Origin of the sequence: Mucilaginibacter terrae, assembly GCF_031951985.1 — a bacterium.
Classification (GTDB): Bacteria; Bacteroidota; Bacteroidia; order Sphingobacteriales; family Sphingobacteriaceae; genus Mucilaginibacter; species Mucilaginibacter terrae_A.
The window spans coordinates 4784487-5015172 of the sequence record NZ_JAVLVU010000001.1; the positions used below are offsets into that span (position 1 = coordinate 4784487).

General features: G+C 42.9%; 212 protein-coding genes and 5 tRNA genes (2 of these 217 only partly in view). 85 read left to right on the plus strand and 132 right to left on the minus strand.

The window, feature by feature from the left end; all coding sequences use genetic code 11:
- Positions 1 to 2180, plus strand: the 3' portion of a protein-coding gene (locus tag QE417_RS20540; RefSeq protein ID WP_311953122.1) for a TonB-dependent receptor. Its footprint begins 106 nt before the window's first position; only the last 2180 of its 2286 coding nucleotides appear in the window; its start codon lies beyond the left edge, outside the window; it ends in the stop codon at positions 2178 to 2180.
- Positions 2181 to 2426: 246 nt separating this feature from the next.
- Here QE417_RS20540 and QE417_RS20545 read toward each other — a convergent pair whose 3' ends face one another.
- Positions 2427 to 2990 (minus strand): PRC-barrel domain-containing protein, encoded by a 564-nt coding sequence (locus QE417_RS20545; RefSeq protein WP_311953125.1) that lies wholly within the window; start codon positions 2988 to 2990, stop codon positions 2427 to 2429.
- A gap of 112 nt (positions 2991 to 3102) precedes the next feature.
- Positions 3103 to 3264: a hypothetical protein gene (locus QE417_RS20550; protein ID WP_311953129.1), complete on the minus strand. Its 162-nt coding sequence runs from the start codon at positions 3262 to 3264 to the stop codon at positions 3103 to 3105.
- 316 nt (positions 3265 to 3580) lie between these two features.
- Between QE417_RS20550 and QE417_RS20555 the strand changes: the two genes are divergently transcribed.
- Positions 3581 to 3790, plus strand: coding sequence for a hypothetical protein (locus QE417_RS20555; protein WP_311953132.1), 210 nt, complete (start codon positions 3581 to 3583; stop codon positions 3788 to 3790).
- Positions 3791 to 3854: 64 nt separating this feature from the next.
- Positions 3855 to 5066: an acyltransferase family protein gene (locus QE417_RS20560; protein WP_311953133.1), complete on the plus strand. Its 1212-nt coding sequence runs from the start codon at positions 3855 to 3857 to the stop codon at positions 5064 to 5066.
- Between the two features lie 23 nt (positions 5067 to 5089).
- On the opposite strand, the gene QE417_RS20565 is transcribed toward QE417_RS20560, so the two are convergent.
- On the minus strand, positions 5090 to 5605 hold the full coding sequence (locus QE417_RS20565; RefSeq protein ID WP_311953135.1) for a hypothetical protein: 516 nt from the start codon (positions 5603 to 5605) through the stop codon (positions 5090 to 5092).
- A 281-nt stretch (positions 5606 to 5886) separates the two neighbouring features.
- Here QE417_RS20565 and QE417_RS20570 point away from each other — a divergent pair, with 281 nt between their 5' ends.
- Genes QE417_RS20570 through QE417_RS20580 form a run of 3 tightly spaced genes read left to right on the plus strand, consistent with a single transcriptional unit; the run spans position 5887 to position 8451 of the window.
- Positions 5887 to 6291, plus strand: coding sequence for an EVE domain-containing protein (locus tag QE417_RS20570; RefSeq protein ID WP_311953138.1), 405 nt, complete (start codon positions 5887 to 5889; stop codon positions 6289 to 6291).
- 1 nt (position 6292) lies between these two features.
- Positions 6293 to 7435 carry a carbohydrate-binding family 9-like protein gene (locus tag QE417_RS20575; RefSeq protein WP_311953140.1) on the plus strand — a complete coding sequence of 381 codons (1143 nt, stop codon included), beginning with the start codon at positions 6293 to 6295 and terminating at the stop codon, positions 7433 to 7435.
- Between the two features lie 32 nt (positions 7436 to 7467).
- The gene (locus QE417_RS20580) at positions 7468 to 8451 is read left to right on the plus strand and encodes an aldo/keto reductase (RefSeq protein ID WP_311953142.1); all 984 of its coding nucleotides are present in this window, start codon (positions 7468 to 7470) and stop codon (positions 8449 to 8451) included.
- Between the two features lie 171 nt (positions 8452 to 8622).
- Here QE417_RS20580 and QE417_RS20585 read toward each other — a convergent pair whose 3' ends face one another.
- From QE417_RS20585 to QE417_RS20605, 5 genes are all read right to left on the minus strand, one after another.
- The gene (locus QE417_RS20585; protein ID WP_311953145.1) at positions 8623 to 9141 is read right to left on the minus strand and encodes an O-acetyl-ADP-ribose deacetylase; all 519 of its coding nucleotides are present in this window, start codon (positions 9139 to 9141) and stop codon (positions 8623 to 8625) included.
- A 32-nt stretch (positions 9142 to 9173) separates the two neighbouring features.
- A complete protein-coding gene (locus QE417_RS20590; RefSeq protein ID WP_311953147.1) occupies positions 9174 to 9830 on the minus strand; it encodes an outer membrane beta-barrel protein in 657 nt (218 codons plus the stop codon).
- A gap of 53 nt (positions 9831 to 9883) precedes the next feature.
- Positions 9884 to 10411 carry an acyl-CoA thioesterase gene (locus tag QE417_RS20595; RefSeq protein WP_311953150.1) on the minus strand — a complete coding sequence of 176 codons (528 nt, stop codon included), beginning with the start codon at positions 10409 to 10411 and terminating at the stop codon, positions 9884 to 9886.
- Positions 10412 to 10541: 130 nt separating this feature from the next.
- Positions 10542 to 11780, minus strand: a complete 1239-nt coding sequence (locus QE417_RS20600) for a type IX secretion system plug protein (RefSeq protein WP_376717535.1) — start codon at positions 11778 to 11780, stop codon at positions 10542 to 10544.
- 116 nt (positions 11781 to 11896) lie between these two features.
- Complete coding sequence (locus QE417_RS20605; protein WP_311953155.1) at positions 11897 to 13816, minus strand: ABC-F family ATP-binding cassette domain-containing protein; 1920 nt, start codon at positions 13814 to 13816, stop codon at positions 11897 to 11899.
- Positions 13817 to 13994: 178 nt separating this feature from the next.
- On the opposite strand from QE417_RS20605, the gene QE417_RS20610 reads away from it, so the two are divergent.
- Positions 13995 to 15326 carry a MutS-related protein gene (locus QE417_RS20610; RefSeq protein WP_311953158.1) on the plus strand — a complete coding sequence of 444 codons (1332 nt, stop codon included), beginning with the start codon at positions 13995 to 13997 and terminating at the stop codon, positions 15324 to 15326.
- Between the two features lie 113 nt (positions 15327 to 15439).
- Here QE417_RS20610 and QE417_RS20615 read toward each other — a convergent pair whose 3' ends face one another.
- Positions 15440 to 16204 carry an SGNH/GDSL hydrolase family protein gene (locus tag QE417_RS20615; RefSeq protein WP_311953160.1) on the minus strand — a complete coding sequence of 255 codons (765 nt, stop codon included), beginning with the start codon at positions 16202 to 16204 and terminating at the stop codon, positions 15440 to 15442.
- 77 nt (positions 16205 to 16281) lie between these two features.
- On the opposite strand from QE417_RS20615, the gene QE417_RS20620 reads away from it, so the two are divergent.
- The gene (locus tag QE417_RS20620) at positions 16282 to 17325 is read left to right on the plus strand and encodes a quinone-dependent dihydroorotate dehydrogenase (protein ID WP_311953163.1); all 1044 of its coding nucleotides are present in this window, start codon (positions 16282 to 16284) and stop codon (positions 17323 to 17325) included.
- A gap of 820 nt (positions 17326 to 18145) precedes the next feature.
- On the opposite strand, the gene QE417_RS20625 is transcribed toward QE417_RS20620, so the two are convergent.
- The 3 genes from QE417_RS20625 to QE417_RS20635 all read right to left on the minus strand — a co-directional run bounded on the left by QE417_RS20625 (position 18146) and on the right by QE417_RS20635 (position 19285).
- Positions 18146 to 18316, minus strand: a complete 171-nt coding sequence (locus QE417_RS20625; RefSeq protein ID WP_311953165.1) for a spore protein — start codon at positions 18314 to 18316, stop codon at positions 18146 to 18148.
- Between the two features lie 31 nt (positions 18317 to 18347).
- A tRNA-Cys gene (locus QE417_RS20630) sits at positions 18348 to 18418 on the minus strand.
- A gap of 117 nt (positions 18419 to 18535) precedes the next feature.
- Positions 18536 to 19285 carry a TrmH family RNA methyltransferase gene (locus tag QE417_RS20635; protein WP_311953168.1) on the minus strand — a complete coding sequence of 250 codons (750 nt, stop codon included), beginning with the start codon at positions 19283 to 19285 and terminating at the stop codon, positions 18536 to 18538.
- On the opposite strand from QE417_RS20635, the gene tamL reads away from it, so the two are divergent.
- From tamL to QE417_RS20650, 3 genes are all read left to right on the plus strand, one after another.
- Entirely contained in the window at positions 19276 to 21660 is a 2385-nt protein-coding gene (gene tamL / locus QE417_RS20640) for a translocation and assembly module lipoprotein TamL (RefSeq protein WP_311953171.1), read from the plus strand. The two genes, QE417_RS20635 and tamL, sit on opposite strands and share 10 nt — an antisense overlap.
- 79 nt (positions 21661 to 21739) lie before the next feature.
- Complete coding sequence (locus QE417_RS20645) at positions 21740 to 23686, plus strand: tetratricopeptide repeat-containing sensor histidine kinase (protein ID WP_311953173.1); 1947 nt, start codon at positions 21740 to 21742, stop codon at positions 23684 to 23686.
- Between the two features lie 279 nt (positions 23687 to 23965).
- A complete protein-coding gene (locus tag QE417_RS20650; protein WP_311953175.1) occupies positions 23966 to 24676 on the plus strand; it encodes a 3-ketoacyl-ACP reductase in 711 nt (236 codons plus the stop codon).
- A gap of 70 nt (positions 24677 to 24746) precedes the next feature.
- On the opposite strand, the gene QE417_RS20655 is transcribed toward QE417_RS20650, so the two are convergent.
- Both QE417_RS20655 and QE417_RS20660 read right to left on the minus strand, forming a co-directional pair.
- The gene (locus tag QE417_RS20655; protein ID WP_311953177.1) at positions 24747 to 25388 is read right to left on the minus strand and encodes a DinB family protein; all 642 of its coding nucleotides are present in this window, start codon (positions 25386 to 25388) and stop codon (positions 24747 to 24749) included.
- 135 nt (positions 25389 to 25523) lie between these two features.
- A complete protein-coding gene (locus QE417_RS20660) occupies positions 25524 to 25871 on the minus strand; it encodes an SRPBCC domain-containing protein (RefSeq protein ID WP_311953180.1) in 348 nt (115 codons plus the stop codon).
- Positions 25872 to 26008: 137 nt separating this feature from the next.
- Between QE417_RS20660 and QE417_RS20665 the strand changes: the two genes are divergently transcribed.
- Positions 26009 to 26989, plus strand: a complete 981-nt coding sequence (locus QE417_RS20665; RefSeq protein WP_311953181.1) for a GlxA family transcriptional regulator — start codon at positions 26009 to 26011, stop codon at positions 26987 to 26989.
- Between the two features lie 155 nt (positions 26990 to 27144).
- Here the strand turns inward: QE417_RS20665 and QE417_RS20670 are convergent.
- The 4 genes from QE417_RS20670 to QE417_RS20685 form a co-directional block, all read right to left on the minus strand.
- Positions 27145 to 27217: transfer RNA gene (locus QE417_RS20670), tRNA-Lys, on the minus strand.
- Positions 27218 to 27323: 106 nt separating this feature from the next.
- Positions 27324 to 27396, minus strand: a tRNA-Lys gene (locus tag QE417_RS20675).
- Positions 27397 to 27508: 112 nt separating this feature from the next.
- The gene (locus QE417_RS20680; protein ID WP_311953185.1) at positions 27509 to 28516 is read right to left on the minus strand and encodes a WD40/YVTN/BNR-like repeat-containing protein; all 1008 of its coding nucleotides are present in this window, start codon (positions 28514 to 28516) and stop codon (positions 27509 to 27511) included.
- Positions 28517 to 28521: 5 nt separating this feature from the next.
- Positions 28522 to 28965 (minus strand): DUF2147 domain-containing protein, encoded by a 444-nt coding sequence (locus QE417_RS20685; RefSeq protein ID WP_311953187.1) that lies wholly within the window; start codon positions 28963 to 28965, stop codon positions 28522 to 28524.
- A gap of 161 nt (positions 28966 to 29126) precedes the next feature.
- Here QE417_RS20685 and QE417_RS20690 point away from each other — a divergent pair.
- A tRNA-Leu gene (locus QE417_RS20690) sits at positions 29127 to 29210 on the plus strand.
- 60 nt (positions 29211 to 29270) lie between these two features.
- Positions 29271 to 29354: transfer RNA gene (locus QE417_RS20695), tRNA-Leu, on the plus strand.
- Between the two features lie 44 nt (positions 29355 to 29398).
- On the opposite strand, the gene QE417_RS20700 is transcribed toward QE417_RS20695, so the two are convergent.
- Positions 29399 to 29725 (minus strand): hypothetical protein, encoded by a 327-nt coding sequence (locus QE417_RS20700; RefSeq protein ID WP_311953190.1) that lies wholly within the window; start codon positions 29723 to 29725, stop codon positions 29399 to 29401.
- 123 nt (positions 29726 to 29848) lie between these two features.
- Between QE417_RS20700 and QE417_RS20705 the strand changes: the two genes are divergently transcribed.
- A complete protein-coding gene (locus QE417_RS20705; protein ID WP_311953192.1) occupies positions 29849 to 30220 on the plus strand; it encodes a hypothetical protein in 372 nt (123 codons plus the stop codon).
- On the opposite strand, the gene QE417_RS20710 is transcribed toward QE417_RS20705, so the two are convergent.
- The 24 genes from QE417_RS20710 to QE417_RS20825 form a co-directional block, all read right to left on the minus strand.
- Positions 30217 to 30675 carry a hypothetical protein gene (locus QE417_RS20710; protein WP_311953195.1) on the minus strand — a complete coding sequence of 153 codons (459 nt, stop codon included), beginning with the start codon at positions 30673 to 30675 and terminating at the stop codon, positions 30217 to 30219. The genes QE417_RS20705 and QE417_RS20710 overlap by 4 nt on opposite strands.
- Positions 30672 to 30926, minus strand: a complete 255-nt coding sequence (locus tag QE417_RS20715; RefSeq protein WP_311953197.1) for a hypothetical protein — start codon at positions 30924 to 30926, stop codon at positions 30672 to 30674. The genes QE417_RS20710 and QE417_RS20715 overlap by 4 nt, the downstream gene beginning before the upstream one ends.
- Positions 30923 to 31387 (minus strand): glycoside hydrolase family 73 protein, encoded by a 465-nt coding sequence (locus QE417_RS20720; protein ID WP_311953199.1) that lies wholly within the window; start codon positions 31385 to 31387, stop codon positions 30923 to 30925. The genes QE417_RS20715 and QE417_RS20720 overlap by 4 nt, the downstream gene beginning before the upstream one ends.
- A gap of 68 nt (positions 31388 to 31455) precedes the next feature.
- The gene (locus tag QE417_RS20725; RefSeq protein WP_311953202.1) at positions 31456 to 31656 is read right to left on the minus strand and encodes a hypothetical protein; all 201 of its coding nucleotides are present in this window, start codon (positions 31654 to 31656) and stop codon (positions 31456 to 31458) included.
- Entirely contained in the window at positions 31649 to 33028 is a 1380-nt protein-coding gene (locus QE417_RS20730) for a hypothetical protein (protein WP_311953203.1), read from the minus strand. The genes QE417_RS20725 and QE417_RS20730 overlap by 8 nt, the downstream gene beginning before the upstream one ends.
- 2 nt (positions 33029 to 33030) lie before the next feature.
- Complete coding sequence (locus QE417_RS20735; RefSeq protein ID WP_311953205.1) at positions 33031 to 33756, minus strand: hypothetical protein; 726 nt, start codon at positions 33754 to 33756, stop codon at positions 33031 to 33033.
- A 1-nt stretch (position 33757) separates the two neighbouring features.
- Positions 33758 to 35353 (minus strand): hypothetical protein, encoded by a 1596-nt coding sequence (locus tag QE417_RS20740; protein WP_311953207.1) that lies wholly within the window; start codon positions 35351 to 35353, stop codon positions 33758 to 33760.
- Between the two features lie 2 nt (positions 35354 to 35355).
- Positions 35356 to 35976, minus strand: a complete 621-nt coding sequence (locus QE417_RS20745; protein ID WP_311953210.1) for a DUF6712 family protein — start codon at positions 35974 to 35976, stop codon at positions 35356 to 35358.
- Between the two features lie 46 nt (positions 35977 to 36022).
- Positions 36023 to 37309, minus strand: a complete 1287-nt coding sequence (locus QE417_RS20750) for a hypothetical protein (protein WP_311953212.1) — start codon at positions 37307 to 37309, stop codon at positions 36023 to 36025.
- 100 nt (positions 37310 to 37409) lie between these two features.
- Positions 37410 to 38006: a hypothetical protein gene (locus QE417_RS20755; protein ID WP_311953214.1), complete on the minus strand. Its 597-nt coding sequence runs from the start codon at positions 38004 to 38006 to the stop codon at positions 37410 to 37412.
- A 138-nt stretch (positions 38007 to 38144) separates the two neighbouring features.
- Positions 38145 to 39395, minus strand: coding sequence for a hypothetical protein (locus tag QE417_RS20760; RefSeq protein WP_311953217.1), 1251 nt, complete (start codon positions 39393 to 39395; stop codon positions 38145 to 38147).
- Positions 39396 to 39604: 209 nt separating this feature from the next.
- Positions 39605 to 40807 (minus strand): head maturation protease, ClpP-related, encoded by a 1203-nt coding sequence (locus QE417_RS20765; RefSeq protein WP_311953220.1) that lies wholly within the window; start codon positions 40805 to 40807, stop codon positions 39605 to 39607.
- Positions 40808 to 41140: 333 nt separating this feature from the next.
- Complete coding sequence (locus tag QE417_RS20770; RefSeq protein WP_311953222.1) at positions 41141 to 41395, minus strand: hypothetical protein; 255 nt, start codon at positions 41393 to 41395, stop codon at positions 41141 to 41143.
- A 143-nt stretch (positions 41396 to 41538) separates the two neighbouring features.
- Positions 41539 to 44148, minus strand: a complete 2610-nt coding sequence (locus tag QE417_RS20775) for a hypothetical protein (RefSeq protein WP_311953223.1) — start codon at positions 44146 to 44148, stop codon at positions 41539 to 41541.
- Between the two features lie 820 nt (positions 44149 to 44968).
- Positions 44969 to 45541, minus strand: coding sequence for a hypothetical protein (locus tag QE417_RS20780; RefSeq protein ID WP_311953225.1), 573 nt, complete (start codon positions 45539 to 45541; stop codon positions 44969 to 44971).
- A 192-nt stretch (positions 45542 to 45733) separates the two neighbouring features.
- Positions 45734 to 46192, minus strand: a complete 459-nt coding sequence (locus QE417_RS20785) for a hypothetical protein (protein WP_311953228.1) — start codon at positions 46190 to 46192, stop codon at positions 45734 to 45736.
- A 303-nt stretch (positions 46193 to 46495) separates the two neighbouring features.
- The gene (locus tag QE417_RS20790; protein WP_311953230.1) at positions 46496 to 47023 is read right to left on the minus strand and encodes a hypothetical protein; all 528 of its coding nucleotides are present in this window, start codon (positions 47021 to 47023) and stop codon (positions 46496 to 46498) included.
- A 43-nt stretch (positions 47024 to 47066) separates the two neighbouring features.
- Entirely contained in the window at positions 47067 to 47633 is a 567-nt protein-coding gene (locus QE417_RS20795; RefSeq protein WP_311953232.1) for a hypothetical protein, read from the minus strand.
- A gap of 74 nt (positions 47634 to 47707) precedes the next feature.
- Positions 47708 to 49726: a hypothetical protein gene (locus QE417_RS20800; RefSeq protein WP_311953235.1), complete on the minus strand. Its 2019-nt coding sequence runs from the start codon at positions 49724 to 49726 to the stop codon at positions 47708 to 47710.
- Between the two features lie 110 nt (positions 49727 to 49836).
- Positions 49837 to 52038, minus strand: a complete 2202-nt coding sequence (locus tag QE417_RS20805) for a hypothetical protein (protein ID WP_311953238.1) — start codon at positions 52036 to 52038, stop codon at positions 49837 to 49839.
- Between the two features lie 47 nt (positions 52039 to 52085).
- Complete coding sequence (locus QE417_RS20810) at positions 52086 to 52538, minus strand: hypothetical protein (protein WP_311953239.1); 453 nt, start codon at positions 52536 to 52538, stop codon at positions 52086 to 52088.
- Between the two features lie 203 nt (positions 52539 to 52741).
- Positions 52742 to 53467 (minus strand): hypothetical protein, encoded by a 726-nt coding sequence (locus tag QE417_RS20815; RefSeq protein ID WP_311953241.1) that lies wholly within the window; start codon positions 53465 to 53467, stop codon positions 52742 to 52744.
- A 346-nt stretch (positions 53468 to 53813) separates the two neighbouring features.
- Positions 53814 to 55022, minus strand: a complete 1209-nt coding sequence (locus QE417_RS20820) for a PBSX family phage terminase large subunit (protein WP_311953244.1) — start codon at positions 55020 to 55022, stop codon at positions 53814 to 53816.
- A 99-nt stretch (positions 55023 to 55121) separates the two neighbouring features.
- Positions 55122 to 55607, minus strand: a complete 486-nt coding sequence (locus QE417_RS20825) for a terminase small subunit (RefSeq protein WP_311953247.1) — start codon at positions 55605 to 55607, stop codon at positions 55122 to 55124.
- Positions 55608 to 55936: 329 nt separating this feature from the next.
- Between QE417_RS20825 and QE417_RS20830 the strand changes: the two genes are divergently transcribed.
- Entirely contained in the window at positions 55937 to 56272 is a 336-nt protein-coding gene (locus QE417_RS20830; protein WP_311953250.1) for a hypothetical protein, read from the plus strand.
- A 116-nt stretch (positions 56273 to 56388) separates the two neighbouring features.
- A complete protein-coding gene (locus QE417_RS20835; RefSeq protein ID WP_311953252.1) occupies positions 56389 to 56898 on the plus strand; it encodes a GNAT family N-acetyltransferase in 510 nt (169 codons plus the stop codon).
- A gap of 39 nt (positions 56899 to 56937) precedes the next feature.
- Here QE417_RS20835 and QE417_RS20840 read toward each other — a convergent pair whose 3' ends face one another.
- A complete protein-coding gene (locus tag QE417_RS20840) occupies positions 56938 to 57351 on the minus strand; it encodes a hypothetical protein (protein ID WP_311953256.1) in 414 nt (137 codons plus the stop codon).
- Between the two features lie 45 nt (positions 57352 to 57396).
- A complete protein-coding gene (locus QE417_RS20845; protein ID WP_311953259.1) occupies positions 57397 to 57582 on the minus strand; it encodes a hypothetical protein in 186 nt (61 codons plus the stop codon).
- Positions 57583 to 57742: 160 nt separating this feature from the next.
- Here QE417_RS20845 and QE417_RS20850 point away from each other — a divergent pair, with 160 nt between their 5' ends.
- Positions 57743 to 58444, plus strand: a complete 702-nt coding sequence (locus QE417_RS20850) for a S24 family peptidase (protein ID WP_311953262.1) — start codon at positions 57743 to 57745, stop codon at positions 58442 to 58444.
- Positions 58445 to 58485: 41 nt separating this feature from the next.
- Here the strand turns inward: QE417_RS20850 and QE417_RS20855 are convergent, their stop codons facing one another.
- Together QE417_RS20855 and QE417_RS20860 are read right to left on the minus strand one after the other, a co-directional pair.
- Positions 58486 to 58986: a hypothetical protein gene (locus QE417_RS20855; RefSeq protein ID WP_311953265.1), complete on the minus strand. Its 501-nt coding sequence runs from the start codon at positions 58984 to 58986 to the stop codon at positions 58486 to 58488.
- A gap of 91 nt (positions 58987 to 59077) precedes the next feature.
- Positions 59078 to 59443 carry a response regulator gene (locus tag QE417_RS20860; protein ID WP_311953268.1) on the minus strand — a complete coding sequence of 122 codons (366 nt, stop codon included), beginning with the start codon at positions 59441 to 59443 and terminating at the stop codon, positions 59078 to 59080.
- A 279-nt stretch (positions 59444 to 59722) separates the two neighbouring features.
- Between QE417_RS20860 and bla the strand changes: the two genes are divergently transcribed.
- From bla to QE417_RS20900, 8 genes are all read left to right on the plus strand, one after another.
- A complete protein-coding gene (gene bla / locus QE417_RS20865) occupies positions 59723 to 60478 on the plus strand; it encodes a subclass B1 metallo-beta-lactamase (RefSeq protein WP_311953272.1) in 756 nt (251 codons plus the stop codon).
- 184 nt (positions 60479 to 60662) lie between these two features.
- Complete coding sequence (locus QE417_RS20870; RefSeq protein ID WP_311953275.1) at positions 60663 to 61046, plus strand: RNA recognition motif domain-containing protein; 384 nt, start codon at positions 60663 to 60665, stop codon at positions 61044 to 61046.
- A 335-nt stretch (positions 61047 to 61381) separates the two neighbouring features.
- Positions 61382 to 62332 (plus strand): glycoside hydrolase family 43 protein, encoded by a 951-nt coding sequence (locus QE417_RS20875; RefSeq protein WP_311953278.1) that lies wholly within the window; start codon positions 61382 to 61384, stop codon positions 62330 to 62332.
- Between the two features lie 367 nt (positions 62333 to 62699).
- Positions 62700 to 63119, plus strand: a complete 420-nt coding sequence (locus QE417_RS20880) for a hypothetical protein (protein WP_311953280.1) — start codon at positions 62700 to 62702, stop codon at positions 63117 to 63119.
- Positions 63120 to 63128: 9 nt separating this feature from the next.
- Positions 63129 to 63260, plus strand: a complete 132-nt coding sequence (locus tag QE417_RS20885) for a hypothetical protein (protein ID WP_311953282.1) — start codon at positions 63129 to 63131, stop codon at positions 63258 to 63260.
- Complete coding sequence (locus QE417_RS20890; protein ID WP_311953285.1) at positions 63260 to 63595, plus strand: hypothetical protein; 336 nt, start codon at positions 63260 to 63262, stop codon at positions 63593 to 63595. Before QE417_RS20885 ends, QE417_RS20890 begins: the two co-directional genes overlap by 1 nt.
- 69 nt (positions 63596 to 63664) lie before the next feature.
- Positions 63665 to 63859: a hypothetical protein gene (locus tag QE417_RS20895; RefSeq protein ID WP_311953287.1), complete on the plus strand. Its 195-nt coding sequence runs from the start codon at positions 63665 to 63667 to the stop codon at positions 63857 to 63859.
- 130 nt (positions 63860 to 63989) lie between these two features.
- The gene (locus tag QE417_RS20900; protein ID WP_311953290.1) at positions 63990 to 65135 is read left to right on the plus strand and encodes an IS481 family transposase; all 1146 of its coding nucleotides are present in this window, start codon (positions 63990 to 63992) and stop codon (positions 65133 to 65135) included.
- A gap of 198 nt (positions 65136 to 65333) precedes the next feature.
- Here the strand turns inward: QE417_RS20900 and QE417_RS20905 are convergent, their stop codons facing one another.
- The 6 genes from QE417_RS20905 to QE417_RS20930 all read right to left on the minus strand — a co-directional run bounded on the left by QE417_RS20905 (position 65334) and on the right by QE417_RS20930 (position 73225).
- Entirely contained in the window at positions 65334 to 65855 is a 522-nt protein-coding gene (locus tag QE417_RS20905) for a transposase (RefSeq protein WP_311953292.1), read from the minus strand.
- Between the two features lie 350 nt (positions 65856 to 66205).
- On the minus strand, positions 66206 to 69442 hold the full coding sequence (locus QE417_RS20910) for an amidohydrolase family protein (RefSeq protein WP_311953293.1): 3237 nt from the start codon (positions 69440 to 69442) through the stop codon (positions 66206 to 66208).
- A 265-nt stretch (positions 69443 to 69707) separates the two neighbouring features.
- Positions 69708 to 70994, minus strand: coding sequence for a citrate synthase (locus QE417_RS20915; protein WP_311953296.1), 1287 nt, complete (start codon positions 70992 to 70994; stop codon positions 69708 to 69710).
- Between the two features lie 166 nt (positions 70995 to 71160).
- Complete coding sequence (locus QE417_RS20920; RefSeq protein ID WP_311953299.1) at positions 71161 to 71676, minus strand: DUF3347 domain-containing protein; 516 nt, start codon at positions 71674 to 71676, stop codon at positions 71161 to 71163.
- Positions 71677 to 71722: 46 nt separating this feature from the next.
- A complete protein-coding gene (locus QE417_RS20925; RefSeq protein WP_311953302.1) occupies positions 71723 to 72751 on the minus strand; it encodes a hypothetical protein in 1029 nt (342 codons plus the stop codon).
- A 135-nt stretch (positions 72752 to 72886) separates the two neighbouring features.
- Positions 72887 to 73225 carry a hypothetical protein gene (locus QE417_RS20930; RefSeq protein ID WP_311953305.1) on the minus strand — a complete coding sequence of 113 codons (339 nt, stop codon included), beginning with the start codon at positions 73223 to 73225 and terminating at the stop codon, positions 72887 to 72889.
- Positions 73226 to 73623: 398 nt separating this feature from the next.
- On the opposite strand from QE417_RS20930, the gene QE417_RS20935 reads away from it, so the two are divergent.
- Positions 73624 to 74862, plus strand: coding sequence for a dicarboxylate/amino acid:cation symporter (locus tag QE417_RS20935; protein ID WP_311953308.1), 1239 nt, complete (start codon positions 73624 to 73626; stop codon positions 74860 to 74862).
- A gap of 151 nt (positions 74863 to 75013) precedes the next feature.
- Here QE417_RS20935 and QE417_RS20940 read toward each other — a convergent pair whose 3' ends face one another.
- From QE417_RS20940 to QE417_RS20950, 3 genes are all read right to left on the minus strand, one after another.
- On the minus strand, positions 75014 to 75160 hold the full coding sequence (locus tag QE417_RS20940) for a lmo0937 family membrane protein (RefSeq protein WP_311953310.1): 147 nt from the start codon (positions 75158 to 75160) through the stop codon (positions 75014 to 75016).
- Between the two features lie 110 nt (positions 75161 to 75270).
- The gene (locus tag QE417_RS20945) at positions 75271 to 75492 is read right to left on the minus strand and encodes a DUF2795 domain-containing protein (protein WP_002996718.1); all 222 of its coding nucleotides are present in this window, start codon (positions 75490 to 75492) and stop codon (positions 75271 to 75273) included.
- 89 nt (positions 75493 to 75581) lie between these two features.
- On the minus strand, positions 75582 to 76130 hold the full coding sequence (locus QE417_RS20950) for a cob(I)yrinic acid a,c-diamide adenosyltransferase (RefSeq protein WP_311953312.1): 549 nt from the start codon (positions 76128 to 76130) through the stop codon (positions 75582 to 75584).
- 97 nt (positions 76131 to 76227) lie between these two features.
- Between QE417_RS20950 and QE417_RS20955 the strand changes: the two genes are divergently transcribed.
- Together QE417_RS20955 and QE417_RS20960 are read left to right on the plus strand one after the other, a co-directional pair.
- Positions 76228 to 77271, plus strand: coding sequence for a chitinase (locus QE417_RS20955; RefSeq protein ID WP_311953314.1), 1044 nt, complete (start codon positions 76228 to 76230; stop codon positions 77269 to 77271).
- Positions 77272 to 77631: 360 nt separating this feature from the next.
- Positions 77632 to 78507 carry a DMT family transporter gene (locus tag QE417_RS20960; RefSeq protein WP_311953316.1) on the plus strand — a complete coding sequence of 292 codons (876 nt, stop codon included), beginning with the start codon at positions 77632 to 77634 and terminating at the stop codon, positions 78505 to 78507.
- 211 nt (positions 78508 to 78718) lie between these two features.
- Here QE417_RS20960 and QE417_RS20965 read toward each other — a convergent pair whose 3' ends face one another.
- The 4 genes from QE417_RS20965 to queA form a co-directional block, all read right to left on the minus strand.
- On the minus strand, positions 78719 to 79195 hold the full coding sequence (locus QE417_RS20965) for a DUF4920 domain-containing protein (RefSeq protein WP_311953318.1): 477 nt from the start codon (positions 79193 to 79195) through the stop codon (positions 78719 to 78721).
- 82 nt (positions 79196 to 79277) lie between these two features.
- On the minus strand, positions 79278 to 80615 hold the full coding sequence (locus QE417_RS20970) for a tetratricopeptide repeat protein (RefSeq protein WP_311953321.1): 1338 nt from the start codon (positions 80613 to 80615) through the stop codon (positions 79278 to 79280).
- A 183-nt stretch (positions 80616 to 80798) separates the two neighbouring features.
- Positions 80799 to 81497, minus strand: a complete 699-nt coding sequence (locus tag QE417_RS20975; protein WP_311953323.1) for a 2-C-methyl-D-erythritol 4-phosphate cytidylyltransferase — start codon at positions 81495 to 81497, stop codon at positions 80799 to 80801.
- Between the two features lie 172 nt (positions 81498 to 81669).
- Complete coding sequence (gene queA, locus QE417_RS20980) at positions 81670 to 82719, minus strand: tRNA preQ1(34) S-adenosylmethionine ribosyltransferase-isomerase QueA (RefSeq protein ID WP_311953326.1); 1050 nt, start codon at positions 82717 to 82719, stop codon at positions 81670 to 81672.
- Positions 82720 to 83063: 344 nt separating this feature from the next.
- Here queA and QE417_RS20985 point away from each other — a divergent pair, with 344 nt between their 5' ends.
- The gene (locus QE417_RS20985; RefSeq protein ID WP_311953328.1) at positions 83064 to 83753 is read left to right on the plus strand and encodes an HAD family hydrolase; all 690 of its coding nucleotides are present in this window, start codon (positions 83064 to 83066) and stop codon (positions 83751 to 83753) included.
- On the plus strand, positions 83750 to 84379 hold the full coding sequence (locus tag QE417_RS20990) for a chloramphenicol acetyltransferase (RefSeq protein WP_311953331.1): 630 nt from the start codon (positions 83750 to 83752) through the stop codon (positions 84377 to 84379). Before QE417_RS20985 ends, QE417_RS20990 begins: the two co-directional genes overlap by 4 nt.
- 120 nt (positions 84380 to 84499) lie before the next feature.
- Here QE417_RS20990 and QE417_RS20995 read toward each other — a convergent pair whose 3' ends face one another.
- Positions 84500 to 86950, minus strand: a complete 2451-nt coding sequence (locus tag QE417_RS20995; protein ID WP_311953334.1) for an ABC transporter permease — start codon at positions 86948 to 86950, stop codon at positions 84500 to 84502.
- 13 nt (positions 86951 to 86963) lie between these two features.
- A complete protein-coding gene (locus tag QE417_RS21000) occupies positions 86964 to 89438 on the minus strand; it encodes an ABC transporter permease (protein ID WP_311953336.1) in 2475 nt (824 codons plus the stop codon).
- 243 nt (positions 89439 to 89681) lie between these two features.
- On the opposite strand from QE417_RS21000, the gene QE417_RS21005 reads away from it, so the two are divergent.
- The gene (locus QE417_RS21005) at positions 89682 to 90332 is read left to right on the plus strand and encodes a potassium channel family protein (RefSeq protein WP_311953339.1); all 651 of its coding nucleotides are present in this window, start codon (positions 89682 to 89684) and stop codon (positions 90330 to 90332) included.
- Between the two features lie 54 nt (positions 90333 to 90386).
- On the opposite strand, the gene QE417_RS21010 is transcribed toward QE417_RS21005, so the two are convergent.
- The 3 genes from QE417_RS21010 to QE417_RS21020 are packed head-to-tail and all read right to left on the minus strand — an operon-like array spanning position 90387 to position 91902.
- Positions 90387 to 90530 (minus strand): TraB/GumN family protein, encoded by a 144-nt coding sequence (locus tag QE417_RS21010; protein ID WP_311953340.1) that lies wholly within the window; start codon positions 90528 to 90530, stop codon positions 90387 to 90389.
- Positions 90511 to 91272 carry a TraB/GumN family protein gene (locus QE417_RS21015; protein ID WP_311953343.1) on the minus strand — a complete coding sequence of 254 codons (762 nt, stop codon included), beginning with the start codon at positions 91270 to 91272 and terminating at the stop codon, positions 90511 to 90513. The genes QE417_RS21010 and QE417_RS21015 overlap by 20 nt, the downstream gene beginning before the upstream one ends.
- A gap of 51 nt (positions 91273 to 91323) precedes the next feature.
- Entirely contained in the window at positions 91324 to 91902 is a 579-nt protein-coding gene (locus QE417_RS21020; protein WP_311953346.1) for a GrpB family protein, read from the minus strand.
- Between the two features lie 107 nt (positions 91903 to 92009).
- Here QE417_RS21020 and QE417_RS21025 point away from each other — a divergent pair, with 107 nt between their 5' ends.
- The 6 genes from QE417_RS21025 (at position 92010) to QE417_RS21050 (ending at position 100584) form a co-directional block, all read left to right on the plus strand.
- Positions 92010 to 92282: a hypothetical protein gene (locus QE417_RS21025; protein WP_311953349.1), complete on the plus strand. Its 273-nt coding sequence runs from the start codon at positions 92010 to 92012 to the stop codon at positions 92280 to 92282.
- Positions 92279 to 93076, plus strand: coding sequence for an MBL fold metallo-hydrolase (locus QE417_RS21030; RefSeq protein WP_311953352.1), 798 nt, complete (start codon positions 92279 to 92281; stop codon positions 93074 to 93076). Before QE417_RS21025 ends, QE417_RS21030 begins: the two co-directional genes overlap by 4 nt.
- A gap of 141 nt (positions 93077 to 93217) precedes the next feature.
- Entirely contained in the window at positions 93218 to 94519 is a 1302-nt protein-coding gene (locus QE417_RS21035) for a flavin monoamine oxidase family protein (RefSeq protein ID WP_311953355.1), read from the plus strand.
- Positions 94520 to 94688: 169 nt separating this feature from the next.
- A complete protein-coding gene (locus tag QE417_RS21040) occupies positions 94689 to 96098 on the plus strand; it encodes a TolC family protein (protein ID WP_311953358.1) in 1410 nt (469 codons plus the stop codon).
- Positions 96099 to 96131: 33 nt separating this feature from the next.
- Positions 96132 to 99380 (plus strand): efflux RND transporter permease subunit, encoded by a 3249-nt coding sequence (locus QE417_RS21045; protein WP_311953360.1) that lies wholly within the window; start codon positions 96132 to 96134, stop codon positions 99378 to 99380.
- 37 nt (positions 99381 to 99417) lie between these two features.
- Positions 99418 to 100584: an efflux RND transporter periplasmic adaptor subunit gene (locus QE417_RS21050; protein ID WP_311953362.1), complete on the plus strand. Its 1167-nt coding sequence runs from the start codon at positions 99418 to 99420 to the stop codon at positions 100582 to 100584.
- A 359-nt stretch (positions 100585 to 100943) separates the two neighbouring features.
- On the opposite strand, the gene QE417_RS21055 is transcribed toward QE417_RS21050, so the two are convergent.
- The 6 genes from QE417_RS21055 to pyrR all read right to left on the minus strand — a co-directional run bounded on the left by QE417_RS21055 (position 100944) and on the right by pyrR (position 105213).
- Positions 100944 to 101351, minus strand: coding sequence for a transposase (locus tag QE417_RS21055; RefSeq protein WP_311954693.1), 408 nt, complete (start codon positions 101349 to 101351; stop codon positions 100944 to 100946).
- Entirely contained in the window at positions 101327 to 102328 is a 1002-nt protein-coding gene (locus QE417_RS21060) for an IS110 family transposase (protein ID WP_311953364.1), read from the minus strand. The genes QE417_RS21055 and QE417_RS21060 overlap by 25 nt, the downstream gene beginning before the upstream one ends.
- A 470-nt stretch (positions 102329 to 102798) precedes the next feature.
- Positions 102799 to 103083 (minus strand): hypothetical protein, encoded by a 285-nt coding sequence (locus QE417_RS21065; protein WP_311953366.1) that lies wholly within the window; start codon positions 103081 to 103083, stop codon positions 102799 to 102801.
- 57 nt (positions 103084 to 103140) lie between these two features.
- Positions 103141 to 103617: a hypothetical protein gene (locus QE417_RS21070; protein WP_311953370.1), complete on the minus strand. Its 477-nt coding sequence runs from the start codon at positions 103615 to 103617 to the stop codon at positions 103141 to 103143.
- Positions 103618 to 103655: 38 nt separating this feature from the next.
- Positions 103656 to 104576, minus strand: coding sequence for an aspartate carbamoyltransferase catalytic subunit (locus tag QE417_RS21075; RefSeq protein ID WP_311953373.1), 921 nt, complete (start codon positions 104574 to 104576; stop codon positions 103656 to 103658).
- A 67-nt stretch (positions 104577 to 104643) separates the two neighbouring features.
- A complete protein-coding gene (pyrR, locus tag QE417_RS21080; protein WP_311953375.1) occupies positions 104644 to 105213 on the minus strand; it encodes a bifunctional pyr operon transcriptional regulator/uracil phosphoribosyltransferase PyrR in 570 nt (189 codons plus the stop codon).
- A 116-nt stretch (positions 105214 to 105329) separates the two neighbouring features.
- Here pyrR and QE417_RS21085 point away from each other — a divergent pair, with 116 nt between their 5' ends.
- Positions 105330 to 106184: a hypothetical protein gene (locus QE417_RS21085; protein ID WP_311953378.1), complete on the plus strand. Its 855-nt coding sequence runs from the start codon at positions 105330 to 105332 to the stop codon at positions 106182 to 106184.
- Between the two features lie 4 nt (positions 106185 to 106188).
- Here the strand turns inward: QE417_RS21085 and QE417_RS21090 are convergent, their stop codons facing one another.
- The 8 genes from QE417_RS21090 to QE417_RS21125 form a co-directional block, all read right to left on the minus strand.
- A complete protein-coding gene (locus tag QE417_RS21090; RefSeq protein WP_311953381.1) occupies positions 106189 to 107064 on the minus strand; it encodes a glycosyltransferase family 8 protein in 876 nt (291 codons plus the stop codon).
- Positions 107065 to 107096: 32 nt separating this feature from the next.
- Entirely contained in the window at positions 107097 to 107672 is a 576-nt protein-coding gene (locus tag QE417_RS21095) for a cupin domain-containing protein (RefSeq protein ID WP_311953383.1), read from the minus strand.
- Positions 107673 to 107852: 180 nt separating this feature from the next.
- Complete coding sequence (rpsA, locus tag QE417_RS21100; protein ID WP_311953385.1) at positions 107853 to 109802, minus strand: 30S ribosomal protein S1; 1950 nt, start codon at positions 109800 to 109802, stop codon at positions 107853 to 107855.
- Between the two features lie 240 nt (positions 109803 to 110042).
- Entirely contained in the window at positions 110043 to 110678 is a 636-nt protein-coding gene (locus QE417_RS21105) for a hypothetical protein (protein ID WP_311953388.1), read from the minus strand.
- A gap of 4 nt (positions 110679 to 110682) precedes the next feature.
- The gene (locus QE417_RS21110) at positions 110683 to 111165 is read right to left on the minus strand and encodes an RNA polymerase sigma factor (protein ID WP_311953391.1); all 483 of its coding nucleotides are present in this window, start codon (positions 111163 to 111165) and stop codon (positions 110683 to 110685) included.
- Positions 111166 to 111353: 188 nt separating this feature from the next.
- Positions 111354 to 112019 (minus strand): hypothetical protein, encoded by a 666-nt coding sequence (locus QE417_RS21115; protein ID WP_311953395.1) that lies wholly within the window; start codon positions 112017 to 112019, stop codon positions 111354 to 111356.
- Positions 112020 to 112093: 74 nt separating this feature from the next.
- Positions 112094 to 112282: a hypothetical protein gene (locus QE417_RS21120; RefSeq protein ID WP_311953398.1), complete on the minus strand. Its 189-nt coding sequence runs from the start codon at positions 112280 to 112282 to the stop codon at positions 112094 to 112096.
- A 70-nt stretch (positions 112283 to 112352) separates the two neighbouring features.
- Complete coding sequence (locus QE417_RS21125; RefSeq protein ID WP_311953401.1) at positions 112353 to 113180, minus strand: aminotransferase class IV; 828 nt, start codon at positions 113178 to 113180, stop codon at positions 112353 to 112355.
- Between the two features lie 152 nt (positions 113181 to 113332).
- On the opposite strand from QE417_RS21125, the gene tyrS reads away from it, so the two are divergent.
- The 5 genes from tyrS to QE417_RS21150 all read left to right on the plus strand — a co-directional run bounded on the left by tyrS (position 113333) and on the right by QE417_RS21150 (position 119598).
- Entirely contained in the window at positions 113333 to 114616 is a 1284-nt protein-coding gene (gene tyrS, locus QE417_RS21130; protein WP_311953404.1) for a tyrosine--tRNA ligase, read from the plus strand.
- A gap of 37 nt (positions 114617 to 114653) precedes the next feature.
- Entirely contained in the window at positions 114654 to 115148 is a 495-nt protein-coding gene (gene parS, locus QE417_RS21135; RefSeq protein WP_311953407.1) for a type II RES/Xre toxin-antitoxin system antitoxin, read from the plus strand.
- A gap of 3 nt (positions 115149 to 115151) precedes the next feature.
- Positions 115152 to 115601, plus strand: a complete 450-nt coding sequence (locus tag QE417_RS21140) for an RES family NAD+ phosphorylase (protein WP_311953410.1) — start codon at positions 115152 to 115154, stop codon at positions 115599 to 115601.
- 350 nt (positions 115602 to 115951) lie between these two features.
- Entirely contained in the window at positions 115952 to 116926 is a 975-nt protein-coding gene (locus tag QE417_RS21145; RefSeq protein WP_311953413.1) for a GLPGLI family protein, read from the plus strand.
- Entirely contained in the window at positions 116923 to 119598 is a 2676-nt protein-coding gene (locus QE417_RS21150) for a hypothetical protein (RefSeq protein ID WP_311953417.1), read from the plus strand. Before QE417_RS21145 ends, QE417_RS21150 begins: the two co-directional genes overlap by 4 nt.
- 239 nt (positions 119599 to 119837) lie before the next feature.
- Here QE417_RS21150 and QE417_RS21155 read toward each other — a convergent pair whose 3' ends face one another.
- Entirely contained in the window at positions 119838 to 120497 is a 660-nt protein-coding gene (locus tag QE417_RS21155; RefSeq protein ID WP_311953420.1) for a PH domain-containing protein, read from the minus strand.
- Between the two features lie 163 nt (positions 120498 to 120660).
- Complete coding sequence (locus tag QE417_RS21160; RefSeq protein WP_311953421.1) at positions 120661 to 121647, minus strand: LuxE/PaaK family acyltransferase; 987 nt, start codon at positions 121645 to 121647, stop codon at positions 120661 to 120663.
- A 165-nt stretch (positions 121648 to 121812) separates the two neighbouring features.
- Here QE417_RS21160 and QE417_RS21165 point away from each other — a divergent pair, with 165 nt between their 5' ends.
- A complete protein-coding gene (locus QE417_RS21165; protein ID WP_311953424.1) occupies positions 121813 to 122484 on the plus strand; it encodes a lipid-binding SYLF domain-containing protein in 672 nt (223 codons plus the stop codon).
- A gap of 151 nt (positions 122485 to 122635) precedes the next feature.
- On the opposite strand, the gene QE417_RS21170 is transcribed toward QE417_RS21165, so the two are convergent.
- Both QE417_RS21170 and QE417_RS21175 read right to left on the minus strand, forming a co-directional pair.
- A complete protein-coding gene (locus tag QE417_RS21170) occupies positions 122636 to 123004 on the minus strand; it encodes a hypothetical protein (protein ID WP_311953425.1) in 369 nt (122 codons plus the stop codon).
- Between the two features lie 197 nt (positions 123005 to 123201).
- Positions 123202 to 125739 carry a penicillin acylase family protein gene (locus QE417_RS21175; protein WP_311953428.1) on the minus strand — a complete coding sequence of 846 codons (2538 nt, stop codon included), beginning with the start codon at positions 125737 to 125739 and terminating at the stop codon, positions 123202 to 123204.
- A 434-nt stretch (positions 125740 to 126173) separates the two neighbouring features.
- Here QE417_RS21175 and QE417_RS21180 point away from each other — a divergent pair, with 434 nt between their 5' ends.
- Positions 126174 to 126548, plus strand: a complete 375-nt coding sequence (locus QE417_RS21180; RefSeq protein WP_311953430.1) for a hypothetical protein — start codon at positions 126174 to 126176, stop codon at positions 126546 to 126548.
- A 13-nt stretch (positions 126549 to 126561) separates the two neighbouring features.
- Positions 126562 to 127890 carry an alpha-amylase family glycosyl hydrolase gene (locus QE417_RS21185; RefSeq protein ID WP_311953431.1) on the plus strand — a complete coding sequence of 443 codons (1329 nt, stop codon included), beginning with the start codon at positions 126562 to 126564 and terminating at the stop codon, positions 127888 to 127890.
- 75 nt (positions 127891 to 127965) lie between these two features.
- Here QE417_RS21185 and QE417_RS21190 read toward each other — a convergent pair whose 3' ends face one another.
- Positions 127966 to 128436 carry a DoxX family protein gene (locus QE417_RS21190; protein ID WP_311953433.1) on the minus strand — a complete coding sequence of 157 codons (471 nt, stop codon included), beginning with the start codon at positions 128434 to 128436 and terminating at the stop codon, positions 127966 to 127968.
- A 250-nt stretch (positions 128437 to 128686) separates the two neighbouring features.
- Positions 128687 to 129562, minus strand: coding sequence for a DUF4440 domain-containing protein (locus QE417_RS21195; RefSeq protein ID WP_311953434.1), 876 nt, complete (start codon positions 129560 to 129562; stop codon positions 128687 to 128689).
- A gap of 420 nt (positions 129563 to 129982) precedes the next feature.
- Here QE417_RS21195 and QE417_RS21200 point away from each other — a divergent pair, with 420 nt between their 5' ends.
- A complete protein-coding gene (locus tag QE417_RS21200; protein ID WP_311953437.1) occupies positions 129983 to 131059 on the plus strand; it encodes an SGNH/GDSL hydrolase family protein in 1077 nt (358 codons plus the stop codon).
- A gap of 161 nt (positions 131060 to 131220) precedes the next feature.
- Here the strand turns inward: QE417_RS21200 and QE417_RS21205 are convergent, their stop codons facing one another.
- The 7 genes from QE417_RS21205 to QE417_RS21235 form a co-directional block, all read right to left on the minus strand.
- Complete coding sequence (locus QE417_RS21205; protein WP_311953439.1) at positions 131221 to 131595, minus strand: iron chaperone; 375 nt, start codon at positions 131593 to 131595, stop codon at positions 131221 to 131223.
- Between the two features lie 66 nt (positions 131596 to 131661).
- On the minus strand, positions 131662 to 132399 hold the full coding sequence (locus QE417_RS21210; RefSeq protein ID WP_311953441.1) for a class I SAM-dependent methyltransferase: 738 nt from the start codon (positions 132397 to 132399) through the stop codon (positions 131662 to 131664).
- A 227-nt stretch (positions 132400 to 132626) separates the two neighbouring features.
- The gene (locus QE417_RS21215; RefSeq protein WP_311953444.1) at positions 132627 to 133340 is read right to left on the minus strand and encodes an SIP domain-containing protein; all 714 of its coding nucleotides are present in this window, start codon (positions 133338 to 133340) and stop codon (positions 132627 to 132629) included.
- An 80-nt stretch (positions 133341 to 133420) separates the two neighbouring features.
- The gene (locus QE417_RS21220; protein WP_311953446.1) at positions 133421 to 134275 is read right to left on the minus strand and encodes an AraC family transcriptional regulator; all 855 of its coding nucleotides are present in this window, start codon (positions 134273 to 134275) and stop codon (positions 133421 to 133423) included.
- 190 nt (positions 134276 to 134465) lie between these two features.
- On the minus strand, positions 134466 to 135860 hold the full coding sequence (locus QE417_RS21225; RefSeq protein WP_311953448.1) for an arginine decarboxylase: 1395 nt from the start codon (positions 135858 to 135860) through the stop codon (positions 134466 to 134468).
- Between the two features lie 283 nt (positions 135861 to 136143).
- A complete protein-coding gene (locus tag QE417_RS21230) occupies positions 136144 to 136743 on the minus strand; it encodes a hypothetical protein (protein ID WP_311953451.1) in 600 nt (199 codons plus the stop codon).
- Positions 136744 to 136806: 63 nt separating this feature from the next.
- Positions 136807 to 137385 carry a Crp/Fnr family transcriptional regulator gene (locus QE417_RS21235; protein ID WP_311953454.1) on the minus strand — a complete coding sequence of 193 codons (579 nt, stop codon included), beginning with the start codon at positions 137383 to 137385 and terminating at the stop codon, positions 136807 to 136809.
- A 143-nt stretch (positions 137386 to 137528) separates the two neighbouring features.
- On the opposite strand from QE417_RS21235, the gene QE417_RS21240 reads away from it, so the two are divergent.
- From QE417_RS21240 to porT, 4 genes are all read left to right on the plus strand, one after another.
- Positions 137529 to 137900: a response regulator gene (locus QE417_RS21240; protein ID WP_311953457.1), complete on the plus strand. Its 372-nt coding sequence runs from the start codon at positions 137529 to 137531 to the stop codon at positions 137898 to 137900.
- A gap of 108 nt (positions 137901 to 138008) precedes the next feature.
- A complete protein-coding gene (locus QE417_RS21245) occupies positions 138009 to 138428 on the plus strand; it encodes a BLUF domain-containing protein (protein ID WP_311953459.1) in 420 nt (139 codons plus the stop codon).
- Positions 138429 to 138577: 149 nt separating this feature from the next.
- On the plus strand, positions 138578 to 139309 hold the full coding sequence (gene ubiE / locus QE417_RS21250) for a bifunctional demethylmenaquinone methyltransferase/2-methoxy-6-polyprenyl-1,4-benzoquinol methylase UbiE (RefSeq protein ID WP_311953461.1): 732 nt from the start codon (positions 138578 to 138580) through the stop codon (positions 139307 to 139309).
- A complete protein-coding gene (gene porT, locus QE417_RS21255) occupies positions 139310 to 140038 on the plus strand; it encodes a type IX secretion/gliding motility protein PorT/SprT (protein ID WP_311953464.1) in 729 nt (242 codons plus the stop codon).
- A 79-nt stretch (positions 140039 to 140117) separates the two neighbouring features.
- Here porT and QE417_RS21260 read toward each other — a convergent pair whose 3' ends face one another.
- A complete protein-coding gene (locus QE417_RS21260) occupies positions 140118 to 140336 on the minus strand; it encodes a hypothetical protein (RefSeq protein ID WP_311953466.1) in 219 nt (72 codons plus the stop codon).
- Between the two features lie 107 nt (positions 140337 to 140443).
- Here QE417_RS21260 and QE417_RS21265 point away from each other — a divergent pair, with 107 nt between their 5' ends.
- Entirely contained in the window at positions 140444 to 141508 is a 1065-nt protein-coding gene (locus tag QE417_RS21265) for a fatty acid desaturase (protein ID WP_311953470.1), read from the plus strand.
- 119 nt (positions 141509 to 141627) lie between these two features.
- On the opposite strand, the gene treY is transcribed toward QE417_RS21265, so the two are convergent.
- The 3 genes from treY to glgX are packed head-to-tail and all read right to left on the minus strand — an operon-like array spanning position 141628 to position 149807.
- Entirely contained in the window at positions 141628 to 145854 is a 4227-nt protein-coding gene (gene treY / locus QE417_RS21270) for a malto-oligosyltrehalose synthase (RefSeq protein WP_311953472.1), read from the minus strand.
- A complete protein-coding gene (gene treZ / locus QE417_RS21275; protein WP_311953475.1) occupies positions 145847 to 147679 on the minus strand; it encodes a malto-oligosyltrehalose trehalohydrolase in 1833 nt (610 codons plus the stop codon). The genes treY and treZ overlap by 8 nt, the downstream gene beginning before the upstream one ends.
- The gene (gene glgX / locus QE417_RS21280; RefSeq protein ID WP_311953477.1) at positions 147660 to 149807 is read right to left on the minus strand and encodes a glycogen debranching protein GlgX; all 2148 of its coding nucleotides are present in this window, start codon (positions 149805 to 149807) and stop codon (positions 147660 to 147662) included. Before glgX ends, treZ begins: the two co-directional genes overlap by 20 nt.
- 353 nt (positions 149808 to 150160) lie before the next feature.
- Here glgX and QE417_RS21285 point away from each other — a divergent pair, with 353 nt between their 5' ends.
- From QE417_RS21285 to QE417_RS21310, 6 genes are all read left to right on the plus strand, one after another.
- The gene (locus tag QE417_RS21285) at positions 150161 to 151672 is read left to right on the plus strand and encodes a xylulokinase (protein WP_311953480.1); all 1512 of its coding nucleotides are present in this window, start codon (positions 150161 to 150163) and stop codon (positions 151670 to 151672) included.
- A gap of 91 nt (positions 151673 to 151763) precedes the next feature.
- A complete protein-coding gene (gene xylA / locus QE417_RS21290) occupies positions 151764 to 153092 on the plus strand; it encodes a xylose isomerase (RefSeq protein ID WP_311953484.1) in 1329 nt (442 codons plus the stop codon).
- Positions 153093 to 153138: 46 nt separating this feature from the next.
- The gene (locus QE417_RS21295; RefSeq protein ID WP_311953487.1) at positions 153139 to 154809 is read left to right on the plus strand and encodes a sodium:solute symporter family transporter; all 1671 of its coding nucleotides are present in this window, start codon (positions 153139 to 153141) and stop codon (positions 154807 to 154809) included.
- Between the two features lie 193 nt (positions 154810 to 155002).
- On the plus strand, positions 155003 to 155689 hold the full coding sequence (locus QE417_RS21300; RefSeq protein WP_311953490.1) for an ABC transporter ATP-binding protein: 687 nt from the start codon (positions 155003 to 155005) through the stop codon (positions 155687 to 155689).
- Positions 155689 to 158256 (plus strand): ABC transporter permease, encoded by a 2568-nt coding sequence (locus QE417_RS21305; RefSeq protein ID WP_311953492.1) that lies wholly within the window; start codon positions 155689 to 155691, stop codon positions 158254 to 158256. Before QE417_RS21300 ends, QE417_RS21305 begins: the two co-directional genes overlap by 1 nt.
- A gap of 12 nt (positions 158257 to 158268) precedes the next feature.
- Complete coding sequence (locus QE417_RS21310; RefSeq protein ID WP_311953495.1) at positions 158269 to 158964, plus strand: arylesterase; 696 nt, start codon at positions 158269 to 158271, stop codon at positions 158962 to 158964.
- 57 nt (positions 158965 to 159021) lie between these two features.
- Here QE417_RS21310 and QE417_RS21315 read toward each other — a convergent pair whose 3' ends face one another.
- From QE417_RS21315 to QE417_RS21325, 3 genes are all read right to left on the minus strand, one after another.
- Entirely contained in the window at positions 159022 to 159591 is a 570-nt protein-coding gene (locus QE417_RS21315; protein WP_311953498.1) for a DUF4251 domain-containing protein, read from the minus strand.
- A gap of 124 nt (positions 159592 to 159715) precedes the next feature.
- Positions 159716 to 160417, minus strand: coding sequence for a sterol desaturase family protein (locus QE417_RS21320; RefSeq protein WP_311953501.1), 702 nt, complete (start codon positions 160415 to 160417; stop codon positions 159716 to 159718).
- 5 nt (positions 160418 to 160422) lie between these two features.
- Positions 160423 to 161601 (minus strand): AIR synthase related protein, encoded by a 1179-nt coding sequence (locus tag QE417_RS21325; RefSeq protein WP_311953503.1) that lies wholly within the window; start codon positions 161599 to 161601, stop codon positions 160423 to 160425.
- 61 nt (positions 161602 to 161662) lie between these two features.
- Here QE417_RS21325 and QE417_RS21330 point away from each other — a divergent pair, with 61 nt between their 5' ends.
- Positions 161663 to 163444, plus strand: coding sequence for a chloride channel protein (locus QE417_RS21330; protein ID WP_311953505.1), 1782 nt, complete (start codon positions 161663 to 161665; stop codon positions 163442 to 163444).
- Positions 163445 to 163448: 4 nt separating this feature from the next.
- Here QE417_RS21330 and QE417_RS21335 read toward each other — a convergent pair whose 3' ends face one another.
- Positions 163449 to 164897, minus strand: a complete 1449-nt coding sequence (locus QE417_RS21335) for an arginine deiminase family protein (RefSeq protein ID WP_311953508.1) — start codon at positions 164895 to 164897, stop codon at positions 163449 to 163451.
- An 89-nt stretch (positions 164898 to 164986) separates the two neighbouring features.
- On the opposite strand from QE417_RS21335, the gene argS reads away from it, so the two are divergent.
- The 5 genes from argS (at position 164987) to QE417_RS21360 (ending at position 173008) form a co-directional block, all read left to right on the plus strand.
- A complete protein-coding gene (argS, locus tag QE417_RS21340; protein WP_311953510.1) occupies positions 164987 to 166753 on the plus strand; it encodes an arginine--tRNA ligase in 1767 nt (588 codons plus the stop codon).
- Between the two features lie 297 nt (positions 166754 to 167050).
- Positions 167051 to 170071 (plus strand): SusC/RagA family TonB-linked outer membrane protein, encoded by a 3021-nt coding sequence (locus QE417_RS21345; protein ID WP_311953512.1) that lies wholly within the window; start codon positions 167051 to 167053, stop codon positions 170069 to 170071.
- Positions 170072 to 170082: 11 nt separating this feature from the next.
- Positions 170083 to 171564 (plus strand): RagB/SusD family nutrient uptake outer membrane protein, encoded by a 1482-nt coding sequence (locus QE417_RS21350; RefSeq protein ID WP_311953515.1) that lies wholly within the window; start codon positions 170083 to 170085, stop codon positions 171562 to 171564.
- A gap of 17 nt (positions 171565 to 171581) precedes the next feature.
- Positions 171582 to 172217: a hypothetical protein gene (locus QE417_RS21355; protein WP_311953516.1), complete on the plus strand. Its 636-nt coding sequence runs from the start codon at positions 171582 to 171584 to the stop codon at positions 172215 to 172217.
- 134 nt (positions 172218 to 172351) lie between these two features.
- Complete coding sequence (locus QE417_RS21360; RefSeq protein ID WP_311953519.1) at positions 172352 to 173008, plus strand: hypothetical protein; 657 nt, start codon at positions 172352 to 172354, stop codon at positions 173006 to 173008.
- Here QE417_RS21360 and bioD read toward each other — a convergent pair.
- The 4 genes from bioD to QE417_RS21380 all read right to left on the minus strand — a co-directional run bounded on the left by bioD (position 172990) and on the right by QE417_RS21380 (position 176009).
- On the minus strand, positions 172990 to 173610 hold the full coding sequence (bioD, locus tag QE417_RS21365; RefSeq protein WP_311953522.1) for a dethiobiotin synthase: 621 nt from the start codon (positions 173608 to 173610) through the stop codon (positions 172990 to 172992). The genes QE417_RS21360 and bioD overlap by 19 nt on opposite strands.
- A complete protein-coding gene (locus QE417_RS21370; RefSeq protein WP_311953524.1) occupies positions 173603 to 174718 on the minus strand; it encodes an aminotransferase class I/II-fold pyridoxal phosphate-dependent enzyme in 1116 nt (371 codons plus the stop codon). Before QE417_RS21370 ends, bioD begins: the two co-directional genes overlap by 8 nt.
- A gap of 60 nt (positions 174719 to 174778) precedes the next feature.
- A complete protein-coding gene (locus tag QE417_RS21375) occupies positions 174779 to 175171 on the minus strand; it encodes a hypothetical protein (protein ID WP_311953527.1) in 393 nt (130 codons plus the stop codon).
- Between the two features lie 64 nt (positions 175172 to 175235).
- Positions 175236 to 176009, minus strand: a complete 774-nt coding sequence (locus tag QE417_RS21380) for an XRE family transcriptional regulator (protein WP_311953530.1) — start codon at positions 176007 to 176009, stop codon at positions 175236 to 175238.
- Positions 176010 to 176164: 155 nt separating this feature from the next.
- On the opposite strand from QE417_RS21380, the gene QE417_RS21385 reads away from it, so the two are divergent.
- Positions 176165 to 176452 (plus strand): GIY-YIG nuclease family protein, encoded by a 288-nt coding sequence (locus tag QE417_RS21385; protein ID WP_311953531.1) that lies wholly within the window; start codon positions 176165 to 176167, stop codon positions 176450 to 176452.
- An 88-nt stretch (positions 176453 to 176540) separates the two neighbouring features.
- Here QE417_RS21385 and QE417_RS21390 read toward each other — a convergent pair whose 3' ends face one another.
- From QE417_RS21390 to QE417_RS21400, 3 genes are all read right to left on the minus strand, one after another.
- Entirely contained in the window at positions 176541 to 177155 is a 615-nt protein-coding gene (locus tag QE417_RS21390; protein ID WP_311953533.1) for a fasciclin domain-containing protein, read from the minus strand.
- 90 nt (positions 177156 to 177245) lie between these two features.
- Positions 177246 to 180470, minus strand: coding sequence for a peptidase MA family metallohydrolase (locus QE417_RS21395; protein ID WP_311953535.1), 3225 nt, complete (start codon positions 180468 to 180470; stop codon positions 177246 to 177248).
- Positions 180471 to 180542: 72 nt separating this feature from the next.
- Complete coding sequence (locus QE417_RS21400) at positions 180543 to 182849, minus strand: penicillin-binding protein 1A (protein ID WP_311953538.1); 2307 nt, start codon at positions 182847 to 182849, stop codon at positions 180543 to 180545.
- Positions 182850 to 182957: 108 nt separating this feature from the next.
- On the opposite strand from QE417_RS21400, the gene QE417_RS21405 reads away from it, so the two are divergent.
- Positions 182958 to 183836: a polyphosphate kinase 2 family protein gene (locus tag QE417_RS21405; protein ID WP_311953540.1), complete on the plus strand. Its 879-nt coding sequence runs from the start codon at positions 182958 to 182960 to the stop codon at positions 183834 to 183836.
- Between the two features lie 60 nt (positions 183837 to 183896).
- Here the strand turns inward: QE417_RS21405 and QE417_RS21410 are convergent, their stop codons facing one another.
- From QE417_RS21410 to QE417_RS21490, 17 genes are all read right to left on the minus strand, one after another.
- On the minus strand, positions 183897 to 184349 hold the full coding sequence (locus QE417_RS21410) for an RrF2 family transcriptional regulator (RefSeq protein ID WP_311953543.1): 453 nt from the start codon (positions 184347 to 184349) through the stop codon (positions 183897 to 183899).
- A gap of 192 nt (positions 184350 to 184541) precedes the next feature.
- Complete coding sequence (locus tag QE417_RS21415; protein WP_311953545.1) at positions 184542 to 185687, minus strand: MFS transporter; 1146 nt, start codon at positions 185685 to 185687, stop codon at positions 184542 to 184544.
- 42 nt (positions 185688 to 185729) lie between these two features.
- Complete coding sequence (locus tag QE417_RS21420; protein ID WP_311953548.1) at positions 185730 to 186767, minus strand: LacI family DNA-binding transcriptional regulator; 1038 nt, start codon at positions 186765 to 186767, stop codon at positions 185730 to 185732.
- A gap of 151 nt (positions 186768 to 186918) precedes the next feature.
- Positions 186919 to 187875, minus strand: a complete 957-nt coding sequence (locus QE417_RS21425) for a transketolase family protein (protein WP_311953550.1) — start codon at positions 187873 to 187875, stop codon at positions 186919 to 186921.
- Positions 187876 to 187986: 111 nt separating this feature from the next.
- Positions 187987 to 188832 carry a transketolase gene (locus QE417_RS21430; protein WP_311953554.1) on the minus strand — a complete coding sequence of 282 codons (846 nt, stop codon included), beginning with the start codon at positions 188830 to 188832 and terminating at the stop codon, positions 187987 to 187989.
- A 96-nt stretch (positions 188833 to 188928) separates the two neighbouring features.
- Entirely contained in the window at positions 188929 to 189594 is a 666-nt protein-coding gene (gene fsa, locus QE417_RS21435) for a fructose-6-phosphate aldolase (RefSeq protein ID WP_311953557.1), read from the minus strand.
- A gap of 179 nt (positions 189595 to 189773) precedes the next feature.
- Positions 189774 to 190988, minus strand: coding sequence for a BamA/TamA family outer membrane protein (locus QE417_RS21440; protein WP_311953559.1), 1215 nt, complete (start codon positions 190986 to 190988; stop codon positions 189774 to 189776).
- A 248-nt stretch (positions 190989 to 191236) separates the two neighbouring features.
- Positions 191237 to 191533 carry a YMGG-like glycine zipper-containing protein gene (locus tag QE417_RS21445; RefSeq protein WP_311953562.1) on the minus strand — a complete coding sequence of 99 codons (297 nt, stop codon included), beginning with the start codon at positions 191531 to 191533 and terminating at the stop codon, positions 191237 to 191239.
- A gap of 82 nt (positions 191534 to 191615) precedes the next feature.
- The gene (locus tag QE417_RS21450) at positions 191616 to 192356 is read right to left on the minus strand and encodes a metallophosphoesterase family protein (RefSeq protein WP_311953564.1); all 741 of its coding nucleotides are present in this window, start codon (positions 192354 to 192356) and stop codon (positions 191616 to 191618) included.
- 5 nt (positions 192357 to 192361) lie between these two features.
- Positions 192362 to 193099 carry a nucleotidyltransferase gene (locus tag QE417_RS21455; protein WP_311953566.1) on the minus strand — a complete coding sequence of 246 codons (738 nt, stop codon included), beginning with the start codon at positions 193097 to 193099 and terminating at the stop codon, positions 192362 to 192364.
- Between the two features lie 184 nt (positions 193100 to 193283).
- Entirely contained in the window at positions 193284 to 193727 is a 444-nt protein-coding gene (locus tag QE417_RS21460) for a hypothetical protein (RefSeq protein WP_311953568.1), read from the minus strand.
- Positions 193728 to 193736: 9 nt separating this feature from the next.
- Complete coding sequence (locus QE417_RS21465) at positions 193737 to 194771, minus strand: hypothetical protein (RefSeq protein ID WP_311953570.1); 1035 nt, start codon at positions 194769 to 194771, stop codon at positions 193737 to 193739.
- Between the two features lie 51 nt (positions 194772 to 194822).
- Complete coding sequence (locus QE417_RS21470) at positions 194823 to 195377, minus strand: RNA polymerase sigma factor (protein ID WP_311953572.1); 555 nt, start codon at positions 195375 to 195377, stop codon at positions 194823 to 194825.
- Positions 195378 to 195653: 276 nt separating this feature from the next.
- Positions 195654 to 196118 carry a thioredoxin-dependent thiol peroxidase gene (gene bcp / locus QE417_RS21475; protein WP_311953574.1) on the minus strand — a complete coding sequence of 155 codons (465 nt, stop codon included), beginning with the start codon at positions 196116 to 196118 and terminating at the stop codon, positions 195654 to 195656.
- Positions 196119 to 196134: 16 nt separating this feature from the next.
- Positions 196135 to 197847 carry a M23 family metallopeptidase gene (locus tag QE417_RS21480; protein WP_311953577.1) on the minus strand — a complete coding sequence of 571 codons (1713 nt, stop codon included), beginning with the start codon at positions 197845 to 197847 and terminating at the stop codon, positions 196135 to 196137.
- 6 nt (positions 197848 to 197853) lie between these two features.
- Positions 197854 to 198465 (minus strand): fumarylacetoacetate hydrolase family protein, encoded by a 612-nt coding sequence (locus QE417_RS21485; RefSeq protein WP_311953580.1) that lies wholly within the window; start codon positions 198463 to 198465, stop codon positions 197854 to 197856.
- A 467-nt stretch (positions 198466 to 198932) separates the two neighbouring features.
- Positions 198933 to 199451 carry a T9SS type A sorting domain-containing protein gene (locus QE417_RS21490; RefSeq protein ID WP_311953582.1) on the minus strand — a complete coding sequence of 173 codons (519 nt, stop codon included), beginning with the start codon at positions 199449 to 199451 and terminating at the stop codon, positions 198933 to 198935.
- A gap of 196 nt (positions 199452 to 199647) precedes the next feature.
- Between QE417_RS21490 and QE417_RS21495 the strand changes: the two genes are divergently transcribed.
- Positions 199648 to 201603 carry a KUP/HAK/KT family potassium transporter gene (locus tag QE417_RS21495; protein ID WP_311953584.1) on the plus strand — a complete coding sequence of 652 codons (1956 nt, stop codon included), beginning with the start codon at positions 199648 to 199650 and terminating at the stop codon, positions 201601 to 201603.
- A gap of 179 nt (positions 201604 to 201782) precedes the next feature.
- Here the strand turns inward: QE417_RS21495 and QE417_RS21500 are convergent, their stop codons facing one another.
- Complete coding sequence (locus QE417_RS21500; RefSeq protein ID WP_311953586.1) at positions 201783 to 202442, minus strand: phosphatase PAP2 family protein; 660 nt, start codon at positions 202440 to 202442, stop codon at positions 201783 to 201785.
- 80 nt (positions 202443 to 202522) lie between these two features.
- Between QE417_RS21500 and QE417_RS21505 the strand changes: the two genes are divergently transcribed.
- The 3 genes from QE417_RS21505 to QE417_RS21515 all read left to right on the plus strand — a co-directional run bounded on the left by QE417_RS21505 (position 202523) and on the right by QE417_RS21515 (position 205180).
- Positions 202523 to 204238 (plus strand): amino acid permease, encoded by a 1716-nt coding sequence (locus QE417_RS21505; protein ID WP_311953591.1) that lies wholly within the window; start codon positions 202523 to 202525, stop codon positions 204236 to 204238.
- A gap of 232 nt (positions 204239 to 204470) precedes the next feature.
- On the plus strand, positions 204471 to 204842 hold the full coding sequence (locus QE417_RS21510; RefSeq protein ID WP_311953593.1) for a DUF805 domain-containing protein: 372 nt from the start codon (positions 204471 to 204473) through the stop codon (positions 204840 to 204842).
- Between the two features lie 8 nt (positions 204843 to 204850).
- Positions 204851 to 205180 (plus strand): DUF2752 domain-containing protein, encoded by a 330-nt coding sequence (locus tag QE417_RS21515; protein ID WP_311953594.1) that lies wholly within the window; start codon positions 204851 to 204853, stop codon positions 205178 to 205180.
- Here the strand turns inward: QE417_RS21515 and QE417_RS21520 are convergent.
- The gene (locus QE417_RS21520; RefSeq protein WP_311953597.1) at positions 205172 to 205936 is read right to left on the minus strand and encodes an RDD family protein; all 765 of its coding nucleotides are present in this window, start codon (positions 205934 to 205936) and stop codon (positions 205172 to 205174) included. The genes QE417_RS21515 and QE417_RS21520 overlap by 9 nt on opposite strands.
- A gap of 90 nt (positions 205937 to 206026) precedes the next feature.
- Here QE417_RS21520 and QE417_RS21525 point away from each other — a divergent pair, with 90 nt between their 5' ends.
- Genes QE417_RS21525 through QE417_RS21550 form a run of 6 tightly spaced genes read left to right on the plus strand, consistent with a single transcriptional unit; the run spans position 206027 to position 212074 of the window.
- Complete coding sequence (locus QE417_RS21525) at positions 206027 to 206998, plus strand: stage II sporulation protein M (RefSeq protein WP_311953600.1); 972 nt, start codon at positions 206027 to 206029, stop codon at positions 206996 to 206998.
- Entirely contained in the window at positions 206985 to 207848 is an 864-nt protein-coding gene (locus tag QE417_RS21530) for a hypothetical protein (RefSeq protein ID WP_311953604.1), read from the plus strand. The genes QE417_RS21525 and QE417_RS21530 overlap by 14 nt, the downstream gene beginning before the upstream one ends.
- 1 nt (position 207849) lies before the next feature.
- Complete coding sequence (locus QE417_RS21535) at positions 207850 to 208584, plus strand: DUF4129 domain-containing protein (RefSeq protein WP_311953607.1); 735 nt, start codon at positions 207850 to 207852, stop codon at positions 208582 to 208584.
- Entirely contained in the window at positions 208581 to 209747 is a 1167-nt protein-coding gene (locus QE417_RS21540; RefSeq protein WP_311953610.1) for a DUF4350 domain-containing protein, read from the plus strand. The genes QE417_RS21535 and QE417_RS21540 overlap by 4 nt, the downstream gene beginning before the upstream one ends.
- Positions 209748 to 209753: 6 nt before the next feature.
- A complete protein-coding gene (locus QE417_RS21545) occupies positions 209754 to 210731 on the plus strand; it encodes an AAA family ATPase (RefSeq protein ID WP_311953612.1) in 978 nt (325 codons plus the stop codon).
- Positions 210731 to 212074 carry a DUF58 domain-containing protein gene (locus QE417_RS21550; protein ID WP_311953615.1) on the plus strand — a complete coding sequence of 448 codons (1344 nt, stop codon included), beginning with the start codon at positions 210731 to 210733 and terminating at the stop codon, positions 212072 to 212074. Before QE417_RS21545 ends, QE417_RS21550 begins: the two co-directional genes overlap by 1 nt.
- Here QE417_RS21550 and QE417_RS21555 read toward each other — a convergent pair whose 3' ends face one another.
- The 3 genes from QE417_RS21555 to cobA form a co-directional block, all read right to left on the minus strand.
- A complete protein-coding gene (locus QE417_RS21555) occupies positions 212075 to 214171 on the minus strand; it encodes an FUSC family membrane protein (protein WP_311953618.1) in 2097 nt (698 codons plus the stop codon). It lies immediately after the preceding gene.
- Between the two features lie 98 nt (positions 214172 to 214269).
- Complete coding sequence (locus QE417_RS21560) at positions 214270 to 214635, minus strand: DUF7009 family protein (protein ID WP_311953622.1); 366 nt, start codon at positions 214633 to 214635, stop codon at positions 214270 to 214272.
- Entirely contained in the window at positions 214632 to 215387 is a 756-nt protein-coding gene (gene cobA / locus QE417_RS21565; protein WP_311953625.1) for a uroporphyrinogen-III C-methyltransferase, read from the minus strand. The genes QE417_RS21560 and cobA overlap by 4 nt, the downstream gene beginning before the upstream one ends.
- A 268-nt stretch (positions 215388 to 215655) precedes the next feature.
- On the opposite strand from cobA, the gene nirB reads away from it, so the two are divergent.
- The 6 genes from nirB to QE417_RS21595 all read left to right on the plus strand — a co-directional run bounded on the left by nirB (position 215656) and on the right by QE417_RS21595 (position 226486).
- On the plus strand, positions 215656 to 218142 hold the full coding sequence (nirB, locus tag QE417_RS21570) for a nitrite reductase large subunit NirB (RefSeq protein ID WP_311953628.1): 2487 nt from the start codon (positions 215656 to 215658) through the stop codon (positions 218140 to 218142).
- Positions 218143 to 218174: 32 nt separating this feature from the next.
- On the plus strand, positions 218175 to 218525 hold the full coding sequence (gene nirD / locus QE417_RS21575) for a nitrite reductase small subunit NirD (protein ID WP_311953631.1): 351 nt from the start codon (positions 218175 to 218177) through the stop codon (positions 218523 to 218525).
- A 127-nt stretch (positions 218526 to 218652) separates the two neighbouring features.
- Positions 218653 to 220191 carry an alginate export family protein gene (locus QE417_RS21580; RefSeq protein WP_311953634.1) on the plus strand — a complete coding sequence of 513 codons (1539 nt, stop codon included), beginning with the start codon at positions 218653 to 218655 and terminating at the stop codon, positions 220189 to 220191.
- A gap of 25 nt (positions 220192 to 220216) precedes the next feature.
- Positions 220217 to 221500, plus strand: coding sequence for an MFS transporter (locus QE417_RS21585; protein ID WP_311953637.1), 1284 nt, complete (start codon positions 220217 to 220219; stop codon positions 221498 to 221500).
- 25 nt (positions 221501 to 221525) lie between these two features.
- The gene (locus QE417_RS21590) at positions 221526 to 225038 is read left to right on the plus strand and encodes a molybdopterin-dependent oxidoreductase (RefSeq protein ID WP_311953640.1); all 3513 of its coding nucleotides are present in this window, start codon (positions 221526 to 221528) and stop codon (positions 225036 to 225038) included.
- Entirely contained in the window at positions 225035 to 226486 is a 1452-nt protein-coding gene (locus QE417_RS21595) for a rubredoxin (RefSeq protein ID WP_311953642.1), read from the plus strand. Before QE417_RS21590 ends, QE417_RS21595 begins: the two co-directional genes overlap by 4 nt.
- Positions 226487 to 226554: 68 nt before the next feature.
- Here the strand turns inward: QE417_RS21595 and QE417_RS21600 are convergent, their stop codons facing one another.
- From QE417_RS21600 to QE417_RS21610, 3 genes are all read right to left on the minus strand, one after another.
- On the minus strand, positions 226555 to 227577 hold the full coding sequence (locus QE417_RS21600; RefSeq protein WP_311953643.1) for an LLM class flavin-dependent oxidoreductase: 1023 nt from the start codon (positions 227575 to 227577) through the stop codon (positions 226555 to 226557).
- 296 nt (positions 227578 to 227873) lie between these two features.
- Complete coding sequence (locus tag QE417_RS21605; RefSeq protein WP_311953644.1) at positions 227874 to 228824, minus strand: hypothetical protein; 951 nt, start codon at positions 228822 to 228824, stop codon at positions 227874 to 227876.
- 15 nt (positions 228825 to 228839) lie between these two features.
- Positions 228840 to 229436: a hypothetical protein gene (locus QE417_RS21610; protein ID WP_311953647.1), complete on the minus strand. Its 597-nt coding sequence runs from the start codon at positions 229434 to 229436 to the stop codon at positions 228840 to 228842.
- A 197-nt stretch (positions 229437 to 229633) separates the two neighbouring features.
- Here QE417_RS21610 and QE417_RS21615 point away from each other — a divergent pair, with 197 nt between their 5' ends.
- Together QE417_RS21615 and QE417_RS21620 are read left to right on the plus strand one after the other, a co-directional pair.
- The gene (locus QE417_RS21615; protein ID WP_311953649.1) at positions 229634 to 230011 is read left to right on the plus strand and encodes a TraR/DksA family transcriptional regulator; all 378 of its coding nucleotides are present in this window, start codon (positions 229634 to 229636) and stop codon (positions 230009 to 230011) included.
- Positions 230012 to 230125: 114 nt separating this feature from the next.
- On the plus strand, positions 230126 to 230686 hold the start of the coding sequence (locus QE417_RS21620; RefSeq protein WP_311953651.1) for an FAD/NAD(P)-binding protein. Its footprint extends 1173 nt past the window's final position; the window shows 561 of its 1734 coding nt (coding positions 1-561); its start codon is at positions 230126 to 230128; the stop codon falls past the right edge of the window.

Below are 230686 nucleotides of genomic sequence, written 5' to 3' on the forward strand. Positions count from 1 at the left end.
AACCTATTATTGGTGCAACTATCACCATTCCCCAGTTAAAAATAAGCACTACTACCAATGCCAGCGGTGAGTTTACGTTTGGTACCCTGCCTGCACGTGGCCGTTACGTGGTTGAAGTAAGTTACGTAGGCTACCAAACCAGCATTAAAACGGTCGATCTATCTAACCCGGCATCATTAACCTTCACCCTTACGCCAAGCATTATCGAAGCACGTGAAGTGGTGGTTACCGGTACCGTGGTGGCATCCAACAGTAAAAATAACAGCACTTCGGCTGCGGTGGTTAGTAAAGAAGACCTGCAAGGCTCATACACTAACCTTATCGACGCTTTGGCTAAGCAAGTACCGGGCGTAAGCCAGATAACCACCGGTCCGGGTATATCAAAGCCGGTTATACGCGGTTTGGGTTATAACCGCGTGGTTACCCTGAGCGATGGGGTTAAACAACAAGGCCAGCAATGGGGCGATGAGCACGGCATTGAGTTAGATCAGTACCAGGCCGACAAGGTAGAAGTACTGCGCGGCGCGGCATCGTTACAGTACGGCTCAGATGCGATTGGAGGTGTAATTAACCTGGTTGAACCATTGGCACCTGCTCCGGGTAAAATAAGGGGCGAAGTTTTGTCAAACTATTCAACCAATAATGGCTTAACCGGTTCATCTTTAATGTTAACCGGTAACGAGAACGGTTTTGTGTGGAGAGGCCGCGGTTCGTATCAAAATGCTTACTCGTTTAAAACACCAGCCGGATATTTTCCTAACAGCGGCTTTAATAATACCAACCTGAGCGGTATGGTAGGTTTAAACAAAAGCTGGGGTTATTCTCACCTGAATTTTTCGTACTATAAAAACAACATCGGCTTTTTCGACCCCGAAACGGTTAATGATTTATACACTACCGAACATTCGCGCACGTTAGATTACCCTCGTCAGGACATACGCCATTATAAAGTGGCCTTAAATAACAACTTTGTAATAGGTGAGGGCTCCTTAAAGGTTGATTTGGGTTACCAAAAAAACCAACGCCGCGAGCTGGAAGACAGTGCCGATCCATCTTTATTCTTTGACCTGAACACATACTCGTTAGATACCAAATACTCATTACCTGCCCGTAACGGCTGGGAGCCAGTAATTGGTTTGAGTGGAAGCATTGGCCATAGCGTTAACAAAGCCGAAGAAAAGCTGATACCTGAGTATAATGCTTATGCAGCCGGCATATTTGGTTTTGTAAAGAAAACGTATGGCGCCAACACGGTGAGCGCGGGTGTACGGTACGATTATATTCAAAACAAAGGCAAGCAATTATTTGAAGAAGGCGCAGAGCGATTCCCGGGCTTTAAAAATAACTTTAGCAGCGTGAGCGGAGCTTTAGGTTATACCCACGTGTTTAACGAGTATGTAAACTTTAAAGCCAATGCCGGTTCGGCGTTTCGTGCACCAAACCCTGCCGAATTAGGTTCTAACGGTGTACATGAGGGTACCTTTAGATACGAGGTTGGTAACGGTAATTTGAAACCTGAGCGTAGTTACCAGGCCGATGCTACTTTGGAGTTTGGTAACGGTATACTAACCGGTAGTGTTGGCGTGTTTGAAAACTATATACACAATTACATATACGCCTCAAACACCAATAACGAAACTATTGTGGTACCTACGGAGGATTTGGGTACCTACCCGGTTTACCGTTACGGCCAGGTAAATGCCAACCTCTATGGTGCCGAAGCCAGCTTAACCCTGCACCCGGTATCGTTCATCCACTTCCAAAACACGTTTGCTTACACGCATGCGCAAAATAATACGTTCGACAGGCCGCTATCCTTTATCCCGGCCGGAACATTGCGTAACACCCTGCGTTTTGAGCCAAAAGTTAAAGGCTTGCATGAGTTTTACTTTTATGCCGGTGTAGATAATTACTTTAAACAAAACCGCATTGATGCAACGTTTGAAACTCCTACAGACTCATACACCTTGCTTAATGCAGGTATAGGTACTACTATTAAACTGGGTGCACAACGTTTTAAAGTTTATGTATCGGGCGCAAACTTAACCAACAAGCGTTACTATGATGCCCTAAGCCGCCTTAAACCCGGCCGCATAAGCCAGGACAACCTGAATTTGGGCGTATATAACCCCGGCCGTAATATTACTTTCGGGTTTTATATGCCGTTTAATTTGAAGTAGTAAAGATTGATATCCCAATATGTCATTGCGAGGAGCGATAGCGACGTGGCAATCCCCTCGCGTTATAACCATGCAAGTGGAGATTACCACGTCGCCCTCACGCATATTTCCCCACTGCTCCTGGCAATGATATAAGGAGAGCGATTAACAAAAAGGCGCTTATCTCAGTTGATAAGCGCCTTTTTTATGTCATTAGACAACCACTACTATGTTAGTTTATGACACAGCGTTATACACAACGCCCACCTAAAATATATCCCGGTTGTCTTCAGTATTATCCTCCCGTGTACCTTCTTCAGGTAAAAGCTTGTGCGGATCGCTTTCGGGCTTACGGCGATTGTAGATACGGTTTTGATTAAACTGCTCGTGCTCGTAAAAATCTTCGGTAGGTTGTGCGCCAACAGCACCCATAGCCACACCAGCCGCCCCCATGCTCGAAAACACCGTGCGGATGCGCTGCTCGTGTTCGGCATCAAAAGTTTCCTTTTCGTAGGTTGGCAGGCCAAAAATGTGGCTAACTTCAATTTGAGGTACTACTACGTAATCATCATCTTCATGCAACTCTACCACACCAATAGGGATGAGTATTTTGCGGGCTTCAAGCCTTAAATCGTTGGCATCGGTATCAACCACCATATATCGTACCTGCTGGCTTTTGGGGTTAAAAAGCAGTTCGTGTACATCGCCAATAACTTCGCCACGCTCGTTTTTTACGTCCCATCCCTTAATATCAGGCTGTCCCTCAGCTATCTCAAAATCACTGCCGCTCAGTTCTTGCAGGCGGCTGTTTTCAAATTCGTTTAAGTCCATTGTAGTTGTTTTTTTGACCATAGTCGATAGTCCATAGACCATGGGGAGGGTTTTTTAATAATGGTTTCAGGGCTTACTATGGTCAATGGGCTATCGACCATTGACCACTTCTCTACTTAACTGCAGTACTATCGGCCACCACAGGCTCGTTCAATCCTGCTTCGTTACCGCAGCCGCGCATAAAAAAGAACAGGAAACACAGCGTTATTATCAGTAATATGAGCCACAGCCACCAAGGCGTGCGTCGTTTGGGTTGAACATTTAATTCGGCCATAAGTAGTTTTACAGTTAATTCACTAATAACCAATTTGCCTAAATATGGTTTGCGGAGAGTTACAGAGAGTTCATAGATGGTGGTTCATAGTTCATCGTAGCTGCACATTGCGGTTCTACTAATATCTTTAACCAATGTTTTCTACCATGAACCATTATCCATAAACCATGTTTTAGTATCTTTTTTTAAAAATAATGGCCAAACTTATAAACAGTGCTACATGCAAAAGGTGCTCGTGTTACAATATCATTTCGCAGTAAGGCACTTTGCAAACAAATTTTACCCTTTACGTATTTGGTAACTAAAACCAATTACTATGAAGGCTCTCGGACTTGTATTTATTGTATTAGGTGCTATTATGCTGATATGGACAGGCTTCACGTACACCAAAAAGGAAAAAATTATAGATGCCGGCCCCATACAGGTATCGGCCGATAGAGAGAAGACGGTAAACTGGCCGCCTTATGCCGGTGGGGTGCTACTGGTTGGAGGGATTGCGTTGGTGGCTTTGGCCAAGAAGAGTTAACAGTTAACATTGTAATTAACAGTTAATTTGGTATTTTTAGCATCAAAAGTGTTATCCGCACCTTATGACAAAAATACCGGCCCCTAAACTACACCTGCCTTTTTTAGATGCTTTAAGGGCAATAGCCGCTTTATACGTGTTAATGCACCATGCCATGCTGCATTATAATGTTAATCCTGCGTCGCAAAACGCTGCCGAAAAATCGTTCTATAAATTGTTTTTTTTCGGGCATTATACGGTTAGTTTATTTATTGTTATTTCGGGGTTTTCGTTAATGCTGCCGGTTATTAAGCGTAATTATGAGTTAGGCAGCCCGGTTGAGTTTTACAAACGTCGTATTAAGCGTATCCTTCCACCTTACTACATTGCTTTGGGCATAAGCGTGGTATTGGTTTTGTTTTTTATAGGCGGCCAAACTAAAACCTTTTGGAGCAATTCATTACCCATGACCGTGCCCAATATATTTACTCACGTGTTTTTTGTGAATGATATATTAAAATCGCACACTTATAAAATTAACTATTCTTTATGGTCAATACCGGTAGAATGCCGTATTTACCTGTTTTTTCCTTTGTTATTGTTGGTGCGCCGTAGGTGGGGAGCTTTGCCCACATTAGGTTTGGCTGTATTGGTATCGGTGGTGCTGTTAGGCGTTATGGCCGGTTTAAAACAGTTCTATCATGATGTTAATTTAACTACGCCGGGCGTAAATCCTTACATCATATTATTTACCCTTGGCATGCTGGCAGCCGATATTTCATTTGGAACAGATGAGCGCTATCAAAAGCTTAAACAAGTGCGCTGGGGCTTGCTCATTGTGGCTTGTACAGTAGTATTTGTTGTTTTTAAAGCCTTTGCCCGCTACATTCATCTTAACGAAGTTGCTGAAACCGAAATTGCCGATGTATTATTTGGCGCTCTCAGCTTTTGTATATTAACATCCTGTTCGCTTAAAAATTTTAAAGGCGGCTTAGCACGCGTGCTTTACCGGTTTTTGGAATGGAAACCGTTGGTGTTTATCGGCACATTTTCATACAGTATTTACCTTATACATGCGCCATTGCTTCAATTGCTATCGGTATACGTTATCCGCTACTTACACCTTAAACGGTCTGCATCGGGCCTGGTGCTCATGCTGGCCGGTACCAGCGTTATTGTGATCATCGCTTATGGATTTTTCCGTTTGTTTGAAAAACCGTTTATGAATAGCAAGAAAAAAGTTACTGAAACATTAGCTGTGCCCCTTGGCAATGAAGAAGCAGTGGCAAAAGTTTAATTTGATAGCAGTAACGCCTTCGCCTAACGTGGCTTGGCAATGAGTGGTTGTTTATTTAACAGCACAGTATCCTTATGCAGTTCGGCATAAATAGCATTACTTCGACCTATGATTTTATCGCCGGGCAGCCCCACAGTAATACTATCGGGCGGGAACTTATAAGTTGTAGTGCGCGAACCGGCCCATCCGTCAATAGTGCTTAAGCCGGGCATAAAATCGGCCTCAGTACCTGTAAATGTAGCTTTTCCGCTTTTAATTTTCGACCATGCATAGTTACGGTACGCAATAATGTTACGTTGCACATGGCTCACAAATTCATGGTAATCCAAATTGAGCTTATTGAGTTTACAGTAATCTTTCCAAAGTTGTACCGATTTTTCGCGCGGAGGCCTGTCAAGCTCGGGCGAACCTTTGTAATTTTTACTGGCTAAATAATCAACAAAGCCATTCCATACCATCCGTTCGTTACGGGTTATAACCTGTGCATTTGCCACGCAGGTGGTGGCAAGCAAAACAATAAGCAGTAAGCTGTTTTTCATGGTAGATCGGTCAGTTAGGTTTGATGTAGGTACGCTATCTTAAAACCCAGGATAGAGAGCGGATAACACATTCAAATGTCTTACAAACTGCTTATTAATAAACGAGTGGAATTACCCGAATTAAAATTCAGGTATTACTACGTGTACTCTTTTTGGTTGTGCGAACAATGAATGGGGATGGATTACTTCATCCAAGAGAAATAGAACATGGCCAAATTTTAAATTGTCGCTGCATTTTGGCAACTTTACAGCGTTTCTGATACTTTAAAACAACACTTACTATGAACTACTGGCTCGTCAAATCCGAACCCTTTAAATACTCCTGGGAAAAATTCAACCAGGATAAACGCACCTTTTGGGATGGCGTACGTAACTACCAGGCTCGTAATAATTTACGGGAGATGAAAGAGGGCGATTTGGTGCTGTTTTACCATAGTAATGAGGGTAAAGAGGTGGTTGGTATTGCTAAAGTAGTTAAAGAAGCTTATCAGGACCCTACCACCGATGATACGAACTGGGTGGTGGTTGACCTGTCGCCCGTGGAAACACTTAAAAAGCCGGTTACGCTCGAAACCATTAAGGCTGATGAAAGGCTGAAAGATATATCGCTGGTGCGCCAGGGCCGCCTGTCGGTTATGGGATTAAAAGCGGCCGAGTTTGACCGCATTATTGAATTAGGTAGTTAATATGATGATGCCGAAAATGCCGTTTTTTAAATTGCGTTTCGGTTTGCTGGTAGCCGTATTAATGTTAATGGCGGGTACAGGTAAAGTGCTTGCACAATCGGCATTTAGGGAGTATCCGCAACTGTTTACCACACCCTTAACTTATGTGGTTGGCTATACGCAAAAGCCCGTAAAGCTTGACGGCGACCTGAACGACGATGCATGGCAACAAGCGGCCTGGACCAGCAACTTTCAGGATATAGAAGGCACTATAAAACCCACGCCTAAGTACCAAACCCGCGTTAAAATGCTGTGGAATGATAGCTGCCTGTATATTGCCGCCGAGTTAAAGGAACCGCACGTTTGGGCTACGCTCAAAAAACACGACGATATTATTTTTAATGACAACGACTTCGAAGTATTCATAGACCCACAAAACAACACCCACCAGTATTACGAATTTGAGGTTAATGCGCTCAATACCCTGTTCGATTTATTTTTGAACAAGCCATACCGCAACCTGGGCAATGCCATGATCAATTGGAACGCCGAAGGCTTCCGCTCGGCAGTTAAAGTGCAGGGGACTTTGAACAACCCGGCTGATACCGACGAAGGGTGGACAGTAGAAATAGCCATTCCGTTTAAAGCCTTAAACCTGAACAAACTGCCGCAAGCCCCAGCCGAGAACACCACCTGGCGTATCAATTTTTCGCGGGTGGAGTGGGACCATCAGGTTGTGGATGGCAAATATGTTAGGGCTACCGATAAAACAGGTAAACGCCTGCCTGAGCACAACTGGGTATGGTCGGCGCAAGGTGTGGTAAACATGCATTACCCCGAACGCTGGGGATATTTACAGTTTACTAAGCAAGTTGCAACTGCCCAATTACCGGCAAGCAACAGCATCTCCTATACCGAATTGCAAAAACAATATTTATGGCTCATTTATTATAAACAAAAGGCCTATCATTCGCGCTATCATCATTATGCAGTTGATTTAAAACAGCTTGATATGGCTCCTGAAGTTAAGGTTAAAGGGCAACCGAACAATTTATGGCTTGAGGCAACCGGCAGGCTGTTTTTAGCAAGAATTACTAATAAGGGAGAGCAACAAGGCTGGGCCATTAACCACGACGGGCTAATTCATTGGATAAGCAAGCCATAACTACTATTAACCAAATATACATCTACATTAACATGAATTACAGAGAATTTAAAGACGTACAAATAGCCGAGGTTGGCTTAGGCACCTGGCAACTGGGCAGCGCCGATTGGGGTGTTGTTGATAATAGCGAGGCGCTTAACATATTAAAAGCTTATACCGATGCCGGGGGCAATTTTATTGACACGGCCGATGTGTACGGTATGGGTGTAAGCGAAACCGTGATAGGTGAATTTTTAAGATCAGTTGATAAAGATATTTACGTAGCCACTAAACTGGGCCGTAGGGGTGATGAGGGCAACGGCTGGCCGCAAAACTTTACCTATGATGCGATGAAGCGCCACACCGAGGAATCATTGCAGCACTTGGGCTTATCGCAGCTGTTTTTGCAGCAATTGCATTGCATCCCTACCGAAGAAATGCGCTCGGGAAAAGTATTTGATAACCTGCGTAAACTGCAGCAGGAGGGACTGATACAATATTTTGGTGCCAGTGTTGAAACTTCGGAAGAAGCATTGATATGTTTAGAGCAGGAAGGCCTGGCATCGCTGCAAATTATTTTTAACCTGTTTAGGCAGCATGTGGCTGATGAGGTATTTGCCAAGGCAAAAGAAAAAGGCGTAGCCCTGATAGTACGTGTACCTTTAGCCAGCGGATTATTGAGCGGTAAATTTAACGCCGATACACAGTTTGAGCCTAAGGATCACCGTAATTTTAATGCCAATGGTGATGCCTTTAACGCAGGCGAAACCTTCTCGGGTATCGACTTTAAACAGGGCGTAAAACTGGCCGAAGAAATGAAAACCATGCTCCCCGACGACCGCATGGCACAATGGGCTATCCGCTGGATATTGGATCATCCAGAGGTAACTACGGTTATTCCCGGCGCTTCAAAAATTAGCCAGGTAAATAATAATGTGGAAGCTTCGACGCTAAAAACTCTTTCAGCAGATGTTCATCAGCAGCTAAGGAAACTATACGATGAGGAGATTAAGGGGTTGATAAGGGGTCATTATTAAAATAAACATGATGCCGTCATTGCGAGACAGCATGGGCTGGAGCAGGGGAGTCGAAGCAATCTGGAAGTCAGAAGCACATACCTGGGTTACTGCACAACACCTCGGGATTGCCACGTCGCCCCAACGCATTTCCCCTGCCGCTCCTCGCAATTGACACTTGGGTTATTGGTTTTATTTCAACAGTCTCTCATACAACCCATAATTCTCCTCATCAAAGCATACAAAAGTTACTTCATCAATATCGTTGTGCTCTGCCAGGTATTTTTGAACAGCCCCTACAGCAACCTCTGCAGCTTCAGGCTTGGGGTAGCCATAAATACCTGTGCTAATGTTAGGGAAAGCTATGCTTTTAATGCCATTGGCCGAAGCCAGTTTAAGGCTGTTGGTGTAGCAGTTGGCCAGTAATACAGCCGTGTTTTTGCGACCGCCGTTATAAACCGGTCCAACCGTATGTATCACATATTTTGCCGGGAGTTTGCCGCCGGTGGTTATCACGGCTTCGCCGGTAGCACAACCGCCTTGTTTGTTACGTATGGCTATGCATTCGTCTAATATTTGCTTTCCGCCTGCACGGTGTATGGCACCATCAACACCGCCGCCGCCCAGCAGACTGCTGTTTGCAGCGTTTACAATGGCATCAACAGGTATCTTGGTAATGTCGCCTTTAAGAAGTTTTATGCGGTTGTTCATGCTTAAAACAACGCCTGGATAAGTAAATTGGTTTACAAATTTAACCCGATAATAATTGATAGGTCAAACCCCGAGGCTTGTGCCGGGTTCATATCACGTTGTACATATTGGTTGCCCGACGGTTTAAATTCAATGTGGCGGTAGCGTATGCCGGGTTCTACGGTAACTTTACGGTCGGCATAAGCCATGTACGATGCTTCGATGTTGAAGCCCCGGGCCATTTGGTATTTGATGGAGGGCAGCTTTTCATTATTTTCTTTAAAGCCAGCCCAGCCGGGTATGCTGAAGTTTAAACCTCCACCTACACGTACAAGGCTTGAAGAATTTGGAATGATAGGAAATTTATAATTCAAACCTGCATTGAAGGTTACCCGACTAAAGGTAAAATAACTTTCATTGTCCCAGTAATCATCACGGTCGGTCATTTTGATAGCCAGGTTTTGTTGAAAGCCAATAGTGGCATATGGCTCAAGATGCGTGGTAGGCATCAGTCTTATACCGGCTTCTAAACCCATGCCTCCACCGGGGCTGTAAGGAATTATCTCATCGCCATAATAAAGGTTATTGTATTGAATGCCCACGCCAAGGTTATAGCGGGCAATAAATTGTACCGGCGTTTGCGCTTTAACAGCAGATACCGAAAACATAAGCAGAACTAATGCTGCGATAAGGAATTGTAAAGGTTTCATGTGTGATAAGACAAGAGCGTGAGGCCGAGGTTTAACGGCTGCCTATCTAAAATTTACCCCTCGTGCTTGGCTGCCATAAACAGGGCTTTAAGTTCGGTTGCATCACTGGGTTCCATACGACCGCTTAATATGAGGCGCAACTGCCTGCGGCGTAATGCACCATTGTACATTACTATGTCGTCCTCGGTTTCGGGGATAATTTCGGGCACGGCAACGGGTTTTCCTGCATCATCTAAAGCTACAAAGGTGTAATAAGCTTCATTACTTTTTGCTTTGGTACCTGATGGTATATTTTGCGCCCAAACATCCAAACGTACCTCCATCGATTTGTTGAACGCCCTTGTTACACGTGCCTCAATGGTTACGGCATCGCCCAAACTAATACCTTTTTGAAAAGATACGTTATCAACCGAAGCTGTTACCACCAACCTGTTACTATGCTTTTGCGCGCTCAGGGCCGCAGCAATATCCATCCAGTACAGCAAGCGCCCACCCATCAGGTTGTGCATCATATTGGTATCATTGGGTAATACCAGTTCATTCATTATCACTAAAGAGTCCTTTGGGTTTTTGGCTTGCATAGTTTGGCAAAGATAGTGTTTGAGCTGCGAGAATATAGAGTACAGAATCAAGAATACAGATTTTTAAATTAGTTATTCAGCACGGCTGATATGTTTTCAAGTCTTGATTCCTGATTCTGTACTCTTGACTCTATTTCGAACTCACCAGCTTATATCCCACCAACTCTTCCCACCTTGAGCCGGGCGGGCGGTAGTAAACCAGCATTTGGTATTCGTTCTCGGTTTCAAAATAGCTGCCTTCAATTGGAGTGCTATCAGGTTTGTTGGTTGCTGGGTTTTGCACGACGTATAAATAGTCGTATACACCCTGTTTAAGTTTAACTACACCGTTAAAACGATTACGCAGTACGTCATACTCAAGCTTATTAAAGTCGTTTATTTCGTAGTTGTTAAACTTGCCGGTTATATATACGTTGCCATTAAACAAGCCTTTCGGTGGCAATAAACTAAAGTACACATTGGCATAATCACCATCGGTGCGGGCATCGCGGCCATCCTGATTGATGATGAAAAAGTTGCCATCGTTGTCATATTCCAGCAGGTAGGCGTTGCGGTTACGGCTTTCATCGTTCAATAGCAAAACGGTATTAGCCGAGTCTTTAAATATGCGTGTAATACGTTCGGAATTTAGCTTGAGTGTACGCATATCAAAGTGCCTGAACTCGTTACCACCGGCAAAATCATTGCTGTTAAAGTCGTTATAAATAAGCTGACCGTTGCGCACAAAGGTAGGGCGGGTGTTGAGTTGCGCTGTTTCGGGGCGACCGTTTTGCATTACCAGTACCTTGATGTCGTTGTAAGGGTTTTGCACGTTCAATCCGCCGTAATTAACCTGAAAATTAAGCTTTTGATTGTTTGCCCGTGCCTGTACATTATTTGATGGCACGAGTTCGGCCGCTAAACTCACCGCAGTGCCGGTCACATAAATGCGGCGGGTAATAATCAAATGACTTTGGTCGCTGTCTTCATAAACCTTTAACAGGTAATTACCCGCCAGTTTTGGGGCGATGTTTTGATTAGGAAGCTTTACCTCATAGTGGATATACTTTTGCATGGTACCGCTCGAGTAGCTGTAATCCATAATGCGGTCTTCCATAAATCCCTGCAGGTACTCGGCAGGCGATAGACGTGAGGTATTCCACTGGGCATCGCAATGCTCAAGGGTGTAGTAATAGTTGCGGCTGCGGCCTTCTAAATCATCAAAAGCAAGTAGGAGTTGTTCGTTGCTACGTAGCGCAATTACCGGGAATGAACCCTGTTTGACTGTGTTGTAGCACTCCACGCTTTTTATGCTGGCGCGATAAGTATGATCGGTATATTGTATTTTTTGCTGCGCGAAGGATGGGAAGGTGAAAAGCGACAATAGCACCACGCAAAAAAGAACTTTGTCATTGCGAGCGATAGCGTGGCAATCCCCTCGTTGATTATAAACGCGACGGGATTGCCACGTCGCTATCGCTCCTCGCAATGACATATAGTGTTTTATTATGCCTCCAGCTCCATGATCTGCTCGGCCAAAGTTTCCCAATGCTGCTGTAGTTGCTGTAAAGCGGTTTGTTTTTGCTGGTAAGAAGCGTTGGTTTCTTTTAGTTTGGCGGCGTTATTAAAAACTTCCTCGTCGGCCAGTTTATTTTCCAGTTGCTTAACTTCTTTTTCAAGATCGGCAATTTGTTGTTCCATTTTGCCCAAATCCTGGTTCAGTTTTTTAAGCTGCTTGTTTTTATCTTCGGATGGCTGCTGTTTAACCGGCTCTTTCTTTTCCTCCTTTACAGGTTTTGGGGCAGGGGCGGCAGCTTTAGGCTCTAACTTACGTTTGGAGTTCCATTCCTCGTATTCCTGGTAGGTGCCCGGGTATTCTTTAATTTGATGGTTTTCAATAAACCATATTTTGTTAGCAATATTATCAAGGAAATAACGGTCGTGTGATACGGCAATTACCGTACCCTCGTACTGCTGTATGGCCTGTATCAAAATATTAACCGACTGCATGTCCAAGTGGTTGGTAGGCTCATCCAGTACCAAAAAGTTGGCATCAGCGGTAAGCGCCTTGGCCAACGCCACACGCGATTTTTCACCACCCGAAAGCACTTTGATCTTCTTGAACACATCATCGCCCGTAAACAAAAACGAACCTAATATGGAGCGCAACTCCGTATCGGTATGTTTGGGGGCGAATGATTGCAGCTCGGCCAGTATCTCATTATCCAGGTGTAATGATTCCAGTTGGTGCTGGGCAAAAAACGTTTGCGAAACATTATGACCGGTTGTGCTGGTACCGGTATATTCTTTATCGGCACCGGCAATAATGCGCAACAAGGTTGATTTACCTTTACCGTTGGCACCAATGAGGGCAATTTTGTCGCCCTTTTCAATTACCGCACCAGTATTTTCTAAAATATTAAGGTTAGGGTAGCTCTTGCTTACATTCTCCAATACCACCACATGGCGGCCCGAAGGCTTGCTGAACTTAAAGTTAAAGTTAACCGATGGGTTATCATCATCCACATCATCTACCCGCTCCATTTTATCGAGCATTTTAATGCGCGATTGTGCCATTTTAGCTTTAGATGCCTTGGCCCGGAAACGCTCGATCAGTTTTTCTTCCTGCTTAATTTTGGCTTGCTGGTTTTTAAACTCGCCACGCTGAATTTCTTCGCGCATGCCCTTTTCTTCCAGGTAAAAGGTGTAATTGCCCGCGTAAACGGTTAGCTTACCTTTGCGGCTTTCAACCGTGCGGTTAATTACTTTATCGAGGAACCATCTATCGTGCGATACGATAACGATAGCGCCTTCAAAGCTGCGGAGGTAATCTTCCAGCCACACAATTGAGGGTAAGTCCAGGTGGTTGGTAGGCTCATCCAGCAGCAAAATATCGGGGGCTTGTAAAAGTATTTTGGCCAGCATTACCCGCATACGCCATCCACCCGAAAAGGTGGCCAGCTTGCGGTCCTGGTCGGCTTCGGCAAAACCTAAACCGGCTAAAATTTCGTGGGCCTTGTATTCTATATTATAACCGTCTAAGGCTTCAAACTCCACTTGCTTGTCGCTTAGCTTGTTCAACAGATCTTCGCTGTAATCGGTTTCCAGTTTTTTTAGCAGGGTCTCAATTTCCGTATGCAGCTGGTTTTGGCGTTCAAAAGCCTCCATGGCTACATGCAAAATCGATTTGTCGGATGAGTACGATAACAAGTCTTGGTTGAGATAGCCAATGGTTAAATCTTTAGCCATTGATATAGAGCCCGAAGTAGGCTTATAGTCGCCCACAATAATTTTAAGCAAAGTGGTTTTGCCGGTACCATTGGCCCCAATCAGGCCAATTTTTTCTCCGGGTTTAATATGCCAGTTGGCTTCATCATACAGGGCACGGGCACCAATCTCGAACGTAAGGTTATTTATCGCAATCATTATTAAGGCAAAGATACCTTTTTAAGGCGAAAGGGTAAAGGCGAAAAGGTTATGCAATTATCAGGCTAAACCCCTATGCCGAAATATATTACTAACTACTTCGCTAAATTTAACGGGTATAATACTGTGGCATATTGCACGTTTATACATCATTTAAACAGCCAGTTATCACAAGCACATGAGCAACGTAAATTTTCAAACCGATAAGCAAACCCTTACCGATTTATCTGTTTTTGATGTTTCGGGGCAAAAATCAATAACCGGATTGTTTACTCCCGTTACGTTTGGCGGCGGTGCGCTACTGGCTCGGATGATAAAGAGGCCGCTTAATGACCCGCAAATAATCAGGGAACGGCTAACGGCCATTGAAACTTTGCAGCGAAGCAGTGAAAAATTAAAGCTGAACAAGCAGGACGTTGATTTTATTGAATACTATTTAGCCAGTGGTTATGCACCCAAAAAGTTCTCATTGGTTAAAGCTTTGGCAACTGCTGTAAAATACCGATGGTCAAATTCGGGCAGCTATTACATTACTGCACGTGGAACCACTTTATTGGTAAAGCTACTAAACGCCGTTTACCAATACCTGCAGGTTTTTATAGAATCGGGTTCAATGCTCATTGCACGGTATTATGAAAATTATAATGCTGTATTTGATAAACCCGGTTTTGAATTGATTGGAAAGCTAAACGGCAAAGAGCGCTTATCTGCACTGAAAATTGAGCGTTGCAATCACCTTTTTAGGGGGAGTTTAAAAAATGAGGTAAGGCAGCTAATTGATATTGTTTATGAACTGGATGCATTTAACGCGGTAGCCGGTAAGGCAGCACAACTTAATTTTTGTTATCCGGTAATAGTCGAAGAAACGGATTTGCGGCTTGAGTTTAGCGGTGTTTTTCATCCGCTTGTAGCCAATGCCGTAGGTAGTGATATTAGCTTTAGCGTTAATGCAAATTTGTGTTTTGTAACGGGCGCAAATATGGCCGGAAAGTCAACTTTACTAAAATCAATAGGTATTGCTGTTCTATTGGCACATGTGGGTTTCCCGGTACCGGCATTGGGTATGACAACTACTCTATTCAGTGGCTTGTTTACCACCATTAACCTTTCAGATAACATTAACGCCGGTTATAGCCACTATTATGCCGAAGTGCGGCGGGTGAAGGAAATTGCCGTTAAAATTGGAGAATTGAAAAAAGTGGTGGTAATTTTTGACGAGCTTTTTAGAGGAACCAATGTTAAGGATGCTCTCGAAGCATCTGTACAAATAATTAAAGCACTTGCTCCAATTAAAAATTGCGTATTCATCATATCTACCCACATTATTGAAGCCGCCGCGAGCATTGATAGTATTGAAAATGTATTTTTTAAATGCATGCGAACTTCTACTGCAAGCCAGGAATTTACTTATAGCTACAAATTAGAGAATGGTGTTTGTACCGAAAGAGTGGGTTTAAAAATAATTGAAGACGAGGGAATAGTTGCTTTATTAAAAGCAAATGCAGAATAAGGAATGCAGAATCAAGGATACAGAGTGTAGTTATAGCAATGTAAAAATGCTCAGAGAGTCAGCAACCAAGAGCCAGCTCTTGGTTGCTGACTCTTGTCTCTTGATTCTATATCTTACTTTACTGTCTTCAACCAAGCCTTAGCCATCAACGCGGCACCGGCTACGGTTGGGTGTACGCCATCGGCGGTCCAATAGCTACCCGGAGCCGATTTTAGCGCTTCATCAAATACCGATTGGTAGGGGATGAACATCGCGTCGTATTCATTTGCAATTTCTTTGGCAACGGCACGGTACTCGTTAAATTTAGGATACCATTTATCGGTTACAGCTTTTACGCCTAAAACCGCAAATGGCTCACCTATAATGAGTTTTACATCGGGCAGGGCTTGTTTGGTGCTATCTAACAGTTTTTTATAATCGGTATGGTAGGTTTCGATAGTGCCGGTGTAGCCGTTGGTAAGCGTGTGCCAAAAATCGTTTACGCCTATCATAATGCTCAGCACGTTGGGTTTAATTTGCAGGCAGTCGGCGTCCCAACGTTCGGCCAGTTGGTATACTTTGTTTCCGCTAATGCCGCGGTCCCATATCTGCAGGTTTTTACCCGGATTGTTCAGCAGTAGATCGGCGGCGGCCAAATTAGCGTAGCCGTTGCCAAACATGCCGGCTGTGTTAGGACTGGTGGTGGTGCGGTTGCGTCCGGCATCGGTTATACTATCGCCCTGAAATAGGATAATATCGTTTGCATTTAAGGATACCTTCTTGGCGGCTTTGCTATCTGTTTTTACAGCTGCCGATACAATATCAGGAATAGATATGCTGGCTACAGCGGCCAGCGTAGAGCCGGTAATAAATTTGCGGCGGTTAAATTGGTTACTCATTGGTTTGCTATGAGCAGCCTAAAGTAGAATGTTTAAATCATATCTGCAAACTCCGAGTAAACGTCTAAATTTGTGCCATGTATCAACTGCTCAAACCCTTACTATTTAAGTTCGACCCCGAAAACGTACATTACTTTGTAACCCGCAATTTAAAGCGGGTAAACCGCTTTCCGGGTGGTGCAGCACTCAGTCGGGCGGTATGGGCAGTAAATGATAAAAAGCTGGAACGTACTGTTTTTGGCCTCACTTTTAAAAACCCTGTTGGCCTGGCCGCCGGTTTTGATAAAAACGGCGATACCATTGCAGAAATGGCCAATTTGGGTTTTGGTTTTATTGAAGTGGGTACCGTAACTCCTTTACCACAGCCGGGTAATGATAAGCCCCGCATGTTCAGGCTGCCGCCCGATGGTGCATTGATTAACCGTATGGGCTTTAACAACCTCGGGGTTGATGTATTGGCCTCGCGAATTGCTACATACCGTAAAACTGCCGAAGCTGCTAAAAATCCGGTAATTATAGGCGGTAACATAGGCAAAAACAAGGTTACGCCTAACGAGGATGCGGTGCTTGATTATATCAAATGTTTCGACCGTTTGTTTGATGTGGTTGATTACTTTGTGGTGAACGTAAGCTCGCCCAATACGCCCGGCCTGCGTGCCCTGCAAGAAAAGGAGCCGCTCATGCACATCCTCAATACCCTGCAGCAACGTAATAATAAAAATGGCATCAGCAGACCAATCCTCCTCAAAATAGCGCCCGATTTAACCGACGACCAACTGAACGACATTGTAGAAATTGTACAGGAAACTAAAATTGCAGGCGTAATAGCCACCAACACCACCATCAGCCGCGAAGGACTGGCATCCAACCCTAAAATAGTTGCCGAAACAGGCGGATTAAGCGGTAAGCCCTTAACCCAGCGTTCAACCGAAGTTATACGTTATCTGTCGCAAAAATCTGGGGGCTCGTTTCCTATTATTGGGGTAGGCGGTATTCATTCCGAAGAAGATGCCGTTGAAAAACTGGAAGCAGGTGCATCACTGGTGCAGTTGTATACCGGGTTTATTTATGAGGGGCCGGGGTTGATAGGGAGAATCAATAAGCGGTTGTTAGGGAAGTAGCTTTTATCATATAGTCATTTCTCATCTTCTGGCGCAAGTATGTAGGGCGGGGTAAGGGCTCGGCTACTTGTGCCTTCGTTAGCTTGTCGCTTCGGTACCGCTCATTGCCGCGGGGGCTACTACTTTGGCATAGCCCCAAAGTATCCGCCTCAGGCGGACTATTCATCGCAATCCCTTCCACCCCGCAGGCAGCTCCCGGCCGGGTGCGCTGAATGCCCCGCGCTCTTTTTTTGCCTTGAAAGTTTTTTTTCTTCTCGGAGCACAGACCTGACGTAACCTATCATACCGGCATCAGCCTGTTTACAACGTTTGGTGCTTTTATTTTGGCCTGTAGTTGCCGAACAGGCTGATGCCGGTATGATTAGATTTTGTTGAGACAGTGCTTTTGCCTGGCTGTATAGCATCTCAATTCTGGAAATTCTAATTCAGACAAAAGCACTGACCTAACAATCCCTTTCTTTCGCGGCATCAGTGTTTTGCGGGTAGCACAAGCCCGGGTTAAAACACAGCACTAACGTAGCAAATAAACGTAGCCGCAAGTTTTCTTTTTGGTACTTTTTCTTTTGTACAAAAGAAAAAGTACATCCACAGGCGTGGGTGCAACCACTTTACCTGTCATAACAGGGCACTGCAAGGAGTAAAAGCACAAACAAACTAATCGCTTCGATAAGATTTCTCTCTATCGTTCGAAATGACAACGGGGAAATGAATACGCAGATATTACTTCGTTCCTCGCAATGATGTGGCTGGTAGTAAACAAAAAAATCCCGCCGGAGTTAACCAACAGGATTTTCTGGATTTTTAATTTAAGAACCGCTAATTACTTAGCAAGCTGAGCTAAAACAGCATTGTTTTTAGCAATCTGGCTTTTAGCTGATTCTTTTGAACGGCTTCCTGGTTCAAGGTTGGTAGCCAATTTTAAAAATTGTACTTCTAAACGAGATACAGTTTTATTTCTTCTGTCTTTTCTTTTTAAACGTGTTACGCCCATGGTGCTTTATCTTTTACGGTTAACCCTTTAGAGGTCGAGAGCGGATTCGAACCGCTGTACGAGGTTTTGCAGACCTCTGCCTAGCCACTCGGCCACCCGACCATTTTTAATGGAGCGCAAAAATAATCATTTATTGTTTACCGGCAATGTTTATTTCAAACTTTTTATAGTGGGTAGCCTGTAAGTTTTCCACAATGGCTATAATTGCAACTGCGTCAGTTATTTTAAACTTGCCCTGCTTATTTCCGAACAGAATAACGCCGTAGCAATGGCCACGTTTAACGATTCGGCTTTGCCAGCGCGCGGAATAGTTACCGATTTTGTGATTAGCTCTTGTATTTCAGTGCGTAAGCCATTACCCTCGTTGCCCATAGCTATCAAGCCTTCTGTGCCAAAATTGGTATTGTAAATATTTTCGCCATCAAGCATCGCCCCAAAAAGAGGGAGGTTTAGCTGGGGAAGAAGTTTGGCCAAATTGGTATAATGCAGGTTTACCCGTGCCAGCGAACCCATGGTAGCCTGTACTACTTTGGGGTTATAAGCATCTACAGTATCTTCTGAGCAAATGATATTTTTGATGCCAAACCAGTCGGCCGTGCGTATAATGGTGCCCAGGTTGCCGGGGTCTTGCACGCCATCAAGCACCAGGGTAAAGCGGTTGAGCAGGTCATGGCGTGTTAATTGGGGCCACTGGGGCAGGTGTATTACGGCCAAAACCTCTTGCGGGGTGGTAAGGCTGCTCATTTTTTGTAAATCGGCCGCCGAAATCTCCTCAGAATTGGTTTTGTTTAGTAGTTTGTGCATTTTTGCACTTACAGCTGGCGTGTGGTACAAGGTGTGTATGCGGTAGCCCGAAGTAATAAATTCGGCAACTGATTTAAAACCTTCGGCCACAAAAAGCCGTTGTTCTTTACGAAACTTTTTTTGTTGTAACGATTTTATTAAACTGATCTGCGATTTTGAAACCATTCTACCCGGAAACTAAGCTATACGGCCTTGCAATATTAAGTATTCTTTTAGTTTTTATGGTGGGCGGTTGCAGTTTAACCCGCGGATTAAAAGATAAGCAATACCTCATACGCAAAATTAAGGTCGACAGTGTGGACAAGGAGTTCTCAGACATGTCGTTACTCTACGTTGACCGCCTGCAGCAGCCCAACAGCTGGTTTAACCTTCAATTATATTATACCTTCAACAAAAAGGGCAATAAAGATATTGGCGAGCCACCTTCAATTTTAGATAGCACCCTTATTGAGTTTTCGCGTCTGCAAATTGAGAAGTTTTTGCGTAACAAGGGCTACCTTAAAGCCGCAGTAAGCACTAAAATTGATACACAAAAAAAGAAGGCGTTTATTACGTTTACAGCTAAACAAGGGCCGCTTTTTAGGATACGGAACATTCAGGATAGTATAGCCGACCCTAATGTGCAGGTATTGTACCGCATAAACCGCCGCAGGTTTTCGCACGTGCAGCCCGGCGGGCGTTTTGACACCGATAGTTTGGCGTATGACCGTGATGCTTTTTACCAGGTAATGAAGCAAAATGGCTATTTTGATTTTTACCGCCAATACATGAATTTTAATTACGACTCCACTTTTAACAGTGGTGTGGTTGATATTAAAGTGATGATCGATAATCCGATTGGAAAAAAGGCTCATCCCGTTTACAAAATAAATAATACGCTCATTACCATATCAACCAGTGGCGGGCGTACCACAGGCAATGCCGATACGCTTCGGGTAGATTCGCAGTTTACCTTTGTTGATTACTCCAAACGCTTTAAGCCCGATGCCGTAACCCGGTACGTGTTTCAGCACAAGGGAGATATTTATAATATAGACCAGCAAACACTTACCACCTCGAGGCTTTCGGAATTGAATGTGTTTAGGAATGTGCCCAACCCGGTTTATACCAAGGTACCCGATAGCACTAACAAAGCATTAAACAGTCGTATCGATATTATTCCGCTCAAACGCATGAGCGATAGGGTTGAGGCCGAGTACCTGCACTCGGGGCCTGCTTTCTTTGATTTTTGGTCAGGGTCGGGCTATGGGTTTAACATTGGTAATACCTTTAGTAACCGCAACGTATTTAAGCGGGCCGAAATTTTACAGTTAAAGTTTAATTACAGCGTACTGTTCGGGGGTAATCAAAATATTAATTCGAGTGCCATACAAAACCAGGATTTTAAGGTGGGCGCCAACCTGATCTATCCGCGCATTATATCGCCGTTTAACCTGCCTACATTGGGTAAATACGGTGTACCGCATACTACGTTTGCTTCAAGTTTTCAGTTGTTTTATCAAAACGGCCTGGTTAAGCGCCGCAGCTTCATTAACTCGCTTACTTATGATTGGATGGAAACCAGTCGTAAACAGCACTCGTTAACGCCAATCAGCATCGAGTTTTCTAATGGTACCATTGATCCCATTGCCCGCGATACCTTATTAAGTCAAAACCGGTACTCCTATGTGTATTTAATTGGGCGTACCGTATTTACAGCCAGTACACAGTACACTTACCAGTTAAATTTTAACAAACTTAATACGCTGTCTGATTTTGTTTACTTCCGTGGCTCAATTGATTTGGGGGGCAATACCTTGTCGCTTATAAGCAAGGCACTCAATACCAGCCGCGATACACTGGGCCAGCGTAAGTTGTTTGGCTATACTTTTGCCCAATATGCCAAGGCCGACATTGATTTACGCTTTTATCGTAATTTGGGAGGTAACGAGCGCCAGTTTATTTTCAGGATAAACCCGGGCATTGGCTTACCTTTTGGCAACAGCGAACAGTTGATATTTGAGAAAAACTTTTATGCAGGCGGGGCTAATGATATAAGGGCCTGGCTGCCGCGTACTTTAGGGCCGGGCAAATTTAACCGGGCCAGCTACACCGATAATAATATACGCGACAGGCTCAAATACCTTGATCAGTTTGGCGAGATAAAAATTATAGGCAACCTGGAATACCGTTACAAAATAGCTAATGACTTTTTTGGATCGAAACTTAAAGGAGCTACTTTTATTGATTTTGGTAACGTTTGGCGTTTGCACGAAACTGTCGAAAACCCCGGCGGGCAGTTTAAATTTAACAATTTATTCAACTCTACTGCAGTAGGTGTAGGTGCCGGATTACGATTTGACCTTACCTTCTTTGTATTCAGGCTCGATGCCGCTTTTAAATTTAAAGATCCTCAGTTTGATGGAGCCGATCAGTATGTGCTCATCAAGCACTTTAGTAATTTGTTTAGACAAGGCGATTTTAAGAAAACCTATAAAGTAACCAATAACGAAGATTACCGCTTTATGCAGCTTAATTTTGGTATAGGACTCCCTTTTTAATTTAAGCGGTAGTTGATCTTCTTATGCATAATTAATAACTTATTTTGTAAATATTCGTAAAAGGCGTCAAACCTGCCATATGAAGATTGCACTTTTTAGTTTTATTACCGTATTTGCTTTTATTGCCTGTACCCAAATTGATGCCGGAGAAGCGCAAATTACCGTAAAGCAGGTTGATAGTGCACGTATACGCTCGTACGAGTTAAAAAGTGCCTTATATCAGTCCCAACACCCCGATTCAGCAGTGTACTATGCCGGTGCCGGACTAAAGCTCGCCCGCAAACTGCACGATGTTAAGGGTGAGGCACTCCTAATGAACCGCTTTGCCCGAATTAATGAACAATATGGTAATTATGGTTTAGCCATTAAATACCAGCAGGGAGCAATTAGCATTTACAAGCACCTAAATTTACAAACTGCCGCTGATGAAGGAACCATTAACCTGGCCGTTTTACAGAGCGAAGAAGGGCACGTTAAGCAGTCCCACCACTTGTTAAATACCTTATTTAAGGAGTTTCAGCAACGTAAAGATACCGCAGGCATGGTTAAGGCGCTTATTGCCATGGGGCAGGTAGCCGAACTGGCCGGTAACCCCAGGCTGGCGCTCCACTATCTTGAAAGTGCCGAAAAACTCCACGGTAGTACCGAAGTTACCGATGCGTATGTTAACATGTTGAGCAGTATTGGCCGTTTGCATAGCAGCCTTAACAATCATAAGCAGGCCATGCAATATTATGTTAAAGGTATTAATAAAAGCAAAGTTAGCGGTCACCTCAAGGGGCATGCTACCATGCTTAACCATACCGGCCGTGTGCTCGATTCGATGGGCAATAAACAACAGGCATTAGTGTACCATCAGCAAGGGTTACAACAGGCGCGTGCGTCGGGCTTGCCCGAAGAGGAGGCGCGCTCGTTGATGGGTATTGCCAGTTCGCTCAAAGTTGAAGATGCTGAGGGGAGCATTATGCACTTAAAAAATGCACTGGGCATTGCGCATTCTATCGGTCACAAACATTTGGCCGCCGAAATTTACCATAGCCTGGCCGATATTTACAGGCAGCAATCGCGCTATGCCGATGCCATGAGTGCTTTGCAGGAGCACCACCGTTTGCTGGATAGTTTGATGGATGCCAACCGTGCCCATAAAGTTAGCGTATTACAGAGCAGTTACGAACTGGCCCAGTCAAGGTTACAGGTAGAAACCCTGGAGCTTGCCAACCGCGAAAAGACATACCAGCGTAACCTGGGTATATTAGCCGCCATTGGCATATTGCTGGTTTTGGTAGTTGTGGTAGGTTATAGCCATAAAACCAAGCGCTTAAATAAAAGCCTCGAAGCCTCTAATGCGGTTAAAGACAAATTGTTCTCTATCATAGGGCATGATTTACGTAACCCCATTGGCGGCATTACTCAATTAATTGGCCTCATGCGCGAGGGTGATTTAAATGAGGAAGAACAAAAGGTTATGCTGGCCGAAATGCAGAAGCAGGGAGATGCCACGCTCGATATTTTAAATGCACTGCTTAAATGGGGCGAATCACAGTTGAAAGGGGTGGGTATTGAGCCATCGCTATTTAATCCTAAAAATTGCATCAGCAAAAATATAGAAGCCCTGCGCCACCAGGCCGCCGAAAAAGGAGTGGAGATAACCGATAAAACTATACCCCAGTTGCAGGCTTATGCCGATGTAAACCACTTTGACTTTGTAATACGCAACCTGATGTCAAACGCAATTAAATTTAGTTACGAAGGTGGTAAAGTGAATATAAATGCCGAGGTTGATGAACAAGCCAACGAAATGGTTTTCGCGGTGCAGGATTATGGTAAAGGTATTAGCGAGGAGCAGCAACAGCGCTTCCTTAAAACCAATATGGACATCGCCTACGGCACTGGCGGCGAAAAAGGTACTGGCATAGGTCTTATGCTGTCGAAGGAGTTTATACAGGCTAACCATGGCTGTATATGGCTGCAAAGTAAGGAAGGTGAGGGGACAGTATTTTATTTTAGCCTGCCGCTTAAGGCATAAAAAAGAGACATAGCAAAAGCGATGTCTCTTAGTGTGTGTTGATAAGGTTTAAGATTGAATGGGCATAAATTATATTTCTCGGGCATTAATGCCTCGTAATATAATTTATAAATATTTTTATCAGCAAGCTCATTATGTATACTATACCTGGTTTGCAAATGTGTAGATATGAATGGTAGAATGGGCTACACTTTAGTGTAGGAGTATAAAAAACCTAAAGGTATTCATCATCAAAACAAAAATCTCAAATTAGTGCTTTAAGCAAACATCTACAATAACATGATCTCATTACAAGGAAAAACAGCAATTATAACAGGAGGTGGCCGCGGTTTGGGTAAGGCTGTAGCGCTAATATTAGCACAGGAAGGCGTGAACATAGCCATAACCGGCCGCAACGAAGAAAATCTGAAAACTACGGTTGAAGAAATAAAAAAGTTTGGTGTAGCCGCCGCTTACGCCGTTTTTAATATTGAAAACGAGGCCGAGGTAAAAGCCGGTATCGATAAACTGGTAAACCAACTGGGCGGGGTTGATATACTGATCAATAATGCCGGCATAGGCCAGTTTGGTACATTGGAAGCGATGAGCGCGGCAGATTGGGAGCAGGTGATACGCGTTAACTTATTTGGCGTGTATTATGCGGCTATGGCGGTATACCCACACTTAAAAGGCGAGGGCGATATTGTGAACGTGGCATCAACCGCAGGTTTAAAAGGTGGTGCCAACATGTCGGCCTATGCCGCATCAAAAGCTGCGGTGATATCGTTGTCGCAATCCATGATGGCCGAGTGGCGTAAGCACAACATCAGGGTGATCACACTCACACCAAGCACCATAGCCAGCGATATGAGCATACAAGGCGGCCTAACCGATGGCAACCCCGACAAGGTGCTTCAACCCGAAGACTTTGCCGAATGGGTGCGCGATATGCTTAAAATGAACCGCCGTGCGCTGGTAGCTAATGGTTCGATATTGTCAACCAATCCATAATAGAATTTTTATACTACAGCAAAGCCGCCTTTAAGTAATTAACAGGCGGCTTTATTGTTGACAGGAACCGTTACTTCTTAGGGAAATTTGCATTCGCAATTACTTCTTCAATTTGTTGCGTATGGCGGTTGCTGTGTGCTGCAATAAGTAGTATGAATTGGTAAGCATCATAGGTGCCAATGGGCAAAACCGATACATGGTTGCGCAAATCAACAGGCGTATTTTTAATAAAGGCTATTAGCTTTTCGCGGTTTTTAGTAAATGAGGCCAGTGCTTCGGCTGCTGTTTTGTAAGGTGAATTGGCCGGTTGCAGGGCTTCAAAAGTTTTAGCTTTATGTGAGCGGTCTTCTACAACTTTAACCAGTTCTTCATCGGTAAATTTGATGCCTGCTCTTGCTTCGGGGTTTGCCGGTTTGGCTAACGAAGCCTCAATCATGGTCCAGAGGTTTTTTTCGGCTGCTGCAATGTGTTTCATGCATTCTTCTATACTCCATTTATCGGCAGTAGGTTTAAATTTAAGTTGCGCCTCGTTTAAATCCGCAAGCGCTTTAACGGCATCTGTTTGTGTTTGCTGCAGTAATTTGCTGGCGTAATCTTTCTCTTGTGGCGTAAGCATATGTTGCGTTGTTGTTATCGGTGATTGTTGCTGTGCATGACTTTGGTATGCATTGAGGCTTAGCAATGCAATAACGAGTAAATAGTACTTTTTCATGATTTATCTGGTTATGATAGGCTTAATGCTGTCTCTTCACGTTTATCGGGTTGGCCCTTGCCGGTGGTTATAAGGCTAATGAGGCTTTGCAGGTAAAAAGGCCAGCCGCCTGCACCTGTGCAATCTTTGTAGCATTCAGCATTTGGGGGTAAGGCCAAGGTGGGTAAAGCGCAAGTGTGTTTTGCCATCTTTTTCGCTTACATCAAAACAGATGGTTGTGCCGGTCCATTCTTTTTTGTTATGTATAAAGCTAAGGTTGCTGTCGGTAGTTAACCAAACCACTTTTTTGCCTCCAATAAGCTCCGTTATTTTATGTCGTGAGTAGTGCATATCCTTATGCTGATAAATTAATTCATCGTTTAGTTTATCGGTTGGTTCGGTCACCTTTTCCGACCACCACTCGTTTACCCTGTTAACGGCATCAAAAACCACCATTGGTGTTTGTGTTAATGTAAAGCTGGTTGTAAAACTGTTGTTGCTCATAGTATTATGGTTGTAATTGTGTTTGATCCATGCAATATTACCTACTGAATATATAATTTATGGGGTGTTATTTAGACAACTTGACGGGTTGATTTAGACATGTTGTAAATATTATATTTGCCTAAAGCCAATTGTTTATGAAACATTTAACTATCCTGGTTCCCAATGGCGAGAATAATCTCAGCAGTATTGTAGGTGCCTATAAAATATTTAGGAGGGCCAATGCTTACCGCAAAGAAGTTTTTAAGGTTGAACTGGCCGGCGTATCAAATACAGTTGATTTTCACGGAGGGTTGTTTACGGCCAGGCCGCATAAACATATAGCGCAAATCAGGAAAACCAACCTAATTATTGTACCATCGCTTAATCATAACTATCATCAAACCATTGCCAACAACACAGAAATGATAGAGTGGCTTGCCGAGCAATACAACTACGGAGCCGAAATTGCGAGTATTTGCACAGGGGCGTATTTGTCGGCTGCTGCTGGTTTGTTGGATGGGCGGAGCTGCTCAACGCATTGGTTGGCCGCGCAGGAGTTAGGGCAATTGTACCCAAACGTAAAACTAAAAACCGACAGGATAATTACCGATGAGGCCGGCATATACACCAACGGTGGAGCTTATTCATTCCTGAACCTGATACTATACCTGGTTGAAAAGTATTATGACCGTGAAACTGCCATCTATTGTGCCAAGGTGTTCCAGATAGATATTGATAGGAGTAGCCAATCGTCTTTTATAGTTTTTAAAGGTTTTAAATCGCACAGCGATGAACTGATAAAAAAGGCTCAGAATTATATTGAGAGCAGGTTACACGAAAAAATATCTATAGAACAGCTGGCAGCCGGTTTTGCCATCGGTCGCCGCAATTTCGACAGGCGGTTTATACGCGCTACCGGTAGTACACCCATTGAGTATGCTCAGCGCGTAAAAATTGAAGCCGCCAAAAAAGCCTTTGAAAACAGCGCCAAAGCTATAAACGAAGTAATGTATGAAGTTGGCTACGCCGATACCAAAGCTTTCCGGGAAGTATTCAGGAAAATTACCGGCATGTCGCCGTTGGAGTACCGTGGGAGGTATAATAAAGATGCGGTTGTGGGGTATAGATTATTTTAGAAAATAGGTGTGGATACAAAACAGCGGTTTGATTTTATTATTAGTGATTTTGCAAGGGACCTGAACCTTGATTCCAAAACGATCGACGAATTAGATTATTAAGCACTTTAAAGGCTACCAAACAAAAAAGCTCCACATTTCTGTGAAGCTTTTTGTGATCCCGCTGGGATTCGAACCCAGGACCACTACATTAAAAGTGTAATGCTCTACCAGCTGAGCTACGGAATCATTTTTTATTTTGACTTAAACTGGTGGGTTAAGCCATCTTTAATCTTACGTTGAGTTCCCTGTTTTGGAGAAAAAAGCCTCCTGATAATTATCAGGAGGCTTTTTGTGATCCCGCTGGGATTCGAACCCAGGACCACTACATTAAAAGTGTAATGCTCTACCAGCTGAGCTACGGAATCAACTCGTATCGTTTCCGATTAAAGTGGTGCAAATATAGGGTTTATTGCCATTGCCTGCAAAAGTTTTTCAAATAAATTTCAATATAAAATTAACACTTTAATAATCAGAAATTTAAAGTTGCAGTATGCCAATTTTACCCCTGTCGCCGGCAAATATAACCAGTTTGCCTTGTTTGGCTTTTTGGCATGCATTGTAGCTAATGGTGTCAAAAGGCTTCCAGTTAATGCCACCATCGGTGGTAATATTACTTCCGGACGTACCGGTAGAGATAAATGTAGCGCCCTGTAAATATATCACACACGACTGAAAACCTGCGGGTTGCTGATTCGCTAATTCCGGTTTTGAGGTTTTTTTACCCATAGGCAGGTAGCAGGCAACAGAATCGGCACGGTTGTTTTTTTCATAATTGCCGCCCACAAAAACTTCGCTACTATTACCATTTGCTACCGAAAATATACCGGCAGCAGGTTTTCCCTGTGCAAGAGGAAGGTTTAATGCATCGGCTTTTTTGCCGTTAACGGTTATTTTGCGGGCAACACTCCCCCCGGTAACCAAGGTTAGCTGCATGGTTTTGGCATTTACAGTTAAGCAGGTACCACTGGCGGCAAAGGCGGCTTCGCCATCAACAGCCGCAGGTTGAACGGCATGTTTATTCCAGTTTAGGCCACCGTCTTTGGTTTCGAGCAATAAAAATTTACCATCAATAGGGTCGCCCATTACAAAACCGTGTTGCTTGCCCGCAAAATCCATGGCATCTAAAAAGTAAGACTTATCCTCATTTTTATAAACTTCTTTCCAACTTAAACCGCCATCAACCGTTTTTAAAATCAACGCCGGTGTTCCCGAACTCATGATGATGGCTTCCTTGTCCGAAAAAGCTTCGATGTCTCTGAAATCGCTTTGTTCGTATCCTTTCAATTGTTGCCACTTCCAGGTTAACCCTCCATCGGTGCTTTGGGCTATATGCCCCTTGCTGCCACTTATCCACGCAACGTGGTCATTTACAACCGAAAGGCCTCTTATGCTGCAAGGTTTACCCTGTTCAATAAGTTTTACAGTTTGGGCTTTACTAATGCCGGCATTAATTGCAAGAAGCAGCAGAATATATACGTATCTCATTTTGTTTATTTAACCCGCGTCCATACTTCCGAGCGGCCGAGTAGCGATATGCCAATGTAGCCTCTTATTTTGAGTTTATTGCCGTCCAATGTCATTTTGCAACTGTAAGTTTTACCGTTTTTAGGATCGTAAATAGTGCCGTCTTCATAAACGTTTTCTCCATCGTGCTTAAAACCTTTTAAAATTTCTAAACCCAATAATGGGGTTGATCGCAGCGATGCATTAGGGTTTTTACTGTCTACCTTAGGCTGGCCGGTACTTTCATCATTCGGCGATTTGAGCCAAGCCAGTTTGCCAAAAAATAAATTCTCTTTCTTGTAAATCTGTATTTGCCCTTCGCCGCTTGGATTAATCCATTTGCCCAACACGGCATTGGCATTTTGAGCAAAGGTAGCGGTGCTTATTAAGCTGCAAAATAATAGCAGCATTAAAGTGATATTTTTCTTCATAAATTCATAATTGTAAACCGAAATTATAAGTAAACAGCACTATATCAAACCAATGCTAAGTTTTTTTAATTTTATTAATAGCGTTAAGCTTAAACTACTATATTTGCAGCCTCGTACTGATTTGGGGTGTTAGTGAAGGCTAATGTTCAACAAAGAAATCAGCCCAGGTGGCGAAATTGGTAAACGTTGCGGTCTCAGAAGCCGTTGAGAATTGTCTCTTGAGAGTTCGAGTCTCTCCCTGGGCACACCACTTGAAAATAATAGATAGCACTTTGGGGTGCTATTTTAATTTGTACTGTACATAAGCCCAGGTGGCGAAACTGGTAGACGCACCATCTTGAGGGGGTGGCATCCGTAAGGTTGTACGAGTTCGAATCTCGTTCTGGGCACAAACAAAATAAGCAGCTAATGAAAATTAGCTGCTTATTTTGTTTTATAATAAATCCGGGTCGGTTTTTCCAGTATTAGGCGTGGTGATTTTACTTAACGAGTAAGTAATTTCTCCATCCTGTTCGGCTCCGGCTATTAAACCTTTGTCGTATAATTTAGTTAAAACCTGTTCGGCCTGCCGGTGTAAATTTTGAGGCGCTTCTTTAGGAGCGTATTCTGTTAGTTTGGCTGCTACATCGGGAGCGGTGCCTTCGCCCAGTTGAGCTAATGCATATAAAACTTTGTCTTGCCAATCGGCATCAGCATAAAATGCATCAGGCGGAGCCACCGGCTTAAACTCTTCATTAAAAGATTGATCAGCTTTATTCATAATGAATATACAACATACGCTATTGGGTTTTTGTTTGACGCATTTGTCATTGCATAATATTGAAAATCAGTACAATAACTGGATTTAATTGAGTATATGCATGAATTGCTTTATAATTGTAGCATGATCAAAGCATATCAACTCTACACCGGTGCCGACGGGCACTCATACTTTAAAACCGGGAATGTATCAGAAGCCGTAATAACCCGTGCCGAGTCTATCCGTTTCCAGGAATCGCCTGAAGGTTCGGTTTATGATTGGCATCCGGCACCTACTATGCAGTTTGTTATCAACCTGAGGGGAACATTGGAGTTTACTACATTTAAAGGAGAGTTTTTTATTTTGAAGCCGGGAGAAGTGCTGATTGCCCAGGACACCACAGGCAGCGGTCATAAATGGCGTTTATTGGGTACCGATCCATGGCAACGTGCGTATGTGGTATTTGACCAAACCACCGATATAAACTTTATTGCCGAAGAAGTAGCCGATGTTTAAGATTGGCGATTGGTTTTAAAGTGATGCTGATAATACCACTCCATGATATAAGCGCCATCTTCCCATGTAAGTTTACCGTCGGCTGCAAATTGCGCTATAAGTACTGATAAGTTATGCAGATAGGCACTTTTAAGGTTTCCGGTTAATGCTTGTAAATTTTTGATAGCACATGCTGTAATTTGTTCGGGGTTACTGCTATCGGCACATTCATTAGCCAATTTTAACTGTAATAAAATTTGAGGGACTTTGGCGCGTAAAATAGCTTTTATCTTGTCATCAATATCGCCGGGTATAATTACCGTTAAAATATCTGCGACCGGCGAATCAATAAACTTTTTAATATTTTCGGTAATTGTAACCCCAATGTTGATTGCTGATTTTAGATCGGCAGGGATACTGTTAAATAAAGACTGGATAGCTTTCCATATTTTCTTTAGCCAATTTTTTAAGCTCATAAATTTCTATTGTTTTTAAATGATTGGTAAGTTTTAGTGAGGTACAAAATAGTTTTAACCAGCATGGATAGTGCGGATAGGCAGGCTACCAGGCAACCTGCACATGTTGATACCGTACCGATGAGTTTGAGTAATTCATCTGTTTGCATGGGTACCTTTACCGCAATTAAATAACTACTTAAAGCTGATAAAATGCCAAGCTCCGGCTTGTAATTGAGGTAATTGTATACGTAAGTTATTACTTCTCTCATGAGTCATATTTTTTGAGATTGTATTTATTAATTATGGCGATAAGTTTATTGGGATAGGAAGGGTCGGTTGCGTAGCCTGCTTTCAAAAATGCCCAGGCTTGCTCTTCGGACGTTTTGGCTGTAAATACACCGTGGGTAGTGTAACGTTTGTTTACCTGTAAAAATCGGACGCGGTCGGTAAAACCATCTTCAATAGAGTTATATGAACGGAAATATTGAGGAGCTTTTACAGGTTTTCCGTTTACATATTCTGTGGTATCATATAAAACCTTCTTGCCTTTCCAACCGGAACCAGCCTTTATGCCGAAATAGTTGTAGTGCATGGATGATAGTTTTGACTTACCTGAATTACTTTCCAGTATGGCTTGCGCAAGCATTAAGGATGGAAATAGCTTTGTATTTAAACATGCTGATACAGCCATGCCTTGTACGTGTAGTACAAAATCAGTAATTGTGTTCATGAAATTTTAATGAGAAGATGTTGAACAAGTAAGGGCAGTATTTAATAAGAAAGGTTGAAAATATTTTTTTAACCCTTATACCACCTAAAGTGAACTATTTTTTGTGCCACTCCCCTTTGATCTGTGGTGTAAGCTAAACTTAGCCCTTTAAAACCTATGCCTTGTTCAATAAACTGTTGCCGGTTTGAAGCTATTGATAATCCTTTAAATCCTATGGCTTGTTCTATTTTTTCGGCAGGTTTTATACAAATACTAATGCTGCTAAACATATTGATTGGTTAAAGTAACTCTTATTTGAACCCATTTTGCGTTAACAGGACTTGGGCTGGCATTTTTATTGAATAATGAGCTGCCGTTACCAATCCCGGCACTATCAAAAAGTGGCTGTACATTCCATTCAAAGCTTATAAATGTACCTGCAGATACTAATGGTGTACTTATCCAGTCGGTATTGGTAGTTGCATTAGGTTTGGCGTCGGCATCTGTCCAGCGCATTTCGTAACTAAGCCTGTCTGGGTTACCCGCGCCGGTTGAGTTATTACCAGCATATACAGCAGAATCGGGAACATTGTTATTGGAGGTGGAGCCTCCTGACGTACTTTTGTTAAAGAGCAAAAAGCCATTATAATTTATACTTTGTATCTGAACCGGATTAGCAGCCGCCAGTATAGGGGCTGAAGTTATCTGTCCCCATACTTTACCAGGAGCCAAAACCAAATCTGTGCCGGAAAAAACAAGGTCAGGGGTATTGTTTGAATTACTTATAATAGCATCGTTATCGGGTTTCCATTCGGATGAGGTATCTGTGGCCAATGCTGTAGCTAACAATGTTCCACCAATATTATCCACCCCATTTTGTGCTGCACCTAAATGAAGACTTTCGGGCAAAAGAGTAAAATCCAATTTTGCAGCATTGTTAAAAAGAGGGGGAGCACTGAAAGAGTTTAAAAAGTATCCTGGATTATCTGCTTTAAACGTAGAAAGTGATTTATAAGTCCCTGTTGACAGAACTCTTACCATACCCATGATGTTGTTATAATCAATGTTAGCCGCCGTAACCTGATTCAAAGACTGGAGTGTGATACGAGAGTTAGAGTTGAAGTAAGAGTTTGTAAAAAATGAGTTATTACCTGATAAATTAACATCGATAAATAGACAGTAGTTATATTGAAATATAGCGGTTTGATTTATAATTGATATAAATTTGCATCGGGTCGCAATCGATGATAAAGCTAATATCAATTGATTTGATATATTATAAAATACACAATCAGACAGACCTCCATTTAAACTAATTGTTCCATAGTCTTTTAATGTTAAATTATTTAATGTTATCCCCTGCGTTGCATTAAAACTAAATGTACTAGCACCTGTACCTTTAAAAACGACATTACCATCACCGACCATGGTTGAACCCATGGCTATATTGGGGGTTCCTGATACACCTTCCTCATAGGTGCCTGTGCCAATGATGATTTTAACAACAGTTGGGCTTTGTAAAGCAACTATTGCAGCTCTTACACCTGAATAGGTAAGTTTGGGTGTATCTGGAGTTAAGCCGTCATTTGCGTCGTTACCTGCTTTACTTATATAGTAGTTGATGCCATTTGTTGTGGCGGGTACCCTGAAATTATTAGCCATGTTTATTGTAATTTTATGTAAACGGATGCGGTTGTCGTAGTTTGACTTGCATAGTCAATTCGCCATCTAATCCAGCCGACTGGAATTGAAAGAGAACCATTGTAAGGCAGATTTATAACAGAATAAGTTGAACCACCATTGGTACTGTACCTCAGTACCGAAGTCCCATCTCCGATGATAGAGTTAATCGTAACTGTATTTTCAAAATAATCTTTATATTCCCTTACTGGTTGGGTAAAGCTTAGTGTAAAGGCTTTCAAAACACTGTCGAGTTTGGCCTTTTGTGCATTGGTAAATGCATTGGTATTACTGTTACTCTCGTATGCTGCTTTTATTTGAGGTGGGCTTGTTGCTGCATCGGTCAACGTTCGCACGGCTAACTCACTTGGATATCGTGTATTATCCGCATTTGCTAAATCTCGTATACTGTTAGTTTTGTTAGCATTATCTTCTTTGCCTGATATGTTTACATCGGTTTGTAGTAATACTAAATCATTATTGGCTGTTCCGCCTCTAAACCAGAATAAACTGATGCTTGTGCCATTGGCAATTATACATTGTAAGCCTTGGTATCTTAGCGCTGGTTTTATTAAGTCTAAAGCCTCGGCAATATTGGTAAATGGAATAGTAGTCGTTCCGTCATATTTGCCATACCGCATATCAGAAGCTACCGGATTGGTTGGATCGTATGGTTTTGCGAACTGGAAGCCCGCCGGTTGATTTGCCATTTTATGATAAGGTTAATTCGTGGGTATGGGCTTCGCCGTAGGCAACCGCCTGTTCGTATACATATACATCGTAGGTAACATCGCCGGTGCCACCATTTTTAATGCTCATGGTTATTTTACCTGACTGGTATATTGATTTTACATCGCCGTTGGTTTGTACATCTTTAGCTGTAGTTAATGTTTTGCTATTACCGATACGTGTGGCTACGAAAAATTTACGATGAGTTGTGCCGGTATTAAGCGAAATAGGCATATTACCGTTTTCCCAGATGAAGCTAATGCTTCCTCCGCCCGATATACCTCTTAGTAAATCACTGGTGAGTTCTAACCCGCTTGGAATAGCACCATAAAATATTTTGTAACGAGGTGTAATGGTAGAAGATGCACTTTTTATACCTGCAGGTATGCGTCCAACAGGGTCGGGCTGGTTCAATTCATTATTTTTAATGGGGCCTTGCAGGTAGTTATAAGTAGCCTGATATACAATAGATGAATTGATGATAGTATATCCATTGTCTGCAGTTTGTTCTGTAGTCCCAATTTCATTTGTAGCTCCGTTACCCACTTTTTTGGTAATACTTAAAGCTGTTGCATTACCCGCATCGTTTTTTGTAAATGTTGTCGATGCTGTAAAATCAAGCACCTGCCCAACCTCAATTGTACTGGTAGGTTGATTGGTTGATGTTCCTGCCAGCTTTGCGGTAACTGTAAGGCTGGTTAATGGGGCAATGTAGTTAGGATGGGCAACGTTTGTGTAAGCCTCTTTATACTGGTAATAAGCACTTTCAGCAGCCGGAACCTGCTCACCGTTACTATACTTTCCGAAAGGAACAGAACCATAAACCGTCCACGAAGGGACGCTTAAATCAACATCTTCCGCAATTTCTAATACCTCATTTATAGCCGATACCAAATCGGTTTTAGTTTCAGTTTTTAAGATTGACAGGTTGCCCAGGTAATCAATTTCCTGTGTCATTTCTTTACCTGCACCCCAATTACCGGCTGTTTTAGGGCCGAAGATTTGCCACGTGGTCGTATTGATATAAAAATCGCCGTCGGTGCCTGTGTTGGTGTTTGATGGGTTTATGGTGCCGTTAAGCACGCTTTTGCCATTAAATCCGGGTATGCCTTGGTCTCCTTTTGGACCAGGCCCACCGGGTGGACCGCTTTGCATGGTAAATACTTTTTGCCAGCTGCTGCTTTGTTTTTGATAAAATTCACCCGTTACCGTGTGGATGTAAGTATCATTAATTTGACCAGTGGCCGCAGTTGGTGTAATAATACCGTAAAGTATGGCACCACCTGTCGATGTTTCATTTACCGGGATGCTGTATGCCAATGCCCAGCCGCCGTTCCTTTTCTGGTAAAATGAACCGTTAGTTGCATTAATAGCTACATCGTTGTTTTTACCTGTAGTATCTTGTGGTAAGGCGCTAATAAAAGTTACACTATTGCCGGTCGAAATGTTGTTGGAAAGGTAGGTGATTAGCTTCGAAAACGCGTATTGATAATCGGTTCCGTTACGCACTAAAACGCTCACATCATCGCCGGTAATGGACTGGGTTATTTCGAGTTCGCTTATTTTTTTATCGGGCATAATTAAAACAGGTTATCATATACTGAATAGTTGTCAATTTCGGGAACACCAGTGGGTGAATTAAAACTGGTACGGTCAATCCCCCTTATACGCGGGCCCGCCTGGCGCGAACTTTTATTCTTTTCATTATAGCGCCACAACGGGTAATCAGCATGGTTATCTAACAAGAATTTCTCCACCTCATTAGCGTGGGCATTAGCTACGCTGCGTTGCTGTTGTACCAGTTTAACCTGGTCTTGGGTGCTTACGGCCTGGGCATTGTCGTACTGCTTAACTACCGGACCGGTTGCCGTATAATGCACGCCATTGCCTTCAATAAAGCGGGCAAAGGTGAAGTAAACCAATGTTGGAGCAATGCCCTCATAAGCAATTGTATTACCATGATCGTCGGTATAATCGCCACCGTTAAACAGCTTTTTGTATACCTGTGGCGCGTCGGTCTTTATCTGGCCATCGGAATCAAAGTATTTTAACAATTGGAAATACAACGGATAGCCTAAGAATGGCTTCAGGTCGAGCTCTTGTGCTTTTTTAATAAATACCTGTAAGCGCTCGGGTTTTATGTTGATGGAAATGTCCTCAAATTGCTGAAAGGTTTCAGCAGTGATCAGTAAGGAAGTCATGATGAATTAAGATTAATGGAGTTGATAAATGAACCGGGCAGCAATTTTATTCACCGACCATGGCCCTTGCTTCGGCTTGTTTAAAGCCATAGGCGTAAATGAGTATGGCAACTTTGTTTTCGGTTGGAAGGGTAGACATTAGCACCTGGTTTATGCTGCTGCCCGATTTCATTCCGGCGCTGTCATCGGCTACGTTGCCGGGTACTGGTAGTATGTTCCAGTTGCCCGATGGGTTGATTTGCTGATAGAAGTTACCGAATAGCTCTGCAAATACCTCGCTCAGTTCATTCCTATCGGGAGCGGTGTTATCATTAAATTCACGTATAGCTTCCTTTTTTTCGCCACCGTTGCTTAAGCCCGATGCTTTTTCGGCGTTGATCAACTCTTTGGGTACCGAAAAACCTTTGATGATCCGTGCCTCAACCGACCGTTCGGTGGTTTCAAAAAGCTTGTCGTTATTTTGAATGGCATAGGGCTTAAACTCAGGTTTTGATGCTTCATCCTCATACTCTATCACAATGATTTTTTGAGCACTTTTGGTTCCCTGAAAGCTGCCCAGGTCTTTTTCAAACTGAGAAGGTGTGTTGATACTACCTGTTGAACCTGTATTGGGCGCACTGTTATCGGCCTCCTCGCGGCGCGATTGCATGAAGAGCATCGTCGACGGTAAAAAGCCGGTGGTTACCTCGCGGTTATTAAAAGTTTTAATACCGGCTTCCGTTTCAAAATCTTCCCAAACACTATCAGCTTCAATCAATGGGTAATCGTCAACCTCGGGGTTAAAGTAGTAAAGCTGGCCTTTGTAGTTTTCCCAGCCACCGGCAATTAAAACCTGTTCATCAATTACGGCAGGGTCGGGGTTGTAGGGGTCGATGAATACAATCTTCGACCGCATAATGTGTTTCCAGCTTTTGCGGCTCCAATCATTGTATATGGCATATTTACCGGCAGTTTCTGCATTATCGGTATCGCCCATGCGTATGTCTTCAAACTTTACGTAATGGGCCGATGCCACCTGGCAGTTGGCATTGTAATTTATGTGGATGCCAAAACCGTTAAACAGGGCCTTATCGGTAGCTACCGCCTTGAGTAGTTTAGTTAGGGTGAGCCCTTTGTTGTTGATGATTTGCTTACCCAGTTCTTTATCTTCAAAACCATTGCCGCCTATAAATTTGGCGCGCTTGTTCCAGCAATCTTTAGCCGTTGGGGAGGCGGCCACCAGTTCGAGCATACGTTGCGGATAGGCATTATCGGTGTCGTAATTAAGTATGCCGAAGGTTTGGTTGGGCCGCACCTTTATGCGGCGTTCTATTTGAGGTAAATAGGATTTCATTTAAATTAAGTTGTAGGTTGGTGTTGCAGGTTAAGTGCAGGCATATAGGTGATGAGGAATAGGTTAGCTGTGCAGCCTGCAACACGCAACCTGCAACTGTTTATTCAGCGTCTTCGGTTAACTCGTTTAGGGCGGTTAAGGTGCTGGTGTAGCTGGCCGTGCCCGATTGTGGTGCAATAAATACAGCACGTGGCGGATAGGGTTCGCGCAATTTATCTGGGTTGGTTAATTTAAGTTTGTAACCGCCTTCCATACCTTCATCGGCAGCATTGCGTTCGGCTTCGGTAAGGATGAGGCCGTTTACGGCGCCAAACAGTTCTACGGCCGAATTGCTGTCTTTGTAGTTATTAATAACCACGGCTTTTACCCTGCCGTAACCCATGGCACGTAACTGGGCTTTAATTTCAACCGACAGACCGGCAATGTTAAAATCAATTTCTTCGGTATAACGCGGACCAACCTGGGTTTTGGCCAGTTTTGACATGGCATTAAAACTGTTATTGGTGCCTTCAAATTTGTACAGCTTGCCACCATTAACAGGGATGAGTTTTTCGATGGTTAAGGGATTAGTGGTGCTGTATTGGATGGTCATGTCATCCTCGTTAAAGATGTAGATCACATCTTCGATACCCGAAGTAACGGGCGATGCGGCGGCGAGGCTAAAGCCTTCGGTAATTTTGCTAAAGATTGTTGGCATATTTTAAAATGAATGTGTAAGTGAGCGTGATAATGTGCAGATATGCAAATGCCCGGATGCCTTGATGGGAGATAAGGCTTAGATGATGGTAGATGGTTGAGCAAACCGTGCATCGGCATATCTGCTCATTTAAATATTTTAAATCCCGGGAGAGAGATAAAATAATTCGTCGGGAAATTTAAAGTTAACGGCTGCTTTCATACGGGCTTTCATGCGCACCACGTTATCATTGGTGTATGGTTTCATGTAAACAGTAGACAGCTCGCTTTGGTCGCCTAAGAGGTCAACTCCCAAAAACAGGTTTGATGAACGTGCGCCCAATATGGTATTAGCTTGCCAATGGTTCATGAGTTGCAGAGGCATTCCCAAATAATCCATTTTCTTTTTATCGGTAAACGCATTCAAAACGTTAGTGGCATTATTAGCTTGAGCTTGTGCATAAGCATAACCAACGTGCAACGGAATTTGCAGGTTAAAATCATCCTGGCTACGGTCGGCAGGGTCAAGTTGTGAGTAAACATTATTTAAAATGCTCAACACATTGCTTGCGTTAATAAAGCTTAAAGTAACCGCGCCTGATGTGCCGCTAAATTGAGCAGCTTTGCGGGTGTTAATGTTGTTGTAATTACGAATCAGTTTAATTTGGTCGGCACCGGTTTTTTTGATAAAATAAGACTGCCCTTTTGCTTTAACCCCGGCAAGAGCAGCTTTTGTGGTGAACGAAGTATCGATGAACAAATCGTTTGCAGTAGTTATAGTAACTACATCACCATCTGATAGCTTATCAATATTGCTACCTGTTGCAAACGTTACTGTGCCGTTAGTGCTTATTGAGGTTGCCGAAAGAAAAGTGTTTGTACTGGTTGATAATGAAATATCAACTTTGTTGCTTGTGGCATTGGGGCCCTTGCTGATCAGTGGCAATAAACCTTTAAATTCACTCGAAAAATCGGCTTCGGGTGTCGAATCTTTACCAAGCCAGTATAAACGTTCGTTGGCTATTTGAATTTTTGTGAGGTAACGCTGAACCATAAAGTCTGATAGGTCAACAACGCCTTCATAGTCGCCAAATGCGCCGGGAGCCAGTCGTTGTGATTGCCATGTTTTAACCAGGTTATCCCATTGTTCTTGTTTCATAAACTCGTATGCAACCGGTTCGAGGTAAGTTTCCTTTTGAAATGCCTCCGTGCCCTGATCTTTAAATATACCAGATGGTTCCTGCAATTTGATTTCGTCGTCAACGTCGAGTATTGTTGTTCTAAATTTTACATCGTTAATAACGGTTAATAATCCGCGTTTAACTGAATCGGCCTCGAGCAATGTGCTGGCCATGAACCCGGCCAGCGCTTCGCCGCCGTAAGAGCTTGGTGTAAAAGTAAATTGTGCCATAAGTTTTAACTCCCCGCCCCTAAAGGAGAAGTTTTAATGAATGAGTTTTGCTTTTGTTAGGGATAAAAGGTGCTTCGGAAATGAAGCATAAATTAGAGTGAAGACCTGGCTCCCTGAAGAGGGAGTTTTTTATCGGAAATAAGGTTATTCGATAACGAAGTTGAGGAAAGATGGGTAAGTAATGCCGTTCCTCTCAATAGTGTAGAGAATTATTTGGTATCACTAACCGCTTGCCTTACTGCATTTTTTGCAATTTCAGACTGCGGGGCAAAAAACGGTTGACTTTCGGCTTTGGCTTTGCTGCTGCGTTTGGAGCCTTCGGGGGTAAAGGTTGATTTGATTTCGTTTTTAATATCGGTATGGGTTTGTTTTAAGCGGACCTGTGCATTTTGTAAGGATGTACGGGCTTCAACCAGTAAAGCGTTTTGTGCATGCAGTTTAGCTTTTAAAGCAGCTATCTGGTTTTGCACATCGTGGGGTTTGAGCTTGCCTTTAGCGGCGGGCATATCTTCTTCCTCATCTTCGTTTTCTACTTCGGTAGCCGGTTCAACTTTTTTTACCTTGCCTTTTTCAATGCACAGTTGTTTGCCTTCGGCAGTGGTGTACACATCATCAACAGCGGGGGTGCTCAGGTCTTCGTCCTGGAATACTTCAGTATCGCGGTCAAGCTCGCCGGTGTGGTGGAGGGCGCCTTTGTCGGTCATGGTTTGTTTGTTCATCACTTTCTTAAAAAAGTTCATCATCTTATCCAAAACCGACGTGGTTTTCTCGATAAGGTCGTTGTTGTGCATGTTCATTTGCTTTTTGGGTGAATTATTATGGTTTACTAATATTTTGTTGATGCAACGCTGATAAACTGCCGGTGCGGAATTGGTGCATTTTTGCAGGATGGCGCTGTTGGTAATGGCGGTTTGGTAATCTTCAATGCGGTCAATAAAACCCAGGGCCAGTGCCTGGTCGGCGGTCATCCAGGTTACGGCGTTAATGAGGCTGTTGATGGTCACATCATCAAGCCCGGTTTTATCGGTATAAATTTGGGCCAGGCGCTGTTGTACGGTGTTGAGCATTTGTACATCTTTCAAAAGCTCATCGGCATTACCACCGCTGCCGGCCATGGGTTTGTGTATCATGAGCAGGGCATATTTGCTCATTACCACTTCTTTACCGGCCATGGCCACTATGGAAGCTGCCGAAGCGGCCAGGGCATCGATATAAGTAATTACGCGGCCCTGGTATTTTTTTAGCAGATCGTAAATGGCAATGGCATCAAAGGCCGATCCGCCTGCCGAGCTGATGTGCAGTTCCACATCCTGACCGGCAGCCTGTACCAATTGTTGCTGCAAATAAGCAGATGACAGGCTGCCCGAGCCAATACCGTCTTGCTCGGTATCGTATAAATAGATTTTGTACATGTTGGTGAGTGGTGAATAGGGAGTGGTTATTAGGTTATTGAGTTACTAAGGGGAAGTGCAGATTTTGCGGATATGCAAATGTGCAGATGAGGCGCAGTTAGAGAGCAGCCGGATGCTGATTAATTAGCGGTTGATATTTCAAATATCAGGAACTTTTTTGGCTGAAGTGGTGACACAATCGTGTCAGTAGCTCTATTTGTTGGGACGGTAATTTTGATAATTCTCAAATTCTGAAAAATCCTGATTCAGATAATAAATTCGAAATTGAACATTCGAAATTCGAAATGAAACAAGTGCCGGTTGGCATAATTCAAAGATGCAAAAATTATCGTGTTAAAGTGGTGACACCATCGTGTCAGTACCCGAAAAACTGTTTATGGCACGCCAAATAGTACGCTCATCCTTTTTAAAATGCCCTTGCGCTTCAAATACAGCTTTGTTTTTGCTGATGCCTTGCGTTTGCATCTGCGCTTCAACCCAAAGGTAAATTTCCCGATAGGTAAATATTTTTGAGCTGATGAAGCCCGCCTTAAACATCTCGCTTAAAGCGCCGCTGTTAAATAATTGGTTTGCGATGGTGATATGCATTTTTTGTAGTTTATAGGAAGTCCATAGACGATAGACCATAGACCATGGTTTACAGCGAAGCCTTGTTTTGGGGGTGTTAATATTGGCTTCTTTTTACAGGAGTTCAATCTTGATTCTTGACTCTGTACTCTTGATTCTAAATCTTAAAGATTTACCCTGTTCACCGTTTGGGCGAGGATATTTTGCTGGTTGTTTACGTCTTTAACGTCGACGTAGATAGGAGGGAAGTTGTTGAGCATTTGGTAGGCCAGGGTATTGGCTAAATCTTTTTGATCGTTCATGGGTTGGCTGTAGTAGCGGCTGGCGTTGCCGCCATCGGTAAATACACCGCCTATGGCATAACCGCTGGCCGTGTTGGGTATCGAAAAATCCCGGCCACCGTATGCCACGTTGATAGCGCTAACCAGGTTGCGTGCCCAAGGGTTACGCATGGCCTCGCTCACCACCACGGCCTCACCCGAGCGTAAGTAGGCATTGGTGTTATCGGTACGGCTATAGCCTGGTAACAATGCACCGCGACCATCCGACGTGTACTGTCCACCTTGCGCAAAGCCCGGCTTTTGTTTCATGATGGTGGCCAGGTTTGATGCACCGGTGGCTGCCACAATAGCCGTTTCGGCAATGGCCTTGGCGGTGCCAATGAGTGGGAAGCCTGCGTTGGCTTTCCATATGCCCATAATAGCTTGTCGGGTATCAATAATAACCTGCGCCGCTGCGGCTGCCTGGTGAGCTTTGAACGCTAAACGGGCAGCAATGGTGTTTTTGCCAAATATGGCACCTACGGCACCGGCCATTTTATCGAGGCCCTGCACATACTTCTTTTGGTTAGCTACTTCGGCATCCATGCGTGCCTTATCAAGCTGGTCCTGCTTGTCTTTGGCGTCTTTTTTTATTTTGGCTATGGCTCCTTCTTTGCCGTTGGCGGCATCAATGGCCTGCTGGGTTTCGGTATTGAGCAATTGCTGCTTAATATCATGTTGCTGTTTCCAGTCGCCACTTGCTTCGGCACCTGCCAAATTATCTTCCAGTGTTTCGCGGTTGCGTTGGGCGGCAAAATCTTTGTTTAATTTATCGCTGTCTTTGTCACGTTTGCCAGCTAATTGTGCAGCTATGGTTTTGGCCTGGTCAACTACTTGTTGAGCCTCTATACGCTTCTTTTCAAGTCCTTCAATTTTGGCATCAATGGCAGCCAGTTTGGCTTTGTCGGTAATATCGGTTTTGGCTATGGTTAGTTTAAGCGACTCTTCTTCAGCCTCACTAACAATTTTTTCGTTATCGGCTTGTACTTTGCGTATATCATCGGCCTTTACCCTGTATTCGGCCGTTAGCTGTTGTATGGCATCAAAATGGGCATCATTACTGGTTTGGTTAAGCTCTTTACTGTAAGCCGCCAGTTTAGCCAGTCCTTCTTCCTGAAATTTGTGGGTTATAGAGGAAAGCTTTGCCTGGTGTTCTCGCTCGAGTTGCTCAACGGTGGCATTATTGTTTTGATGCTCCTTTTTGAGTTTGGCAAAGTGCTGGTTGGTTTCTTCTATCTCGCGGGTAAAGCCATCGAGGGTAAGCAAGGCCATACGGTCGGCCGATTCTTTGCGTATTTCTTCTTCGGTGGGGCCGGTGGGTTTATCTTTATTTAGTTTGGGCCTGTCATGTTTTTGCCCATAGTTTTCTAATTGTGCCAGTTGTCTTTTTAACTTTTGAAGCCTGTTAAAAGGTTCTGAACCAATAATGCCACTTTTTGAGCTTTTTTCTAATTCGGTAATTTGATTGCGCAGCCACTCAATCGAATCTTTTTGGAAAGTATTCGCGCTCATCACAATACCACTCTTTTTAGCTATTTCGTCTGCCGTTTTTTGAAATGTGCCTGAGAACTTTATTAGATTATTTATTGTGCCATTTAATGATTTTTCGTTCGCTTTTAGTAAGTCTCTTGCTTTCTGTTCTTCTCCTTGGGCATCAGCTATAGCAGAACTCAAACCAGAAGGTACATAGCCCTTATAATGCACATCAGTAACTTCGTTATACTTGTTTTGTAGATTAGTTGTCTTAGTCTTAGCTTTTTTTAATTCAAATGCACTGTTGTTTAGCTCCTTTTGCTTGTTAACCACGTCGTCTACACCTTTTTCTAAAACCTGATTTGCTGCTGCCTTATTTAAAGTCCATCTTATGTAATCGGCGCTGCCAGTTTTTATTCGGTTTTCTACTTGCTCTAAAGTTTCGAGCTTTCCCATTGCTTTGCCCAGAGTATCGTTATAAAGATTTATAACAGCGGTTTTATCAGCTGTTGATTTTTTACTACCGTCGAGTGCAATTTTGAGCTGCATTACATCTTTTATGGCGGTCTTATACTCGGTGCTACCCATTGCGTTGTTAAGTGCATCAAGCCTGGCCTTTGCTTGTGCCATAGCATCTTTGCCTTTGTTTAATGAGCTGATCCATTCTAATATCTGTCCTCCATATGTGATAAGTAATGTTACGCCCACACTAATGATTGTATTCCATGAAAACATGGAACCGGCTAATTGTGAAAGTACGCTTTTGGGTTTACCACCAGCGGCTGCCAACTCTTTGTTTTGCGCATTTAGCTTTATCATCGAATCTACAACATCTGGCAGTTTTTCGGCAACGGCTGTTAAGCCCGCCTTTAACCCATCGGAAAATTTGGGTATTTCTCCATTTACTCCATTGATGGCATTCCTTAACGCCTCAATCGCTTCTTCAGTTTCCTCAGCTTCTTTTTTTAATGATTTTGCCATATTTATGTATTTAGTGCCGTTTGGCATAGTATCTAATTTAAAAAGACCTTGTTAGTGGAAGTCTTTTAAATCATGTTACTGTTTGTTAGTAACCCAAAATGATTGTACGTAATACTTATCGTTAAGGTAAGTATAATCGTGTTTAACCCTGCTTTCAGCAGTGTCAACTTTTTTCACGAGGTTTGGATTAACTTCGATATAATAAAAGTTTTCTAAGTCAATCCCATCCGGGAATTCAACTTTATGAATTTCATGTCCAAATATTTACCAAGTAGTACTTGCTTTGGTTTGATCATGGATTTAGTTGTAAGCTGTATTCCACTTGAAACCATCATAACAGAACCATCACCTCTGTTACTCTTTGCCAATCTTAATAACAACACACCTGATTTCGGATATAATCCCAAGGCATATTTACCTGCATACATATTATCATTAGCACTAAAGGGATTTTGCTTTATGTTGGTATATTGAAGCTGTAAATACCTTTTGTTGGTGTAACCTAAGACTGCAAGGATAATAACTACAGCTAAAACTATAAGCTATTTTTGTAATTAAGGTTTTCGGGTTGTTGAATATTTATATTTGCTAATATTTTTGGTAAATATAATGCTGCAATACTTTTATTTGCAAGTTTACTTAACGAGATTCTAACTGTTTATTATCTCGTCAAAAGGTTATGTAATGTCTCTTGCAAACTGTCAATCCGGCTTTGTATTTAGGTGAAAAATTAATGTTTGTGTATACCTCACTCTGTAAATAATACTTAAAGTGGAGAAATTACTATCACGTCTACTTATGCTTTCCGCAATTAAAATAGCTATTTCCCTTTTCTTATTTTGAAGTTTTTAACTTCATGGTCGGTAGCATCAATCGACATTATATAAAAAGGGCCGTCAACTTTAACATAACCGGGAGGGATTGGGTTATAATAAGGGTACTCTTTAAATAAGGATTTTCTGTTAAGTTTAACGCTATAATATATCATTGGGTAATATTTATCATTAAACCTTTCGTTAAGCACCGTATAGTCAATATAAGTACCAAATGATGCCGATTTATATTTGAATAAGCTGTCTCCACTTACCTGCCAGCCTAAATCAATAAGAAACGGTTTATCTTTGCTGGTTTCTTTTAAAGGGCAAACTAACTCAAATAGTTTTATATTAACAGCTCCGTATTCATTTCTTTCATTCACACGCCATTCATTAGCATATACCTTATCGCCAGGTTTAAAATGATTTACCCTGGCATTTACATAATAAAGGTGTAAAATAGTGTTATTATACCACACTAATCCACCTATTATTATAAGTAATACTAAAGCAATGAGCCAGGCGCGGTATTTTAAAATGCCTTTTGTTTGTGAAGAAAGGATAGGATTGTTTTGCATTTCAGGATATTTACTAATTATTTTGGTAAATATATTAAAGGCAATTATCAATTTCAAATGAAATTTGAAGAATGCTATGAGCTGGGGTATATATTATAAACCGTGGGAAATTTTACAACAATTTACCCGGAGCAAGCACAAGTCATCCAACGCCATTATCCACTAAACAAAAGCTTGCGCTAAATAGGGGGCTTATTTTAATACCTCGCTATATCCAACGCTTTCCTCAAACACGTAATAGTCACTATCGGCAAAATTGTAACCCGCAGGCATAGCTTTATCATCTACATCGGTTAATAGCTCGGGAGAAATTTTTAGTCTTAAAAAGCTGTCTTTTGATTGTGTATCACCAACTTTAAATTTATAATAGCCTTGAGCAACATAATTGCCCAGATAGGAAGAACGATGATCCTTAAGTTTGCTTAGCTCAACAATGTTTTGAATAAGCAAAATGGATTCGCCTTTATTGTTGGTAGGTTTAATTAGGCGAAATATACCCAGGCTACTCATGCCTTCATTTTCGAACCGATTTTTTGCCACATAAACCTTATCGCCTTTATTGAATTTTACTTGTGTTGTATGTGTATATTGGGCGTGTAGCCAATCCCATTTTAAGTAAGCAACTGCGGCAATTGCTATAATAACTATCACAATTATTAATGGCTTATGACTTTTAGGGGATGATGAGTTGGTTTGGGTTGTTATTGTTTGCTAATATTTTTGGTAAATATAATACTCAAAAGCTTTATTTGCAAGCTTTGTAAAAGAGATTATCACCGATTTTTATCTCTTATTCACGTTATTAATGCATCACGCAAACCATCAAATTCTGCTTTATACTTGGGTAATTGATTTAATGCATCGGAAGTTATTTCGATGTCGGAGTTTTTTTTGACAAGGCATGGATTATTGTTTATATGTTGATTGGCACCTTAAAGTTAAGGAATTGCTACCTTAGTTGCTTAAAATGCGTTTCTCAACCTTATTTGATGTGTAATTCCAAACTATGACGTATTCATCATTTGTTTTTTCTAAGCCGACAGGGATTTTGTACTTCGATTTAGAATCGATTATTAACTTCTTATCTACGTGCACAGAATAAAAATTGATGCATTTTTTAGTAGGATAGAATTTTTCCATTTTCCGGTGCTGATAAATTCCTAAGCAATGGTCTTTACATCTTAATAAAGAATCATATATAATTACTTTATTGGCAAACACAATATATTTTTCACCTTCAGAAGATGTAACCAACTGATAAAGTGGAATATTCATATATCTTGCACCATCCATACCACCATAACTAAGGTGAACTTTATCGCCTTTACTAAAGTGGTTGTTTTTGAGATTTTTTATTTGTGCGCCAAAGTAGTCTTCATACTGGATACCAATTATTGCAGCAACTATTAAAAATGCTAATACCGAAAGCAAAATATATTTGACTTTTACTGATTTAGGTTTTATTGCAGGGTCTTGCATCATTGTGTTTCCTTTTGTTAAGGATTATTAAAATTTGTAATCTTTCCTAATTCTTTGTGAATTTTTTAGAGTCTTTATCAGTTATATTAAATGAATCTACATAAAGGTAATTGTCGTCTTTTATATAACCATTTTGAATATTATAAGCCTCAGGGAGGGATATTACATGCTCCTTATACAGCACGCTATTATCAAGCTTTATAATATAATAAACGAAAGGTATATAATGATCATCACCTATTTTTAAATTACCAACTTTATAGCCTACATAAGTTCCAACTTTGCCTGTTTTTCGTTGCAGTAGTTTCTCGCCGGGGATTTTTAAACCTACATCGGCCATGTAAGATTTATTTGAAAAAGGGAAAAAGCTTTTTGGACTAACAGATTGATAAATAATAATGTCGTTTATTGTTTTATTGCGGTTAAAAAGATATTCACTTGCATAAAGAGTATCACCTGGCTTAAATTCGTTGTTTTTTGCAACGGCATAATGAAGATAAATGATGTCTTTTTTTACCCACGCGGTTGCCGCTAATGCCAATATAATTACAGAAACTATTAAAGCTATTTTGTATTTGCTGAAAAAGGATTTAGGATTTTGAGTGTTATTCATGTTAGAATGTTTGCTAATATTTTTGGTAAATATAATATTGGCAGTTATGAAAAGCAAGAGTGTGCATAAATATTTTACCCCAATTTAATCAACTCCACTTTGGTGCTTTGCCCTTTGCGCCAAATGTCAATTTTATTGATGTAGTAATAAGCGCCATCCTGTTGTATGTAGATGGGAATGAGTAAATCCAGTTCTAAAATATCGCGCGGGGTGAGCAAAAAATAGCGTACTACCTTTTTGGTCTCGCGCAGTATTTTTTCCAATTCGGGGTAGTACAACTGGCGCAATTTTTCAAAGTGAAGGCTGTGCTCGCCGCCGGGCTTGTCAAAGTAGGGGGTGCATATGGCGGTGTTTTCATTATGGTTGGCACCGGTGCCGTCTGTAAATTCAACTTGTTGCCCGTTTTGTAAATTGGTGATGTTGTGGATAAGCAGCCGTGGTTGTGTGCTAATGCTAAAGTCAACCGCATCGGCATCGTTACTAATATCAACTTTGTTTATCTGAGCAATGTTGCCGCCAATGTAGGGGCGGTTAAGGGTAGGTGCAAACTGGCTCTCAAACAGGGTGCCGGTTGCGGGTAGGGTTTTATCCTTTACCTCAATTACCGAATCGGCGGTGCCGGGTGGGATGTTGTCGTCTTCCTTGTTTTTGAGGTAATTGTTTTGTGCATAGTTGCCCAACTGAAAGGTAATGCTTTTGCCCTGATCGAGGCATTTTGCGGTCCAGTCTTTGGCTTGCGGAATGTTGTTCACAATATCTCGAAACGAAGCCAGGGTAATCATGCGGCGACCAGCATCGGTTTGGCAAATGATGCCGAAGCGCTGCAGGGTATCTTTTAGTAAATCTTTTTGTCCAATATCAGGAAATATACGTTCGCACTGTACTTCGTGGCCATATAGCATTTTACCGGGCTTTTCGGTAACTAAAAATTTGGCACCATTGTACAGGGTAAACCCGGTAACTTTTTTTACATCCTGTTCAATATCCCACCAAACTCTTAGGCTTTCGCCAGTGGTAAGTTTGGTGCTGATGTTCTGGATTTCATTACCCAAATCTCTGGTATAATATTTTACAAATCCAAGATTTTGTACTGTTGCACCATCGGCGTTATAAAACTTATTCACCAGCACCTCGGGCGTGCCGCCGTTTTTGCCATATTTTTTAATGGATATAGTGACCGCCCCTTTAGTGTTGGTAGACTGGTAACGCAGTCTGTACTGCAACGAAATATCAACTTCAATATCGGTAGTGGCAACATACGCTTTACCACTTGAAAACACGTTTTGTCCTTTAACAACATTGCTAAAAAAGAAATCTTCGTTAGCGCCATTTTGCCCGTAAACGTATGACTGGTCTCTCGAGCTTACAGCTTCTAAAGAGAGGTTGCTGCTCTTACTGGAATCATATCCTGTACCGTGTTCAAAATTATCATTAGCAAACTGTACTATTAGTTTATCATACAAAGGTTGCTTTAGTAAAAAACTGTCGGGGTTAATGGTGTAGCCGGTTTTGTTCACCATCAATTCTATGAATGATTTAAGGAAGAAGCCGGGGCGCAAATACCGCACATCAATCTTGGGTGTGCCGGTAAAGTCTTTCGGTATTTTACCGTAGTCAACCACTGGCCATATCCAGCCATTGGTGCGGCGTTGCGAGGCTACCACATTAGCCAGCGTCCAGTTGTGCAGGTATTGGTTCCAACCGGTGTTGTACCAGATGCTTTTAGGGTCGCCGGTTTCATATATTTTACCGTCAATGGCATCAAAAAAATCAACATTGCCCGAGAGCACGGTTATGGCGGCTGTATTATTTTCCACACTGTTGAGCTCGGCCAGACCGTATGGTATAATTTCCATACCATCCTGTACCAGTTTGGCGGCGTATTGCTTGTAAGGGGCATCGGTGGTAAAGGCCACATCATCAGGGAACCCCAATACCTGCCGGTTATGCTGGGTAAGCGGCAATTTAAACTGGTTACTGGTATTGCCCTGCTGGTTTTTAACCTCGGCCAGGTTATTAATTTGAAAGGTTAAAGCAATAGGACTATCGTCGGACAGATCGACAAGGACATCGTTGAGGAAGAGGTGAAGCATGGGAGGATGATATGCAAATGTGCAGATGTGCAAATTTGCGGATAGAAAAAATGAACTAATTAAAACAAAGCAGGCCTGTACAAAATTTGCCTTATCTGCACATCTGCACATTACTGGCTTTGTATATTCAACCCCGGCAGGTTAAACGTTACGCTGAAGGGGGCCTGGCCATTACGGGTTTCGTACTCGGCAAAGGTGGCGGTGTTGAGCACCACGGTTTGCCATTTAGCCGGGTTTTTGTTCACCAGCATTTGCACCTTGGGCGAATATTTGATGGATTGCAGGCCCTTAATATCGGCTACCGAAAGATCTTCGGCCATCACCTTCATTTTTAGCCCGGCGCTTTTGCTGATCACGTCTTCCATGGCATCCTGCTTGGCCCAATCGAGGATGTGATTTTTAATAATTACGGCGTTCTGTACATCCAACGATACTTCCTGGTTCATTACAAATCGGTAATAATTCCACGAGCCGGTAAGGCCAATCCAGCGCAGGTACACCGATTGCTCGTCCACGGCATCATCAATACGAATGGTTTGCGTTTGAGTGACGGTGTGCTCGTTATTGCCCGCATCTTTATACTTAAGTACGATGTTAAAGTAGTTAGCTTCGTTGGCCAGTGAGGGGTTAAGCTTGAGGCGGTTAAGCCCAACAGCTTGTGCTAAACCCGTGGTTATAGGTTCGTTGGTTATGCTTGGCCTGAAAATAACCAGTTTGCTGTTGTCTTGCTGTAACAAGAACGATCCGTTTTCATTAAGCAGGTAAGTGGTAGCGGGCGGCCCCAGCGGGGTGCGGTTTATATCGAGTGGAGTAGTTTCGGCATAAATGTTTAGTCCGGCCAAATCATCGCCGTAAATAAAACCAATATCAAAAGGGTAACCGTAGGAGTAAGCTGGTTCGGCAAAATCGGTTATCCAGCGGGCGCGCTTGCTGGGCGCATCAACGGTTTTAAACGGTACGTAAGCCGCCATATTGCCGCCATGCTCATCGCCCAGTTGTCTTGCCGTAAAAGTTATATAATATGGCGCTTCAATTTTGATGTACTCCTGGGCTGTGCTATTGCCTGTGGCCGGGTTTTGCCAGCTTTGGGCATATTCAACAAAGTAATGGGCGCTCAGGTTAACATCGCGGTAGTTGGGCTGGCTAAAATCGCTTTCGTCTTTAGCCCGCAGCAGGCTTTGCAAAAAGCTCGAAATATCGGCCTTAACCTCACCCGTATTATTGGGGCGATGTACGCAGGTAATGGTCGATTCTTTGTTTTTGAACTTATCGATATACGTAATTTTAGTTGACACCTGGTAATACGGCCTGAGCTTGTTAATATTAATAAAACCATTGCCGGTGTAGCTTTGATAAGGTGTGTTAATGGTGAGCGTATTGTTGTAAATGTCGACCGCTGTTACCTGGAATAGATCGTTGTAAGGACCGGCATTGATGTAAACCCAATCTTTTTCGGCCACCAATACGCTCCCGGCGTAAAGCACATCGTTTATTTTGAAAACCGTTTGGGCTGAGGTATTGCCGGGTTGGATGCTGATCACGGCAAAATCGCGCCGCTGGTAGGTAAATACAATGGGGTTGAAGGCAGCGTTCCACCTGCTGATGTTACCGTTGCCTAAATTAACCGATGGATCGGCGGTGAGCAGGTTGGTTACCGTAAGCACAGCAAAGTTTAGCTGTGCGGTACAGTCGCTGGCATCTTTAATGTAAGCTGTGTAAGCACCGCCGGCAAGGTTGCTAAATTGGGGACTGCTTTGCCAGTTTACGTTATCAATACTGTACTCAATATCACCCGCGCCCGATGTTGCTTTAATGGTTATTTGCGCATCATGAACACCATTACCGCTTTCGTTTTTATCAATAATTACCGTGCTAATGGCGGCGTCGCAAATTTTTGGCGGAATGTAAGTGCCATCATTATCTTCCACATTGCCTACAAACTGAATATTGTAAAAATATGGGTTGTTTACATCCGAATCCTCAATTAAGGTTTGATAGCCTATTTGCACACTCTTGCCCGGAAATGAAATGGGCTGCAACGAGGTTAAGTTGCCGTTAAAGCTCTCGCGGTAATATATGGTGGCATAGTTGGCATCAACGGGCTGACCGTATTCGTTACGCACGCCAATAAAAACATCGGCATAACGCTGGTAGCCGGTACGCCCTACGGGGCGGTCGATCTGGTCAATGGCTTGTAGTGGCTGGTCTTGATTGCCTCGCGGCTGGTCGTAATAAGTTTGCGGCAGGTCCTGGTTATTATAGGAATAAACCAGCCGCTCATTATCTAAGTAATAATAGGCGTATTTAGGCATGGGAGAAATTTGATTTTAAGTAAGCTGATAAGCAGAGCAGGCTGGCGTTAACTATTAAAATTGGTAAAGCTTTGCGATTGCAGCGTGAGCGTTAAACCCACGCCGGTGGTATTTACATCGTACTTATTGTAAACGGGCAGGCATTTGGCCTTATTGGTGGTGATAATTTTAAAGTAACGGGTTTGCCCATCCACATACTTTGATGCCTTAACTAAAAACTCGTTGGCTAATTGTAGAGCCTGGGCTACATAGGTTTCGTTATCGGTGGTGTACTGGCCAAAGTCGGTTTTGTGCAAAAATTCGAGGTAAACGGTAAACGTGTTGCTAACCGACCCGTTTACCGCCGGGTGCATATCGATACTTTGCAACGGGTACATAAACACGCAGGGGAATGATTTATCGTCGGCCAGCTGGTTAAGTTCGTTAGCGGTGCCATACACAAAGCCGGGACTGCAGCTAAGCGTTTTGGTGATGTTGAAGATATGATTACGAAGGGGCATTTTTAAGGAGTGAATGAGTGAGTTGTGAATGAGTGAATGATTTTTCGGCTCGATTGAAGTTAATGGCCATGAACTATGAACCAACAACTATGAACTACTCAATATCTCCGAATACCTTTTTTGAAAGGCGGCTTCGGTTTTGTTGAGGAGGAGTTTAGTGAGCACTTTGTTGTAGGGCATATTGAGGATGAGCTGCCATTTGGTTATATCTCCCCCGGCCAATGCGTTAACGGTGTTGATGTACCTGAAGTGCTCAAAATCTTTGATGCCCGCCCGCTGCTCCAAAGCCGACACAGGCGATGCCAAAAGCCGGTTTTCGGCTTCGATAAGTGCGGATAGTTCAAAAAAAAATACTTGGCTATGGGCAAAACCTGGGTTACGGGCAACTCTTCAACCTGCGAGGCAAATGCGGCCGCCAATTCCTCATCATAAGGTTGCCCGGTTGCACGGCTGTAAAAATAATAAGCCAATACCTGGCTGCAGGCCTGTAACGAGGGGTTAAAGGTTTGCTGCCAATCTTCCTCGCCATGTAGGGCAATATGCTTGCTTATTTCCTCGGCAATCACATCACGCGCGGCCATGAAAGCACCGGCCGGTTCAACCGAAAGGTTTTTGACAACCTTTACCTTGGTTGCTTTACCGTTAATGGCAAATGTAACTTCATTCGGTATGGCGCTGCTGTTGTACAGATCCTTAATTTGCGCTGCCAGTTGTAAAATTTGTTCGTTAAAGAGCTGTAGATCATTGTAATCTTTTATCTGCTGCAACTCAGTTAAAGGTATGCCCGATAGGATGCTCATGGCATCCAGATCGCTCAGCTTTTCGGCAGCTTGCATAGCCATCAGTTGTTTTAGGCTGATTTCGTGCAGATTATCGGGTATACTTATTAATAAATTTCCCGTAAGGGTTTTGATTGTTTGTTGAATCATGGTGTTTTATTGGAGCGGAGAGCGGGGGGATTGGGAGCGTTGTTTTTAAATTTCCTTCTTGGGGACTACCGTACAACCACATCTTTTAATAATAAAGGATGCGCCGTAGGTGCTACCTACTTATAGAAAAAGCAAGCAATTTTTTTATGTCCCGGCGGGACTACCCTTCGTAACATACATGCATCGGTGGGGTAGCTCCTAATGGAGCATTATTGAAATCTTACAAAACTGCTATAAATAGGTAGCCCCGCTGGGGCATACAACTTGTAGATACACAGTGTAGTCCCCAGAGATGTGCGGAATGGGCGGTGCGATGGAGCAAAAGGTTTAAAACATTATTTTAACCTTAAATCATCCCCGCCGCATCGCCCACAAATGTTTCTGCCGGTTTATATGGCATGCGCGTTCGGGTTGTGCTTGAGTTATGTATTTGCAATTTGTTAAGCGCCACATAACGCAGCGGATCTATCAGGTGGTTCCAGCTATCAGTAGGCACGTTTAATGGGCGACCGGTGGTATCCATCTTCCATTGGTAACGGCCTAATTCGCGCCGAAGGTTTATGCTGTTGCGGGTAACGTTGATGCGATAGCGGCGCAATATATCAATGGAGTTTTTAATGCTATCCGGCCCTTTTTTAGCGCCGGTAATGCGCCAGCCTAATCTGCGCAGGTCTTCAATAGATTTTGGTTCGGCGCTATCGGCAATAATATCGGTGTTTTTGCTGATGCTTAATTCGTTCATGCACTTACTGATATCGTTATTGGTGAGGCCAGTTTGGTATAGTAACTCGTTTACCCATAGCTCGCCGTTTTGCTGGTACACTTCAATCAACCCGGTTTCATCGTTACTGAAACCAAAATCGAGCCCGCAGGCTAACTTTTTGGCATCGGTGGGGATGCTGTCGCACAGCAGCCAGTTGGTAAGCACCAGTCCGGTTATTTTGCCGGTGAGGCCGCGTGCATAAACCTTCCAGCGCTCAGGATCACTTTCACGCAGGCTTTCAATTTTTTGGCGGGTATGCTCATCCAAAAAAGGATTGTGCCGATGGTCTGATATTAAAAGCTGTACGCCCGTTTGCCCCAGCAACTGGTCGTGCACCCAAAAGGCTGCGTTAGGGTTATAATCTAAATAAACCCGTTTGCGGGTGCGCAGGGCCAGTTCGGTATAAATATCCCAGCTAATGCCGTTGGCCTCGTTTATAAACAGGTAATCGCGCTTGCCGCTCTTCGCATCCTGGGCATTATCATAGCTTTTAAACTCGATGATGGAGCCGTTGTGAAACTCATAAATACGATCGCTCTTATTAAACGATTTAATAGCGGCCTGCAACCCGGTCGATTCTCCTACAATATTTTGCGCATCGCGCATGGCACCTGCCTTTAAATTCGGAATGTCCTGCCCTACAACGGTAATTACCTGCTTGGCCTGTTCGCAAGCCAATGCAAACAAAACCTGCTCAATAGCATACGTTTTGCCCGAACTGGTGCCACCCTGGTTGACCACCACATGGGCCAGGCTTTCATAATTGAGTTTAAATAGGACGGAGGTTTTCATTTTTTAATGAGTGAATGAGTGAGGGTGTGAATGAGTGAATGGTGAGTAGTTGGTGATTGAAATGACAGGCATTCACTCCTTCACTCATTCAAAACTCACTCATAGTAAAATAACTTCCTGTTCGGCAGTAGCGGGTGTAGGGCCGGTGGTAACAATTTCTATTTTAATGGAAGACGCTGCCGAAGCAAAGGCATGGTCTTTTTCGGCTTGCTTTTCCATCCACCCCAGGCTTTTGAGTGCGAAGATGGCTCCGGTAGCGGGCTGGGTGCTGAGTTGTTTTTCGTACTCGGCTTCAATTTGTAAACGGGCACGCCTGAGGATATGGGCATAATGGCCGTTTTGTTCGTAAGTTATAAAAGCCTGTAAGCTTTCAAAACCCAGGTGATGAGCTAATCCGCTTAGGGTAGGTGGCTGCGGCTCCCTGTCCCAAACTTTTTGCTCCCGCATTTCGGGCGGGCTTTTAGCTGCCGGCTTAAACGGTAGTAGTTCGGTATGATATTCGCCTTTTATGTAATTAAAAAAATTAGCCACACGCATGCGCAAATCATGTGCTTTTGGGAATAGGATGTATTTGTTATTTCTCATTATGATAGGTTTGCCGGTTGGCATATTGGAGAATGTAAAAGTAAGAAAAATTTATGTAAAATGCAAATATTTTTAGCAATTTGTTTTAGTGTATGTTGTTTTAAGGCAGTTGATTTTTGTAGATGAGGTATGAGCCGATTAGATGTATTAATTGGCTCATACATAATTCAAATTTGAGCCGATTACATTGCAATGGCTTGAAATTGATTTATTGTGCGGTCAAATAGTAATTTTACTATTGCAGTTAACTTTGCAAATAGCGTAATAAACAATTCATCTTACAAAAGCTTTACCAAATACTGCCAAGTAATTTTCATATTTGCACTTATATGAGACCGGGTGATAAAGTAATTTGCATAAACGATAAAATTGATGCCGATAAGGCGGAAGAGATCCGCCGGGATTTTGAGATATGGATAACTAAAGACAAGGAGTACACCATACGCGAAATACTGGATAACAATGGCATTGTAACCGGTGTGCTTTTAGAGGAGGTGCATAACTTCCCTAAATTTTTTAACCTCATTAACCGTTACCAGGAACCCGCCTTTGCCATTTGGCGTTTCCGCAAACTTAACTACGCTACCAGCGAGAAAGCCGAAGAGCAGGTTGAAGAATTGGTAGAAGTAGGCGTAAAGGAAACGGAAGAGAAGAAGGGGAATTAGTCCATAGTCTATGGACGATAGACCGTCGCTTTCCTGAGCTATAAAAATAAACTGTACAACTACATCCATGGACTATGGTCTATTGACTATCGTCCGCAAGCCATCGACTAAATAAAATGACCATACGCTTAGCTACCCTACAAGATATACAACTCATTATGCAATTAATTAACGAGGTGCTGCCCATTATGCAGGCCACCGGTAATTTGCAGTGGGATAATACTTACCCTAACCCCGAGGTTTTTACAGCCGACGTGGAAAATAGCCAGCTTTGGGTGGCCGATATTGACGGTGCGGTTGCAGGTGTTATTGCCATTTGCACTGGGCAGGAGCCTGAATATGGTCAGGTACCCGGCTGGGATGTTACCGAACCTGCAATAGTTGCGCATAGGCTGGCTGTTAGTCCGCATATGCAGGGTAAGGGCATTGCCAATGCACTGTTAAACCAGTGCGAAGTTGTTGCTAATGAAAAGCAAATTCCGCTTATACGCTTAGATACAAACATTATAAACCGGCCCATGCAAAACCTTTTCTTAAAAATAGGCTACAACCTGGGAGGCGAAATTGCACTGGTTAAGCGCCCCGGTATGCGTTTCCTGGCTTTCGAAAAACGCATCGAATTATAAACACACTTTATGATGTATATGCTTTTTGGCATATATTAATTATTGAAATTCGTAATTGTAGGCAAAAATCTCGTTCTCTACCAATTGTGTTAAAATGGTTTTTAGCAGTGTTTCACGGGCATGTTGCTGTTCGGCCGGGGTTGCATCGTAGTTGTACCAGTGCATGGGCTCGCTAATGGCTATGCGTGTGCTGTACACATATTTTTTTTTAGCATGCGTGCGCTGCCCTTCGTAGCTGTTCATGTTTTCGGCCTTAATTAAGCGCGTAAAATGCTTAACCGGGATGTGCAGTTGCAGGCATTCATCAAGTGTATTTTTAAAATCCTGTTTGTCTTCCAGCCACAAGGTTAAGGTTTGTCCGTTCAGTTCATGGTCGGCAATGCTAATGCGGCTGTAATTGTAATCTACCGATATAATGAGCCACCATAGCTCATTACGGGTTTTTTGGGTCATGGGTATCATGGTGTAGGTATTATATTGTGCTGAAAAATTAGTTTTTTACAGGTTGAAGGCAGGTTGCCAGCCCGGCATGTATTGTTGTATGGCCGCTATTTCCTGCTCATATTTTTTACAGGCTGCCTTATATGCGCGGTAACGTATACGGCATTTGCGCGACAGGCTTTTGCTTGCTTTTTGTGACTGATTGTGAGCCGAAGCTGGTAAGGCAGAGTAGGCGAGGTGCATAATGATATTATTGTGTGTTTTCGGATCTGTGGTTTTAAAATGAATTAGCTGATGATTTGCATAATTCATTTTTTTTGTATTTCTTTGTTTTGTACAGAACAAATATAAAGAATAATCTGTATTAATCAAGAAAAAGTTATCCACATACATCTGCCTGCTCATGGACAATAAATCGGTAAAAATAAAAACTATACGTCCAGAAACGCTGGAATTCATTATTTTATATAATCAGCTTAAGGGGCGCGCATTTAATGGCAATGCCGAACTGGCCGAGGCGCTGGGTTTTAATTCGGCGAGTTCTATTACAGAGATTATAAAGAGCCGGCAGAATATTGATACAGAAAAGCTGCGCATCTTTAAAGAAAAGTATCAGGAATTTATAAGTGTAAAAACTGCGTCAGTGCCCCCTGTGGTAACTACCCAGCCTGTAAATAAGCCTTATATGGGTATACCCATGTACGATGTGGTGGCAACTGCATCGGGCGTGGAGGTTTACAATGATATTAATGATAGCCAGCCTGTAGGCCATATGTACTTTCCGGGAATTGAAGATTGCGATTTTGCATTGCCGGTTTGGGGGCATTCCATGTATCCGTATTTAGAAAATGGTTGCTGGGTAGCGCTCAAAATTATACATGATAATAAGATTTTGCCGGGCGAGGTGTATTACATTGAATGGGGCGATTACCGCATGTACAAGCGCCTACTGGCCGCCGAGAGTGAAGATGAAATTATTGCCTATTCAGACAATACTCATGAAAAGGTAGGCGACCGTCTCAAATACGCGCCTTTCCCTATTAAAAAGGCTGATATTAAAAGACTGTGTTTGGTTAAGGATATACATAAAAAGCACAATCATTAAACATGATTGTGCTTTTTTATTAATAACGGTTTATGCAATATTTATTTATTGCAATCGGCCGGTTCAAGTTTAATAGAGTAGGGGGCAGCCGTATCTAACACCTGGCGACCGGTTGAGGCATCAACTTTAAAGGGTTGTTGGTTAAGGCCGGTATGGTCTAACTTAAAGGCTACGTTCAGGCTATCGGTCATGCCTTCCTGCATAAATTTCCATACGGCTTTTATGGATTTATCAGGCTGTATGGTTCCGGCTAAAGTGCCTTTGCGGCTGTCTTTCTCAAAAATGCTTTCCATCATTTGTCCGCTAACGGTACCATTTTGTACATGTAGTTGCACATAAAGCGTATCTTTCATTTGCTGTCCGCTCACTTTAATATAGCAACCATCCTGTGTGCGTTTGGTAATTTTACCGCGTTTTGTTTTTTGCTTGCTGTTGGTAGTGTCGTTAGTGTCGGTTTGTTGCGGAGAGCTTTTGCAGGCCGAAAACAGGTTTAATCCTATAACGCATGCGAAGAGGTAAGTTGCGGCTCTAAGAGTTTTCATAAGATGGGCGTAAATGTATGTTTGTTTAATTCATACACTTAACCCATTTATGCTTGTTTTGTTGCAGCTTTAATTAAAAAGCCTATAATAATTACCGCTGATCTTTTTTAGCTGCATACCCACGAATCATTTCGCTTAAGCTACTGATATTGAAAGGTTTTTCCAAAAATCCATTTGCCCCGCTTTTTTGAGCCAATTGCTCAATGTTGGGTATGGTTGATACCAAAACCACAGGGATGTGGCTGGTGTTAGGGTTAGATTTAATTTCACTGCACAATTCGCTGCCACGTTTGCCGGGCAAAAGTTCATCCATCAACACTAAATCGGGTTTGATTTCATGAAATTGGGCGGTGATTGTTCCATCTTCGGACGAAATAACTTCATAGCCTTCATCTTTTAAAATATAATCCATGATCTCAGAGATGTCCGGATTATCTTCTATCACTACAATCTTCACGTTTTTTATTAATAATTAAATTTTTTATATCAAACACAAATATAGCCTTATTTTACTGAGAAATCTTATTACAGGTAATTAATGCGAAATTTATAATCAATCCGATTAAATGAAAAGCATAAAAAAGGTTATATTTTACACTTACCCGCAAGTACTATGTTTATTTTTAATAACCAATAAAGCATTTCTCATACTATTTTTAAAAGTTAAAAGCTTGAAGGTATTGCAATTGTAGCCAAATATGTTAGTTTTGAGATTTGAGAAACTATTAACTGGCTTATGTTTATATCATCAGGTAACTTACGTGTTAAATTATTTTTGTTGCTAATTGGTTTAGGGATCAACGCTGTACACGCCCAGGTTGCCAAACCGGCAATTTCCACAGCAAACCTTAATGGTAATTATTATGTATACACATCGCAAGGCAAAACCGATGATAAAAGTTTTTTCCCGGCCAATGGCTTGTATGTGTTAACATCTGAGGGTGTTATATTGGTTGATACGCCGTGGGATGAAGAGCAAACGCGCCAGCTTGCTGATTCCATTGAGAAAAAGCACCATCAAAAAATTGCCATGTGCATAGTAACCCATCACCATGCCGATCGTACTGCCGGTCTGGACTGGCTGCGTAAGAAAGGTGTTAAAACCTATAGCAGCCTTTTAACTCACAGTTTATGCGAAGGTGGCGATGAAAAGCAGGCTCAATACACTTTTAAAGGTGATACCACACTAAGCCTCGGTAATGTAACCTTGCAAACCTACTACCCGGGCGCAGGCCATAGTATGGATAACCTGGTGGTTTGGTTCCCTAATGATAAGGTACTTTTTGGCGGTTGCTTGATACGCAGTTTTGAAGCCAAGGCCAATCCCGAGGTACCGGGGGCTGATTTTGCTCAGTGGGCGCAGGCTACCAAAAAACTTTTTACCCGTTACGGCGATGCTGCTTTTGTAATTCCGGGGCACCAAAGCTGGGAGGGAGGAACCGCCATGCTGAGCCATACCATGATCGTGCTTTCGCGCAATCAGGCTCGTTAACTTTTTGTTAAAAAAATATTGTTAAAATATTTCGAAATGGTGTTTTTACCATCGTTTATTCATGAAATTCATAATTCTGCAAAAAATAATTTTTTAATAACAACAAATATTGATAAATGCAGAAATTTTTATGTTAATTGCGGTGTTAAGTAAGCATGCTTAATAATATGATAATTTAAAATTGATGAATATTTTTGTAGGAAGCCTTCCTTATCGCTTAGAGGAAGCAGATTTAAAAGAACTCTTTGAAGCATACGGAGAGGTAAACTCAGTAAAATTAATTATTGACAGAGAAACCGGCAGAAGCAAAGGTTTTGGTTTTGTTGAAATGCCTGATGACGAAGCAGCTCAGAAAGCTATTTCGGGACTTAACGGTTCTGAAATTGCCGGACGCAGCATTGCTGTAAGCCAGGCTGAAGAACGTAAACCAAGCACCGGCGGTGGTAGCCGTGGTGGTTTTGGCGGCGGTGGCAACCGTGGCGGCGGCGGCTACGGTGGTGGCAACCGTGGCGGCGGCGGTGGTGGTTATCAAAAAGATAACAACCGCGGCGGTGGTCGTTGGAACTAATCAGATATAAAAAACGCCGGATGAGCTTAGCTCACCCGGCGTTTTTATTTATACTGTTTTGCTGCCTGCCAGGGTAGCTGCGTTTCTACCTTTTAGTATAAGCCTTGAATCTCATGGCTTTTTAAATCGGATAACATTCGGAAATGGACTATTTTGCCTTTTCTGAACCTCATATCCGTTTGGGGTTTGTATTACCCTTTATAAAGTAAAATCATCTTCCTGAATAGTGCATTCTGCTGTTAACTTTAGCAGCGATGAATTGGTGCTTTTTAAAATTCCGGTTTGTTAAAATTGATTATATTGGGAAATAAAAGCAATTTACATGCATGCTTCCAATGTTTAAAAATGCCCTCACTATAACAATCGGTGTGCTGATTACCGGCAACCTGTACGCTCAGCAAAACCCCGTTTTACCAGGCTATTACGCCGATCCGGAAGGCATTAAGTATGGCAATACCTACTGGATATTTCCAACCTATTCGGCCAAGTATAATGAGCAGGTTTTTATGGATGCCTTTTCTTCAGAAGACCTGAAAACCTGGACTAAGCATCCGCGTATTATTGATACCAGTGCCGTAAAATGGGCTAAACGTGCTATGTGGGCACCTGCCGTGCTGCAAAAAGATAAAAAGTACTATGTCTTTTTCGGAGCTAATGATGTGCATCAGGGTGAAGTAGGCGGCATAGGGGTAGCTGTAGCCAATAAACCTCAAGGCCCTTACAAAGACCTGCTGGGAAAGCCATTAATTCAGGACATTATAAACGGCGCGCAACCTATCGATCAGTTTGTGTTTAAGGATAAAGACGGCAGTTACTATATGTACTACGGTGGCTGGGGGCATTGCAACATAGTAAAGCTTAAGAAAGATTTTACCGGCATTGAACCACTGCCCGGTGGCACTTTATACAAAGAAATTACGCCTGATAAGTATGTTGAGGGCCCGTACATGTTTATCCGTAACGGCAAATACTACTTCATGTGGTCGGAAGGCGGCTGGACCGGTCCCGACTACAAGGTGGCATACGCCATTGCCGATTCACCTTTTGGTCCCTTTAAGCGGTTGAATACCATACTGGAACAAGACCCCTCCATTGCCACCGGCGCCGGCCATCACTCGGTAATACACTCGGCAAAGGATGATAAGTATTACATTGTATATCACCGCCGTCCGCTCAACAAAAAATCGGCTCACGAACGTGTGGTTTGTATCGATGAGATGAAGTTTGACAGCGAAGGCCATATTTTGCCGGTAAAAATGACAGGTAGGGCTACTGTAGATTTTTAGTGGCAGGATTGCAGTAGCAGGCAATCAATAATAATTTGTCATCAATTTTTTTGAATTATAGTTCATTGCTTTTATGGGTATTTATTTACTTCTGAATAACAAGGTATGGTATGAAATTTAACCAGGTTGAGCGTGGTAAAGTGCCGTGTGGAAATTGGGTATTTATTTACTTCCGAATAACAAGGTGTGGTATGAAATTTAACCAGGTTGAGCGTGGTAAAGTGCTGTGTGGAAATTTTCGTACATAAATATATATTGGCAAACATGCTGTAAGTGAGTTAAATAGTATTATCTTTATAAACCACCACAATTATTACCCTTCTACTTAGACGTTGCTGCCTCTTTGATCCGGTGATATTTAAGCTTTATGCTTTACAAATCACGCAAACAGGTTATGCTCCGAAAAAGCTTTATTAAATATTACCGCGTTTTTAAATACGCTACCACTGTTACCGAGGTTTCGGCCAATAATTTTGTGCGCTTACCAGCCGTGCAATTTAAACGCGGGTTACCCGTGGGCGAACCTGTGGATGTACTCATCAGCATTCCTTATTTTAAATATTCCCTACCGCCCGATGAGGCCATGTTTTACGGCTACCTTACTAAAGCACAGGCAATGGAAAAGGCAAAATCGGGCGCGCTTACCTACATCAATAAGATGATTGCCGATGTAGAGCAAAGCATAGCTAAACTTAAAGCTTATCGCATGAGCCATTACGAGGATTTAAACATCAATCTTTTAGATGCCAACATCAGACGGGTAGAAAAACTAATGAACATTAAATAACATCATACCATGAGCAAAGGAAAAAACACAGTAAAGAGCGACAAAAAGGCGCCAAGTACAGAGGGTAAAAAGGCACCCTCAGATTACCAGTCGGGCAAGTCAAGCGTGTCAGAACCTGCCATAATTAAAAAGAAGAAATAATGATCATCAAAGACCAACCGGTAGCCATGCAGGCCAAAATATACATGTACGACTTAAATAACTCGGCACGCGAAAACGGTTTTAAAGCCAATGATGGCTGGGAGGTGAGCCGTGCAACCCGGGAAGAAAAAATTCAACTCGAAAAAAGATACCAGCTAACCATATCAGCCAAGGTGCTGCCCGAAATATTGGCCGAGTTATTTATAACAGTTAAATCGCAATTGATACTGGCCCAAAAAATAATAACTGATGGTAAACGCTCCGAAATGAACCTCGTAGCCAGCAGCGATCAGCAATACCTGGTTGCCTTTAACCCGAATAGGCTTAAAGCCTGATTGAGGATTTCTCCTGTCCGGACAATGATACACCCGGACGGGCAATGACCTGTAAAAAATCAATTTCACATGAAAATTTTTGATAAAGAAAAGCCGGTATTACCCGGCCAAAGCCTACGTTACTTAGGCAAAGGTTTCCCTGGCTACGTTGCGGGGCAGCCTTACATGGTATTTGTTGCTCCACATCATGGCTCTCAATATTTGGTTGAGTATAATGCGCTAAGGGTGGTTGTTAACAGGCGGTATGTAAAGGTGGTGGGGTAGGGTATTAAGATTTAAATGCCCACATCACTAAGTTGTCATTCCGAACGATAGACAGAAATCATAATGTGAGATAGTCACAATTTAATCTGACAGTTACAATAATTTAAAACACGTAACAGAGATTAGTATTATGACAACCCAAGCAAAGATCATCAAAAACAAGATGGGCATACTGGAGCTTGCCCAGCATTTAGGAAACGTATCACAGGCCTGTAAAGTGATGGGCTACTCACGTGATAGCTTCTACAGGTTCAAGGAACTTTATGACCAGGGCGGCGAACTTGCCCTTCAGGAAATCAGCAGACGGAAGCCGATCTTAAAGAACCGTGTAGAAGAGCATGTAGAGCAAGCTGTTGTTGCAATGGCCATAGATCAACCGGCTTTAGGCCAGTTAAGGGTGTCCAATGAGCTTAAAAAGCAAGGCATATTAATATCTCCCGGGGGAGTAAGAAGTATCTGGTTGCGCCACGATCTGCAAACCTTTAAGCTTCGTTTAAAGGCATTAGAAGCCAAATCGGCACAGGAAGGATTGGTGTTAACCGAAGCACAGGTAGTTGCTTTAGAAAAGGCTAAAGAAGAAAAGAAAGCACATGGTGAAATAGAAACACACCATCCCGGCTATCTGGGTGCACAGGACACTTACTATGTCGGCAACATCAAAGGTGTTGGCCATATTTACCAGCAAACATTTATTGATACTTATGCTAAAGTGGCCTTTACTAAACTATATGACAGAAAGAATGCACTGGTAGCAGCAGAGATGCTCAATGATAAAGTGGTGCCGTTTTACGAGCAACATGACCTGCGTTTATTACGGATACTTACCGACAGAGGGACAGAATATTGCGGCTCAAGAGAGCAGCATGAGTTCCAGTTATACCTGGCCATTGAAGATATAGACCATACTAAAACAAAAGCTAAAAGTCCACAAACCAATGGGATGTGCGAGCGGTTTCACCGCACCATCCAGGATGAGTTCTATGCTATTGCTTTCCGAAAAAAGATCTATCGTAGCATTGCTGAATTGCAGGCAGATCTGGATAGGTGGATGACTGGTTACAATAATGAGCGGACACATAGTGGAAAATACTGCTTTGGCAAAACACCTATGCAAACGCTGATCGACAGCATTCCATTGGCGCAGGAAAAGTTATTGGAGAGACTCGCCGAAGACCAGATTCTTCAAAGCCCCCACAAAAAGTGCTCAGAAGAATCTGAGTCGATGCCGTTAGACGAGAAAAAGCTATATTCACAAATCACATCTGACAACTTATAAAACCACCTAACTGTCAGATCAAGTAGTGGCTATTACACTTAAAGCAGATACATTAGATATTTCTTTGTCATTGATCTTCATAATGATAATCTAATTATTTAACGTCCTCTTCGGCCATCGTCTGTGTCCTCACCGGCGATTATTCCGTTGTTGCTCCCCATCACTCGCCGCCGTTGTCTGTGTCCTCACAGACAACTCTTAAATCACATCTCTGTAATCAGTCAGCCAGCTATAATGTCTATCTTCCTTTTCATAAAATGAGGCTGAAGAGTATAAGTAATCAGTAGGGTCGGTTACTAAATTCCAATGTGCTTGTAAAGGATTTAAATGAATGTAATCTAATTTCTGTTCAAAAATCCCACGGCTATATAGTTCTATAGGTAAAGAATTCCTTTGCCAAAATTGATAGTCCCTGTTATTTCTTTCAACTGCAAATCGCTCTAAAAGTGAACTTTCCCCAGTTCTTAATTCTTTTTGAAACTGATGGCTTGTGAATTTCATAAAACTTGCATAAGGCATTTCTTTTCCATTCAAGGCAATATTCTTCCAGATAATATGAATGTGATTAGGCATAATCACGAATCCATAGACCTCAAGTTTTCGCTTTTCAACTAAGTGAATAAGACTGTCCAAAACTATAAATTTAAACTTATCCTCCTGCAATAGAGGAATCCAGTTTAAAATGGATGCTGTGTAAAAGTAAATAGTATCTAATTGCACTTGGTTAAGTTATATGGCTTTAAGATAGTTGTCTGTGAGGACACAGACAACGGCGGCAAGATTTTTTTCCTCTTTCGCCTTGTTAAAGTTTATCAATAGACACCACTAAATTGTTTTCAAGCCTGCGCGCGCTCTTATTTGGTACTCACGGCAGCTATTCAAATTTGCCCCAAACTTACAACATCCGCCGTTGTCTGTGTCCTCACAGACAACTTCCTGATTTTAGTCGGTTAGTTAATAACGATTTGTAAATAGCTGTTTGTTGCCTGAAGAGTTGTCTGTGAGGACACAGACAACGGCGGCGAGTGTAAAGCGTTTAACATCATAGGTTCATATTTACTAACAATCCCTTACTGCTCCCCATCACTACTCCCAAACAAATACGTCTCGGTGTTGCCAACCGGCATATTCATGAGGTTGCCGGTGCCCAGTTGCCACCAAAAGCGCAGGCGGGGCTTTTCGGTGTTACCAATTTCGTTCATCGAGTCGGAGTCGAACAGGCGGCCGTTTACCATTACGTATTTAATGTTGTCGCTGTTGCGAATATCGTCTAACGGGTTTTGATTGAGGATAACCAAATCGGCCAGTTTACCAGCTTCTAATGATCCTATTTCTTTATCCATGCCCAGGTAGGCCGCGCCGTTAATAGTGGCACAACGCAGGGCTTGCAAAGGTGAGAAGCCGCCTTGAGCCAGCATCCACAATTCCCAGTGGGCACCCAGGCCTTGCAGTTGACCATGTGCGCCCAGGTTTACGCGGGTGCCGCCATCGGCAATTTGTTTAACAGCTCTTGCTACGGCAATGTGTCCGTAATCGCCATACTCGGCCGTGGTGCGGCGGCGCGAACGGGCATCAATAATGGCTGGTGGGGTAAAGCTTAGCAGGTGCTCGTTTTTCCAAACCTCGCTTCGGTCGTACCAGTAGTTTTCGCCAAATTGGGTGCCGTAGCTTACAATAAGGGTAGGGGTGTAAGCGGTTTTGCTGGCGTTCCAAAAGCTTTTTACATCTTTATAAACCGGCCAAACCGGTATGTTGTGCTCAATGCCGGTATGGCCGTCGGCAATCATGCTCATGTTGGTAAAAAACGTTGAACCACCCTCGGGCACCACTTCCATTTGCAGTTGGCGGGCGGCTTCCAGTATTTGCTGGCGCTGCTCGCGGCGGGGTTGATTATAGCTTTTTACCGAAAACGCGCCAACGGCTTTCAACCTGCGCAGGTGCGAAAGCGCTTCGTCTAAATTGTTAATTACGGCCTTAAAGTCGCCATCGGCACCGTATAAAATGGTACCGGTAGAATACACCCGCGGACCAACCATGCGTCCGGCTTTCAGCATTTCGTTTTGGCTAAATACCATTTCGGTATTGCTTGATGGATCATGCGAGGTGGTTACCCCATAAGCCAGGTTGGCAAAGTAATGCCAGTCTTGCTGCGGCGAAATACCATCAGGGCTAACGCCCAAATGCCCGTGCACATCAACAATACCCGGCATAATGGTTTTGCCGGCCATGTTGTAAACTTTGGCATCAGCAGGTGGTTGCACATCTTTACCCACGGCCATAATCACGTTTTGGTCTACCACAATGGTGCCCTTTTCAATCACCTCATCGCCCTTCATGGTAATAATGCGTGCGTTGGTAAAAGCAATTTTCCCGGCAGGGACATAGCTTCGTAGTTTTAAGCCAATATCAATCCCGGCGGTATCGGTATTAGCACCCTTATCGTTGTTGCCTTCAATAAACGGAAAAGCGGAGTGTATGTCGCGGGTGTAATATTTGGGTCCCAGTGTCCACATCAGCTTCTGGCTGTCTTTGCTCCAGTGCAGGTAGGTGCCGGCATCGCGGGTGAGGCGGGTAAGCGGCAGGGCTTTGTTGTTGGCCGATAGTTCCTGCGCATTGCCCGTAAGGGTCATGGGGGTAATGTAACAGTTAAATAACTCGGTAAAGGCCATCCACTTGCCATCGGGGCTGGGTAAAAACTGGGTAGCGTAAGTTGAGGTGTACAACGTTTTAGGTGCCACACCCGGATTAGCCAGATCGATCATTTTATAGGCTTTCTTATCACCCTCGCTGCTTTGATAATACAGCTTGGTATCATCATAACCAAACTGCGGCCTTATGCCGTTATTGAGCAGCATTACCGGCGTTCCACCCGTTGCCGGTACTACATAAATGCCCGGATTTTTGCCAAATGCGTAACCCAGCGTTTCGTTACCCTCGCCTTTGCGGTAAACCACTTTATCACCTTTGTTGCTAAAAACCGGCGAATAGTAAAAGCCCCGGTCGGGCGTTAAGCGTGTAATGTGACGGGTTGATAGTTCGATAATGTTTATGGCTCCTTTCAGGTCATCATTCCAGGTAGTGTAAACCAGTTGCTTGCCATCGGCGCTAAAACTGGGCTCGTACTCAAACTCGGGTGTATTGGTAATGCGCTCGGGTTTGCCCGAGGGCAGTTCTTTAATATAAATGTACCCGGCCGCGTTGAAGGCCACGCGTTTACCATCGGGCGAGGTGGTAAGCTGGCGAATCATCTTCACTGTAAACTCATCCTGAAATACCTTTTGCGGAAAATGCAGTGCATCGGTTATGGTTTGTTGTGAGGTAACTTCAAAAGGCACGTTAACGGCATTTAGGGTAGTAATATCCAGGTTCCATATTTTACCTTTTGCGTAAAAAATGAGGTGCTGATTATCGGGTGTCCAGTTAAAGTTAGGGTAGGTGCCAAATATGGCCCAGGTTTCCTGCTGGTCGTGGTTTAAATTATCGTAAACCGGGTATTCTTCGCCGGTGTGCAGGTTATGAATGTATAATACCGTTTTGAGGCGGTTACGTTTTACAAAAGCCATCAGCTTACCATCGGGCGATAGCTGCGGCCTGCAAGCGCCACCGCTGCCACCTGTAACGGTTTCTATTTGACCCGTGTTTCGGTTTAAGCGCTTTATGGCATAAATACCCTGGTTGGGGTCTTTGTTATATTGAAAGTTTGGGCCGGCTGTTACATCCTCGCTCCAGTAAACAAACGTGCCCTTGGGAGATACCACGGGTTCACCGGCATCCTGCTGATCGTTTTTACGTTGGGTTAGCTGTACGCCTTCGCCGCCGTTTTTATGGTATAGCCACAATTCGCCTGCCCCCAATGAGCGGGTGTTGGTAAAATGCTTGCGGGCTACAAAGTATTGTCCGTCGGGTGTCCAGTATGGGTTATTCAGCAGCCTGAAGTTTTCTTTGGTAACGGGGTGTTTGCTGGCACCATCGGCAGCCATTACCCATATGTTATCGCCGCCATCGCGGTCGCTGGTAAAGGCAATGCTTTTACCGTCGGGACTAAAACGGGGTTGTACTTCCCATGCTTTTCCGCCGCTTAAAAGGGTAGCTTTTCCTCCGGCAACAGGCATGCTGTAAATATCGCCCAGCAGGTCAAACGCTATGGTTTTACCATCCGGACTCACATCTACGTTCATCCAGGTACCTTCATCGGTGGTAATGGTTATCTTTTTACTCGGGCCGGGCATGTTCTCCACGTTCCATTTTTGGGCCGATGCCGTGAGGGTCATAGCCGATAACAGTATACAAGGTAAAAGCAGTTTCATAGTGTAAAGTAAACATGGCTAAAATAACAAATGTGGTGTTTGAGTGATGGTCATGTGGATGTTAATTGTTAAAATTAACACATACTAAAAGTCAATAGTAGTGCTCCCCATCATTTTTACCGGCAAATGTCGCTATCTCATCGCGTTTCAACTATGCATATAGGAGATTGCCACGCTCTCGCTCGTAATGACACACGAGAATATGTTATTTTAAAAACAAAAAAGGGCTGATATTTCTACCAACCCTTTCTATGTTATTTAAGCCTTAGCGGCCTTGAATATCGGTATAATTACGATCTGTTGCGCCGGTATAAATCTGGCGTGGGCGACCGATAGGCTCTTTATTTTCTTTCATTTCTTTCCACTGGGCAATCCATCCCGGCAGGCGGCCTAAAGCAAACAATACGGTAAACATATCGGTAGGGAAGCCTAATGCACGGTAGATGATACCCGAGTAAAAATCAACGTTAGGATACAATTTACGCTCAACAAAGTATGGGTCTTTAAGGGCAACTTCTTCCAGGCGTTTGGCAATATCCAAAACCTCGTCGTTTACACCCAAGTTCTCTAAAATATCGTCGCATGCTTTTTTAATGATCTTGGCACGTGGGTCGAAGTTTTTGTACACGCGGTGACCAAAGCCCATCAAACGGAAAGGATCGTTTTTATCTTTTGCTTTGTTGATCCATTTATCGGTATCGCCACCATCTGCCTTAATTTTCTCCAGCATCTCAATAACGGCCTGGTTGGCACCGCCATGCAGCGGACCCCAAAGGGCCGAAATACCGGCAGAAATTGATGCATAAAGGTTAGCATCAGATGAACCTACGATACGTACGGTTGAAGTTGAGCAGTTTTGCTCATGATCGGCATGTAAAATAAGCAGCTTGTTCATAGCGCTTATCACAACCGGGTTAACTTCGTACTCTTCGGTAGGGTGGCTAAAAGTCATGTACATAAAGTTAGTCACATAGTCGAACTTGTTTTTAGGGTAGTTAACCGGGTGACCTAACGATTTTTTGTATATCCACGATACGATGGTGCTCATTTTAGCGATGAGCTTGTGTATCTCTAAATCAACAATTTCAGGGCTGAGGCCGGGCTCTAAACTTTCGGGGTTAAAAGCAGCCAAAGCACCAATTAAGGATGACAACTGACCCATTGGGTGCGATTTTGAAGGGAAGCCGTCGAAAAACTTCTTCATATCCTCATGCACCAGTGTGTGGCGGTTAATTTCGCTCTGGAAACTGTTTAACTGCTCGGTTGTAGGCAATTGACCATAAATAAGCAGGTAAGCAACTTCAATAAAGCTCGATTTTTCGGCCAGCTGTTCAATTGGGTAACCACGATATTTCAATATACCTTGCTCACCATCTAAAAAAGTGATGGCACTTTTAGTTGCACCGGTATTTTTGTAACCAATATCTAAAGTTATATAACCGGTTAGGTCGCGAAGTTTCGAAATATCAAGAGCTTTTTCGTTCTCGGTGCCCTCAATTACAGGCAATTCGTAGGTTTTATCTCCAATTTTTAGTTGTGCTGTCTCCGACATAGGAATAATTAGTTGTATCCGTGGCAAATGTAATTAAATATGCCATTAATCATATTTGCGGATGTGTTTTATCACGTAAAATTTACCTTAAATCAATACTCACATTAAATACTCATTAGAAGTATTAAATGTTTAGCCAGATGGCTTGTGCTATTTGCTCAAAAGTTTATTTAATTTCCTCTTTCACCTCGCCACAGTCCATCATCTGGTTGCCGTAGTAGGGGTTCTTAATTTCTTTTTGAGCTGATAGCCAGTAGCCGCCGTTACCCTCGTTAGCCATAGGGCAGTAGGCTACATATATAGGTGCATTTTTGGTTTTAAGCCCCTTTACCAAAGGAATAACATCCTGGCTAAGTTGTAAGAAATTGATGCGCTGTAATTTTACATCATCGGTACCGGCAATTTTTTTCGAGAGGCCTTCGGCTTCGTCGCAGCCTTTAATAGGGGCTAAAGCTGTGGTAAGTTCATTGGCGGCTTTTTGTGCAGCTTTGCCATCGGTTTCTACCAGGGCATCTTTAACGGCTAAGTAGGCATGGTAAACTTTGGCGGTATCGTTGCTGGCAACATTGGCGTCAGCTTCGGTTTTAGTTTCTTCGCCGGTGGTTTCAGCTTTTTTTGATTGATCGCAGGCACTCCATAGTACGGTAAGAGCAAGGGCACTTGCTAAAAAATATTTTTTCATTGATAGCTTTTAAAACATTAATACAAGCTAAGGTAGCAAATTGTGTTTAATGCACAATTGGAGTAAGGCTTAATGCAGCCAAAAACTCGTCGGCCTGGTCAATGCTAATTACCAATTCCCTAACCTGTAATGTGCTGCCATATAGCCGGTTAATATTTACGGGTTGCTTAAATACTATATGCATATTTATGCTGCCTTTAGTAACTGCGCCTTTAAAGCAGCCTTTGGGAGGTGTAAAACTATCGGTTATTTTAGTGGCCGATGCAATGTTGTCACAAGTGGTAAATAAATGCCAGCGTATACCCACACGCAACAACAAATTGTTATGGTGTACTAAAACAGGGCTTTTTATAATTGCCGCAAAATCGGCTATAAGAAACATTAAACCATATATACTCAATGCTGTAACTACAATTGCACTGGTAACGCTATAATTTAAAAGCAACAGGTGAAACCCTGCCAGCTCTATAATAGCCACAAATAGTATAACACCAAATAAAGAAGCATAGCCCGACTGCTTATGGGTAGAAAAACTTATGGCATTATATGGCGCAGCGGCTGTTTTTAGCCAGTATAGCAGGCTAAAACGCATTACGGTTAATTCAGACGCCAGCAGCCGTACAGGCATGGTGTTTCCCAAAGCTTTGGTCATGCTGTGTTGCAGTTGATTAGCCACATCGGGCAGGTGATGTTGCAGGTGACGGTATTGTTTGCTTATGCTGCGCACTTTACTTATAGCATAAATTATAAACCCTAACTCGGCTGCAACTGATAGTTTGCGCAATTGTAAAATATAGGCCTGCTGCGTTGGCGGCATAATTAAATAGGCAACACACAGGCAGCAGCTTACTACAAATAATATATTTCGTTTGCGAAGTTTTAACGGCCTGATGATTAAAAAGTAATACGCTGCCGGAAAGGTAACCAACACATCGGCCAGTAAGCCATTAGCCACCGCATTGTAACGCGGTGCTGCTAAGTGATGCAATAAATACGGCCCGCCAAATAAGAGTAATAACGCTAAGCCTGTAATAAGCGCTACATTTTTTAAGGGAAGTGATGTGCGTACCAGCATATGATGTAAATAGGTTGAACACAGGTAAATATAGCAGCAATATGGCATAATTAATCCTGTAAAAAATAAAAACCCCTCGGCCTAAACCGAAGGGTTGAATTTTTATTTATAAAGAACGATAATTTACTGTGTTAATTACCAGCGACCGTGGCCATGACCTCTTCCATGTCCATGACCCCAACCGTGACCTCTGCCCGGACCGCGGTCAATAACCACCACACGGCGTGGAGCCGGGCGATAGTAATTACGAACCACAACCGGACGCTCATAATACACACGACGAACAGGTGCATAATAAGCCGGACGATGGTATACCACAGGCTGATCAACCACAACTACACGTGGGGCCGGGGCATAATAAGCCGGGCGGCCAATGTTAATACCTATATGTGCACTTACCTGTGCATTGGCTTTGTTAGTGTTAAATGCTACAATAGCTACAATAATTGCTGCAAAAAAGGTTATCCGTTTCATAAGTGTATTCATTTGTTATTATTAATGCTTTCGCATCGTTGTTATGATTTGATAGACAATTTGTGTGCCGTAGGGTTTAATTAATTCTTAAAACAAAATGGAGTGTTGCGTTTAAGTAATTGATTTTTAATTTTTTGTGTTTATTTAAACGGTGGTGTCTTTCTGTTTTAAAGCATAAAAAGTCATTAATATTGAAGCTATTGATATGTACATTTTATTGGATGAATTTGCTTTGAAAATGCCCGGTGTGGGATATACAGATAGCTGATTTTACAGAAATATGAGTTGGGTAGCGGCGGCTTCCATTTTTCTAACCAAAGGGTTTTAAAACCTTCTCTACTTTCACCTTTAAGCCTGAAACCATTTCTCAATCCCTTTTACTACATTTAACCTTCCTCATGAACAATTTCTACAAAAACTATAAAGGCATCATCTGGCTGTTAACGGGCATTATATGCGGGAGCATTGCGGGCCTTGTGCTGGGCAAAAAAGTAGAGGTGCTTAAACCCATCGGCGATATATTTTTGAACCTGCTTTTTACGGCGGTAATACCCTTGGTTTTTTTTGCCATATCATCGGCCATAGCAGGGTTGGAAGCGGGTAAAAAGCTGGGTAAGGTAATGGGGGTGATGTGTGCCGTGTTTTTAGGCACGGTGCTGGTATCGGCCTGTTTAACTATGGTGGCGGTATGGTTGTTCCCCATTCATGAGCAGCTTACCAGCGCGCCCTTAACCGAAGAAATGAGTAAGCAGCCCGTGTCTGAACAAATTACCCAACTATTTACCACGGGCGAGTTTTACCAGCTGCTATCGCGCAGAAGCATGCTGGCCATGATCATATTTTCGGTAATTATTGGCTTTGCGGCTTTGCGCAGCGGCAAAAAGGGCGCCGCCTTTACCCGGTTTTTACTGGGTGGAAACGAGGTGTTCAAACAAGTATTTATTATTATCATGAAGCTTGGTCCGTTGGGGTTGGGGGCTTACTTTGCTTACCAGGTGGGTGTTTTCGGGCCGCAGTTGTTTGGCGCTTATGCACGCTCATTAGGCTTATACTATGGGGTTGGGGCATTTTATTACGTATTTGGTTTTAGTGCCTATGCCTTGATAGCAGGAGGGGTAAAAGGGTTTAAAAAGTTTTGGCCTAATAATATTATTCCTTCGGCTACGGCGGTGGGTACATGCAGCAGTATTGCTACTATTCCGGCTAATATGGATGCAGCCAAAAAAATTGGCATCCCAACAGTAATAGCCAACGTAACTATCCCATTAGGAGCTACGCTGCATAAGGATGGTTCGAGCATATCATCCATCATTAAAATGGCCGTGGTATTTGCCCTGTTTGGCAAAAGCTTTAACAGTGCCGATGTAATTATATTGGCCCTGGGCATGACGGTTTTGGTAAGCCTGGTTGAAGGCGGCATACCTAACGGCGGTTATGTGGGCGAGCTCTTGTTTATTGCGGCCTACGGTTTCCCGCCCGAAGCCTTGCCTCCGGCCATGATCATAGGTACCCTGGTTGACCCTATGGCCACGCTGCTTAACGCCACGGGCGATAATGTTGCGGCCATGATGATAGCCCGTTTTACCGAAGGGAAGGATTGGATGGAAGCCGGGACACAAGAAAAAATAGCTTCTTAAAATTTATAATGCTGTTGTTCAGGCTCATCTGCCTAAATTGTCATGGCGGCTTGCCTTAACGTTCATGTGTGCGCTAAACAATACCTCACAAAAAAGCCGCTCCGGAAAAAAACCGGAACGGCTATAGTAACTATTTGTAAAGCTATTTAAGCTATGCCCTGCGAATGATGCCTAACAGGAAAGCAATAATAGCAATTACAATTAAAATGTGGATCAAGCCACCAACGTTATAAACAAACGCTCCTAATAACCATCCTATCACCAGGATAACGGCAATGATGTACAATAAGCCTCTCATTTTGGTATGTGTTTTATAGTTAGATAATGTATTTGTTACATCATTTAACCAACACAATTACGAATTGTTGTAATAAAATGAAAAAACCTGCGTTAAGCAGGTTTTTGTTATTAATACTCATCTTCGTTAAAGAAGAAATCATCTTTAGTAGGATAATCGGGCCAAATTTCTTCAATGTTTTCGTAAGGCTCGCCATCATCTTCAAGGGCTTGCAGGTTTTCTATCACTTCAACAGGCGCTCCCGAACGGATAGCATAATCAATTAACTCGTCTTTGGTGGCAGGCCATGGTGCATCTTCCAGATGTGAAGCCAGTTCAAGTGTCCAGTACATATGTCTAACTATTTATGATTTGGGTTAATGTTCAATTCTCGCAAAAATATAAGATTTCGCTTCGGTTTAACAAATTATTTTTCAAACTATTACATTTTTGGCAACCATTTGTTTTCAGTTATTCCTTGCTCGGCACCAATTTTTCGCGCAAGTATAAAAAGGTAATCGCTTAAACGGTTCAAATAAATGGTAACTTTTTCGTCAACTTCGCTTTCGGTGGCCAAATGCACTACCATACGTTCGGCACGGCGGCACACGCAACGCGCTATATGACAAAAAGATACAGCATTACTACCACCGGGCAATATAAAATGTTTGAGCTGGGGCAATTCTGCATCCATGCTGTCCATCTGGTTTTCGAGCAGGGTAATATCCTCGTCGGTTAAATCGGGGAGGGGTTTGTGCGGTTTATCAGGGTCGGCCGCTAATGATGCACCTACGGTAAACAGCTTATCCTGTATTTGCCTGATTGTTTGTTTATGAGCAGGGGCAATATCCTGGTCGGCAATGAGGCCCAGGTAAGCGTTCAGTTCGTCTACCGTGCCATAACTCTCAATACGAATGTGATGCTTGGGTACACGGGTACCGCCAATCAATCCGGTAAAACCTTTATCGCCCGTTTTAGTATATATTTTCATGTGCACCTGCAATTAAATAATTTTAATATTGATTTGATGCAATGTGAATAATTTTTGATGTTTACCGTTATATATCCGATATTAAAAATTTGCCTTTATGATGCCTGTACAGCCAAGCCGTAAAACTTATGCATATACCAAAACAATGGCCATAGCCGCAACCGCCCTCGTGCTGTTGGGTTTTAGCTGCAGTAATGCCAATAGTTCGGCACAGCAAAACGATAAACCTAAACAAGCCGCCAAGCCTGTGGCTACTACTGCCGGCCTCATTACCGAAAAGCAATTTAACGACTTATTTCCGCAGCGCAACAAGTTTTATACTTACCAGGCGTTTATTAAAGCCATTAATGAGCTGGCACAAATTAAAATAAAGGTTGTACGCCGAGCTACATCAGTTTACCAGATAACCCGCACTGATAAGGCCACCGGTAAAAGCACCGTTGTACGCCAGGATGCAGACTGGAACGAGGACTGGGCTAAAAAAATGCACCCCGACAGCAGCTACATAGTTGATTATGGCAAATTTTGCACCGAGAAAGATGCCATTACCAATAAAAAAGAACTGGCTGCCTTTTTTGCCAACATAGCTCACGAAACCCGTGGCGGGGCTGATGATACCTTTACCGACGGCCTGATGTATATACGCGAAAAAAATACCAGCTCGCCCTACATTGCCGAAAACGATGAATACCCACCGGTAGCCGGCAAAAAATACTACGGCCGCGGACCGGTACAACTCAGCTATAACGGCAACTACGGCTACGCCGGCGACTGTATACTGGGCGATCATAACATCCTCCTTAAAAACCCCGACCTGATCGAGACCGACCCTGTGCTGGCTTTTAAAACGGCCATCTACTTTTGGATGACCCCTCAAACGCACAAGCCATCGGCCCATGATGTAATGATCGGCGTGTGGCAGCCCAAAGCCAGCGATACCGCCAAAGGCCGCGCTCCCGGCTTTGGCATGACCATCAATATTATTAACGGCGAGGTAGAATGCAACAAAGGCGAGGCAAGCTACAGCATGAAAGACCGCATGAAGTTTTACCAGTACTATCTCAAAAAATTTAGCCTTACCGACACCGCAAACTGCTCCTGCGCCCAAATGCAGCCGTATTTGTACGGGGTGAATGAATAGGATTTTGATTTCGGATGTCGGATGTTCGATTTCGGATTTTCAATTTTTGGGAGTATCATTTTCCCGCGATGTCATTTCGAGGAACGAGAAATCTTTTCTAAGCTCTGAGTTAATCGCCTCGAAAAGATTTCTCTCTATCGTTCGAAATGACAGGGTAAGATATGTCACATAACCCCAATTCATATTGCGCATTTAATATAAATCTGTAGTTTTGCCTCACTATGAACGAAATGGTTTGTCTTTCGCCTCCAAAGGCTTAATAATATTAAGAGCTATACATCTGTCTAAGGGCTGGTTTTGCATTAATTATTAAGTTCAATTAATCGTTCTGCTTACAGAACATTCAAGACAATCAATTCCATGAAAAAAGCATATTTGGTACTACACCTGGCGGTAGTGCTGGCCGGGTTTACAGGGGTATTTGGCAAACTCATTTCGCTTAATGAGGGGCTGCTGGTTTGGTACCGCATACTCATTTCTATCGTTATACTTTTCGGGGTTTTAAAGCTGTTTAAGGTTAATACAGCCATTGTACCCAAACAAAAATTTGATATTGCTAAAATAGGCCTGCTTATTACCATACACTGGATGTTTTTTTACGGCAGTATAAAATATGCCAACGTATCAATAGGGGTGGTTTGTTATTGCTTAACCAGTTTTTTTACAGCCATATTTAGTCCGCTTATTAACCGGCGTAAGTTTAACATAACCGAGTTATTGTTGAGTATGCTTACGCTAATCGGTATTTCGCTCATATTTCATTTTGATTCGTCGTACCAGGTTGGTATTGCCCTTGGGGTAATCTCATCGGCCTTTGCAGCGCTTTACACCGTTTATAACGAGCGCTTAGTAAGGCATTATGAAAGCATGCTCATTAATTATTACCAAATGATTGGCGGGGCTATAGGGCTTGGTATTTTGATGCCATTGTACCTGCATTTTTTCCCTGTGCAAACACTTGTGCCAAGTGTGCATGATATTATTTACCTGTTGCTGCTGGCGTCGTTTTGTACCGTTTTGCTATACATTATGTTTGCCGAAACATTGAAGCGCATACCCGCATTTACAGTAAACCTGAGTTTTAACCTTGAGCCGGTTTACTCCATAGCGATGGCTTTTTTAATTTTTAAAGAAGGCAAAGAGCTTAATTTTTCTTTTTACATCGGGCTGTTGTTTGTAATGCTGTCGGTGCTGATGCAAACCATATTCTCGATGAAGAAGCGAAAGGTTTTATGATCTCGGAGGTAGTTTTTTTTAACTAAAACCATCCTGTCATTCCGGGAAAACGAGGAATCTTATACACGCGCTGAGCCTGCAAAGCATATAAGATTTCTCTTTTCGTTCAAAATGGCAGCATTAAAAAAGCTATAACAACAAAAAAGTGCCTGAGCTCATTGCCCCGGCACTTTCTGTAGTCCTGATTCTGTACTCTTGATTCTATTCCCAACTATTCCATTACCAAAACGCCGTCGGCCATAATGGTAAGGTCTTTTTTAGGTTTGTTTATTTTAGCAATCTCTTCGGCGCTTTTACCGGCATCTTTAGCGTAATGACGCAGGCGCTCAACCGGGGTTTCGCTTACTTTGGCCTGGCCTTCAATTACTACTTTTTTACCTACAATGTTTTGCGGCATAAAGTAAGCGTAATCGGTAAAGCGTACCATAATATCTTTGCCGTTATCTTGTTTCAGCTTCATAAAGCAGCCTTTCTTTTTGCACACCTCGGTAACCTCGCCGCTTATTTTACCGTTGTAAACGGTGTCTTTCACCAGCTTTTTATTTAGCGATGCCAGGGTAATAGCTTTGTCTTTGGTAATGGTTTTACCATAAGTTACACCCGGCGCTGCGGGCTTAATTTCGTCTTGCTGGGCGTATGAAGCAGCGCTGATAAACAGGGCGGCTACCAGTAATTTCAATCCTTTCATATTCAGTGTGTTGCTGAGGTAAATATAAGTAAAATTTGGCTCGCAGTATAAATGGTGTAATAAACAAATATGCCGTAATCAGTTATATATCATCAAACCAATTGAGGTATACCTCTTTTTCCTGGTACTCGCCATCCTTCTTCTTAGGCTTAACCAATGCTTGTGCTATGCCCTTGCGCGTAAGATAAGAGCCAGTGAGAGCTACAATAAGCACCAAAACCAACATGGTGCTGTACATGAGCAAATTGTTAAGCCGTGTGTTTTTTGATTCGGTTTTGAGGGCATGCTCTTGTTGCAGCCGGGTAAATTCGCCTTTAACATCGGCCCCTATCAGTATGCGCTGATCGGCCTGTAACGAATCATTTAGAGCAACATAGCTGTTGAGGTAATTATAAGCAGTTGATGCATTGCCATCCGGAGCATTTTTGTAATACTCGGCGTTGGTATGCAGCCAAAGCATCATTTCGTGGCGGTAAGTTTTATCGAGTATGGGTTTAACGGTATCTAACTGGGCGCGGGCATCTTTAAAGCGCAGTAATTTAATATACATGGCAGCCAGTTTTAAACGGCTTAGCCGGGCATCACCTGCAATATAATGCTTTTGTGAGTTGATGTTGATGCTTTGCTGGTATCCCCGTTCAGCCTCACGATACATGGCTTTCTGTTGATAAGCATCGGCCTCATTACCATATACCAACCCAAGCGCCATTTGTATAAAGCTTTTTTTGTCGGTATACTTTAGCTCTCCGGCCTTTAACAAGGTAATGGCTTTTTCAAAATAGCGTATAGCTTCATCGGGCCGGTGCAGGTTACGATAGGCCAAACCTATGTTATCATACCAGCCTTGCGTTAAATAAAAAGCATCGTACTCTTTTTCGCAACTCATTTTATTGAGCGCCTCGAGCCAAAAACGTACAGATTGTTTATACTTACCCTGGTCGTAACATACCTGCCCAAGGCTGGCGCTAACCTTAGACATGTATTGGTTGTACGAGCAGCTATCCTCCTGCATTTGCAAACTGCTTTTGCCCCGGTAATACCAGCCATAGGCCGATGAGTAATACTTTTGGCTGTACAGTACGTTACCCTTGTTTAAACAAGCCGTAGCATATGCAAGGTTGTAATTTTTTTCGCCACTGTAAGGTTGAAGTATATATAACATACTATCGGCATATAGCATGGCGCGGGTATAATTACCCACTATGTACAGGTAATGGTTGCTTTTAAAATCATATAGCTGAGCTAAATCAGCGGTGCTTATCCTGCCTTTAAAATTGCGATAAACCGAGTCGACATACGGAACCGCCTGCTGTGCTACCCTATCCGTAGGCATGTGCCTGGCATAGGTGATCGCCTTTTTAAAGTAAGCATCATGATCTGCGTTCTTCTGCCCTACACCACACGAGGATATAGCCGCCATGCTAATAATGCAAAGCAGTATTATATATTTGTACTTATTTAAAAAACCTGGCTCAAACATAATAGTTGTGCCGAAGATAAGCAGATTACATTTAATAACTGATTAAATATTTGTTGGGTATTGCGTAACCCAGTCTTAATTCCTTTAAAATAGCACAGGGAGGTTTGTTTTGATCGGGCTAACCTATTTCAGCAGCAACTCTGCAATTACAATATCCTCGGGGAAGGTAATTTTTAAATTTTGGTAACTACCCTCAACAATATGTATGGCATGGCCGGCGTGTTCGGCTACGCTCGCGTCATCGGTAAAGCTTTCCTGGTAGGCATATTCATATGCTCCTTTTAACAGGGCTGTTTTAAAGGTTTGCGGGGTTTGTACCAGGTAAATTTCATCGCGCAGCAGGCTTTGGGTAAACGGGCCTTTAACCTGCCGTACCGAATCGCGGCTTTTTACGGCTACAACCACCGCACCCTGTACATTGGCTTGTTTGTAGGCCGCATCAATAATGGCAGGATTGATGAGTGGCCTTACCGCATCGTGTACGGCTACTAAGGTATCATCGGGCACTAATTTTAACCCGTTTTTTACCGAATGGAAACGTGTGGGGCCTCCGCTCACTAAGTCGTGCGGTAAGGTAAAGTGATGTTGAATACACAACTGTGCCCAATACACATGGTGGCTGTCGGGCAGTACCACGATCAGTTTTGGCGCATACTGGCTTCTACTGAAAGCTTGTAAAGTGTGCATTAACACCGGTAACTCATTCACCAGTAAAAACTGCTTAGGCACTGCCGATTGCATGCGCGTGCCCGAACCTCCAGCCACAATAATGGCATAAGTAGTGAGCTGTGAGTGGTGAGTGGTGAGTGGTGAATGCAACATTGGACTCAAATATCTGTAAAATGAAGTGAGTGGACAATAGTGAATGGTGAGTTGTTGAGTGGTTGCATCAAACAAAAAACGCTGGGCTAAAAGCACAGCGTTTTTATATTTAATATGGCTCTATGTGGTAATCTATCATTTCATAATCAAACTACTCACCACTCACAACTAATTAAATAATCAGCATCGCATCGCCGTAGCTGTAAAAACGGTATTTTTCTTTAACAGCAACTTCGTAGGCGTTCATTACGTTTTCGTAACCGCCAAATGCACAGATCATCATCAACAGGGTCGATTCTGGTGTGTGGAAGTTGGTGATCATAGCGTTGGCAATGCTAAACTCGTACGGCGGGAAGATGAATTTGCTGGTCCAGTCGTTAGCCGATTTCAGCGTTTTGTTGGCCGAAACTGCCGACTCAATAGTACGCATTGAAGTGGTACCTACTGCACAAACACGTTTTTTACGCTCAATGGCACGGTTTACAATATCAGCTTGCTTTTGCTCAATGATAAATTGCTCCGAATCCATTTTGTGTTTGGTTAAATCTTCAACCTCTACAGTACGGAAAGTGCCTAAACCAACGTGCAGGGTAACCTCGGCAAACTCAACACCTTTTAGTTCAAGGCGTTTCATTAGCTCGCGGCTAAAGTGTAAACCTGCAGTAGGAGCGGCAACAGCGCCTTCGTTTTTAGCAAAGATGGTTTGATAACGCTCTTTATCATCGGCTGTTGCTTTACGCTTGATATATTTAGGAAGCGGGGTTTCGCCCAAAATTTCCACGTTACGGCGAAATTCCTCGTCGGTACCGTCAAACAAAAAGCGGATGGTACGGCCGCGTGATGTAGTATTGTCTACCACCTCGGCAACCAACAGGTCATCATCGCCAAAGTACAATTTGTTACCTACGCGTATTTTACGGGCAGGATCAACCAAAACGTCCCAAAGGCGCAGTTCTTTATTTAATTCGCGCAGTAAAAATACTTCAATGGTGGCACCGGTTTTTTCCTTGTTACCGTACATACGGGCCGGAAATACCTTGGTGTTGTTCAGGATCATGACATCCTGATCATCAAAATAATCCAAAACGTCCTTGAATATCTTGTGCTCAATTTTACCCGAGTCGCGGTGCAGCACCATCAGGCGAGATTCGTCGCGAACGTCAGACGGGTCATGGGCAATCAGTGATTCGGGGAGATTGAACTTAAATTGAGATAACTTCATATTTTTCTACTATATAGAATTTCAGGGCGCAAATGTACGCATTTTATTTGCATATATCAACGGTTTAACAGGTGGCTTTGTGTCATGTTAAAGCAAATAAATTACAGCGCATTTGCTATTAAAGCTTTACAGGCTTATATAAAGCAGAAAAACCGGGTCTCGCACCCGGTTTTCCTAATCTAATAATTTACTTATGAAAACAACAACACAAGTTGCTGCTTCAATGCTAAGATATTCCTTAAAGGGGTAAGATGCAAGTTTTCTTATAAATTAATCTGTATCAGCAAGTAGCTTATTTTGTAATAAGTATGTTTTAATGATATTTGCACGCTAAGCCCCATACCATGAATGTTAAAGTTATTGCGTTTGATGCCGATGACACGCTTTGGGTAAACGAGCCCTATTTCAGGCAAACCGAAGAGAAGTTTTGCAGCCTTTTTAGTGAGTTTATGCCCATGCACAGCATCGAACGTGAGTTGCTTAAAACCGAGATTGCCAACCTGGGCCTGTATGGCTATGGCATCAAAGGTTTTGTACTATCTATGGTTGAAACCGCCCTTGCTGTTACCGCCGGGCAAATTAATGTGCACGCTATTGATCGTATACTGACCCTGGGCAAGGAAATGCTTAACCAGCCCATTGAGTTAATTGAAGGTGTGGAAGATGTGTTGAAAGCCCTGCAAGGCAAGTACCGCCTGGTAGTAGCCACCAAAGGCGATTTGCTCGACCAGGAGCGCAAGCTAAAAAAATCGGGCCTGAGCCAATATTTTCATCATATCGAGGTTATGTCTGAAAAAGATGATGCCAGCTATCTTAAACTGGTTAAGCACCTCGATATTAAGCCTGAAGAACTACTCATGATAGGCAATTCCTTAAAATCTGACGTTATACCGATGCTTCATATTGGCGGCCATGCCATACATGTGCCTTTTCATATTACCTGGGTGCACGAAATGGTAGAAAGCCAGGTGGAACACCACAATTTTAAAAGCGCCACTCATGTTGGCGAAATACTACAATACCTTAACTCATGAAAAAAAAATTAGACCTTAATAGATGGCCGCGCAAACAGCACTTCGAATTTTTTAAACAGTTTGAAGAGCCTTTTTTTGGCGTTACCGTAAATGTTGATTTAACGCTGGCTTATGAGCACGCTAAATCGGCCGGTATATCGTTGTTTATATATTACCTGTACCAGGCTTTGGGTGCGGCCAATATGGTTGAGCCTTTTCGTTACCGTATTGAGGATGATGAAGTGGTTGTGTATGATGAGGTGCATGCTTCGGCTACTATCAATCGTCACGATAACACTTTTGGCTTTTCGCATATTGATTATCACCCGTCGTTTCAACGGTTTTTAGAAGGTGCCGAAGTGGAGATAGCCCGTGTACAAAGCACAACCGAACTTTTTGCGCCAAGAAATGGAAATGATGTGTTGCATTTTTCGGCCCTGCCATGGATCAACTTTACCTCGCTCTCACATGCACGATCATTCAGCCGTAATGATAGCGTACCCAAAGTAAGCTTTGGCCGCATAACCGATATTGACGGGCAAAAAATTATGGCCGTATCTATCCACGTGCATCATGCTTTAATGGATGGTTTGCATGTAGGGCAGTTTATACAAGTTTATCAGGATTTATTGAATGGAGGGCTTTGATTTAGTTGTGAGTTATATGTTGTCGGTTGTGTGAAGGTCTGCCCATTAGTCGTAGCGTCGGCGCTGCAACTGGCACTATTTCAATTCTGACAACCGACAACACATAACTCACAACCAAAACTACTCGCTCCTCAAACTCTTCACCGGGTTAGCCAGCGCAGCTTTAACGGTTTGCATACTCATGCTCAGCAGGGCTATAAACAATGTTGAGGTGATGGCTCCGGCAAATATCCACCAGCTTATTTGCGTGTGGTAAGCAAAGCGTTGCAGCCATTGGTGCATGGCATACCAGGCAATGGGTAGTGCTATGGCAAAGGCAATAATGATCAACTTTACAAAATCGGCACTCAGCAGGGTAACTATCTGGCTTACTGAGGCGCCGAGTACTTTACGCACGCCAATTTCTTTAACACGCTGGTTGGTACTGTGTATGGCTAAACCTAACAGGCCCATGCAACTAATCAATATGGACAAACCGGTTGCCCAGTTAAGCAGCTTGGAGGTATCTTGCTCGGCTTTGTAAAACTTGGCTACGCTTTCATCAACAAAAGTGTAGCTAAATTCTTCTTCCGGAAAAATTTCTTTCCAGGCGCTTTGCATCTGTGCAATAGCCTCCGACCATGATTTGCCACTTTTGGGCTGTAAGGCCACGTGTACGTTATAGTAATTGGATCTTCTGTTGGTAATAATGGCTACCGGTTTAATAGGGGTATGCAACGATGTTTGGTAAAAGTCTTTCACTACCCCTATAATGGGCACTTTCGATTCATTGTCTAACATTTTACCAACTGCATCCTTGGGATTTTTAAAGCCTAAAACATGGGCATAGGTTTCATTAATAACAAACGCTTTGGTAGCACTGTCGCGGGCTTCAAGTGTGCGGCCGGCCAACAGGCGCAGTTTATACACATTCATATAGTGCTCGTCGCCGTTTTTGATGAATACCTCGGTTTCAATTTCTTTTTTGCCATCCACGTATTTTAAGTGAGTGCTCCACGACCCGCTGGCCGATGGTGCAGGGCCACCTATTGCCGTTTGCTTAACGTGTGTAATGGCCGCTATTTTTTGGGCCAATAACTCTTTTTTATGCGTTCCCGAATACTTAAACGGGGTGTTGATGTACAAAATGGCATCTTTTGAAAAACCGAGGTCTTTACTTAAAGCATAATGTATTTGGCTGCCTACCATTAGTGTTGCCATAATAAAGAACTGCGCTATAATAAACTGGGTAACGGTAAGCGTTTTACGCAAGGTTGAGCCACGGTTTTTACCGTTTACATCATACCCCTTAAGTACCTGCACCGGTATAAATGATGATAACACCATAGCCGGATATAAACCTGATGCCAGTGTGATTACCAAGATAAGCACCGTAATAAATATATATACCTCACGGGTAAACAGCATACTGTAAGTAATATCTTTTGGAATGAAATTACCAAACAACTGCAACAGATAATAAGCTATTAAGGCAGATAGCAGGGTAGCTATTACTGTAAGTACAAATGTTTCGGTTAAAAACTGCCCGATAAGCTGTTTACGGGTACCCCCGATTGTTTTGCGCACGCCAATTTCTTTAGCGCGCTGTACTGATTGTGCCGTGGTAAGATTTATAAAGTTTATGCAGCCCAGTATCAACAAAAACGCAGCAACCCCCAGCAAGCTATATAACACGGTTTTGTTGGCCTGCCGACCATCAAATGCATCATAACGGCTGTTGAAGTGGATATCATTTAAAGGTTGCAAACCAAACTCATGCGTATAGCCAGGAGTTTGATCTTTCTTATCGCGGTATTTAATATACAAAGCATTTAGTTGCTTTTTAACAGCATCTAATGATGCATCAGGGCGTACTTTAATGAGTAACTGGTTTGATGAAGATGTACTTCCCCAGTTAGGATTGGTATAGTCCTGTAGCATTCCCTTGTGCGTATCGGCTGTTTTAAGGCTTATAAAATCATGAAATGCAAAATCTGATTTTACTTTCAGATCTTCCACAATGCCTGCAACGGTGGTGCGCAAGGTGTCTTCGTAAATAACCTGCCTGCCCATAATGTTGGCATAACCCAGGTGCGGAAAATACAAGCTGGCCTGTTTGGCAGTGAGTACCACCTGGTTGGGGCTTGCAAAGGCCTGGGCACGCGAACCCGCCAGCCATTTGTAGTTAAGCAAGTCGAAGTATGAGCCATCTGTTACTATAATATGTTCTTGTTTTTTAATAACTTTAGGCGTGCCTTTAGCGCTATCCACGGTTATTTTACCCTCATAGCCATAGCCATAAAACGGAGCTACCACATCAAGCCCCGTTACCTCTGTTTTTACCGCCAGGCCTAATGGTACCGGTACTCCCGAATTGTAAGACGGCTGGCCCTGATACGAAAAGTTTGAAACCACACGATAAATGTGTTCATCATCATTTTGGAGTTTATTAAAACCAAAATCATAGCTTACAATAAGGTAAATAACCAAAGCAGCACTTATACCAATTGCCAAACCAATAATATTAATGAGGCTGAATATTTTATGCTTCAACAGGTTACGCAGGGCGGTTTTAAAGTAGTTTTTATACATAACGATGTGAGGTTTATTCGCTGCGGAGACTTTTAACAGGGTTTACAATAGCGGCTTTAATAGTTTGCATACTCATGGTTAACAATGCTACCGTGATAGTAGCCAGCACCGTGCCTGCAAACAAGCCTATATTAATTGAGGTATGGTAAGCAAAATCCTGCAGCCAGTTATTCATAAAATACCAGGCAATTGGTACTGCAATGGCAAATGCAATTAAAATGAGTTTCACAAAATCGGCGCTTAGCAATAATACAATTTGGGTTACTGTGGCACCCATAACCTTGCGTATGCCAATTTCTTTGGTGCGCTGGTTGCTGGTATATATGGCAAGCCCCAACAATCCCAGGCAGCTTATTAATACCGAAAGACCTGTTGCCCATTTTAAAAGCTTACCGGTGTCTTGTTCCGATCTGTAAAAACGCGCTATGCTATCGTTAACAAAACGGTACTCAAAATCATCATCAGGATAAACCTCATGCCAGGCCGTTTCCATTTTGCTTATGGCTGCTTTCCAGTTACCTGCACCGGCAATGTGCGGCTGTAAAGCAATGTGTAAATTGCGTGCGTGACGACTGTTTTTATTGTAGGCTATGGCCGCCGGTTTAATAGCATAATGTAACGACTTTTGATAAAAATCGGCCACCACACCAATGATGGCTACCTGCTGGTTATTTACATTAACCATTTTGCCAATAGCTTGCTGCGGGTTGGTAAAGCCTAAAAATTTACTGTACGTTTGGTTGATTATATAAGCGCCGGTGGTATCATGCGCTTGTAAGTTGCGACCCGCAAGTAGTTTTAAATTGTATACTTTTAAGTAGCTGGTATCGGCATATTTCAATTCTACATTTGTTTCGCGCTTGGTTTTGCCATCGTTGTAAGCAAAGGTAGTAGAGTGTGTGTTAGATGATGATGGGGCATCGCTGGCCATACTCACCATATCTACCCCGGGTATAGCTCGCACTTTATCAAGATATACCTGTTTAAGGTTGGTTTTTACACTGTTATAAGGTGTGCGTATATACAATATGGCATCCTTTTTAAAGCCCAGATCTTTATTAAACAGGTAACTGATTTGGTTGCTCACCAAAATAGTAGCCATGATAAAAAATTGCGCTATCACAAACTGGCTAACGGTTAATGATTTTCGCATACTGAATGAGCTACCTCTCACTTCTGCAATTTTACCTGCCCCTTTTAGCACTTGCACAGGCCTGTACCCCGACATTACGAACGCCGGATACAAGCCCGATGTAATAGATACCACCGTAATTAACAACAGCATAAATAACAACATGCCCGGACTAAATATTTGTGTAAATACCACACCCTTGGGTATAAAGCCCGAAAATAGCTGCAACAGAAAATAAGATAACCCCGCCGATACCACTGCCGCTACTAACGTAAGTAAAAATGTTTCGGTTAAAAACTGGCCAATTAACTGTTGCCGCGTTCCTCCAATAGTTTTACGAACCCCAATTTCGCGTGCCCGTTGCGCTGACTGCGCGGTAGTTAAATTAATGAAGTTAATGCATCCGAGCAGCAGTAAAAATGCGGCTACTCCTAACAAGCTATATAAAACCGATTTGCTGGCAATGCGCTGGTTAAAGTTATCATAGTCGGCATTAAAGTGCAGGTTGCTAAGTGGTTGTAAAACAAACCGGTGTATTTCGCCGGGTTCGGGGTTTTTGTTGCTGCGTTTGTAAAGGGCGTTAAGCTGATTTTGAGTTTGTTCAACAGTGGTTTGCGGCAGCAACTCAATAAACAACTGATCATATGATGATGTGCTGCCCCAACTGTCTTTTTCGTACCCCCCATCAATATCGCCGCCGCTGGGTTGGCGGTTATTGTGTTTAAAGGTTTCGAGGCTTATAAAATCATGAAAGTTAAAATCGGTATTGGCTTCCGTATCGGCCACAATGCCCGATACGGATGTGGTTAGTGAATCATCATAAACAATGGTTTTATTAAGTATTTGTGCAGGCTGTAAATCGGGGAAATAGAGTTTTGCCCTGCTTTGCGTAAGTACCACCCTGTTAGGCTCGTTAAAAGCAACCGCGGCCGAGCCTGTCAGCCATTGGTGCGGTATGAGGTTAAAATAACTCTTGTCGCATGCAATAATTTTATCCTGGCTTTTAAAGGTAGCCGGGGCTGTGTTAGTCAATGGTATTTTTACGCGTACATCTTCACTGTATATTCTAAAAGCTACTGCTTGCTTAAGGCCGCTTACCGTACTAATGGTTTTATGTAGCGGTATGGGCGTACCCGAATTGTTACTTACCTCACCCTGGAAGGTGATTTGCGATACCACGCGGTAAACCTGCTTGCCATTGGGTTCAAACTTATCAAAGCTAAAATCGTACGTTACCACCAGGTAAATAACCATAGCCGCACTAATACCAATGGCCAGGCCAATTACATTAATAAAAGTAAACGCCTTATTTTTAAGCAAACTGCGTATAGCAGTTTTAAGGTAGTTTTTGTACATAAGCTTAGTTTAATGTTACCGGTACGCATTACTTACTGTTAACATTATGCCAAACTTGTATTTTGTTGATTTTTAGGATTTTAATACAGGCTTACAAGTGATATTGTCCGATTACGAACAGTGTATTGTTCGCAGGCAATACAGGATATGTGTTACATGCCGGGGGATGTAAGATAGCCTAAATGCAAAAAGCTCATAGGAGTTGTGTTAAAATACCTAAATTTAACACACAAACCTAAACGAATGTCGATTGAAAAAAACGGGAATAACCAGCTTGGCCCACTTAACCTGATAGTATTTGTATTATCCATTTATGTTTTATTAGCCATATTAACCGATACAATTTTCAAGCTTCCAAAAGAGACATCCGTTTTATTAACCTATATCGATAATACCATCTGTGTATTTTTCTTTTTTGAATTTTGTGTGAGGTTTTACCGGGCGCAAGATAAGCTCCGGTTTATGAAGTGGGGCTGGATAGATCTGATTTCGAGTATTCCCGCTATAAGTTACCTCAGAGCCGGAAGAGTGCTCAGGCTCATCCGTTTACTACGACTAATACGTGCTTTTCGGTCTACGCAAATGTTTGTTAAGCATGTGTTTCGTAATAAAGCCAAAGGTGCATTTACATCGGTGGCAATACTGGCCGTATTATTAATTATATTTTCCTCTATAGCCATATTACAAGTTGAAAAAGATCCAGCAAGTAATATCAAATCAGCCGAAGACGCCATCTGGTGGTCGTATGTTACAATTACTACAGTTGGGTATGGTGATAGATACCCGGTAACAACCGAAGGCAGAATTATTGCAGCAGTGCTAATGACGGCGGGTGTAGGGCTATTTGGTACTTTTACAGCATTTATTGCCAGTTGGTTTGTTGAGAAAGAATAGTACCTGTTAAATGAGGGTGTTGGTAAAAGAACCCGGTTTAAATATATAATTCAATTATTTAGCCTTTACAAAGCTGAACGGTATATTTTTAAGTTGATAACCTTTAGCTTTAAGCAAGGCTATCAATCCCTTAGCGCCTCCCAAATGGCCTGCGCCAACGGCTACCATAGTGCTTTTTTTACCTATTAGTTTTTCCATGCGGTTTGGCCATTATTACATTGCGTTTTATCAGCAGGGCTTCGTTAAAGCTGGCATCCATAGGCATATCGTTATTCATTTTATCCAGCATGTGGTCTATATCCTGCTTTACATAAATATTGGTGAGTTTTTTAATCATATCATCGGCTGAGGTATATGTTTTTAAGAACTCCTGCATCATTTGCGCCTGTTGAGGTATGGTTAACACGTCGATGGCCTGCATTTGCTCGGCTACGGTTTCAAGGCCGCCAACACTGTCTTTAAGCTCTTTGGCGCGTTTATACATTTCGGCATCAATAGTTACTGCTTTACCATTATTAAGTAAAAACGTAGTTAAAAAAATAGGTTTAAGTTTATACAGCATGTTACCCATAGCTTGCATGGCAGGTGTAGTTTTAGCAATTTGATTAAGCTTTGTAAGGGCTGCCGTATCTAAAAGTTTATTCAATTGCTGAGTGGAATCTTTCACGAACACGTAAGACATCATTTCGGCAGCGTTAATTTTGCCGAAATCCAGCTCAAAATAAGCCTGTTTGGTTTGGCGCAGTTTGCTCATCACCGCTTCGGGCAGTTTATAAAGCGTGGTATCAAACAGGTGTATGGTGCCGAACAAGTATGTGGGCTGGGTAATTCCCTTGCCGGTTATTTGCCATAATAAACCCTTTTGCTGGGCTTTGGCAATGCCATTAAACAGGCAAAGCACTACAATTAGGCTAAATAAAAATGGCTGATGTTTTTTCATGCGATGAAGTGGGGGTATGGCCTAAATATACATTTTAATTGATGCACCTATTTATAAAAGCTCCTGTTTAGCTTTTTGGGTAATGGCTGTAACAAAATCGGTTTTGGCAATGCGGTAAGCTACCCGCTGGTGCCGGTACTCACCGGCCAGTTTCAATTTCAGGTCGGCATAGGCTTTTGCCGTTTCAGGATGTTTAATGAGGTAGTCTCTAAAAATTGCCCGGTCCCACAAAGGGTGATTTTTAGGACCGGCATGTACATGATAGGTTTGGCTTTTGGGTTGGTTTACCATATAACCTTTTGCAAAAACCATGTGAGTATTAGGGCCTTCATTTTGCCAGTTAAATTCATAGCCTAATGCCTGCATTTGTTGTATAAGCCTGTCGTTTTTTGCATCTTCAAATTCCACTTCCATTAAAATATCAATGGTGTTTTTAGCCGATAGACCAGGCACCGAGGTGCTGCCGAAGTGTTCGATATTTGAGAACAGATCCGGATCGATATTTTTAATCATCAGCTCTTTTTCCTGCTCGTATAATTGGGGCCAATGGTTACTGTACGTGCTAATTTCAACCGGAAACAGCTGTCCAATTTCTTCGCTGGTTAAGTCGTGCAAGGTTTTTTGCTTCATACAGCAAGTATAGTAACTTACCCTGAGTATTGACCAATGTTAGCTTATCGGCTTATAAAACCCATAAACCCTTACCAAAAACTAATACTTTTGTTACTTTTGAATAAATGCTTACCAATACGGCCCATACCCTCGAAAAACTTGAAACCCTGCTTAAAACGGCAGGTTATAAGGTGCGGTATGAAAAAGGTAATTTTAAAACCAATGCCTGCCTGTTGCAAAGCAGCCGCATGATTGTGGTTAATAAATTCTCCAATCTCGAAAGCAAGATACAGGCCGTAACCGAACTCATCCGTCAGTTGGATGTTGATGTTAAATTGCTCGACGATAAGCAGCTGGGGCTATTAAATCAAATTAAACAAACCGAACTCGAGCTGTGACCATTACTTTTTTAGGAACCGGAACATCACAGGGCGTACCCGTAATTGCCTGTGAGTGCGAGGTATGTACCTCCACCGATACGCGCGATAAGCACCTGCGCAGCTCTGTTTTGGTAGAAGCCGAAGGCAAGGTAATTGTGATAGACAGTGGCCCTGATTTTAGGTACCAAATGTTGCGCGCAGGCGTAAAGCACCTTGATGCCGTGGTGTTTACCCACGAGCATAAAGACCATACAGCCGGATTAGACGATATACGCGCCTTTAATTTTGTGCAGCAGGAACCTATGGATGTATATGCTACCGAGCGTGTACAGCAATCGCTTAAACAGGAATTTGCCTACATATTTGCTGCCTTTAAATATCCGGGAATACCGCAGCTTAATTTGCACACCATCAACAACAACGAACCGTTTAACGTAGGCGCGCTTCAGTTCACGCCTATAGAGGTGATGCACTACCGCTTACCTGTGCTAGGTTTTCGCATCGGAGATTTTACCTACATTACCGATGCCAAAACCATAGCCCCCGAAGAGGTTGAAAAAATTAAGGGAACCAAAATACTGGTGATCAACGCCCTGCAAAAGCAACCGCACATCTCGCATTTTACCTTTGATGAAGCCATTGCCTTTGCCCAACAAATAGGCGCCGAGAAAACGTACTTTACCCACATCAGCCACCGCCTGGGCAAATATGAGGATGTGTCAAAAGAATTGCCTGAAGGTATTGAGCTGGCATATGATGGTTTGAAAATAGAGGTCGCCCCACCCCAACCCTCCCCAGGGGAGAGGGTGTAAGTACCTTTTTAAAGTCCTCCCTCCCGGGGAGGATTTAGGAGGGGCGATTTAAATGGCCGCACAGGATTTTGTCAATTCTTTAATTCTGTAAATTCCGGTTCAAGACAACTTTTTACCTACCTTGCATTATCTACATTACTTATGGAAAACACAGACGTACTCATCATTGGGGCAGGTGCGGCGGGTTTAATGGCGGCTTATACCTTGAGTAAGGCCGGTAAAAAAGTAACCGTGCTGGAGGCCTGCAACCGCACCGGCGGGCGTATACACACTATTCATAACGCTTCATTTTTTAATCATGCCGAGTTAGGGGCCGAGTTTGTACACGGCAATTTGCCCATCTCCTTAAATTTATTAGGTAAAGCCGGAATTACTTATCACCCCGCAAAAGGCCAAATGTGGCATTACCGCAACGGTACTTTTAAGCAGGATGCCGCCATGGTTGAAGGCTGGGACGAGCTGATAGAAAAACTGCACCAACTGAAACATGATGTTACGCTCGATGAGTTTTTAGCAAAATATTTTGTTGATGAACGGTACAACGGATTAAAAGAATCGGTAAGGCAGTATGCGGCCGGTTATGATACCGCCGACCCTGCAAAGCTGAGTGCCTTTGCCATGCGTAACGAGTGGGAAAACGAAGACGACAGTGCCCAATACCGTTTGGATAGCGGTTACTGCTCACTCATTAATTACCTGTGCGAGGAGATTAAACAAAACAGTGGTTTTATTTACCTAAATGCACCGGTAAGCAACGTAGAATGGCAGACTGGCAAAGCGACCATATCAACTGCCGATGGTGATACTTACGAAGCTACAAAAGTAATTTTTGCAATCCCGTTAGGCGTATGGCAGGCGCACAAAAAAGCTAAGGGACATATTACCATATCCCCCGAAATCCCGGCCTATCATGAAGCCTTGCAAAAACTGGGCTTTGGTGCCATTATCAAAGTGCTGTTGCAGTTTGATGAACCGTTTTGGGAAGATGCCGAAGCCACTGCCCGGGCGGGTCAAAGTTTAGATGATATTATGTTCCTGTTTTCGGAAGAAACGGTACCTACGTGGTGGACACAGTTGCCCGAACGCTCGCCATTGCTAACCGGCTGGTTAGGCGGACCACCGGCCGTTAAATTTGTAGGTTATACCAACCAGCAAATTATGCACGAAGCTGTTGAATCGTTAACTCATATATTTAACCGCAGTGCCGATGCGCTCAAAGAGAAACTGGTAGCCTGGCATGTAGCCAACTGGACCGCCGAACCTTACATTTACGGTTCATATGCCTACGACACCGTTCACACTACCGAAGCCCTGAAAGTACTGCATCAGCCTGTAGATAATACGCTTTACTTTGCCGGCGAATTTATGTACCAGGGGGCATCAATGGGAACGGTTGAAGCGGCATTGGCGAGTGGAAAGGATGTGGCGGATAACTTAATTTAACGTTCAGTAAATTGGCATATTGCAATTAAAACTCAATAAATTTCAATTGTCATCCAAATGTAAGCCCCCGGCAACAATGACTTTACAATAGATGTTAAAACAAGCATTTGTTTTTATATTTTTCAATAGATGCTACATTTGCCTATATCTATTGTAATTTTCCTTCCTGATGTTTAGCAGAATATCAATTTACATAGGCTTGTGCGCAGCAGGCATGTGTACAGCTTTTACCGCCGCCGCGCAGGAAACTGTAGCCTTAAGCATGAAAGAAGCTGTACAGCTTGGCGTGGATAATTATCCGGCCATAAAAGCCAAAAAAGATCAGCTTAATTCTTCGCGCGCTTCGGTATCGCAAAGCAAGGCCGAGTACCTGCCCGATGTTAACTTTTCGGCACAAAATGCTTATGGTACCATTAACGGGCAAAATGGACCGTTGATAGGTTACCGTGGTTTAGCCGTTTCCTCATCTGGCCCGGCACTGCCCAACCAAAGCTGGAACGCGGCCTTTGGTGCCTTATACCTCACCAACGTAAACTGGGACTTTTTTGCCTTTGGCCGTGCTATGGAGCGCATTAAAGTACAAAAGCAAATTGTGAACCGCGACGAGGCCGATTTAAGCCAGCAGGAATTTCAGCACAAAATACGCATAGCTGCGGCTTATTTAAATGTACTGGCTGCCCAGCGTTTGGTAAAAGTACAGCAGGATAACTTGAACCGTACTCAGGAAATACGCAAGGTAATTGTAGCCCGCGTAACCAACGGCTTAAACCCGGGAGTTGATTCGTCACTGGCCAGCACCGAAGTATCGAACGCTAAAATACAACTCACCAACGCCCGCCAAAACGAGCAGGAGCAGGTTAACCAGTTGTCGCAATACTTAGGTTATGCCACCCCGCCAAAAGATTTTGTGCTCGATAGTACCTTCCTCGTTAAAAATCCGGCTATGCCCAACAAGCCTTCGCAGTTAACGCAGGAAAACCACCCCATGCTGCAGTTTTATAAAGACCGCATTAACGTGAGCGACGAGCAGGTTAAATATCAAAAAACCTTAGCACTTCCTACGTTTTCGTTCGTGGGTACGTTTCAGGGCAGGGGGTCAGGATTTACGCTGGCTCCGGCCATTAATACGCCGGTATCGCACACAGGCAGTTATATTGATGCCATTAATCCAACCCGTTATAACTATTTGGTAGGCATTGCCACCTCGTGGAACTTCAGCAGTTTGTTCCGTACCAGGTACCAGGTGCAGTCGCAAAAGTTTATTTCCAAACAGTACCAGGACGAGTACGACATGGTTGACCAGCAATTGCGCAACCAGCAGGTACTGGCCGATACCCGTATTGGTAACGCGCTAACCAATGCTAAAGAAGCGCCCGGACAAATACGCTCGGCTAACGAGGCATACATTCAGAAAACAACACTGTATAAAAACGGACTGGCCACCATTACCGATTTTCAGCAGGCGCTATACGTGTTGTACCGTGCCGAAACCAATAATTACATTGCGTACAACAACGTTTTGGCAGGCGCTGCTGTTCAAGGCTGCCTCAACGGGCGATTTCGACGTGTTCATCAATAATTTTTAAGCTAACATCTGCCATCATCTACATAAATGGGACTCATAAGATTTGCACTTCGTAAACCCATCACCATCCTGGTATTAGTTGCCGGGCTGTTCTTCTTCGGGTTAAACGCCATCCGCAGCATCAAGATCGATATTTTCCCCGACTTGAATCTGCCTGTCATTTACGTATCGCACCCTTACGGCGGTTACACGCCAACGCAAATGGAATCGTACTTTGGTAAACAGTACGTTAACCTGTTGCTGTACGTATCGGGCGTAAAAAGTATCGAAACCCGTAACATTCAGGGTTTAACCTTAATTAAGCTGTCGTTTTACGAGGGCACCAACATGGCACAGGCCGCGGCAGAAGTTTCGGCCTATACCAACCGGGCGCAGGCCATTTTTCCGCCGGGGTCGCAGCCGCCTTTTATTCTGCGTTTCGATGCTTCTACGCTGCCGGTTGGTCAGCTGGTATTAACCAGTCCCAAGCGTACCAATAACGAATTGCTCGATTTAGCCAACGTATACGTACGTTCATCATTTACCTCGGTACCGGGCCTGGTTTCGCCGGCACCTTTTGGTGGTAACACGCGAACGGTGGTTATCAAGGTCGATCCCTCGCTGCTGCGTTCGCACAACCTTACGCCCGATCAAATTGTTACCTCCATCCGCGAAAACAACTTGAACTCGCCCGCCGGTAACGTGCGCATAGGCGATTTAAACTACTTAACCCCGGCCAATACTTCGATGAAAAGGGTTCAGGATTTTGGCGATATTCCACTGTACCGTAACAATATCCAAACCGTATTTTTAAAGGATGTAGCCACGGTTGAAGACGGTGCCGATATTACCAGCAGTTACGCCCTGGTTAACGGCAAACGTTCGGTTTACCTGCCCATTACCAAATCGGCCGATGCCTCAACCTGGGAAGTGGTGCAGAACTTAAAGAAAGCTATCCCGCGTTTTCAGGCCTTACTGCCCGAGGATGTGCAGTTGTCTTATGTATTCGATCAATCTACTTATGTAATTAACGCCGTTAAAAGTTTGGCCGAAGAAGGTGCCATTGGCGCTATCCTCACCGGCTTAATGGTATTATTATTTTTGGGCGACAGGAGAGGGGCATTAATCGTTATTCTCACTATTCCGGCTTCTATCGTGTCGGGGATATTGTTCCTTAAACTGTTCGGGCAAACCATCAACATCATGACGCTGAGCGGACTTTCGCTGGCTATCGGTATTTTGGTGGATGAATCGACGGTGACCATCGAGAATATTCACCAGCATTTTGCCATGGGTAAGCCCAAGGCGCTGGCCATATGGGATGCCTGTCAGGAAATTGCCTTCCCTAAATTATTGATCCTGTTCTGTATTTTAGCGGTGTTTGCACCGGCCTTTACCATGACGGGTATTCCGGGAGCATTGTTCCTGCCGCTGGCGCTGGCTATCGGTTTCTCCATGATTACGTCGTACTTTTTAGCGCAAACCTTTGTGCCGATAATGGCCAACTGGCTCATGAAAAACGACCATGAAAAACCAGGCTTTAGTCACGATGACGATCATCAGCATGAATTGAAAGAAGCCGCCGCCCGCCATGCAATTGAAGATCATGGTAAGGACGAAACCAAGTTTGATAAATTCCGCCACTGGTTTATGCGCTGGATGGACAGCATGCTGCCCAAAAGCAAGTGGATAGTAAGTATATACGTGATAATGGCTGTTGGTTTGGCCGGCCTGATGTTTACTATTATTGGCCGCGATGTGCTGCCTAAGGTAGAATCGGGCACTTTCCAGATGCGTTTGCGTTTGCCCGATGGTACCCGTTTGGAGCGTACCGAAGCTGCCACGGTTGAGGCGTTGAGAATACTCACCAAAGTGGTTGGCAAAGAAAATATTGCGGTAACATCGGCCTTTGTGGGTACGCACCCCTCGCAGTTCTCCACCAGTCCTATTTACTTGTTTATGGCCGGTCCGCAGGAGTCGGTAATACAGGCCGCCCTTACCGAAGAGTATGAGGGTACGCTGGATGAACTGAAAGAAAAATTGCGCCACGAGCTTAAAAAGAGCATCCCCAACATCAAAATATCTTTTGAGCCTATCGACTTAACCGACAAAATATTAAGCCAGGGATCGCCAACGCCTATTGAGGTGGCCATTACCAGCAAAAACAAGAAGCAGAACGTGGTTTACGCTTACAAGGTGCTAAGCGAGTTGAAAAAGATAAAATACCTGCGCGATGTGCAAATTGCGCAATCATTCAAGTACCCGTCTATCAATATTAATATCGATCGCGCCCGTGCCGCCCAGTTAGGGTTGGGTATAGGCGAAATCTCCCGCTCGTTAACGGCATCAACCTCATCATCGCGCTTTACCGAAAAGAACGTTTGGCTGGATGAAAAAGTAGGCTTGAGCTATAACGTGCAGGTGCAGGTGCCCGAGTATCAAATGGCAAGCATAAACGATATTAAGGAAATTCCAGTAACGGCCAACCAGCGCCGCCCGGTACTGGCCGATGTAGCCAGCATTAAAATGGACACCACTTATGGCGAAAATGATAACATTGGTGCCATCCCAACACTATCGGTTACAGCCAACCTTAACGAAAAGGATTTGGGTACCGCACTGGGCGATGTAAAAAAAGTAATTAAAAACCTGGGCGAAATGCCCCGCGGTTTAACCATTGAGCCCCGTGGTTTAGGTCAAACTTTAGATGATACCCTGGGTAGCTTACAAACTGGTTTAATGGTTGCCATTGTGGTGATCTTCCTCATGCTGACGGCTAATTTCCAGTCGTTCAAGGTGTCGTTCGTTATATTGTCTACCGTTCCGGCGGTAATACTGGGTTCGTTGCTGCTGGTTTGGGGCACGGGTGCTACGCTTAACCTGCAATCGTACATGGGTATGATCATGTCGGTGGGGGTGGCCATATCCAACTCGGTACTCTTAATTACCAATGCCGAAGAACTGCGGATGCTGAACGGCAATGCCCTGCAATCAGCCCGCGAAGCGGTGGCTCTGCGTTTACGCCCCATATTAATGACCAGTTTAGCCATGATCGTGGGTATGGTTCCTATGGCATTGGGCTTGGGCGAGGGTGGCGACCAAACTTCACCGTTAGGTCGGTCGGTAATAGGAGGATTGTTATTCTCTACCTTTGCATCGCTCATTATATTACCGCTGGTATTTGCCTGGGTACAAAATGGTACCACCACCCAATCGGTATCGTTAGACCCTGAGGATGCCGAAAGCAAGTTTTTTGTCCCACTGCATCACGCCGAAAAGAGCGACGATAATAGTTAATAAGATATTTGATAAATTGCTACTGTATAATATAAAGATGAAAAATCTGAGAAGCCATATCACCACGGCCGTGTCGCTATTAAGCATAGCCGGTGTATTGAGTTTAAGCGCCTGCCATTCCGAAAAAAAGGAAAGCGCCGAACAGAAAAATGCCGAAGAGCAGGCCGAAGCTGGCGTACCCCCGGTTGAAACTGTTGTTTTGGGGAAAAGCAAAATGGCATCAACCCTGCAAGTTCCCGGCGAGCTGGCTCCTTATCAGCAGGTAAGCCTGTATGCTAAAATTAACAGCTACGTTCAAAAGTATTTGGTTGATGTGGGTTCGGAAGTGCATAAAGGACAATTAATGCTTGTGCTGGAAGCACCGGAAATCAACTCGCAGCTGGCATCGGCCAAAGCCCGTGTTAAGCAGCAAGAGGCGGTATATTTAGCCAGCAAAGCTAATTACGGTCGTTTGGTTAACACCGCCAAAACCCCCGGTACCATTGCCCAGAATGATATTGATTTAGCTAACGCAAGACAATCTTCAGATTTTGCCAATGTTGAAGCCGCTAAAGCCGGCCTGCAAGAGGTAAGCACCAACCTGCAGTATCTGCAAATACGCGCCCCGTTTGATGGCGTGGTGAGCGAGCGTAACGCCAGTATGGGCGCTTATGTTGGTCCGGGTGGTAAGGGTTCGGATTTGCCTTTGTTTGTAGTACAGCAGCAAAAGAAGCTGCGTTTAATTATATCGGTACCCGAGCTAAGCACGGGTGCGCTAACCGGTAAAGAAGAAGTTACTTTTACCGTACGTGCCCTGCCCGAGCAACAGTTTACCGCCAAGGTGAAGCGTGCCGCCGGTGCACTGGATGCCCGCTTACGGTCGGAGCGTTTAGAGATGGATGTAGAGAATCCTAAGAAGGTATTACTGCCAGGTATGTATGCAGAGGTTAACCTGCCACTCAAATCTAAAGACAGCTCGTTCGTAGTACCTAAAACGGCGCTGGTACAATCAACCGAAAAGTTGTTTGTGATACGTATAGTTGGCGATCATAAAGCCGAGTGGGTAGACGTGCAAAAGGGCTTACAAAGTAAGGATGGCGTGCAAGTTTACAGCAAAGACCTCAAGATAGGGGATAAGATTATCCTCTCAGCCACTGACGAGATCAGAGACGGCGGCACGGTGAGCGATAAACCTGCGGCGAAGAAAGAAGAAACGACTGATTAATATTTAAGGCGGCCAACGGGTCGCCTTTTTTTATTTTTAAGATATTTTATTCAATTTTTATGTGCCGCCTATTGAAGCGTCCACGCTTCAATGAAAATAAGTGCAAGCGTCAACGCTTGCGATACCTTAGAGTTACGTAAGCGTAGACGCTTACTTTAAGATTCAGTCAAGCGTAGACGCTTGCCTGTGCGGGGGCTGCGTTGTTATTTCACACATAGCAAAAGCACTGCCTTAACATAACCTAATAATACCGGCATCAGCCTGTTCGGTGGCTACAAATCTATGTAAAAGTACTAACGTGGTAGAACAGGGTGCAGCCGGGAGTTTTTCTTTGGTTACTTTCTACTATATAACTTAAATCAAGCGACCTGCTGTTTAAGTCTATCCAACGCCTTTTGTAATGATGCTATCTTAGCCTGTTGATTCCTGTTAAGATGATCTTCGTAGACCAATGGGTCGAATGACCGCCGTTCACTGACCATTTTATAATAAATGATAGCGATCTTCCGGGCTGTCGCAACTACTGCGTATTTGTGTCCGCCTTTTGCTTTCATCCGTCTAAAGAAGTGCCCCATCCAGTTCTGGCTATTTTGTACGCCCTGTGCAGCCATGCGAAATGCTTTTGCAGCAGCGTTAGGTTTCTTTTTTTGCAGCTTGCTGGACAAGAGTTTACCACCGGATATTTTGCTATTGGGACAAAGGTTGAGCCAAGAAACGAACCGTTCAGGCGTTGACCATTTGCTTAGATCAGTACCGGTTTCAGAAATATTTCCAGCGCGCTGATCTCATGAAGCCCATAGAGTTCCATCACGTCGACCTGATGGATGCCTTTGAGGTACGCCCGGGTATCGAACAACGGTTGGTTCTTATCTTTCTTTTGCTTAGATATTTTGCCTTTCGGTGTGAGTTTGACTTCTTTTTCAGGTATTGTAATACCTTCGTTTTGCTTTGCATGGACCGAGCGTAATGCCCATTCTATCTCTTGGTCACATTTGCCGACCTGCGTTTGAAGGAACTGATAGTTATGATAGTTCTGTTCCAGCAGGAACAATTGCTCCTTGCGCCAGTTCCCCTCAAGAGACTTACTGATATGTGCCCTGTCTGCCTTAATGCGAGGGTCGACGAAAGGAAGAAAGTTTTCAGCGATCCGCTCTCCGTCAATGATCGCTTCTACTATAGCCTTACCTGTTTTGCCCATCAGGTCATTTATCAATGTGTGGATCTTCAGATTCATTAGTTCCAAAGCTTTTTGCATTCTCAATACACAGGTACTGCTATCCTGTGTCAGTTTTCTGCGATATCTGACCAACGTGCGCAGGCATTCTGTTTGGTCATCAGGAAGGAACGAACTTCCGAGCAAACCACAACTATGCAGTTTCTGTATCCACTGCGCATCGCTTTCATCGGTCTTTTTACCGGAGATATTCTTAGTATGGCGGGCATTGACCAGGTAAACTTCAAATCCTTCAGCAATAAGTACTCCGCAAAGGTTTTTCCAGTAGACACCCGTGCTTTCCATGGCCACTGTTTCTATCCGGCACGCCTTTAACCAACCAGCTATAGCTAATAAGTCAACTGTGAATGTACCAAACTCTTTTACGCTTATCTCATCCCTGTCTTGTGGAACTGCGACCGCATGAACTGTGTCACCGATGTCGATGCCGGCGGCGTTGGGATTGACCAATTGAAAGTCGACCCGGTTTTTACTTTGCTTTTTTGTGGCTTTTTGATCAGTTTTGTTCATAAGAATACTTTTTAATAAAGCATCCCGCCTGTCTGCCGGTTGAAGCAAACTCTACTATACGAACTCTATACGTTCAATTGGAAACTCCATGACGCGGACAGGGCCAAACTTTTTCCATGACCTCGAAATCAATAAAAGGAACGGCCTTTCTGCGGGATGCTTTCCAAAGTTATTATCAACGGAAACAGGAGCAAGCGCTCATTTAATACTTTTTGAGGAAAAAAGAAAGTAACATCCACTGGCTTGCGGCAAGTACATTCCTTTCCTAACAGGGCACTGCATAAAGTCAAAGCACAAACCGCCGTTTCTGCAATTACTTAAACCTGTGCTTTTATACTCTGGGATTGCTTCGACGGCAGCCCGCATTCCCGCCGCTGTCTCGCAATGACGTAATGGGTTAAGGCGCTTCGATAAGATTTCTCACTATCGTTTGAAATGACAGGATGGGCATTTTATATAATAACAGTAAATTATAACTTCTCCAACTCTTCCAATAAATTCCTGGCTTCAATAGTACCAATAATATCACCCTTCATGTAAATATTAATGGCAGTTTTCTTTTTACTGAGCTGTAAGCGGCCTTTAAATAAGCTGCCATCGGGGCCGTAAATAAAATCTAACAATGGGTTTAAGCCTTCCTTACGGCAAACGAGTTCTTTGCCCATGAGCTTAACAATGAGTTTGAGCCTGCTGGGTTTTTCCTTTTCGGGTTCAATTTTCAAAACATAATCATTAAGCAGGCGAAACGAGATCATAGTACGAGTATTTTACATCGAAGGTAGATAAACTAATCCCTAATAGCAAAGAGAGAACTATAGGATAGGATTAGTCAGTCTGTCAAACCTTCTTTCATTATACTTCCATAAAATGTAATGACAACAGGTGGCAATTATTGCACCTGTTAAATAACTTTCGCCAATAAGCTCAAACATTTTTGAGGGTGATGACAAATCGTTATTGAAAATATATCCGGAAAAGGCAGATGTGTAAAGGCTCATAAGTGCGCCGAATATGATTGCTCCATCTACTAAAAGGTAACGCCAAAAACCCATGCCCTGCGTTTCTTGCCAAGCCTTTATAAAGTTAATATTTTGAAGATCTTCGGTTGTTAATCCTTTTCTTGGAACTATAGACTTGTTTGATTGCGCAGAGAAATAATAGGTTAAAAAGAACGGAAAGGTTATCAATAAAATTAATACGGGATTTGGGTCAATCCCCGTTATTTCATAAAAAGCATATACCAATATAGCTGTAAGTACAAGCACTTCTAAGAAATGCTTTACAAACAAATCAAACAGCTTCTCCTTCTTTATTAATTACCATTTAATTAACTCTGTCCGGCCAGTAAATAAAGCACCGCCATACGCACGGCCACGCCATTCTCTACCTGGTCTAATATGATCGACTGTTTGCTGTCGGCTACATCGCTGGTAATTTCTACGCCACGGTTAATAGGGCCGGGGTGCATTACAAGGATCTCCTTGTCGAGGTTGTCTAATATCTGCTTGTTGAGGCCGTAGAGCATGGTGTACTCACGCAGGGATGGAAAGTATTTGATGTCCTGGCGTTCTAACTGTATACGCAGCATGTTGGCTACATCGCACCAGTTAAGGGCCTTTTTAAGGTCATGCTCAACCTTCACGCCTAACGAGCCAATGTATTTTGGTATTAACGTAGTAGGTCCGCAAACCATTACCTCGGCGCCTAATTGTTTAAGGCAAAGTATGTTCGACAAGGCCACACGCGAGTGCAGAATATCGCCCACGATAACCACTTTTTTACCGGCTACATCGCCCAGCTTTTCGCGGATGGAAAAGGCATCCAGTAAAGCCTGGGTAGGATGCTCATGTGCGCCGTCTCCAGCGTTTACTATTTGGGCTTTTACATGTTTTGACAGGAAGATACCGGCACCGGCGTAAGGATGACGCATTACCACCATATCCACCTTCATGGCCAGTATGTTGTTAACGGTATCGATCAGGGTCTCGCCCTTGCTTACCGATGATGAAGAAGCTGCAAAGTTAAGCGTATCGGCCGAGAGGCGGCGTTCGGCCAGTTCGAACGATAAACGTGTGCGGGTTGAGTTTTCGAAAAAAACGTTGGCAATAGTAACATCGCGCAACGAGGGAACCTTTTTTATCGGGCGGTTAATTACATCTTTAAATGTATCTGCTGTGCTAAATATCAGCTCAATATCGTTGCGGTTTAAATCTTTTATGCCTAATAAATGTCGTGTGCTTAAGCCCATTTTTTGATTTCGGATTTCGGATATTCGATTTCGGATTTATTATCTGATATCTATCTCTGTAATTCTGTTAATTCTTAAATTCAGTAAATTCCGGTTCAGACAATTCCGACAGTAAAACTATCTTGTCTTCGCCATCGGTTTCTTTCCAGCTTACCACCACTTTTTGCGATGCAATGGAATCTACTTCGATGCCGGTATAGTCGGCTGTAACGGGTATATGGCGCGAATAGCGGCGGTCTACCAGCGTAAGCAGTTCAACCTTAGCCGGGCGACCAAAGGCCAGCATAGCGTCCATAGCGGCGCGTATGGTGCGGCCTGTCCACAGCACATCGTCCATCATGATCACGTTTTTGCCTTCGATGATAAAATCAATCTTGGTTTGATTGGGTACCAGCGGTCCCTCACGGCGGCGGAAGTCATCGCGGTAAAAGGTAATATCCAAATCGCCCTGTAAAATTGGCTTATTCAATATCAGGCGAAGTTCTTCGGCAACACGGCGCGCTAAATAAATGCCACGCGGCTGAATACCAATAAGTATAGCGTTTGAAAAGTCGTTATGATTTTCGATCAGTTGCCGGCAAAGGCGCTGAATGGTTATCTGGAATTTAGGACCATCAAGCAACGTCAAATTCTGCATCGTTTGAGTAGATTTGGGCAAAGGTATAAAAAGTTTTGTATAGCTAATACGTAAATACACATAGCTGCACGTTACACACGCAATAGTTTTGTAATTTTGTTGGCTAATTACCTGTAATGATAATTGTATCGAGTAAAGAGGGGCAGCTGTGTAACCGCCTGTTTCATTTCAGCAGTTTTATTGCCAATGCCATTGAGTATAAATACAAGCTCGTTTACCCTTGTTTTGATGAGTACGAACCATTTTTTGCAGCAACCTCTGTAGATAATTTTAATGGGTTGCCCATTAGCGTGAACATATTAAAAGGCGGTATATATAATAATCTGATAGTTAAATATCTTAACAAAATTAACCATAAGCTGCCTTTTGGTTTGGTATACCATGATATAAAGGATTATGACGAACGTAATGAAATATTTCACCTGGATGATCCCGGATTTCAGCAACTGGTGCATTCAAAAATAGTAATAGCACATGGGTGGCTGTATAGAGATGAAAATAACCTGCGTAAGCATAAGGAAGCCATAAAGAAGCTGTTTGCGCCTGTTACCATATATAAAAATGAGGCCTGTGAAGTTATTGCCAATGCCGGTGCAGAATGTGTTATAGGTGTACACATACGCCGCGGCGATTACAAAGATTTTTCGGGTGGAAGCTTTTATTACGACGATTTGGTTTATTACAAGCGAATGCTTGAGCTTGCAACGCTTATGGATGCCATGAGCAAACAATACCGGTTTATAATATGCTCAAATGAGAAGCTCGATATGGCCAGTTTTGGAAATTTACCGATAAATTTTGAGCAGCGCCATTTTGTAACCGACCTTTACACACTGGCCGCATGTGATTACATTATAGGGCCGCCAAGTACTTTTAGCTTATGGGCATCCTATTATGGCGATGTGCCGTTGTTTATGATGAAAAATAGGGAAGACGAAATTCTCTCTTTAGCTGATTTTAAGATTTATTAACCGTTTAAAGGCTGTATTTAATTAAATGCTTTAGTTTTCGCAAGAAATGCCAGCTACGGGGTAAATCGGCAGGATAAAAAAACCTGAAAGGTGTTTTTTTTAGGTTTTGATAGTATAAATATTTTAGTGGATGTTGGTTTTGATAAAACCACGGCTTGCAACTGCCGCCACCTGTAAAATGCACAATAGCAGGATTTGCAATAGCTTCATCAACACCTTTAGTTCCCTTATAATCATAGGTTGTGCTTTGAAGATTAAACCTGGGATGTAACTCCAGGAAATTTCCACTTATTATCGCATTTAAGGCATCCTGGTCCCAAAACTCGCAAAGCTCAGGTTTTGTGGAAATAAAGTGCGCCAGCTGGCGGGTTAAATGGTGTTTTCTAAAATAATCAAGATTTACTAACATAACCCCGGCATTGAAATACAGCTTATGAGCATGAATACCAAGCTGCGTTTTTTTCTCAATGCTTGCGCCCAGATCAGGAACTGCAGCTATTGGATAATTGTCGATATTGAGGTTAAACACCGAACTTAGATCATTGTTAATTAAAATATCTGTATCTAAAAATAGTACCTGTTTTACGTGTGGTAGCAACTGTGGTAACCATATTCTGAAAAAAGTAGCTGCCGAAACATGGTCGGTATGCTTAATAGGGAGTTGCGGCAGCGAGCCAGGATTGAACCCTACAAAGGAGATGGTTAACTTGCTTTTTTTAAAATGATTTTTTAAAATATTCTTACTGCCATCGCTTAAATTATCCGAAATGCAATAAACTTCAATTGGCGAAATAGCATGTTCGTTTAAAGATTGTAACATAACACACGCATGCTGTATGTAATTATCGTCGATAGTAATAGCTACGTGATATTGGTGCATGCGTTATGCTACAAATTTATATTTAGAAAAAGTTATCTGGCAGTTTCGGCAATAAGATGCTTATAGGTCCACTCAGGGGTATAGCCTTTAAAGCGGCCAATGGCTGCCAATAATTTAAAAGTTGCTTTTTTAAGCAATGTCCATTTTCCGGCTACTACATACATATCTGAGTAATGGTCTAACATTACGGCAAGGTGTAGTAAATTTGGTGCATTTTCGGCATGATTATGCCTTGCCTGTGCAAAGCTGCAGGTTACCCTGTAAAGCTGCTCTGTTTTTAATGCCGGCCTTATTTCGGTAACAACATTAAGCTCCTGAGTATTACTGGCATTCCACCATTGGTGGGCATCGCCGGGTTTTATTACCAGCATTTCGCCGGCATCATAACGTACTTTTTTCCCATTAACCAACGCTATCATACTGCCCGATTTGACAGTGATAATTTCGGTTTGTGATGGGTGTTTATGTACAAAACCGCTTTTGCGATTGCTTTCGGGGTCGGCAATGCATTTAAAACGGACATATTCTCCATCAGTTTCTTTAGCACTTTTTACTATAAAAAATGTTTTGCGGGTTAAGGGGTTGTAGATTTTATTCCCTGCAGGCATAAGATGTTGTATAAAATAATATATTGTGTAAGGCGATGCGAAACTACACAATTTGCTCAGTTAATTACTTAGTATTTATACGGTAATATTGGTTTATATGATACATACATTAGCAAAAAAGGTACCAAAAAAAAGCCTGTGCTTTGAGGCACAGGCTTTTAAAAGAGAATTATTTAATGATTAGTTTGAATCCTCGTTAGATTTGCGTGCTTTGTTTTCAGCACCTTCCATCTGCTCTTTTAATTGAGCTAATACGCTCAGATCGCCAAGGGTTGATTTCTCAACAGATTCTTTAACTTTTTTAACCGCGCTGTTAGCAGCTTTCGCTTCTTTTTTACGGTTTTCAAAGTCAGTTACTCTGGCTTCAGAACGAATATCTTCCCAAATACGTGAGTGAGAGATAACGATACGTTTGTTGTCTTTACCAAACTCGATGATTTTGAATTCGGCAGTTTCTTCAGCTTTTAAAGATTTACCGTCTTCTTTTACTAAGTGTTTGGTAGGAGCAAAGCCTTCAACACCATAAGGAAGAGCTACAACAGCACCTTTATCAGTTACTTTCAATACGGTACCTTCATGAACTGAATCAACGGTGAAGATAGTTTCGAAAGTATCCCAAGGGTTTTCTTCCAGTTGTTTGTGGCCTAAGCTTAATTTACGGTTCTCGATGTCAAGCTCTAAAACAACCACGTCTAATTTCTCGCCTACTTTAGTAAACTCGTTAGGGTGATTAACTTTTTTAGACCATGATAAATCAGAGATGTGGATCAAACCATCAATTCCGTCTTCCAGTTCAACAAACACACCAAAGTTGGTCATGTTTTTAACGGTGGCAACGTGCTGGGTACCTACTGCGTAGCGGTCACCTGCATTTTGCCATGGATCAGGCGTTAATTGTTTAATACCTAAGCTCATTTTGCGCTCTTCGCGGTCTAAAGTTAAAACTTGAGCTTCAACTTCGTCACCAACTTTCAGGAATTCCTGAGGATTGCGCAGGTTTTGTGACCATGACATTTCTGATACGTGGATCAAACCTTCAACACCTGGAGTGATTTCAAGGAATGCGCCGTAATCAGCCACGGTAACAATTTTACCTTTTACATGCGAACCTACCTGGATAGCTTCGTCAAGGTTTTGCCAAGGATGTGGAGTTAATTGTTTTAAGCCCAGAGCGATACGTTTTTTCTCGTCATCAAAGTCAAGAACAACAACGTTGATTTTCTGGTCTAAAGCCAATACTTCTTTCGGATGCTCTATGCGGCCCCAAGATATATCGGTAATGTGCAGTAAGCCGTCTACGCCACCAAGGTCGATGAATACACCGAAATCGGTAATGTTTTTAACGGTACCTTCCAATACCTGACCTTTTTCAAGGCGTGCAACAATTTCAATTTTTTGGTTTTCCAAATCGTCTTCAATCAGCACTTTGTGCGATACCACTACGTTTTTAAACTCGTGGTTGATCTTAACAACTTTGAACTCCATGGTTTTGCCCACATAGATATCGTAATCGCGGATAGGCTTGATATCAATTTGTGAACCAGGTAAGAAGGCTTCTACGCCCATTATATCAACAATTAAACCACCTTTAGTACGGCTCTTCACAAAGCCAGTGATGATCTCATCGTTAGTTAATGCATCATTAATGCGCTCCCATGATTTTTGAGTTTTAGCACGTTTGCGCGATAACACTAACTGACCGTTAGCATCTTCCTGCGACTCAACAAATACGTCAACTTCATCGCCGATCTTCAGATCAGGCATATCACGGAACTCTGACAATGATACCATACCATCAGATTTAAAACCGATGTTTAATACCACGTCTTTGTTATTGATGTTTACTACAATACCCGAGATAATTTCTCCCTGGTTAATAGAGTTGAAAGTACCATCGTACATTTGCTCTAATTTCTGACGATCTTCGTCGCTGTAGTTACCAAACTTTTTTTCGTCAGCGTCCCAGTCAAAATCTGCCTGAGGTGCAACTGCGATTTTAGATTTGATTTCATCAATTGAAATTGAATCAGCTTCTGACTCAATGTTTTCTTTTTCTGTAACAGTACCAACTGTCTCCAGTTCAGCCTGTTTAGACTTTAATTCTTTTTCTGCTTCTTGTTTTTTTGCCATTAAATAATTTGTCTCCTTTTCCCAACTCAATTGGGACTGCAAAGGTAGATATATTTTTCTTTTATAAAAAAATAAAATATGCTGATTTTGAACGAAATGTGATTTTAAATATGCAACTGTGCGGGTGCGAGGAATTGCCAATGGCATATTTAATAGGAGATATGCAAGTAAGCCTAATATTTAAAAACAAAAAGTGGCGTACTTTCATTTGCGCATCTGCTTATCCAGAATATCTGTGTATCAGTACAGCTCTTTTGACACCGCGTTCATTTCCTCCAGCTCGTGCAGGTATTGTTTAAAGCGTTTGCCCGCTACATCCTCCAGAGCCCCAAATTTATGTGTTATATAAAATAGTATAATTGATATAGCCATGGGCCCGGCCGTGTTGGTCAGCGCTTCGGCCATGGTACTGTGGTTTAATTTGCGCGGTAAAAATGATAGCGGGAACAGCAAGCCTGCCGAAAACATCATAATAAAGGCATACTTTAAAAATTTGCGGGGCTTGCTGTATACGTTTATTACCTGTTTTAAGGCTTTAGCCAGGTTAGTTTGCGAAAGATCTATTTCTTTTAACTCAATAATAGCTTTTCCTAACAAAACGAGCATTGCTACAAGTGAAAGCGCAAGTAAAACAACAGGGACGTACTCATAGCTATTTTGGTAATCGAACGGGTTGCCGGTGAGTATAGCTATGCTTATCATCAGCCATAATAGTAAAATAAAGCAACCTACAGTAAAGTGGTTTTGTACGCGTGACAACCGTGATTGCGATTTTTCGGCAATTATACTTTCTATAATGCGCTGGCTGAGTGTTTGTGAGGCTTGCAGTTTTTGATCATATTGTTGCCAGGTGGCTTTTAAATCGTCGATATTCATGGTGTTATGGTTTTAAAAGGGTTTCTAATTTTAGTTTTATGCGGTTGAGCTTTACGCCTACATTGTTTTTGGTAATGCCGGTTATATCAGCTATTTCATCGTAACTTTTCTCTTCGAGGTAGAGCATGATGATGGCTTTTTCTACAGCGTTGAGCTTAGCTATGGCCTGCATCAGTTCGTTCAATTGTTCGTTTTTTTGGTTGGGGGGATAATCGTCGGGTATGCTAAAATCCAGCTCAGAAAGTGGGTTTAACCTCGGCCGCCTGTTTTCTTTTCTGAAGTTTGATATGGCCGTGTTTAAGGCAACGCGGTACATCCAGGTTGATTGCTGAGCCTGCTGCCTGAATGCCGGGAAAGCCTTCCATAATTGCAGGGTTATCTCCTGAAACAAATCCTGCTTATCATCAGGTTCGTTACAATACAGGTTGCATACTTTATAAATTATACCCCTATGCCGGTTAAGCATATCAACAAAGGCCTTTTCCATTCAAAAGTTAATTTACACAGTAAGTCGCACAGGTTTTTAAAAACTTACATTTAGTAGTTAAGTTATTTTGTTATTGAGTGAGGTGAGGAGTTAGTATAGTTAAGTTATTAGGAGGTTATATAATATTAATGACTACTCAGTTCTAACTTACAGCTGATAACAACTTAGTAACTCAATACACCTAATAACTAATTAACCAGTAAGCCTATTTCCTCAAACACCAATAAAAATCCGGGCATAAGCGTTTCGCGGTAGCTAATAATTACTTCATTCATGGCGGCTTCCTGTTCGGGGGTGAACGGGTTGTTCCATACACGCATACAAATGCGTTTGAGGGCGTAGGCCACCTTTTCGGTTTGGGCGTAGGTATGCAGGTAGCGGTCGTTTTTAAACTTGTGTAAGAAACGGGTAAATACTTCCGGGTTTTTCATACCGCTAATGTTGAGAAAATCCTCAATTACCTCATCGTCACAATGGTCGAGGTGGTTGTAAAAGTCGTCGGCGGTAATTTGTTGGGTGGTGAGGAGGAGGTTGTCGAGTATAAGCTCGAGGGCTATATGGCCTAAAAAAAACGGTTTAACGGGCGATCCCGTGATGGCCGGTCGGAGGTGGAGTTTTAACTGGTGCGAATGTGTTGTAAAAAAGCCGGAGTTATGAAAGTGCCTGTCAACCGCCAGGTGTTTCATCCAGCCGTTGTAAATATGATGGGTTGGGCCATCAGGATAAAAATGCTTTTCGGGATGCAGGATGATGGTCTTGTCGGCGTTCTTTAACAAATCAGGCAGCACTGTACCCAACACGTGGTAGCAGTTGGTGGTATGGCGGTCAAAATAAAAGTGCGACAAAAAATTCATAGTAGAGGCGTATTGCAAAATACAGGATATTTTGCAAACGCCGAAATTTTTATCGCCTCAATTAAATGTAGAATTTATCTGCGGTGCTGGTATTGCGTAACTACGTGAGCGGGTTTTTGATGTTTGATGGCAGCATCAGCGCGATTATCGCACTTGCCCAGCAGGGTGTAAATAACAATAAAAATAACAATAGTTGAAAGGCATCCTCCGCCTAACTTTTTAGCGCCCCATCCGGCTATTAATGCTTTGAAAAAACTGTTCATGGTAAAGTGTTTTGTGCAGTAATAACCCTGGTATGCTAATATGGTTTGATTTAAGGTGTGTAAAATACTTTTACCAGCCGGTGTGAGCAGTAATCAGGTCTTCAATTTTTTCAGAAAGGAGGGTGGTAATTTGGCCAGCCTTACCATCACCAATGGTACGACCATCAATTTGCGTTACCGGCAAAATATTTTTGGTAGTGCTGGTAATAAATGCTTCTGCACAATTCCGTATATCGTCAAGCGTAACATTGCGTTCGGCCACAGTAAAACCATCGACCGTAAGGCCAAGTACCTGTTTGCGTATAATGCCATTTAATACATCGGTTCCGGTAGTTAAAACCTCGTTATTGTGCGTTACAATAAAGAAGTTAGAACGTGGGCATTCGCGCACGATGTTGTTATGGTGGTAGAGTATATCGTCGGCACCTTGTTCGCGCATTTGCGGTTGCAGCCATATGGCCATTTGATAGTCGATGGTTTTGGCCCCGGCAAACTGGCGCAGGTGAGGGTAGGTGATGAGCTTAATGCCATCGTTGTTCAAAGGTTTTACTTTGATTTCCTGCTGGGTAATGATGAGGTTGCTTTTAGCAAGCGTGTAACCATCTTCCGAAAAGCCGCCAGTAAGCGTGAGGCGTATGCCCGAATCGGGGAGGTTATTCTTGTCCATCAGCTTACGTACGCTGGCCTTCAGCTCGTCGCAGTTGTAATTAACGTTTAAGCGCATGGCTTGGGCCGAGCCGTAAAACCGATCAAGATGGTCTTCAATAAAAACAGGTGCACCGCCTATAGTTTTAAAGAAATCAAATATGGCGTAACCGCGGTGTATGGCTAAATCGCTTACCTGGAGTTTGGCATCGGCCGCGGGCATAAATTGGTTGTTGATGGCAGCGTAATACATGGTTTTATATAATAGCAATTATTGCTTTAGGTGAACGCTGTAAATATAGATGTGTTTTGATCGAATACATGTGTTTAGCAGGTATGCTTATTCTTAATCGCTTCGTTATGGGTAGTTTGCTATATTTGCCCACTTAAAATAATTGTACTGTAATGAGTTTTGTTGAAGAATTACGCTGGCGCGGCATGCTGCACGATATTATGCCCGGAACCGAGGATTTACTGAATAAAGGTACGGCATCGGGCTATATCGGGTTCGATCCCACGGCCGATTCGCTGCACGTAGGTCACTTAACGCAAATCATGACCCTCATCCACTTTCAGCGTGCGGGGCATAAGCCCTACGCGTTGGTTGGCGGTGCTACCGGCATGGTGGGCGATCCGTCGGGTAAATCGGCCGAGCGTAACTTGCTTTCTGAAGATGTATTGCAGCATAACCTGCAAAGTATTCAAAAACAGCTGGAGCAATTTTTGGATTTTGATTGCGGCCCTAACAGCGCCCAAATGGTAAATAACTACGATTGGTTTAAAGATTTTTCGTTCCTGAACTTTATTCGCGATGTGGGTAAACACATTACCGTAAATTACATGATGGCCAAAGACTCGGTTAAAAACCGTTTAAATGGCGATACGGGCATGTCGTTTACCGAATTTACTTACCAGTTGGTGCAGGGTTACGATTTTTATTACCTCTGGAAACATCATAACTGTGCCCTGCAAATGGGCGGTAGCGACCAATGGGGTAACATTGTAACCGGTACGGAGTTAATTCGTCGTAAAGATGCCGGTGAAGCTTTTGCCTTAACCACCCAGTTAATTAAAAAAGCCGACGGTACCAAGTTTGGCAAAACCGAAAGCGGTGCTGTATGGTTAGATACCGCCCGCACATCGCCCTACCAGTTTTACCAGTTTTGGTTAAATGCCAGCGATGCCGACGTGAAAAAGTTCATCCGCATATTTACGCTGTTAAATCGTGAAACCATTGAGGCCTTAGAGGCTGAGCATGATTTAGCACCACATCAGCGTGCTTTGCAAAAAGCTTTGGCTAAGGATATTACCATCCGCGTGCATGGTGAGGCGGCTTATAACAAGGCTATACAATCGTCAGAGTTTTTGTTCGGAAACACAAGTGTTGAATTTTTGAATGAATTAAGGGACACAGAAATTGTAGGGATTTTTGAAGGTGTTCCGAACTTTAAAATAAAGCGTGCTGACCTTGAAGCAGGTATCGGAGTTTTGGATTTACTTGCAGTTCATGCTAATGTTTTTCCATCGAAAGGAGAAGCTAAAAAAATGATTCAAGGAGGGGGGACTGCTATTAATAAAGTAAAAGTACCAGCTCCAGAAGAAATCTATAATACAGATAATCTTATTAATGGGAAGTTTTTAGTAGTACAAAAGGGAAGAAGAAATTATTTTTTAATTATTGCCGAATAATTTGCAAATACGACAAATGTGTTTTACATTTGGATAAATGTCGTATAGTAAAAAACATATTGATCAAAATGAGGTTCATGAACCAATGGCTGCTTACATCACCACTGATAGTGTAACCTCATTTTATAATTTGCTTACCGGCGTAAATCCCGGTAAAGCATCTTCTGATTTTGATGTTGTGCGTTTGGCCCGCCAGGGCTTGCCCAAAAAGGTATTAACCACTTTGGCGCAAAAAATCTCTTTAACCCTGCAAGAGCTTGCCGGTATTATGCATATTAACGAGCGCACTTTGCAACGTTACGATGATGATACCGTAGTTAAGACCGAGTATGCCGAAAAGGCCGTTGAACTTGCCCGCCTCTATACCCGAGGTGAGGAGGTATTTGGCTCTATGGATAAATTTAAACGCTGGATGAAAACCCCGAGCCACATATTTAAAGGTGAGTCACCGGTTTCGCTATTGGATACCTCTATAGGTTTTGATTTGGTTTTACGCGAGTTGGGCCGTATTGAGCATGGTATTTTTGCCTGAGAGATGCTGCTGTACCGTATATCAAAATGCACTTATATTAATGATTTAAGCGGCACAGGTGCCCGCCTCTACGGCGGCCGCTGGAACAATATTGGCCGCCCTATGGTTTATACGGCATCGTCGCGCTCATTGGCAGTGCTCGAAGTGCTGGTACATTTACCCCCAACCATTATCCCCGATGATTTTTGCCAGATTACCCTTGATGTGCCTAATGATGTACAGGTGCTCGACATAGATGCCCTACCTGAAAACTGGCAGGATTATCCTGAACCGTCCTTACTCAAATCAATGGGGGATGCTTTTTTAAAGTTGAACAAACATTTGCTATTAAAAGTACCATCGGCTATTGTTAAGGAGGAGTTTAATTACCTGCTTAACCCCATGCATCCTAAAGCTCATTTGGTAAAAATTGTGGAGCAAAAGGTGTTTAATTTTGATGAAAGGTTGTTGTAGGAAAGGTTTTTTTTCTCTTGAGAGGGGGAGCTTATCGCTTCGGTAGCGCTCATTGCCGCGCGGGCTACTACTTTGGCATAGCCCCAAAGTAGCAAAACGCCTATTCATCGCAATCCCTGCCACCCCACAGGCAGCTCCCGGCCGGGTGCGCTGAATGCCCCGCGCTCTTGAAAAACTGAAATCAGTTGCGCAGCAACTGATTTCACCCTTCACCACTCACCAATTGTTAATTTTTGTTAAAACAACTAAATTCTTAGTTTTTAACTAACTTCTTAGTTATATTTGTGGTGTTAAGGTTATGCAACTGTACCATAATCTAACATTAATCACTTTTAACAAACTTAAACTATATGAAACTTAAACTTTTCACCACAATTTTACTTGCTAACCTGGCTGTTGCAGCCCAGGCGCAAAAGGCCGATACTGCCCAGGTCATCGTTCATTACAAATTTACGCATGTGCGCGACACTACCGCGCGAGACAAGCCCCTGAATGAAAACATGGTGTTGCTGGTAGGGCGTAATGCAAGTGCTTATAAAAGCTACGACCGCAAACTGCGCGAGGAGCAAATGCGCAGGTCGGTAATGGAGCAGGTAAATTCCGGATCTACCAACTTTAAGCTTACCAGCCCCGGTGGACCAATGGGACCCAACATTGAATACTATCAGTATCCTAACGATAACAAATTTTATATTAATGAGCGTGTGGTAAACAACTATGTTATTGAAGAGGCTATGCCCGCCCCGGCCTGGAAAATTACTGCCGACACGAGTACCATTAAAGGCCTGGCTTGCCAAAAAGCTACCACTCATTTTAAAGGACGTGATTATACCGCCTGGTTTTGTGCTGATCTACCTTACCGCGTTGGTCCGTGGAAACTGAACGGCTTGCCAGGGCTCATTGTAGAAGCCTATGATGCTAAAAAAGAGGTCTTATTTAATTTTGATGGTTTGGAAAAGGTTGACCCAACTGCCAAAGCTACAAATGAGGCCGACCAGTTGAGTGCTACTGGCCGTACCATTATTGTTGGTGCAATGGGCGGTGATGGCAACCAAAATCCCAACGTAATAGCTTTACCTAAAAACGCCATTAAAACCACACCTAAGGAACTTAGCGAATTAAAGGAAATTATGCGTAAAGACCCGCAGGCTTTCATGCAATCGCAAATAGCAGCAATGGGTGGCGGTCGCAGCTTTTCGATGAATAGTGGAGGTGCAGCCGGTTCTCCGGTAATATCGAGCGTAAGCGTTCAACGTGCACCGGCCGGTACGGCTGCTGTGATAAATAATCCTATTGAACTACCCGAAAAAGGCGCTAAAAAATGAGAAGGGCAATAGAAATTGCCGTAGCCTGTATTTGTGCCTTGTTATGTTCTCAAAAGGGCATTGCCCAAACTATTAAGGGTACAGTTACAGATAGCCTGGGTAAGGTGGTGCCTTACGCCAATGCTAAACTCATGAAAGGTGGTAACCTAATTATAGCCTTTTCCACCAGTGATAATAAAGGTGTATACAGCCTGGCTATTCCGGCTGATGCCGATAAAACTGGGTTAAAGGTTGAAATAAGCTCCGTAGGTTATAAAAAACAAAGCAAGCCCGTAACTGATTTTGCTGTTCTGTATAACTTCAAACTATCATCAACCAATAACGCGCTTGATGCCGTTACGGTGAAAGATAAGCGGCCACGATTAAGCACACGGGGTGATACGCTCAATTACAGTGCTGCCGAATTTTCGGCCCCGCAAGATAGGGTGATAGGCGATGTAATTAAGCGCCTGCCCGGGGTGGAGATGGACGATAATGGGAAAATAAAATATAACGGTAAGGCCATATCGAGTCTGTACTTAGGCGGCGATAATTTGCTTGACGATAAGTACAACATCGCTACCAAAACTATTCCTAACGGGGTGGTTGATAAGGTGCAGATCATGGAAAATCATCAACCCATCAAAGCTTTAAAGGATAAAGTGGTAAGCGACGATGTGGCCATGAACCTCACCTTTAAAGATGATGCCAAAATGCAGATGGTAGGGCAGGGCAATGTAGGCGGTGGTTTGCCCGGAAAATACGACGGAAACGTTAACGCCATGATGTTTAAGGATAAATACAAGGCCATTAATTACATTAAAGGCAACAATACCGGTATTGATGTGCAAAATGATTTAATATCGCACAACCTGAGTGCTTACCTGAGTCGTTTGGATAATAATAAACCCAATAACTTATTAAGCCTGGGTGCGGCGGGTAACCCCAATTTGCCTACCAACCGTTATTTGTTTAACCAATCGGGTTTGGTGAACATGAACAATTTGGTGAATGTTAAAAAGGATGTGCAACTGAAAGCCAATGTATCATACCTGCATGACAGGCAACTGCAAAGCTACACCAAGGTGCGCGAAACGTATTTGCCCGACCAAACTATTCGTTATACCGAGATGCAGGATAATCGCCGCCGGCCCGATTTGCTGCATGCCCAGGCAACGCTCAACATCAATAAAACCAACTATTATCTCAACAATAACTTGGTTACCGATTATGAGAACACCGGTTCATACTCGGGTTTAAACGCTACGGGTATAAGTTCAAACCAGTCCATGAGCAATCGCCGGTTGGATTTTTCGAACGAGTTTAACCTCATGAAAACCAGTAAATCGGGGAATGTGTACGAGGGCTATTCGTACATCAACCGCCTATCGAACCCCGAACGGCGTACATTGGAGCCGGGTGTTAATCAGGATATTTTTAACAGCGGCCAACCTTATGCGCAACTGGAGCAAACGGCTAACATCCCTACCTGGTTTACCAATAATTATATGTCGTTCAGGCATCCGGATGGTAAAATTACGCAGGCGTACAAAGCAGGTTTCAGTTTGCAGTCGCAAAACCTCGAGTCGGTATTGTCAGTAGTACAAAACAGCGGCGCAAGCGTTTTGGCAAGCAGTACATCAACCAATAACTTAGACTGGTTTAAATCGAAAGTTTATGGCGAAGCTGCCTTTGAAATGCCCGGAGATAAGCTGAGGCTTACCATGCGTTTGCCGGTGAGCTTGCAAAACATCAGCTTTTCTGAAGCTAAATACGCGGTGGATAAAAAGGTAAGCCGTTTGTATTTCGACCCGCAATTTTCATTAAAATACAATACCTCTGCCGAGCAGTACGTTACTGCGGGTTACAGTTACCGTAATGATATTGGCGATATTACCCAGGCATACCGTGGCGACATACTGCTGAATTACCGTACCCTGCAAGCCAACACCGCCGATTTAAGCGAACGTAAAACACAAACGGCAATGCTGGGTTATAACTATCGTAAGGCTACCAAAATGTTTTTTTGGGGAGTTAGCGCCATGTATAACCATATAGATTTAAATAACATAACCTCGAGCCAAATTACCAATACTTTTCAGCGGCAAATTGTATTACCCTATGCTAATGATATGAATATGGTAACGTTATCGGCCAATGTGAGTAAGTATGTTTTTGCGCTGCACAGTACTTTTGCGGGAGGTTATTCGTGGCAAAACAATAAGCTCAACCAGTTTTTAAACGGTTTGCTGTTACCTTATAATACCATTGCCAACGGTATTAACGGTAGTGTGGAAACCAAGATAAGCGAAAAGATCAACGTAAGCTACAAGCTGAATGCTACCCGCACAAACAGTCGTACATCTGTACCGGGTGCAGGTACCAATGCTGTTACACAATTACAGCACCAGGGCGCTTTAAATTATAATCCAGCCAATAATGTTTTCCTTAAACTATCTGGTGATCAGTATTATACCGGGCAAGGCGTGGGGCCTGATCTGAATTATTCTTTTGCCGATTTTTCGGCCCGGTTTAAAATCAACAAGTTTAAAAGTGATATAGAATTAAACATTCTCAATATATTTGACACGAAAACCTATAGTTCGCCCCTACTTACTGCAAACAACTATGTAAATAGCGTATACACCCTGCCGGGCCGTATGGCCACTATGAAGGTGTCGTTCAACTTTTAAAAAGATATAAAAGCATTTCGCTGTTTGAAGCAACAGCGTTATCATCAGTTAATAGTTTAATATTGCTTCATAACTCCTGTTTGGCGAGCAAACAGGAGTTTCTTGTTTTGGTGGGGATGATAAAAAAACGTCATTGCGAGGAACGAAGCAATCTCTGAGCTATGTATGGCCGTTATGCCTACGCAGGGATTGCTTCGTACCTCGCAATGACGCGATGGTTTATCATAAGTTTTAAGCTACTACAAGTCGCTCAATAATTCCATTTTCTTTTGATTGTATTCCTCTTGCGAGATCAACCCGTTATCAAACAGCATTTTCAGCTTTTTGAGTTTTTCGGTCAACTCATCTGGCTTGGCTTCAACCACAGGGGACGGAGCCGGTGCAGGCGGCGGAGTAACAGGCTGCGGCGCAGGGGCGGGTGCTTCAAACACAGGTTTGGCCGGTTCTTCCGCAGGTTTTTCAACCGGGCGTGGCGGTGGCGGGGTATGCTGAATTTTTTGCAACTCCTCACGCTTGCGCTCATTTTCGCGGCACTCCTGCGAATATTGGTATAATTTACGGCCTTGTGATTTGGGCAGGTAATCAACACCCATTTCGGCACCTTGTGTAGTTTTTATGGTAAACACAGCGCCAATAATTTCTTCTTTCATGTTTACGTCGGCAATGTCTTTCCATATAAAGTCGATGAATTTTAAGGATAGGCCAAGGTTGGCCGGCGTAAAAAATAACACCCTGCGGTTGGTGATCACAATGGTATCGGGCAGGAGGTTAACCAGTGGTTTCTTCTGCGTGGCAATATATAAGGTTTCTTCGCCGGGAGGTAATAACTCTACCAAACGTGAGTATACTTTCTCAACTGCTTTAGGGTCTTGCTGGTCGTTTAAAAATTTTTCAATCATAAAAAGATGAATGTTTTAGCCAAATGTAGTAAAATTACCCCACCCAAACCCTTCCCGAAGGAGAGGGCTTAAAAAATTTTACCACACTAAATTTTTTTGAGTGAACCAGTAATTTATTATCATGCAAATAAAAGCCCTCTCCTTTGGAGAGGGTTGGGAGAGGTTACCCCACCAATAAATTACACCCTCTGATATCCGAAGCATCAAATCTGCCCAAAATCTCAAATGAGCCATTTTTATACACCTTGCCCAAATCCTGCGTGGCAATAAACGAACAGGAGTTGATGTTAGCTAAATCAATTACGTTTATGCCGCCGGTTTGGCTGGTGGCTAATGGACTGAGAGGATCGTTGGTGTCGCGGGTTTGGATGCGCATCCAGGGCGGACAGTTAAAAATGCCCTGGCCGTTGGAGTAGGCTTGCGAGAGGAGTTCGGTCATGCCGTATTCGGAGTGAATGGCATTAACCCCAAATCCGTTACATAATATGCTGTGCAATTCCTCGCGTATCATTTCTTTACGACGGCCTTTCATGCCGCCGGTTTCCATCACAATCAGTTCAGGGAAATCCATAGTAAAGAGTTCCACAAAATCTAACAGGGCAAATGTAACACCTATGAGCAGAGTAGGTGTACCCGCTTTTTTTAGCTTGGTAAGTTGCTGATGCAGTTCCTCATAGTTGTAAAGGTAAAAGCCACTGTTGGGGTGGCCTGATTGCTTGATCAGATCATCGGCCATGTAAACTAATGAGGAGCCGCCACGCTGTAAATAGGCCGGCAGCAAGGCCAGAACACAGTATTGTTTAATATCTCCATAAAACAGCTTAAACGCTGCTCTGAAGCTTTGTATGTACCAACTTACATCGGTTATGTAATGGCTGCTGGTAATCATACCCGTAGTGCCCGAACTGGTAAACGTTACCTCAGGTTCGGCATTACTGCTTACTACCGTATGCTGTTTAAAAAACTCGATGGGTAAAAACGGAATATCGGCAAGTTGAGTAACCGCATCAATATTAATCTGCAATCCATTAATAAATTGCCGGTAAACCGCGTTATTTTGAGCCTGATGCCTGAATACCTGCAAGGCTGCCTGGGTAAATTGCTGGTTATTGCTGATAGAAAATATTTGCTGCTGTTGCGGCTTTTGCATGGCGCAAAGATAACAAGGCTGCATGAGCAAGCGTTATATATTGGCAATTTGATTACAGTGGCTTTACAATCATCGTTGCCTGATTGTAAACTTTAAACGTACTGCGATGTTAGTGAAGTGACTGTATTTATACTTGTCGACAAATATTTTAAAGAAACTACCGATATGAAACTTTTTAAATTTTTAATGGTACCTGCGCTGCTGAGTGCAATGCTGGTACTGGCTTCGGCTACTGATGCCGGTAAGGAAACCGAGCGTGTTCAAAACTCCACCAAAGTGCTCACCACCTTTGCCAATATGGACGAAACTATACCCGAAGAATTGCTAAAGCAAAGCGAAGGTATAGTGGTAATACCTAAATTAATTAATGCCGGCTTTGGTATTGGCGGCAAACGTGGCAAAGGGATAGCCACCGTTAAACTGGCCGATGGCACCTGGAGTAATCCGGTATTTGTTACGCTCACAGGCGGCAGTATTGGTTTCCAGATCGGTGTACAATCGGTTGACCTGGTACTGGTGTTTAAACACAAAGGCGTGCTAACCAAGGTTAAAAATGGCGATTTCACCATTGGTGGCGATATTTCGGCCGCAGCAGGACCGGTTGGCCGTAGTTCAACTGCCAGTACCGATCATAAACTTGAGGCCGAAGTTTACTCGTACTCACGCAGCCGTGGATTGTTTGCCGGTATCAGTATCAATGGTTCAAACCTGGCTATCGATAAAACTTCGAACGCCAACTTTTACGGATCGGGCACAACCTCGCAGCAAATTTTTGAAACCAGCAAAACCGCTTCAACCGCTGTTGTGGAGTTTAAAACTGCTTTAAAAGGTTTGTAAACAGTTGCTTGTAAGTACACAGACAACGGCAAACTTTTAAATGCGTCATTGCGAGGTACGAAGCAATCTCTGAAACATGCAGTAGTGAATATCCTACGCAGAGATTGCTTCGTACCTCGCAATGACGTTTTTATATAAGCTAATCATTCTGCTAATTCTTCAATTCAGTAAATTCTGATTCAGACGGTTTTTCGAATACCCGCTTCACATACAACCCCGCCAGCGCGGCAAGCCCGCCTACCAGTCCGCCAATTAAGGCGGTAACAAACAATAGTAACAGCCAGTTGGGCAGTCCAAACAATTCAGCTACACGCTTGGCAAGCATATGGTTATTAGGTATGCTTTTAAACAAGGCAATAATTATCCACACCAAAAATATAGCCCCAAAGCCCGACCAAAATGCCTGACGTGGCCTTGTACCTGCGTACACCGACATGGCAAACGCAATAGCTGCTACCGCCCACCAGGGCAACACATAACTGGTAGCTAAACTGATAATGAATATGAGGATGAAAAGCATAATTTTTGATTTCGAATTTTTCAGTACTTAATTATTCTCTCAAAGGTCTTCAAGAGGGCTTCGCCGTTTCGGATGTTCAATTTCGGATTAGTTACTAATACACGAATGAGGCTAATTGTCTCGAATAAGTTTTCTCAACCCTAATTTGTGAAATTCGCGCCAATTCGTGTTTATTAAATTCGTCCCGTTCGTAATAATTAGTGTCTATCTTTTTTTAATGTCAATGTCGTTTTAATACGTTCTGATTTTTCACCAGCCGATTTTAAGAACAGCAGTTCGTTGAGCTTGCCTTCTTTCCAGGTTTGCAGCATGTTGGTGTAATAAAAACTGCCGGGGTTGCCCGATTGCCCACCCGGGTAAACGCCATAACCTTTAACCTGCGGCCCCATCTCTACAACCATACGCCAAGATGGTCCGGCACCGCCGCTCATGGCGTTCACTATGCCACTATTGCCACCGGTAGAAAACTCTTGAGACCCGAAACCCGGTAAATTAGCCATATGGTCAATTTTAGATGGCCTTATGGTGCCCCATTGCCAGCCTTTGCCGGGCTTGCTGTGTTTTTTAGCTAAATCGTTAACCGCCACATTAAAAGCTTCGCTCACAATATCGGCACAGGTTTCAACCGATGGGGTTTTTACATCGTCGAACCATTTGGCTTTGGGCTGGGTAAGCAGTAGTTGAATGGTACGGTCGCGGCTGGGCCAGCGTAAATCAGCGTTAGGGGAGTCAAAATCGTCTTTCCAAATCATGGAGTAAACGTTTACCCACCAGCTGTTAAAAATGCTTGCCCCAATAGAGGTGGCATCGTAACACAGGTTCCACTGCTTCAACTCAGTTAAAGCTGCGCGTTGGGTGGCGTCTAACTTGGTTGGGTCGAGGTAATTTAGCAGTGTTGGTAAAATATCATGCGCGGTGATGCTGTAATTGTCGGTTTGCAGCAGGCGTAAGCTATCTGCCGTAATATTGCTCATGGCGGCTAAGCGGTTGTTTATTCGTTTGCCACGGTTATAGTTGCCAAATTGCCAGTTTAGGTAATAAGGGTAAGTAGCATCCGTTGAAGATTGGTTGGCCGAACTCACAAAGCCGCGCGGCGGGTTTTTCACCGTTGGGTTGTGCGCTGCCGGAATCCACCCCTGCCAATCATTAGCAGCATCGGTACCGTCTAAAATAAATTTGCCCTGCTCCTTAAATTTCAGCGGATAGCGGCCGTTGGGCGTAATGGCAATATCTTTACCGGTGCTGGCAAAAATAAAGTTTTGCGCCGGTGCCGAGTAGTAGGTGAGTGCCTTGCGGTAATCATCGTAATTACTGCCCCGGTTAAGCAGGTGAAAAGCAAGCAAATCATTCGACTCATCATGGGCGATCCACCTTAGTGCCGTACCAGCAGGAACATTAACGGGCACCTTGCGCGATTTTTGCGTACTATCTTCATAAACTACCGGGCCAAAGTGGGTATAAATTACCTGCTCGGTAACATCGGGTTTGCCACGTACCTTAATCACCTCTGTGCGGCGGGTGGTTTTGTTCCAGCGGTTGTTGTACCAGTATTCGTTTTTAGTATTGTCTTTAAACTTAAGCTGATACCAGTCCAGCACATCGGCATCTACATTGGTAAAGCCCCAACTGGTTTTATTATTATAACCAATGATTACATAAGGCGAACCCGGTAGTGACACCCCGCACACATTAACGCCCGGTGCCGTAAGCTGAATTTGGTACCAGATGGATGGAAAAGTAAGATTCAAATGCGGATCGTTAGCCAGCAGCGGATAGCCCGATGCACTTTTACTACCCGACACTGCCCAGTTGTTACTGCCAATGCCTTCAACCCTGGCTTTGGGCTTGTTGCCGCTCATCATTTGTGCCTTGAAACTTTCGGATGTTTTAGGTACTGGTACTGGCGTAAAATTCCATTTGGTACCTGTGGGAATAATCGGGTCTTCCTGGTAATTATGGTCGGGGAACAAATCCTTTGTAACAGCTGCACCAAACTTATTGAGCGTGTTGGTCATCTCCAGATCGTCAGATCCACCGGCCAGGGTTTCGCTCATGAGCTTGAGGAGCAGGGCGGTGTTCAACGGTGTCCATTCTTCTGGTTTGTATCCCAACAATTTAAATTCAATAGGGTAGTTGCGTATGGTGAGGTTACGCACATACTGGTTAATACCGGCGGTGTAAGCTTCCACGGCCAGTTTGGTGCGCGGGTCTTTCATCATGCCGCGCAAGGAGTTTTCGGCACCGTAAACCATGCCGGTGCGGCGGTGGTAACGGTCGGTTTCCAAAGCATCGGGGCCAACCACTTCGGCCAAACGGCCTCCGGCGCTACGGGTTTGAATATCCATTTGCCAAAGTCGGTCGGTTGCGGTAACGTATCCTTGGGCAAAATATAGGTCGTGCTCGTTTTTGGCAAAAATGTGGGGTACCCGGTTTTCATCATAACGGATGATCACCTCATCCTGCAAACCGTCTAACTGTAAAGTTTCATCATTTTTTAAGTTTTTACTTTCGGCATTTTGCCAAAACCCCGTAGCCGGATTAATAAATCCACCCACAGGCGGCACAGGTCCAAACTTGGTTTGCAACGCCCATATAAGCACGCCCAACAGCGCAACAGAAAACAAAGCCCGGAAGATTTTCATGTAAGGTTGAACAGATATACTAATGTAGCTAAATAACCATGCTGCGCCAAATTTGTTGGTGGTTACCGATGAATGGGATTGTACTACAGGCATAAGACAATATAGGAAATGTTTATAAAGCATTTTATTCCCTCCTCGGGACGGTTAAGGCGTATCCGCTATGCCTCACCATCAACCCCTCCCAAACGGCACACTTTCCGAACTGTGAAAGATGCACCGTAGGTGCTACCTATTTATAGAAAAGTAAGCAATTTATTTGTCCCAGCGGGACTACCCTTCGTAAGCATGTATAAATAAAGGGTAGCTCCTAACGGAGCATGTTCGATTGCTAAACCAATTGCTATAAACAGGTAGCCCCGCTGGGGCATAAAACCTGTGGCTACACGGTAGTTCCCGAGTAGGGGATCAAAAGACATTAGCCTAACAGGGTACTAACGAAAGTATCAGCAGAAATTATATTAAAAATTGATGTCGTTTTGCTTAGCGAAGTATTCAAACAAACCATCCAATCCATTACTTTTGTTACTATGGCATCTACCTCGCATAAACTCACTATATACCAGCTGCTACCCCGTTTATTCGGTAATACCAACACGACCAATAAGTTTTATGGTTCGATAGAAGAAAATGGCTGCGGAAAGTTTAACGATATAACGCCCCAAGCCCTTACCGAAATAAAAGCCATGGGTTTTACCCACGTTTGGTACACCGGTATTATTGAGCACGCCACCATGACCGATTACGCGGCCCACGGCATTAAGCCCGACGACCCCGACGTGGTGAAAGGCCGTGCCGGTTCTCCCTATGCAATAAAGGATTATTACGATGTTGACCCCGACCTGGCGGTAGATGTACCCAACCGTATGCAGGAGTTTGAGGCGCTTATAATCGCGCACCCATGAGCAAGGCTTAAAGGTGCTTATCGACTTTGTGCCCAACCACGTTGCCCGTACCTACAACTCCGATGTAAAGCCCGAAGGCATACGCGATTTTGGTGCCGATGATGATGTTACGCAGGCATTCAGTCCACAAAATGATTTTTATTACATCCCAGGTGTGCCCTTTACCGTGCCGCAGGGTTACGAGCCGGGCGGTAAGGGGTTTCGCAGCCCCATGAAGGATGGTAAGTTTGATGAAAACCCTGCCAAAGGAACCGGTGATGATGTTTTTACGGCCAGCCCATCCATCAACAACTGGTTTGAAACCATCAAACTCAATTACGGGGTAGATTTTAGTGGTGGGTACCATATGCACTTTGACCCCATACCGCCTGTATGGACTAAAATGCTCCACATTTTAAGCTTTTGGGCCGATAAAGGCATTGATGGTTTCCGGTGCGATATGGTGGAATACGTTCCCTCAGAGTTTTGGGCATGGATCATACCCCAAATGAAACAACGTTACCCATCGCTTATATTCATTGGCGAAGCCTACCAAACCCATCAGTACGGTAATTACCTGTTTAACGGGCAGTTTGATTACCTGTACGATAAAGTGGGACTGTACGATGCCCTCAAACGCCTCACCCGTAACGAATGGGGTGCCAGTACCTGGCAAATAAACGCCGTTTGGAACCACCATTGTAAAGACTTTGACGAGCGCATGCTGCGCTTCATGGAAAACCACGATGAGCAGCGCATAGCCTCGCCTGATTTTGCCGGTGATGCCTGGCTGGCCGTTCCGGGAATGATCGTAACTGCTACGCTGAATACCGGCCCGGTAATGATTTACTTTGGGCAGGAAGTAGGCGAACCCGCAACCGGGGCCAGCGGCTTTAGCGGCAACGATGGCCGAACCACCATATTTGACTATTGGGGCGTACCCGAACATCAGAAATGGGTAAACAACGGTGCCTATGATGGAGGACAATTAACGGATAACCAGCGCAGCCTGCGTAGCTTTTACAGTCGCTTGCTTAATATTTGTACCCGGCACCCTGCTATTTATGAGGGCAAGTTTTATGAGCTGATGATGGGCAACGAGCGCAACGAAGGTTTTAACGAGCATATTTACACTTACCTGCGCTATACACCAACCAGCCGCATTTTGGTGATTGTTAATTTTAACCGGCACGAGCAGTATTTGCACGTAACCATGCCTTACGAATTATTGGGCGAATTTGGCCTCATGGGCGAAGCCCGCTTTACCGATCTATTGACTAACGAAGTTTTTACCGCCATTGAAATAGGCGAGGGGCTACGGGTTAAGCTACCGGCTATGGGTGGATTGATATTGAATTTTTAATGGCAAATATTAGCAACCAAAAAATCCCCGGTTTAAGGCCGGGGATTTTTAGTTTATGATGTTTTGTCGATCAAATTATTCGTGGGGTTGTGGTTTAGGTACCGGTCGGTTCATGTTTATCCAGTGGTCAACCGAAAACGCGCCCGAGCCTACTACCCAAAACACGACAAGCATCAGCAGTACCACAATTGATAGCCATAATTCGGAATTAAGGAAAGTAAACCCGCGGGCTATGTTCACAAAAAATATGGCACCCAGCAAAATAGGTATTTGTATAACCACTGCAAAGCGCGTTAATAAACCCATGGTAATGAGCAGCCCGCCCACAATGTGCACAAAGGCCACGGTGTGAATTATAGCCATTGACGTAAGCGCCGTAGAACTGAACATGCTGTTTTGCAAAATCCAATCCTGCTGCGCACCGGTTTGACTAATAAATACAATGCCCTTGCTAAAAATAATTAATCCTAATAAAACACGGATTGCGTCGAGCCATTTGGCATGATGTACATCGCCCCAATGCTCCACTTTTTGAACTACATTCATAGTGTCCTCCTTTTTTAAAGAATGTTATAATTTGGTAGTATGAAGTTACGGATAATTGGTTGAATATTTACAACTATAATTGATGCTTTGTTGCGGCTTTAAACAGGATTTGTTTTATAGAGATCAATGAAAAATATGTCATTTCGAACGATAGAGAGAAATCCTGTACGCCTTGCATTCGTATCGCACGTATAAGATTCCTCCTAAAGTCGGAATGACATAATTGATTTGAAGATTCACAATTCATCACTTAATAACTCAACATATCTCCAACAATTTTCCACTCGCCATTGAGCTTTTGCCAGGTGCGCACATAAAACCCGTTAGCCGCCTGCTTAACGCCTGCTTTGTTAATGATGTTAAGGGTAACCGTGCCGTAGGCATAAGCTAAATCGTTGCTTTGCGCCGTTTCGCCACTAACGAAGGTGTATTTGCATTCAGTAATTTTAGGATTGATGACCATAGTCAGGTTATCAGTTTTGTTCTTACCTGCTATTTTACCGGGGCGTAAGGCCCATGCGCTATCGGCCATATGTTTATGATAGGCAGCTTTGGCATCAGCATTACATGCTGTAATAAAAGAGTTTTCTAACTGATCAACAGTTATCAAGCTTTTGGCTGGCTTGCTTACCGGGCGTTTCGCCAGCGGCTTGCCATCGGTTAATTTAGCTTCCATTACGGCATCGGCGGGTCGGCGGCAGCCACCATCAAGCACAACTTTAAATTTACCTGCTGCGTTGCGTTTCCATACCGAGAAAAAGTAACTGTTAAACCCCCGTGCCGAATCGATATTAGGTTTATAAACGGCTGGCCCCATGGTAAAGCCCATATCACCAAATGCAGAAACAGCAGCATTTGCCGGATGCCATATCAGCGCTGCTTTCTTATTTTCAGCAGAGGCCTTCCAAAGGGTAAGGCCATCAACAGGTTTATTGTTATCAAAATTGATGCTTTTTTCATCCAGCGATAGCAGGAAAGCTTTTTTTACGCCCGAATCGGCAGCGAGTTTTACAAAGCCGTTTTCGGCCGCAATTAATTGGTTAAGATGTTTTTGTGATTGGGTTTGTGCCCATGCACTGGTACCCCCAATAAGTGCAATTATGAAAATAAGGTTAAGGTGTTTCATTAAATAAAGGCTTAGTATTAAAAGTTACGTAAATATAAACAATGTAAATACTAACGTATACGTTCAAATATATTTTGCCTTTAAAAATTACCGGATTTAACTTGGGGAAAAGCAATTCGTAATGAATTGGAAATAATTAAGCTATGAGTTAACTACTTTTTAAATGAAGCTTTTACCCCCTAAAGAGCATTGATAATTACCCCTTAGGGCAGCTACCGCAGCGTTTACCTTTCTTATACTTCTTACAGCACTTTTTGTAAACGCACTCGAGTTGAAAGCTAAAGTCTTTTAATATAAACTGATTAACAGTATATTGGGCTGGCTTATTTGTTTGCTCTTGTTCCATGGCACTTGTCGGGTACAAAAGTAGTTTATATTTATTCTAAATAAAAACACTGTTTAAAAATTATTAAAACCACCATGAATAAACTGTTTTGTACCATACTACTCAGCTTGGGCTCGTTTGCATGTTTTGCGCAGCAAATTACCGTTAAAAATGATGATGAGCACATCCATTACATGGGCCGGGTTGATGTAAGGACGGATAGTACGATGCTGTCATGGTCGGGCAATAGCGTAAAGATAAATTTTAATGGCACCGGCGTAAAAGCCATGCTTAAAGACCAAGCAGGACTTAATTACTACAACGTAATTGTTGACGGACAGGTAGCTCAAAAATTTAAAGCCGAAACACAAAAGCAGTGGTATACGCTGGCATCGGGCTTAACGGCGGGGCCGCACAGTTTGGAATTGTATAAACTATCGGAGTGGGCATTTGGGCAAACCTGGTTTTATGGTTTAAATTTAGATGAAGGCACGCAACTGTTAACCGCCCCTGAAACTAAGAAGCGTAAAATTGAGTTTTATGGCAACTCCATTACCTGTGGCTACGGCAACCTCGATACCACTAAACAGGATAGAGGAACATCGCCGTTTGAAGATAATTACCAAAGCTACGCAGCTATTACGGCCCGCCATTTTGATGCTGAATACAGCTGTATTGCCAAAAGCGGCATTGGAATTATGGTAAGCTGGTTTCCGCTCATTATGCCCGAAATGTATAACCGTTTAGATGCCAACGATTCAACCAGCAAATGGGATTTTAGCAAATATACGCCCGATGTGGTGGTGGTTAACCTCTTTCAAAACGACTCGTGGATTATTGCTCAAGCTAAGCATGAGCAATACAAAGCTCGTTTTGGTAACAAAGCACCTACTCCTGATGATATTATAAGTGTTTACCAGGCATTCATAAGTATCATCCGTTTAACCTATCCTAAAGCTCAAATTATTTGCGCCTTAGGCAGCATGGATGCCACCCGCGATGGTTCGGCATGGCCGGGATATGTGCGGCAGGCGGTTAAGAATTTGAAGGATAAGAACATCTATTCATTGATGTTTCCCTACAAAAACACGGGCGGTCACCCCAGCTTAAAAGAACATAAGGTAATGGCCGACCAGTTAATTGGCTTTATTGAGAAGAATGTAAAGTGGTAGTTTGAAGTGAGTGAGTGAGTGAGTGGAAAATAGTGAATTATCGGTAACCCAATCGTGTCATTTCGACGTTAGGAGAAATCTTTTCAAAGCGATTAGTTAACGATAGGAAAAGATTCTTGTCATTACTCGCACAGACAGGATTTAAATATCACTCAATTACCTTAACCCTTCGTCTTTTTACCTTTTAAAAGATTTTGCTCCACTCTGAATTTTACAATCCGGGTAATTAAATCTAAAGGCATTAGCTCGTTTATAGGAAACTGTATAGAGCCTTTACCGGTTTTATATTTCGATAGCTCTTCGGCAAACTCACTGTTACCAGTTGGCGTGGCATAAAAGCCAATGTGGTTGGCGTAGCCTGCAAAATGTACCAAATTGCCATTCAGCTTAAAGGTAGGCATGGCGTAACTAATGGCCTCGGTAGCCTCTGGAGCAGCTTTCTGAATAATCTCGCGCACCTGTTGCAATATAGCTTGCGTAGCCTTAGGGAAGGTGGCTAAATAGGCATCAATATCAGCGGGAGTTTCTGCTTTCATGATATATAATTTGTGGTTCTTATATCAAGCCTTTTACCTTTACCCTTTCAGCTTTCACCTTAAAGTCTATTTTTTTTGATAGATGAGGAAATGCTGCATGGGCAAGCCGTTTTTATCTTCAACAAAACTAAAGCCGTTGGCGGCAAGTTCTTTGGTAATTTGTTTTTCGGTGGTTTTGTGCAGTTCTTTAATGGGTACTTCAGGATCTTCTCCGCGGTACTCGAGCATTACAATTTTGCCGCCGGGTTTAAGTGATTTATATAATGCCTGGAGGTATTCCTGCGGAAATTCCAACTCGTGGTAAACGTCGACCATTAGGGCCAGGTCTACACTGCTGTTGGGTAGGTTAGGGGCTTTTTCTTCACCTTTTACCACTTCAACGTTTTTTTGTTTAAGTTCTTTACTCCGGAGTTTTAGGTAGTCTAATGCTTCATCTTGTAACTCGATTGCATAAACCTTACTTACCTTGGGTGATATACGAAAGGTGTAAAATCCGGTTCCGGCACCAATATCAGCTACTATGCTGTTTTTGTTAACTGGTAAATTTTCTACCGCCAGTTGTACGTTTTCTTCCTGGTTGCGGGTGTCGCGCTCAAGCCATCCGGCACCGCTAAAACCCATTACCTGGGCAATTTCGCGACCTTTGTAAACTTTGCCTATACCGTTTTTAGCCGGTTTTTTATAAGTGTAAACGGTATCTTTTTGCTGCGCCGCTTTTTGCTCGGTTTGATGCCTTGACGCGGGTTGCGTACAGCAGCAAAACAAAAAAACAGCAGGGAAGAGGTAAGTCCTTAAATTTAACATAGGTTGAGCGTGTGTTTACGTTAAAGCAAGGCTAATTTACCTTATTTGTTTTAATAAAGGCACATAAAATATGAAGTAAGCTATAAGTTGGCGGTTCTTATTTTGCGCCTTTATCATAATGGCTCATTTGTTTTACCAGCCAGTAGCTGGTGCCTCCCGCTACGCCCAGGCGTAACAGCGTGCTAAGTATTAGCATTATTGTACTGCACATCATTATTAATTGTTATTTACGACCAAAAGCCCTGGCTTTTGATCTGGTTTGAGTTGTATCCTTGTTTTTTTAACAGTTTGCGCAGCTCAACTACCATGGTGTTGTTGCCTACAATGTAAAAAAAAGTGTTTTGCAAGTTGTACGATTGCTGTAAAAGCCATTCGGTTAAGCTATGATGGCCATACACATCATTGCGGGCAATAGGCTGCAGCGGTGAGCGAAAATACTCTTTAAACTGATTGCGGTGCTCGGGGTTGCCCATAACCACCGCGCCCGAAAAACGGGTGCCAGGCAGGGTAAGTTGCTGCATGGCCAGTAAGTGGCCTATACTGCTTTCATCGCCCAGGCATATAACCGATGAGGTAGTACTGGGCATTTGGCGGGTTGAATTGGTACCCGCATAACTAACGGTATCGCCATTTTGCAATTGCTGTGCCCATTTACTGCCAGCTCCGTTATGCCCGGCATCAACATACAGGGTGCAAGTCTGAGTTTCGGCATCCCAGCCCGATGGGGTATAATCGCGATAGGTAAAATCGGCTACCTTGCATTTAATGTAGGGCACCTCATGCCAGCTATCCATAGTGGTTTGTGGCAGGTGCAGGTCAATTTCTATGATGGTTGATGGTTCCCACTTGCGTATATCAAGTACACGACCGGTTTTTAACAGGCGGCCTTCAATTAAGCCGGCTGCTTTTTTCTTTAAGCGTTGTAGAGTATGGCTTTGCATGGTAACTGTTGTTATTTAGTGTTACAAAGAAAGCCGGAAACCATTGCCCCTGAAATGGAACAATTGGGGTAGATATTGGATTATTTGCGGTAAGTGGCTTTAAACGCCAAAGGAGTTACTCCGCTGGTTTTTTTAAACAAGCGCGAAAAGTAAGTATGGTCATCATAGCCAACTTCATGTGCAATTTGCTTCACATTCAGGTTTGTGTGATATAAAAGGCGCTTAGCTTCGAGCATTACCTCGTTAATTATCCAGTAAGATACGGGCAAGCCTGTTGTATTTTTCAGGGCTTCGTTAAGGTACGACTCTGATATGTTAAGCATGGAGGCATAAGCCGCCGGCCGCTTTTGGGTTTTAAAGTTTTCATTCAGGATGTTTTTAAAATCCTGCATAATTTGCGAAGGCCTTTGTTGCTTTTTGCCCGTATTGTTCAACACCTCGTAGCCGCACGCAACCATGCCTATGAAAGAGTTAAGCAACGAGTGCATGATGTCTTTATAAAATACCGATTCGGTATTGTTGTTATAATGGTTGTGAATGAGTTTTAAGAGGGTGTGGCATTGCTGGTAATGCTTATCATCCAAGTTATAAGGCTGTTGCAGCAAAAGCTGGTTCTCAAATATCCGCCTGAAATCTTTAGGTACCAGCAGGGTATCTACGGCTAAAAACCAGCCCTCAATGTGTGAGTTATTTATTTTGTGGTGTACCTGGCCGGGTAGCATGTAGTAAATAGTTCGTCTTTTTAGTAAAACCTCCTCAAAATCTACCACAAGTGAGCCATGACCTTCTTCTACCATGAAAAATATGTAATGATCATCACGGTGAGCGCCCAATTTTTGTGCCTCTTGAAGGTACTTGCCGCCGTCAGATGTATGGCGTACCTCCACGCCAATTCCTGCACGTTCGCTAAGACGGTGTATGGGAATGTGTTTCATAAAAGAAAGCCATTGTTGGCTCTAACGTAGTGAGAAGAATTTTAAAAAAATGTCATTCCGAACGATAGTGAGTAATCTTATGTAAACGAAAGGCGTTAACGTACAGGATTTTTTGTTATCACTCGAAACAACAAAATGGTTTATTTATTTCAAACAAAACAGCCCTCCGTTTTGGGGAGGGCTATTTTGTTTATGCTGTGTAACCTAATATTTTCAACACTTGTTTACTGTTCTGTTCCTCGCCAAACACCTCAAAATTGAAGGTCTCATCGCGGTTGCGGCGTACAAGCACATGCTTGGGCGATGGCAGCAGGCAGTGGTGTATACCACCGTAACCGCTCAATACCTCCTGGTATGCCCCGGTATGAAAAAAGCCCAAATATTGCACCTTACGGGTTTTAGGCATATACACACTGTTCATGTGAGCTTCCTGGTTGTAGTAATCCTGGCCGTCACAGGTAATACCGCCTAAATTCACGCGTTCGTACTCAGAATCCCAGTTATTAATGGGCAACAAAATGTATTTTTGGTTAAGTGCCCAAACATCGGGCAGGTTGGTAATAAACGAACCATCCAGCATCAGCCACTTTTCGCGATCGTTTTGCTGTTTACGGCCCAATACCTTGTATAAAATGCCCGAAGCCTCGGCGCAGGTGTATTTACCAAATTCGGTAATAATATCCGGTTCTTCTACATCGTGCTCGGCGCAAATCTCTTTAATACGGCTCACGATCTCGTTGATCATGTATTCGTAATCAAAATCAAAAACCAGCGAATCTTTAAACGGCATGCCACCGCCAATATCCAGGGTATCCAGGTCAGGATTGATCTTTTTGAATTTGCAATACAGCGTAACGTAGCGCTCTAACTCATTCCAATAATAAGGCGTATCTGATATACCCGAGTTAATAAAGAAATGCAGCAGCTTTACGCGGAAGTTAGGATTTTTTTCGATCTTGTTATAATAAAGATCGATCACATCCTCCATGCGGATACCTAAACGCGAGGTATAAAACTGCGAATCGGGCTGCTCCTCAGATGCTATGCGGATGCCCAGGTTACAAGGGGTATCCAGCTCAATTTCATCATCATAAATATTGAACTCTTCCTTGTTATCAAGCACCGGGATGATATTGCTGAAACCATCGTGCAGCATATCAACAATGTACTGCTTGTACTGGTAGGTTTTAAAACCGTTACAAATTACCGTAATGTCTTTGCTTACCACACCTTTTTTCTCCAATGCATCAATCATCGGCATATCAAAAGCCGACGATGTTTCGAGGTGAATATCGTTGCGTAAAGCCTCTTCAACCACGTGTTTAAAGTGCGAACTTTTGGTGCAGTAGCAGTATTTATAGCTGCCACGGTAATTGTTTTTGATGATGGCCTGCTGAAACATCAGTTTTGCCTGCTGAATCTTCTTAGAAATAATTGGCACATAGGTAAACCTTAACGGCGTACCATAGGTCTCAATCATTTCCATCAGGTTCAGGTCATGAAAGTATAACTCATCATCTATGATCTCGAAGCCCTCTTGTGGGAAACCCACGCTCAGGTCCAGAAACTCCTGGTAACTTTGCATTCTTTATAACGTAGTTTTAAATTTTGGCAAAAATGAATTTTTTTTAGCTAAATCAGGCGTAAAAACTCATACAAAATTATCGCTTCAATGTAATTTGTAACGCGGGGTTAGTTTATTGGTTATTAGGATATTGGATTATAGGTTTAGTTATTAAGTTGTTGTACTGTTTTACTTGTTTAAAAACGCCTTTAGCCTAAATAAGTTTTGAGGTGTTTATACCGTAGTTGCGTTGCACCATTATCAGGTGTGGGCCATGCTTTTAACAGCAAGCGCTAACTGCAGTTTATTTCCCCAGGCAATTATTCAAATAACTGGTATACTCACCTATAAAATCATTTCGTTGCCCTTGGTAATCTGCCAGGTTTTTAAAATTGGAAAGTTCGGGTTTCAGGTTATTAAAGTAGAAATAAACAATGGTATTATTCCCCGGAAACATCACAAATGTGCCTAATGTACTACCGCTTTCAATGCTATTGCGGCTTAGGCCGTATATTTTAAAGCCGTTATAATTTAATTCTATTAAATCTTTAGTTTCCATGGTAATGCTGTTTGCATTAAGATAGCGCAAGTGGGCAAGCAGGTTACGTTTATCGGTTTCGTAATTTTGTGCGGTTGATGTTTCAACTTTGAGATTTACAAATGGAACATTTTTGCTGTTGTAATACAGTATACGGTAGCCATCAACCATGGTTAATATAACCTCGCCGTCTTGAGTATTCAATTTGTAGTTATGGTCGGCCTCTGCCGGGAAGCGGTCGGCGCTATTCATTTTTAAATTGCCAGTTTTTTTAAAGGAGATATAGCAATTGTTTACCTGAGCAGACGCGTTAAAGTTAATGCCCAACAAAAAAGTCAAAGTAAATAAATATACTAAGCGTTTCATTGATCGTGTTAAATAATGGTTCAATATAACGAAATACTGAAATAACTAAGCCTAACCCAATAATTACAGCCCCTTCCTCATCTTACTAAAAAACTCGGGCGTAACACCAATGTATGATGCTATTTGCTTTTGCGGCAAATGATAAATAAGGGTAGGGTAGCGTTTACAAAAACGGTCGTAACGCTCGGCGGCGGGCAGGCTTAGGTTATCAATAAGGCGCTGCTGGTAGGCTACCAGCGATTTTTCGGCCAGTATACGGAACACACGTTCAAATTTTGGCACCTGCTGGTACAAATCTTCCTGGCTGCTTTTAGGGAGCATCAAAATTTCGGTATCTTCTAATGCCTCAATGTTTAGGTTGCCGGGCTGGTGGGTGAGCAGGCTGTACATATCGGCCATCCACCAATCGCGTGGGGCAAAACTGAGCACATGTTCATAGCCATTATTATCAACCGTGTAACCGCGCAAACAACCTGATATTACAAAGGCCGAATGGCGGCAAATATCACCGCTGGCTACCCAATGCTGCTTGCGTTTAAGTTGTTTGGGTTGCAGCATGGCCGTAAAAATATTTTTTTCGGCAGGGGTAAGGTTAACGTGTTTACCAACGTTGTTTAAAATCAGGGCTAAGGGCTCGTCCATCGGCATAAAAGTAAAATTATTTTTATAAAGCAGAAAAACGCCACTTTTTAAGGTTTATCACAATTAGGTGTATGATTTACACTTTGTAATGAAACCAATTCATTAACTATTAGTTAGATTTGGGTGCAAACCACAACAACTATATGAACAACAGGATATTATTGGTAGACGATGATAAACTTACACTTAATATAACCACCATTATATTGCGTAAAAAAGGCTACGAGGTTGAAACCCGCGAATATGCCAACGGGGTTTTAGAACAAATTGAAGATTTTAAACCCAACCTTATCATACTGGATGCCAAGCTACCTGATGGGGATGGACGCGATATTTGCAGACACATTAAACTATCGCCACATTTACAGCATATTGTAGTACTTATGTGCTCGGGCTTAATGGATATTATGGAGGCCTATAACCAGCAGGGCCCGCCTGATGGAATATTATCCAAACCCTTCGATATGCTGCAATTCATTAATTTAATTGGTAACAAATTGCCCCTGGCAGCCTAACTTTAGAGCCACGGGTTATATGTAAGGTAATTATTACAATACGGTAAAGGGCATTTTACGGTTAAGCCATACGCAGAGGCTATATTTGCACCGTACACACTACCTCCTATGAAATATTTAGTTTACATCAGTACGGCAAGTCATTTGCTGAACGAAGATGAGTTGTTGGAAATTCTCCAAACCAGCCGTAAAAACAACGAAGAAAATAACCTTACCGGTATGCTGTTATATGGCGAAGGTGTATTTATACAGGTACTGGAAGGTGAGGAAGACGCACTGGCTAAAACTTACCATTCTATTGAGCGTGACGATAGGCATCGCAGCATTCTTAAAATGACCGAAGGCACCATTACCGAACGTAATTTTCCTGATTGGCGTATGGGCTTTAAAAGCACTAATGCTGATGATCTGGCTACTTTTGATACTTATATCAATCCGCGTACGCCAGGCTTTTTAGGCCACGAAAAATCGAACGCAGTTATTGGAATGCTGAAAACCTTTGCCAATAACAACCGCATGTCAGTATAATATTGTAAACAGAAGGATAGGAGAGCGAAAGCGTACTGCCCAGAGGTGAAGCTATGAAAAATGATCAGGGCTTTGCGGCTTATTGATCCATGTTCCTTGCTTCAAATCCCTCACCCCTCAATTACAAAAATCACTATCTTTACGGCCGCATGAACAAAACCGTAACGCCGTACCAAAACCAGCAGGCAACCAAAAAAGAGCAGGTAGCCGATATGTTTAACAACATATCAAAAACCTACGATTTTTTAAATCATTTTATGTCGCTGGGTATTGATATTGTTTGGCGTAAAATAGCTATAAACGAGCTTAAATCTCTTAAGCCAAAACGTATATTGGATGTGGCCACCGGCACCGGCGATTTTGCCTTCGAAGCCCTGTCTATCCTTAATCCCGATAAAATCATAGGTGTTGATATTTCGGCCGGAATGCTCGAAATTGCAAAGCAAAAGATTGCTAAACGCAAACTGAGCGATAAGTTTGAGGTGCGCCTGGGCGATTCGGAAAAGCTGTCTTTTGAGGCCGATGAATTTGACGCCCTTACCGTAGCATATGGGGTGCGTAACTTTGAAAATCTTGAAGTTGGCCTGGCCGATATGCGCCGTGTGCTAAAACCCGGTGGAAAAGCGGTAGTGCTGGAGTTTTCAAAACCTAAGGCGTTTCCGGTTAAGCAATTGTATAACTTTTACTTTAAATACATTACACCGGGCATAGGCCGGATATTTTCAAAAGACGCGCGGGCTTACTCTTACCTTCCTGAGTCGGTTGCGGCATTTCCCGATGGTAAAGATTTTGTAAAGCTGATGGAGAAAGTAGGCTTTAAAAACACGAAGAACAGACCTTTGCTTTTCGGCATTTGTTCGGTATATACAGGTGTAAAATAAATGCGCATCAAAAAAGCCATATTATTATCGGTTATGCTGCTTTTAAGCCATGCAGGCTTTGCACAGGTGCAGGCCTGGGGCGGCGGTGCCGATGAAAATTTGGTGAGTTTTGGTTTTAGTTTTCAGTACCTGCTGCAGGATTATAAAATTGTAAGGCAGGATAGCTGGCGTACACCCATACGCGATCCCGAAAACGGCAAGGATTTAACCAGTCCCATTACCCAAATAAGTTCAAGACCTTCGCCTGGCTTTACCGTGGGCTTTATAACCCGCTATCGTGTTGCCGAACACCTGGAACTACGTACCACCCCGGCGCTCGTTTTTGCCGACCGCGAAATAAACTACGAGTTTGAAAAAAAATCGGACGCATTAAACCGGCAAATACAAACCACTTCTATTGATTTGCCATTGTTGCTCAAATTACGGTCAGACAGGTTGAAAAACTTTCGTGCTTATTTGCTTGGCGGGGTAAAATACTCGTTGGCCGTAAGTAAAGGCAAAGTTGACGAAAATGCCGCCCCTTTGCAGCAAAACATTCTCAACAAGCGGGGTATAGGCTCATATGAATTTGGCATCGGCTGCGATATTTATTTCGAATACTTTAAAATGTCGCCCGAAATTAAAGTGGCCAATTCCTTTAACAGCGTATTAGCAGGCAATGTGCCGCTAAGCCAACCACTCAGCAAGCTGTTTTTACATAGCATTATGTTTAGCCTGCACTTTGAGTAGCAAAGCGTGATGTTTGGAGCGAAGAGCGAGGGAGAATTCTAATTAAATCTTTTTTCCGCTCCAAACACCCCGCTCTCTGTTAATATTCATTCAACTGTTCACCAATGGTTTGAATTTCTTCGGCACTAAAACCGGCATCATCATTGGCAGCCCATGTGTACAGGGTGTCTTTATAAATGCTGATCGAAAAATCATCGGTAGTAATGTCGTAATAAGTTTTTTCGCCCTCAACATGGGGGTGTACCGTAGCCTCAATTAGCCTGCTGTTTATTGATAATGTTATTCCAAAATCTTCCATAATTAGTAGGTTAACAAAAAAACAGTTGTTATGGTTGTGTTAAATTTGACAATATCGTGATTTTTTTTACCTACCTTACAGCCAAATTATAAACATTATAAATAAGCATGGCTTTTATTGATACAGTGTTAGAGCAACCCTCTTACGGGTGGACAGACGGGAATGGGGAATTATCAAAACCAACTACGGGCCAAATATTTAAAGAGTTTTTTAAACGCCTTAACGTATTCAGAGATAAAAAAAACTGGTTGTCTTTTACCAGTTGGATGATGATTGTTGGCCTGGCCATACCGCTATGCTTCTTCATCTTTAAATTTTTTAGTTTTTCGTTACTATTCATTGCGTTCGCTTACAGCATGATCGTTATGGGTTCGCATGGTACAGTTTGGTATCACCGTTATTGTACACACCGTGCTTATAAATTCCGTAACCCGGTTTGGCGCTTTATTACGCAAAACATCACCCTCAAAATTATACCCGAAGAAATTTACGTGATTTCGCATCACGTGCATCATGCCAAGTCTGACCAGCCAGGCGACCCATACAATGCACAAGGCGGATTTCTATATTGCTTTTTGGCCGATGTTAATCATCAGCCCATTGCCCGCAATATGGATGAGAAAGCCTACGGCCGTTGCGTAAAGCTAATGGGGCACACTGGTCAGGTATCAAACAGTTATGCGATGTACCAAAAATGGGGAACATTAGCTAACCCGTTGCGCACCATTGGCGGCATTTTGCTAAACTGGGGTTTTTGGTACTTCGTGTTTTTTATGATAGGAGGGCATGCACTAGCTTGTACCATATTTGGAGCAGCCGGCTTTTGGGCCGTGGGTGTACGTACTTTTAATTACGAAGGCCATGGCAAAGGTGAAGACAAACGCCGCGAAGGAACGGATTACAATAAGGCAGATATGTCTGTAAACCAGCTTTGGCCGGGCTATGTAGCCGGCGAATGGCATAATAACCACCACTTATATCCTAAAAGCGCCCGTTCGGGGTTTTTGCCTCACCAGTTAGATTTGGCGTGGTGCTACATTAAGCTTTTAAATTTAATGGGCGGTGTGACTGAATACCATGACTCTAAAAAGAAATTTTTAAAAGATTATTACAAGCCGCACCAGGAAACGAAAGTTTTGGCCAAACCATTGATATTAGAAACTGTAAAATAAAACAAAAAGACCTGCTCGAAAAGCAGGTCTTTTTGTTTGTTATGAAGTTTATTCAACTAAATCAAACTAATCAGTCCGTTATGCTGAAATAAATTCAGCATGACTTTAAGGGTATTACATTATACCCGGTGGTATAACCTTACCCATTGCAATAGTTTTTCCTCTACGTTAGTATCCAGTACAGTGGTTAAACGCCATACCCAGTTGTTTTTAACTGATGATGGGTTGTTCATTCTTGCTGTTTCATCTAACCCAATTACATCCTGTAGTGGCAGTATGGCTATTTTAGCGGTAGAAGAGTAAGCCTGGCGCGCTAATACGTCATGAATGTTTTTTGCCTTAACCGACTGGCCGGTATACTGCTCAATTTGCTTTTTGGTGCTTTTGTTTACATCCTGGTTAAACCAGCCTACCGTGGTATTATTATCATGTGTACCAGTATATACCAGGTAGTTTTCTGCGTAATTGTGCGGTATGTATAATGATGCGGCCACATCATCGCCAAAGGCAAACTGGAGTATTTTCATCCCCGGTAATTCAAATTCATCCCGCAGGTTAAATACAGGTTCGTCTATCTCGCCCAAGTCCTCGGCCACAAACGGTAGCTTACCTAATGCCTGTTTAATGGAGATAAAAAAGTTGCGGCCCGGGCCGGGTTTCCATTTACCGTTTTTAGCGGTTTCATCACCTGCGGGCACTTCCCAGTAGGCCGAAAATGCACGGAAGTGATCTAACCTGATCAGTTCAAACAATTGCATGTTCTTGCGTAGGCGTTTAATCCACCAATCGTAACCCCGGGCTTTCATAGCATCCCAGCGGTAAACCGGCATGCTCCAAAGCTGCCCATCGGCATTAAAATAATCAGGAGGTACACCTGCAACCCCAAGCATTTGTCCCTCAGTATTTAAGCTAAAGCTATCAGGGTTAGCCCATACATCAACCGAATCATGACTTACATAGAACGGAATATCGCCAAAGAGGGTGATGTTTTGTTGTTGGCAGTAGGCTTTCAAATCGGCCCATTGGCGTTCAAAAATAAACTGCTGCCATTTGAGTTCAGTAATTTCGGCTTCGTGCTGTGTGGCAAAACGCTTTATAGCTGGTGCTTTACGCTGGCGGTATTCAGCAGGCCATTCGTACCAGGGTTCGTTGTTATTGTTTTGTTTTAAGGCCATGTAAATGGCAAAATCATCCAGCCAATACGCCTCTTGTTGCTTAAATTGTTCAAATTGATTACTGAGTAATTTGAACTCTCCGCTGGTAAAATTCTGATAAGCCCGGCTTAATAACTGGTTTTTAATATGCTGAGCTTCGGTGTAATTAACCTTAGCATTCACCGGCAACTGGAAACCTTTAATATCGTCTGCACTAAGCAATCCGGCTTCAACCAATAGCGCCGGACTAATCAATAACGTATTACCCGCCATGCTGCTTACCGAGCTGTATGGCGAAAACTGTTGCTCGGCACCCGTTGGGTTCAAGGGTAATAACTGCCAGTATTTTTGTCCCGAGCGGCTTAACGAATCGGCAAAGTTGTAAGCCTCCGGTCCTAAATCGCCCACACCAAAAGGAGATGGTAAAGATGTAATGTGCATCAATATACCCGCACCCCGATTACTTTCGGGAGATTGCATTTTGAGCAGAGCCAGCGGCAACTCTTTAAATACATCTTTTATACGGATGCTGTTTTCGTTGGTCTTGCCGGTAGTGCCGGTAAATATGTTTTGCCACTCGGCGGGTGCTTCGGGTGGTAATATAACCCTTGTATTGCGCCATTTAAGCTCGTTGTCGGCACGGTCCTGGTCGCGGCAAAGCTCGGCTAAGTTTACCGGAGCAATGGTAATGTACCACTGCTGCTGATAACGACGCGCGTACGCAATAATATAATCATCATAAGCACCTTTTACTTTTAGCGGGATGTAACTGCCGTTGGCAAATACCCCGGCCTGTTCGCGCCGTTGAGCAAATAGCTTGTGGGTGATGAATTGTTTAATAGCTCCATTGTAACGGGTTTCCCATAAATTATTGAGCAATGCCGAAGTATTATCCGCTCTTTCAAACTCCTCTAAAAAGCTATTTCGTAAATCGTAATTAACCGGGCGGCGGTTATCAGGATCAACTAAACTTAAATCCCAAAGTTCGGTTCCCTGGTAAACATCCGGCACACCCGGACTGGTAAATTTAATCAACACCTGCGCCAAAGAGTTCACAATACCATAATCGGCAATTTTTTGTTGAAACGCCAAGAATAAAGGCCAAAACTCACCATCCTGATCTAATAACGCTGTGGCAAAATTTAAGGTAGCTTTTTCATACTCTTCATCAGGATGCGCCCAATTGGAGTTAGTTTTAGCCTCGCGCAGGGCCTTGGTGAGGTACTCTTTTAAGCGCTCGGCAAAATTATCATCAGGTTCGCCGGGCATAGGGTAAGCACCCACCAGGGTTTGATAAATAAAGTATTCATCATTGGGGTCTGGCGCTTCGCTTGTTTTTAAGTCAGCGTTTACTTCCTGCCACTGTTTTACCGTTTTAAGCCAGGTTTTAGATAGATCGGTAAGTGCGTTCAGGCGCGCGCGTACATCCTCGCCCCGTTTAGTATCATGGGTTGATGTGCCGTTTATAGCCACCGGCCATTGCTTTTGCCGCTGCTTCATGAGTTTGTGAAACTCTTTAACTCCAATGCCAAATGCCTCTGGTGCATCGCCCACCTCGTTGTGCCCAATAAAGCGGTTGTAGGTGTACATAAGTGTATCTTCAACGCCTTTAGCCATCAAAGGGCCGCTAAACTGCATCAGGCGCTGGTAAAACTGCACAGCGCGCTGATTATAATCGGCGCTGCCCAGCTTTGGTTTTTCCAGCAATACAATTTCCAGCAGGTTAAGTGCTGGTCGTAATTCTTTATTCTCCTGTTTAGCTTGTTTAAATATTGCTTTTACGGCATCATATTCGGCATTTTGTAAGGGTAGCTGATTGCCATAATATCGGTACACCGGGCATAATATCAAAAGCTGGGCAATAGCTTTCTTGATCAGGTCGGTATCCAGGCCCGATAATATTTTCTTATCAGTTAGGCGGAGCTTTTTAAACAGTTGGTATAGGTTTTCCAACTCACCGCCCATATGATCGAACAGGATGGCTGCTTTTTTCTGTTTGATCTGTTCGCTTATCGGCTGCTCACTGTCAACCAGATCTTCGTAAAAAGCAGTGAAGCGTTTTTTTGCTGCGGGATTGGTAAACAGGTTGTTTAATATGGCCAAATAATCATACCCCGATGTGCCTTGTAAAGGCCATTCGGTGGGCAGTTCCTCGCCATGCTCCAGTATTTTTTCGGCAACAATGTAGGTTTCTTCTCCTGCCAGTTGGCGCAGGCGCTCGAGGTATTGGCTTGGGTCGTATAACCCATCAATATGATCGATGCGTAAGCCTTGAAAAACACCCGCTTGTACCTGGTGCTTAATAAACTGGTGAAAATGATCAAATACCGCTTTGTCCTGGATATTAAGGCATATTAATCCGTTTACGGTAAAGAAGCGGCGGAAATTTATGCTTTGGTCAGTTTCCTGCCAGTTACATAAACGGTAAGCCTGGTTGTTAGCCAGTTGGGTAAGCTGCTCTTTGTTTTGATTAATTTGATTGAGGCACTGCTCAAAATGTTGTTTAAAATCGTCTTCGTTGAGGGCCTTAATCAGCTTTTGTTTAATGCCCTGCCATTTAATGGCGTAAGTGCCCACATCAGTTGTAGGTAATGTATTGATGCTTTTAACCAGGCTTTGCACCTGTTTTAATTCGGCGTTATCAATGGCCTGTAATACACTAATGTATGAAGCCGCACTTAACGGATACCAGCTTTCGGCATATTGAAGCACTAAGCCTTGTTGCTGTTCGTAAGCTAATATTAATTCATTATTGGCTATTGCCTTTGCTAAGTTGCTACCTAAAAACGGAACCATTAAAGGCTCGTCTTTAAATAAGGCGCTCGACCATGTGGCATCAAAAAACGTTGCGTATAACGATAACTTGCCTTTCTCCAGCACATCCATTAACCACGGGTTGTGGTGATGAAAGCCCATGTGGTTAGGCACAATATCCTGCAGCCAGCCTATGTTGTCTTTTTGCAGTTTGGCGCTAATGGCTTTCAGTTGCTTTTCGGTGCCAATTTCGGGGTTTATGTGGTGCGGATTAACACCATCATATCCATGCGTACTACCCGGAACTGCCTCAAAAACCGGCGAAGCGTAAATAGTACTTACGCCTAATTTTTGCAGGTAGGGAATAATGCGCTCAAAATCATCGAACGTAAAGGTGGAGTTAAACTGAAGACGATAGGTAGCAACAGGGTTATTCATTAACGTATATTAAAAACGATTGGGGTTGAAGTTGAACACTTTTGCCGCCGTCAACCTTTTGGGCAGATGCCTGCGGTCCATTCCATTTTACATCTGCCGAATCAAATTGTTTGTTCCAGGACTGCGACGTAGCGGGTAAATATAATGTTTGTATGTTAACAGAAAAGTTCATGAGCACAATAGCTTGCTGCTCGCAGCTTTTTCTACTTAATATCAGCGTGTTTTGCTGCTCATCGGCCTGGGCAAAAGTTTGTTTACGGTTAAGCTGATGCAGGGCGGGCAGGGCTTTTCGTAACGCGATCAACTCACTGTAAAAATCAAGCATCAGCTTGTGCTTGCCTTGTGCTGGCAAAGCCCATTGTAATTTGGAATTGTTGAACGTTTCCTCGGTCATAGGGTCGGGAGCCTCGCCCTGCGCGTGGAAAGCTGCAAACTCTGCTTTACGGCCTTGGCGTACAGCTTCGGCCAGTTCAGGGTCGGTATGGCTTACAAAGTACATGAAACGGTTAGCCTCGGCCCATTCTTCGCCCATAAATAGCATGGGTAAAAAAGGTGCAGTAAGAACAGCCCCGGCCATGAGTTTTTGCATCTCGAAGCTGAACAACTCGCTGCTGCGCTCGCCCAGCATACGGTTTCCAACCTGGTCGTGGTTTTGCGAAAAAACAATAAATTGTTCACCCGTATTATCAACGGCCTTACTGCCAAAATGCTTATCACGATGTGGCGAATATTGGCCATCGTACACATAGGCATCATTGTAGGCTTTAGCCAAATGACTGATGCCTTCAAAGTCGCTGTAATAGGCTGTTTTTTCGCCGCCTGCGGTAACCCTTAAAGCATGATTAAACTCATCGATCCACTGGCTGTCCATCCCATAGCCACCCTGAGCAGGTGGATTGATATAGCGCACATCATTCAAGTCGCATTCCACAATAAGATAATGCGGCTTACTGGTTTCTTTTGAGAGTTCATCTACCCGGCCTTTAATTTCGGCCAGTAAATGCACCGGACTAAAGTCTTTAATGGCATGCACCGCATCCATACGCAAGGCATCAACATGAAAATCGCGGAACCACATCAGTACATTTTCTATAAAATAATGCCTCACGGCATCGCTGCCTGCATCGTCAAAATTGAGGGCTTTACCCCAGGGGGTGTTGTACTTATCGGTAAAGTAAGGGCCGTACTCGTTAAAATAATTTCCTTCGGGTCCTAAGTGATTGTACACCACATCTAATATTACGGCTATACCCTTAGCATGGCAGGCATCAACCAACTTTTGTAAGCCTTTTGCGCCATCATATGAGTTTTGAACTGCGTACGGAAACACACCATCGTAACCCCAGTTACGCTCGCCCGGAAACTGTGCCACAGGCATAATCTCAATAGCGTTTATGCCAAGGCTCACCAGGTGATCGAGTTTTTCTTCGATACCTTCAAAGGTGCCGGCATCACTAAACGTGCCGGTATGCAGCTCGTAAATAATATAATCCTGCAAAACGGGGTTTTGCCAGTTGGCATCGCTCCATTTAAACGCGTTTAAATTTACTACTGCCGATGCACCATGCACACCATCAGGTTGGCTTAATGATGCAGGGTCGGGCAGGGCATCTTTGTCATCCAGCATGAATTTGTAATGGCTGCCTTCCAGCAATTTATCGGTAGTAAGCTGCCAGTAGCCATAGGCAGCTTTCTCCAAAGGCAAAATATCGCCTTTGGATTCAAGCTTCACAGCCGCCGATTTTGCCAAGGGGGCCCAAAGGCACACTTCTGCTTCAGCGCCGTTAATAGTTACGCCAGGGCGTTTATACGGTTGCTTCAACATTGCTTTGGTCATAAATTACCGGGTGATGCAAAACCACTATGGAGCGCCCGTTAACCGTAATGTTCGATTCGGCCTCGTACGTGTCCTCGTCTTCAACAGTATGGTTGGTGGTGTCAATAATTTTAGTCCAGTTTTTGGCATACAGGCTGCCCGGAAGTTTGTACTCCACAGGTTCCCAGTGGGCGTTGAAAATCACGTAAAAACCATCGTCAATTAAGGCCTCGCCAACTTCGTTGCGGGTGCGCAGGCCACGGCCATTAATAAACACAGCCAATGATTTGGCAAAATCATTATTCCAGTGGTCGTCGCTTAGTTGTTCACCTTCCGGCAAAAACCAGGCAATATCTTCCACCCCTTTAATAGGGGTGCCCCTAAACCAGCGTTTGCGGGCAAATGCCGGGTGTTTACGACGGAAATGTATCATCTGGCTGGTAAATTCGATCAATTCCTGGTCAGCATTTTCCCAATCCAACCATGAAATTTCGTTATCCTGGCAGTATGCGTTATTGTTACCTTGTTGGGTGCGGCTCATTTCATCGCCGGCAACCAGCATAGGTACCCCTTGCGATAAAAACAGCGTGGTTATAAAATTACGTTTCTGTTGTTCGCGTATCTGATTGATCGTTTCATCATCGGTAGGGCCTTCGGCACCGTAATTATTCGAACGATTGTGGCTTTCGCCGTCGTTATTATCCTCGCCGTTGGCATCGTTGTGCTTTTCGTTGTAGCTCACCAAATCGTTAAGGGTAAACCCATCGTGTGCGGTCACAAAGTTTATACTGGCTGTGGGGTTTCTAAAGTCATCCTTATATAAGTCGGCGCTGCCGGTAAACCTCGATGCAAACTCGGCAAGGGTACTATGTTCGCCGCGCCAGTAATCGCGCACACAATCGCGGTATTTACCGTTCCACTCGCCCCAGCCCTGCGGGAACTTGCCAACCTGATAGCCTCCCTCACCAATATCCCAGGGCTCGGCAATTAGCTTAACCTGCGATATGATAGGGTCCTGGTGAATAATATCGAAGAACGCACTCAAACGGTTTACCTCATGCAGCTCACGCGCTAAGGTTGATGCCAGGTCGAACCTGAAACCGTCAACGTGCATCTCGGTGATCCAGTAGCGCAGGCTATCCATAATTAAACGCAATACATTGGGCAGGTAGGCGTTAAGCGTATTGCCCGTGCCGGTGTAGTCCATGTAGTAACGTTTATCTTCGGTAAGGCGGTAGTAGCCCTCATTGTCAATACCTTTAAAAGAAAGGGTAGGACCTAACTCGTTACCTTCGGCGGTGTGATTGTAAACCACATCGAGTATAACCTCAATGCCTGCCTTGTGTAACTCTTTTACCATTTGCTTAAACTCGGTAACCTGCTCGCCCTGACGGCCGCTGCTGGCGTAGCGTACATCGGGGGCAAAGTAGCCAATAGTATTGTAGCCCCAGTAATTGGTCAATCCCTGCTCTACCAAATGGCGGTCGGCCACAAATTGATGTACCGGCATCAGTTCAATGGCGGTAATGCCAAGTTTTTTTAAATATTCAATGGTAACCGGATGGCCCAAGGCTGCGTAGCTGCCACGAATTTCTTCAGGAATATCGGGGTGAAGCTTGGTAAAGCCTTTAACATGCGTTTCGTATATAATAGTGCTGTGATATGGGGTAGCAGGCGGGCAATCACCTTCCCAATCAAACTTCGAACTAACCACAACGCTTTTTGGGATGAAGGGTGCGCTATCGGTTTCACTAAAACTTAAATCTTTTTCATCGCTATATACATCATAGGCAAAAAGCGAATCGTGCCAGTCAATTGTACCAGATAACGCTTTGGCGTATGGGTCGATGAGTAATTTATTGGCGTTAAAGCGCAAACCATTTTGCGGCTCATACGGGCCATGTATACGGTAGCCATATAATTGTCCCGGTTTTAAATGCGGGATATAGGCATGCCATATATGGTGCGAGTGTTCGGTAAAATTAATTTTCAGGTACTCCACTTCATCTTGCGGAGTTTTAAATAAGCACAGCTCCACTTTGGTAGCGTTGCTGGCATATATAGCAAAGTTTACACCTTTACTGTCGGGCGTTGCGCCAAGGGGATAAGGTTTACCCGGGAAGCTGTTAATTTTCATACACCCAATTAATGTTTTTACGCAAAAAATGTTTGGGCTATATTGATAAATAACTATTAATTTATAGATTAAAAATTGTTTTATTAGTATAGAAATGCATTAATTTTAAACATAGAGAGCCATTCTTAAATCTCAACCCTGTCTCAATTCATATATACTTGATGGTAATTAAAAGACAGTAATTGTATTTCGATAAAAATTTGGTGTGTTTTTTTTACACTAACTATTGCATCATAACAAAATCAAAGTATATTTGACAATCGATTGCAAAGATTGAAAACGCCCTATTTTAGGTATGGCCTTATACTCAACTTTAAATCGCTGGTCCTCGAGCTTAAATTATAAACAAACGCATGTTATTATTAGGTATTGATATAGGTACATCATCGGTAAAGGTGTCGGTGGTTGATGCTGCATCGCAAAAAGCTTTGGCATCGGCCCAATACCCCGATACCGAATCGCCCATTATATCGTTAAAGTTAGGTTGGGCCGAGCAAGACCCCGAAATGTGGTGGGAGCAGGCCCAGCAGGCTATTAAAATGTGCCATGCCACGGGTAAGTATAATCCGCAGGATATTGCCGCCGTTGGAATAGCCTACCAAATGCACGGCTTGGTATTGGTTGATAAAAATCAGCAAGTATTACGCAACAGTATTATTTGGTGTGATAGCCGCGCCGTAGAATATGGCGACAAAGCTTTTGAAGCCATAGGTGAGGAGCGAAGCCTGTCGCATCTGTTAAACTCGCCCGGAAATTTTACCGCAGCCAAGTTAGCCTGGGTAAAACAAAACGAGCCAGAGCTTTACGAAAAGATCGATAAAATTATGCTGCCCGGCGATTTTATTGCCATGAAGCTAACTGGTGCAATTACCACATCGGTATCGGCCTTATCCGAAGGGGTGTTCTATGATTTTAAGGAAGAATGCCTGTCTAAAGACGTAATGAAATTCTTTGGGTTTGATGAGCAGGTAATCCCTGATGTGAAACCCTTGTTTTCATCACATGGCGAATTGAAAGCTGACATAGCTGCACAACTGCAGTTAAAAGCAGGTATACCCGTGGCTTACAAGGCGGGCGATCAGCCTAACAATGCGCTCTCGTTAAACGTACTTAACCCCGGCGAAGTGGCCGCTACGGCAGGTACTTCGGGTGTAATATATGGCGTGAGCGATCAATTGACCTACGACCCGCAATCGCGCGTGAATACTTTTGCTCATGTGAACTACAGCCAGGTAAGGCAACGTTTGGGTGTACTTTTATGCATAAACGGAACGGGCAGCCTTAACCGCTGGGCTAAAAACCTATTCGGCTCTAACATTGGTTATGCCGACATGAACAATTTGGCTAAACAGGCTCCTGAAGGTAGCAGCGGCTTGCGCATTTTGCCTTTTGGTAACGGTGCCGAGCGCATGCTGAACAACAAACTGGTTGGGGTACATTTTCATCATATAGATCTTAACCTGCACGAGCGTTCGCACATTTTCCGTGCGGTGCAGGAGGGTATAGCCTGTGCGTTCCGTTATGGGTTAGATATTATGCGCAGTAACGATATGAACCCTACGGTTATACGTGCGGGCAAAGCCAACTTGTTCCTGAGCGATTTATTTGCCGAAACCTTTGTAAACGTAACCGGCGTACCCGTTGAACTTTACAATAACGATGGCAGCGTGGGTGCGGCCTTGGGTGCCGGTATTGGCGCAGGGGTATTTGCATCGCCGGCCGAAGCGTTTAAAGGCATGGAAAAACTACAGGTGATAGAGCCAAACCCAAACAGCAATATTGAAGAGGTGTACCAAGAGTGGAAGGTGTTACTTGACAAGCAGCTTATTGCAGAAACCGCCATTGAAGAAGAAGTTGGAAAATAGAATACAGAGCTAATAAACAGGTTCAATAAATTATAAATTAACACAATCGATTAAATAGATTCAAAATTCGATATCCGAAATCAAAAAACTTATGAGCATATTAACAGGAGACAGAGAGTATTTTAAAGGCATAGGCCAAATTAAATTTGAAGGCCCGGAGAGTGATAACCCGTTAGCTTACCGTTGGTACGATGAAAACCGTGTGGTAGCCGGAAAAACCTTGAAAGAACATTTAAAGTTTGCCGTTTCTTACTGGCATTCTTTTAATGGTAATGGCAGCGATCCGTTTGGCGGCGCAACCCACAATTTTGCCTGGGATGAGAAAGCCGACGCCGTTGAACGTGCTAAAGATAAAATGGATGCCGCGTTTGAGTTTTTTACCAAACTGGGCTTACCTTACTATTGTTTTCATGATGTTGACGTAGTTGATTACGGTAACGACATTAACGAAAACGACCGCCGTTTACAGGCTTTGGTTGATTATGCTAAAGAAAAACAAGCAGCCAGCGGTGTTAAACTTTTATGGGGAACCGCTAACCTGTTTTCGCACAAGCGTTACATGAACGGTGCTTCAACCAATCCCGATTTTCACGTTTTAGCACATGGTGCAGCGCAAGTTAAAGCTGCTTTGGATGCTACTATTGCCTTAGGTGGCGAAAACTATGTATTCTGGGGCGGTCGCGAAGGTTACATGAGTTTGCTGAATACCGACATGAAACGCGAGCAGGAGCATTTGGCTAAGTTTTTACATGCATCAAAAGATTATGCCCGCAGAAACGGTTTTACCGGTACGTTCTTCATCGAGCCAAAACCATGTGAGCCAAGCAAGCACCAGTATGATTATGATGCGGCTACCGTATTAGGCTTCTTACAAAAATACGATCTGCTGAACGATTTTAAATTGAACCTTGAGGTGAACCATGCCACCTTGGCCGGGCACACTTTTGCCCACGAAATGCAGGTAGCTGCCGATGCCGGATTATTGGGTTCGTTAGATGCCAACCGCGGCGATTATCAAAATGGCTGGGATACCGACCAGTTCCCGAATGATATTACCGAAGTTACCGAGTATATGATGGTATTATTGCAAGCCGGCGGTTTGCAAGGTGGTGGTATTAACTTTGACGCAAAGATACGCCGTAACTCAACCGACCCGGCCGATTTGTTCTACGCACACGTTGGCGGAGCCGATATTTTTGCCCGTGCGTTAATAATTGCCGACAATATTTTGCAAAAATCTGATTACAAAAAGATCCGCGCCGAGCGTTATTCATCGTTTGATGCGGGAAAAGGCAAAGAGTTTGAAGAGGGAAAATTAACGTTGGAAGACCTGAGAGCCTATGCAATCGATAACGGCGAACCTGCCACTATTAGTGGAAAACAGGAGTACCTCGAAAATTTGATTAACAGGTTTATTTAAGTATACTTGTTGCCAGTTAAAACCAAAACCAAGTATATATTAAAAAATGAAAGAGTTAATCGCAGGAGATTGGATCGTATTCGCAGTCTACTTTGTTATTGTGGCCGTTTATGGCTTATGGGTGTATCGTCGCAAACGCAATGCCGACGCTACCTCTAAAGATTATTTCTTAGCCGAAGGCTCGTTAACCTGGTGGGCAATAGGTTCATCGCTAATTGCTTCCAATATTTCGGCAGAGCAGTTCGTTGCCATGAGTGGTAACGGCTTTACCATGGGCTTGGCCGTATCGGCCTACGAGTGGATGGCAGCCATTACCCTGGTAATTGTGGCCATATTCTTTATTCCGGTTTACTTACGGAATAAAATTTTTACCATGCCGCAGTTCCTGCACCAACGTTACAATAGCACCGTTGCCATGATTATGGCGGTATTTTGGTTGCTACTTTACGTAATAGTTAACCTTACCTCAATTTTATACCTGGGTGCTATTGCCGTTAACGGTATCTCCGGAATTAACTTTACGGTTTGTTTAATTGGTTTGGCTTTTTTTGCCGTCATAATCACCTTAGGTGGTATGAAGGTAATTGGTTTTACCGATGTTATCCAGGTATTCTTTTTGATACTGGGCGGTTTGGTAACTACCTATATTGCTGTTAGCCTTGTGGCCGAACACAGTGGTTCAACAGGCGTATTAAATGGATTGAAGATCATGAGCGAAAAGGCTAACGATCACTTCCATATGATATTGAAGAAAGATAACCCAAGCTTTATTGATTTACCTGGCTTAACCGTATTGTTAGGTGGTATGTGGATAGTAAACTTAAACTACTGGGGCTGTAACCAATACATTACACAGCGTGCTTTAGGTGCAAATCTTAAAACCGCCCGTAACGGTATCTTGTTCGCCGCATTTTTAAAGTTAATGATGCCTTTGATCGTGGTATTGCCTGGTATCGCAGCTTATGTTTTGTATAAAGACAATGTGTTTGATGCAGGTGACCACGCAAGATTAGCTGAAAATGCCGATAACGCTTATCCAATTTTATTAAACCTGCTTCCTGCCGGCTTTAAAGGGCTTTCGTTTGCTGCGTTAACTGCTGCAGTGGTTGCATCATTGGCAGGTAAGGCTAACAGTATTGCCACTATCTTTACTTTAGACATCTTTAAAAAGTTAAAACCCGAAACTCCTGATTATAAACTGGTATCGGTAGGTAAAATTACCGTAGTAGTAGCTATGATATTAGGTGTGGTTATCTCTCCGTTTTTAGGTATCGATAAAAAAGGCGGTTTTACCTTTATTCAGGAATACACAGGCTTTGTATCTCCGGGTATCTTTGCCATGTTTATTTTGGGCTTCTTCTGGAAAAAAGCAACTTCAAATGCAGCCTTGTTTGCTACGATCGGGGGCTTTATTTTCTCGGTAATATTCAAGTTCCTGCCTAAATATGTTGATTTATCATTCCTGTACTCAAGCGGTTTTGCAGTAATTGGTAAAGACAGCCACAGATACGAAATCCCATTCCTTGACCGTATGGGCTTTGTATTCATCATCTGTATTATTGGTATGTGGATCATCAGTACTATCGAAAACGCCCGTGGTGTTAAAACCAATGGTTTGGATGTAGATACCAGCATGTTCAAAACATCAAAATCTTTTGCTATAGGTTCATTACTAATTGTAGGTATACTGGTAGCATTATATTCTTTACTTTGGTAATAAACAAAATGTAGATCTTTAATATGAAAGCGGCAGCCCATAAGGTTGCCGCTTTTTTATTGGCCTTATTTGAGGCTGACTTATCGATTAGTCCTTATTAAATTGTATTTTAAGTGTCATGAAGAAACATAGCGTGATTAATGTTGTAACTAATATCACAATGCCCTATCTAAAACTAAAACAAACATAATTAGTGGAAACTATTCTCGACATACACAACCTGAGCAAGAGTTACGGCAGTGCAGGCAAAACGCTTACCGTGCTCGATGATGTTAACTTTGCAATTGAAACCGGATCGAGCAATGCCATAGTAGGCCCCTCGGGCAGTGGTAAAACAACGCTGCTGGGTTTGTGCGCCGGACTCGACCGCTCGAGCGGTGGAAGCGTAACCCTAAACGGTATCAACCTGAATACGTTAAGCGAAGACAAACGTGCACAGGTACGTAACCAGTTTGTAGGGTTCATATTCCAGAATTTTCAATTATTGCCAACCCTTACCGCTTTAGAGAATGTAATGGTACCTCTTGAATTACGTGGCGAGCGTAACATTAAAGCGCGGGCTATGGACTTGCTGGATAAAGTGGGTTTAGCCAGCCGTAGCCACCATTATCCTACACAACTTTCGGGAGGCGAGCAGCAAAGGGTATCCATTGCACGTGCGTTCTCTAATCAGCCTAAAATATTATTTGCCGATGAACCCACCGGTAACCTTGATGCCGAAACCGGCGAACGTGTGCAAAAGCTTTTATTTGACCTTAACCAGGATGCAGGTACCACGCTGGTAGTGGTTACGCATGACTTAGAATTGGCCGGTAAAACAGGACGTATATTGCGTATAAAAGGCGGCAAACTGGTGTCGGACGAAAAAACTACCGCCTGATGAACCACATGCAAGAACCTGTTAACTTAAACCGCTCGGTAAAACTGGGATGGCTGTTTAAAATGGCCTGGCGCGATAGCCGTCGCAATCGTTCGAGGCTGTTCCTCTTTGTATCGTCTATTATATTAGGAATAGCTGCGCTGGTGGCTATTTATTCGTTTGGCTATAACCTGCGCGCCGATATTGATAACCAGGCCGCAACGCTGGTTGGAGCCGATTTAGTTATATCGGGCAACCATGCGCCCGAAGGCAAATTGCAAAAGTTGCTCGATACGTTGGGGAGCGAGCGCTCGCAGGAACGCAACTTTGCATCGATGGTGCTTTTTACCAAAAGCAAATCAACCCGGCTGGTACAAATTCGTGCGCTGCAAGGTGGTTATCCATATTATGGCAGCATTGAAACCGTCCCGGCGCAAGCATCTCATAATTTTAGAAAAGGCAGGTATGCTTTAATTGATGCCTCGTTAATGGAGCAGTTTAATGCCCGTATAAACGATTCGGTGAAGATTGGCAAACTTACATTTGCCGTAGCGGGTGTACTTAAACAGGCGCCCGGCCAAAGCGGGTTAGCGGCCGGTATCGCACCGGTAGTTTATATACCGTTGCAATATCTTGAAGAAACCGGTTTGGTTGACAAGGGTAGCCGCCTTAACTATAATTATTACTACAAATTCAATAGCAAAACCAATGTTGATACACTGGCTGCCCAGCTCGATAAGCAGCAGTTGGATAAAGCGAACCTGCATTACGAAACCATCCAAACCCGTAAAGAAAATACCGGCCGTGTATTTGGCGATTTAAACCGCTTTTTATCATTGGTGGGCTTTGTAGCCTTATTGCTTGGCTGTATTGGCGTTGCCAGTGCCACACAAATTTACGTGCGCGAAAAAGTGGCATCCATTGCCATATTGCGCTGTTTGGGTATTAAAGCCTCTGAGGCATTTTTAATATTCCTGATACAAATTGCAGGGCTTGGGTTAATTGGTTCGGTCGTTGGGGCCGCATTGGGCACGGCTGTACAGCAGTTACTGCCAATCGTATTAAAAGATTTTATCCCGTTCGATGTATCGGTAACGGTATCGTGGTTAGCGTTGGGGCAGGGCGTGGTGCTTGGAGTAATCATATCGGTATTGTTTGCCCTGTTGCCATTGATCAGCATTCGTAATATATCGCCCTTAAACACCCTGCGTTCGGCATTCGAAAATGCCAAAACAAACCGCGATCCTTTAAGATGGCTGGTATACCTGCTCATACTCGGCTTTATGGCAGGGTTCAGTTATTTGCAACTGGGTAGCTGGCAAGGCAGCGCTGCGTTTACTGTGGCTATTCTTATCGCGTTCCTGATACTCACCTTCACCGCCATATTGCTAATGCGTGTAATGCGCCTGGTTATGAAGGCATCATGGAGTTACCTGGTACGGCAGGGCTTTGCCAATTTGTACAGGCCTAATAACCAAACTATTATTCTCATGGTTTCTATAGGATTAAGTACAGCGTTTATTTGCCTGCTTATATTTGTGCAGAGCTTGCTTATTAAACAGGTTACCCTATCGGCCAGTGGCAACCAGCCTAACATGATCTTATTCGATATTCAAACCGCGCAGGAAAAGGGTGTGGTTGATATAACCGATCAGTATAAAATGCCGGTTATTCAGCAGGTGCCCATTGTAACTATCCGCATTGATAAAATTAATGGTAAAACTGCTGCCACATTGCCTAAAGACAGCACCTATGATGATAAACGACGTGCTTTTGGTTATGAGTACCGTGTAACCTATCGTGATAAACTCATATCCTCCGAAAAAATAGCCTCAGGCAAGTGGATAGGAGAGGCGGGTAACGCCCAGGTGATCCCGGTTTCGGTTGATGAGCGCATGGCAAACCGACTCAATTTAAAGCTCAATGATAAAGTAACTTTTAATGTACAGGGAACGCTCATTAATACCTTCGTAGCCAACATGCGCAAGGTGAACTGGAACCGCTTACAAACTAATTTCCAGGTGGTATTTCCAACCGGGGTATTAGAGCAGGCGCCGCAGTTTCATGTGTTGCTTACGCACGTACCATCAACCGAAGTTTCGGCCAAGTTTCAGAGTGCGGTGGTTAGCAAGTACCCAAATGTATCAATAGTTGATTTAGGACTGGTGCTTACCGTGTTAGACGAAATACTGAACAAAATAGGCTACGTTATTCGTTTTATGAGCGGTTTCAGCATTGCTACTGGCATAATTGTTCTTATTGCTTCGGTGCGTATCAGCAAATATCAGCGCATTAAAGAGAGTGTGTTGTTGCGTACACTGGGTGGCAGCCGCAGGCAAATATTATGGATCTCGGCTTTAGAATATTTGTTTTTAGGCGCCTTATCATCATTAACCGGTATTTTGCTGGCGGTAGCCGGAGGCTGGCTTTTGGCTAAATACACATTTGATGTACCGTTTGATGTTAATTTTTTACCAGCTGTAATCCTGTTCGGAATAACAGTTGGCTTAACAATTGCAATCGGATTGTTAAACAGCCGTGGCGTGCTTAACCGCCCGCCGCTGGAGGTTTTGCGTTCAGATACATAATTGCATATTATCATGATAAAATACAGGTTTATAACCTTTTTAATGGCCTTGGGCTTGCTAAGCTTTACAGCTTGCGAAAGTAATACCCGCCAGGAAAATACTGATACCAGAGGTGCTGCCGATACCGCTGCACAGGAGCCAGACAATAAGCCCAATAAAGTTGTGTTGTTTTTTGGCGATAGCCTTACCGCAGGGCATGGTTTAGATGACCCTGCAACCGACTCGTACCCAAGCGTTATTCAGCAGAAAATAAATGATGCTAAACTGCATTATACTGTGGTAAACGCAGGCAACAGCGGCGAAACAAGCGCCGGCGGGCGTGCACGCATTGATTGGGTGTTGAAGCAAAAAGTTGACATATTTGTGCTCGAACTTGGCGCAAACGACGGCCTGCGCGGAACCCCGGTAAGCGAAACTACCCGTAACCTGCAATTTATTATTGACAAGGTAAAAGCTAAATATCCCGAAGCTAAACTGGTAATAGCAGGCATGCAAATGCCGCCAAGCATGGGTGCCGATTATACCAATGGCTTCAAAAATATCTTCCCTAAACTGGCTCAAAAGAACAATATGATTCTCATTCCCTTTTTATTGGATGGAGTAGGGGGCGTTGCCAAATTAAACCAGGACGATGGTATACACCCAACCCCCGAAGGCGCAAAAATTGTAGCCGATAACGTGTGGAAGGTTTTAGAAGGAGTATTATAACACAAACGCCGCTGTTCAAATTAAGAACAGCGGCGTTTTTATAGTATACATTGAAGATTACTTTTCATCAACATAGCCCGAATAAGATATGGCGTTTTTATTATTACTTATAACCTGTAAGGTAGCATAGCCGCTGGTACTTACATCCAATATCATTTTGTTGGTATAACGGGCATCCTTTGGCGTAATTACAATGGTGGTACTTCCCTTTTTGTTGGTTTTACTCTCATAGCCAAACTTGGTTGAGGTAAATTGAATACCATTATCGGTGTTGGTGCCGTACCCGGCAGCCATAGTTACGCGGCCAAAATAAGGCAAAAATGAAATTACCGAGTCGGGTTTAATGCGTACATCATAAGGGTAATTCAAATATATACGCCCCGAACCATCAGGCGCCAGGTTAAAAAAGCGACCGTTAAGTGTGGTCATGGTGCCGCCAAGCGGATCGGCAAACTGGGCTTTAAAAATATACGCTTTACTATCAAGCAGTTTTTTAACCTCCTCGGCCTTCATGGCTTTGCGGTCTTTGTGAGGCTCTTTTTTAGTAGAATCCTGGGTTTGAGCCATAGCAAATGCACCATAGGTAAGCATGCCAGCCAGCACAAGTAAGTATTTGAAACTTTTCATAAGGGTAAATAATTTAGATAAACAATAGGTTGAATTGATAAGTATCAATGTCGGTATATTGTTTGACAATCAGTATAGTAGACCTAAAAAAAGCTGCCCGGTTTAATGGCCGCTTTAATTTTTGTTAGTCCTGTTTTTTATAAGTGCCTAACAACTTATCCCATATTATGGTGTAAAAGCCAAAGTTGTGCTCTACATCAGTATGGTGGTTATGATGAAAGGTAGATGTACCTAAAAGCTTAAACGGTAGTGTATTCCTGATGCGGGCGGGCAGTGGCTCAAAACCCAAATGCCCTATTATGCCAAATAGCACATTAGCAGCCAGGTAAATAATTACTGCCGGGAAATTGAAATTGTATAAGCTAAGTATGATTAACCATAGCGAGCCAAATCCTAATGTTTCAATGGGATGCAGAACATACAGATCAATTGGCGAGGGGTTATGATATTGATGATGAAGTTTGTGAATTGCGTTGTAAATAAATGAATGGTGAATGGCATAATGAAAAACATACATGGCCAGATCCATTGCTAAAAACAGCAATACAAAATGCGGAATAATAAGGTAGGAGAAGCCGAAGCTAAAGCTAATAAAACCGTATTGACACAGCTTAAAGCCTGCATAGGTTATTATGGTATTAATTAGGTTGGTTATGATGAATAGCCTGTATTCTTGTAAGGTGGTTTGGGGTGATGAAATTTTGCTGAATTTAAGAATTAATGCCCCCAGTAATAACGAAGAAACCGATACCAGTAAATTTTCGGCTAAAAAAATAAGCCATAAACTGGTATCGGTTTGCTGGTGCAAAAAGTTTAAAATATGCACATCGGTTAGTTATAAACAAACTCGCCAAATTCCGATTTAACGGTTACCTGTTTTTTGCCTTCTTCAACACGGCCAATAATTTGGGCCTCTATGCCAAAGCTTTGGGTTATGCTGATAATATCTGCGGCAATTTCTTCGGGCACGTATACTTCCATACGGTGGCCCATGTTAAATACCTTGTACATTTCCTGCCAATCAGTGCCCGATTCCTGCTGAATAAGTTTAAACAGCGGTGGGATAGGGAAAAGGTTATCTTTAACCACATGCACATCATCAACAAAGTGTAATACTTTGGTTTGCGCGCCGCCGCTGCAATGCACCATGCCATCAATTTGGTTGCGATATTTATCTAAAATTGCTTTAATTACCGGTGCGTAGGTGCGGGTTGGCGATAATACCAGTTTACCGGCGGTAACAGTTTTTCCGTTGCCAATATCAATCAGGTCGGTAAGGTTTTTACCGCCCGAAAATACCAGGCTTTCGGGCACGGCCGGGTCAAAGCTTTCAGGAAATTGCTGGGCCACAGTTTTATTAAACACATCATGACGGGCCGAGGTTAACCCGTTTGAGCCCATGCCGCCGTTATATTCCTTTTCGTAAGTGGCCTGACCGTATGAGGCCATACCTACAATCACATTTCCGGGTTTAATACGATGGTTTGAAACTACATCCTCACGTTTTAAACGGCAGGTAACGGTCGAATCAACAATTACGGTACGTACCAAATCGCCCACATCGGCGGTTTCGCCACCGGTTGAGTAAATGCCTATGCCGTAACTGCGCAGCTCTTCTAAAATTTCTTCGGTACCGTTAATAATAGCGGCAATAACCTCACCGGGTATCAGGTTTTTGTTACGGCCTATGGTTGAAGACAACAGGATATTATCGGTAGCGCCAACGCAAAGCAGATCATCAAGATTCATAATAATGGCGTCCTGGGCAATACCGCGCCAAACCGAAAGGTCGCCGGTTTGTTTCCAGTACACATAAGCCAATGATGATTTGGTGCCGGCACCATCGGCGTGCATAATATTACAGTACGCCGGGTCGTTGGTTAATATATCGGGTATTATTTTGCAGAAAGCTTTAGGGTAAAGGCCTTTATCAATGTTTTTGATGGCCTGATGCACATCGTCTTTAGAGGCCGATACCCCCCGCTGATCGTATCTTTGCTCAGAAATCATGGCCAAATATACGGCTTCGGGCTTTAAATTTTGTTACTTTGCTTGCATCGCATACATAACTATGATAAAAAAACTGCTCATTTTAATAAACCAGTGGCGTACGCGTCAGCCTACGCAACGTAATTTTTTAATTTATTGCAGTGTATTAGTTGGTTTAGTAGCTGGCCTTGCGTCAGTTGTGCTAAAGTATTTGGTGCATTTTATGGAAGAACTGAGCCGTAGCATGGCTTTGCAGGTGCCCTATCATTACAGTTATTTGCTATTGCCCGCTTTGGGCATATTGGCAACCGTTGCTTACCAGCATTTAATTAACCGTGATAAAATGCAAAAGGGTATAGGCAACATCCTTATGAACATAAAGCGTAACCATGGCAACATTCCGCCCGATAATGCTTACGCGCATTTAATAAGCAGTTCGTTAACGGTTGGCTTTGGCGGTTCATCGGGTTTGGAGGCTCCTATTGTGGTAACAGGTGCGGCCATTGGCTCAAACGCCGGCCGTTTTTTTAAACTCAGTGCTTACGAAAAAAAGGTATTGCTTGCCGCTGGTTCGGCTGCGGGTATTGCGGCGGTTTTTAACAGCCCCATTGCCGGGGTGCTTTTTGCGTTGGAGATATTACTGGGTGAAATTACCATCCCTACGTTTATTCCATTGCTCATAGCATCGGCTACGGGAGTGGTAGTGGCTAAGTTATTAAACTCGCAGCAACTGTTTCACCTGGTTACCGAGGGGTGGCTGGTGCAAGCTTTGCCCTTTTATGTAGTACTGGGTGTTTTAAGCGGGTTAATTGCCGTATATATTAATAAGGTAGGGCACGGGTTGGAGAAAGGCATACTATTAAAGTATAACCGCTACACACGAGCCATTGCCGGTGGGTTAATGCTGGGTGTGCTAATTTTGTTATTTCCGCCTTTATTGGGCGAGGGGTACCATTATTTGCAGTCTATATTAAACGGTAATATTGATGTGCTCAAAGAGGAATCGTTATATGCCGACTGGCTTTCGGAACCTATGGTGATGCTGCTTTTTATTGCCGCACTGGTATTAATTAAAATTATAGCCGCAGGTATTACATTAGGGTCGGGTGGTAATGGCGGTACGTTTGCACCTACCATGTTTACCGGCGCGTTTTTAGGCTTGCTGTTGGCCTATGGCGTTAATCAAACTGGGTTGATACATTTAAACACCAGTAATTTTATAGCCGTAGGTATGGCCGGTGCTTTAAGCGGTGTATTACATGCCCCGTTGACTGCCATATTTTTGATCGCCGAAATTACGGGTGGCTATCTGCTGTTTATTCCGCTGATGGTGGTATCGGCCATCTCGTACATTATTGCGCGTTTGTTTAATCCGCACAATGCTTACTGGCATACACTCATCCACGAAAAAGATATTCACCCCGATCAGGATTACAGTATGTTGAATACCATTAGTCTTAACACATTAATTAACCGTGAGTACACGGCCTTAAAACGGGATATGCCGGTTACGGAATTGTATACCATACTATCGGCCACTAATGCCAATATATTTGCTGTGCTCAATGCTAATAATGAATTGGAAGGCGTAATTTGGATGGACGAAATTCGCAAGCAGTTATTTAAGGCCAATAAACCCGATGCCAGGGTTGAAGATATTATGGTAAACCCACCGGCACTCATAAGTTATAACCAGCCGGTAAGCAGCGTAATGAATGTGTTTGATAACCTTGACGTATGGCAGCTGCCCGTAATTCAAAACGGCAAATTTATAGGCTTTGTATCAAAATCGGGCTTGTTAAACCAGTACAGGCAGGTAATTATACAGCAACATAAGGATGCCGACCTGTTTGCCCGTTCATAGTATTTTACAAAACATCATCCCTTAACAAAGGCAGGCTCATGCAATGAAAGCCACCCCGTGCGCGCGACAATTCAGACGATGGCATGAGGATGAGCGTGTTGGTCATATCATGCGGTTTTAGTGTGCCCGATTCAAATTGCTGTAAAAGATCGGCTACCTTAATAATAGTAAACCCGTTTTGTTTAAAAGCTTCAACGGTTTTGTCGTTACGGTCATAGCCTAAAACCACACCATCACGCAGGGCCAGCAGGTTGCACGAATCTGTCCATTGCTCGCGGGCATCAAACGGGAAGGTGTTGTTACCCGAGTAAATGAAGTTGGTTTTCTCTTTGCTTTGCAAATCGTTAACGCTAACGTCGTTCAGCAAATCCTCAATACTATCAAAAGTGCGTGGCTTATTCTTGCCAATGCTAAACTGCACGATCTCGGTTTTATCTTTCTGCTTTTTGTCGCCAAACCAGGTTATGGGGTCTTGCAGGTCTTTATTTAGTTCGGCTTTAGCCAGCGAACCTAACAATACCCAGGTGTTGCGCTTTACCTGCGTAAACACCGTATCAATGTGCATGTAATCGCGCTTATGCGGTATTTTAAGGATGGTTACTTTTTCAACCACTTTGTTATCAAACAGTAATTTCACGGCCTCGTGCGCACCGCTAACCGATGTACGCTCGCTGCAACCTATAATTACATGGTTTGGACTAACCACCATTACATCTCCACCTTCCAAAGTGGTTTTCTCGTCCTGGTCTTTACCGGGGCGTAAAAAATGCTGTATGGGTTCGGTTATCTCTAAAATATTGTTTTGGTAGGCTTCAAAAATGGGGTGATTAAACAGTATGTAACGGGCTAATAAAGTTTCGCGCGAACGTGCCTTTTTTGCTGGTTTGTTTAATAGTATATAATTATTAATAGTAATACCAATATCGCGAGAAAAAATAAGATTTGGGATAGGCGCAAAAATCATCTGGTCTTTGTCTATAGACCCGGAGATGAATATTTTGGCCAGCTCCACCGGCGATATTTCGTTGAGTTGCTGCTGTAAGCGATAGTTACAAGTTTCAATAGCACAAACCGATGCCGTAAGCTTTTCGCGTATAACCCGGTCTTCTAAAATATCGGCCAGCAGGGTTTGTATTTCTATTACTTTATCTGATGCATAAAAATCGGCATGGTCGGGCTTGTAAAAATTGCGGTCGTTTTCGGTAGTGTCTATATCCGTTAACCTGCCTTGTATTTTACCAGGATCTAAAAAATACAGTAGCAGCTTTATATAATAATCATACTCATTACGGCGCATGGTATCCAGGTGCACAATATCTTCAAATAACCAATCCTGAGCTTTCGAGGGAACCACTTTGCCCAAACCGCTATCAGGACTGTGAATTAATAAAGCCCGCAGACGACCAATTTCGGAAGTAACGCTAAGTTTTAATTTATCGGAATGTAGTATCATAAGTATTCGGCAGTAGCATCAAAGTTATTCAATTATTAATCAATTTAATTATAGGCATGAGGTTAAGCCAATTTAATTAATTTTGCAAGATGGACTTTATAACCAACGCCGCAGTACAAGCTGTTCAGCAATTATATAACACAACTATAACCGCACAAGATGTTAACCTGCAGCAAACCCGCAAAGAGTTTGAAGGGCAAATAACGATAGTAACCTTTCCGTTTACCAAATTTTCGCGCAAAGGCCCCGAGCAAACCGGGCAGGAAATTGGCGAATACCTGCAAGCTAATGTAGCCGAGGTAGCAGGCTTCAATATCATCAAAGGGTTTCTTAATATATCAATTGCCGATAGCTATTGGCTTGCTTTGTTTAATGATACTATTAATCAAGAAAGCTTTGGCGTAGCACCAGCCAATGGTAAAAAGGTAATGGTTGAGTACTCATCGCCCAACACAAACAAGCCATTGCACCTGGGACACGTGCGTAATAATTTATTAGGCTATTCGGTAGCGGCCATTTTAGAGGCAGCGGGGTATGAGGTAATTAAAACTAACCTGGTTAACGACCGCGGTATACATATATGTAAGTCGATGCTGGCCTGGCAATTATTTGGTGATGGCGAAACTCCGGAATCAACCGGAATGAAAGGCGACCATTTGGTAGGCAAATATTATGTGGTTTTTGATAAGGAATATAAAAAGCAGATAGACCAGCTTAAACAAGAAGGTAAAACCGAAGAAGAAGCCAAAAAGCAGGCACCTTTAATATTGCAGGCCCAGCAAATGCTCCAAAAATGGGAAGCCGGCGACGAAGAGGTGATGAGTCTTTGGAAAACCATGAATACCTGGGTTTATGATGGCTTTGCCAAAACTTACAAAAAGCTGGGAGTAGACTTTGATAAATACTACTACGAAAGCAACACCTATCTATTAGGTAAAGATATTATTGAGGAAGGCTTGTCAAAAGGCGTTTTCTTTAAAAAGGAAGATGGTTCGGTGTGGATTGATTTAACCGAAGATGGCCTTGATCAAAAATTGGTTCTTCGTGCTGATGGTACTTCGGTGTATATAACCCAGGATTTGGGTACTGCCCAACTGAAGTATAACGATTTTGGCATGAACGAATCGATATACGTGGTAGGTAACGAACAGGACTATCACTTTAAGGTATTGTTTCTTATTTTGCAAAAATTGGGCAAAAGCTGGGCGCAGGGTTTATACCATTTATCATACGGTATGGTTGATCTGCCATCGGGCAAAATGAAATCGCGCGAGGGAACCGTAGTTGATGCCGACGACCTGATTGCCGAGATGGAACGCACCGCCAAAGAACAAACCGAGGCTTTGGGCAAAACCGCCGACCTGGCCGAAGATGATAAAGCACACCTATATTATATAATAGGTATGGGCGCACTCAAATATTTCCTGTTAAAGGTTGATCCTAAAAAACGTTTACTGTTCGATCCTAACGAATCGGTAGATTTTCAAGGTCATACCGGTCCGTTTATTCAGTACACGCATGCGCGTATCAAATCGGTACTGGGCAGGGTAGGGGATGCAGCGGCAAATATTGTTTTGCCTGATGTGTTGCATGCCGAGGAAAGAGATCTGATTATACTGCAATCACAGTTTCCGGAGGTAATTGCCCTCGCTGCAAAAGATTATAATCCTGCGGCGGTTGCAAACTATGTTTACGAACTGGCAAAAGCGTACAACAAATTCTATCACGAACACTCCGTGCTGCAAGCTGAGTCTGATGTTTTGAAAGCTTTTAGAGCTGATTTGTCGAAAAAAACGGCACATATTATTGCAAAAAGTATGCAATTATTAGGAATTGAGGTTCCGGAAAGGATGTAAAATTAAATTTGGCAAATTTTGTACTGATTAATTGCCACATTTATATTACTAAAAGTTTTTTAAACGGAATATTGAAAGCGGGTTGCGAAGGCGATACGCTTTTTGCATTTAAAAAAATTAGATATGTGTATTTACTTACACAAATTTCCCCATTTTTAATAAAAGTGGGCTTTAAATTCTACATTTTTTAAAAAAATGCACTTTTTTTAAAAAAATCTTCAATAATGCTATGAAATATTGTTTGGAATTCATAATTTTCACTTTTGAAAACTATTTATTAACTCAAACAATTAACAAATGAAGAAAATTTTACTTGTTCTTCTTGCTTTGTGTACTATTGCCTCGAGCAACTTGTACGCTCAAAGCAAAAAAATCACCGGTGCTGTTACGAGCGCCGATGATGGTCAGCCCTTACCAGGGGTTTCTGTTAAGGTTGCCGGTTCAAGCATTGGTACACAAACCAGCGCTGACGGTAGCTTCGCTTTAAATGTGCCTGCAAATGCTACTTCTTTGCAATTCACTTATCTGGGTTATGCCACTCAGAATGTTTCTTTAGGTTCTGGTACGGTTTACAATGTAAAACTCGTATCGGATAATAAAACATTAAGCGAGATCGTGGTGACCGGTTATGGTGTACAACAAAAACGTGAGGTCACAGGCTCAATTGTTTCAATTAAGGGCTCTGAGTTTGAAAATCAACCGGTTCAAAGTTTTGACCGCGCGTTACAAGGTCGTGCTGCTGGTGTTCAGGTAACTTCAAATAGCGGTCAACCTGGTGGTAGCTTAACTGTTAACATCCGTGGTGTTGCCACAATTAACGGTACTACCCAACCACTGTACATTGTTGACGGTGTTCAATTAAGCTCTGGTGGTATTTCTGGACAAACGTCTGTTAATGCCTTAGCATCTATAAACCCTGATGATATTGAATCGATCGAAATTTTGAAAGATGCGGCTTCATCAGCTATTTACGGTTCATTAGCTGCAAACGGTGTTGTAATTGTTACTACAAAACGTGGTAAAGCTGGTAAAACCGTATTTTCTGCTTCTGCTCAGTTTGGTAGAAGTCAAATGTATAATCCCTATACATTATTGACCGGATCTGAGTATATGACTTTACAAAGAGAGGCTTATGTAAATTCATTCTTACGTCAAGGTTATACTGATGGCGTTGCCCGTGGTATTGCTCAGGCAAATACTGCCAACAGAATTACTACTGCAGATGTGCCTTCTTATGACTGGATAGATGCCATAAAAAGAACTGGTAAAGTTGGACAGTATGATCTGTCAGTTAGTGGTGGTGATACCAAAACTAAATTCTTTATTTCGGGTTCATACAATAAAACCAATGGTACTATTATCAAATCAAATTTTGAAAGAGGTACTGTTCGTGGTAATTTAGATCACCGTATCAACGATAAATTGTTTATTTCAACGTCGTTAAATTTGAGTGGTTCTGGTCAGTTTGGTCCAGGTACAAATGCAGGTTTCTTCACCAACACACCTTTTACTGGAGCATTATTAACTGCTCCGGTAAATCCAATTTACAATGCTGATGGTACTTTCAACGCAACAAATTTTGTTGGTATCAATACGCAAAACAGTGTTCAAAACTTAAATCAGGAAATCAGGTCAGCAGGTACTTTTCAAACTGTTGATAACCTTGCTTTAGTTTACAACATTTTACCTGAGCTTGCTTTTAAAGCCTTTGGTGGTTTAGAGTTTTCTGATATTCGCGATCTAAACTATCGCCCGTCTACATTATCTGCAGCAGCGGCTTCTTTAGGTTCTGGTTCTGAAACTTTCAGAAGAAACATTAACTATAATGTTAGCGGTACATTTACCTATAACAAAAAGTTTAATGAGGTTCATAACATTTCAGCGATCGGTGGTTTCGAATTCCGTTCGGTTACTCAACGTACTTTAGGTGCTTCATCACAAACTTTTGCCAATCCTTTGTTAACCTTGGTTAGCCAGGGCGCGGTGCCAACAGCAGCTTCGTCAACCTTTACTGGTTATAAAATTGCCGGTTTCTTAGGTCAGTTAAAGTATGATTATAAAGGTAAATATCTTTTTACTGCAAACGTTCGTAATGACGGTTCATCTCGCTTTGGTGCAAACCAAAAATATGGTCTGTTCTATGGCTTCTCTGCCGGATGGGATGCAGCTGCAGAAGATTTCCTGAAAAATAATAATGTTATCAGCCAGTTAAAACCTCGTATTAGCTACGGTGTTGTGGGTAGCCAGCCAGGTAACGATTATAACTTTACAGCATTAAATCTTTATGGTAGCGGTGGTCAATATGGTAACCCTGGTATAATTGGTGGTTTAAGACCATCACAGCTTGAAAACCCTAATTTTACATGGGAAAGATCTGCTGCTATTGACTTAGGTTTAGATTATGGTTTATTTGGTAACAGGATCACTGGTTCGGTAAGTGTTTATCGTAAGAAAAATACTGACCTTATTTTAGGTGTAACTTTACCTGGTGACTCAGGCTATACCAGTTACACTCAAAATGCAGGTTCGGCACGTAGTGAAGGTATTGATATCGACTTAAGCACCATTAACATTGATCATAAAGATTTTAAATGGAGCACAAAGTTCAATATTGCTTTCAACCGTACAAAATTGTTATCATTAGTAAACGGTTTACAGCAAATTCAAACTTACACTTATACTGTGGGCCGCTCATTGCAAAATATCTATACCTACCGTTGGGCAGGTGTTAACCCTGCAGATGGTCGTGCAATGTATTATGATGCTAATGATAATATTACTTATAACCCTGTAGCTGCCGATCAAAAAATTATTGGCAATCAATTACCTAAATTCTATGGTGGTTTAGATAATACTATCAGCTACAAAGGTTTAACGTTATCGGCATTGTTCCAATATCAATACGGTAACTCATCATATTTGCAATCACAACAATATGTAGAAACTTCAGGAGCAGTGGCCAGCAACCAAACTGTTAATCAGTTACAGCGCTGGACAACTCCTGGTCAAGTTACCTGGGTGCCACGTCCGTATGCAACCAATTATGCTGAGCCTAACAGCGCAAGCTTGCAGTTCTTATCAAGTCGTTTTGTTGAAAAAGCATCTTATATTCGTTTAAAACAAATTGATTTAAACTATACTCTACCAAAATCAGTTTTAAATGCTGTTAAATTATCATCAGCGTCAATCTTTGTTCAAGCATTAAACCTTGCAACAATTACTAACTACAGAGGCGATGATCCAGAAAATACAGGTAACAACCTAAACTTTTATCCTAACCCAAGAACATATACTTTAGGTATAAACGTTAAATTTTAATTTGATTCCAAATGAAAAGAAAAAGCATATATATAACATGTTTAGGTGCTCTTCTAACATTTTCTGGTTGCAAGAAAATATTAGAGGTACAGCCTGAGAACCAACTTGATGCTGCTATTGCATTAAGTGATATAAACGGCTACCAAGCCTTGTTAATGTCAGTTTATGACCGCTTACAGAGTTACACTTATTATGGCCGGGACATGGCATTAATGGGCGATGCGCTTGCCGATAATATCTTTACCCATACAGCCAATGCCAGCGGTCGTTACGTAGGCCAAAACGCTAATACACGTTCAAGCCATTATAATGTTTGGACTAACGTATATTCAGGTATAAATGAGTTAAATACAATTATTGCTACTATTGACAAGTTCACAACCCTGAGCGGTACTCAAGCCACTTTGCAAAAACAGATCAAAGCAGAGGCTTATGCTTTGCGCGGTATGATGTATTTTGACCTTGCCCGTATCTATGGATACGAACCAGGAAAAGTGCCTACGACCGGTTCTAATGCAAATTTTGATAAAAGTGCTGTTATCCGTTTAAAGCCAACTGCCGGGGTTGGTGATGCTGTATCAATACCACGTAGTAACATAACAGATACTTATACTGCAATTGAAGCAGATATGAATGCTGCAATTGCAGGATTTAAAGCAATAGGTACAAGTAAACCCGCAAATCCATATCGTTTTTCAGAGTCTGCGGCACACGCAATTTTTGGTAAAATTTTATTGTATGAAAGCAAATGGGCACAAGCTGTAACTGAGTTTGATAATGCTTTAAACGCAAATATTACACCTTCAACATTGGCACCAATTGCCGCAGGCGGATATTCTGCTGCTTTCAAAAGAATTCCTAATCCTGAATCATTATTAGAATTGTATTACAATCAATCGGTTGAAGTAACAGGCGTAACAGGTAGTAACGATGGCTTATTCACTTATACAACTCCAGCTACTGCCGCATTGAGCACTTTTGGTGGCCAAACAGTTTCTGATGAATTATACAGTTTGTTCTCAGCAGGTGACGATCGTTTAGCAATGTTTTACACATCTGCTTCAACACGTAGTGCTGTTGTAATGAGATGGACAAATAAATATTCAGCAGCTGGTGGCCCATATACTGATGATGTTTGGATCATTCGCTATTCAGATATCATATTAATGAAAGCTGAGGCATTGGCAAATCAAGGTCAGTATGCTACTGCTGCAGGATTGGTTGTACAATTGCGTGCGAGCCGTAATGCAGGTACTACAATAACTGTTCCTACTGATGCAAGCTTGTTATCATTTATTCAGGATGAGAGAAGACGTGAGTTGTTTTTTGAAGGTCATCGTTGGTTTGACTTAAAACGTACAGGTAGTAATATCACTAAGCCTTTGGCAACAGCCGTAGGTACTATTGCTTATACTGATTACCGTTTATTGGCTCCACTACCAGTAGCTGAAGCTACCTTTAATCCAGCCCTTCCTCAAAATCCTAACTATTAATAATAATATTGAGTAAAATGAAGAGAAATCTATATATAGCGGGTTTAGTTACCGCATTAGCAGCCGTATTTACCGGTTGCTTGCCTGATAAGGCTGAAGACGCTTTGATATATAAAGGTCCAACAGTTGTTGAATTCAAAAATCATACAGTTGGACAAGTAGATACAATTCTTAATCGTAAAGGAGTATACACTTGTACCGCACAAACAGATAGTAGCCGTAGTGTTAACCAAGACTTTATAGCTTATAAAGCCGCTGCTGCCACCCCAAATACTTTGAGCTGTGTTGCTGCCGCTAATACTAATTACCGTTTAGCTGCCGATCCTACACGTGCCGCAAATCCACGTGTAACAGATAGTATATTAGTACAGTTGGTTGGTCCGCAAAGTGCAAATCCTACTGTGATCAATTACACAGTACGTCCTACATCAACAGCTGTTGAAGGTGTAAATTACAATTTCAGAACTCCTGGAGCAAGAAGTGTAACTATTCCCGCTAACAAATCTGCTGCGTACATACTTATTGATATACCTCAAGGAGTACTTACCACTGCTAATACCAGCAGGCAATTAATTCTTGACCTTGTTGGAAATTCAGAAGTACAGCCAAGTGCTAACTTTAAAAAGTTTTTATTGACTATTCGTAAAAACTAATTTTTCATGATTTATTATAAAGGGGGAACTTTTGCAGGTTCCCCTTTTTTTGTTAAAATATTTGTTGATTTTTTTTCCTTATCACATCATACTGAGTGTATTAAACGTTATCTTTATTTATAGCAATATTATATATGAAATTTAAGAGCTTTTTATTTACGTTGTTATTTTTTGCACGCTTAAATAGCATTAGTGCACAGGTTGTTTCTCAAGATATTAATGGTAGACCTTATAGATTAAAAGGAGCGGTTGATGTTGAAGGCTCGGCATTTTTGAATGATGATTGGCAAAAAGCAACTGTTAAGCTTTCAAACGGGAAAACATATAAAGATGCATCTCTTAAATTTAACCTTGCTGATAATGAGCTTCTTTTTAAAGGGAAAGATGGTGAACCATTTACTTTTATGGAACCAGTAAGTGAATTTGCAATTACAGATGATTTGCAGAATATTCATACTTACAGAAATGATTATAGCTTTGAAGGAGAGTCTCCTGCTACATATTTTGAGGTATTAGCTGATGGAACAACTCAGTTATTGAAAAAGACAACAAAGTCGATAGGTGATTTTAAGGAATATAACGGGCCTATAGTTAAAAAATATGTTACCTCTGTGAAATATTATTTATATAAGGATAAAAAAGCTATACAAATAAAACCAGATAGAAAATCGCTTTTGTATAGCTTGGGTAGTAAACAAGCCGAGCTTGATACCTATATAAAAAATAACAACCTTAATTTAAAGCAAGATGCTGATTTGGGAAAAGTTGTGGTTTACTTTAACTCTATATAACTTCCTTTATCATTAATCCACTGTTTGCTTATAGAATTAATTTTAGGGACATTTAGTAAATTTATACCTGATATATTTTTTAATATTATCTTCTCAGAATACTCATCCCTATTTCCATTAAAAATCAAAGTATTCACTTTGATTTTTTTTTGCCTCAATAGTTCGAGTGATAGTAAGGTGTGGTTTATACTTCCCAAATAATGCTTTACAACTAATATTACTTCGGCGTCGAATTTTTGAATCAAATCAATAACAAAATGCTCATCATTCAAGGGGACCATTAAACCGCCTGCACCCTCTATTATTAATTGATTATCGGTTTCAGGCAACTCAAATTTATCAAGTTCTATTTTTATACCATCAAGCTCTGCCGATTTATGCGGCGAAAAGGGCTGGGTTAACCGATAGGTTTCGGGATGAAAAACTGAAGTGGTATTTGATACTAATGCTTTAACTTTCATCGTATCGCTGTTATTTAAATCGCCCGATTGTACGGGTTTCCAGTAATCGGCTTTAAGTTTTTCAACCAATATTGCCGAAACAACTGTTTTACCAACATCGGTGCCAATGCCGGTTACAAAAAGGGGACGGGGCTTATTCATTGTTATCTAAATATTTTAGGGCATTTACCAAGGCATCAATTTGTGCCGGTGTATTGTAACTATGCAAACATATTCTGAGCCTTTCGGTACCTACAGCCACTGTAGGGCTAAGTATAGGCCGTACATCAAGCCCTGTGTTTTGTAAATGAGCAGCAGCTCTTTTAGTGCGTAGATTGCCGTTTACAATAATGGTTTTTATGGCACTGCTGTAAGCAGCAGCGTGTGTGCCCATTTGAGCGTTAAAGTGAGTGATATTTGCTTGAAGGTTATTTATGTGCTCTGAAGCGCTATTTAATAGCTTATAAGCCATTTTAATGGTTGCCAGCTGATGAAATGGGGAAGCTGTAGTATAAATAAAAGAACGAGCAAAATTAATGAGATAATCACTCAATTTTTTGCTGCCCAGTATTGCCGCACCGTGGCAGCCCATAGCTTTACCATAAGTAATTATGCGGGCAAAAATCTCTTCCTGTAAATTTAATTTATCAACAAGGCCTTTACCAAATACCCCAATGGCATGAGCTTCATCAACAACCAAAGCGGCATTGTACTGGCTGGCAAGTATACAAAGTTCGGTAAGCGGAGCAATATCACCGTCCATCGAATACACACTTTCTACAACAATGTAGCAGTTGCCTTTGGCCTGTTTTAATTTTGTTTCGAGCTCATTGAGGTTATTATGTTTAAAGCTGTACCTGTTTGCATAGCTCAAGCGTATGCCATCAATAATTGATGCATGGGCAAGTTCATCATGAATTACAGTGTCTCCGCGTTGCGGGAGGGATGATAATAACCCCAGGTTGGCATCATAACCCGAATTAAACAGTAAAGCAGCTTCGGTGTTATGGTATTGGGCAATATAAGATTCTAACTCTTCGGCATATGCGGTATTGCCTTTTAAAAGCCTCGAACCGGTTGACCCATTAAAATGGTGAGGGTGATTAAGCAATTCCTGATTAACCAGCTCCTTTAAATCAACTGAGCGTGCAAAACCCAGGTAATCGTTAGATGAAAAGTCGATCAGGTTGTTTTCGGTTTTTAATTGCCTGTAATTGCCTTTGTGTTGCCTTTGCGCTAACCTTTGCTGTATAAATTGCTGCGGACTCAATATGCTTTGAAATTTTGTGCTAAAATAGAAAAAGCGGCCGATAGCCGCTTTTTCTAAATATTATTTTTGAGGTGGAGGAGGGGGATTGCCTCCGCCGCCGCCCTGGCGCATTCTGTTAGCTCTTTCGGCTTGCATTTTATCAAATGCTTCTTTTTGCTCAGCTGTTAAAACTTCTTTAATTTTTACATTCGAAGCTTCCATTATAGGACGCCATGCCTGCATCATAGCCTGACGGTCTCCGTTTGCGGCTGTCATTAAGCTATCGCGTTTTTTGGCTTGAACTTCATAAATAGCTTTTATTTTACCAGTTTGGGTATCATCAAGCTTTAATTGAGTTTGCAAACGTTTGGCTTGCTCTTCAGGTGTTCCACCCATACGGCCACCGCCACCCTGGGCGAAGCTTACCGCGCTTATTCCTAATACGAAACAGCACATTAATAAGATCTTTTTCATTTTTTTAAGTTTGTTTAGTTTTTGATAAAGATATTGGCTATGAGTTTAATAACAACCTTGTAACTTAATTGTTGCTTTGCAGTTTCGAAATTGATTTCTGCATTTCGGACATCATGCTGGTCAGGTTTTCAATGCTTGGCTCAGGCATAGGGGTTGGCAATTGTGTTGATAAATAAGCCTTGGCCTTCCATATTTCTAAAATGTCCTCGCCGCTAATTTCATAAGGATCGTAAGCAGGGTTGTCTGATATTAATTTCAGCTTTTTATTATCTCGATATTTATTGCCAATGCGTTTGTATACCACACCTTCGGTTTTAGAAAGTACCACATAAGTTTCTCCCGGTTTTATATCGCCCCAGTTTTCAACATATTCGCCTATAATTAATGTGCCCGAAACCAGTGGCAGCATAGAGTCGCCTTTTATTTCGAAAGCACGGTAAGTACCTTGCTTAAACATAGGTAAATGTAATTTTGATAAGCCGGCAACATATTCAGGATCGGCATAACCATTCAAATAACCGGCACTTGCTTTTACCGGTACCATTTCAATGTTTTCGTTATCATCCTTATCAACCGTAATACTCAGCACGCGTAAGTTGGCCGGGTTACCTTTGGGTTTGGGTGCCCACTTTTCGTTAATGGTTTCATTAATAAAATCATCTATGCTTATTTCAAAATACAATGCTATTTTTTTTAGCAGATCATATTTCGGATCAGCACGGTCTTCCTCATAAGCACCCACTAACGATCTTTTTATGCCTATTTCGTCGGCAAATTGCTGTTGGGTAAGGCCTTTCTTTTTTCTGAGGAATTTAATATTTGTTGAAATTATTGACATAAAATTTGGAATTACTAAATTTGTTAGTAAAATTTATGCTCATAAAATTAGTAACAATAATTCATTTAGCAAAATTTATTATCAAAATGAAGCAGTATATATATATAATAACCGACAGAAACCGCACTAATTTACATGTAGGCCTATGTACTGATATGATGAAGACCATACAGTTTTACCGTGACATGCCTACCTTGTTTTTTGATAAGGCGCAACAGCTAAACCGTTTAGTATATTTTGAGGAGATTAATACCGAAGAGCAGGCCATGGAGCGCTTTAAATATTTAAGCACCTTTACCCGTGCACAAAAAGAAAAAATGATCAGATCGGTTAATGCCGATTGGATAGACCTTACTGTAGGCTTGAAACTTGAAAGCAATATGAGAGTTCGTCCGTTGCTCAGACCATCATTGGCAACTGCTAAGCGTCCACTTGTTTTTTAAGAAGACGGTTTGCCTTAATTGAGGTAGTATGATGCTGTTTATTCAGCTTATGCTATGTCTGTATGTGACAGTATGGTTTGTAAGGCCATTACATAGCCTTGTCTTTAGGCACTAACACACGTGTTATTAAGTGCATTAGTCCGTTGTTTTCTTCAATATTAAACTGGCTGATAACACTTTTGCCGCCAGTTTCATCTGTAAATTGTATGTTGCGGTTTTCATCAATGCGGGCCGTAAGCTTACTGCCCGCGAGGGTTAAAATGGAAGCCTCGCCATGTCCATCGTTAATGAGTTTCGTAAGGCTTTTAATCGTATACTCACCCGCAAGTATATGATAGCTCAGCACGTTTATCAACTCATATTTGTGGGCCGGTTTCATAAGCGTATCCAACCTCAAACCTAATTGTTGCTTAAATGCACTATCAGGAGGAGCTAACAAAGTAAGTGGCCCCCGGCTTTTTAACGTGCCTACCATATTTGCAGCCCTAACCGCAGCCAAAAACGTTGTATGTGTTTTTGATGCTGTTAAGTTCTCTATAAAATCCATTGCCGAATTTACCGGCGCTCCGTTAACCATTACTGTTTTGCCACTTGATGTACTTGCCCTTACCGAATCCTGGTATGAGGAGCCACGAGGCGGGGTAGTTTGCGCGAATGCAAAACCAGTTGTTAAGAGTAATAGGAGAGCAAGTAGGTTTTTCATAATGATGTTTAAATATAACCACTAATTACCAAAGCTGTTTGTATCAACAAAAAAAGCGGCACAGGCCGCTTTTTTGTTATGAGTATTTGGTTACCATCCTGGAGTAAAATTTAACCCGAATACAGGTTTTTTAACATCTGTACGATTAAATGGAAATGCATAATAAGGCTCAAGAATGAGCGCACCAAACAGGTTAATTCTTAAAGAAACACCAGCACTCAGTGCAGGTACGCGTTGATTCGTATTATATATACCATCGTAAATAGGATTGCCATTACTATCTAATACCGGTTGTTTTTTATCATCAAGGCGTTGTTGATAGTAAAGAAAATCAGGGGCTTTCTGGAATTTAATGCTGTTACCGCTGTTCCAGGCTAAACCGGCATCAAAGAATAGGTTCAGTTCGCTAAACAGGAATTTTGATTTGATGGCCGATAGTTTTTCAGGGCCGGTAAATGGCAATCTAACCTCAAAATTAAACACTGCCACGCGTGAACCTGATAACTGGTCGATAGTAAAGCCGTTTGTACTGTTGGTATTTCCGTTGTAAAAAGTTTGACTTTCATAACCCCTGATCAGGAAGGGATAACCAATATAGTATGGATATAAGCCGGTTTCCTGACCAAAGCGGCCGAAAGCGTTAAACCTTGCGGCAAGTGTTATGGGCTTTAAACGTTCGTACTTACGAAGATCAATAGTTGGTGAAAAGAATTTATATGAACCAACATTGTATTCGGCCTGAAGGCGGTATCTGAAACCACTTAAAGGAGATGCAATGCCAAAGTATGAGTTATCGCCAACTAATGCTGCGCTAACCTGCATCAATGAAAACGAGCGTAAATAACCTACGTTATTATAAGGGTCATTGTTATAATCATCTAATGAAACTCTTCTGCGCCTGTCTTGATATATACCTCCGCCATCAGGGTAATAGGTGCTAAAGCGGTGCACCATGTATGAGTTATGCGAAAAGCCACCACCAAACTCGGCACGGGTACTTTTTGAAAAAGGGTAGGCGGTAAATACGCTGAGCTGATCCTGGAAAATACGGATAATATCATAACGCTCTTCAACGGCATCAACAGTTACATCCTGGTTGGAGCTGTTTTGATAAGTGAATTTACTTGGTACTACATTATAGGTAGCCAATTGATACGGAATGTGCGATAAGCCAACACCAAAGTTCCAACGGCCGGTTTGCTTGATGTAAACGCCTTGCGCACCAAAATCATAGATCTCTCCATTTACCGATGCACCGGCATATATTTGGTTACGGCCTAAAATATCGCTGAATATACCTTGTATACCGCTCGATAAACCTGCCCCATAACTTCCGGCACCGCCTATACCTACGCCAACACCACTACTGGCTAAATAATCCAACTTGAATTGAGGGCGATAGGGAATGTTTTGTATCGAATCGATAGCGATGCGCTGGTACGATAAGAAATTATTTAGGTTGGAGTTTATCAAATCAACCCCAACAGCACGTGGCGGCGGAAGCATGGCTGCCTCGAAATTGGTTTCGGTGCCGCTTACCACTTTGGTGGCTTTAAAGTCGGCCGGTTTGGCATTGTAAAGCGTATACTTTTGGGCACGATAGTATGAGTACATAATATCATTATTAGCCGATACGCTCAATGCCGGCGAAAACTCGGTAATACCCGAAATACCTGTAAACAGGTCGGTCATTTGCTCTACCGAACCGGTAGCTGTAGTGTAACGGTAAAGGTTACGGAAGCCATCGCGGTTTGACAGGAAATAGATCTGGCTACCATCGCCCGAATATTGCGGGTTAAGGTTGTTGGCGCCATCAAATATTTTAATGTCGTTTACTTTGCCGGTAGCTAAATCTAACTCGGCCAAATTAAAGGTGATAGACTGTGAGGTGGTAGCATCATAAGTGCTACGGTCCGAACTGAATACGATCTTCTTTCCATCGCGCGAAAACGCTGGCTGATAATCGGAATATTTATCGTTGGTAAGTTGTTTAACCTGTTTGGTGGTAAAGTTGTACATGTACAAATCGCTTTGACCGTTTGACAGGCCTTGAAATGCCACTAAATTACCATCGGGCGACCAGGTAAGGTTACTAAACTGTCCAACCTTGCCCATTGGGATGTTATGCAAGACCTTTCCGCTCGGTACCGATACCACCAACATGCGGTTGCGGCCTCCTCCAAAAACGCTGAACGCAAACTTTTTACCATCAGGCGACCACGTACCTGCCGATTCGATGAAGTTAAATTCATCAATGTGCGTGTTGGATGTTTTACTCGTGAGCCGTCGTATGATCTTCCCCGTTTTGGCATCGGCCAGGAAGAGGTCGATAGAGAACAGGTCTTTTTCCGAAAGGAAGGTCATGTACTTACCATCCGGGCTGATCGATGGTGCCACGTTCATCTCACCCGAATTTTTATTGTCGATAATACGTGCCCCGGCAGGTGTTTGGGTAGTATCCTTTAACATGGGCTGGTACATGTTAACTATGGAGTTTTTCCATAGGTTCGAAAGCGTTTTATCGTCGTACCCAAAGGTGCGGCGTATGCCGTAATCTAAACCAAAACGGGCTACGTTTTTAAAGAACGGTACAATAATGGTATCGCCATAGGTTGAACCCAGATACGACCAAAAAGCCTCGCCGTAACGATAAGGGAAATACTTGCTGCTCTCGGTTAAATCGCGCACACTCGGTATATCTTTATTCAGATAGGCATCACGCATCCACATGGCGGTGTAAGCATCCTTTTTACCTAATGAGAGGTATTCGGCCATTCCCTCGATCATCCACAAGGGGAGGTTGTTAATATTATTGAGGCTGGTGGTGTCGTTATCGAGCAGGGTATGGTACTGAAAAGCGTGCACCAACTCATGGCCTAATACGTGGCGGGTGGTTTGGTGCGTTTCCATAACGGGCATTACCACGCGGTTTTTTAAACCCTCGGTAACACCACCGGTTCCTACGCTTATCTCGCCGTCGATAGCGGTTGTTTGCTGAAAATCGGGGTGATCGGCATATAGTATGATAGGGTTGGGGCGCTTAAACGTGTCCCTGAATACCTGTTGATGCAGCGTATACCATAATTCGCTTTCCTGCGCAAAACGTTTGAGCAGGCTATCGTTTTTCATATAGTAGTAGATCTCAAAATGAGGTGTTTTGAAAACCTTAAACTTCAGGTTTTTATAACGAACCTTGTTTTGACCAAAATATTGAGCTTGTGCAGGCTTGCTCATCATGCAAACACTCATCAAAACAATAGCAAGCAGGAGGCAAACCTTTTGAAATTTGCTTACAATAAAGTAAACTTTACTCATATACAACGTTTATAACTGTACGGTTAACGCAATAAATTTATTTAAAATACGCTATAAAAGCGCATTGGGTTGCTAATTATTATTAGCTGTGGTATCGGGCGGTAAAACAATTCCGCTATCGGCTGGTGCACTCAGGCTATCGCTAACCGATGATGTATCGACCCTGATACGTGGCGACGGGCACATATACGTTTTGGTGATTTTACTCCACGGCTTAGGGAACGGCCCGTAGGTGTAGCCCGAGTTAGGGTCGGAATAAACCTTCTCCATAAAGGCGCCAAATATAGGCAAGGCTGTGTGCGAGCCTTCGCCGCTTTCTGATGAATTGAAGTGAACGCTGCGATCATCAGCACCAACCCAGACACCGGTAACCAGGTCTTTGGTAATGCCCATGTACCAGCCGTCAACATAATCAGATGAAGTGCCGGTTTTGCCACCAATCTGGTTGCTGTTCTTTTTCCATAGGATAGGATACTCCCACAGTGCTTGTGAGGTACCGCCCGGTTCTTCCATACCACCACGGAACATGTATAGCATCAACCACGCCGTTTCTTCGCTGATCACGCGGGTGCTTTTTAGTTTGAATTCTTCTAAAATATTACCATTATGGTCGGCCACCTTAGTAACCAGCAATGGGTCAATTTTTTCGCCTTTATTGAGGAAGGTACTGTATGCACGTACCATTTCATAAACCGATACATCATTCGAACCCAACGAAACCGATGGCACCGCTTTCAAAGGGCTTTCAATACCGCATTTATGAGCATATTCCACCACCTTATCCCAACCTACCTTCTCGGTAATTTGTGCGGTAATAGAGTTAACCGATTTGCCCATAGCCCAACGTAACGACATTTCGCGATACGAAAAATTATAATCGGCGTTTTTAGGTTCCCAAACTTCGGGTTTGCCATTGTCAGTATAAGAGATCGATACCGGCTTATCGGTAAACTTATCGCAGGGCGAATAGCCATTATCCAACGCGGTTAAATAAGCAAAAGGCTTAAACGTAGAGCCCGCCTGGCGCTTGGCCTGGTTTACGTGGTCGTATTTAAAATATTTATTATCAATACCGCCTACCCAGACCTTAATTTTACCGGTTGATGGCTCAATGGTCATCATGCCGGTATTGAGTAATTTGGTATAGTATTTTATCGAATCTACGCTCGAAAAAGTAGTATCCTGCTCACCGTTCCAGGTAAATACCTTCATGCGCTTGGGCTTGTTAAAGTATTTATTGATCTCAACCGTGTCGCCGTTATATTTCTTTTTAAGCAGTTGGTAAATGGGCAGGCGTTGTTCGGCTTTTGGCAAAAAGTCCACAATTTCGTTTCCTTTCGAGTCGCGCCATGGGTTTTTACCTTTCCATATGTTATTAAAGCGGCGCTGCAGCATCTTCATTTTTTCGGCTACGGCCTCTTCGGCATATTGCTGCAGTTTGGAGTCGATGGTGGTATATATTTTCAGGCCGTCTTCGTAAAGGTTATAGTCATTTTCTTTCAGCCATTTGTCGAGCCATTTTTCAACCGCACGGCGCAGGTAAGAGTCGCCCATACCTTCTTCTTCAACATAGCTTAAATTTAAGCCAACGGGTTGCTTAATACTCTGCTCATATTCCGATCTTTTAAGATAACCGTATTTCTCCATCTGGCTTAAAACCACATTGCGGCGCTCAACTGCTTTTGCCGGGTAACGCATAGGGTTATAAGTTGATGTAGCCTTAAGCATACCAATAAGGGTAGCGGCTTCGGCAGAGGTAAGGTTATTAGGCTTTTTGTTGAAATATTTTAATGCAGCGGTTTGTATACCAAATGAATTGTTTCCAAAAGGCACCGTGTTAAAGTACATGGTTAAAATTTGCTGCTTATTGTAAACATGTTCAATTTTAAAGGCTGTAAGCCACTCTTTAAACTTGAAAGCAATGGTGCGCACCACCGGAATATGCCTGATAAAGCCCTGCGCTTTACGTTTACGGGTTTTAAACAGGTTTTTAGCCAATTGCTGGGTAATGGTACTGGCACCGCGCCTGTCGCCGGTTGCGGTGGATATTAAGCTGGTGAAAAAGCCGTAATAATCAACACCGCCATGCTTGTAAAAGCGTACATCCTCGGTGGCTACCAGTGCGTTTATCAAGTTGGGCGATAGGTCTTTATACTCGATAGGAGTACGGTTCTCTTTGTAAAACTTAGCCAGTAGCTTGCCATCGGCAGTAAAAACTTCTGATGATACCGATAGGGTAGGTTGTTCAATATCCTTCATATCGGGCGAGTAGCCAAATATGCCAAACAGGTTTAACTCGATAGAGCAGAAGAAGATAATTACAAAATATATGAAAATAAGCAGGTAACGCAGTATCGGATTGCGGACACGTTTAAACATTGGATCGATTTGTAAGTTATACGGTTAACAGTTTATGTTTACCGGTTACTAATAACGATAATTTGACCGGTAAATTTTGTGTTAACATCGTGCAAAGCTATTTTAATCATGCAAAATATAACTAAGAATTTTAAAATAAGCAGTAATAAGAAAATTTCTCTTAACGATTTCGATACTGCTTACACCGCCGACTATAAAAAGGAGGATGCTAAAGAACTTTTGGAAGAACTTGTAAGCCAAACTGCCGAACTGCAGGACAAGCTTTATGCAGCTAATAAATACAGTTTGCTGATCATTTTTCAGGCTATGGATGCTGCCGGTAAAGATGGTGCTATAAAGCACACCATGAGTGGCATTAATCCTCAGGGGTGCCAGGTATACAGTTTTAAACAGCCCAGTACCGAAGAGTATGATCATGATTTTTTATGGCGACACTATAAAGCACTGCCCGAACGTGGTAGAATTGGTATTCATAACCGGTCGCATTATGAAAATGTGTTGGTGAGCAAAGTTCACCCCGAGTATGTTTTAAAAGAAAATATTCCGGGTATAAAAAGTACAGATGATATAGGAAAGAAATTTTGGGAACGCCGGTACGAAACCATTAATGCGTTTGAAAAAAGCTTAAGCGAGAACGGAACGGTTATTATTAAGTTTTTCCTGCATTTATCAAAAGATGAGCAAAAAGAACGCTTTTTAAAACGTATTGACGACGGGGCCAAAAACTGGAAATTCAGCAGCGCCGATATTGAGGAACGGGAGCATTGGGATGAATACATGAAGGCTTATGAAGATGCAATTGAAGCTACATCCAAAGAGCATGCCCCATGGTACGTTATACCTGCCGACAAAAAATGGTTTTCACGCATAGCCATTTCACACATCATTGTTGAAACGCTAAAAGAACTTGATTTGAAATACCCCACATTGCCCGAGGAAGAGATGAAGAAACTACAGGAAAGTAAAAAGCTACTAACAGGGGAATAAGCAAAAAAAGCTAATCATATCATTAGGTATGGTTAGCTTTTCAATATTTTAAAATTCAGTTTAGCTCAAATCAATCAGGGCCGAATCGCCTAAGGCTACTTCCTTGTTAATTAAATCTTCGATACTGGTTTCCGACAGGATTTTAAGTGTAGCATCGCGTATATCCATAAACATGCTGCGTATACCGCAGGTGGATTCATTGTGGCATTCTTCGCAACGGTGATAGAAGTTTAAGCTCACGCAGGGAACCATGGCAATAGGGCCATCGGTAATACGTAAAATGCTCACCAAATAAATATCTTTAGGATCTTTGTTAATGGCATAACCACCTCCGGCACCTTTTTTACTGTACAAAAAGCCGGCTTTACGCAGCTCCAGTAAAATTACTTCTAAAAACTTTTTAGGGATTTTTTCCAGCTCTGCTATCTGGGCAATTTGCATAGGGGCTTTATCCTTGTTTTTGCCTAAAACAATGAGCGCTTTAATAGCATATTTAGTCTTCTTCGATAGCATAGATCACAAAATCAGGTGCAATTATATCAAAAAAAATGCAGCCAAATAAAAAGTTGATGTCAATATAGGTTGAAACAGGTTAATTGGTGCCTCAAAATAGATAAATAATTGTATTGTACCAATAATGTTTTAATAACCAGGGCTTATTTGAATATGGTATACCCTTTCGCAGCTTGTAAAACAGCAAAATTTTTATTCTTTGATGTTGCGCACCATTAATACAATAAGCGCACCCAGCATGGCAATTACACCAAACGACCATCGTAAACCCACTGCTTGGGCCACATAGCCTACAAATGGCGGCACCAGCAAAAAACCAAAATAACCTATGGTTGATATAGATGCAATAGCAGCCCCGCTACTCAGCGTAGCCGATTTACCTGCAATACTAAAAACCAGGGGCACCACACAGGCCACGCCCAGCCCAACCAGCATAAAACCCAATGTAGCGGGTATGGCATAAGGCAATATTACAGCAAGAAGTAAGCCCGAAAAAATAAACCAACCGCTATAATTAAGCATGTTTTTAATGCCAATGCGTGCCACTACCTTATCGCCAATAAAGCGGGCGAGGGTCATGGCCACCATATAGGCTACAAATGCGGCAGTTGCGGTAGATTTGCCGGTATTTACGGCTTTCTCAAAATAAATGGCGCTCCAGTCGTACATCGTATTTTCGCAGGCCATACAGGCAAAGCATATTATGGCAAATTTGAGCATGTGCTTATCGGGCAGTATTAAAAACGGCTTGCGCTCAACAGGTTTAGGCTTTTGATTAAAAGTGAAAGGATAAAAGTATACAGAAGTAATGCAGAGCAAAATACTAATAGCCCCTAAATGATATAGCAAGCCAATATTGAAGCTCACCATTAAATATCCAACAGCCGCCCCGGCAAAACCGGCCATACTCCATATGCCGTGAAATGTGGTAATAATTGATTTGCTGTACAGAGATTGCACTCCCACCGATTGTGCATTAACCGACAAGTTGAGCAGGTTACGCCCCGAACCAAAGGCAAACAAAATAATGGCAAACTGCCATACCGTAGTGGCCAATCCTAAAAACAATAAAACAATGTTGAACAGCAAAGCACCAAACATCATAATGCTGCGACTGGTGTAGTGGCTTAGCAAACGGCCGGTTACCGGCATGGTGGCCATTAAGCCTATGGGAAGCGCAAACAGCAGCGAGCCGAGTTGAGCCTCGTTTAAATGTAAATCGTGCTGTACGGTGGGTATACGTGAAGCCCAGGACGAGTACCCGAAACCCGAGATGAAAAAGAAAACCGCGCACCCGATACGTAAATCGCGTGGCGATTTATTCACAAAATCTGCCATTTGCCGCAAAAATACGCATTAGGATAGTCTTTTGCGCGAGTTTTACTTCCTTTTAAGCGATGAATCGCGGATAATAATTTCAGACGGCTGAATGAGTTTGTTGCTTGTCTTTAGTAAGCCGTTATCGGTTTGATTTAGCCGGTCGAGTAATATCTGCGCGGCTACTTCACCCATCTGGTAACCTTTATAGTCAACCGTGGTTAGGTTGGGTTCAATAATACTGGCCTCGGTATCATTGTTAAACCCGGCAAAAGCAATATCCTGTGGTATGCGGATGCCGTTACGTTTAAGTTCCTGCATGCAGCTAACCGCACAGGCATCATTGGTTACAAACACCGCATCGGGTCGGTTTTCCATAGCCAGTATTTGTTTGGCCGCGTCTATCCCGGCCTGTAGGGTAAGGTCGGTTTGTATAAGCAAGTTTTCATCAAAGGTCATCTGGTAATCTTCTAATGCCTTTTTGAAACCTGCAAAGCGGTCGGCAGCCACACTGCTCAACCGATAAGCGGTAACGTGAGCTATACGCTTGCATCCTTGGGTAACCAGGTGTTCGGTAATATCATATGCCGCTTTAACATTGTCAATTTCAATACCCGGGCATTGCGGGTGCGGCCAAACCCGGTCGAAATATACCAGTGGGATTCCACGTTTAACAAAGCTCTCAAAGTGGTCGGCATTTTCGGTTTCGTACGCTAATGATACCAGCAGGCCATCAACCCGGTTATTATACATAGCCTGGGCAATATTGATCTCTTTATTGATATTATCGAGCGACTGACTTATGATAAGGTTATACCCGGCATCACTCAATTCCTTCTCAACACCAGCAATTACGTTCGACATAAAACTACTGTTCAAATTACCTACAATAATGCCAATGATATTGCTTTTGCGCTTGCGCAGGTTGCTTGCCATCTGGTTAGAACGGTATCCCATTTCCTGTGCGGCTTCCTGCACTCGCTTTTTGGTGTTGATGTTAACAGAAGGATGATCCATTAAAGCCCGGCTAACCGTTGCTGCCGAAATATTTAACGCCCTGGCTATATCGTATATGGTAATTTCTTTTTCAGGAGTACTCATCGTACAAAATACATTAGATGTATGTAAAGGTAATGTTTATCAGCAATAAATATAATGTGTTAAAAGCACACTAAAGTTGGTGTTTAAAGGAGCTAAAAAAAAAGCTGCCCTTTAATCAGGCAGCCTTCATTTTAATAGATTTGCAAAAGGATTAACCTTTACGCTGAATAGCTTTTTGTGCAGCAGCAACAATAGCCGGAGCATTTAGCTTATATTTTTCCATCAGTTGCTCAGGTGTGCCCGATTCGCCGAACGAATCATTAACGGCAACGTACTCTTGCGGTACCGGCAGGTTTTTAACCAATACCTGTGCTACCGAATCGCCCAGGCCGCCTAAACGGTTGTGTTCTTCGGCAGTAACTACGCAACGTGTTTTGCTTACTGATTTCAGGATAGCTTCTTCATCCAAAGGTTTGATAGTGTGGATGTTGATAACCTCGGCCGAAATACCCATCGCTTCCAGTTTCTCACAGGCTTGTATGGCTTCCCATACTAAGTGACCGGTTGCAATAATGGTAACATCGGTACCTTCGCTAACCATCCAGGCTTTGCCAATTTCAAAAACCTGATCGGCAGGGGTGAAGATAGGCACCACCGGGCGGCCAAAGCGCAAATAAACCGGGCCATGATGCTCAGCAATGGCAATGGTAGCTGCCTTGGTTTGGTTATAATCGCAAGGGTTAATAACGGTCATGCCTGGAAGCATTTTCATCATGCCCAAATCTTCTAATATCTGGTGGGTAGCACCGTCTTCGCCCAGGGTTAAACCAGCGTGCGAAGCACAAATTTTAACGTTCTTGTCTGAATATGCTACCGACTGACGAATCTGATCGTAAACACGGCCGGTTGAAAAGTTGGCAAATGTACCTGTGAACGGAATTTGGCCGCCAATGGTCATACCTGCTGCAATACCAATCATGTTGGCCTCGGCAATACCTACCTGTACAAAACGCTCAGGAAACGCATTGATGAAGTCCTGCATTTTAAGTGAGCCTACCAAATCGGCACACAGGGCTACCACTTTAGGGTTGCGTTTACCAGCCTCAAGCAAACCTGCTCCAAAGCCCGAACGCGTATCTTTTTTCTCTGTATATGTATACTTGGTCATACCTCTCCTAAATCCTCTCCAAAGGAGAGGACTTTTTGTTTTTAGGGTTATGTTAAATTTTGTTAATATAAATTCTCTTTTTCCCTCCCCCTTTGGGGGAGCCGGAGGGGGTTAGTAATCGCCCAACGTTTCCGGCAATTGATCTAAAGCCTGCTGCAATTGCGCATCGTTAGGTGCAACACCATGCCATTTGTGGCTACCCATCATAAAGTCAACGCCGGCACCCATTTCGGTTTGCATGAGTATCATAACAGGTTTGCCTTTGCCGCTTAGGCTAATGGCTTTTTGCAGGCCTTCAACAACCAAAGTCATATCGTTACCTTGCATTTCCATTACCTCCCAGCCAAATGCTTCAAACTTAGCGCGCAGATCGCCTAATGATAATACCACTTTGGTAGGGCCATCAATTTGCTGGCCGTTAACATCAACCGTAGCAATCAGGTTATCAACACGGTTGTGAGGAGCAAACATAGCTGCTTCCCAAATCTGGCCTTCCTGTAACTCACCGTCGCCGTGCAGGGTAAACACCAGGCGGTCGTCGCCATTTAATTTTTTGCTTAGCGCAGCGCCAATACCTACCGATAAGCCCTGGCCTAATGAGCCAGATGCTATACGAATACCCGGTAAACCTTCGTGAGTAGTAGGGTGACCTTGTACGCGTGAATTTATCTTACGGAACTCGGCTAATTCAGCCTTGTCAAAATAACCTGAGCGAGATAATACTGAATAAAATACCGGCGATATGTGGCCGTTTGATAAAAAGAAAAGGTCTTCACCTGCGCCTTCCATGTTAAATGAAGGGTCGTGTTTCATGATAGAAAAATACAGGGCTACCAAATAATCGGTACAACCCAATGAGCCACCCGGGTGACCGCTTTGACAGCCATGCACCATGCGCACAATATCGCGGCGCACTTGTGAAGCAATGCCTTTAAGCTCTAAAATATCTTGTGTCATTTTTGTAGTTGAATTGTTATAAGAGGAGCGGGGAGCGGAGATAAAAGAGCGCGAATTTTCTCCGCTCCATGATCCTCGCTCTCCGCTCTAAAAAATTTACTTCACTGCTGCCGCTGCTTTAGCGTGGTCGGCCAGGAACTGGGCAAGACCATTATCAGTTAACGGGTGTTTTAATAATGCAGTAATTGCGCTTAACGGACCGGTAATTACATCGGCGCCTAATTTAGCACAGTTAATAATGTGCATAGCATGACGAACTGAAGCAGCCAGGATCTGAGTTTCGTAACCGTAGTTATCATATATTAAACGTATGTCTTCGATCAGCGTTAAGCCATCGGTTGAAATATCATCTAAACGGCCAATAAACGGCGATACGTAGGTAGCACCTGCTTTGGCAGCCAATAAAGCCTGGCCAGCCGAAAATACCAGTGTACAGTTGGTTTTAATACCTTGTTGGGTAAAGTATTTAATGGCTTTAACACCATCTTTGATCATGGGTACTTTAACTACAATACGTTCGTGCAATTTAGCCAGGGCCAAACCTTCGGCAACCATTTCATCATACGTAGTTGCAATAACTTCGGCGCTAACATCACCATCGGTAATGTCGCAAATGGCTTTGTAGTGTGCAATTACATTGTCTTGGCCAGTAATACCTTCTTTGGCCATGAGTGATGGATTGGTGGTTACACCGTCTAAAATACCCATGTCATGGGCTTCGCTAATTTGAGACAGGTTGGCCGTGTCGATGAAAAACTTCATAATTTAATGTATGTGGATGAATTAAATGTCAGAATAACACTTATTTTTAATTTGTTAAAGCTAAAGATTGAGCCGTAAAAATGCAATTAATTTTTTAGCTAACCTAAATATTTTTTGCAATCGATTGTATTTTTTATTTCAAGCATAATCTATTGTGGAATAAATATGGCTGGCAGTTTTTAAAAAGCTTCGCCCAAACCAAACCTTATTGAAGAGAACCCCTTACTCATGCCGTAGTCGATAGCAATGTTGGTATTGGATGTTTTATTGAATTTAATGCGTAACCCGCCGCCGCCTGCAGGGTGAAAGTAATTGAACTGGCGGGTGTCGGGCTCATTAACCGTGGTTACGTTTGCAAAAAGCACAAAGCCTAACAAACCGTTACGGGTAATACTGCGACGATATTCGGCCTCGGAGTACCAAAGTGCCTGGCCGCGATAACGGTTTTGTTCAATACCCCGGCCCGAGTTATTGTAAAAATCCCAACCAACGGCTGGTAAACTCAAATAGGGGGTGCCGCGGTCCATGGTAGTCCAAAAATAACTCCACAAGGCTAATGTATTTTGGCGCGAGGTGTTGCCCGGGCTTAATGAGATGTATTTACGTATATCGGCATAAACAGAAGACCAGGACCTGTTGCTACCGAAAACTTCGGAATTGTAGCGGTATACCAAATTGGCATAGCAGCCGGGTAGCGGGTTGATGGAGTTATTACGGGTATCATACAACAAGTTTAGCGTTACCCCCGACGAGAATGAATTTTGACCATAAGCAGTTCCAAATTGATAGCCCGATGCATCGCCAAGTTCAGGATCTTGTTTGTTGGTTACTATACGCATATGGTAATCAAGGTTGTAGCCAATACCTGCAAAAAGGTAGGGTTTTATACGGCGTAACAAGCTTTGATAAAATCGGATGTATTTATAATCGACACGCATGCGGGCATTTTCGGGCGTGTTGCCGCCCAAACCCCAGGTATCTTGCGGGTATACTAAAAAGCGTGTATCTCCTGCTATATACCATTTATTATCATTTAGCCATACGCTTGAACGCAACGGTAAACCAAACCGACCATTAAAGTTAAAATAAGGGGTGAAACTGATGTTAGATAGGTTGGTAGTTTTATCGTTACCCATGTAAAAACTGGCCGTGGTGGAGGTTACAAACATTTTACCGCCGCCGCTTGGCAGGGTAGATGCCGTAGGTAAAAACGAAAAATATACTTTGCCCTCTTGTGGCTCAACACGGCTGCTTGATCGTGTTTTGGGTTTGAATACCAGTTTAAAAACGTCTATCAGGTCTTTTTGACCAACCGTATCATACTGTACCTGTTTAAAAGTTGATACCACCGCGTTACTGTCCTGCGCCAATAAGGCTACGGGAAACAGGAGCATGCTTAATAAAAACTTTAATCGTATTATCATTAGTACGGTTTACATGTATAATTTCACTTGGTTTGATGAGGTTGATAATGGTTGTAATTTACAAGCTATAACTCATTATTGCAATACTATGACAGTAATGATTTTGTTAAACGGCTTGTTAAACATGTTTGTTTGGATTATTGAAGCTTTTATAAACAAAAAAACGCTAACATTTAATGATAGCGTTAAATAGTATATTGTTGATTGATTGGAAATGATTAAGGTTTGCGCTTATAATTTGCGCGGCGATAAGCTTTGGCCTTTTTTTCTTTTGAACGGCGGCTTTCATTACCAATAATATAACCACCGCCGGCGCCAATCGCTCCACCAATTATGGCACCTTTGGCATTACCGCCAATTAACCCGCCGGCTACTGCTCCGCCGGCACCACCAATAATAGCGCCCTTGGCCTGCGAACTCATGCCTTTCTTTTTGCGGGTTTGCGCAAACGAGGCATTTGTAAAGCTGATGATAAGGGCAATTATTAGGCTGAATAGAAAAATGTGCTTTTTCATGGTATGCTTTCTTTTGTGTATGATGCCTGTTATTACAAATTGTGCGCCAAATACTTTAGTAAACCGGGAGTAAGTATGTTATTTATACTTCGAGCAAATAGTAAGTATGCTCGTACCCGGCTTTACTTAACACCTGTTTAGCTACATTAAATACCTTGATATCACTGTTAACTATACGTCCCTCAAGTGTGCCTGCATGGGCATGGCCATGAAAAGCTGCAATTACATTATTACGTATCAGCGGTTCAGCCAGGCGAGATGAGCCCAGGAATGGATAGATTTCTTCGGGCTCACCAACCACAGTAGCTTTAATTGGCGAATAGTGCAAAACGGCTATCTTCTTATCTACCTGAAACTCGCCCTCTAACTTATTCAACGCACGTTCGAGGTGCAGGGCTTCATCAACGGCTTCCTGTACATAAGCCTTGTTGGCATCTTCTCCAAACATGGTTAACAGGTAACGGTCAAACCCGCCTCCAAAACCTTTAACCCCGGCAAAGCCAACACCGCCTATAACAATCGATTCGCCATCAAGCACGTGTACGTTAGCGTTTTGTATAGTTTGCCTTATAAGTTTATGCCTGCCTTTTTCGTAATCATGATTTCCCAACACGCAAACAACAGGTATGCTGCAGGCGCGTAGTTCTTCGGCAAGTATAATGGCTTCGTCTTCATCGCCGGTATCGGTCAAATCTCCGCAAATCAGCAATACATCGGCCTTTGCCGATACCTCTTTAAAATAATTTACCCACTTTCCTTTGTCGTTTTCTTTTACATGTATATCGCCAACGGCTGCAATGCGGGTTACTTTCTTTTCGTCCATACGGCTTAAACAGTTTTAATGGTGTACGATTTATAATCCCAGTCTTTCACATCAACACTGTACTGGGTTTGGTCGATCATTGGGCCACGGCAAACCTTTTCTTCGGGCGATGGCAGGTCGAATTGTTCGGCAGCCCGCCTTAATAGTTCATCATATATCCACCGCGGTATAATCTCTTGATAATCGGCCGGGTATACAAACTGAAAATTTACGAGTTGTCCTAAAAGCAATTGCCAATGCTGGTCGAGCCTGAAGAGTAAGTGTTTCCAATCGAGGTTTTTACCATATTGCACCAGCAGGTGATTTATATCTGCACCATCATAGCGCTCACGGTTTTGAACATATATTTTGCTCCATATCAGTTCTTCAGGGCCTAACAAGCGTAGGTTACGGTCAAAAAAACTGGCATCAACCGCACGCTCAAACCAGGTGTCGTCAACCTTGCAAATATTGTTTACCGTATCAAAAATGAGGTCGATAAAATAATCGCCCTTAAATATTTTGGCCAGCCAACGGGCATCGGTAAACTGGGTTTCGTAGCCCCTTTCGGCAAAGTATTTCATAATGCGGGGGCAATCAACCGATTTGCAGTAAACATCCAAATCCTTGGTATCCCTGTAAATTCCACTGTAATGAAATATGGCAAATGCGCCGCCCAGCAAGTATTCAATGCCGCTATCCTGTAAATGGTCTAATGCTTCCTGGTAAAAAGCAATGCAATCCTCATCGTCGTTAATTCTCATGTGTTGTGTAATAGGAGCGGCCTTTTGTCGCTTATTAAACAACCTTAATTTAGGGTATAGTGTTTTATAAATACTGTAATACAACACTCGCAGCAGGGAAAATAAGTTAAAGAACAATAATAAAAACAAAAAAAGCGACTGGTTATTACCAATCGCTTTTGCACTATCAAATTAAGTTAAATTCTTATCTGTCCGGTGTTCCACGTTCGCCTAACTGCTTAATCAGTTCATCGGTAAACTGGCGTTCGCTCTGGTAAATTTTATTCACCTTATCGGCCGGCATGATCTTTAAAAACTCGGTATTATATTTCTTTTTAATATCAACCAGTTGCTGATCATATTGCAGATCTTTTTGCATTTGGTCTTTTGAGTTATTGTTAAGCAGGTTTACGCGTTTAGCTTTACGCACATCACTTATCTCCTGATGATACTGGCGGTACAAAGGCCAAAATTTCGACTTTTCATCGTCGGTTAATTTAAGCTGAGTATCAACGTAATTCTCCCTAATTGAAGCAAGTTTTTTATTAGGGACCGAATTGTTTCTGAAACTTGCTGGCGGTTGGCTAAACACCTCATAACCGGCAAATACCATGAAAGTAAAAAGTATATATTTAAGTAACCTGTTCATTATAATCAATTATTGCACGTCAACATAATCTTGTATGGCAGCTCTCAATGCGTTGCTATCTATTTGCGTACCATCGGCAATTACTTTATGCTCGGTTTCAGTAGCCTCTGTTTGGTTCTCTAAAAAGTTACGGATGTCATCAGTTGGCACCTCGGCTAATTGTTTGTGCAAAACACTTGCATCGTGCGAATTAAATAAAGGGGCATCGGTTAAAAATAGTGCTGCACCCAAAATGATGGCAAAACACGCAGCCGATGCGTATTTAAAAGCTGCACTTGATACCAACTTACGGATAATGCCTGTTGGCTTCAATGGCATTTGCACTACTTTTGCCTCTTCTTTATAAATAGTTTGGCTTAAAATGTTGTGCTGTAAAGTATCAAAATATCCTGCCGGAACTTCAAATGCATTATCATTAGCCTGGGTAGCTTCCTCTAAAGCTATACGGTTTTGAATGTTACTGCTCAGCTCCTCAAAGTAACCTTGTGGTACGGTAAAGCTTTCTGTTTCACCGGCTAAAGATTCTTCGATAGCTATGCGGCTTTGAATGTTGTTGCTCAACTCTTCAAAGTAACCTTGTGGTACGGTAAAGCTTTCTGTTTCACCAGCAAGCGCTTCTTCAATAGCAATTCGGCTTTGAATATTGTTGCTCAGCTCTTCAAAATAGCCTTGCGGTACCGTAAAGCTTTCTTCATGTTCGCCTAAAGCTTGTTCTAAAGCTATGCGACTTTCAATATTGCTGCTTAATTCCTCAAAGTAATTTGTTGGAACGGTAAATGCATCGGTTTGGCCGGCCAATGCCTCTTCAATGGCAATACGGCTTTGTATATTACTGCTTAATTCTGTAAAGTAGTTTTCAGGAACTGTGAAGCCTCCGGTAAGGCCGGCTTGTTTAATTTCTTCCAAATGTACACCCGATATGATCCGCTCGCTCAAATCATTAAAGTACCCGGCAGGCACATCAAAAGCATTACCCGGTTGGGGCAGCTTTTGGCGCCAGGAATCGTCTTCCGGCAGGTCTTTATGTTCTATATCGATTTCCATATCCCTCGTTTGATTGATTTGAAACTAAAAGGTTTAATGTAATATGAAAAATTAATCGTTTGATAATAAGTGCGCTTCGATCTTTTTTACTGCCAGGTGAAAAGATGCCTTTAACGCTCCCACACTTGTACCCAGTATTTCCGAAATCTCTTCGTACTTCAAATCATCGTAATACTTCATGTTAAACACCAGTCGTTGTTTATCAGGCAGGGTAAGCAAAGCTTGTTGTAGTTTTTGCTGAACCTTGTCGCCGCTGAGGTAAGTACTATCGGCCATTGATTCGGCCAGTTCGTACGATACATCATCCAACGAAATGTTATTCTTTTGTTTCTTTTTGTTTAAAAACGTGATGCACTCATTCGTGGCAATACGGTACATCCAGGTGTACAGTTGGGCATCGCTCCTGAAACCCGGCAGGTTTTTCCATATTTTAATAAATACGTCCTGTACCAGGTCATCGGCATCGTCATGGTCAATAACCATGCGGCGCACGTGCCAGTATATTTTTTGCTGATACTTTTTCAGCAATAAGTTAAACGCTTCGTTCCGGGTACGTTCGTCCTGAAACTTGGCAAGTATCTCGGTATCGCTAACGGATGCTGACATCTAAATTTATATCTGTTGGATGGATGTTAACGTGATAGGTTTAATGCTAAACCTTTTATTTTAACAATTAAGCTAAGTTATAAAAATGTTTTTATTTAGCTAATTATAGTAAACAAGGTAAATAGATCTCTCGAAAAATTATGGGTAGCACTATTCCGCTCTTCAGAGGGGTAGGGGTATGTTTTTTCATGCCGGAAAGTTTGCTAAACACACCCCTGCTAACGCTCTATGCTAACCCGCCCCCTCTCAAGAGGGGAAGAAAAGCATACAAGCTAATTACGCCTTTAATAAATCGAGTACCTGTTGTGATGAGTTTTTGGTATCAACCTTATTTATCACGTGGCTTATAACACCTTCGGGATCTATTATAAATGTGGTGCGTACGGTGCCCATATAAACTTTACCATACATGTTTTTTTCGCCCCAAACGCCGTAAGCGGTCACAATTTTTTGCTCCGGGTCGGCAATAAGGGTAAACGGCAAATTGTATTTGGTCTCGAATTTTTTGTGCGATTTTTCATTGTCAATGCTCACGCCAATCACCTCAAAACCTTGTGAGGTTAAAAACTGGTAATTGTCGCGGAAATCGCATGATTCGGCTGTACAGCCGGGCGTATCATCTTTGGGGTAGAAGTACAGGATAACGGTTTTGCCTTTAAAATCGGCCAGTGATACTTCTTTGCCATTCTGGTCTTTGGCGGTAAACTCGGGGGCTTTATCGCCCGCTTTTAATGTCGACATAGTAGTAGTGTAAGTTTTATCGGTTAAAAGTAGCTTTATATTGAGCAACATTGTCTTTGGCATCGGTAACGGTTACTTCAAACTCGTGCTTGCCTGCGCCAACGTTCTCATCAAAGGTATATTTAAAAATACGTGTTTTATAATCCTGGGTAAGCAAAACCCACTTGCCGTCAATTTTAGCAACAACCGATTTTATGCCCGACAGATCATCACTTGCCCTAAGCGTAATGCTTCGTACAGCTGCAAGGTTAGCACCATCTTTAATGTTAATGGGCGTAATGCGCGGCGCAGTAGTATCAACCTTAATATAAAAATCGCCAAAGCCGGCCGGTTTGGCCTTTACGTAGCCGTTCTCATATTTTCCACCTACGCTGCCGCTAAGTGCATTTACAATAACGGCTTTGTTGGCTAAATGCCCAATGGAGGCATCGGGTTTTATCCAAACCTCAATGTTTTCGTGGATAGGGGTAAGGCGGTTATGAATACGGTGCGTGGCCGAAAATGCACCGGGTTTAGCCGGTTGGGTGCTGTACTGAAAATCGAGATCGTCATACAAATTTCCGGATTCTACAATTACTTTAACCGGGCCGTTGTTAAACTCATTACGCTGATTGTAGTTGAATTTGGTACCTGTATAATTTACCACCGGGCGGTCTTTAGGAATGCTGGATTGTACTTTTAGTTTGAGCGATGATGTGTTACCGGCCACATCTTTTACTAAATACTCCACATCATGCAGTAAGGTATCGCGGAAACTCATGATGCCCCGGTTTTCTGATTGCGGGTAAATGGTAATATGGCTGCCGGGTGGGATGAAACATTTTTGAATCCAGCGGTGTGACTGTATATATTGCGGGTAATCGATATATCCGTTTATGGCATGGGTTTGATCGAACGCAAAACGCTCAACGGCAAAAGTGTAAACCGTTTTGCCGTCTAATTTAAGTTCGAGCGAGTAAATGCCATTGCGGTTGGCCGATGAATTGTTCACGTCGTTGGCGGTAATACCAAAGCCAATATCGCCACTCAAAAACAGGGTTTGCGGTTTGGTTAAACGGTAATTGCCCGAAGCACCGGTAACGGCATACGGTTCGCGAAAGGTATTCTCGCTGAAAGGCCTGCCGTTTAAATGATAAACGCTGATGCCGCTTATGGCAGGCGGAATATTATCAGGTATTGTCAATCCAAACAGTTGTGGATTGATGGTTTCTTCGGTAAGCGAATCTCTCAACTCAAAGTGCAGGTGAGGGCCGCCCGATGCACCTGTATTGCCCGATATGGCAATAAGCTGCCCCTTGGTTACCGGGAACTGAAACGGCTGCAGTTTAAAATCAATTTCAAAGCTTTGATGCTCGTACTGGTATTTGCGCACGGCGGCGGCCAGTTCGGGCGTTAAATGATCAAGGTGGGCGTATACCGAGGTGTAGCCGTTAGGGTGGGTTAAGTATACCGCATTACCAAAACCACCTAATTGTACCCTTAACCGCGACACGTAACCATACATGGCGGCATGCACCGGGAAGCCAATTTGCCGGTTGGTCCTGAAATCGAGCCCGGAGTGGAAATGGTTTCCGCGTAACTCGCCAAAGGAACCGGCGGTGCTTGGCGGCAGATCTAACGGATACTGGAATACGCCTTTAGGGTAGGGTTTACTTTGAATAACCTCTTGCGCCCGGATGCTGTGTAATGTAGTAAGGCATCCGAGCAGGCAAAATAGTTTTTTTAGCATCAATAATTATTTAACGTGAAAATCGAGTAATTTTTGTCCGTCCAGATAACCCTCTAAATGGTCACCTTGTTTTACGGCCGATACACCTTCAGGTGTGCCGGTGAAAATTAAATCGCCTTTTTTCAGCGTAATGTATTGAGATACAAATGCTATTAAGCGTTCAAAAGAAAATAATAAATCTTTAGTATTGCCGTCTTGGCGGGTTTGCCCGTTAATGTCGAGCTTGAGGTTAAGGTTATACAAATCGGCAAACTGTGCTTTGGGCAAAAAGTTGCTGATAGGAGCCGAGCCATCAAAACCCTTGGCAAGTTCCCAGGGCAGGCCTTTTTCTTTATGGCGGGCTTGAATGTCGCGGGCGGTAAAGTCAATTCCTAAACCAATTTCATCATAATAATCGGCCGCAAATTTCTCGCTGATGTGCTTGCCTTCTTTACAAACTTTCAAAACCAGTTCTATCTCGTGGTGTACATCCTGCGAAAAATCGGGCAGGTAAAACGGTTTATTGTCTTTAAGCAGGGCGGTATCGGGCTTCATAAATATGACCGGTGTGGTAGGTACCGGGTTATTTAGTTCTTTGGCATGCTCGGCGTAGTTGCGGCCTATGGCTATAATCTTCATACAATATTTGAGTAAAGTTCAAATCTATAAAATTATTCAACTCAGAATGGCTGTAATTTAGGTTAAAGATTATTTTATTAATATTTATAATAATATTTTAATAAATAATGATGGAGGGTTATTTGTATGTATAATTAATGTAACAGATATGTTATAGTTATAACTTATGGGTGTAATAATATCTTATAGTTGTATATTCGAACTCCCTAAAGCCATTTGATTTAATATTAATACTTATCCACCATGGCCGAACAAGCGGTGTGTTGCCCCAAATGCAAAAAGCCATTCAGTTACCGTGTACCACGGGGGGCTTTAATTAAATTATTTTTGTTTTTTTTGCCTTTAAGGCGTTATTTCTGCAGCTCATGCTTTAAAAAGAAATACGTATGGTATAGCGGTGGTGAAAGGCATTCAAGTAAACAGCACCGCACACATCAGTCTGCCTGAGAATAAAAGAAAGGTTTTGCTTAGAGTATGGTAATGCGCTTAATTACCGATTCGGTACCCACCATTACCCGTAAAAAGTAAAAGCCGCTGGTAAGCCGGTAGCTGGTAAGGTCGCGCGTAAACTTTTGTTCGCCCGAGTCAACCCGTTCCGAAAACAGGGTAGCCACGTTATTTCCTAAAACATCTACAATTTTAATAGTTACATTGGTATTGCGCGATAGCATGTACTTCAAATTGATCTGCTGGTCGCGCTCGCTTACTGTTGTAGGGAAAATTTGTACGTTGCTTAAAAGTTTATCGGCGGGTACCGGTATGGTTGGTTTAATATTAGCATAAGGCGAAGGCTTTATTTGTGGCATGGTGCCAGTTGCCAACCCGTTTTTTAAATAAGAGTTTTTTTGAGGCTTAGGTTGTTTACGATTATAAACCGTATCGGCCTTTGGCCTTTTACCCGGACCAAAAGTAAAGGCAAAGTTTATGGATACTGCTACTGCAATTATTATTATCCATAAATGATTAAAAGTATATCTTTGCCCCATATTTACATTTAATACAAAGGTACTAATAAAACAATTACCCGTTAACGTGTATAAAGTACATATATTAATTTTAACAAATTTTAACAAAAATTAGTTTTACGGGTTAAGTTAGTAAAATGTTTGCTTTTTACAGGCATTCAGTGGTTTAAGTGTAATTAGTCACTCGTTCTATTTTGATAATTTTTTATATTTAAAAGTGTCATCACATCATAAAGATCTGCAAAAACTGACAGCCGCCGGGCTGCTCATCAGTTTAGGTATTATCTATGGCGACATAGGTACGTCTCCCTTATACGTTTTTAAGGCCATTATTGGCGAGGGCAACCGGATTAGGGAAGACGTTGTTTTGGGCGGGGTTTCGTTAATATTCTGGACGCTTACCCTGCAAACCACCATTAAGTATGTAATTATAACCCTGCAGGCCGATAACAAGGGCGAGGGGGGGATATTCTCTTTGTTTTCGTTAGTAAGGCGGCGTGCCAAGTGGCTCATTGTACCGGCTATTTTAGGTGGCTGTGCCTTGCTGGCAGATGGCATTATTACCCCGCCAATTACCATATCGTCGGCCATTGAGGGTTTACATGCCAAATACCCTAATGTGCCAACCATGCAGGTGGTAATGATCATTATTGCCGGCTTATTCTTTATACAGCAATTTGGTACATCGTTAGTGGGCAAGGCATTCGGGCCAATAATGTTTTTGTGGTTTACCATGATGGGGGTGTTGGGTATTATGTATATCGTCCAAATGCCATCTATCATTAAGGCGCTTAACCCTTATTATGCGGTTCATCTTTTAACCTCTGTAAACCACGTAGTTGCTTTCAGCGTTTTAGGCGCTGTATTTTTGTGTACTACAGGTGCCGAGGCTTTATACTCAGATTTAGGACACTGCGGCCGTTCAAACATACGTGTGAGCTGGATCTATGTAAAAACCTGCCTTATTTTAAATTATTTAGGCCAGGCTGTTTGGTTAATGCAACGCAGCGGGCAAGAGATAAACCTGAATATTCAAAATCCTTTTTACCAGATCATGCCTCCGGGCTTCCTCATTTTTGGTATTGGTATAGCCACCGTGGCAGCCGTTATTGCCAGCCAGGCTTTAATATCAGGCTCCTATACGTTAATATCTGAGGCCGTGAGACTTAACTTGTGGCCTAAGGTAAAAATCAACTACCCATCTGAGCAAAAAGGCCAGTTATATGTACCCAGCATTAACTGGATCATGTGTGCCGGCTGTATTGGTGTGGTTTGGCTGTTTAAAGAATCGGCCAAAATGGAAGCAGCTTACGGTTTAAGTATAACTGTTGCCATGTTAATGACCACTATACTGGTTTCAAAATTCCTTAAACGCCGTAAGGTACCAACGTATTTGATATGGTTGTTTTTGGCCGTTTACTTTTTGGTTGAAGGCATTTTCTTATACGGTAACCTCAAGAAATTTGTTGATGGTGGCTGGTTTACGTTAAGCATTGGCCTGTTACTGTTTGGGGTGATGTGGAGCTGGCATACCGCGCGCCGTATACGTAACCGTTATGTGAAGTTTGTAGAGGTAGAAGATTACTACGAGATACTAAAAGAGCTTAGCGATGATGATAGTGTGCCTAAATATGCCTCACAACTGGTATATCTTACCAGTGCTAACTTTAACTCCGAGCTTGAATCGAAAATTATTTACTCTATATTACAAAAGCAACCCAAACGGGCCGATGTGTATTGGCTGGTGCATGTTGACGTAATGGACGAACCTTATACCCGTGACTATGAGGTTGACTTTTTGGTGCCTAACAAGGTTATCCGTATCGACTTTAAACTGGGTTTCCGTGTGGAGCAGCAAATTAACCTCTTGTTTCGTAAGGTTGTAGAAGACCTGGTTAAAAAGGGCGAGGTTGATATTACCAGTAAATATACATCACTTAATAAGCGCAAAATTGTGGGCGATTTCCGCTTTGTGGTAATTGAGAAAGTGCTGTCGCGTTCGCACAGCCTATCTTTTTATGAACGGGTAATTATGGTGGTATACAATCAGCTTAAAAAGGTAAGTATATCCGAAGAGCGGGGTTTTGGTTTGGATCTGAGCTTTGTAACGGTTGAAAAAGTACCCCTCATGCTGGCCGACCCTGAAAGTGTAGAGATAAACCGGGTGGTGTAAGGTTATCAAATTTCATTATTGTCATTTCGAACGATAGAGAGAAATCTTATACGCGCGATTGAAGCGATGTTTAAGATTTTTCGTTACCATCCGAAATGGCATTTTTTGTATTTATATATCTCATATTCGTGAAATTCGAGAGAGTTCGCTTTTAAGATAAGCACAAATATTGTGTCTGTTTATTTGCGCTTTAAAAGCCCTTTGCTCATACCCTGCGAATGCATAAAAGGGCGGTTATCCATAAAAGTGATCCATATAATGGTACTAATGGTTCCAATGATCGATCCCGCTGTTACATCCTCAAAAAAGTGCTGGCTTAAATACATGCGCGAGTACGCTACTGCCATAGCCATCAGTAAAAAAATAAAGCCCCAGCGTTTATTTACTGCCAGGTAGGAGAGTACCACCGCTGCCGAAAATGCCGAAACGGTGTGACCTGATGGAAAGCTGTTGTTGTGCAGTAAGGATATGCCTTTTACAAAATGAATTTCAGCAAGCTCTTTTTCAAAATAAACCACCGGGCGGGGAGCTTTAACAATATGTTTGACAATTTGAACGGTAATTCCGCTCACCGCAAAACTGGTTATCACCAGCAGCGTTTTACGATAGCTGAATAACAACATAACGAGTGTTACCGCAACCACCATATATCCTTCGCCAAAATCGGTAATGTAGGGAAACATCCAATCGCCCCAGTTACTGTGGCGGGTATTTACAGCAAAATAGATGGCTTCGCGGGTGTAGGAAAGCTTTATAATTAAACATGCGATCAGAACGATCAGGTACGGAATAAAAAACAGGCGGATGTGATGTAAAACGTCGGTTATGCGGGTATTCATGTTACAAATTAAGGTACAATATCTGTATAAACGTTAAAAAATGGTTATGTTTGGTACTGCTAAACGATTAAATATTTCAAATGTCGAAAAGTGTATTTCGAAAAAAGTCTCTTGAACGTATCCTGTCTGATGTAAAAAGTGGTTTTAGCGACAGCGAACACTCAGGAGGTACTCATCTCAAAAAAGAATTACTTACCAAAGATTTAACCCTGATGGGTATAGCCGCCGTAGTTGGTGCGGGTATATTCTCAACCATAGGCGAGGCCTCATTTCATGGCGGCCCGGGGGTTTCTATACTTTTTGTACTTACGGCTATAACCTGTGGTTTTTCGGCCATGTGCTATGCCGAATTTGCTTCGCGTATACCAGTAGCCGGCAGTGCTTATACCTACGCTTATGCTTCATTTGGTGAGTTGATAGCCTGGATAATAGGCTGGGATTTGCTCATGGAGTACGCCATTGGCAACATTGCGGTGGCTATATCATGGAGCGGTTATTTTGTAAACCTGCTCGAAGGGTTTAATATCCACATGCCCCAATATTTAACTATGGATTACTTTTCGGCATTTAAAGCACACGAAAAGATTCAGGAGTTAACAGCTTCGGGTAAACTATCAGAAATTACCGATCAGATCAAAAGTGCAGCCTTAGCCTGGACAACAGCCCCATCAGTAGGGGGAATTAAAATTATTGCCAATATACCTGCATTAATTATTGTAGTGCTTATTACTTACCTGGTTTATGTAGGCATACGCGAAACCAAACGTGTAACCAATGCCATGGTAATGCTCAAAATAGGCGTGGTAATAGCCGTTATTTTGCTGGGTGCATTTTATATAACGCCTGCAAACTGGCATCCGTTTATGCCTAATGGCTTTAAAGGTGTAATGAAGGGTGTATCGGGCGTATTTTTTGCTTACATAGGTTTTGATGCTATATCAACCACGGCCGAAGAATGTAAAGACCCGCAGCGCGACTTACCTAAAGGTATGATATACTCGCTTATCATCTGTACCATCTTATATGTGCTTATTGCACTGGTGCTAACCGGTATGGTAAGCTACAAAGACCTCCGCGTGGGCGACCCTCTTGCTTTTGTATTTGCCAAAGTTGGATTGCATAAAATAAGTTATGTAATATCGGTAAGCGCTGTTATTGCTACGGCCAGTGTGTTGCTTATATTCCAAATGGGGCAGCCCCGTATTTGGATGAGCATGAGCCGCGACGGTTTGTTGCCTAAGGCATTTTCGCGTATTCACCCCAAATATCAAACACCCTCGTTTGCTACAATTATAACCGGTATTGTGGTAGCAATACCCGCCTTGTTTATGAACCTTACCGAGGTGACCGATTTAACCAGTATTGGTACGCTGTTTGCCTTTGTGCTGGTTTGCGGTGGCGTACTTTTATTGCCAAAAAACGAAGCAGAAGCAGGCAGGTTCCGTATACCTTATATCAATTCAAAATGGATCGTACCGGCGTTGTTTATTGCAGGTATGGTATTTTTCTGGAAACCAATGGTTGCACTATTTCAATCAGAAAATGTGCATGAGGAGTTCCCGTTCGCCTTGTTTTTACTTTTATCTACCGCGCTAACAGTGCTTGCATTCGTAAAAAATTTATCGCTAATACCTGTGCTCGGCCTGTTAAGTTGCTTTTACTTGATGACCGAATTAGGTTATACCAACTGGCTGCGCTTTTTGGGATGGCTGGTTATAGGCCTCGTTATTTATTTTTCGTACAGCTACAACAACAGCAGGTTAGGTAAAGAACCTGAAGTAGTAAAATATAAATAATTAAAATTGGATAACAGCTGAAGCAAACAATTTTTAGTTTTTGGCATTTTAAAGGTTAAATAACATCATTAAAGTGATTTTTGCCCTGATGATTAACATATTAATTTGTTCTTTGATGGGTCTGTTAAAATATATCTTTGGTGGTGTTAACTGATAGAGTCCAGAAACTATCCAAAAAACGGGGCGTATCTGAAAAGCCATACGAGTAGGAGATCTAAACTTATTTTAAATTATGAATTGGTATTTTACCGTACTACAAAAGTACGCTCAATTTAGTGGCCGTGCGCGCCGTAAAGAGTATTGGATGTTTGCGCTAATTAATATAATAGCATCATTTATTATAGGCTTTATAACCGGCCTTATTAATTTTCCGGCCTTGTACTACATTTACAGCATTGCAATTTTACTACCCTCAATAGCTGTAGGTGTACGCCGCATGCATGATGTTGGTAAAAGCGGTTGGTTTTTATTGATACCTATCTACAATTTAATTTTAGCATGTACTCCAGGTGAAATGGGCCCCAATGAGTATGGTGAAGATCCAAAAAATAACACCATTTTTGGCGCTCAGGATTACGAGAAACCATTTGATATTAACGCATAATTTTAATTATGCTTAGCATAGTATTTTGCAGCCATTTAATTAATTTTAAGTGGCTGCAAAATTTTTTAATACCCTGCCTGTTTAAAAATTTTACCGGGTTTGATTGCCCTTTTTGCGGATTGCAACGCTCAGTAGTTGCGCTACTGGAGGGAGACCTGGTTGCAAGTTTTAAATATCAACCCGCCACCATTCTGCTGCTATTGGCTTTACTGTTAAGCGCTTCGGGTCAGCGGTTACAATTTAATAATAAGCGTTTGGTTAAACGTGTGGTATACTCGTTAACCACCGTATGCTTTTTAGCTTTTTACCTTTATAAAATTATTCCGGCACTAAACTAAGATGCTTTGTCCGCCCGAGGTAAGGTGTTTATAATCCTGCACCATAATTTCTAAAAACTGGTATTCGTTAATGGTATCAGGAGTGATTATGTTCAAATGTTTCTTGATTTTTACAGCCAGCCTGTATACTAATTCGCTGTTACGGGTACGGTTAAAGTTTTTTATTACATCATAAATCAACACCACATCATCATCGGTTAACTGCGAAGCTGCGGGATACTGGGTTTCATATTCTTCGGTAATTGGGGCAAATACCAGGTTGTTAAATTTTAGTTCGGTTGGCAGCTTTACCACAGCTGTACCGGCAACCATATCGCCAACACGCTGCCTGTTTTTTGACACCGCTACCGATACTATGGCACACGAGCCAAAGGTTATACCAAAATCAATTATCCTGAAAATCCATCTCAATAAATACTGCCCAATGGTTGGCCTTGCACCATTCATACTTACCACGCGTATTTTGGCACTACGCTTGCCAATACTTTGGCCGTTTAAAAACACCTCGCAAACCAAATCATAAAGTACACACAGTGCCAGCCAAACTATAATGGGTATTAAATAAGTATTGCTGCCAGCATATGTTTTACTTTCTATGGCCTGAAATGATAACATGGCTATAACCATGGCACAGCCAATGTAGGCTATTAAAAATATGGCATAGTCAACAGCCCGGGCTAAAGTGCGGTCGCCCAGGCCGGCTAATTCATAATCAACATCAATGTTTTGCGCTGTTTTTATTTTTATCATTTTCATGCTGTAACAAATATATATTTGCGCAGGGTAATATTGCTTATGCTAAGAATTTTTTTTATCATTAGCTCCTAAACTACCAGTCACAAACAAATGCGCGAAGCCTTATTTATTAAACACAACTCCGAGAGGTGGAAGCATTATGAAGAAGTGCCAACCCACGACCCCGATGAGTTAGCCGAGCGCTTCGTATCGGTAACTGATGATCTGGCTTATGCTAAAACGTTTTATCCAAATTCTAAAACCATTGGTTATTTAAACCAGCTGGCCGCAAGGTTTCACACCTCCATTTACAAAAACAAGAAAGAAAAGAAAGGCCGCTTTGCCGCCTTCTGGAAGTACGAATTACCGCTTTTATTTTATCGCCATCGCAGGGCATTGCTGTATTCGTTCATCTTTTTCAGCATTTCAATGCTCATAGGCGTGCTCTCGGCAAAGTATGATAACTCATTCGTAAACCTGGTTATGGGCGATGATTATGTAAACATGACCAACGATAACATTGCCAAAGGCGACCCATTTGGCGTATATAAAAAGGAAAACGAGTTTATGATGTTTATCATGATCGCCAAAAATAACCTCTATGTTACCGTGGTATGCTACTTGCTGGGCATATTTTGTTCGGTAGGTACGGTTTTTTCGCTGTTCCGTAATGGTATAATGCTGGGCGCTTTTGAGTATTTCTTTTTTAGTAAAGGGTATGGTTTAAGCTCTATACTGGTTATATGGATACACGGCACTTTAGAAATATCGTGCATTATTATTGCCGGTGCGGCAGGTTTGGTATTTGGCAATAGCATACTTTTTCCTAAAACCTTTAAACGGGTGGTATCATTTAAAAAAGGTGCCATTGAGGGGATGAAGATCACCTTGGGCATATTACCTATTATAGTGGTGGCCGCTATATTTGAAAGTTTTGTTACCCGACATACCGAAATGCCCGCCTGGTTAAGCGTCGGCATTTTATTAACCTCATTGCTATTTGTAGTGTGGTATGTAATTATTTATCCTAATTTTTTAAGCAAAAATTCTAATCTGCCTACCTACGTCAATGCAGCAAACTAATATCCAATTCAGTAAATCCCGTCAGGTTGATGATGTGGTTTCAGATTCTATCGACTTTTTGAAGCAAAACTTTAAACCTTTGCTGCGCACCTATTTTACCATATGTGGCTTGTTTGTAGTAGCAAGCATGGTAATGGGCATTGTTCACTATTTTCAAATGCGGGCACACATAGGCGATGTTGGCTCAATGTTCTCCATAGCCTACCTGATCTATGTGTTTTTTAGTATGATGTCGATAACGGCATTATTCGTAACCACGCTGTCGTACCTGGCCGTTTACCGCGATAAGCAAAATCAAACACCAACGGTTGAGGAAGTGTGGGGATATTTTAAATACTACTTTCTTAAAAGCTTTGGTGTGCTGCTCATCATCTTCATTATAAGTTGCATTGGGTTAATTTTTTGTGCCATACCGGGCATTTACCTTTTTACGGTATTATCATTAATGTTGCCCATCATCATATTAGAGAATACCACTATTGGTTACGCGTTCGATCGTTGTTTTCAAATTATTAAAAACAGCTTTTGGACGGTGTTTGGAAGCATGTTTGTAATGAGTATTATACTTACTGCAGCATATATAGCCGCACTTATACCGGTAATGCTGTTTGTACAGCTTTTTGCCATGATAAGTGGCAGCAGCTTTCAAACATTGTATTATTTGCCTATGCTGGTACTATCGCACGCTATACAGTTTTTATATGTGCTGCCCATTATTGCACTTGCCTTCAACTACTTCAGTTTAACCGAGCAACGGGAAGGCACCAGCCTGCGCGAACGTATCGAAGCATTTGGAACGGTTAAAGAGCAAAAAGACGATAATTCCATATCATCATCCGAAGAATATTAATATGGATTTTGCCAAACCCGTAATGCTGCTTAGTGATACCTTAAAGTTTAAGCCCTTGCCTTATGCAGCGGGTTATGGCAAGCATTTGGCAAAACCAGCTTTGCAACTAAAAATGGATAGTGCAAAGCTCCATTTAAGGCACCTGAGCGATGAGGCCATTACCCGTTTTGCTAACGACCCCGACTTTAATTACCAAAACCCAAAAGAGAATACAGGCAACTGGCTGGAGAACTTTTTACGCTGGCTTTCCAGCCTGCTTCATACAGGACAGGCCGAAAAACCGGGTTCGCCATACTTAACTTACGTAATTGTAGGCATCATATTTATAATAATTGTAGTTGCCCTTGTTAAAATGGCCCGGCAAACCGGTATAAACGTAATTGGGAGCGATTCTGCCAATATTGATGCGGCTACCGGTTTAAACGAAAACATACACCAGATTAGCTTTAACCAGGAAATTGAAAAAGCTACCGCCGAAGGTAATTACCGGCTGGCCGTGCGTCTGTTGTATCTGCGCACATTAAAACAGTTGAACGATACCGGCCTCATTTACTGGAAGCAAGATAAAACCAATGCGGCATACTATCATGAAATAAAAGACAGTGAGCAACAGCACCTGTTTGGTTTAATAACCCGGCAATTTGAATATGTATGGTATGGCGATTTTACGGTCGATTCGACATCGTACCAAAAAATAAGCGGTTTGTTTAACAATTTTCAGCAACAACTGCGATGAAGGATCTGAAGATATATATAGTTATCGGGTCGGTATTGTTGCTGGTTTATTTGGTGGCGCAGTACAATCAACCTAAAGTTACCGATTGGACCAAAACCTTATATCCAACAGAAAAAGCGCCCTTTGGTACCTACATCCTGCGTAACCGCATACATGATCTATTCCCTTCGGCAAGCGTACAGCATTATCGTGAGCCAGTATACAACACCCTGGCCGAGCATGGTACGCAACATGGCATTTACCTCATTATATGTAAAGATGCCAATATAAATGAATACGATTATGCACAGCTCATTAAGTTTATAAAAAGCGGGAACCAGGTTTTCATCGCAGCTAAATCATTTGGCAAGTACCTCGAAAAAGAATTGAAGTTCAGGGTAGACAGTGAGTGGAACTCGGGCAGCAATATCAACTTTGTAAATCGCAATTTAGACAGCAGCGAGGTATTTGGTGCCGATAAAAAAATAGGAAACAGTTATTTTAGTGTTATTGATACAGCAAAAACCACGGTGCTGGCACAAAACGCTGATAAAAATAGCAACTTCATTAAGTTTAACATTGGGAAGGGAGCTTTGTATCTCAATACATCGCCCTTTATGTTTAGCAATTACGGTATATTATCGTACCGGGGAGACAAATATGTGTCACAGGCATTATCATATTTAAAGCCCGATAGCTACATCATTTGGGACGAATATTACACCCGTGGCCGTGAAGGGGAAGAATCGTTAATGAGGGTGTTTTTGCAACACGCACCGCTCAGGAATGCCTTGTACATCGCCATATTCAGCCTCCTCATATTTGTGGTGTACGAAATGAAACGCAGGCAGCGCATTATACCGGTTATTGAACCGCTGCGCAATTCAACGGTTGAATTTGTGACCGTAGTAGGGCAGGTGTATTATGAGCAGCGTAACAATGCCAATATTGCGCAAAAAAAAGTGAATTATTTTTTAGAGCATATACGCACCCGTTATGGTATTAAAACCAATCATCTGGATGATGAATTTGCCCAAGTACTTATACATAAAAGCGGTGCACAACCGCAACTGGTTCACGAATTAATTGGCCAGTTTAATACCATTGCCGGGAAACAGGTAACTGATGCCCAGCTTATACTTTTAAACCATAACATTCAACAATTTTACACCCAATCGAGCTAAAATATAATGGAAAACGAGTTTTTTGAACAACGCACCGACCTAAGCGCCCTGAGCGAAGCGGTGGCCAATATAAAAGCCTCCCTGGCAAAAATAATTGTAGGCCAGCATGATACCATTGAACTGTTAATAGCAGGCATACTGGCCGATGGGCATATGCTGATAGAAGGTGTGCCGGGTATTGCCAAAACACTATCGGCCAAACTAATTGCCAAAAGCATCAATGTGCAGTTTTCGCGTATACAGTTTACGCCCGATTTAATGCCTTCGGATGTTCTGGGCACTTCCATATTTAACCCGCGTACTACCGATTTTGAATTTAAGCCCGGTCCCATATTCGGTAATATCATCCTGATTGATGAAATTAATCGTGCCCCGGCCAAAACGCAATCGGCCTTGTTCGAGGTAATGGAAGAACGCCAGATCACCATTGATCGCCGTACCTACAAAATGGAAGAACCGTTTATTGTGCTGGCCACCCAAAACCCGGTAGACCAGGAAGGTACTTATCGCCTGCCCGAAGCCCAGTTAGACCGGTTTTTGTTTAAAATAGAGGTTAAGTACCCTTCGCTTGAGGACGAAATAGCTATTATAACCCAACAACACCAGCACCGTACTATTGACCAGCTTGCCGATATACAACCCGTACTTACCGCACAGCAGGTGGTAGATTTCAGGGCGCAGGTGCGCAACCTGCACATCGAACCTAAGTTGCTGGAGTTTGTGGCTAAAATTATTCACGAAACACGTAACAACAGTTCTATATCAATGGGGGCTTCGCCACGTGCTACCTTAGCAGTGGTAAATGCGGCTAAAGCGGTTGCCGCCATGCGCGGTCGTGATTTTATTACGCCTGATGATGTGATATGGGTAACGCCGTCGGTATTGCGCCACCGTATTATGCTCACCCCCGAAAAGGAAATGGAAGGCACTTTGCCTGATGATGTTATAGCCCAGATATTCCAGAAAATCGAAATACCGCGATAGTGAAAAAAGCGTTTCGCAATTTTTATAAAAACCTGTTTTTGCAAAGCAGGCTGTTTGCCGGCTTAGGCATAGCCGCTGCCTTGTATTTAATTTCGTTTTTTTTGCCATGGCTAAGCATCGTGCCAACCTTGTTTTTTTGTACGCTGTTGCTGCTGTTTTTTGCCGATGTATGGATAATATACCGCATAGAGGGTATTAAAGCCTACCGCAAAGCGCCCGACAGGCTAAGTAACGGCGACGAAAATGATATTGATATTATTGCCGAAAGTTTGTACACGTTCAACATAAAAGCGGGTATTATTGATGAAATACCGTTTCAGTTTCAAAAGCGTGATGTGTGGTATGATATAACATTGTTGCCACGCACGCCTGTAGAGTACCGTTACGGGCTGCGCCCAACCAAGCGTGGCGAATATGCATTTGGCAACCTCATGGTTTATGCCACATCGCCCATAGGACTTGTAAGCAGGCGGTATATTTTTGAGCAAACCACAACCCTGCCTGTATACCCGTCGTTTTTACAAATGCGTAAGTATGAGTTGATGGCTATATCAAACCGGCTTACCGAGGTGGGTATAAAACGCGTGCGACGTATTGGTAACAGTATGGAGTTTGAGCAGATCAAGAATTATGTGGTAGGGGATGATTACCGTACCATCAACTGGAAGGCCACCGCCCGTAAGGGTGATTTTATGGTAAACTCTTATATTGAAGAGCGCTCGCAGCATGTGTATTGTGTAATAGATAAATCGCGCGTAATGAAGATGCCTTTTGATGGGCTGAGTTTGCTTGATTATGCCATAAATGCCAGCCTGGTATTAAGCAGTGTGGCCTTGCGTAAAGAGGATAAAGCCGGACTGATCACCATATCTGATAAAAAAGGAGCAGTAATACCTGCCGATAATAGGCCAGGGCAGCTCAATAAAATTATGCAGGTGCTCTACCGCGAAAAAACACGCTATCTTGAAACGGATACAGACTTGCTGTACCACACCATACGCCAAACATTAAAGCAGCGTAGCCTGGTAGTATACTTTACCAATATTGAAAGTTTGCCGGCGTTAAAAAGGCAGTTGCCTTTCTTTAAAAAGATATCGATGTTTCATTTGCTTTTGGTGGTGATTTTTGAGAATACCGAACTTAAAACCATGAGCGAAAGTCCGGCATCAAACGTTGAGGACATTTACACCAAAACCATTGCCGAAAAATTTGTGTACGAAAAGAAACTGATTGTAAAGGAACTGGCCGGCAATGGCATTCGCTCGATACTCACATCGCCGCAAAATTTAACGGTAGATGCCATAAACAGTTACTTTGAAATTAAAGCCGCACAAAAAATTTAATTATCTCTTTTCAAGCTCAGCATATAGATGCTTTAGCTCGGCAGTAATGTTTAAAATATTACGGAATTGAGTACCGGCTGGTTCTATTGAGGAGTCTTGGTTGTAAAGTGAATCAGGGGGTGGTTCATCAGTCGTTGAAATACAGCTTTGTAAATTGTGTAGTGCCTCGGCGGTTAATGCCTGGTTTTGTACGTTATGCTGGCTGTTTGCATCATGTAAGATCAAAGATGCAACAGACCCATACAACTGGTGGTTTAGCGCCTGAAAACGCTGTAAGCGCTCAATAGATACCTCGGCTTTGTGCGGCTCCTGCAACAGGCGCTGAAATGCGGCCGAAAAGTTAGCCAATTTGGTGTACACGTTTTTACGCAGTAGCTTGTAATCATTAAAAGCAGGTTGCTGCCCCGTAAGTTGCTCATATAAACTTTCCAGGTAAGCATAGTTAGCCTTTAAAACCTCCTTAATATTATCCGATAAGCCATGCTTTTCCCACACCGGGAAAACGTAAGATGCTGCCAGGGCAATACCGCAGCCTATTAATGTATCATACACCCGTTCGATAATAAAAACAGTTTGGCGGCCGCTGTAAATGTGCAGGGTAATCATTACCATAGGGGTAATAAACATTACACCCAGCACAAACCTGCTGCGGTAAAAGGTGTAAAAGCCCAATAAAAATACCAGTGATATAGCAATAAGCACCGTTGCACTTTGTATGGTAGCCAGCAAAAGTAAGCCTACGCCCACACCTATTAGCGTACCTACAAGCCGCTGCTTGTTACGTGTTTTAGTGATGCTGTAAGCCGGTTTCATCACAATAATTACGGTTAGCATAATCCAGTAACTGTAATTACCCAAAGGCAAAATTTGCCCCAAACAATAACCAAACACACAGGCAATGGTTAGCCGTAACGAGAAGCGGAAAACGGGAGATTTAAGGCTGAAGTGACTTTTAAGCTGCGTAAAAGTTTGAGGCTGATAAGTTAAAAGACTTTCGTAGGTAAGTGCTTCATCCTCGGCAACAGGTAGCTGGTCTTCGCCGTAAAGCATGGTTTTAAGTTGCTGTATGCGCGAGTTTATATCGTCAATGTTTTGTTTAAGTCCGTGCAATAGCAAAGCATTGGCAGGGCTTTCTTTCTCTATAACGTAATTTAACCTACTCTCTAAATATTCAATTTCGTTAGTATGTAAATCGGGTTGGTTTTTGCGGTTAAGGTAAAAAGCATGGCTGGCTTGTTCCAGCTCAAGTGCCATAATTTCAACCAACCTGCTCACAATTTCAAGCGCACCCGTAAATCCAAACTCTTTACGGAAGTGTTGGTAATCAAAATGCACGGTGGTAATACGCTCATATAGATCAATAACCTGGGTGGCTATTTTAAGCAGCCGTTGCCCGTTTTTGTTATCAGGGTGCATGGCCAGCTTATCGCGCAGCAGTAAATCGCGTACGGCTTCCTGTTTTTCGTTTACAAGCGTGTGCAGGGGTATAATGTTATGGTAGCAGTTTTCGAGCGGAATGTTATAATTATAAAATGATGTGCGGGCTTTCATGTATAAAGCCGTGGCATTCACACATTCGGCCACTGCCTGCCGTAACGAGCGGAAAGGCCATAACCAAACCTGTATCAGGCTTATTATATAATAACAAATGCCCCCGGTGAGTAAATAGGCACTGAATTCAAAGCCGTTATGCGGTTTTAGCCCTATTATAAAAATACAAAGGGCAATAGCGGTAGTACCAATTATTGAAAAACGGTTACCCAGCGCACTAAGCATCGAAAAGCCCAGGCAAAATATAAACATCACTATGCCCATAAGCCAAGGATATGGCCAGCAAAATGAGGTAACCAGTGCTGCAAAAAAGAAAAGGATAATGCTAACCAGTGAGCCTGTTTTTTTATCGTTAGATGTCCCGGAGGCTTCGGTTAGGCTGGCCAGTAAGGTACCCACACCCACGGTAACGGCTATCTGAGGTTTACCCAGGGCAAATAAAGTCCATACGGGCAATATAATGCTTATTGTGGTGCGGAGTGCATCGGTAAAAAACTCACTCGACAAAAAATAAGATATTTTTTTCTTAACGGCTAACCATTTCATTTAACACTGCAAAAGTACGCATTTGAATAAACACATTTTGCAGTTGAATAGAAATACAAAATATTTGCTGTGTTGCGGTGTAAAGTTATGTTAAAACCTTAAAGCTGCTCCCTGGTATTTGCTGCCAGCGGATTAGGATAGTTGTCGCTTTGGTCTTCGCCGGCATCATCCAGGCATTGAAAATCTTTCTCCACCAGTAAATAAAAATTAGGAGAGCGATTTTCAAAGCCAACCCTGTCGGTGCTCAGCCATTCGGTACGCATAGCCACGGGCATAAACAGGGTTATTTTATTGTTGTCAAAATTGGCCCAAAGCTCATCGGCTGCCGTTGTTTTTAAGGCGTATATTAATTGCGTTGGGCCAAAATCGGTTATATCTTCCAAATATCCTTCGCTTCCAAAGCGTTCAACTTCTGAGCGGGTTAAGCGATAGCGCAATGAGTTTCCTTTAATGCGTATTTTCATAACGATGAATTAAGATTAGCTACATGTCCTATAATAATAATGGAAGGGTAGGTGAGTTGATGTGCTTCAGCCAGGACGGGCATGTCCTCAATTGCCCCGCGTACTGATTTTTGCTGCGGCAGCGATGCATGCTGGATAATGGCAGCGGGAGTGTCGCCCCGGTTTTCTTTTATATAGGTATCGGCAATAACGTGTAGCTGTTTCATGCCCATATATATAGCTACAGTGGCATTGCTTTGCATAGCCAATCGTAAATCGGCCGATAGGGTGCCGTCTTTCTTGGTTCCGGTTATCATCCATACGCCCTCGCTTATGGCGCGGTGGGTTAAAGGTATATCTTCAAAGCCCGAAGCCTGCATGCTCGTAATGCCTGGCACGTAGGATGTTTTAATGCCCTGGCTGCGTGCGTACATAATTTCTTCATAGCCCCGGCCAAAAATGAAAGGGTCGCCGCCCTTTAACCGTATTACCGAGCCGTACTCATAAGCATACTTCTTGATCAGCTCATTAATCTCTTCTTGCGAGGCATATCGCTCATAGGGGCGTTTGCCCACGTATACCTTTAGGCACGATGGCTTGGTTAATTCGAGCAATTGTTGGTTGGCCAAATTGTCATATAGCACCACATTGGCCTTTTGTAACAGCTTATATCCCTTTAAGGTGATCAATTCCGGGTCGCCCGGGCCTGCTCCTAATACAATAAGCTCGGGTTGAGTAATTTTTATATCCTGAAAATGACTGTCTGGCGTCATGTTTTTGGTATTAATTATATAATGGTATAAAATTATGAAGTTTTTGCGTGATAAATGTGATTTATGAAATGAAAATTCGATAAAAAATGAATAAAAATGTGTTTTAATATTGTATAAATTATAAAAATAACTAAAAATCGATAAATTTTATGGATGTAATATGATTTTTTTAAGTTGAATTGTTTATTATTGTTGAAATGATTGTGCTTTCGGTCGCAAATTGAAAGTAAAATCGAGTTTAATTGCTTTAACAAATTAAAATAACCATATGAAACCCACCATTGTAGTGGTAGGAAATGGCATGGTAGGCTATAAGTTTTGCGAAAAACTTGTAGCCAGGTCATCGGCTTACCAAGTTGTTGTATTTGGCGAAGAAACCCGCCGCGCTTACGACCGTGTACACCTAAGCGAATATTTTGCCGGTAAAACTGCCGAAGATTTATCCATGTCTTCTGCATCGTGGTATGCGGATAACGACATCCAGCTTCACCTGGGCGATGCTGTTCAGGAGATCAACGTTCAGCAAAAAACAGTCCACACTCAAAGCGGTCTGGTAGTAAGATATGATTACCTCGTGCTGGCTACCGGTTCGGGAGCATTTGTACCCGATTTGCCTGGTGTAGAAAAGCAGGGCGTGTTTGTTTATCGTACCCTCGAAGATCTTGATCAAATAAAAGCTTACGCAACCAATGCAAAAAGCGGCGTAGTAATGGGCGGCGGTTTGTTGGGTTTAGAAGCTGCCAAGGCTTTAATAGATTTAGGCATCAAAGAAACTCACGTAATAGAATTTGCCCCACGCTTAATGCCCCGCCAAATTGATGCTGCCGGTAGCGCCATGTTGCAGGCTAAGTTAGGCCAGCTGGGCTTGCAAATTCATCTCAATAAAAGTACTTCAACCATTGAGGGCGAGGGGCACATAACCGGCCTGCGGTTTAATGATGACAGTTTGCTGGAAACCGATATGCTGGTTATATCGGCAGGTATTCGTCCGCGCGATGAGCTGGCCCGCTTAGCCGGACTGGAAGTAGGCACCCGCGGCGGCATTGTGGTAAACTCCCAAATGCAAACCAGCGACCCAAGCGTTTTTGCCATTGGCGAATGTGCACTGTATGATGGCATGATATACGGTTTAGTAGCTCCCGGTTACGAAATGGCCGAAGTAGTAGTAGCCCAACTTACCAGTGCCAATAAATTATTTAAAGGTTTTGACATGAGCACCAAGCTCAAGCTTATAGGGGTAGATGTAGCCAGCTATGGCGATGCCTTTATTAGCGAGCCTGCTTGCCGCACCATTGTGTTTGAAGATACGCACAAAGGTATCTACAAACGCATTAACATTAGTAATGATGGCAAGTTGCTGCTGGGCGGTATTCTCATTGGCGAGGCGGAAGCCTACAATATGCTGCTGCAAACAGTAAATAATAAAATAGCCCTGCCGCCTAACCCCGAAGACATGATACTGGGCACCCGTGGCGGCGAACAAGCCGAAGGTGCAGGCGTAATGGGTTTACCCGATGATGCCCTGATATGCTCATGCGAAGCCGTAAGCAAAGGCGATATATGTTGTTCGGTTAATGATGGTGCACTTAACCTCGATGCCGTAAAAAAATGCACCAAGGCTGGTACAGGTTGCGGTGGCTGTGTGCCGATGGTTAAAGACCTGATAGCCGGTACCATGAAAGCCAACGGACAGTACGTTAAAAACGTAATATGCGAGCATTTCCAATATTCACGTCAGGAATTGTTCGACCTCGTAAAAATTAACAAGCTTAAAAATTACGACATCATTCTCGATCATTACGGCAAAGGTGATGGTTGCGAGGTTTGTAAGCCGTTGGTTGCCAGTATACTATCAAGCCTGTGGAACGATTTGGTGGTTAAGCAAGACACCATTCAGGATAGCAACGACCGTTACCTGGCAAACATTCAAAAAGGCGGCACCTATTCGGTTGTACCACGTATACCGGGCGGCGAAATTACTCCGGAGAAGCTGATCGTTATTGGTCAGGTAGCTCAAAAATATGGCCTGTACACCAAAATTACCGGCGGTCAGCGTATTGATCTATTTGGCGCTCACGTGAGCGATTTGCCTAATATTTGGGAAGAATTTGTTAACGCCGGTTTCGAGAGCGGTCATGCTTATGGCAAATCGTTACGTACAGTAAAAAGCTGCGTAGGCAGCACCTGGTGCCGCTTTGGTTTGCACGATAGTGTATCGTTTGCTATTGAAATTGAGGAACGTTACAAAGGCGTTCGTTCTCCGCATAAATTAAAGGGGGGTGTTAGTGGTTGCATACGCGAGTGTGCCGAAGCCCAGGGCAAAGATTTTGGCATTATAGCCACCGAAAAAGGCTGGAATTTGTACGTATGTGGCAACGGCGGCTCCAAACCGCAGCATGCCCAGCTTTTGGCCGCTGATATCGACAGCAAGACCTTAATTCAATACCTCGACCGTTTCCTGATGTTCTACATTAAAACCGCCGATCCGCTTACCCGAACCGCAACCTGGCTAAATAAGCTCGATGGCGGCATGAGTTACCTTAAAAATGTAGTAGTGAACGATAGTTTGGGTATAGCTGCTCAATTGGAAGAAGAAATGCAGTTACTGGTAGATAGTTTCCACTGTGAGTGGAAGGAGGTTGTGAACAACCCGCAGTTGCGCAAACGTTTCTCTCACTTTGTAAACGCTCCAACCGAAAAAGACCCGAACGTGAAATTCGAGAGCATGCGAGAGCAGGTAAAAGCCAGCTGGTAATCATCAAATCATCAACTTAAAAAACAAACACAATGGAAGTATTAGCAGATATAGAGTGGGTGCTGGCCTGTTATGCCGATGATGTGCCCGAAAATGGCGGCGCCTGTATGAAGCATGGCGATGAACAGATAGCCATTTATAATTTTAGTAGGCGGGGGGAGTGGTACGCTACGCAAAATCTTTGTCCGCATAAACAGCAAATGGCCTTATCGCGCGGTATGATAGGCAGTGCAGGCGAAAGCTGCGAGCCAAAGGTGGCTTGTCCGTTTCACAAAAAAACATTTTCCTTAATATCTGGCGAATGCCTTTCGGGGGATGATTATCAGATAAAAACTTATCCTGTAAAGGTAGTGGAGGGCAAGGTGTATGTGGGAATTGCTTAGTTACCAAGCTAAGAATTAATAATGCTTACGTAAGAACAGTTCATAATAAAAAGCCCCGCCGGGAGGTCGCATTCCCGGACAGGGTAATTAGTTTTCAATTGCTTTAACAAATTAAAAAACCGAACAAATGTACAAAAATGTATTTAATCAATACAGGTTTGTTCTTATTGGGTTAAGCCTTGGCTTATTTGCTCAGCGTGGTAACGCGCAAATTACCTTTACCGGGCAACTAAGACCAAGGGCAGAATTACGCAACGGATTTGGTACTCTAAAACCCAAAGATAACAAAGCTGCAGCCCTCATTTCGCAACGAACGAGGCTTACTTTCAATTACAGATCGAACAGGCTGATTTTTCAAACCACCCTGCAGGATGTGCGGGTGTGGGGGCAGGATGCATCAACCATTACCGTTAATGATGGCAGCCGCCTTGGGGTACACGAAGCCTGGGGAGAGCTGGTGTTGGCCAACAAAAAGGATACATCCTTTAAAAACTCGCCGGTAGATTACTTATCTTTAAAAGCAGGCCGGCAGGAACTGGTTTATGATGATGAACGCCTGTTGGGCAACCTCGACTGGTTGCAGCAAGGCCGCAGGCACGATGCCCTAGTATTAAAAGCCTTAAACAAAGGCTGGCAGTTTGATTTAGGCGCGGCATTTAACCAAAATACCGATGCCATAAACTACAACGGCACCTATTACACGCCAGCCAATGTGCCCGCAACGGTAAAAGATAGTAAGGGCAATTTGGTGAACACGCCAGCAGGGATGATTCCGTTGGTGGGTAGCACAGGTAACAGCGCAAAAAATGGGAGCGTGGCAATATTGAACCCGGCGGGTACTAATGGAGCCACACAAAATTACAAGGCGTTACAGTACCTGTATGTATCTAAAAAGGTTAACAAAACCAAAATATCGGGCCTTTTCTTAACCGATCAGTTTAGCAAATACGCGCTCGATTCGCTTAAAAATACGGCAGGGACTGATGTTGGGTATGTATATGGCTACCGGTACAACCAAACTGGTGTAAATTTAAGATACACCACCGGGCTGTTTATTAATCCGGTATTGGGCAGTAAAAACCAATGGGCTTTTACCGGCGGCTATTACTACCAGGGCGGGCACAACCGCGATGGTTTAAAGCAAAGCGCCTGGATGCTTAATCTTTCGGCAGCGTACAATCCCGGTAAGTGGAGCTATGCTGCAGGGTGGGATTACCTATCAGGCAACGATGCGTTTTCGTCGTCGACTACTAATCACCGGTTCGACCCGCTGTATGGTACGCCGCACAAGTTTTGGGGTTTGATGGACTACTTTTATGCACCAACCGGTTCGCCAACGGGCGGACTTAATAATCCGTACGCTAAAATAAAGTATGCATCGGCCAACAAGCGCCTGAGTGCCGAGCTGGCCAACCATTATTTCCTGCTTGCCGCCAACCAAAAGGATATTGCAGGTGCAGCCTTTGACAAATACTTAGGTACCGAGTTTGACCTTACCACGGCTTACCGGCTAAATAAGTTTGCGCTGGCCAGTCTTGGCGTATCGTACATGGCCGCAACCCATAGTATGGAATACGCCAAAAATATTACGCCCGGCACATCGGCCTTGCACCCGGTATGGGCATACGTACAATTGAATATCACACCCGAATTTTTAGTTAAGTAACGCTCCAAAAACTATTCAACTCAAAATGGAAAATCAACTCACCAAACTCAATATATTTTCGGTTAAGGGCATACAAATGCGCACCTTCCACATTACGTGGCTAATGTTTTTTGTCTGTTTTTTTGGCTGGTTTGGCCTGGCGCCGCTCATGCCAACTATTCGCGCCGAACTCAGCTTAACCAAAGCTCAAATAGGTAATATTATTATCGGGTCGGTTGGCTCAACTATACTTGCACGCTTAATCATCGGCCGCTTGTGCGATAGCTGGGGACCACGCAAAACTGCCGTAAGGTTGCTGCTGGTGGGCTCGCTGCCGGTATTTTTGGTAGGTCTGGCAAATGATTATACTACCTTTTTGCTGTTCCGCATGGCCATTGGCGTTATCGGAGCATCGTTTGTAATTACGCAGTTTCATACATCTATGATGTTTGCGCCCAACATTAAGGGCACGGCCAATGCGGTAACCGGTGGCTGGGGCAATTTGGGCGGAGGCGTAACTAATATGGTAATGCCGCTCATATTTGCTGCTATTGTTGGCTTTGGCTACTCGCCTGCACAGGCATGGCGTTATGCCATGATTGTACCCGGGGTAATGATGCTGGTTATTGCTTGGCTGTACTATAAATATACTACAGATACCCCCAACGGTAACTACGACGAAGTAGGCTACACCGCCAAAAACACCAAAACCGATTGGAGCGTGCTGGCCGACTGGCGCGTTTGGGCACTTACATTAGCCTACGCCATGTGCTTTGGTATGGAAGTAACCTTTGATAATGTGGCCTCGCTGCACTTTGTTGATACGTTTAAACTATCACAAAGCTCGGCCGGTTTTTGGGCAGGTATATTTGGTTTCATGAACATTTTTGCCCGTGCCCTGGGCGGACTGGTATCAGACAGGGTTGGCAAAAAACACGGCATGCGCGGTAAAGGGCTATTGCTTGCCGGTGTGCTTTTACTCGAAGGTTTAGGCTTACTATTATTTGCACAGGCAGGTACTTTAATGGCTGCCATTGTGGCTATGCTAACGTTTGCCTTGTTCCTCAAAATGTCTAACGGGGCTACTTATGGTATTGTGCCGTTCGTAAATCAAAAAAATGTGGGCCTGGTGAGTGGCATTGTAGGTGCTGGCGGCAACTTGGGTGGTATGCTGTTTGGCTTCTTGTTTAAATCGAGCACCATAAGCTATGGCGAGGCATTTACCTATATAGGTTATACCGTAATTGTGGTAGCCGTTATTGTTTTTATCACCCGTTTTAAACGTCAACCCGAGAGTGTAACGCAAGCAACTTCGGTAAGTATAGCTTAATATTTTCTTCCCTCAACATTCGCTCATGCAAACACCCGCAAAACCTGTTAATGCTTATACCTCAATCTGCTGTTATTGCGGGGTGGGGTGTGGCGTTATTGTGAAAAAGGAAAAAAACGGTAGTATTACCGTTGAAGGGAACAAGGACTATCCGGTAAATAAAGGCATGTTGTGCAGCAAGGGGTTAAACCTGCATTACACCGTAAACGATAAAACCGACCGCCTGCTGTACCCGCAAATGCGGTACAATAAAAGTATGCCGCTACAACGCGTAACCTGGGATGCCGCATTGGAGCGTACCGCCGCAGTTTTTAAAACTTTTATTGATAAGTACGGACCCGATTCGGTTGCGTTCTACGCTTCAGGGCAGTGTTTAACCGAGGAGTATTATGTGGTGAACAAGCTCATCAAAGGATTTATCGGCAGTAACAACATCGATACCAATTCGCGCCTGTGCATGAGCAGCGCGGTGGCTGCTTATAAATTAGCTTTGGGCGAAGACACGGTTCCGCTTTGCTATGATGATATTGAACTGGCCGATTGCTTTTTTGTAACCGGCGCAAACCCGGCCTGGTGCCATCCAATTTTATGGCGAAGGGTAGAGGCGCACAAGGCGGCTAACCCAAATGTGAAAATCATAGTGGTTGACCCCCGCGCTACGGATACCTGCAGCGTGGCCGATCTGCATTTGCAAATCAATCCCGGAACAGATATAACGCTTAACCATGCCATCGGGCGTTTACTCATCGAGAACGGCGACATCGATATTGATTTCATCCGCAACCATGCCGAAGGTTTTGCTGCCTACAGCGAACTGGTTTTTAAACGCACGCTTACCGAAGCCTCCCAAATTTGCGGTGTAAGCGAAAGTGATATACAGTTGGCCGCCACCTATATTGGCGAGGCCAAAGGTTTTATAACCATGTGGACCATGGGGTTAAATCAAAGCTCCATAGGGGTGAATAAGAATTTGAGTCTCATTAACCTCAATCTCATTACCGGGCATATTGGCAAACCGGGATCGGGGCCGTTATCATTAACCGGTCAGCCCAATGCCATGGGCGGGCGTGAGGTGGGCGGCTTGTCCAATTTGCTTCCTGCTCACCGTGATCTTAAAAATCCGTTGCATCGGGAGGAAGTTCAAAAATTCTGGAAAAGTAAACCTATTAATCCTCTGCCGGGCTTAACCGCTACGGAGATGTTTGAGGCGTTGGAGAGCGGTAAGCTGAAGGCGATATGGATTATGTGTACTAACCCGCTTACCAGTTTGCCCAACGTAAGGCAGGCCGAGCAGGCGCTCAAAAAAGCAAAATTTGTGGTGGTGCAGGAAATCAGCAACAAGCCTGAAACCCTGGCTTACGCCGATGTAATATTACCCGCCGCTGCCTGGGCCGAAAAGGAAGGCACCATGACCAATTCTGAACGGCGCATAAGCTACCTCAACAAGGTAACCGAACCACCCGGCGAGGCTCTGCCCGATGCAGAGATCATTTGTCGCTTTGCGCAAAAAATGGGGTACAAAGGTTTTGATTTTAAGGATGCTGCCGCTATTTACGCCGAACATGTAAAGCTGACGGCGCATACCAATATTGAAGCTACGGGCGTAACCTATGAAGTATTAAAAGAGCAAAAATCGATACAATGGCCGTTTAAAAAACGTAACCGTACCGTGGGCACACCCCGGTTATTTACTGATAAAAAGTTTTACACCCCATCGGGCAAAGCCATCATACATGCCGTGCCCGATGCGCTGAACAGCGAACTGCCCGATGCCGATTACCCTTTTGTGCTAACCACCGGCCGCATACGCGATCAGTGGCACACCATGAGCAAAACGGGTAAGGTGAACAAGCTTAACAAGCATTTAAGCGAGTCATTTGTGGAGGTTAACCCGCACGATGCCGTGGCACTGCAAATAAATGATGGCGATGTAATGGTGGTTCGATCGCGGAGGGGAGAGGTTCAGATAAAGGCTAAAGTTACCTCAACCATTAAGCAGGGTGTGCTTTTTATACCCATGCATTGGGGCAAACTATTGGGTAATGATTTGCACCGGGTTAATAACCTCACTAATGATGTGCTCGACCCCATATCAAAGGAACCCGATTTTAAATACTGTGCGGTAAACATTCAGAAGTATGAAAAGCCTTTTCAACGCATTGTAATTATTGGAGCAGGGGCAGGGGCATACGGCTTTGTTAAATCGTACCGGGAGTTAAACCCGCGCGATCGTATTACCATTTTTAGTAAAGAAGATTTTCCGTTTTATAACCGGGTTATGCTGCCCGATTACATTAGCGGCGAGCAACAGTGGGAGCAGCTCATTAAAATGAAAGATGAGGAAGAGCCTCAATACAAAATAAACCTGTTACGAGGCGTAAGTGTAGAAAAGGTAGACCGGCAAAAAAAGCAGGTGACCGATTCGCGTGGCATCGTTACCCCTTATGATATTTTAATAATGGCAACCGGCAGTCGGGCGGCTGTCCCGCGTAACGTCCCTGCGTTACCGGGTATTTTTTCCATGCGCAGCCGCACCGATGCCGATAATTTTAAAAAGCACGTAACCAAGAACGGTCACGTGGTTATCGTAGGCGGTGGCTTGCTGGGTTTAGAAATGGCCGCTTCGCTACGCGAGATAGGAATTAAAATCACCATCATTCAGCGCACATCGGCTTTTTTAAACCGGCAGTTAGATGCCTTGGGTAGCCAGCTGCTTCACGAGGAAATGGTTGACCAGGGCTGCGATATTTATTATAACGATGAAGTGCAGTTGTATTACGGGCGCAACAAACTTACGGGCGTTGGGCTGGCAAGTGGCCGTAAAATAAACTGCGATGCTATGATAATTGCCATTGGTACATCGCCCAATCTTGAGCTGGCGCGCGATTGCGGCCTGGAATGTAAGCGCGGCGTTGTAGTAAACGAACGCCTGCAAACCAGCGACCCCGATATTTATGCCATTGGCGAAATTGCCGAGTTTAACGGCACCTTATATGGCATTACCGCCGCCGCCGAACAGCAGGCCGCCGTAGTGGCCGCTTACATGAACGGCGATGTGGGCAGCTATTACAAGGGCAGCATATTCATGAACATCATCAAAATTCATGGCTTTGATTTGTGCAGCATTGGCCTGCCCGAATGCCCCGACGACCCTGAATATGAAGAAGTAGTGTTTATTGATAAAGCCAAACGCTACTATAAAAAATGCATTATTTACCAGGATAAATTGGTAGGTACCATCCTTATTGGCGATAAAAGCGAGTTTTTAGAGTTTAAGGATCTCATTGCCAATAAAACCGAGCTTAGCGAAAAACGCCTGCAACTCTTACGAAGCGGCGGTAAGGCCAACCCGGTGTTAGGTAAACTGGTGTGCAGCTGCAATAATGTAGGCAGCCAAAACATCATCAACAAAATAAACGAGGGCTGCGATAACATGACCGCCTTGTGCCCGGCATCGGGTGCAGGTATGGGCTGCGGTTCGTGCCGCCCCGAGGTGAAGCGTATACTGGAGCAAGAACTTAAAAGGATAACCGCATGAGCATGCAGCACATAGTTAAAATAAACCTACCGGGAGGCTATGTATCGGCGGGCGATTTATATGAGATGCTGGCCGTAGCTGAAGATGCCGGTGCGGTAGATGTACGTTTTGGTAACCGGCAGCAATTGTATTTTACTGTTGATGCCACCAGCCTTGATGACATGGAAACCGACATGCTACGTGCCGGAATTGACTACGAGTTGGATGCCGATGAATACCCCAATATTATTAGCTCCTACGTGTGCGATAGCATTTTTTCGCAGGAAAGCTGGCTGCGCGAGGGCGTATACCGCGATATTTTCGATTTGTTTAGTTACAAGCCTCGTCTCAAAATTAATATTGTAGACAGGCATCAAACCTTTGTGCCTTTCTTTAGCGGTAATTTTAACTTCATTAGTTCGGAGGTGAGTAATTACTGGTATTGGTATATCCGTTTTCCTAAAACAAGTAAATTTTATTGCTGGCCTGTACTCATATATTCGGAAGATATGCCAATGGTAAGCCATCAGGCCGAAAAGTTGATATTCGAAAACAAAGGCTTATTTCATGATAAGCCTCATGCCGATGAGCAGCTATTTTACCAAATGCTGTCTGGGCAGCTTGAGGTATCAACCCAAACCATTACCGAGCCGTTGCAGCTGCCCGATTTTTATTTGCCCTATTACGAGGGCTTTAATAAATACGCAAATAAATACTGGCTGGGCATTTACCGCCGTAACGAGTTATTCTCCATTGGCTTTTTAAAGGATGTGTGCAGCCTGTGTATACAAAGCCGGATAGGGCAGGTATATACAACGCCCTGGAAATCAATCCTTATTAAAGGTATTGAAACCAACCAGCGTGCAGACTGGGGGTTGATACTCGACAAGTACCGGCTTAACATCAGGCATGCCTCCAACGAGCTCAACTGGCAAATTGAAGACCTGAGCGCCGAAGGTCTTACCCTCAAACAACAATTAGTGCGCGAATTTGAAGAAGCCGACCTGCGTACCTATCGGTTAAGCTTTGTGATCAAAATAAGGCCTAAAACAGGGTTAATGGGGTCGGTAATTATTAAAGCACATCCATCAGGTACTTTCGAGTTGTTGCATACGCTTAACTTCAACCCCAACTCAAAAGATTACATCAGTTATAAAAAGAGGGTGAAGCGCAGCAATTTGGGTGAAGAGTTAATAGCGCTTTGCCATATTTATTATACTACAGTTATTGAAAACATTGCCGTAGACACAATGAGTTACGAAGATAATGCCGCTGCCATTGATAATTTAAAAGAGCTTTATGCTTGTAAATACTGCAAAACCATTTACGATTCGGAATACGGGGATCGTGATAACGGCATAATGCCGGGTACGCCGTTTGAAGGGGTTAGTGATGATTACGCTTGCCCGGTTTGCGGCTCGGAAAAAGAGTGTTTTGAGAAGATGGAGGCAGTGGCTGTACGGCAATAAATATATAGCTTCAATAAATTAATTAACCGCCCCTGCAAGTAGTATACCCGAAGGAGCGGTTAAGTAGTTTATCGCCAACCTAAACCTGGCGCAACGTGCTCTAAAATGGAGGATAACACGTGCACATTATAGTCGGTGCCTAAGGTGTTCGGAATGGTTAAAAGAATGGTATCGGCTTCCTGTATGGCTTCGTCATTTGCCAGTTCCTTAATCAGCTGATCGGGTTCGGCAGCGTAGCTTCTTCCAAAAACAGCGCGTTTATCGCTTTCAATGTAGCCAAAGCTATCGCTTCCCTTTCCTTGCTGGCCAAAGTAAAGCCTGTCCGTATCATTTACTATGGCAAAAATTGAGCGGCTTACCGAAACCCTTGGCTCATGCTCATGTCCCGCTTTTTTCCAGGCCTCTTTATATAACCGTATTTGCTCGGCCTGTTGCACATGAAACGGCTTGCCGTTTTCGTCAAATTTAAGTGTTGAACTTTGCAGGTGCATCCCGTTTTCGGCCGCCCAAATGGCTGTGGCGTTAGAAGCCGCACCCCACCAAATACGCTCACGCAAACCTTCCGAATAAGGTTCAACCCTCAATAAGCCTGGTGGGTTTGGAAACATAGGATATGGGTTGGGTTGTGCAAAGCCAACGCCTTGCAGCTTATCTAAAAACTCCAGTGCTTTACGGCGGCCCATATCTGCATCGGTTTCTCCCTCGGCAGGCTCATAGCCAAAATAACGCCAGCCATCAATTACCTGCTCGGGCGACCCTCTGCTGATGCCCAATTGTAACCGTCCTCCCGAAATTAGATCGGCAGCACCGGCATCTTCTACCATGTACAGCGGGTTTTCGTAACGCATATCAATTACGCCGGTTCCAATTTCTATTTTGCTGGTTTTGGCACCAACAGCTGCCAGTAATGGAAAAGGTGATGCCAGTTGCGCGGCAAAATGATGTACCCTGAAGTATGCGCCATCAATACCTATTTCTTCGGCTGCAACAGCCAGATCTATAGATTGAAGCAAAGTGTCGCTTGCTGTACGGGTTTTATATGCCGGATGGTTTGCCCAATGCCCGAATGATAAAAAGCCTATTTTTTTCATAATCTATATTGGATTTATAATAACCCTTACAAAGGTAATAATCAACTTTTAAAGATATGTGTGTTTGAACACGTAATTGGTTAGATATGTCTTTAAACTACAAACCTTATTTCACAACCACTAATATAGTCGCTATTAGATAACGGTATTTTTGATGTTATTACAAGCGAAGAACTACGATGGCAAATCTTCATTATTGGTAAATTAGAAGGGGAGCAGCCTTTTTCAAAAATGATCGGATTATCTGATCGAGATCATCATTCTTATGCGGTTTTAGTTTTTTGGAACAGCTATACCTAAGCAACCGTCATAATGATAATTAAATTCAACACAGAGGACAATGTTATGCTGCTCCACCATAACACTTTGTTGCGCTGCACATGAAATAGCGCATACATTTTATAAAAATAATACGCGCTGCAATAGCAAACTAATTGGGCCACCAGCAATGCCAGCCATGCAAAATATATCCAGGATTTGTTGGTAATATAGTTCCACATATCCCAAAAGTGATTTTGCTTAACAGGCGATCCGTCAACTCTTTTTAAATCAAAGAAAGTAACCTTTTCACCCGCAGTGTTAAGTTTGCTGCTATCGCTGCTGAACAAGTAAAACCTAACATGCTGGCCTATACTGTCTTTATGAAAACCATCATAATCAGACATGAATAACTCATCAATATTCCGGGCAGATTCATCAAAAAGCGGTCGGTCGTACTCGCGGTATAATGTTGCCTTGAAGGGGCTAATTTTAAACGTATATTTTTTGAATCGTTTATAAGAATCGTCTTTAAAGTAAGTAACCTTTCCGTTTACAGGTATAAGTTTATGCTGTAAAGAATTCGCACAAAGAGACAGGATGGCCACGAACAATACCGGAAGCATAACAAGCCCAATAGCTATTAAACTAAATTTTGATAACGTTCCTGATGGTTGGTACATCGTGCCTCCAATAATAATTTGACGCGATTGTGAAGGGTCATTGGTGTAGTCAACCTTTATTATATTAGCAATCACTGGCTTTACTTGTCCAAAATATTCAAGAAAATTAAGGGTTATCGGCCTTTCTTTAAAGCTATCCGGATCATCAATGCCGGGCTTAAAGGGAGAGCCGTTGGGCGGCTGTTTTATCTTCAGTTCAAAAAAATGCTGCCCGTTCTTGACTTCTCCCGACCGAAATGACTCAATTTCTGTAATGGTAAAACCGTCCCATATCACACTAACTAATTTATTGGGTGCTGTTTTCATATGAATGTATTGATTTTACCTGTATGGTTTTAAATCGGCCCAGCTAATGTAGCCGCTGGATATTTTGCCCAGTGCATTTTTATAGTTTATAAAAACCCGGTTAGCATCTGCTATATTTTCAAGGTCAATATTAACCTTATCACCTTTCAGCAGATATGCTTTTAAGGACAAACCCAGTTTGGCAGTTTTATAAAAGTGGGCTTTATTTACAGCAACTGTATAGGTACCCGGGATGTGATTATTGATTTTTCGGTATCGCCCAGAGAAGTCTTCGGGAAGGTTGGTACTCATGCAATCATTAAATATGGCATGGAGATTAGTCTTATTAAAGTTGAGCTGAATTTTGCAATCCGCATGGTCTGTATTGATCAAAACACATTTGTTGCCTTGAACTTTTCCGTTGCCCTCAAAGGAGCCAACCCTGTCGCCCGCATCATTCCACCAGGCAAATACCTCGCCGGTGATAATTTGCTTATTTTGGGTTATAGCAATATTACACCATGCCCCGCTTGGGGTATTCAACCGGTAGGTGCCTGTTTGCGCCATTGTATTGGCGGTGTACAGGATAAAAAAACAGGTAATGAAATGAAAATATAGGTTTGGGATTTTCATAACCATATAACATCCGAAATACGTTTTGTTCAACAATAAAATACTATTGAACAACATTTATTTCGAGATGCTTACCGTTCATAACTATTACTTAAAGCTTCAAAAAAATGGCTAAAGATGCCAAACAGCGGCATTTGTGATCCTGGTTAATAAAAACCATTTTAGTTGCTTTACGTTATCGGGTCATGGAAAACACTATGGCCTCAGCTAAACGTTACAGCGATTCCGATCTGGAACAATTCAAACAAGTAATTCTTAACAAAATGAAAATTGCACGCGAAGAATTAACCGATCTTTCAGCATCATTACAAAGCAGTAATCCAAACGGTACTGATGATACCAGCGGTGCATATGCCACCTTGGAAGATGGGGCCGCCACTCTCGATAAGGAATCAATTCATCAATTGGCTGGCAGGCAGCAAAAGTTTTTACAACAGCTGGAAGCTGCCCTAACACGCATTGAAAATAAAACTTATGGCATATGCCGTACTACGGGCGAATTGATTCAAAAAGAAAGATTACTGGCTGTACCACATACCACGCAAAGCATGGCTGCAAAATTGCGTCAAAATTAGTTTTATTAACTTAAATGACTGAGTTTTTTATTGTTTTGATTAAATTGTTTTTATAATAAAACAATACTAAGCTTATTCAGTTGTTATCGTGCCTTAAAATTAAACGGCATTATTTTGAAAGTAACCAGTCAACCAACCCAAATCGCTATTGTAGGAGGCGGCCCCAGCGGGCTGTTCATGTATAAGCAATTAATTAATTGCGGTAATACAGGGCTTCATATTACTATTTACGAAAAAGGCAACTGCCTGGGGTGTGGTATGCCTTACAGCCATGCGGGCGCTGCCGATGAGCACATTACCAATGTATCGGGTAACGAAATTCCTGAACTGGTGACATCCGTAGAACAGTGGATACAGAATGTGTCTCCGGATACGCTTAACAAGTACCGTATCGATCCGGCAAGCTTTAATGATTATAAAGTGCTTCCCCGCCTGTTATTTGGGCAGTACCTGGCACACCAGTTTAAGCTGCTTTTAGATTTGGGTAAACAAAAAGGCTTTGTAACACAGGTTTTGTACAACAGCCCGGTTGCTGATATTGCCGACCGTGCCAACGATGTACAGGTAGAGATATTTAAAGAAGATGGAACATCTGCCTGTTACGACCGTGTAATTATTTGCAGCGGGCATCTTTGGCCTAAAAAACATGAGGGTAAGGTGCCGGGCTATTTTGAT

Excerpts from the sequence above, each read along its gene's own strand:
- QE417_RS21090 (WP_311953381.1), bottom strand. The coding sequence starts at position 107,064 with ATGCACCAATATCACGTAGCTATTACTATCGACGATAATTACATACAG.
- QE417_RS20770 (WP_311953222.1), bottom strand. The coding sequence starts at position 41,395 with ATGCATATCACCATCGCAAACCAATTATTTAACAGCGGCGCTTTAAGC.
- QE417_RS21180 (WP_311953430.1), top strand. The coding sequence starts at position 126,174 with ATGGCATCTACCTCGCATAAACTCACTATATACCAGCTGCTACCCCGT.
- QE417_RS21400 (WP_311953538.1), bottom strand. The coding sequence starts at position 182,849 with ATGTTTAAACGTGTCCGCAATCCGATACTGCGTTACCTGCTTATTTTC.
- QE417_RS21480 (WP_311953577.1), bottom strand. The coding sequence starts at position 197,847 with ATGCTAAAAAAACTATTTTGCCTGCTCGGATGCCTTACTACATTACAC.
- QE417_RS21425 (WP_311953550.1), bottom strand. The coding sequence starts at position 187,875 with ATGACCAAGTATACATATACAGAGAAAAAAGATACGCGTTCGGGCTTT.
- QE417_RS21440 (WP_311953559.1), bottom strand. The coding sequence starts at position 190,988 with ATGCTCCTGTTTCCCGTAGCCTTATTGGCGCAGGACAGTAACGCGGTG.
- QE417_RS20745 (WP_311953210.1), bottom strand. The coding sequence starts at position 35,976 with ATGACTTCCTTACTGATCACTGCTGAAACCTTTCAGCAATTTGAGGAC.
- QE417_RS21000 (WP_311953336.1), bottom strand. The coding sequence starts at position 89,438 with ATGTACAAAAACTACCTTAAAACTGCTATACGCAGTTTGCTTAAAAAT.
- QE417_RS21415 (WP_311953545.1), bottom strand. The coding sequence starts at position 185,687 with ATGGCAGATTTTGTGAATAAATCGCCACGCGATTTACGTATCGGGTGC.
- QE417_RS21455 (WP_311953566.1), bottom strand. The coding sequence starts at position 193,099 with ATGAGAATTAACGACGATGAGGATTGCATTGCTTTTTACCAGGAAGCA.
- parS (WP_311953407.1), top strand. The coding sequence starts at position 114,654 with ATGTCGTATAGTAAAAAACATATTGATCAAAATGAGGTTCATGAACCA.
- QE417_RS20910 (WP_311953293.1), bottom strand. The coding sequence starts at position 69,442 with ATGAAACTGCTTTTACCTTGTATACTGTTATCGGCTATGACCCTCACG.
- nirD (WP_311953631.1), top strand. The coding sequence starts at position 218,175 with ATGGAAGTATTAGCAGATATAGAGTGGGTGCTGGCCTGTTATGCCGAT.
- QE417_RS21140 (WP_311953410.1), top strand. The coding sequence starts at position 115,152 with ATGCTGCTGTACCGTATATCAAAATGCACTTATATTAATGATTTAAGC.
- fsa (WP_311953557.1), bottom strand. The coding sequence starts at position 189,594 with ATGAAGTTTTTCATCGACACGGCCAACCTGTCTCAAATTAGCGAAGCC.
- QE417_RS21515 (WP_311953594.1), top strand. The coding sequence starts at position 204,851 with ATGCTTAGCATAGTATTTTGCAGCCATTTAATTAATTTTAAGTGGCTG.
- QE417_RS20710 (WP_311953195.1), bottom strand. The coding sequence starts at position 30,675 with ATGAGCTTAAAAAATTGGCTAAAGAAAATATGGAAAGCTATCCAGTCT.
- QE417_RS21120 (WP_311953398.1), bottom strand. The coding sequence starts at position 112,282 with ATGAACAGTTTTTTCAAAGCATTAATAGCCGGATGGGGCGCTAAAAAG.
- QE417_RS20930 (WP_311953305.1), bottom strand. The coding sequence starts at position 73,225 with ATGAAACGGATAACCTTTTTTGCAGCAATTATTGTAGCTATTGTAGCA.
- QE417_RS21200 (WP_311953437.1), top strand. The coding sequence starts at position 129,983 with ATGAATAAACTGTTTTGTACCATACTACTCAGCTTGGGCTCGTTTGCA.
- QE417_RS20940 (WP_311953310.1), bottom strand. The coding sequence starts at position 75,160 with ATGAGAGGCTTATTGTACATCATTGCCGTTATCCTGGTGATAGGATGG.
- bla (WP_311953272.1), top strand. The coding sequence starts at position 59,723 with ATGTTTATATCATCAGGTAACTTACGTGTTAAATTATTTTTGTTGCTA.
- QE417_RS21110 (WP_311953391.1), bottom strand. The coding sequence starts at position 111,165 with ATGGAAAAGGCCTTTGTTGATATGCTTAACCGGCATAGGGGTATAATT.
- QE417_RS20915 (WP_311953296.1), bottom strand. The coding sequence starts at position 70,994 with ATGTCGGAGACAGCACAACTAAAAATTGGAGATAAAACCTACGAATTG.
- QE417_RS20850 (WP_311953262.1), top strand. The coding sequence starts at position 57,743 with ATGGACAATAAATCGGTAAAAATAAAAACTATACGTCCAGAAACGCTG.
- QE417_RS20875 (WP_311953278.1), top strand. The coding sequence starts at position 61,382 with ATGTTTAAAAATGCCCTCACTATAACAATCGGTGTGCTGATTACCGGC.
- QE417_RS21285 (WP_311953480.1), top strand. The coding sequence starts at position 150,161 with ATGTTATTATTAGGTATTGATATAGGTACATCATCGGTAAAGGTGTCG.
- QE417_RS20555 (WP_311953132.1), top strand. The coding sequence starts at position 3,581 with ATGAAGGCTCTCGGACTTGTATTTATTGTATTAGGTGCTATTATGCTG.
- rpsA (WP_311953385.1), bottom strand. The coding sequence starts at position 109,802 with ATGGCAAAAAAACAAGAAGCAGAAAAAGAATTAAAGTCTAAACAGGCT.
- QE417_RS21445 (WP_311953562.1), bottom strand. The coding sequence starts at position 191,533 with ATGAAAAAGCACATTTTTCTATTCAGCCTAATAATTGCCCTTATCATC.
- QE417_RS20935 (WP_311953308.1), top strand. The coding sequence starts at position 73,624 with ATGAACAATTTCTACAAAAACTATAAAGGCATCATCTGGCTGTTAACG.
- ubiE (WP_311953461.1), top strand. The coding sequence starts at position 138,578 with ATGAACAAAACCGTAACGCCGTACCAAAACCAGCAGGCAACCAAAAAA.
- QE417_RS21015 (WP_311953343.1), bottom strand. The coding sequence starts at position 91,272 with ATGAAAAAACATCAGCCATTTTTATTTAGCCTAATTGTAGTGCTTTGC.
- QE417_RS20880 (WP_311953280.1), top strand. The coding sequence starts at position 62,700 with ATGCTTTACAAATCACGCAAACAGGTTATGCTCCGAAAAAGCTTTATT.
- QE417_RS20705 (WP_311953192.1), top strand. The coding sequence starts at position 29,849 with ATGATCAAAGCATATCAACTCTACACCGGTGCCGACGGGCACTCATAC.
- QE417_RS20685 (WP_311953187.1), bottom strand. The coding sequence starts at position 28,965 with ATGAAGAAAAATATCACTTTAATGCTGCTATTATTTTGCAGCTTAATA.
- QE417_RS21395 (WP_311953535.1), bottom strand. The coding sequence starts at position 180,470 with ATGAGTAAAGTTTACTTTATTGTAAGCAAATTTCAAAAGGTTTGCCTC.
- QE417_RS20645 (WP_311953173.1), top strand. The coding sequence starts at position 21,740 with ATGAAGATTGCACTTTTTAGTTTTATTACCGTATTTGCTTTTATTGCC.
- QE417_RS20575 (WP_311953140.1), top strand. The coding sequence starts at position 6,293 with ATGATGATGCCGAAAATGCCGTTTTTTAAATTGCGTTTCGGTTTGCTG.
- QE417_RS20580 (WP_311953142.1), top strand. The coding sequence starts at position 7,468 with ATGAATTACAGAGAATTTAAAGACGTACAAATAGCCGAGGTTGGCTTA.
- QE417_RS21160 (WP_311953421.1), bottom strand. The coding sequence starts at position 121,647 with ATGCAAAAGCCGCAACAGCAGCAAATATTTTCTATCAGCAATAACCAG.
- QE417_RS21560 (WP_311953622.1), bottom strand. The coding sequence starts at position 214,635 with ATGAAAATACGCATTAAAGGAAACTCATTGCGCTATCGCTTAACCCGC.
- bcp (WP_311953574.1), bottom strand. The coding sequence starts at position 196,118 with ATGTCGACATTAAAAGCGGGCGATAAAGCCCCCGAGTTTACCGCCAAA.
- QE417_RS21265 (WP_311953470.1), top strand. The coding sequence starts at position 140,444 with ATGGCTTTTATTGATACAGTGTTAGAGCAACCCTCTTACGGGTGGACA.
- QE417_RS20570 (WP_311953138.1), top strand. The coding sequence starts at position 5,887 with ATGAACTACTGGCTCGTCAAATCCGAACCCTTTAAATACTCCTGGGAA.
- QE417_RS21215 (WP_311953444.1), bottom strand. The coding sequence starts at position 133,340 with ATGCAAAGCCATACTCTACAACGCTTAAAGAAAAAAGCAGCCGGCTTA.
- QE417_RS20750 (WP_311953212.1), bottom strand. The coding sequence starts at position 37,309 with ATGAAATCCTATTTACCTCAAATAGAACGCCGCATAAAGGTGCGGCCC.
- argS (WP_311953510.1), top strand. The coding sequence starts at position 164,987 with ATGGACTTTATAACCAACGCCGCAGTACAAGCTGTTCAGCAATTATAT.
- QE417_RS21450 (WP_311953564.1), bottom strand. The coding sequence starts at position 192,356 with ATGGACGAAAAGAAAGTAACCCGCATTGCAGCCGTTGGCGATATACAT.
- QE417_RS20845 (WP_311953259.1), bottom strand. The coding sequence starts at position 57,582 with ATGCACCTCGCCTACTCTGCCTTACCAGCTTCGGCTCACAATCAGTCA.
- QE417_RS21470 (WP_311953572.1), bottom strand. The coding sequence starts at position 195,377 with ATGTCAGCATCCGTTAGCGATACCGAGATACTTGCCAAGTTTCAGGAC.
- QE417_RS21095 (WP_311953383.1), bottom strand. The coding sequence starts at position 107,672 with ATGCCTGCAGGGAATAAAATCTACAACCCCTTAACCCGCAAAACATTT.
- QE417_RS20725 (WP_311953202.1), bottom strand. The coding sequence starts at position 31,656 with ATGTTTAGCAGCATTAGTATTTGTATAAAACCTGCCGAAAAAATAGAA.
- QE417_RS20925 (WP_311953302.1), bottom strand. The coding sequence starts at position 72,751 with ATGCTGGTACGCACATCACTTCCCTTAAAAAATGTAGCGCTTATTACA.
- QE417_RS21405 (WP_311953540.1), top strand. The coding sequence starts at position 182,958 with ATGCAAAATATAACTAAGAATTTTAAAATAAGCAGTAATAAGAAAATT.
- QE417_RS21155 (WP_311953420.1), bottom strand. The coding sequence starts at position 120,497 with ATGATTGAAAAATTTTTAAACGACCAGCAAGACCCTAAAGCAGTTGAG.
- QE417_RS20895 (WP_311953287.1), top strand. The coding sequence starts at position 63,665 with ATGAAAATTTTTGATAAAGAAAAGCCGGTATTACCCGGCCAAAGCCTA.
- QE417_RS21420 (WP_311953548.1), bottom strand. The coding sequence starts at position 186,767 with ATGAGTACTCCTGAAAAAGAAATTACCATATACGATATAGCCAGGGCG.
- QE417_RS20715 (WP_311953197.1), bottom strand. The coding sequence starts at position 30,926 with ATGAGAGAAGTAATAACTTACGTATACAATTACCTCAATTACAAGCCG.
- QE417_RS20595 (WP_311953150.1), bottom strand. The coding sequence starts at position 10,411 with ATGCAAGCCAAAAACCCAAAGGACTCTTTAGTGATAATGAATGAACTG.
- QE417_RS21260 (WP_311953466.1), bottom strand. The coding sequence starts at position 140,336 with ATGGAAGATTTTGGAATAACATTATCAATAAACAGCAGGCTAATTGAG.
- QE417_RS21355 (WP_311953516.1), top strand. The coding sequence starts at position 171,582 with ATGAAGAGAAATCTATATATAGCGGGTTTAGTTACCGCATTAGCAGCC.
- QE417_RS21540 (WP_311953610.1), top strand. The coding sequence starts at position 208,581 with ATGAAGGATCTGAAGATATATATAGTTATCGGGTCGGTATTGTTGCTG.
- QE417_RS20720 (WP_311953199.1), bottom strand. The coding sequence starts at position 31,387 with ATGAACACAATTACTGATTTTGTACTACACGTACAAGGCATGGCTGTA.
- QE417_RS20990 (WP_311953331.1), top strand. The coding sequence starts at position 83,750 with ATGAAAAAAAAATTAGACCTTAATAGATGGCCGCGCAAACAGCACTTC.
- QE417_RS20885 (WP_311953282.1), top strand. The coding sequence starts at position 63,129 with ATGAGCAAAGGAAAAAACACAGTAAAGAGCGACAAAAAGGCGCCAAGT.
- QE417_RS20800 (WP_311953235.1), bottom strand. The coding sequence starts at position 49,726 with ATGCTTCACCTCTTCCTCAACGATGTCCTTGTCGATCTGTCCGACGAT.
- QE417_RS21330 (WP_311953505.1), top strand. The coding sequence starts at position 161,663 with ATGATAAAAAAACTGCTCATTTTAATAAACCAGTGGCGTACGCGTCAG.
- QE417_RS20585 (WP_311953145.1), bottom strand. The coding sequence starts at position 9,141 with ATGAACAACCGCATAAAACTTCTTAAAGGCGACATTACCAAGATACCT.
- QE417_RS21600 (WP_311953643.1), bottom strand. The coding sequence starts at position 227,577 with ATGAAAAAAATAGGCTTTTTATCATTCGGGCATTGGGCAAACCATCCG.
- QE417_RS20810 (WP_311953239.1), bottom strand. The coding sequence starts at position 52,538 with ATGCCCCTTCGTAATCATATCTTCAACATCACCAAAACGCTTAGCTGC.
- QE417_RS20635 (WP_311953168.1), bottom strand. The coding sequence starts at position 19,285 with ATGGTTTCAAAATCGCAGATCAGTTTAATAAAATCGTTACAACAAAAA.
- QE417_RS21525 (WP_311953600.1), top strand. The coding sequence starts at position 206,027 with ATGCGCGAAGCCTTATTTATTAAACACAACTCCGAGAGGTGGAAGCAT.
- QE417_RS21010 (WP_311953340.1), bottom strand. The coding sequence starts at position 90,530 with ATGGAAAAACTAATAGGTAAAAAAAGCACTATGGTAGCCGTTGGCGCA.
- QE417_RS20610 (WP_311953158.1), top strand. The coding sequence starts at position 13,995 with ATGAGCAACGTAAATTTTCAAACCGATAAGCAAACCCTTACCGATTTA.
- QE417_RS21345 (WP_311953512.1), top strand. The coding sequence starts at position 167,051 with ATGAAGAAAATTTTACTTGTTCTTCTTGCTTTGTGTACTATTGCCTCG.
- QE417_RS20660 (WP_311953180.1), bottom strand. The coding sequence starts at position 25,871 with ATGAGCAACAACAGTTTTACAACCAGCTTTACATTAACACAAACACCA.
- QE417_RS20790 (WP_311953230.1), bottom strand. The coding sequence starts at position 47,023 with ATGATGCAAGACCCTGCAATAAAACCTAAATCAGTAAAAGTCAAATAT.
- cobA (WP_311953625.1), bottom strand. The coding sequence starts at position 215,387 with ATGACGCCAGACAGTCATTTTCAGGATATAAAAATTACTCAACCCGAG.
- QE417_RS20735 (WP_311953205.1), bottom strand. The coding sequence starts at position 33,756 with ATGGCAAATCAACCGGCGGGCTTCCAGTTCGCAAAACCATACGATCCA.
- QE417_RS20805 (WP_311953238.1), bottom strand. The coding sequence starts at position 52,038 with ATGCCTAAATACGCCTATTATTACTTAGATAATGAGCGGCTGGTTTAT.
- pyrR (WP_311953375.1), bottom strand. The coding sequence starts at position 105,213 with ATGCAGAATTTGACGTTGCTTGATGGTCCTAAATTCCAGATAACCATT.
- QE417_RS20700 (WP_311953190.1), bottom strand. The coding sequence starts at position 29,725 with ATGAATAAAGCTGATCAATCTTTTAATGAAGAGTTTAAGCCGGTGGCT.
- QE417_RS21580 (WP_311953634.1), top strand. The coding sequence starts at position 218,653 with ATGTACAAAAATGTATTTAATCAATACAGGTTTGTTCTTATTGGGTTA.
- QE417_RS21590 (WP_311953640.1), top strand. The coding sequence starts at position 221,526 with ATGCAAACACCCGCAAAACCTGTTAATGCTTATACCTCAATCTGCTGT.
- QE417_RS20825 (WP_311953247.1), bottom strand. The coding sequence starts at position 55,607 with ATGAGAAATAACAAATACATCCTATTCCCAAAAGCACATGATTTGCGC.
- QE417_RS21085 (WP_311953378.1), top strand. The coding sequence starts at position 105,330 with ATGATAATTGTATCGAGTAAAGAGGGGCAGCTGTGTAACCGCCTGTTT.
- QE417_RS21240 (WP_311953457.1), top strand. The coding sequence starts at position 137,529 with ATGAACAACAGGATATTATTGGTAGACGATGATAAACTTACACTTAAT.
- QE417_RS21145 (WP_311953413.1), top strand. The coding sequence starts at position 115,952 with ATGAAACTTAAACTTTTCACCACAATTTTACTTGCTAACCTGGCTGTT.
- QE417_RS21210 (WP_311953441.1), bottom strand. The coding sequence starts at position 132,399 with ATGTTAAATTTAAGGACTTACCTCTTCCCTGCTGTTTTTTTGTTTTGC.
- QE417_RS20890 (WP_311953285.1), top strand. The coding sequence starts at position 63,260 with ATGATCATCAAAGACCAACCGGTAGCCATGCAGGCCAAAATATACATG.
- QE417_RS20680 (WP_311953185.1), bottom strand. The coding sequence starts at position 28,516 with ATGAGATACGTATATATTCTGCTGCTTCTTGCAATTAATGCCGGCATT.
- QE417_RS21115 (WP_311953395.1), bottom strand. The coding sequence starts at position 112,019 with ATGAATTTTTTGTCGCACTTTTATTTTGACCGCCATACCACCAACTGC.
- QE417_RS20855 (WP_311953265.1), bottom strand. The coding sequence starts at position 58,986 with ATGAAAACTCTTAGAGCCGCAACTTACCTCTTCGCATGCGTTATAGGA.
- QE417_RS20625 (WP_311953165.1), bottom strand. The coding sequence starts at position 18,316 with ATGGGCGTAACACGTTTAAAAAGAAAAGACAGAAGAAATAAAACTGTA.
- QE417_RS21385 (WP_311953531.1), top strand. The coding sequence starts at position 176,165 with ATGATGAAGACCATACAGTTTTACCGTGACATGCCTACCTTGTTTTTT.
- QE417_RS21585 (WP_311953637.1), top strand. The coding sequence starts at position 220,217 with ATGGAAAATCAACTCACCAAACTCAATATATTTTCGGTTAAGGGCATA.
- QE417_RS21190 (WP_311953433.1), bottom strand. The coding sequence starts at position 128,436 with ATGAATGTAGTTCAAAAAGTGGAGCATTGGGGCGATGTACATCATGCC.
- QE417_RS20795 (WP_311953232.1), bottom strand. The coding sequence starts at position 47,633 with ATGAATAACACTCAAAATCCTAAATCCTTTTTCAGCAAATACAAAATA.
- QE417_RS21315 (WP_311953498.1), bottom strand. The coding sequence starts at position 159,591 with ATGAAAAGTTTCAAATACTTACTTGTGCTGGCTGGCATGCTTACCTAT.
- QE417_RS20840 (WP_311953256.1), bottom strand. The coding sequence starts at position 57,351 with ATGACCCAAAAAACCCGTAATGAGCTATGGTGGCTCATTATATCGGTA.
- treZ (WP_311953475.1), bottom strand. The coding sequence starts at position 147,679 with ATGTTGAAGCAACCGTATAAACGCCCTGGCGTAACTATTAACGGCGCT.
- QE417_RS21555 (WP_311953618.1), bottom strand. The coding sequence starts at position 214,171 with ATGAAATGGTTAGCCGTTAAGAAAAAAATATCTTATTTTTTGTCGAGT.
- QE417_RS21025 (WP_311953349.1), top strand. The coding sequence starts at position 92,010 with ATGCTTACCAATACGGCCCATACCCTCGAAAAACTTGAAACCCTGCTT.
- QE417_RS20920 (WP_311953299.1), bottom strand. The coding sequence starts at position 71,676 with ATGAAAAAATATTTTTTAGCAAGTGCCCTTGCTCTTACCGTACTATGG.
- QE417_RS21310 (WP_311953495.1), top strand. The coding sequence starts at position 158,269 with ATGATAAAATACAGGTTTATAACCTTTTTAATGGCCTTGGGCTTGCTA.
- QE417_RS20900 (WP_311953290.1), top strand. The coding sequence starts at position 63,990 with ATGACAACCCAAGCAAAGATCATCAAAAACAAGATGGGCATACTGGAG.
- QE417_RS21195 (WP_311953434.1), bottom strand. The coding sequence starts at position 129,562 with ATGAAACACCTTAACCTTATTTTCATAATTGCACTTATTGGGGGTACC.
- QE417_RS20945 (WP_002996718.1), bottom strand. The coding sequence starts at position 75,492 with ATGTACTGGACACTTGAACTGGCTTCACATCTGGAAGATGCACCATGG.
- QE417_RS20970 (WP_311953321.1), bottom strand. The coding sequence starts at position 80,615 with ATGGCGGCTATATCCTCGTGTGGTGTAGGGCAGAAGAACGCAGATCAT.
- QE417_RS20545 (WP_311953125.1), bottom strand. The coding sequence starts at position 2,990 with ATGGACTTAAACGAATTTGAAAACAGCCGCCTGCAAGAACTGAGCGGC.
- QE417_RS21225 (WP_311953448.1), bottom strand. The coding sequence starts at position 135,860 with ATGCAAAGTTACCAGGAGTTTCTGGACCTGAGCGTGGGTTTCCCACAA.
- QE417_RS21205 (WP_311953439.1), bottom strand. The coding sequence starts at position 131,595 with ATGAAAGCAGAAACTCCCGCTGATATTGATGCCTATTTAGCCACCTTC.
- QE417_RS20830 (WP_311953250.1), top strand. The coding sequence starts at position 55,937 with ATGAGACCGGGTGATAAAGTAATTTGCATAAACGATAAAATTGATGCC.
- QE417_RS21505 (WP_311953591.1), top strand. The coding sequence starts at position 202,523 with ATGTCGAAAAGTGTATTTCGAAAAAAGTCTCTTGAACGTATCCTGTCT.
- QE417_RS20870 (WP_311953275.1), top strand. The coding sequence starts at position 60,663 with ATGAATATTTTTGTAGGAAGCCTTCCTTATCGCTTAGAGGAAGCAGAT.
- QE417_RS21530 (WP_311953604.1), top strand. The coding sequence starts at position 206,985 with ATGCAGCAAACTAATATCCAATTCAGTAAATCCCGTCAGGTTGATGAT.
- QE417_RS21125 (WP_311953401.1), bottom strand. The coding sequence starts at position 113,180 with ATGTATTACGCTGCCATCAACAACCAATTTATGCCCGCGGCCGATGCC.
- QE417_RS20650 (WP_311953175.1), top strand. The coding sequence starts at position 23,966 with ATGATCTCATTACAAGGAAAAACAGCAATTATAACAGGAGGTGGCCGC.
- QE417_RS20765 (WP_311953220.1), bottom strand. The coding sequence starts at position 40,807 with ATGTACAAAATCTATTTATACGATACCGAGCAAGACGGTATTGGCTCG.
- QE417_RS20615 (WP_311953160.1), bottom strand. The coding sequence starts at position 16,204 with ATGAGTAACCAATTTAACCGCCGCAAATTTATTACCGGCTCTACGCTG.
- QE417_RS21335 (WP_311953508.1), bottom strand. The coding sequence starts at position 164,897 with ATGATACTACATTCCGATAAATTAAAACTTAGCGTTACTTCCGAAATT.
- QE417_RS21165 (WP_311953424.1), top strand. The coding sequence starts at position 121,813 with ATGAAACTTTTTAAATTTTTAATGGTACCTGCGCTGCTGAGTGCAATG.
- QE417_RS21375 (WP_311953527.1), bottom strand. The coding sequence starts at position 175,171 with ATGAAAAAGATCTTATTAATGTGCTGTTTCGTATTAGGAATAAGCGCG.
- QE417_RS20565 (WP_311953135.1), bottom strand. The coding sequence starts at position 5,605 with ATGAAAAACAGCTTACTGCTTATTGTTTTGCTTGCCACCACCTGCGTG.
- QE417_RS21295 (WP_311953487.1), top strand. The coding sequence starts at position 153,139 with ATGAAAGAGTTAATCGCAGGAGATTGGATCGTATTCGCAGTCTACTTT.
- QE417_RS21390 (WP_311953533.1), bottom strand. The coding sequence starts at position 177,155 with ATGAAAAACCTACTTGCTCTCCTATTACTCTTAACAACTGGTTTTGCA.
- QE417_RS21490 (WP_311953582.1), bottom strand. The coding sequence starts at position 199,451 with ATGGGGCAAAGATATACTTTTAATCATTTATGGATAATAATAATTGCA.
- QE417_RS21230 (WP_311953451.1), bottom strand. The coding sequence starts at position 136,743 with ATGAAACGCTTAGTATATTTATTTACTTTGACTTTTTTGTTGGGCATT.
- QE417_RS21245 (WP_311953459.1), top strand. The coding sequence starts at position 138,009 with ATGAAATATTTAGTTTACATCAGTACGGCAAGTCATTTGCTGAACGAA.
- QE417_RS21220 (WP_311953446.1), bottom strand. The coding sequence starts at position 134,275 with ATGAAACACATTCCCATACACCGTCTTAGCGAACGTGCAGGAATTGGC.
- QE417_RS21465 (WP_311953570.1), bottom strand. The coding sequence starts at position 194,771 with ATGGAAATCGATATAGAACATAAAGACCTGCCGGAAGACGATTCCTGG.
- QE417_RS21150 (WP_311953417.1), top strand. The coding sequence starts at position 116,923 with ATGAGAAGGGCAATAGAAATTGCCGTAGCCTGTATTTGTGCCTTGTTA.
- QE417_RS21175 (WP_311953428.1), bottom strand. The coding sequence starts at position 125,739 with ATGCCTGTAGTACAATCCCATTCATCGGTAACCACCAACAAATTTGGC.
- QE417_RS21410 (WP_311953543.1), bottom strand. The coding sequence starts at position 184,349 with ATGCTATCGAAGAAGACTAAATATGCTATTAAAGCGCTCATTGTTTTA.
- QE417_RS20760 (WP_311953217.1), bottom strand. The coding sequence starts at position 39,395 with ATGGCACAATTTACTTTTACACCAAGCTCTTACGGCGGCGAAGCGCTG.
- QE417_RS21065 (WP_311953366.1), bottom strand. The coding sequence starts at position 103,083 with ATGATCTCGTTTCGCCTGCTTAATGATTATGTTTTGAAAATTGAACCC.
- QE417_RS20975 (WP_311953323.1), bottom strand. The coding sequence starts at position 81,497 with ATGTTGCATTCACCACTCACCACTCACCACTCACAGCTCACTACTTAT.
- tyrS (WP_311953404.1), top strand. The coding sequence starts at position 113,333 with ATGAGTTTTGTTGAAGAATTACGCTGGCGCGGCATGCTGCACGATATT.
- QE417_RS21040 (WP_311953358.1), top strand. The coding sequence starts at position 94,689 with ATGTTTAGCAGAATATCAATTTACATAGGCTTGTGCGCAGCAGGCATG.
- bioD (WP_311953522.1), bottom strand. The coding sequence starts at position 173,610 with ATGAATAAGCCCCGTCCCCTTTTTGTAACCGGCATTGGCACCGATGTT.
- QE417_RS20985 (WP_311953328.1), top strand. The coding sequence starts at position 83,064 with ATGAATGTTAAAGTTATTGCGTTTGATGCCGATGACACGCTTTGGGTA.
- QE417_RS21520 (WP_311953597.1), bottom strand. The coding sequence starts at position 205,936 with ATGAAAATGATAAAAATAAAAACAGCGCAAAACATTGATGTTGATTAT.
- QE417_RS20960 (WP_311953316.1), top strand. The coding sequence starts at position 77,632 with ATGAAAAAAGCATATTTGGTACTACACCTGGCGGTAGTGCTGGCCGGG.
- QE417_RS21360 (WP_311953519.1), top strand. The coding sequence starts at position 172,352 with ATGAAATTTAAGAGCTTTTTATTTACGTTGTTATTTTTTGCACGCTTA.
- QE417_RS21510 (WP_311953593.1), top strand. The coding sequence starts at position 204,471 with ATGAATTGGTATTTTACCGTACTACAAAAGTACGCTCAATTTAGTGGC.
- QE417_RS20995 (WP_311953334.1), bottom strand. The coding sequence starts at position 86,950 with ATGTATAAAAACTACTTTAAAACCGCCCTGCGTAACCTGTTGAAGCAT.
- QE417_RS20550 (WP_311953129.1), bottom strand. The coding sequence starts at position 3,264 with ATGGCCGAATTAAATGTTCAACCCAAACGACGCACGCCTTGGTGGCTG.
- QE417_RS20815 (WP_311953241.1), bottom strand. The coding sequence starts at position 53,467 with ATGATTCAACAAACAATCAAAACCCTTACGGGAAATTTATTAATAAGT.
- QE417_RS21485 (WP_311953580.1), bottom strand. The coding sequence starts at position 198,465 with ATGAAGATTATAGCCATAGGCCGCAACTACGCCGAGCATGCCAAAGAA.
- QE417_RS21105 (WP_311953388.1), bottom strand. The coding sequence starts at position 110,678 with ATGAATATCGACGATTTAAAAGCCACCTGGCAACAATATGATCAAAAA.
- QE417_RS21545 (WP_311953612.1), top strand. The coding sequence starts at position 209,754 with ATGGAAAACGAGTTTTTTGAACAACGCACCGACCTAAGCGCCCTGAGC.
- QE417_RS21430 (WP_311953554.1), bottom strand. The coding sequence starts at position 188,832 with ATGACACAAGATATTTTAGAGCTTAAAGGCATTGCTTCACAAGTGCGC.
- QE417_RS20965 (WP_311953318.1), bottom strand. The coding sequence starts at position 79,195 with ATGAAAGGATTGAAATTACTGGTAGCCGCCCTGTTTATCAGCGCTGCT.
- nirB (WP_311953628.1), top strand. The coding sequence starts at position 215,656 with ATGAAACCCACCATTGTAGTGGTAGGAAATGGCATGGTAGGCTATAAG.
- QE417_RS21075 (WP_311953373.1), bottom strand. The coding sequence starts at position 104,576 with ATGGGCTTAAGCACACGACATTTATTAGGCATAAAAGATTTAAACCGC.
- glgX (WP_311953477.1), bottom strand. The coding sequence starts at position 149,807 with ATGAAAATTAACAGCTTCCCGGGTAAACCTTATCCCCTTGGCGCAACG.
- QE417_RS21595 (WP_311953642.1), top strand. The coding sequence starts at position 225,035 with ATGAGCATGCAGCACATAGTTAAAATAAACCTACCGGGAGGCTATGTA.
- QE417_RS21500 (WP_311953586.1), bottom strand. The coding sequence starts at position 202,442 with ATGAATACCCGCATAACCGACGTTTTACATCACATCCGCCTGTTTTTT.
- QE417_RS21305 (WP_311953492.1), top strand. The coding sequence starts at position 155,689 with ATGAACCACATGCAAGAACCTGTTAACTTAAACCGCTCGGTAAAACTG.
- QE417_RS20655 (WP_311953177.1), bottom strand. The coding sequence starts at position 25,388 with ATGAAAAAGTACTATTTACTCGTTATTGCATTGCTAAGCCTCAATGCA.
- QE417_RS21020 (WP_311953346.1), bottom strand. The coding sequence starts at position 91,902 with ATGAAGCAAAAAACCTTGCACGACTTAACCAGCGAAGAAATTGGACAG.
- QE417_RS20560 (WP_311953133.1), top strand. The coding sequence starts at position 3,855 with ATGACAAAAATACCGGCCCCTAAACTACACCTGCCTTTTTTAGATGCT.
- QE417_RS20730 (WP_311953203.1), bottom strand. The coding sequence starts at position 33,028 with ATGGCTAATAATTTCAGGGTACCCGCCACAACAAATGGCATCAACTAC.
- QE417_RS21005 (WP_311953339.1), top strand. The coding sequence starts at position 89,682 with ATGTCGATTGAAAAAAACGGGAATAACCAGCTTGGCCCACTTAACCTG.
- QE417_RS20775 (WP_311953223.1), bottom strand. The coding sequence starts at position 44,148 with ATGGCAAAATCATTAAAAAAAGAAGCTGAGGAAACTGAAGAAGCGATT.
- QE417_RS21060 (WP_311953364.1), bottom strand. The coding sequence starts at position 102,328 with ATGAACAAAACTGATCAAAAAGCCACAAAAAAGCAAAGTAAAAACCGG.
- QE417_RS20950 (WP_311953312.1), bottom strand. The coding sequence starts at position 76,130 with ATGAAAATATATACTAAAACGGGCGATAAAGGTTTTACCGGATTGATT.
- QE417_RS20590 (WP_311953147.1), bottom strand. The coding sequence starts at position 9,830 with ATGAAACCTTTACAATTCCTTATCGCAGCATTAGTTCTGCTTATGTTT.
- QE417_RS21535 (WP_311953607.1), top strand. The coding sequence starts at position 207,850 with ATGGATTTTGCCAAACCCGTAATGCTGCTTAGTGATACCTTAAAGTTT.
- QE417_RS21350 (WP_311953515.1), top strand. The coding sequence starts at position 170,083 with ATGAAAAGAAAAAGCATATATATAACATGTTTAGGTGCTCTTCTAACA.
- porT (WP_311953464.1), top strand. The coding sequence starts at position 139,310 with ATGCGCATCAAAAAAGCCATATTATTATCGGTTATGCTGCTTTTAAGC.
- QE417_RS21460 (WP_311953568.1), bottom strand. The coding sequence starts at position 193,727 with ATGAACAGGTTACTTAAATATATACTTTTTACTTTCATGGTATTTGCC.
- QE417_RS20665 (WP_311953181.1), top strand. The coding sequence starts at position 26,009 with ATGAAACATTTAACTATCCTGGTTCCCAATGGCGAGAATAATCTCAGC.
- QE417_RS21170 (WP_311953425.1), bottom strand. The coding sequence starts at position 123,004 with ATGCTTTTCATCCTCATATTCATTATCAGTTTAGCTACCAGTTATGTG.
- xylA (WP_311953484.1), top strand. The coding sequence starts at position 151,764 with ATGAGCATATTAACAGGAGACAGAGAGTATTTTAAAGGCATAGGCCAA.
- QE417_RS20755 (WP_311953214.1), bottom strand. The coding sequence starts at position 38,006 with ATGCCAACAATCTTTAGCAAAATTACCGAAGGCTTTAGCCTCGCCGCC.
- QE417_RS21610 (WP_311953647.1), bottom strand. The coding sequence starts at position 229,436 with ATGAAAATCCCAAACCTATATTTTCATTTCATTACCTGTTTTTTTATC.
- QE417_RS20740 (WP_311953207.1), bottom strand. The coding sequence starts at position 35,353 with ATGCCCGATAAAAAAATAAGCGAACTCGAAATAACCCAGTCCATTACC.
- QE417_RS20835 (WP_311953252.1), top strand. The coding sequence starts at position 56,389 with ATGACCATACGCTTAGCTACCCTACAAGATATACAACTCATTATGCAA.
- QE417_RS21035 (WP_311953355.1), top strand. The coding sequence starts at position 93,218 with ATGGAAAACACAGACGTACTCATCATTGGGGCAGGTGCGGCGGGTTTA.
- QE417_RS21045 (WP_311953360.1), top strand. The coding sequence starts at position 96,132 with ATGGGACTCATAAGATTTGCACTTCGTAAACCCATCACCATCCTGGTA.
- queA (WP_311953326.1), bottom strand. The coding sequence starts at position 82,719 with ATGAAGTTATCTCAATTTAAGTTCAATCTCCCCGAATCACTGATTGCC.
- QE417_RS21235 (WP_311953454.1), bottom strand. The coding sequence starts at position 137,385 with ATGGACGAGCCCTTAGCCCTGATTTTAAACAACGTTGGTAAACACGTT.
- QE417_RS20780 (WP_311953225.1), bottom strand. The coding sequence starts at position 45,541 with ATGCAAAACAATCCTATCCTTTCTTCACAAACAAAAGGCATTTTAAAA.
- QE417_RS21325 (WP_311953503.1), bottom strand. The coding sequence starts at position 161,601 with ATGATTTCTGAGCAAAGATACGATCAGCGGGGGGTATCGGCCTCTAAA.
- QE417_RS21380 (WP_311953530.1), bottom strand. The coding sequence starts at position 176,009 with ATGTCAATAATTTCAACAAATATTAAATTCCTCAGAAAAAAGAAAGGC.
- QE417_RS20820 (WP_311953244.1), bottom strand. The coding sequence starts at position 55,022 with ATGAAAACCTCCGTCCTATTTAAACTCAATTATGAAAGCCTGGCCCAT.
- QE417_RS21605 (WP_311953644.1), bottom strand. The coding sequence starts at position 228,824 with ATGAAAACAGCACCCAATAAATTAGTTAGTGTGATATGGGACGGTTTT.
- treY (WP_311953472.1), bottom strand. The coding sequence starts at position 145,854 with ATGAATAACCCTGTTGCTACCTATCGTCTTCAGTTTAACTCCACCTTT.
- QE417_RS21050 (WP_311953362.1), top strand. The coding sequence starts at position 99,418 with ATGAAAAATCTGAGAAGCCATATCACCACGGCCGTGTCGCTATTAAGC.
- QE417_RS20955 (WP_311953314.1), top strand. The coding sequence starts at position 76,228 with ATGATGCCTGTACAGCCAAGCCGTAAAACTTATGCATATACCAAAACA.
- QE417_RS21615 (WP_311953649.1), top strand. The coding sequence starts at position 229,634 with ATGGCCTCAGCTAAACGTTACAGCGATTCCGATCTGGAACAATTCAAA.
- QE417_RS20605 (WP_311953155.1), bottom strand. The coding sequence starts at position 13,816 with ATGATTGCGATAAATAACCTTACGTTCGAGATTGGTGCCCGTGCCCTG.
- QE417_RS20620 (WP_311953163.1), top strand. The coding sequence starts at position 16,282 with ATGTATCAACTGCTCAAACCCTTACTATTTAAGTTCGACCCCGAAAAC.